The sequence below is a fragment of the Pseudomonas sp. IT-P218 genome (genome assembly GCF_949767605.1).
Classification (GTDB): Bacteria; Pseudomonadota; Gammaproteobacteria; order Pseudomonadales; family Pseudomonadaceae; genus Aquipseudomonas; species Aquipseudomonas putida_AE.
In genome coordinates, this window is the sequence record NZ_CATKQQ010000011.1 from 339,826 (window position 1) to 563,175 (window position 223,350).

The 223,350-nt window shown below is 60.2% G+C and carries 218 protein-coding genes, 1 tRNA gene and 1 pseudogene (1 of these 220 only partly in view); 149 read left to right on the top strand and 71 right to left on the bottom strand.

The features are described 5' to 3' along the window. The 3 genes in view from fdhF to ACM6I6_RS08200 are tightly spaced (each overlapping or abutting the next) and all read right to left on the bottom strand, a layout consistent with a single transcriptional unit that may run on beyond the window. On the bottom strand, window positions 1–2,497 hold the 5' portion of the coding sequence (fdhF, locus tag ACM6I6_RS08190) for a formate dehydrogenase subunit alpha (protein WP_323605669.1). The gene continues 386 nt to the left of window position 1, outside the view; the window shows 2,497 of its 2,883 coding nt (coding positions 1–2,497); the start codon lies at window positions 2,495–2,497; its stop codon lies beyond the left edge, outside the window. After that, complete coding sequence (locus tag ACM6I6_RS08195) at window positions 2,494–4,053, bottom strand: formate dehydrogenase beta subunit (RefSeq protein WP_414919719.1); 1,560 nt, start codon at window positions 4,051–4,053, stop codon at window positions 2,494–2,496. Before ACM6I6_RS08195 ends, fdhF begins: the two co-directional genes overlap by 4 nt. Next, window positions 4,053–4,529, bottom strand: coding sequence for a formate dehydrogenase subunit gamma (locus tag ACM6I6_RS08200; protein ID WP_408599825.1), 477 nt, complete (start codon window positions 4,527–4,529; stop codon window positions 4,053–4,055). Before ACM6I6_RS08200 ends, ACM6I6_RS08195 begins: the two co-directional genes overlap by 1 nt. An 878-nt stretch (window positions 4,530–5,407) precedes the next feature. Here ACM6I6_RS08200 and ACM6I6_RS08205 point away from each other — a divergent pair. Then, entirely contained in the window at window positions 5,408–6,319 is a 912-nt protein-coding gene (locus ACM6I6_RS08205; RefSeq protein WP_323626814.1) for an Abi family protein, read from the top strand. 302 nt (window positions 6,320–6,621) lie between these two features. On the opposite strand, the gene ACM6I6_RS08210 is transcribed toward ACM6I6_RS08205, so the two are convergent. Continuing rightward, window positions 6,622–6,933, bottom strand: a complete 312-nt coding sequence (locus tag ACM6I6_RS08210) for a DUF3077 domain-containing protein (RefSeq protein WP_046820408.1) — start codon at window positions 6,931–6,933, stop codon at window positions 6,622–6,624. Window positions 6,934–7,700: 767 nt separating this feature from the next. Between ACM6I6_RS08210 and ACM6I6_RS08215 the strand changes: the two genes are divergently transcribed. Both ACM6I6_RS08215 and ACM6I6_RS08220 read left to right on the top strand, forming a co-directional pair. Further along, window positions 7,701–8,222 carry a DarT ssDNA thymidine ADP-ribosyltransferase family protein gene (locus tag ACM6I6_RS08215; RefSeq protein WP_414919720.1) on the top strand — a complete coding sequence of 174 codons (522 nt, stop codon included), beginning with the start codon at window positions 7,701–7,703 and terminating at the stop codon, window positions 8,220–8,222. Beyond that, on the top strand, window positions 8,203–8,907 hold the full coding sequence (locus ACM6I6_RS08220) for a DUF6977 family protein (RefSeq protein WP_414919721.1): 705 nt from the start codon (window positions 8,203–8,205) through the stop codon (window positions 8,905–8,907). Before ACM6I6_RS08215 ends, ACM6I6_RS08220 begins: the two co-directional genes overlap by 20 nt. Before the next feature lie 185 nt (window positions 8,908–9,092). On the opposite strand, the gene ACM6I6_RS08225 is transcribed toward ACM6I6_RS08220, so the two are convergent. The 4 genes from ACM6I6_RS08225 to ACM6I6_RS08240 all read right to left on the bottom strand — a co-directional run bounded on the left by ACM6I6_RS08225 (window position 9,093) and on the right by ACM6I6_RS08240 (window position 12,370). Continuing rightward, on the bottom strand, window positions 9,093–10,241 hold the full coding sequence (locus ACM6I6_RS08225; RefSeq protein WP_414919722.1) for a HEPN/Toprim-associated domain-containing protein: 1,149 nt from the start codon (window positions 10,239–10,241) through the stop codon (window positions 9,093–9,095). Window positions 10,242–10,334: 93 nt separating this feature from the next. After that, complete coding sequence (locus ACM6I6_RS08230) at window positions 10,335–10,883, bottom strand: hypothetical protein (RefSeq protein WP_414919723.1); 549 nt, start codon at window positions 10,881–10,883, stop codon at window positions 10,335–10,337. 394 nt (window positions 10,884–11,277) lie between these two features. Next, window positions 11,278–11,826, bottom strand: coding sequence for an AAA family ATPase (locus ACM6I6_RS08235; RefSeq protein WP_414919724.1), 549 nt, complete (start codon window positions 11,824–11,826; stop codon window positions 11,278–11,280). 214 nt (window positions 11,827–12,040) lie between these two features. Beyond that, on the bottom strand, window positions 12,041–12,370 hold the full coding sequence (locus ACM6I6_RS08240) for a hypothetical protein (RefSeq protein ID WP_414919725.1): 330 nt from the start codon (window positions 12,368–12,370) through the stop codon (window positions 12,041–12,043). A 577-nt stretch (window positions 12,371–12,947) separates the two neighbouring features. On the opposite strand from ACM6I6_RS08240, the gene ACM6I6_RS08245 reads away from it, so the two are divergent. Then, window positions 12,948–13,700, top strand: coding sequence for a tyrosine-type recombinase/integrase (locus ACM6I6_RS08245; protein WP_414919726.1), 753 nt, complete (start codon window positions 12,948–12,950; stop codon window positions 13,698–13,700). Between the two features lie 548 nt (window positions 13,701–14,248). Here ACM6I6_RS08245 and ACM6I6_RS08250 read toward each other — a convergent pair. The 8 genes from ACM6I6_RS08250 to ACM6I6_RS08285 all read right to left on the bottom strand — a co-directional run bounded on the left by ACM6I6_RS08250 (window position 14,249) and on the right by ACM6I6_RS08285 (window position 19,472). Continuing rightward, window positions 14,249–14,692 carry a DUF2528 family protein gene (locus ACM6I6_RS08250; RefSeq protein WP_414919727.1) on the bottom strand — a complete coding sequence of 148 codons (444 nt, stop codon included), beginning with the start codon at window positions 14,690–14,692 and terminating at the stop codon, window positions 14,249–14,251. After that, window positions 14,685–14,966: a hypothetical protein gene (locus ACM6I6_RS08255; RefSeq protein ID WP_414919728.1), complete on the bottom strand. Its 282-nt coding sequence runs from the start codon at window positions 14,964–14,966 to the stop codon at window positions 14,685–14,687. The genes ACM6I6_RS08250 and ACM6I6_RS08255 overlap by 8 nt, the downstream gene beginning before the upstream one ends. 66 nt (window positions 14,967–15,032) lie before the next feature. After that, a complete protein-coding gene (locus tag ACM6I6_RS08260; RefSeq protein ID WP_414919729.1) occupies window positions 15,033–15,356 on the bottom strand; it encodes a hypothetical protein in 324 nt (107 codons plus the stop codon). 32 nt (window positions 15,357–15,388) lie between these two features. Beyond that, window positions 15,389–18,091, bottom strand: a complete 2,703-nt coding sequence (locus ACM6I6_RS08265) for a toprim domain-containing protein (RefSeq protein ID WP_414919730.1) — start codon at window positions 18,089–18,091, stop codon at window positions 15,389–15,391. Between the two features lie 8 nt (window positions 18,092–18,099). Further along, complete coding sequence (locus ACM6I6_RS08270; RefSeq protein WP_414919731.1) at window positions 18,100–18,333, bottom strand: hypothetical protein; 234 nt, start codon at window positions 18,331–18,333, stop codon at window positions 18,100–18,102. A gap of 73 nt (window positions 18,334–18,406) precedes the next feature. Beyond that, window positions 18,407–18,766, bottom strand: a complete 360-nt coding sequence (locus ACM6I6_RS08275) for a hypothetical protein (RefSeq protein WP_414919732.1) — start codon at window positions 18,764–18,766, stop codon at window positions 18,407–18,409. Next, window positions 18,763–19,242 carry a YmfL family putative regulatory protein gene (locus ACM6I6_RS08280; protein WP_414919733.1) on the bottom strand — a complete coding sequence of 160 codons (480 nt, stop codon included), beginning with the start codon at window positions 19,240–19,242 and terminating at the stop codon, window positions 18,763–18,765. The genes ACM6I6_RS08275 and ACM6I6_RS08280 overlap by 4 nt, the downstream gene beginning before the upstream one ends. Window positions 19,243–19,271: 29 nt before the next feature. Continuing rightward, window positions 19,272–19,472, bottom strand: a complete 201-nt coding sequence (locus ACM6I6_RS08285) for a DNA-binding protein (RefSeq protein WP_414919734.1) — start codon at window positions 19,470–19,472, stop codon at window positions 19,272–19,274. Between the two features lie 159 nt (window positions 19,473–19,631). Between ACM6I6_RS08285 and ACM6I6_RS08290 the strand changes: the two genes are divergently transcribed. Together ACM6I6_RS08290 and ACM6I6_RS08295 are read left to right on the top strand one after the other, a co-directional pair. After that, window positions 19,632–19,922, top strand: coding sequence for a helix-turn-helix domain-containing protein (locus ACM6I6_RS08290; protein WP_414919735.1), 291 nt, complete (start codon window positions 19,632–19,634; stop codon window positions 19,920–19,922). Window positions 19,923–20,023: 101 nt separating this feature from the next. Next, window positions 20,024–20,209, top strand: coding sequence for a hypothetical protein (locus ACM6I6_RS08295; protein WP_414919736.1), 186 nt, complete (start codon window positions 20,024–20,026; stop codon window positions 20,207–20,209). 49 nt (window positions 20,210–20,258) lie between these two features. On the opposite strand, the gene ACM6I6_RS08300 is transcribed toward ACM6I6_RS08295, so the two are convergent. From ACM6I6_RS08300 to ACM6I6_RS08310, 3 genes are all read right to left on the bottom strand, one after another. Further along, on the bottom strand, window positions 20,259–20,516 hold the full coding sequence (locus tag ACM6I6_RS08300; RefSeq protein WP_323606690.1) for an ogr/Delta-like zinc finger family protein: 258 nt from the start codon (window positions 20,514–20,516) through the stop codon (window positions 20,259–20,261). 65 nt (window positions 20,517–20,581) lie between these two features. Then, window positions 20,582–21,460 carry a phage portal protein gene (locus tag ACM6I6_RS08305; protein ID WP_414919737.1) on the bottom strand — a complete coding sequence of 293 codons (879 nt, stop codon included), beginning with the start codon at window positions 21,458–21,460 and terminating at the stop codon, window positions 20,582–20,584. Continuing rightward, on the bottom strand, window positions 21,372–23,429 hold the full coding sequence (locus tag ACM6I6_RS08310; protein ID WP_414919738.1) for a terminase large subunit domain-containing protein: 2,058 nt from the start codon (window positions 23,427–23,429) through the stop codon (window positions 21,372–21,374). The genes ACM6I6_RS08305 and ACM6I6_RS08310 overlap by 89 nt, the downstream gene beginning before the upstream one ends. Window positions 23,430–23,592: 163 nt before the next feature. On the opposite strand from ACM6I6_RS08310, the gene ACM6I6_RS08315 reads away from it, so the two are divergent. The 27 genes from ACM6I6_RS08315 (at window position 23,593) to ACM6I6_RS08445 (ending at window position 43,890) form a co-directional block, all read left to right on the top strand. After that, window positions 23,593–24,510 carry a GPO family capsid scaffolding protein gene (locus tag ACM6I6_RS08315; RefSeq protein ID WP_414919739.1) on the top strand — a complete coding sequence of 306 codons (918 nt, stop codon included), beginning with the start codon at window positions 23,593–23,595 and terminating at the stop codon, window positions 24,508–24,510. Between the two features lies 1 nt (window position 24,511). Beyond that, window positions 24,512–25,531: a phage major capsid protein, P2 family gene (locus ACM6I6_RS08320; RefSeq protein ID WP_414919740.1), complete on the top strand. Its 1,020-nt coding sequence runs from the start codon at window positions 24,512–24,514 to the stop codon at window positions 25,529–25,531. Next, the gene (gene gpM, locus ACM6I6_RS08325; RefSeq protein WP_414919741.1) at window positions 25,528–26,253 is read left to right on the top strand and encodes a phage terminase small subunit; all 726 of its coding nucleotides are present in this window, start codon (window positions 25,528–25,530) and stop codon (window positions 26,251–26,253) included. The genes ACM6I6_RS08320 and gpM overlap by 4 nt, the downstream gene beginning before the upstream one ends. Window positions 26,254–26,350: 97 nt before the next feature. Then, a complete protein-coding gene (locus tag ACM6I6_RS08330) occupies window positions 26,351–26,812 on the top strand; it encodes a head completion/stabilization protein (protein ID WP_414919742.1) in 462 nt (153 codons plus the stop codon). Continuing rightward, window positions 26,809–27,255 carry a phage tail protein gene (locus tag ACM6I6_RS08335; RefSeq protein ID WP_414919743.1) on the top strand — a complete coding sequence of 149 codons (447 nt, stop codon included), beginning with the start codon at window positions 26,809–26,811 and terminating at the stop codon, window positions 27,253–27,255. The genes ACM6I6_RS08330 and ACM6I6_RS08335 overlap by 4 nt, the downstream gene beginning before the upstream one ends. Continuing rightward, window positions 27,242–27,925 (top strand): virion morphogenesis protein, encoded by a 684-nt coding sequence (locus ACM6I6_RS08340; protein WP_414919744.1) that lies wholly within the window; start codon window positions 27,242–27,244, stop codon window positions 27,923–27,925. Before ACM6I6_RS08335 ends, ACM6I6_RS08340 begins: the two co-directional genes overlap by 14 nt. A gap of 11 nt (window positions 27,926–27,936) precedes the next feature. Further along, complete coding sequence (locus ACM6I6_RS08345; RefSeq protein ID WP_414919745.1) at window positions 27,937–29,052, top strand: DUF2586 domain-containing protein; 1,116 nt, start codon at window positions 27,937–27,939, stop codon at window positions 29,050–29,052. A 6-nt stretch (window positions 29,053–29,058) separates the two neighbouring features. After that, entirely contained in the window at window positions 29,059–29,508 is a 450-nt protein-coding gene (locus tag ACM6I6_RS08350) for a DUF2597 family protein (RefSeq protein ID WP_414919746.1), read from the top strand. Continuing rightward, window positions 29,508–29,720, top strand: a complete 213-nt coding sequence (locus tag ACM6I6_RS08355; RefSeq protein ID WP_414919747.1) for a TraR/DksA family transcriptional regulator — start codon at window positions 29,508–29,510, stop codon at window positions 29,718–29,720. Before ACM6I6_RS08350 ends, ACM6I6_RS08355 begins: the two co-directional genes overlap by 1 nt. Further along, window positions 29,717–30,109, top strand: coding sequence for a D-Ala-D-Ala carboxypeptidase family metallohydrolase (locus ACM6I6_RS08360; RefSeq protein ID WP_414919748.1), 393 nt, complete (start codon window positions 29,717–29,719; stop codon window positions 30,107–30,109). Before ACM6I6_RS08355 ends, ACM6I6_RS08360 begins: the two co-directional genes overlap by 4 nt. Continuing rightward, window positions 30,110–30,325 (top strand): hypothetical protein, encoded by a 216-nt coding sequence (locus ACM6I6_RS08365; protein ID WP_414919749.1) that lies wholly within the window; start codon window positions 30,110–30,112, stop codon window positions 30,323–30,325. Beyond that, complete coding sequence (locus tag ACM6I6_RS08370; RefSeq protein WP_323606703.1) at window positions 30,315–30,677, top strand: DUF1353 domain-containing protein; 363 nt, start codon at window positions 30,315–30,317, stop codon at window positions 30,675–30,677. Before ACM6I6_RS08365 ends, ACM6I6_RS08370 begins: the two co-directional genes overlap by 11 nt. A 1-nt stretch (window position 30,678) precedes the next feature. Beyond that, window positions 30,679–30,936, top strand: coding sequence for a hypothetical protein (locus ACM6I6_RS08375; RefSeq protein ID WP_033043940.1), 258 nt, complete (start codon window positions 30,679–30,681; stop codon window positions 30,934–30,936). Further along, entirely contained in the window at window positions 30,933–31,220 is a 288-nt protein-coding gene (locus tag ACM6I6_RS08380) for a putative phage tail assembly chaperone (RefSeq protein WP_033043938.1), read from the top strand. Before ACM6I6_RS08375 ends, ACM6I6_RS08380 begins: the two co-directional genes overlap by 4 nt. 20 nt (window positions 31,221–31,240) lie before the next feature. Further along, entirely contained in the window at window positions 31,241–31,384 is a 144-nt protein-coding gene (locus ACM6I6_RS08385) for a DUF6890 family protein (RefSeq protein ID WP_371850667.1), read from the top strand. 6 nt (window positions 31,385–31,390) lie between these two features. Next, window positions 31,391–33,373, top strand: coding sequence for a phage tail tape measure protein (locus ACM6I6_RS08390; RefSeq protein ID WP_414919750.1), 1,983 nt, complete (start codon window positions 31,391–31,393; stop codon window positions 33,371–33,373). Beyond that, complete coding sequence (locus ACM6I6_RS08395; RefSeq protein WP_095146977.1) at window positions 33,370–33,687, top strand: DUF2590 family protein; 318 nt, start codon at window positions 33,370–33,372, stop codon at window positions 33,685–33,687. The genes ACM6I6_RS08390 and ACM6I6_RS08395 overlap by 4 nt, the downstream gene beginning before the upstream one ends. After that, window positions 33,684–34,859, top strand: coding sequence for a baseplate J/gp47 family protein (locus ACM6I6_RS08400; protein ID WP_414919751.1), 1,176 nt, complete (start codon window positions 33,684–33,686; stop codon window positions 34,857–34,859). The genes ACM6I6_RS08395 and ACM6I6_RS08400 overlap by 4 nt, the downstream gene beginning before the upstream one ends. Next, window positions 34,852–35,445: a phage tail protein gene (locus tag ACM6I6_RS08405; RefSeq protein ID WP_414919752.1), complete on the top strand. Its 594-nt coding sequence runs from the start codon at window positions 34,852–34,854 to the stop codon at window positions 35,443–35,445. The genes ACM6I6_RS08400 and ACM6I6_RS08405 overlap by 8 nt, the downstream gene beginning before the upstream one ends. Window positions 35,446–35,453: 8 nt before the next feature. Beyond that, window positions 35,454–37,130, top strand: coding sequence for a phage tail protein (locus ACM6I6_RS08410; RefSeq protein WP_414919753.1), 1,677 nt, complete (start codon window positions 35,454–35,456; stop codon window positions 37,128–37,130). Window positions 37,131–37,139: 9 nt separating this feature from the next. Then, window positions 37,140–37,850, top strand: coding sequence for a phage tail protein (locus ACM6I6_RS08415; protein WP_414919754.1), 711 nt, complete (start codon window positions 37,140–37,142; stop codon window positions 37,848–37,850). Next, window positions 37,847–38,767: a hypothetical protein gene (locus tag ACM6I6_RS08420; protein ID WP_414919755.1), complete on the top strand. Its 921-nt coding sequence runs from the start codon at window positions 37,847–37,849 to the stop codon at window positions 38,765–38,767. Before ACM6I6_RS08415 ends, ACM6I6_RS08420 begins: the two co-directional genes overlap by 4 nt. Further along, on the top strand, window positions 38,764–39,312 hold the full coding sequence (locus ACM6I6_RS08425) for a DNA-binding protein (RefSeq protein WP_414919756.1): 549 nt from the start codon (window positions 38,764–38,766) through the stop codon (window positions 39,310–39,312). Before ACM6I6_RS08420 ends, ACM6I6_RS08425 begins: the two co-directional genes overlap by 4 nt. Next, window positions 39,309–40,019 (top strand): hypothetical protein, encoded by a 711-nt coding sequence (locus ACM6I6_RS08430; RefSeq protein ID WP_414919757.1) that lies wholly within the window; start codon window positions 39,309–39,311, stop codon window positions 40,017–40,019. Before ACM6I6_RS08425 ends, ACM6I6_RS08430 begins: the two co-directional genes overlap by 4 nt. Further along, complete coding sequence (locus ACM6I6_RS08435) at window positions 39,992–40,942, top strand: hypothetical protein (RefSeq protein WP_414919758.1); 951 nt, start codon at window positions 39,992–39,994, stop codon at window positions 40,940–40,942. Before ACM6I6_RS08430 ends, ACM6I6_RS08435 begins: the two co-directional genes overlap by 28 nt. 1 nt (window position 40,943) lies before the next feature. Then, the gene (locus ACM6I6_RS08440) at window positions 40,944–43,067 is read left to right on the top strand and encodes a sialate O-acetylesterase (protein WP_414919759.1); all 2,124 of its coding nucleotides are present in this window, start codon (window positions 40,944–40,946) and stop codon (window positions 43,065–43,067) included. A 16-nt stretch (window positions 43,068–43,083) separates the two neighbouring features. Continuing rightward, window positions 43,084–43,890 carry a hypothetical protein gene (locus ACM6I6_RS08445; protein WP_414919760.1) on the top strand — a complete coding sequence of 269 codons (807 nt, stop codon included), beginning with the start codon at window positions 43,084–43,086 and terminating at the stop codon, window positions 43,888–43,890. 48 nt (window positions 43,891–43,938) lie between these two features. Here the strand turns inward: ACM6I6_RS08445 and ACM6I6_RS08450 are convergent, their stop codons facing one another. From ACM6I6_RS08450 to ACM6I6_RS08460, 3 genes are all read right to left on the bottom strand, one after another. Continuing rightward, window positions 43,939–44,730 (bottom strand): hypothetical protein, encoded by a 792-nt coding sequence (locus tag ACM6I6_RS08450; RefSeq protein WP_414919761.1) that lies wholly within the window; start codon window positions 44,728–44,730, stop codon window positions 43,939–43,941. An 898-nt stretch (window positions 44,731–45,628) separates the two neighbouring features. Continuing rightward, window positions 45,629–46,204: a hypothetical protein gene (locus ACM6I6_RS08455; protein ID WP_414919762.1), complete on the bottom strand. Its 576-nt coding sequence runs from the start codon at window positions 46,202–46,204 to the stop codon at window positions 45,629–45,631. Between the two features lie 80 nt (window positions 46,205–46,284). After that, window positions 46,285–46,369 (bottom strand) — tRNA-Leu (locus tag ACM6I6_RS08460). A 105-nt stretch (window positions 46,370–46,474) separates the two neighbouring features. Between ACM6I6_RS08460 and queA the strand changes: the two genes are divergently transcribed. From queA to ACM6I6_RS08490, 6 genes are all read left to right on the top strand, one after another. Next, on the top strand, window positions 46,475–47,539 hold the full coding sequence (gene queA, locus ACM6I6_RS08465) for a tRNA preQ1(34) S-adenosylmethionine ribosyltransferase-isomerase QueA (protein ID WP_046820403.1): 1,065 nt from the start codon (window positions 46,475–46,477) through the stop codon (window positions 47,537–47,539). 14 nt (window positions 47,540–47,553) lie between these two features. Continuing rightward, the gene (gene tgt, locus ACM6I6_RS08470) at window positions 47,554–48,669 is read left to right on the top strand and encodes a tRNA guanosine(34) transglycosylase Tgt (RefSeq protein ID WP_274077280.1); all 1,116 of its coding nucleotides are present in this window, start codon (window positions 47,554–47,556) and stop codon (window positions 48,667–48,669) included. A gap of 43 nt (window positions 48,670–48,712) precedes the next feature. Beyond that, entirely contained in the window at window positions 48,713–49,051 is a 339-nt protein-coding gene (yajC, locus tag ACM6I6_RS08475; protein WP_016773317.1) for a preprotein translocase subunit YajC, read from the top strand. 63 nt (window positions 49,052–49,114) lie between these two features. After that, window positions 49,115–50,983 carry a protein translocase subunit SecD gene (gene secD, locus ACM6I6_RS08480; RefSeq protein WP_323605687.1) on the top strand — a complete coding sequence of 623 codons (1,869 nt, stop codon included), beginning with the start codon at window positions 49,115–49,117 and terminating at the stop codon, window positions 50,981–50,983. 9 nt (window positions 50,984–50,992) lie between these two features. Continuing rightward, a complete protein-coding gene (gene secF / locus ACM6I6_RS08485; RefSeq protein ID WP_274077271.1) occupies window positions 50,993–51,907 on the top strand; it encodes a protein translocase subunit SecF in 915 nt (304 codons plus the stop codon). Between the two features lie 120 nt (window positions 51,908–52,027). Then, window positions 52,028–52,579: a glycine zipper 2TM domain-containing protein gene (locus ACM6I6_RS08490; protein WP_323605688.1), complete on the top strand. Its 552-nt coding sequence runs from the start codon at window positions 52,028–52,030 to the stop codon at window positions 52,577–52,579. A 261-nt stretch (window positions 52,580–52,840) separates the two neighbouring features. Here ACM6I6_RS08490 and suhB read toward each other — a convergent pair whose 3' ends face one another. Continuing rightward, entirely contained in the window at window positions 52,841–53,659 is an 819-nt protein-coding gene (gene suhB, locus ACM6I6_RS08495) for an inositol-phosphate phosphatase (protein ID WP_034150845.1), read from the bottom strand. A 146-nt stretch (window positions 53,660–53,805) separates the two neighbouring features. Between suhB and trmJ the strand changes: the two genes are divergently transcribed. From trmJ to ACM6I6_RS08600, 21 genes are all read left to right on the top strand, one after another. Next, window positions 53,806–54,576: a tRNA (cytosine(32)/uridine(32)-2'-O)-methyltransferase TrmJ gene (gene trmJ, locus ACM6I6_RS08500; protein ID WP_274077269.1), complete on the top strand. Its 771-nt coding sequence runs from the start codon at window positions 53,806–53,808 to the stop codon at window positions 54,574–54,576. Window positions 54,577–54,578: 2 nt separating this feature from the next. After that, window positions 54,579–55,355: a serine O-acetyltransferase gene (cysE, locus tag ACM6I6_RS08505; RefSeq protein WP_323605692.1), complete on the top strand. Its 777-nt coding sequence runs from the start codon at window positions 54,579–54,581 to the stop codon at window positions 55,353–55,355. Between the two features lie 285 nt (window positions 55,356–55,640). Continuing rightward, window positions 55,641–56,132 carry a Fe-S cluster assembly transcriptional regulator IscR gene (gene iscR / locus ACM6I6_RS08510; RefSeq protein ID WP_007903581.1) on the top strand — a complete coding sequence of 164 codons (492 nt, stop codon included), beginning with the start codon at window positions 55,641–55,643 and terminating at the stop codon, window positions 56,130–56,132. Window positions 56,133–56,182: 50 nt separating this feature from the next. Beyond that, window positions 56,183–57,397, top strand: a complete 1,215-nt coding sequence (locus ACM6I6_RS08515; RefSeq protein ID WP_034150842.1) for an IscS subfamily cysteine desulfurase — start codon at window positions 56,183–56,185, stop codon at window positions 57,395–57,397. Between the two features lie 101 nt (window positions 57,398–57,498). Further along, on the top strand, window positions 57,499–57,885 hold the full coding sequence (iscU, locus tag ACM6I6_RS08520; protein WP_046820395.1) for a Fe-S cluster assembly scaffold IscU: 387 nt from the start codon (window positions 57,499–57,501) through the stop codon (window positions 57,883–57,885). A gap of 34 nt (window positions 57,886–57,919) precedes the next feature. Next, on the top strand, window positions 57,920–58,243 hold the full coding sequence (iscA, locus tag ACM6I6_RS08525) for an iron-sulfur cluster assembly protein IscA (RefSeq protein WP_003227904.1): 324 nt from the start codon (window positions 57,920–57,922) through the stop codon (window positions 58,241–58,243). Between the two features lie 8 nt (window positions 58,244–58,251). Continuing rightward, complete coding sequence (gene hscB, locus ACM6I6_RS08530; RefSeq protein ID WP_323605699.1) at window positions 58,252–58,773, top strand: co-chaperone HscB; 522 nt, start codon at window positions 58,252–58,254, stop codon at window positions 58,771–58,773. Between the two features lie 51 nt (window positions 58,774–58,824). Then, window positions 58,825–60,687 (top strand): Fe-S protein assembly chaperone HscA, encoded by a 1,863-nt coding sequence (hscA, locus tag ACM6I6_RS08535; protein ID WP_274077267.1) that lies wholly within the window; start codon window positions 58,825–58,827, stop codon window positions 60,685–60,687. Window positions 60,688–60,689: 2 nt separating this feature from the next. Continuing rightward, entirely contained in the window at window positions 60,690–61,031 is a 342-nt protein-coding gene (gene fdx / locus ACM6I6_RS08540) for an ISC system 2Fe-2S type ferredoxin (protein WP_274077266.1), read from the top strand. A 14-nt stretch (window positions 61,032–61,045) separates the two neighbouring features. After that, window positions 61,046–61,246 carry a Fe-S cluster assembly protein IscX gene (gene iscX / locus ACM6I6_RS08545; protein ID WP_274077265.1) on the top strand — a complete coding sequence of 67 codons (201 nt, stop codon included), beginning with the start codon at window positions 61,046–61,048 and terminating at the stop codon, window positions 61,244–61,246. A 195-nt stretch (window positions 61,247–61,441) separates the two neighbouring features. Beyond that, the gene (ndk, locus tag ACM6I6_RS08550; RefSeq protein WP_024014216.1) at window positions 61,442–61,867 is read left to right on the top strand and encodes a nucleoside-diphosphate kinase; all 426 of its coding nucleotides are present in this window, start codon (window positions 61,442–61,444) and stop codon (window positions 61,865–61,867) included. A gap of 28 nt (window positions 61,868–61,895) precedes the next feature. Next, window positions 61,896–63,038, top strand: a complete 1,143-nt coding sequence (gene rlmN, locus ACM6I6_RS08555) for a 23S rRNA (adenine(2503)-C(2))-methyltransferase RlmN (RefSeq protein ID WP_274077264.1) — start codon at window positions 61,896–61,898, stop codon at window positions 63,036–63,038. Window positions 63,039–63,054: 16 nt separating this feature from the next. After that, window positions 63,055–63,813: a type IV pilus biogenesis/stability protein PilW gene (gene pilW / locus ACM6I6_RS08560; protein WP_323605702.1), complete on the top strand. Its 759-nt coding sequence runs from the start codon at window positions 63,055–63,057 to the stop codon at window positions 63,811–63,813. Then, window positions 63,813–64,802 (top strand): RodZ domain-containing protein, encoded by a 990-nt coding sequence (locus tag ACM6I6_RS08565; RefSeq protein WP_414919763.1) that lies wholly within the window; start codon window positions 63,813–63,815, stop codon window positions 64,800–64,802. The genes pilW and ACM6I6_RS08565 overlap by 1 nt, the downstream gene beginning before the upstream one ends. A 3-nt stretch (window positions 64,803–64,805) precedes the next feature. Then, on the top strand, window positions 64,806–65,915 hold the full coding sequence (gene ispG, locus ACM6I6_RS08570; protein WP_003185136.1) for a flavodoxin-dependent (E)-4-hydroxy-3-methylbut-2-enyl-diphosphate synthase: 1,110 nt from the start codon (window positions 64,806–64,808) through the stop codon (window positions 65,913–65,915). A 34-nt stretch (window positions 65,916–65,949) separates the two neighbouring features. Further along, entirely contained in the window at window positions 65,950–67,239 is a 1,290-nt protein-coding gene (gene hisS / locus ACM6I6_RS08575; RefSeq protein WP_110660895.1) for a histidine--tRNA ligase, read from the top strand. Between the two features lie 41 nt (window positions 67,240–67,280). Next, entirely contained in the window at window positions 67,281–67,922 is a 642-nt protein-coding gene (locus tag ACM6I6_RS08580) for a tetratricopeptide repeat protein (RefSeq protein WP_274077261.1), read from the top strand. Beyond that, window positions 67,915–69,066, top strand: coding sequence for an outer membrane protein assembly factor BamB (gene bamB, locus ACM6I6_RS08585; protein WP_408599845.1), 1,152 nt, complete (start codon window positions 67,915–67,917; stop codon window positions 69,064–69,066). The genes ACM6I6_RS08580 and bamB overlap by 8 nt, the downstream gene beginning before the upstream one ends. Window positions 69,067–69,307: 241 nt before the next feature. Continuing rightward, window positions 69,308–70,777, top strand: coding sequence for a ribosome biogenesis GTPase Der (gene der, locus ACM6I6_RS08590; RefSeq protein ID WP_274077259.1), 1,470 nt, complete (start codon window positions 69,308–69,310; stop codon window positions 70,775–70,777). 123 nt (window positions 70,778–70,900) lie between these two features. After that, complete coding sequence (locus tag ACM6I6_RS08595) at window positions 70,901–72,049, top strand: pyridoxal phosphate-dependent aminotransferase (RefSeq protein ID WP_414919764.1); 1,149 nt, start codon at window positions 70,901–70,903, stop codon at window positions 72,047–72,049. Then, window positions 72,037–72,828 carry an amidohydrolase gene (locus ACM6I6_RS08600; RefSeq protein ID WP_274077257.1) on the top strand — a complete coding sequence of 264 codons (792 nt, stop codon included), beginning with the start codon at window positions 72,037–72,039 and terminating at the stop codon, window positions 72,826–72,828. Before ACM6I6_RS08595 ends, ACM6I6_RS08600 begins: the two co-directional genes overlap by 13 nt. 186 nt (window positions 72,829–73,014) lie before the next feature. On the opposite strand, the gene leuA is transcribed toward ACM6I6_RS08600, so the two are convergent. Continuing rightward, window positions 73,015–74,694: a 2-isopropylmalate synthase gene (leuA, locus tag ACM6I6_RS08605; RefSeq protein ID WP_414919765.1), complete on the bottom strand. Its 1,680-nt coding sequence runs from the start codon at window positions 74,692–74,694 to the stop codon at window positions 73,015–73,017. A gap of 389 nt (window positions 74,695–75,083) precedes the next feature. Between leuA and ACM6I6_RS08610 the strand changes: the two genes are divergently transcribed. Continuing rightward, the gene (locus ACM6I6_RS08610; RefSeq protein ID WP_274077255.1) at window positions 75,084–75,440 is read left to right on the top strand and encodes a hypothetical protein; all 357 of its coding nucleotides are present in this window, start codon (window positions 75,084–75,086) and stop codon (window positions 75,438–75,440) included. A gap of 109 nt (window positions 75,441–75,549) precedes the next feature. Here ACM6I6_RS08610 and ACM6I6_RS08615 read toward each other — a convergent pair whose 3' ends face one another. Together ACM6I6_RS08615 and xseA are read right to left on the bottom strand one after the other, a co-directional pair. Further along, complete coding sequence (locus ACM6I6_RS08615) at window positions 75,550–76,371, bottom strand: peptidoglycan DD-metalloendopeptidase family protein (RefSeq protein WP_414919766.1); 822 nt, start codon at window positions 76,369–76,371, stop codon at window positions 75,550–75,552. A gap of 3 nt (window positions 76,372–76,374) precedes the next feature. Beyond that, window positions 76,375–77,754, bottom strand: coding sequence for an exodeoxyribonuclease VII large subunit (xseA, locus tag ACM6I6_RS08620; RefSeq protein WP_414919767.1), 1,380 nt, complete (start codon window positions 77,752–77,754; stop codon window positions 76,375–76,377). A gap of 132 nt (window positions 77,755–77,886) precedes the next feature. Here xseA and ACM6I6_RS08625 point away from each other — a divergent pair, with 132 nt between their 5' ends. The 6 genes from ACM6I6_RS08625 (at window position 77,887) to tadA (ending at window position 84,689) form a co-directional block, all read left to right on the top strand. Then, the gene (locus ACM6I6_RS08625) at window positions 77,887–78,651 is read left to right on the top strand and encodes a sulfite exporter TauE/SafE family protein (RefSeq protein WP_414919768.1); all 765 of its coding nucleotides are present in this window, start codon (window positions 77,887–77,889) and stop codon (window positions 78,649–78,651) included. A gap of 61 nt (window positions 78,652–78,712) precedes the next feature. Further along, window positions 78,713–79,261: a sugar ABC transporter ATPase gene (locus ACM6I6_RS08630; protein ID WP_274077251.1), complete on the top strand. Its 549-nt coding sequence runs from the start codon at window positions 78,713–78,715 to the stop codon at window positions 79,259–79,261. A gap of 207 nt (window positions 79,262–79,468) precedes the next feature. Further along, window positions 79,469–80,938 carry an IMP dehydrogenase gene (guaB, locus tag ACM6I6_RS08635; RefSeq protein ID WP_274077250.1) on the top strand — a complete coding sequence of 490 codons (1,470 nt, stop codon included), beginning with the start codon at window positions 79,469–79,471 and terminating at the stop codon, window positions 80,936–80,938. A gap of 99 nt (window positions 80,939–81,037) precedes the next feature. Next, window positions 81,038–82,615: a glutamine-hydrolyzing GMP synthase gene (gene guaA / locus ACM6I6_RS08640; RefSeq protein WP_008053207.1), complete on the top strand. Its 1,578-nt coding sequence runs from the start codon at window positions 81,038–81,040 to the stop codon at window positions 82,613–82,615. A gap of 200 nt (window positions 82,616–82,815) precedes the next feature. Next, a complete protein-coding gene (locus ACM6I6_RS08645) occupies window positions 82,816–84,192 on the top strand; it encodes a multicopper oxidase family protein (RefSeq protein WP_274077249.1) in 1,377 nt (458 codons plus the stop codon). After that, window positions 84,192–84,689 (top strand): tRNA adenosine(34) deaminase TadA, encoded by a 498-nt coding sequence (tadA, locus tag ACM6I6_RS08650; protein ID WP_103394327.1) that lies wholly within the window; start codon window positions 84,192–84,194, stop codon window positions 84,687–84,689. The genes ACM6I6_RS08645 and tadA overlap by 1 nt, the downstream gene beginning before the upstream one ends. A gap of 131 nt (window positions 84,690–84,820) precedes the next feature. Here the strand turns inward: tadA and cmoB are convergent, their stop codons facing one another. The 7 genes from cmoB to ACM6I6_RS08685 form a co-directional block, all read right to left on the bottom strand. Then, window positions 84,821–85,777, bottom strand: a complete 957-nt coding sequence (gene cmoB / locus ACM6I6_RS08655) for a tRNA 5-methoxyuridine(34)/uridine 5-oxyacetic acid(34) synthase CmoB (protein WP_406591650.1) — start codon at window positions 85,775–85,777, stop codon at window positions 84,821–84,823. After that, on the bottom strand, window positions 85,774–86,553 hold the full coding sequence (gene cmoA / locus ACM6I6_RS08660; protein ID WP_274077246.1) for a carboxy-S-adenosyl-L-methionine synthase CmoA: 780 nt from the start codon (window positions 86,551–86,553) through the stop codon (window positions 85,774–85,776). Before cmoA ends, cmoB begins: the two co-directional genes overlap by 4 nt. Window positions 86,554–86,718: 165 nt before the next feature. After that, window positions 86,719–87,354: a lysoplasmalogenase gene (locus tag ACM6I6_RS08665; protein WP_323605721.1), complete on the bottom strand. Its 636-nt coding sequence runs from the start codon at window positions 87,352–87,354 to the stop codon at window positions 86,719–86,721. A gap of 2 nt (window positions 87,355–87,356) precedes the next feature. After that, a complete protein-coding gene (locus ACM6I6_RS08670) occupies window positions 87,357–87,749 on the bottom strand; it encodes a protease inhibitor I42 family protein (protein WP_323605722.1) in 393 nt (130 codons plus the stop codon). Between the two features lie 216 nt (window positions 87,750–87,965). Then, window positions 87,966–90,383: an endopeptidase La gene (gene lon / locus ACM6I6_RS08675; protein WP_274077242.1), complete on the bottom strand. Its 2,418-nt coding sequence runs from the start codon at window positions 90,381–90,383 to the stop codon at window positions 87,966–87,968. Window positions 90,384–90,567: 184 nt separating this feature from the next. Beyond that, on the bottom strand, window positions 90,568–91,071 hold the full coding sequence (locus tag ACM6I6_RS08680) for a L,D-transpeptidase family protein (RefSeq protein WP_274077241.1): 504 nt from the start codon (window positions 91,069–91,071) through the stop codon (window positions 90,568–90,570). Window positions 91,072–91,195: 124 nt separating this feature from the next. Beyond that, window positions 91,196–91,747 (bottom strand): NUDIX hydrolase, encoded by a 552-nt coding sequence (locus ACM6I6_RS08685; RefSeq protein WP_323605726.1) that lies wholly within the window; start codon window positions 91,745–91,747, stop codon window positions 91,196–91,198. A gap of 147 nt (window positions 91,748–91,894) precedes the next feature. Here ACM6I6_RS08685 and ACM6I6_RS08690 point away from each other — a divergent pair, with 147 nt between their 5' ends. The 5 genes from ACM6I6_RS08690 (at window position 91,895) to purT (ending at window position 95,178) form a co-directional block, all read left to right on the top strand. Next, window positions 91,895–92,494, top strand: a complete 600-nt coding sequence (locus ACM6I6_RS08690; protein ID WP_274077239.1) for a CoA pyrophosphatase — start codon at window positions 91,895–91,897, stop codon at window positions 92,492–92,494. Between the two features lie 55 nt (window positions 92,495–92,549). Next, complete coding sequence (locus ACM6I6_RS08695) at window positions 92,550–93,074, top strand: gamma carbonic anhydrase family protein (RefSeq protein ID WP_274077238.1); 525 nt, start codon at window positions 92,550–92,552, stop codon at window positions 93,072–93,074. Further along, window positions 93,071–93,286 carry a DUF1289 domain-containing protein gene (locus ACM6I6_RS08700; RefSeq protein ID WP_274077237.1) on the top strand — a complete coding sequence of 72 codons (216 nt, stop codon included), beginning with the start codon at window positions 93,071–93,073 and terminating at the stop codon, window positions 93,284–93,286. Before ACM6I6_RS08695 ends, ACM6I6_RS08700 begins: the two co-directional genes overlap by 4 nt. Before the next feature lie 144 nt (window positions 93,287–93,430). Further along, entirely contained in the window at window positions 93,431–93,898 is a 468-nt protein-coding gene (locus tag ACM6I6_RS08705) for a preQ0 transporter (protein WP_274077236.1), read from the top strand. Between the two features lie 98 nt (window positions 93,899–93,996). Then, complete coding sequence (gene purT, locus ACM6I6_RS08710; protein ID WP_046820365.1) at window positions 93,997–95,178, top strand: formate-dependent phosphoribosylglycinamide formyltransferase; 1,182 nt, start codon at window positions 93,997–93,999, stop codon at window positions 95,176–95,178. 229 nt (window positions 95,179–95,407) lie between these two features. On the opposite strand, the gene ACM6I6_RS08715 is transcribed toward purT, so the two are convergent. From ACM6I6_RS08715 to ACM6I6_RS08725, 3 genes are all read right to left on the bottom strand, one after another. Further along, on the bottom strand, window positions 95,408–96,724 hold the full coding sequence (locus tag ACM6I6_RS08715) for an MFS transporter (RefSeq protein ID WP_414919769.1): 1,317 nt from the start codon (window positions 96,722–96,724) through the stop codon (window positions 95,408–95,410). Between the two features lie 312 nt (window positions 96,725–97,036). Next, window positions 97,037–98,281, bottom strand: a complete 1,245-nt coding sequence (locus ACM6I6_RS08720) for a transporter associated domain-containing protein (protein ID WP_323605728.1) — start codon at window positions 98,279–98,281, stop codon at window positions 97,037–97,039. A 12-nt stretch (window positions 98,282–98,293) separates the two neighbouring features. Next, window positions 98,294–99,106 carry an inner membrane protein YpjD gene (locus tag ACM6I6_RS08725; protein WP_274077232.1) on the bottom strand — a complete coding sequence of 271 codons (813 nt, stop codon included), beginning with the start codon at window positions 99,104–99,106 and terminating at the stop codon, window positions 98,294–98,296. A 195-nt stretch (window positions 99,107–99,301) separates the two neighbouring features. Here ACM6I6_RS08725 and ffh point away from each other — a divergent pair, with 195 nt between their 5' ends. From ffh to ACM6I6_RS08775, 10 genes are all read left to right on the top strand, one after another. Then, window positions 99,302–100,678 (top strand): signal recognition particle protein, encoded by a 1,377-nt coding sequence (gene ffh, locus ACM6I6_RS08730; protein ID WP_056726162.1) that lies wholly within the window; start codon window positions 99,302–99,304, stop codon window positions 100,676–100,678. A gap of 250 nt (window positions 100,679–100,928) precedes the next feature. Further along, entirely contained in the window at window positions 100,929–101,180 is a 252-nt protein-coding gene (gene rpsP / locus ACM6I6_RS08735) for a 30S ribosomal protein S16 (protein WP_003198088.1), read from the top strand. Window positions 101,181–101,185: 5 nt separating this feature from the next. Next, the gene (gene rimM / locus ACM6I6_RS08740; RefSeq protein WP_046820360.1) at window positions 101,186–101,722 is read left to right on the top strand and encodes a ribosome maturation factor RimM; all 537 of its coding nucleotides are present in this window, start codon (window positions 101,186–101,188) and stop codon (window positions 101,720–101,722) included. Between the two features lie 2 nt (window positions 101,723–101,724). Next, window positions 101,725–102,477, top strand: coding sequence for a tRNA (guanosine(37)-N1)-methyltransferase TrmD (trmD, locus tag ACM6I6_RS08745; protein ID WP_046820359.1), 753 nt, complete (start codon window positions 101,725–101,727; stop codon window positions 102,475–102,477). A 45-nt stretch (window positions 102,478–102,522) separates the two neighbouring features. Beyond that, on the top strand, window positions 102,523–102,873 hold the full coding sequence (rplS, locus tag ACM6I6_RS08750) for a 50S ribosomal protein L19 (RefSeq protein WP_003175895.1): 351 nt from the start codon (window positions 102,523–102,525) through the stop codon (window positions 102,871–102,873). 99 nt (window positions 102,874–102,972) lie between these two features. Further along, window positions 102,973–103,869: a site-specific tyrosine recombinase XerD gene (gene xerD, locus ACM6I6_RS08755; RefSeq protein ID WP_168757294.1), complete on the top strand. Its 897-nt coding sequence runs from the start codon at window positions 102,973–102,975 to the stop codon at window positions 103,867–103,869. A gap of 237 nt (window positions 103,870–104,106) precedes the next feature. After that, window positions 104,107–104,838 (top strand): bifunctional protein-disulfide isomerase/oxidoreductase DsbC, encoded by a 732-nt coding sequence (gene dsbC / locus ACM6I6_RS08760; protein WP_008057812.1) that lies wholly within the window; start codon window positions 104,107–104,109, stop codon window positions 104,836–104,838. 133 nt (window positions 104,839–104,971) lie between these two features. After that, window positions 104,972–106,276 (top strand): homoserine dehydrogenase, encoded by a 1,305-nt coding sequence (locus ACM6I6_RS08765; protein WP_323609418.1) that lies wholly within the window; start codon window positions 104,972–104,974, stop codon window positions 106,274–106,276. A 104-nt stretch (window positions 106,277–106,380) separates the two neighbouring features. Further along, complete coding sequence (thrC, locus tag ACM6I6_RS08770; protein WP_414919770.1) at window positions 106,381–107,790, top strand: threonine synthase; 1,410 nt, start codon at window positions 106,381–106,383, stop codon at window positions 107,788–107,790. Between the two features lie 267 nt (window positions 107,791–108,057). Then, window positions 108,058–108,345 carry a DUF3509 domain-containing protein gene (locus ACM6I6_RS08775; RefSeq protein WP_274077228.1) on the top strand — a complete coding sequence of 96 codons (288 nt, stop codon included), beginning with the start codon at window positions 108,058–108,060 and terminating at the stop codon, window positions 108,343–108,345. A 169-nt stretch (window positions 108,346–108,514) separates the two neighbouring features. On the opposite strand, the gene ACM6I6_RS08780 is transcribed toward ACM6I6_RS08775, so the two are convergent. Next, the gene (locus ACM6I6_RS08780; RefSeq protein ID WP_274077227.1) at window positions 108,515–109,483 is read right to left on the bottom strand and encodes a TIGR02285 family protein; all 969 of its coding nucleotides are present in this window, start codon (window positions 109,481–109,483) and stop codon (window positions 108,515–108,517) included. Next, the gene (locus ACM6I6_RS08785) at window positions 109,437–110,636 is read right to left on the bottom strand and encodes a CaiB/BaiF CoA transferase family protein (RefSeq protein WP_406591646.1); all 1,200 of its coding nucleotides are present in this window, start codon (window positions 110,634–110,636) and stop codon (window positions 109,437–109,439) included. Before ACM6I6_RS08785 ends, ACM6I6_RS08780 begins: the two co-directional genes overlap by 47 nt. A gap of 147 nt (window positions 110,637–110,783) precedes the next feature. Here ACM6I6_RS08785 and ACM6I6_RS08790 point away from each other — a divergent pair, with 147 nt between their 5' ends. The 3 genes from ACM6I6_RS08790 (at window position 110,784) to ACM6I6_RS08800 (ending at window position 114,454) form a co-directional block, all read left to right on the top strand. Beyond that, on the top strand, window positions 110,784–111,326 hold the full coding sequence (locus ACM6I6_RS08790) for a YaeQ family protein (protein WP_008057823.1): 543 nt from the start codon (window positions 110,784–110,786) through the stop codon (window positions 111,324–111,326). A gap of 57 nt (window positions 111,327–111,383) precedes the next feature. Beyond that, window positions 111,384–113,093 carry a single-stranded-DNA-specific exonuclease RecJ gene (recJ, locus tag ACM6I6_RS08795; protein WP_274077225.1) on the top strand — a complete coding sequence of 570 codons (1,710 nt, stop codon included), beginning with the start codon at window positions 111,384–111,386 and terminating at the stop codon, window positions 113,091–113,093. Window positions 113,094–113,347: 254 nt separating this feature from the next. Further along, a complete protein-coding gene (locus ACM6I6_RS08800; protein ID WP_274077224.1) occupies window positions 113,348–114,454 on the top strand; it encodes an NADH:flavin oxidoreductase/NADH oxidase in 1,107 nt (368 codons plus the stop codon). 102 nt (window positions 114,455–114,556) lie between these two features. On the opposite strand, the gene ACM6I6_RS08805 is transcribed toward ACM6I6_RS08800, so the two are convergent. Continuing rightward, window positions 114,557–116,182, bottom strand: a complete 1,626-nt coding sequence (locus ACM6I6_RS08805; protein ID WP_323609410.1) for a glucan biosynthesis protein D — start codon at window positions 116,180–116,182, stop codon at window positions 114,557–114,559. Window positions 116,183–116,594: 412 nt separating this feature from the next. On the opposite strand from ACM6I6_RS08805, the gene ACM6I6_RS08810 reads away from it, so the two are divergent. Beyond that, window positions 116,595–116,780, top strand: a complete 186-nt coding sequence (locus ACM6I6_RS08810) for a hypothetical protein (RefSeq protein ID WP_274077222.1) — start codon at window positions 116,595–116,597, stop codon at window positions 116,778–116,780. 53 nt (window positions 116,781–116,833) lie between these two features. Here ACM6I6_RS08810 and ACM6I6_RS08815 read toward each other — a convergent pair whose 3' ends face one another. The 10 genes from ACM6I6_RS08815 to ACM6I6_RS08860 form a co-directional block, all read right to left on the bottom strand. Next, window positions 116,834–117,124, bottom strand: a complete 291-nt coding sequence (locus tag ACM6I6_RS08815) for a type II toxin-antitoxin system RelE/ParE family toxin (RefSeq protein ID WP_274077221.1) — start codon at window positions 117,122–117,124, stop codon at window positions 116,834–116,836. Continuing rightward, on the bottom strand, window positions 117,102–117,350 hold the full coding sequence (locus ACM6I6_RS08820) for a CopG family ribbon-helix-helix protein (protein ID WP_274077220.1): 249 nt from the start codon (window positions 117,348–117,350) through the stop codon (window positions 117,102–117,104). Before ACM6I6_RS08820 ends, ACM6I6_RS08815 begins: the two co-directional genes overlap by 23 nt. Window positions 117,351–117,553: 203 nt before the next feature. Beyond that, the gene (locus ACM6I6_RS08825; protein WP_274077219.1) at window positions 117,554–119,038 is read right to left on the bottom strand and encodes an APC family permease; all 1,485 of its coding nucleotides are present in this window, start codon (window positions 119,036–119,038) and stop codon (window positions 117,554–117,556) included. 225 nt (window positions 119,039–119,263) lie between these two features. Beyond that, window positions 119,264–120,688: a gamma-aminobutyraldehyde dehydrogenase gene (locus ACM6I6_RS08830; protein WP_414919771.1), complete on the bottom strand. Its 1,425-nt coding sequence runs from the start codon at window positions 120,686–120,688 to the stop codon at window positions 119,264–119,266. Window positions 120,689–120,863: 175 nt separating this feature from the next. Further along, window positions 120,864–121,673, bottom strand: a complete 810-nt coding sequence (locus ACM6I6_RS08835; RefSeq protein WP_046816458.1) for an ABC transporter permease — start codon at window positions 121,671–121,673, stop codon at window positions 120,864–120,866. Then, window positions 121,663–122,610, bottom strand: coding sequence for an ABC transporter permease (locus ACM6I6_RS08840; protein WP_046816459.1), 948 nt, complete (start codon window positions 122,608–122,610; stop codon window positions 121,663–121,665). The genes ACM6I6_RS08835 and ACM6I6_RS08840 overlap by 11 nt, the downstream gene beginning before the upstream one ends. A gap of 1 nt (window position 122,611) precedes the next feature. Beyond that, window positions 122,612–123,649 carry an ABC transporter ATP-binding protein gene (locus ACM6I6_RS08845; RefSeq protein ID WP_274077210.1) on the bottom strand — a complete coding sequence of 346 codons (1,038 nt, stop codon included), beginning with the start codon at window positions 123,647–123,649 and terminating at the stop codon, window positions 122,612–122,614. Window positions 123,650–123,804: 155 nt separating this feature from the next. Next, window positions 123,805–124,956, bottom strand: a complete 1,152-nt coding sequence (ydcS, locus tag ACM6I6_RS08850; protein WP_323608721.1) for a putative ABC transporter substrate-binding protein YdcS — start codon at window positions 124,954–124,956, stop codon at window positions 123,805–123,807. A gap of 83 nt (window positions 124,957–125,039) precedes the next feature. Then, window positions 125,040–126,497, bottom strand: a complete 1,458-nt coding sequence (locus ACM6I6_RS08855; protein WP_414919927.1) for a gamma-aminobutyraldehyde dehydrogenase — start codon at window positions 126,495–126,497, stop codon at window positions 125,040–125,042. A 131-nt stretch (window positions 126,498–126,628) separates the two neighbouring features. Further along, a complete protein-coding gene (locus tag ACM6I6_RS08860; protein ID WP_323608722.1) occupies window positions 126,629–127,543 on the bottom strand; it encodes a LysR family transcriptional regulator in 915 nt (304 codons plus the stop codon). Between the two features lie 189 nt (window positions 127,544–127,732). On the opposite strand from ACM6I6_RS08860, the gene ACM6I6_RS08865 reads away from it, so the two are divergent. From ACM6I6_RS08865 to ACM6I6_RS08935, 15 genes are all read left to right on the top strand, one after another. Further along, window positions 127,733–128,455: a tellurite resistance TerB family protein gene (locus ACM6I6_RS08865; protein WP_414919772.1), complete on the top strand. Its 723-nt coding sequence runs from the start codon at window positions 127,733–127,735 to the stop codon at window positions 128,453–128,455. A 198-nt stretch (window positions 128,456–128,653) separates the two neighbouring features. Next, complete coding sequence (locus tag ACM6I6_RS08870) at window positions 128,654–130,276, top strand: methyl-accepting chemotaxis protein (protein ID WP_414919773.1); 1,623 nt, start codon at window positions 128,654–128,656, stop codon at window positions 130,274–130,276. Next, window positions 130,276–130,812, top strand: a complete 537-nt coding sequence (locus ACM6I6_RS08875; protein WP_414919774.1) for a chemotaxis protein CheW — start codon at window positions 130,276–130,278, stop codon at window positions 130,810–130,812. Before ACM6I6_RS08870 ends, ACM6I6_RS08875 begins: the two co-directional genes overlap by 1 nt. Next, complete coding sequence (locus tag ACM6I6_RS08880; protein ID WP_414919775.1) at window positions 130,809–132,080, top strand: CheR family methyltransferase; 1,272 nt, start codon at window positions 130,809–130,811, stop codon at window positions 132,078–132,080. The genes ACM6I6_RS08875 and ACM6I6_RS08880 overlap by 4 nt, the downstream gene beginning before the upstream one ends. After that, window positions 132,077–132,760, top strand: a complete 684-nt coding sequence (locus ACM6I6_RS08885; protein ID WP_414919776.1) for a chemotaxis protein CheW — start codon at window positions 132,077–132,079, stop codon at window positions 132,758–132,760. Before ACM6I6_RS08880 ends, ACM6I6_RS08885 begins: the two co-directional genes overlap by 4 nt. Beyond that, window positions 132,757–135,030: a hybrid sensor histidine kinase/response regulator gene (locus tag ACM6I6_RS08890; protein WP_414919777.1), complete on the top strand. Its 2,274-nt coding sequence runs from the start codon at window positions 132,757–132,759 to the stop codon at window positions 135,028–135,030. Before ACM6I6_RS08885 ends, ACM6I6_RS08890 begins: the two co-directional genes overlap by 4 nt. Then, window positions 135,027–136,037 carry a chemotaxis response regulator protein-glutamate methylesterase gene (locus ACM6I6_RS08895; RefSeq protein ID WP_406591879.1) on the top strand — a complete coding sequence of 337 codons (1,011 nt, stop codon included), beginning with the start codon at window positions 135,027–135,029 and terminating at the stop codon, window positions 136,035–136,037. The genes ACM6I6_RS08890 and ACM6I6_RS08895 overlap by 4 nt, the downstream gene beginning before the upstream one ends. A 46-nt stretch (window positions 136,038–136,083) precedes the next feature. Further along, the gene (locus ACM6I6_RS08900; RefSeq protein ID WP_323608729.1) at window positions 136,084–137,085 is read left to right on the top strand and encodes a PleD family two-component system response regulator; all 1,002 of its coding nucleotides are present in this window, start codon (window positions 136,084–136,086) and stop codon (window positions 137,083–137,085) included. Between the two features lie 246 nt (window positions 137,086–137,331). Continuing rightward, window positions 137,332–138,427, top strand: a protein-coding gene (gene prfB, locus ACM6I6_RS08905; protein ID WP_109790603.1) for a peptide chain release factor 2 whose coding sequence is annotated in 2 segments (ribosomal slippage) — window positions 137,332–137,403 and window positions 137,405–138,427 — 1,095 coding nt in all. Because the reading frame shifts where the segments join, the coding sequence is not laid out codon by codon here. 95 nt (window positions 138,428–138,522) lie between these two features. Further along, window positions 138,523–140,025: a lysine--tRNA ligase gene (lysS, locus tag ACM6I6_RS08910; RefSeq protein WP_274077199.1), complete on the top strand. Its 1,503-nt coding sequence runs from the start codon at window positions 138,523–138,525 to the stop codon at window positions 140,023–140,025. A 101-nt stretch (window positions 140,026–140,126) separates the two neighbouring features. Beyond that, entirely contained in the window at window positions 140,127–140,843 is a 717-nt protein-coding gene (locus ACM6I6_RS08915; protein ID WP_274077198.1) for a TetR/AcrR family transcriptional regulator, read from the top strand. A 59-nt stretch (window positions 140,844–140,902) separates the two neighbouring features. Next, window positions 140,903–141,457, top strand: coding sequence for a hypothetical protein (locus ACM6I6_RS08920; protein ID WP_323628190.1), 555 nt, complete (start codon window positions 140,903–140,905; stop codon window positions 141,455–141,457). A 32-nt stretch (window positions 141,458–141,489) separates the two neighbouring features. Beyond that, the gene (locus ACM6I6_RS08925) at window positions 141,490–142,767 is read left to right on the top strand and encodes a flavohemoglobin expression-modulating QEGLA motif protein (RefSeq protein ID WP_274077196.1); all 1,278 of its coding nucleotides are present in this window, start codon (window positions 141,490–141,492) and stop codon (window positions 142,765–142,767) included. A gap of 138 nt (window positions 142,768–142,905) precedes the next feature. Then, window positions 142,906–143,820, top strand: a complete 915-nt coding sequence (locus ACM6I6_RS08930) for an alpha/beta hydrolase (RefSeq protein WP_323608731.1) — start codon at window positions 142,906–142,908, stop codon at window positions 143,818–143,820. Beyond that, a complete protein-coding gene (locus ACM6I6_RS08935) occupies window positions 143,817–144,146 on the top strand; it encodes a hypothetical protein (RefSeq protein ID WP_274077194.1) in 330 nt (109 codons plus the stop codon). The genes ACM6I6_RS08930 and ACM6I6_RS08935 overlap by 4 nt, the downstream gene beginning before the upstream one ends. A 255-nt stretch (window positions 144,147–144,401) precedes the next feature. Here the strand turns inward: ACM6I6_RS08935 and ACM6I6_RS08940 are convergent, their stop codons facing one another. The 3 genes from ACM6I6_RS08940 to ACM6I6_RS08950 all read right to left on the bottom strand — a co-directional run bounded on the left by ACM6I6_RS08940 (window position 144,402) and on the right by ACM6I6_RS08950 (window position 146,285). Continuing rightward, window positions 144,402–145,199 carry an OmpA family protein gene (locus ACM6I6_RS08940; protein ID WP_274077216.1) on the bottom strand — a complete coding sequence of 266 codons (798 nt, stop codon included), beginning with the start codon at window positions 145,197–145,199 and terminating at the stop codon, window positions 144,402–144,404. 59 nt (window positions 145,200–145,258) lie between these two features. After that, window positions 145,259–145,666 (bottom strand): DUF4398 domain-containing protein, encoded by a 408-nt coding sequence (locus ACM6I6_RS08945; protein ID WP_274077193.1) that lies wholly within the window; start codon window positions 145,664–145,666, stop codon window positions 145,259–145,261. 274 nt (window positions 145,667–145,940) lie between these two features. Further along, window positions 145,941–146,285, bottom strand: a complete 345-nt coding sequence (locus ACM6I6_RS08950; protein ID WP_274077192.1) for a pilin assembly protein — start codon at window positions 146,283–146,285, stop codon at window positions 145,941–145,943. 200 nt (window positions 146,286–146,485) lie between these two features. On the opposite strand from ACM6I6_RS08950, the gene ppc reads away from it, so the two are divergent. The 7 genes from ppc to ACM6I6_RS08985 all read left to right on the top strand — a co-directional run bounded on the left by ppc (window position 146,486) and on the right by ACM6I6_RS08985 (window position 153,798). Further along, window positions 146,486–149,116, top strand: coding sequence for a phosphoenolpyruvate carboxylase (gene ppc, locus ACM6I6_RS08955; protein WP_414919778.1), 2,631 nt, complete (start codon window positions 146,486–146,488; stop codon window positions 149,114–149,116). Between the two features lie 289 nt (window positions 149,117–149,405). After that, window positions 149,406–150,053 carry an adenylate kinase gene (gene adk, locus ACM6I6_RS08960; protein WP_274077190.1) on the top strand — a complete coding sequence of 216 codons (648 nt, stop codon included), beginning with the start codon at window positions 149,406–149,408 and terminating at the stop codon, window positions 150,051–150,053. A gap of 88 nt (window positions 150,054–150,141) precedes the next feature. Further along, complete coding sequence (gene tsaB / locus ACM6I6_RS08965; RefSeq protein ID WP_414919779.1) at window positions 150,142–150,816, top strand: tRNA (adenosine(37)-N6)-threonylcarbamoyltransferase complex dimerization subunit type 1 TsaB; 675 nt, start codon at window positions 150,142–150,144, stop codon at window positions 150,814–150,816. A 271-nt stretch (window positions 150,817–151,087) separates the two neighbouring features. Then, a complete protein-coding gene (locus ACM6I6_RS08970) occupies window positions 151,088–151,393 on the top strand; it encodes a hypothetical protein (protein WP_274077188.1) in 306 nt (101 codons plus the stop codon). After that, entirely contained in the window at window positions 151,393–152,250 is an 858-nt protein-coding gene (locus tag ACM6I6_RS08975) for a DUF72 domain-containing protein (RefSeq protein WP_414919780.1), read from the top strand. Before ACM6I6_RS08970 ends, ACM6I6_RS08975 begins: the two co-directional genes overlap by 1 nt. Window positions 152,251–152,284: 34 nt before the next feature. After that, window positions 152,285–153,106, top strand: a complete 822-nt coding sequence (locus ACM6I6_RS08980) for an oxaloacetate decarboxylase (protein WP_408599878.1) — start codon at window positions 152,285–152,287, stop codon at window positions 153,104–153,106. Between the two features lie 2 nt (window positions 153,107–153,108). After that, on the top strand, window positions 153,109–153,798 hold the full coding sequence (locus tag ACM6I6_RS08985) for an extensin family protein (RefSeq protein WP_274077186.1): 690 nt from the start codon (window positions 153,109–153,111) through the stop codon (window positions 153,796–153,798). Between the two features lie 3 nt (window positions 153,799–153,801). On the opposite strand, the gene ACM6I6_RS08990 is transcribed toward ACM6I6_RS08985, so the two are convergent. Continuing rightward, a complete protein-coding gene (locus tag ACM6I6_RS08990) occupies window positions 153,802–154,425 on the bottom strand; it encodes an energy transducer TonB (protein ID WP_323628184.1) in 624 nt (207 codons plus the stop codon). Window positions 154,426–154,518: 93 nt separating this feature from the next. Here ACM6I6_RS08990 and ACM6I6_RS08995 point away from each other — a divergent pair, with 93 nt between their 5' ends. Further along, entirely contained in the window at window positions 154,519–155,301 is a 783-nt protein-coding gene (locus tag ACM6I6_RS08995) for a class I SAM-dependent methyltransferase (RefSeq protein ID WP_406591885.1), read from the top strand. Between the two features lie 122 nt (window positions 155,302–155,423). Here the strand turns inward: ACM6I6_RS08995 and ACM6I6_RS09000 are convergent, their stop codons facing one another. Next, window positions 155,424–156,062: a TetR/AcrR family transcriptional regulator gene (locus ACM6I6_RS09000; RefSeq protein ID WP_323608741.1), complete on the bottom strand. Its 639-nt coding sequence runs from the start codon at window positions 156,060–156,062 to the stop codon at window positions 155,424–155,426. 93 nt (window positions 156,063–156,155) lie between these two features. On the opposite strand from ACM6I6_RS09000, the gene ACM6I6_RS09005 reads away from it, so the two are divergent. The 3 genes and pseudogenes from ACM6I6_RS09005 to ACM6I6_RS09015 form a co-directional block, all read left to right on the top strand. After that, on the top strand, window positions 156,156–157,256 hold the full coding sequence (locus ACM6I6_RS09005; RefSeq protein WP_414919781.1) for an efflux RND transporter periplasmic adaptor subunit: 1,101 nt from the start codon (window positions 156,156–156,158) through the stop codon (window positions 157,254–157,256). Between the two features lie 6 nt (window positions 157,257–157,262). After that, on the top strand, window positions 157,263–160,328 hold the full coding sequence (locus ACM6I6_RS09010; protein ID WP_274077182.1) for an efflux RND transporter permease subunit: 3,066 nt from the start codon (window positions 157,263–157,265) through the stop codon (window positions 160,326–160,328). A gap of 316 nt (window positions 160,329–160,644) precedes the next feature. Further along, window positions 160,645–161,187, top strand: a pseudogene (locus ACM6I6_RS09015) (Fic family protein); the annotation flags it as partial. Window positions 161,188–161,248: 61 nt separating this feature from the next. On the opposite strand, the gene ACM6I6_RS09020 reads toward ACM6I6_RS09015, so the two are convergent. From ACM6I6_RS09020 to plsB, 3 genes are all read right to left on the bottom strand, one after another. After that, window positions 161,249–161,932, bottom strand: coding sequence for a DUF4197 domain-containing protein (locus tag ACM6I6_RS09020; protein WP_414919782.1), 684 nt, complete (start codon window positions 161,930–161,932; stop codon window positions 161,249–161,251). A 109-nt stretch (window positions 161,933–162,041) separates the two neighbouring features. Then, window positions 162,042–162,407, bottom strand: a complete 366-nt coding sequence (locus ACM6I6_RS09025) for a YbaY family lipoprotein (protein ID WP_323608745.1) — start codon at window positions 162,405–162,407, stop codon at window positions 162,042–162,044. 138 nt (window positions 162,408–162,545) lie between these two features. Continuing rightward, window positions 162,546–165,044, bottom strand: coding sequence for a glycerol-3-phosphate 1-O-acyltransferase PlsB (plsB, locus tag ACM6I6_RS09030; RefSeq protein WP_274077179.1), 2,499 nt, complete (start codon window positions 165,042–165,044; stop codon window positions 162,546–162,548). A gap of 166 nt (window positions 165,045–165,210) precedes the next feature. On the opposite strand from plsB, the gene ACM6I6_RS09035 reads away from it, so the two are divergent. Next, entirely contained in the window at window positions 165,211–165,420 is a 210-nt protein-coding gene (locus ACM6I6_RS09035; protein ID WP_008035470.1) for a cold-shock protein, read from the top strand. Window positions 165,421–165,553: 133 nt separating this feature from the next. Here ACM6I6_RS09035 and ACM6I6_RS09040 read toward each other — a convergent pair whose 3' ends face one another. The 4 genes from ACM6I6_RS09040 to ACM6I6_RS09055 form a co-directional block, all read right to left on the bottom strand. Further along, entirely contained in the window at window positions 165,554–165,931 is a 378-nt protein-coding gene (locus tag ACM6I6_RS09040; RefSeq protein WP_046816499.1) for a hypothetical protein, read from the bottom strand. Between the two features lie 84 nt (window positions 165,932–166,015). Further along, on the bottom strand, window positions 166,016–166,825 hold the full coding sequence (locus ACM6I6_RS09045) for a putative RNA methyltransferase (protein WP_414919783.1): 810 nt from the start codon (window positions 166,823–166,825) through the stop codon (window positions 166,016–166,018). Beyond that, window positions 166,825–167,976: a succinyl-diaminopimelate desuccinylase gene (dapE, locus tag ACM6I6_RS09050; RefSeq protein WP_323608748.1), complete on the bottom strand. Its 1,152-nt coding sequence runs from the start codon at window positions 167,974–167,976 to the stop codon at window positions 166,825–166,827. The genes ACM6I6_RS09045 and dapE overlap by 1 nt, the downstream gene beginning before the upstream one ends. 220 nt (window positions 167,977–168,196) lie before the next feature. Further along, the gene (locus ACM6I6_RS09055; protein ID WP_323608749.1) at window positions 168,197–170,788 is read right to left on the bottom strand and encodes a glycosyltransferase; all 2,592 of its coding nucleotides are present in this window, start codon (window positions 170,786–170,788) and stop codon (window positions 168,197–168,199) included. A 213-nt stretch (window positions 170,789–171,001) separates the two neighbouring features. Between ACM6I6_RS09055 and tcdA the strand changes: the two genes are divergently transcribed. Beyond that, window positions 171,002–171,811, top strand: a complete 810-nt coding sequence (tcdA, locus tag ACM6I6_RS09060; RefSeq protein WP_406591888.1) for a tRNA cyclic N6-threonylcarbamoyladenosine(37) synthase TcdA — start codon at window positions 171,002–171,004, stop codon at window positions 171,809–171,811. Between the two features lie 69 nt (window positions 171,812–171,880). On the opposite strand, the gene ACM6I6_RS09065 is transcribed toward tcdA, so the two are convergent. The 4 genes from ACM6I6_RS09065 to ACM6I6_RS09080 all read right to left on the bottom strand — a co-directional run bounded on the left by ACM6I6_RS09065 (window position 171,881) and on the right by ACM6I6_RS09080 (window position 175,034). Next, window positions 171,881–172,288 carry a SufE family protein gene (locus ACM6I6_RS09065; RefSeq protein ID WP_414919784.1) on the bottom strand — a complete coding sequence of 136 codons (408 nt, stop codon included), beginning with the start codon at window positions 172,286–172,288 and terminating at the stop codon, window positions 171,881–171,883. Beyond that, window positions 172,285–173,490: an aminotransferase class V-fold PLP-dependent enzyme gene (locus tag ACM6I6_RS09070; protein ID WP_414919785.1), complete on the bottom strand. Its 1,206-nt coding sequence runs from the start codon at window positions 173,488–173,490 to the stop codon at window positions 172,285–172,287. The genes ACM6I6_RS09065 and ACM6I6_RS09070 overlap by 4 nt, the downstream gene beginning before the upstream one ends. A gap of 114 nt (window positions 173,491–173,604) precedes the next feature. Then, window positions 173,605–174,639 carry a 2,3,4,5-tetrahydropyridine-2,6-dicarboxylate N-succinyltransferase gene (gene dapD, locus ACM6I6_RS09075; RefSeq protein ID WP_274077172.1) on the bottom strand — a complete coding sequence of 345 codons (1,035 nt, stop codon included), beginning with the start codon at window positions 174,637–174,639 and terminating at the stop codon, window positions 173,605–173,607. Window positions 174,640–174,671: 32 nt separating this feature from the next. Then, window positions 174,672–175,034, bottom strand: a complete 363-nt coding sequence (locus ACM6I6_RS09080) for an ArsC family reductase (RefSeq protein WP_046816507.1) — start codon at window positions 175,032–175,034, stop codon at window positions 174,672–174,674. Window positions 175,035–175,315: 281 nt separating this feature from the next. Here ACM6I6_RS09080 and ACM6I6_RS09085 point away from each other — a divergent pair, with 281 nt between their 5' ends. Beyond that, entirely contained in the window at window positions 175,316–176,947 is a 1,632-nt protein-coding gene (locus ACM6I6_RS09085) for a Na+/H+ antiporter (protein ID WP_274077171.1), read from the top strand. Window positions 176,948–176,955: 8 nt separating this feature from the next. On the opposite strand, the gene dapC is transcribed toward ACM6I6_RS09085, so the two are convergent. The 3 genes from dapC to map form a co-directional block, all read right to left on the bottom strand. Further along, window positions 176,956–178,155 (bottom strand): succinyldiaminopimelate transaminase, encoded by a 1,200-nt coding sequence (gene dapC / locus ACM6I6_RS09090; protein ID WP_077184460.1) that lies wholly within the window; start codon window positions 178,153–178,155, stop codon window positions 176,956–176,958. A gap of 155 nt (window positions 178,156–178,310) precedes the next feature. Next, window positions 178,311–181,013: a [protein-PII] uridylyltransferase gene (locus tag ACM6I6_RS09095; RefSeq protein WP_274077170.1), complete on the bottom strand. Its 2,703-nt coding sequence runs from the start codon at window positions 181,011–181,013 to the stop codon at window positions 178,311–178,313. A 41-nt stretch (window positions 181,014–181,054) separates the two neighbouring features. Further along, window positions 181,055–181,837, bottom strand: a complete 783-nt coding sequence (map, locus tag ACM6I6_RS09100; protein WP_414919786.1) for a type I methionyl aminopeptidase — start codon at window positions 181,835–181,837, stop codon at window positions 181,055–181,057. A gap of 372 nt (window positions 181,838–182,209) precedes the next feature. Between map and rpsB the strand changes: the two genes are divergently transcribed. The 23 genes from rpsB (at window position 182,210) to ispD (ending at window position 208,379) form a co-directional block, all read left to right on the top strand. Continuing rightward, window positions 182,210–182,947 (top strand): 30S ribosomal protein S2, encoded by a 738-nt coding sequence (gene rpsB / locus ACM6I6_RS09105; protein ID WP_003222119.1) that lies wholly within the window; start codon window positions 182,210–182,212, stop codon window positions 182,945–182,947. A 190-nt stretch (window positions 182,948–183,137) separates the two neighbouring features. Beyond that, entirely contained in the window at window positions 183,138–184,001 is an 864-nt protein-coding gene (gene tsf / locus ACM6I6_RS09110) for a translation elongation factor Ts (protein ID WP_274077169.1), read from the top strand. Between the two features lie 212 nt (window positions 184,002–184,213). Beyond that, window positions 184,214–184,957 (top strand): UMP kinase, encoded by a 744-nt coding sequence (gene pyrH, locus ACM6I6_RS09115; protein ID WP_003222124.1) that lies wholly within the window; start codon window positions 184,214–184,216, stop codon window positions 184,955–184,957. Further along, window positions 184,954–185,511, top strand: coding sequence for a ribosome recycling factor (gene frr / locus ACM6I6_RS09120; protein WP_274077168.1), 558 nt, complete (start codon window positions 184,954–184,956; stop codon window positions 185,509–185,511). The genes pyrH and frr overlap by 4 nt, the downstream gene beginning before the upstream one ends. Window positions 185,512–185,524: 13 nt before the next feature. Beyond that, entirely contained in the window at window positions 185,525–186,280 is a 756-nt protein-coding gene (uppS, locus tag ACM6I6_RS09125; protein WP_008057310.1) for a polyprenyl diphosphate synthase, read from the top strand. Then, complete coding sequence (locus ACM6I6_RS09130) at window positions 186,280–187,086, top strand: phosphatidate cytidylyltransferase (protein WP_274077167.1); 807 nt, start codon at window positions 186,280–186,282, stop codon at window positions 187,084–187,086. The genes uppS and ACM6I6_RS09130 overlap by 1 nt, the downstream gene beginning before the upstream one ends. Beyond that, window positions 187,083–188,273: a 1-deoxy-D-xylulose-5-phosphate reductoisomerase gene (gene ispC, locus ACM6I6_RS09135; protein ID WP_274077166.1), complete on the top strand. Its 1,191-nt coding sequence runs from the start codon at window positions 187,083–187,085 to the stop codon at window positions 188,271–188,273. The genes ACM6I6_RS09130 and ispC overlap by 4 nt, the downstream gene beginning before the upstream one ends. A 41-nt stretch (window positions 188,274–188,314) precedes the next feature. Continuing rightward, window positions 188,315–189,667, top strand: coding sequence for an RIP metalloprotease RseP (gene rseP / locus ACM6I6_RS09140; RefSeq protein ID WP_414919787.1), 1,353 nt, complete (start codon window positions 188,315–188,317; stop codon window positions 189,665–189,667). A 72-nt stretch (window positions 189,668–189,739) separates the two neighbouring features. Continuing rightward, entirely contained in the window at window positions 189,740–192,115 is a 2,376-nt protein-coding gene (gene bamA, locus ACM6I6_RS09145; protein WP_274077164.1) for an outer membrane protein assembly factor BamA, read from the top strand. Between the two features lie 45 nt (window positions 192,116–192,160). Continuing rightward, on the top strand, window positions 192,161–192,664 hold the full coding sequence (locus tag ACM6I6_RS09150) for an OmpH family outer membrane protein (RefSeq protein WP_008057318.1): 504 nt from the start codon (window positions 192,161–192,163) through the stop codon (window positions 192,662–192,664). Window positions 192,665–192,667: 3 nt separating this feature from the next. Further along, a complete protein-coding gene (gene lpxD / locus ACM6I6_RS09155; RefSeq protein WP_274077163.1) occupies window positions 192,668–193,723 on the top strand; it encodes a UDP-3-O-(3-hydroxymyristoyl)glucosamine N-acyltransferase in 1,056 nt (351 codons plus the stop codon). Window positions 193,724–193,831: 108 nt separating this feature from the next. Continuing rightward, the gene (gene fabZ, locus ACM6I6_RS09160) at window positions 193,832–194,272 is read left to right on the top strand and encodes a 3-hydroxyacyl-ACP dehydratase FabZ (RefSeq protein ID WP_007978374.1); all 441 of its coding nucleotides are present in this window, start codon (window positions 193,832–193,834) and stop codon (window positions 194,270–194,272) included. Beyond that, window positions 194,269–195,045, top strand: a complete 777-nt coding sequence (gene lpxA, locus ACM6I6_RS09165; protein ID WP_274077162.1) for an acyl-ACP--UDP-N-acetylglucosamine O-acyltransferase — start codon at window positions 194,269–194,271, stop codon at window positions 195,043–195,045. The genes fabZ and lpxA overlap by 4 nt, the downstream gene beginning before the upstream one ends. A gap of 2 nt (window positions 195,046–195,047) precedes the next feature. After that, window positions 195,048–196,178 (top strand): lipid-A-disaccharide synthase, encoded by a 1,131-nt coding sequence (lpxB, locus tag ACM6I6_RS09170; protein WP_414919788.1) that lies wholly within the window; start codon window positions 195,048–195,050, stop codon window positions 196,176–196,178. 11 nt (window positions 196,179–196,189) lie between these two features. After that, window positions 196,190–196,816: a ribonuclease HII gene (rnhB, locus tag ACM6I6_RS09175; RefSeq protein WP_274077213.1), complete on the top strand. Its 627-nt coding sequence runs from the start codon at window positions 196,190–196,192 to the stop codon at window positions 196,814–196,816. A gap of 77 nt (window positions 196,817–196,893) precedes the next feature. After that, complete coding sequence (gene dnaE, locus ACM6I6_RS09180) at window positions 196,894–200,415, top strand: DNA polymerase III subunit alpha (RefSeq protein ID WP_274077161.1); 3,522 nt, start codon at window positions 196,894–196,896, stop codon at window positions 200,413–200,415. Between the two features lie 150 nt (window positions 200,416–200,565). After that, a complete protein-coding gene (locus ACM6I6_RS09185) occupies window positions 200,566–201,513 on the top strand; it encodes an acetyl-CoA carboxylase carboxyltransferase subunit alpha (protein WP_274077160.1) in 948 nt (315 codons plus the stop codon). Window positions 201,514–201,631: 118 nt separating this feature from the next. Then, window positions 201,632–202,960 carry a tRNA lysidine(34) synthetase TilS gene (gene tilS, locus ACM6I6_RS09190; RefSeq protein WP_414919789.1) on the top strand — a complete coding sequence of 443 codons (1,329 nt, stop codon included), beginning with the start codon at window positions 201,632–201,634 and terminating at the stop codon, window positions 202,958–202,960. A gap of 274 nt (window positions 202,961–203,234) precedes the next feature. After that, window positions 203,235–204,866, top strand: coding sequence for a CTP synthase (locus tag ACM6I6_RS09195; protein WP_274073291.1), 1,632 nt, complete (start codon window positions 203,235–203,237; stop codon window positions 204,864–204,866). Window positions 204,867–204,871: 5 nt separating this feature from the next. After that, window positions 204,872–205,717, top strand: a complete 846-nt coding sequence (gene kdsA / locus ACM6I6_RS09200) for a 3-deoxy-8-phosphooctulonate synthase (RefSeq protein ID WP_274073292.1) — start codon at window positions 204,872–204,874, stop codon at window positions 205,715–205,717. 226 nt (window positions 205,718–205,943) lie between these two features. Next, window positions 205,944–207,233 (top strand): phosphopyruvate hydratase, encoded by a 1,290-nt coding sequence (gene eno / locus ACM6I6_RS09205; RefSeq protein ID WP_077184442.1) that lies wholly within the window; start codon window positions 205,944–205,946, stop codon window positions 207,231–207,233. 163 nt (window positions 207,234–207,396) lie between these two features. Continuing rightward, window positions 207,397–207,675: a cell division protein FtsB gene (gene ftsB, locus ACM6I6_RS09210; protein ID WP_008057335.1), complete on the top strand. Its 279-nt coding sequence runs from the start codon at window positions 207,397–207,399 to the stop codon at window positions 207,673–207,675. Next, entirely contained in the window at window positions 207,672–208,379 is a 708-nt protein-coding gene (gene ispD, locus ACM6I6_RS09215) for a 2-C-methyl-D-erythritol 4-phosphate cytidylyltransferase (protein WP_274073293.1), read from the top strand. The genes ftsB and ispD overlap by 4 nt, the downstream gene beginning before the upstream one ends. A 103-nt stretch (window positions 208,380–208,482) precedes the next feature. Here ispD and ACM6I6_RS09220 read toward each other — a convergent pair whose 3' ends face one another. Next, window positions 208,483–209,379, bottom strand: coding sequence for a LysR substrate-binding domain-containing protein (locus ACM6I6_RS09220; protein WP_323607291.1), 897 nt, complete (start codon window positions 209,377–209,379; stop codon window positions 208,483–208,485). Window positions 209,380–209,486: 107 nt separating this feature from the next. Here ACM6I6_RS09220 and ACM6I6_RS09225 point away from each other — a divergent pair, with 107 nt between their 5' ends. The 8 genes from ACM6I6_RS09225 to rpoS all read left to right on the top strand — a co-directional run bounded on the left by ACM6I6_RS09225 (window position 209,487) and on the right by rpoS (window position 216,708). After that, entirely contained in the window at window positions 209,487–210,599 is a 1,113-nt protein-coding gene (locus ACM6I6_RS09225; protein WP_015093777.1) for an S-(hydroxymethyl)glutathione dehydrogenase/class III alcohol dehydrogenase, read from the top strand. 90 nt (window positions 210,600–210,689) lie between these two features. Next, a complete protein-coding gene (fghA, locus tag ACM6I6_RS09230) occupies window positions 210,690–211,538 on the top strand; it encodes an S-formylglutathione hydrolase (RefSeq protein WP_274073296.1) in 849 nt (282 codons plus the stop codon). A 41-nt stretch (window positions 211,539–211,579) separates the two neighbouring features. Continuing rightward, a complete protein-coding gene (gene ispF, locus ACM6I6_RS09235) occupies window positions 211,580–212,053 on the top strand; it encodes a 2-C-methyl-D-erythritol 2,4-cyclodiphosphate synthase (protein ID WP_274073297.1) in 474 nt (157 codons plus the stop codon). Next, entirely contained in the window at window positions 212,050–213,108 is a 1,059-nt protein-coding gene (truD, locus tag ACM6I6_RS09240; RefSeq protein ID WP_274073298.1) for a tRNA pseudouridine(13) synthase TruD, read from the top strand. The genes ispF and truD overlap by 4 nt, the downstream gene beginning before the upstream one ends. Beyond that, entirely contained in the window at window positions 213,096–213,848 is a 753-nt protein-coding gene (surE, locus tag ACM6I6_RS09245; RefSeq protein WP_274073299.1) for a 5'/3'-nucleotidase SurE, read from the top strand. Before truD ends, surE begins: the two co-directional genes overlap by 13 nt. 38 nt (window positions 213,849–213,886) lie before the next feature. Then, entirely contained in the window at window positions 213,887–214,522 is a 636-nt protein-coding gene (locus ACM6I6_RS09250; protein WP_274073596.1) for a protein-L-isoaspartate(D-aspartate) O-methyltransferase, read from the top strand. 212 nt (window positions 214,523–214,734) lie between these two features. Continuing rightward, a complete protein-coding gene (locus ACM6I6_RS09255) occupies window positions 214,735–215,592 on the top strand; it encodes a peptidoglycan DD-metalloendopeptidase family protein (protein ID WP_274073300.1) in 858 nt (285 codons plus the stop codon). Between the two features lie 108 nt (window positions 215,593–215,700). After that, window positions 215,701–216,708: an RNA polymerase sigma factor RpoS gene (gene rpoS, locus ACM6I6_RS09260; RefSeq protein WP_046816537.1), complete on the top strand. Its 1,008-nt coding sequence runs from the start codon at window positions 215,701–215,703 to the stop codon at window positions 216,706–216,708. 496 nt (window positions 216,709–217,204) lie between these two features. Here rpoS and fdxA read toward each other — a convergent pair whose 3' ends face one another. Together fdxA and mutS are read right to left on the bottom strand one after the other, a co-directional pair. Beyond that, window positions 217,205–217,528, bottom strand: coding sequence for a ferredoxin FdxA (gene fdxA / locus ACM6I6_RS09265; RefSeq protein ID WP_274073301.1), 324 nt, complete (start codon window positions 217,526–217,528; stop codon window positions 217,205–217,207). A gap of 142 nt (window positions 217,529–217,670) precedes the next feature. Then, window positions 217,671–220,238 carry a DNA mismatch repair protein MutS gene (gene mutS, locus ACM6I6_RS09270; RefSeq protein WP_323607298.1) on the bottom strand — a complete coding sequence of 856 codons (2,568 nt, stop codon included), beginning with the start codon at window positions 220,236–220,238 and terminating at the stop codon, window positions 217,671–217,673. A 471-nt stretch (window positions 220,239–220,709) separates the two neighbouring features. On the opposite strand from mutS, the gene ACM6I6_RS09275 reads away from it, so the two are divergent. The 3 genes from ACM6I6_RS09275 (at window position 220,710) to fos (ending at window position 223,265) form a co-directional block, all read left to right on the top strand. Beyond that, entirely contained in the window at window positions 220,710–222,284 is a 1,575-nt protein-coding gene (locus tag ACM6I6_RS09275) for a phospholipase D family protein (protein WP_323607288.1), read from the top strand. A 28-nt stretch (window positions 222,285–222,312) separates the two neighbouring features. Beyond that, window positions 222,313–222,711 (top strand): DUF5329 domain-containing protein, encoded by a 399-nt coding sequence (locus tag ACM6I6_RS09280; protein ID WP_414919790.1) that lies wholly within the window; start codon window positions 222,313–222,315, stop codon window positions 222,709–222,711. Between the two features lie 143 nt (window positions 222,712–222,854). Next, window positions 222,855–223,265 carry a fosfomycin resistance glutathione transferase gene (fos, locus tag ACM6I6_RS09285; protein ID WP_077182601.1) on the top strand — a complete coding sequence of 137 codons (411 nt, stop codon included), beginning with the start codon at window positions 222,855–222,857 and terminating at the stop codon, window positions 223,263–223,265. Window positions 223,266–223,350: the final 85 nt, after the last annotated feature.

Below are 223,350 nucleotides of genomic sequence, written 5' to 3' on the forward strand. Positions count from 1 at the left end.
TACGCCGGGTTTGCGCGCCGACGTTGTACTGGCTGAGGATGCGCCCGGTGGTCAGCAGCAGCGGATAACGGGTGTTGACCTTCTCCTCGGTCGGCACATAGCCGGTGAGCATGAAACGCCCCTTGCCGCGCACGAATTCCTCGATGTGCATGGTCGGCGTGCCATCCGGTGCCGCGGCGTTGCACGGCCATTGCAGGCTGCCGTGGCGATCGAGTTCGGCGTAGCTGACGTTGGTAAAGGTCGGCGTCAGGCTGGCGATTTCATCCATGATTTCCGATGGGTGTTTGTAGTTCATCGGGTAACCCAGGGCGTTGGCCAGCGCCACCGTACCTTCCCAGTCAGCCTTGCCGCCCAGAGGGTCCATGACCTTGCGCACCCGGGAGATGCGCCGTTCGGCGTTGGTAAAAGTACCGTCCTTCTCCAGGAACGAACTGCCCGGCAAAAACACATGGGCGAACTTGGCGGTTTCGTTGAGGAAAATATCCTGTACTACCACGCACTCCATGGCCGACAGCGCCGCAGTGACGTGCTGGGTATTCGGATCGCTCTGGGCGATGTCCTCGCCCTGGCAATACAGGCCCTTGAAACTGCCGGCCAGGGCCGACTCGAACATGTTGGGAATACGCAGGCCCGGGTCGGGTTGCAGGGTGACGTTCCACGCCTGTTCGAACTGCGCCCGCACCACCTCGTTGGAGATGTGCCGGTAGCCAGGCAACTCGTGGGGGAACGAGCCCATGTCACAGGAACCTTGAACGTTGTTCTGCCCCCGCAGCGGGTTCACGCCGACGCCTTCGCGGCCGATGTTGCCGGTGGCCATGGCCAGGTTGGCAATGCCCATGACGGCGGTGCTGCCTTGGCTGTGCTCGGTGACACCCAGGCCATAGTAAATCGCCGCATTGCCGCCAGTGGCATACAGGCGCGCGGCGGCACGAATGTCGGCAGCGGGCACGCCGCAGATCGCGCCAAGCACTTCCGGCGAGTTTTCCGGCCGGCTGACAAACTCACTCCAGTTGGCGAAATCGCCGCCCTCGCAACGGGCGTCGATAAAGGCCTGGTTGAGCAGCCCTTCGGTGACGATCACATGGGCCAGGGCGTTGAGCATGGCGACGTTGGTGCCGGGGCGCAGGGCCAGGTGATATTCAGCGCGGGCGTGCACCGAATCCACCAGGTCGATGCGTCGTGGGTCAATGACGATCAGCCGCGCGCCCTCACGTAGACGGCGCTTGAGCTGGGAAGCGAACACCGGGTGCGCGTCGCTGGGGTTGGCGCCCATCACCAGGATCACGTCGGCCTGCATCACCGAGTCGAAGCTCTGGGTGCCGGCTGACTCGCCCAGGGTCTGTTTCAAACCATAGCCGGTGGGCGAGTGGCAGACCCGCGCACAGGTGTCGACGTTGTTGTTGCCGAACGCGGCGCGCACCAGTTTTTGCACCAGGTAAGTTTCTTCGTTGGTGCAGCGGCTGGAGGTGATGCCGCCAATGGAATCGCGACCATATTTCTGCTGCAACCGGCGGAATTCGCTGGCGGCGTAGGTCACCGCCTCATCCCAGCTCACTTCCTGCCAAGGGTCGTTGATGTGCTTACGGATCATCGGTTTGGTGATTCGATCCGGGTGGGTGGCGTAGCCCCAGGCAAAGCGCCCCTTGACGCAGGAGTGGCCATGGTTGGCCTGGCCGTTCTTGTCCGGAACCATGCGCACCAGCTGGTCGCCTTTCATCTCGGCGCGGAACGAGCAACCCACGCCGCAATAGGCGCAGGTGGTGATCACACTGCGCTCGGGCTGGCCCAGTTCGACCACGCTTTTTTCCATCAGCGTCGCAGTAGGGCAGGCCTGCACACAGGCGCCGCAGGACACGCATTCCGAATCGAGGAAGTTATCCCCACCCGCAGCCGCCACCCGGGATTCAAAACCGCGCCCGGTAATGGTCAGGGCAAAGGTGCCTTGGGTTTCCTCGCAAGCGCGCACACAGCGGTTGCAGACGATGCACTTGCTCGGGTCGTAGTCGAAGTAGGGGTTGGAAGTGTCCTTCACATCGGCCAGATGGTTGTCGCCTTCATAGCCGTAACGCACCTCCCGAAGGCCGACCTGACCGGCCACGGTTTGCAGCTCGCAGTTGCCGTTGGCCGAGCAGGTCAGGCAGTCCAGCGGGTGATCGGAGATGTACAACTCCATGACATTGCGCCGCAGGGTCGCGAGCTTCGGCGTCTGGGTGTGCACGCTCATGCCTTCAGTAACCGGCGTGGTGCAGGACGCCGGATAACCGCGCATGCCGTCGATCTCCACCAGGCACATGCGGCAGGAACCGAAGGCTTCCAGGCTGTCGGTGGCACAGAGTTTGGGAATGGTGGTGCCGAGCAGCGCGGCGGCACGCATCACCGAAGTGCCTTCTGGCACGCTGATGCTGCGGCCGTCGATGTTCAGGGTGACCTGCACCTGGCTGTCGCGGGCAGGAGTACCCAGGTCAATGTCGGTGTTCGGGTCGAAGAGAGTGATCATTGCTCGGCCTCCGAGGGCAACAAGCCGAAGTCGGCGGGGAAGTGCTTGAGGGCGCTGGCGACCGGAAAGGACACCATGCCGCCCAACGCACACAGCGAACCGTATTGCAGGGTGTCGCACAGGTCCTTGAGGATGATCACTTGCTCATCGCGACCGCTCGGGTCTTGCGCGGCCAGCAAGCGGTCGATCACCTCCACGCCCCGGGTCGAGCCGATGCGGCACGGCGTGCATTTGCCACAGGACTCCTCGGCGCAGAACTCCATGGCGAATCGCGCCATGTGAGCCATGTCCAGCGTGTCGTCCGCCACCACCACACCGCCGTGACCGAGCATCGCGCCGATGCCGGCAAAGGCCTCGTAATCCAGCGGCGTATCGAATTGCGACGGCGGCACCCAGGCGCCGAGCGGGCCACCCACCTGCGCAGCCTTCAGCGGCCTGCCACTGGCGGTGCCTCCGCCGTAGTCTTCCACCAGTTCGCGCAGGGTCAGGCCAAAGGCCCGTTCCACCAGCCCGCCGCGACGCACATTGCCCGCCAACTGGAAGGGCATGGTGCCCAGGGAACGGCCCATGCCGTAATCGCGATAGAACTGCGCGCCCTTGGCCAGAATCAGCGGCACCGAGGCCAAGGTCAGCACGTTGTGCACAAGCGTCGGCTGGCCGAACAAGCCCTTCAAGGCGGGGATCGGCGGCTTGGCGCGAACGATCCCGCGTTTGCCTTCAAGAGAGTCCAGCAGCGCGGTTTCTTCACCGCAGATGTAGGCACCGGCACCGACCCGCACTTCCATATCGAAGGCCTGACCGCTGCCGCCGACATTGGCGCCGAGGTAACCATTCTTCCGGGCAATCTCCAGCGCGTTGCGCAGGATGGCCACGGCATCCGGATACTCCGAGCGCACATAGATGTAGCCGTAGGTAGCGCCGACGCAGAGGCCGGCAATGGCCATGCCTTCGATCAGCAGGAAGGGGTCGCCTTCCATCAGCATGCGATCGGCAAAGGTGCCGGAGTCGCCTTCGTCGGCGTTGCACACAATGTACTTTTGCGCCGCTTCGGTCGCGCGCACCGTGCGCCATTTGATCCCGGCGGGGAAGGCCGCGCCGCCACGGCCACGCAGGCCTGAGTCGAACACTTCAGTCGCAGTCCGTTCGCCACCGAGGATGACGGCTCTTTTCAAACCCTCGAAACCGCCATGATCCAGGTAATCGTCGATGTACAGCGGCTGTGTGATGCCGGCGCGGGCAAACAGCAGGCGTTGTTGAGTCTTCAGATAGGGCAACTCTTCCACCAGACCCAGGGCCAAAGGATGAGCAGACGGCTCGCCTTTCAGGGCTTCGAGCACTGACGGTACATCGTCAGCAGTCAGTGGGCCGAAGCCGAAACGACCTTGCGGCGTGTCCACTTCCAGCAATGGTTCCAGCCAGTACAGGCCACGCGAGCTGGTGCGGTTTATCACCAGCGGCACGACGCGCCCCCGGCCATGGATGATAAGGGCCTCCACAACCTCTTCGGCACCCACGGCACGGGCTACCGAATCACGAGACACATAGAAAGCGGGCATTATGCGTCCTCCCGGCAAGCATCGAGCAATGCATCCAGCCGCTCGGCACTCAGCCGCGCATGCACCCGGCCATCCAGCTCCAGCGCCGGCGAACAGGCGCAAGCGCCCAGGCAATACACCGGCCGCAAACTGATGCTCCCATCCGCGCTACTGCCGTGATCATCCAGTTGCAGACGCTCGCGCAACTGCGCGGCCAACTGCTCGGCACCACGACTCTTGCACGACTCTGCTCGGCACAGCCGCAGGATATGTCGCGCGGGCGGCGCGGTACGGAAATCGTGGTAAAAACTGATCACCCCACGAACCTCGGCCTGACTCTGGTTCAGCGCATGGGCAATCTCGGGGACGGCGGCATCGGGGATGTACCCAATGCGCTCCTGAATATCATGAAGAATGGGCAACAGCGCACCCGCAGAGCCCTTGTGGCGCTCCAGCAGGCTGTTGACCAAAGGCAAGTGCAACTCAACATCAGGCATTCAGCAATCCTCACGGTCACGGACAAACCAGATGGTTGTCGGTCGTCCGAAAGTGTCGGCTGCGGCACTCACACCACGTCACGGCATCGTGGCAATTTCAGGCCGTTGGCCAGGGCACCCTGAGCGGGCATCTTGTTGTGCCCGGCACGGTCTTCGCCGCGCCTCTACTGGGCATAAAGGGCAGCTTGCCACGCCGCTATTGATCCAACTGCACCAAAGCGACGTGCTCGGTTCTGCCTACGACTATCCATTAAGTCTAGATGAGTGGTGCACGGGGCGTTCACGCACTGGCCTAATGCCCAAAGGGCCTGTCGATGGCTGATATATAGCAAGCATTGCAGGGGAGAAGAAGTATCAGAACCTTAGGTATTTTCAGGGAGCAGATGCGTTGATCCACTACGCTGTCCTTTGTAGGAGCGAGCTTGCTCGCGAATAACGCAAGGTATCCACTTTCCTTGTTGAATGCCCCCGCTTGGAGGTCGACGCAGAAGTCCGAGCCCGCGTCAGCACTTCATAGCATCATCAAACAGCGCCTCAATCATCGCCTTCAAACAATCAGCAGCCCCCTGCTTTTTCGCAATGGCCTGACAACAACCGCAGTGCTCTGTTCAGGCCGCTGTAAGAGGTGGATGTAACCTGTAACAAACCGCCGAATCACGAATGAACCCTGACGTTTGCCGCGTTTAATGTGATGTCGACATTGACATAGTCATTAGGCTACGGCAGCATGGATCCCAATCGCGCCCGATCCTCTGGTGCTGGCTCAGTCCGGCATTACGTTCGGGCCTTCTTGTTTATGGAACATGGACGTTGCCTAATCCAGCCCCTCCGAAGCCTTTCCTTACGTATCCAGACATGGTTGCGCTCCTGACCAGCAAATCGATGACCCGTCACGTGCAGAACGCAAACTCGCGCAGCTAGGGTATTACCGCCTCAGCGGATTCTGGTACCCGGCGCGGGAATTCAAAATGAACGGCCTTCAGCAAGAAGTCTGCCCGGTCGCGGGCAAGCCTCTTCGTCTGGACACTTTCCAAGCGGCCACCTCTTTCGATGCGATCGTAGACCTTTACCAGTTCGATAAACGATTGCGAATGCTCATGCTGGATGCGGTCGAGCGCCTGGAGGTCCACCTCAAGACCATAACGGCTCACGAGGTTGGGTATCACGACCCGATGGCCTACACCAATGTGAAATTCATTCTGTACAAATGGACCCAGCCATACACGGACAGCCGTGGTAAAGCGCGGAACAAGTGGACAGAGTGGAGTCTGAAACAGCAGTCGCATATTGCGCGGAGCAAGGAAGACTGCATTCAGTGGCACTTGCGAGCCGGTAAGTCCATTCCTGTTTGGGTCGCCGTGGAAGCTTGGGACTTCGGGGATCTTTCGGAGTTCTTCGAGCTGCTCACCAGCAAATATCAGAATCTAATACTCGCACGCCTCGGTTTGAACAACGCCAAGATGCTCAGCCGGTGGATGCAGCAGATCAGCCATTTGCGCAACCGCTGTGCTCACCATACCCGCATCTGGAATCAGGCTTCGGGTAACCCGTTATCGGTCCCCTTGGAGCCGTATTTCCAAGTATTGGGGCTGGATCAGCATGCGCTGAAGCGGCTGTACGGGTTAATTGCGGTCACATGGTTTCTACTACAGAAGATCGCCCCCGCTTCGACCTGGATCAACGACGTTGCGGATCTGATCGATCGCAAGCCTGCTATGCCCGGCTGCACTTTCAAAGCGATGGGGTTTCCAGATGAAACTGGCTTTCCTCGAAAACTGTTCGGGATCTAACTGGCTTCGATACAAATCCCGAAACTCGGGGGGGCTATTACCCTCGCTTTTAGTCCCGCCCACCCCTTCAAGTCTAAACATACAAGCTAGCCCTGCTGGCGATAGCGCCAGCCCAACCGCCCTCAATGCTGAGATGCACCGCAAACCTGCTCACACACCAGGGCCAACCGATGCCTCCCACTGACCACAACCCTTGTGGGAGCGGGCTTGCCCGCGATAGCGCCAGCCCCAGCCAACACAAATGCTGAATCAGCGACCACCATCGCAAACAACCCACCACCCACAACCCACAGGCCCAAACACTAAGCCTCAGCATTCTCTCCCGCCTTCTTGGACACCGGCACACAAACCCGATCCCGCGTTAGCACCTTCACCGCATCATCCACCAACGCCTTACTCATCGAAGTCAGATAATGCGCAGCCCAGGCATGGCGGTCGGTGTCTCTGGCGTAGGCAGCATCTTCAGTGAGCGTCTTGGCCAGGAACAGAAAATCGGAGGCCATGGACAATGCATCGCCGAGAGGAACGCCGCGAGTGACGTGGAACAGTGGTTGATCCGCGCAGTAGATCGCGGGTGTCAGGCCGATGGTCTTGAGTTCGGGTTGTTCGCTCATTGGCCACCTCCGAGGAGGGAGAGGCAATGGGGGAGGGCGTTACGCGATTGGGGATTGCGTAGAGGGGAAAGCCAAATTTCAAACGGATTTGTCCTGGTCATGGTCAACATCCTTGATTTGAGGAGCTGCCACGAGCCTTCTCACGGGCTTGGGTGACAGCCGTGCGCGGGGTGAGAAACCGGCAATCAAGGCAACCGGTAGACCCGAAGGTCTCCCACGCACAGCCGCCATAAAGCCATATCGCAGACGAAAAAAAACGCCACGACAGGTTTTGGGGCGCTTTGCGCCTTGATTGTTTCGGGCTCTCACACCCGGTCGCTGAATTGGCAGCGACGGTGGGAGGGTATCGTGCAGAAGTCTTACCTGCAACCTCGAGGGATTTATCTAAAATCCATCCGAGACGAAAGAATGTGGTCTGTCCTCTCTCCTTCTTGGATCGACACAACACGTCGGTGGGCTGTTTTGGGTCCGATTTCAGCCAATCGCGCCAGGCACCTCTCGGCCAGAAGCGGACGCTTGACCAAGTGCTGCATGCGACACTTATAGGGGACAGAGCAGCGTGAGTTTCTGACCTGTTTCCGCTGGTTCTTACGGCATTCAGTCTCGCGTTTCCACCTGTGGATACTCCTGATTTCGACGCAGTGTCGGCCAATCGTTGTCTGTCGCAAAGGCTTGAGCTAACCTCAATCTACCTTTTCGCTGATATTGAAGTTCATCTGAGCTTCATAAACGCAAAGCAACCTCAAAACTAGCTATCGGATGGCGTTATGAAGGCATTGTTAGTAAAACACGGAATTGATGGGATTTGGCACTTCACTGACCAATCTAATCTACAGAGTATTATTGATAATAAGGGTTTGTTTTCATTGGCTGAGGCAAAAAGTCGGGGAATAAAAATTCCCGCTCCAGGTGGAAATGAATGGAGTCACACTGCCGATAAAATAAACAACGTAGATAATTATGTACATCTTGCTTTTCTAGACGATCATCCAATGCTTTTTCATACTAGGAATGATGGCAGAACACCCAATCCAATTTGGTTGAAAGTCAGTATTGATATTTTGGATGTCCCAGGTGTTCATTATACGAGCGATGTTTCAAATAAAGCGGGCATCCCCCTGCTTTCACCTGAAACGGCTCGGGATGAAATTGATCTCGAAGCCATGTTTACCTACATGGACTGGAAAGATCCGGAAGTACGTCAGCGTAGAAACCTTGCGCTCAGAAGTGAAATTCTTATACCTCGATTAATCCCACTTGAAATGATACTTGGAAAAAAAAATGGCTAGTCGTCCAGTGTTCTCAGCCCTAGGAAAGCCTGATCATCTAGTTTCTGAGACAATGGTGAGCTTTTCATGGAATCCCGGGTTTGCCCCCGTTCAGAAAAAGAAAAATGTAGCGGCCCTTCATGAAGCTGCTGTAGCTCGAGGGCTTTACCCCCTATTAGAAATATCAACAAAGTCTGAGCTGGAACTTGGTCGTCGCCTTAGCGCATTTAGTCTTAGAATAGATACCGAAATTGGTGAGATCAGCCTCGAGTCAGCATTTCAAGGCAGTAAGGTTTTTAAAGATGGAGGCCCGTACGTTGATATATATGAGAAAGATGCTTGGGCAGCCAAAAAAGACGAACGACTAAAGTCCTCTGGCCCGCTTGTTGGTTTTGATTTCTTCGGGCAGAAATGGCCGCTCGTACCTAAAACTGCCTTCTATGATTGGTTATACCTTTCTGCACTACAGCCGCATCAAGATTTTTTAAAGCGTCTAGATAGTTATAAGGGGTTTACAGATATAGAGTTTAATCCTCAACATTCCATCAACTGCCAAGCAAGAACCTGTGCGCTTTTAGTTTCCCTAATCAAGCTCAATGCTTTAGATAGCGCTTTAAGGTCGCAGGGTGACTTTATCGCAATGGTTGCGTCCGATTCTTTTAAGCAAGGTCACTCAACTGATCTTAAACAACGACTATTGTTATAAGCTTTTTTGCCTGCCTGTGTGGCATTTTGTTGATAAAGTCCGGCATTAAATCGAAGGGGAGATCATTGGCGGTCAAGTCTAATAGGACGAAAGCCGAAAAAAGGGGACGGATTTATTTACTTGAAAATAAATCAGTCCCCATTTTTTCTGTTTGGAACTTGTAATTAACAAAAAGTCGCAGGCGTTTAGTTTTCGTAAATAAGTAAGTTGGTTTTGATTTGGTTGTCGATATTTTCTAGAAAATTTTTCACAAGGTTGATAAGCGAGGTGACGTCATCTGACTTGAAGTTTCTTTCGATGCCCTTGAAGGTTTTTCCGTTTCTGTGAACAATGTCGTGACGTATATGTACGCATCCTTTGAGGCTTGACGTGGAATCCTCAGGGAAATCTACAATCAGTACGTCTTGGAAAAGCTTGGCGGCTTCAGGTAAATTGTGAAAGCTTGTTTTGTCTAACTCTGCACTTACTTCTTTTTCAAGCTTTTCTAGTCTGTTGAAAATGTCAGATATTTTCATGTTTTTGTTGAAGTTTTCGCTGGACTCTACAAATCGCTGCATCACAGCTTGATGGTTCAAAACAAGCTTCCGCATAGTGTCGGATAAGTAAGTCTCCATCGCGGTGATCACCCCGGCATACAGGAGCTTGGCAAGTGTCGAGTTTTCTGCAGTGGTGTGCAATATATTTTCAATTTCCAAAGTGGAAGTCTGAAAAACTTTGTATAGGTCGGTGTGCTCTTGCAAGTGCTCGATATAGTTGTCAAATACGTCGGTGGTTTGCGCTCTAACGAGATCGGTGCAGTTCATCACCACTTCAGCGTCAGGCGCGGCAAACTGTAATACCGCGACCGCATATCCATCGGGAGTCATGCATGGGAAGCTAGTGTACCTTGTTTCGGTAGGCCACCTGTTGACGCAGAGTAAATAGTCGATTACTGGGTCATTATGAATGCGCTGACCATCAAATAAGTAAGGTTCCATGTTGTTTTCAACTATTAGCTGTAGCTTATCGAGCCAGAAATCTAAATTCATTCCATGAATCGCTGCCCTGAGCTCAGCTGTTTCAGCTGGTATAATTTCCTCAGCATACTCCAGCTCAAGATTAAGTGTCTCAATCGCTTCTTCGAACTCCCTCTCTAACATGTTCCTGTCGCAGCCTCTAAGAGTTAATCTTCTCTTAAGCGTAGCTGCATCGGTCAAGTAAAGGTATTCTTTAGTTCCAAGTTCATCCTCTCTTATTACTTGGTCGGACTTTTGGAATAGCCATTCTTCAAAGTGCCTGCTACTGTTTTCAAATACATTGTGGTCTTGGATTTTAATATCGTACCAGCTTGACATTTGTCTAGTCCTTTTAGATTGTGTTGGAGCGCCATAGGTATCTTAACGGTCAAGAGAAAACCACATTCAGAACTAGCGAATATTTACGCTTACTTAATCTGTCGAATCTGCAGGACGCCAGTTATTAAGTGCGTCAAGGCCGATGGCCAAGCGTTCCTCGCGTGTTTTGGACCGCAAGTCGGCACCGAACCATCTATTCACATCTACGGCCTGAAATCCCTCTGTATCCTCATGAGGCAGGTTGGCAGCTATATACCAGAGCTGGAATACCTGGGCTTCAAATGTTAGAGGCGCACCCAAGGCGGTGGCATTCATCACCGCCACAAAACCAGTAGCTTCGGTATCGGATGGGTCAAGATCGAACACACCGTCTGGATCGCTTGCGGCGTGTTTGAAGAAATTTTGGGCTGTTCTGATGATCCTGAGATATTCAGTGAGCTCCAAGCCGTTCGCCTGGTGTGCCATCTGGTCCCACGATTCCGAAGCGTTACGCTTACGCGCCAAGTCCCCAAACAGCGTTGCAGATGCTCCAAAGAGCGTATGCGTAGACACCGCATCCTGGTTGGTAAACAACATGCGTACACCCGTTGCGAGCTGTCGATGCGCTGCCTCGATCTTTGTTATCTGATGAACGACGGACATTCTGCGTGCGCTCCAAGCCTTGGGATCTACCCGAGTGTAATCGGCTGTGGGTAAATCGGGAAACGAGAGGCATAAAGAAAAAAACATCTGAAAAAGCACTTATCCCCCTCCCTCCGACGGGCCTTGCGTCCTTTTTGTGCAATTTCGAATTTAGTGCAAACGAACCTGCAGCTCAGGCGGGTCGTGGGGCTCTGCAGCGGATCGGCAATTCACAGAGTGTAAAGTTTTGAAAGGAAATGCAGCGCGGTTGCACAGCAACGCTGGGGGACGTTATGGAAGGGGAGGCGCTGCTCGCGAAAAACGCAAGCATCCCCGCGTCCCGCTAAATACCCCGGCCATAGCAATCAAGCCCGCGTTCATATCGCCAGGCGGTAAGCGTATAGCCAACACACATTCACATGACCGACGGTGTGTGGTTGAGCCCATCGACTGCATCCAGTATTTGCCGAACCCGATCTGTAACGGACATGTCCCCCTCAAGCTTTAAGACAATACAAGTAAGCACAGACATCCATTCCTGATGCCTGGTCAAGCTCCGACCAGGGGCGCTTCCCTCATCATACTGAGCTGCCCAAGCCAGAAACTCCGGCTTTACTAGACCAAAGCGTTTTATCTCTCGACGTTTTAGTCTCTCTAACCTGAGTTCAACAGGAAGATAAAGGAACACCACAAGATCAAATTCATTCTCAAGCGGTTGACCCCAGCCCATTACTGATCCGGCAACCACGGCACGGCCATGGGAGCGCATTTCTTGTAGCAAGCGCGCTCCTCGCTGGGTTTTGTCTGCCAGATGCTGATATGGCGGGTTACTCGGCAACCACAAAAAATCATCGGCTTCCAGGTGAGTTGTACTCAGCTCCTTTGCTAAAGCATCCGCCAAGGTCGTGGTGCCGGTACCTGCCGCGCCTGTTATCAAGATGTAACGTGCCGTCTCTTTTATCATTTCGCGTTCAACCGCTCTAAAACGAGTTTGCCATCTCCGATAAATTAACAGTGCCACTGATGCGGCAGTAGTCGAGCGATCTCACTCGCGCGCTGTGTTGGTAGGCGAGTAAGAACGTACTTCAGCAAAAAGGGGGGGGAGCCTGTTCGCCAAAGCCGTCAGGCCGGTTCCCCGATACACCATCAGTCATGCTCTTGCTTACGCAATCGATCAATCACTGAATGTCTTTCAAATAATCCTTAAGCGCAACGAGCGGCGCATCAAGCCCCTCCATCCCCCGAATCCCTGCAAACTCCCCCGCCAACCTCCACAACTCCCGCCCCAACGGCTTATCCACACCCCCAACCGCCTCCAGCGCCAACCCCACACACTCACCCACCTTCACCTGAATCCCCTCAACATCCCCCCGCCGCACCAGCAACTCAAACACATCCCGCTGGTAATCACCCATGACCAGGTCATCCCGCAAAATCGGGCTTGAATCTTCCGATTCGTAAGCCAGTTTCAGGGAGAAGAGGGCGACGGTTTCCAGGTGCAATTCCATGGGGGGAATCCTTGTGAAATGTTCCGGCGGTGCGGGTGGTGTGGAAGGGCAAGGGGCGAAAGCATCGCCAGCAGGCTGGCTCCCACAGGGTGTGTGGGGTGTCAGGCACATTATCGCAGGCGAAAAAAAAGGCCTTGCTAAGCAAGACCTTTCTTAATTTTGGTGCCCCGAGGGGGCAACGGTCGCTTTGCGGCGGTAACGTACCATATGCGGCAATTCCCTGCGATGCCCGGCTATGCTGGGTATTGGCGATGTCAGGTTAAGACAGTGGACGGCAGGATCGTGCATCTGCGTGTTAGCCTTTACGCCATTTTTACGCCAGGAGGGTGTGATGGCCTCGTATAGGAAACGAAGTGGTGGTTGGCGGGCCGAGGTTGCGAAGCAGGGGGTGCGTGACTCCCAAACCTTCGACACCAAGTCTGCGGCGGTGGCTTGGGCAACTGCTCGTGAAGCTGAAATCCTCATGCAAAGCGGGAAGTCCCGTACAAGCGTGTCTATGACTCTGTCGGAAGCCTTGCGCCGATACAAGCGTGATGTGTCCCCTACCAAGGCGGGACAGCGCTGGGAGGAGTTGCGGTTGGATAAGTTCGACCGGGAACTTGAGTGGGTCGGGGAACTGATGGACAGCATAACGTCGGAGCAGGTTGCTCAATGGCGTGATGCAAGACTCAAGAAGGTGAAGACCGCGACCGTCCGACGTGAAATGACACTTCTTTCATCCGTGTTTGAGCTCGCTAGACGAGAATGGAAGACGTGCATGGTCAACCCGGTACGTGATGCCAAGCGCCCGAGTAATGGGGCACCCCGCGATCGTCGTGTTGCACCAGGTGAAATCAATGCGCTGCTGAATAGGCTTGGCTTTGTCGAGGGACAGCCGCCGGTGACGCTGCTTCAAGAGTTGGCATATGCATTCCTCATCGCGATCGAGACCGCCATGAGGCAAGGGGAAATATTAGGTCTGACCGCGAAGTGGGTGAATCTGCGTGAGCGCTTCGTCCACCTGCCCATGACAAAAAACGGCACCAGTCGGAATGTCCCCCTGAGCAAGCGTGCGGGGGAGTTGTTGGAGCCGCTCTATAAAGGGAAGGGATCTGGCGATCGACTATTCAAACTAGAGTCAGCATCGGCGGACAGTATGTTCCGAAGGATTCGCGACGAGCTGGGGATTGATGGTCTGACTTTCCATGACACGCGGCATGAAGCCATTACTCGGCTTGCCCGCAAGGTTGATGTGCTCGACCTTGCACGTATCACCGGCCACAAGGATCTGAAGTCTTTGATGATTTACTACAACGCCACGGCATCAGAACTGGCGCAGCGGCTGGGATAAAAAAAGCCTGCGGAGTACGCAGGCTTGTTTCGTCACGCTGTTTGTCTCGACCGCCTTGCTACGGGCAATCTGGCGCGATGTTGGCGCAACCAGGTGATCACTTCTCCCGCAAACCATCGTTTCGCGGCCTTCGCTCCAGTGGCGCAGGGCTGCACGCTCGATGGAAAACCGGGCTGAACCACCACTCTACGTTCAACGGTGTAGGTGGATAGCTTCAGGTAAGCCGCGATGTCTTGTGAGGTCCACAGTTCGTGCTCAGCGGCGACCGCTGGGCGCTGCAACTGTCGAATTAATTCGTGTAGCGAACTGAGTAGGTCTGGCGATGCGATTGACATGTCAGCGGGCATAGCGGCGCTCCTTCGCTAATCTCGCAGCTAGTTTCTCTGCCATGAAATTGTCCCATTCCTCTGTCTTACGTTGTTGACGTAGCTTGCTGCAGGCCTGGTGTCGGCGTGTCGAACGAGCAAAGCCACAGATGTCGCACACACTGGGCAAATCAAGCCGCTTGCTGGCCATCGTTGGCCGAATTCTTTCTGATCGCGACATCGTCAGTCTTCCTTCGCGTCAGGTAGTTCAGTCAGTTCGACTTCGAAGAATCCGGGAACATCGACTTCGGCGCCGATCACCCGAATACCGCACCAGCCGTATGGCTGTTCGTCCGCCTCACAGCCACCAAAACCCTCCGTGCTGTGCAGGTCATGGGTCCAGCTCGGGCCTGGGTTAGTGCCGAACACGTTTTTGAAGGTCGGGGTAAAACCTGCTCCGCCTTGCTCGAGCATGATCCTGATCATGGTGGATCCGGCCAGTCGGATCGCCACGCGTAGGACGTCGTCGCTTTCATCCATTAGCCTGGCTTTATCATCGGAAAGGTAGTTGTTGATCATTGTTGCCCGATCAAGCGTCAAGACATCGAGATTCACCTCGAGCAACACCTCGTAGTCTTTCCAGGAGTCTTTCACTTTGTATCGCTTGAGGTTGGTTTGCTCAGACATGATTTAGCTCCTGCAGCTGGTGGACGCGGTGTTTGTGGGTGGCAAGAACTTGAGCGACAACGTGCGCTTCGGTGTCGGTCAGGTCTCCTTGGGCTTGGGCCATGGTTGCCAGTGATTCAAGGCGGATTCGGGCATCGGTGGTTTTGCGCACCTGGTACTCAAATAACGCGGTACCGACGAGGCGGATCGTTACCAGATGGCGGGTGGCTTGCGCGCTTTGTTCGGGCGATGTGGTAGCCTTCACTTCGCTGCTGAATTGGGTGTTTCCTCGCATGAAATTGCTCCTTTCAGTGGTTGGTGTCGGGGAGGTGCAACTCCTCGACATCCCTTCATTTCCGGCTTAGCCGGCGCTCTGTTCGGTCGGCAGCTTTCGCACCAGGTGCAGCACCAGGTTCTCCAGCTCCACGACTTCGTCTGTCTCTGATTGCCACTCCAAAGCGGCCTGGATCTGTTCCACGCTGCACTCCAGCACCAGAATTTCCTGCTGCCCGTCTGCCGCATGTACCTCAAGGATCTCGATCAGGCCTGCAGCGCCGTATGCTTCTGCATGTACGGTGGAATGTTTGCCTGCCGTCTCGTCAAGCCACTGCTGTAGCTCTTTCACGTGTCGCAGCTGGTTCGTTATCCCGTGAGGACCGGCCCCAGTGATGACTTGGATATGCATGGGTATTTGCTCCGCTTGTGTTGTTGGGTTGGTCAGGCCTTGAAAACCCAGCAGCGAACTGACTGGGGGATGGGATTGAGAGGGGTGCGCATCTGCAAGTTGGCCCGAACAGCGCTTTCGGTTGGGCGGCTGGCGTCGATGAACTTGTGGGTGCGACCTTCCTTCAACATCCGTCGCAGGACGCTCAAGTCTGGAATCCGCTGGCGGTGTTCCATGGCGACTTCGGCGAACTGGTTGAGGTTGATGGCGATCACCCCAGGGGTTTTGCTGTGGTTGACCAGGGGCTCGCTGCTGAGCGATTCCAGGTAGTCGTACACCTGCCAGAACTCGTTCAGCTCCTGCGGATCGGTCGTGATTGCTGATTGGCGCTCGCCGGCCATGCCGAGGATGTATTTGCGCGTGTCGCTGACCATCCGATCGGACAAGGGGAGAACCAGCTGCAGGCAATCCACCAATGCGAGCAGCATGCTGTGGTTGCGAATGACGCGGTCGGAGCCGAGCTTTTTGCTCGCCCACAATTCGGCCCGGTACTTGGGGTATACCTCGGCAAAGCGGGCCATGACCTGTTGCTCTGCCTTCATGGCCTTGACCATGAAGTGGCTCACTTCTTCAACCTCTGTCTGCACCAGGGAGTCTGCTGCTGCGCGGCTTTCCTCGGTGATGTTGGGCTTAGGGAAGTACAGCTTGGCGATACGGCTCAGGATCGCCTCGTGGCCGACCACCGGGGCGTTCTGAGCGATCACGATGGAAGCGCGAAAGGGTGGCTCATAGGTGTCGTTGCTGTTGGTTTTGATGCCACGCGTGCGCAGCAGACCGCCGCCGTAGAAGTCTTTGAACTCATCCCATTCGAATGACTTCGCGTTGTCGGCGTTGGAGTTGCGGTCAGCCTCAAGCAGCACCAGGGGGAGGTTGGCCACCTGGCCCATCGCACGGCTACGGCCAGATGTGGAACCCTTGGCAGGGTCGAAGCCTTCATACAGGCGTCCGAACAGCTTCCAGATGAACTTGATCAGGGTGGTTTTCCCTGAGTCCGGTTCGCCCGACATTTCCAGGAAGGGAAAGCTCTCGTACTCGGCGCGGATCTGCTCAGCGAACAGTGAACCGAACCAATAGGTCAGGGCCACCAAGCCTTTTTCACCAAAGCACAGCCAGAGTTTGGGTAGCCAGTCGTCGCGGTAACCCTTCGCGTCCATCGACAAATTCATCTTTACCGTTTTCATCAGGCACTTGACCCGCTTTTTGCTGAGGTCGAAGTAGTCCTCAGCGTTGGCCTTGATGACGTTGCCGCCCTGGACGGCGATGTCGTTGAAGATGTAGGCCTTGTGATCCTTGCTGTAACCGATGAAATCGATGGTCTCGACGGATTTCAGGCCTTCGGTCTGCCGAATGATGATCTGGTCCAGATGCTTTTGAGTGCCCAGCCAGGTCGCCCCGGAGTACATCAGGCGCGCCTTGAACTCGCTGCTCGAGGAGATCTGCTTTGGAGTGAAGGTGAATTTTTCCGGGGCGTTATCGCTGGGCGTGTCAACACGGAAGTAGAACCAGGCCTCACTGGTCACTTCGTTTACCTGCTTGTACAACGCTTCGAAGTTGCAATTGGTGATCAGCTTGAGTGCGCAGACCGACTCCAGCACCTTGCGCCGTGCGTCTCGCTCGCTCAGCAGCTGGTCGTCGTGGTCGTCGCTGTTAAGAATCTGGCGTTGCTCTTCCTCGAGCTTGGACAGGTCGAACTTTGCCCAGTACATCCGGTTGCCGAACTCCAGGCAGAACTCCGAAGTGGCGTCCTCCCAGGTGTACATCAGCATGGCCTTTTCGCGGGGTGAGGCTGCCAGCAGGAGATCACCTTCATGACGAGCCACCTCCAGATCCCGCTTGCGCCGCTGATCGCGCTTCTCGCCTTCTTCAAACTGCCAACGCTGGTGCAGATCATTCCAATCGACCTTGCGCCCGTCCCTTTGTGGGATCAGGGCGGCAACACATTTAAAACCCAGCTCACGCGATTGTTTGGCCCAGCGCTGCAGGTACTTGCGTGCTGTGGGCTCGTTGTCCAGCGCCCATACCAACTTGGGGAGATTGCCCTTGCGCAGCGCCACCAACTCCTCAAGAGCGTGAGCCGGATAGACATTGCTGGACATGGCCGATACAGCTGCGATGTTGTTCTGATTCAGGCTGATGGCGTCGAAAATCCCCTCGACAATCCAGAGTTCTTCAACGGTGGCCAAGTCGACGGTGGGCGGACACCACCAGTACCCTTGGGCGCTGTATTTCGGCTTGAAACGGGCCTTCATCTTGCCGAAGCGTGACGGGCGATCGATCAGGCGCTCCCAGTACCCCCCGTTGGGCAGTGCAAAGCGTACGGTGGCACTGGCTTCGTTCAGGTCCTGGTTTAAGTAGTTTTCTTGGGTGTACCAGCCAGTCATCAGGCCCGTATTCAAGCCGCGGGCGAACTCCAGGTATGCACGAGCCGTGGCAACAGGGTCGCTATCCGTCGAAGGGGCTCGCTTGCTCCAATCTTCGAACAGATCCTCGTAGAGCTCTTTGACGTGTGCAATATGGCCGCAGCGCTCGGGCCGGCCGCAGCGGATTTGCCAAGGTTTGTCGAAGCGAGCGTACAGCTCCTTTTTCCCACACGCAGGGCACTCACCGCCCCGCATGTAGTCGGTCCCGACGCGATGTTTAAGATTGAAATCGTGTTCCAACCGTTGAAGGACGCTTGCGCGGAGATCTTCTTTCATCATGACTGCTACTTCGCTGCTTTAAGGCTGAGGGACAGCGCGGCCATCAGGCGTTTTTGGGCTGCCATCGCTGGTTTTTTCTTGAGAATCGAGCTGTGCCGTTCATCCTTCGGGACGTACCGGAATTCATCTGCGTACCAGTAGTCATTCAGGCTCACCTGGTACTGCGCACGGATAGCAGTCAGCAGTGCTTCGGCCTCGATCGAGAGCAGTTCTGTCTTGATAGTTACGGCGTTTCCCATAGTGAAACCTCGGTATTGGGCAAAGCTCACCCAAACCCACGGCTAGTAGGCTCAGGACATTGGTAATGAGGTGTTAGGTAGCGGGGGTGAGGCGTGTGCCGCGACCGGCAGCAATCAGGTGTTCGTAGATCAAGTAAGCGGGCAGTGACCAGGTGCAACCACGAATGGGGTCAGTAATCACGATGTGGTGGTCACTGCTCGCCTGCAGGTCGATCCGTTGACGTGTGTTGATCGACATAAGGTCGGTGTAGGCGTGGTGCACCAGGTGCGTAGCAAGAGCCTCTTTTACTTCGAGGCTTTCGACCAGGTGATTGATTGTCCGGGAAAGGAACTGACCCAAATCGCCCAGGTGTTCGCCCTGGTGGCGTTCGAGGAACGCCAGCGCGGCAGCACGAATAGTTTCCTGATAATCCATATCTGCGACGTTATTCATTGAGCACCCCCTGATTTGTTGCGGTACAAGTCGATCGCTGCCAGCACTTCTGCGTGACGTGCTGCCATATGCAGGTTGTGGGCATTGAGTATGTGTTCCGCTTCGATTTCGGAAATGCAGCCGTCCGCCAACGCCTTTGCAATTTCTTGATCAACACACCCGCGCTTGGCTGCGACGTTTACCGAGAGGGTGTACATCTCCACGTTGTCCAGGCTCTCAGGGTCTGCCACCGGCACGAACAAACCGCCATACATTGACGCGATGTAGGTGGGAAGATGTTGAGTGCCAGTTTCCTGCTCCAGTTGGTAGAGCTGGGCATCTGATAACGGGCGACTGTTGTTGTTTTCGTAAGCGTGGTTGTCGAATTTTTTAAGCGCCAAACCAATACGCGCTGCAGCGCATTCCCGGCCACCTGGGTAACTACAGATAATGGCGCTGACAACTTCCCGGCGAGTCTTTAGAACTGAACTTTTCATGTTCTGTTTTTCCCTGTGGCTTCGTGCCATTACTCTTCAATAACGCCGTCTTTGATACCGAGCAACACGGCGGCGCGATGTGCCTCCCCTCGGCGACCTTTTCGACGACCATTGAGAAGGTCGCTGACCAAATTCTTGTTCAGATCATGAAGCCGACAAAATTCCGCAATGCTCATCCCCTTTCGATCAAGCGCTGCGCGGGCTTGCTCCGGCGTAACTGGCACGGGCATAGTGTGTTGCCTCCTGTTGATACGGGTTGTTTTGTGTTCATTGGTGGTGATTATGCACGTTATTTTGGTCTTGTACAGGGTGAGTGCTTGAAAAATTGTGCGTCTGAATCCGTATCAGAGAGATCGGTTGGGGATCGCTTACGTGACGAACGAGTCAGGTTGGGTCTCAATCAAGAGGATTTGGCCCAAGCGGGAGCGGTGAACCGCAATACTCAAGGCAGCTATGAGCGTGGCGCCAGGCACCCTGATACGGCCTATTTGAGGGCTATCGCAGGGCTGGGAGTGGATATTGTTTATGTGCTTACTGGGCAAAAAGCACTGGGGGAAGGTTTGAATGCGACGGAGGCTCGAATTATTGAGCAATTCAGAAGCATCACTCCATTCGACCAGGAAGCGATCACTCGTTTCCTGCAAGCCATGGCGGACGATGCTGCCCGACAGTCGAAGTAACATGTAACAACGCGTGTTCGACATTCGTCGCCCCTTTGTACTAAAGCGAGGTCCAGCCCCGTCAACTTCGGTTCAGCAATGCACTTTAAGGAGTAGTACGCATGTTGGATCGCAAGAAGAACGACCTTGGCAATACAGGAACTACCGAGTTCGAATGGTCTGGACTGACCAAAATTGAACGGCGCCTTATCGACCTATACCGTCGACTGAGTGAGCAGGAACAACTTCAATTGCGTCGTGTTTCCGAGGTCTTGGCTACCAAGCCGGAGGAGACTCCCGTCAGCTGATAGCCAAGCCATGTAATCGGTCGCCGGCACTTTGGGTCGGCGATTTGCATTACGCCACTGCCTGTGATCCCAACTGATCAAATAGCTCTCGCTGTTTAGCCCTGGGCAGATCCCTCAAACGATCAAACAACATCCTTTCGAATGACTGAGCTGATGGGCTCAACGTGTGTGAAAACGTTAGGTTCGCAACCCATGTGTGCCCGCACTTTGCGTTCAGGCACTGGCAATACAGCTTCGCGAAATCCACCGAAAGCTCCTCTCTCGAAGCGATCCGACCTTTGTGTCCGCATTTGCATACAACTCGCATTGTGTCCCTCCCCAGGGCATCCAATCGCCACTATATTGCCACAATATGTAGTGGCAATCTCTTAGCTATGCACTCGATGTAGTGGAATCAGCTGCCTTGGGCGGTTCTCTCCAGGTGAATCGCCTGTCGCCCCGTAATGCGTCGTTCAATTGATTGAACAGCTGACAGATGGGTCTGATCTCGTTACTGGTATACACGCGATCGATCTTTTCGATATCGCCAAAGCCAGCGTTGTTTTCCGGGATGATGCCGGCCAGTGCCGGGTTCATTCGCCATGCAGCGATCACGTCATTGCGCGTGATGTTCTTCACCTTCTCCAGTTCGTCCTTGGCTTGGAAATCCCCCACGGGGATGATCTGAATGGCGTTCTCTTTGCCGTTCGGGATGTTGACGAACATCGAGCGAAAGTTGCCCACACCCTTGCTGGCGCTGATCTGGGCGCGCAGGTTCTCCTCGTCCTCTTCGGTCAGGTCGGGATCGTTGGTGTAGAAGATGTAACCGGCGTGCGCACCGTTGCTGTAGTAGCGCCGGCGAAACAATGTCGCGGCTTCGTTGAGCAACAGCGCCTGCAGGCCGCCCAGATAGTCCGGAATGCCGTAGATGGTTTGCTCGACGTCGTAGTCCATGACGTGTTCGATCTCCTCCTGGTCGAAGTCCATAAATTTGTTATCCGGGAGCAGCATCCGGAAGCCACCGTCTACTTTCACCCGCATGTTGATGGCCGGCAGGTGCTGCAGCTCCAGGACCTGGCCGAAGGCGTTGATGTCGCGATAGAAGAACGCATCGCCGAATACCATGTAGTCCAGACCCGCGCAGCCCATTGTTCGGGCGCTGCAGCCGTCGGAGGGGATGAACTCACGCAGCAACAGGTTGCGTTTGAACTTCGGAATTGCGCCGTGGTGCGCATTGGCGCGCAGCAGCTTGGCCAGGCCGGTACGCGACACTGGTGGCTTGTAGATCTCGCCGTCGTCGCTGGGAAACACCCCTACGTACTCGCCGATGTTTCCCGACAACACTTGTTCGGGTTCCCCGAACGTGAACGCCCGCATGGGCTGTGGCTGTCGCACCTGCTGGCTGACCTGGCGTTTTTTGTGTCGAGGATTGGGCATTGTTTCCACTCGTGACGTAGCGGCTACGGCGCCGCTTGTTGGTGTTCAAGGGTTCGTTGGCCAGGGCGTGCATGACCGCCCAGGCGATGTCAGCGTGGCCGGTGGCGTCGGTGCGCGAAGCGCTATAGGTGACCTGACCACTGTTGGTGGTACCGCGCTTGATGGTCAGGAACGCCTGGGCGATATCGGTCCAGCCCGCATCCCACTCGATGCGACTGCCTTGGATCGTGTCCTGGGCCTTGAGCACCAGGGCGTTTTTCGCTTCCAGGCTGTAGTGGATCGGGGTGGCTTTCGCGTAGAAGTCGCGCACCAGGTCGAACACGCCGTAACCCACACCGGTGACATCGATGCCGATGTGCTGGACGTTGAAACGCTCGGTGAGCTTCTTGACCTGGGCGGCCTGGTAGGTGAACGAATGTCCCCGCCAGCTGTGTTTCTCCAGAATCCGGAACTTCGCCCCGGGTTCGAGTGGTGGTGCAATGACCACGCAGGTAGCGTCGTCGCGGGTGCGGCTTGGATCGTAGCCAAGCCAGACGGGGCTGTTGCCAAATGGCCGGTCGTCGTCGGGCTTGTAGTCCTCCCACAGCGATAGATCGGAGTAGCAACGCTCCAGGTCTTTGAGACCGAACGCGCTTTGCGTGCTGTCGATGAACTTGCAGTAGAACAACTGCTGAAACTTGTCCTCGTCGTACTCCAGCTGCAGCTGCTGGAGGTCGAACAGATCGCAGCCGCCATCGATCGCGTCCTGGATGGTGATGGTCTTGCGCCACTGACCATCCGGACACAGCGCGCCCTGGGTATATGTCGACTCCACCGGCCAAGTGCCTCCGGCTTTCTTGCCGCGCTTGCTGTTGCGAAACTCCTCGCCGGACCAGAATGGATAGGCCTGGTGCGATACGGCGCTGGGCGTCGAGAAATAGGTTTTTCGCCACTTCTTGTGAGTTCCCATGGCGCTGGCCACAGTGCTCAATTTCTCGAAGTCGCGGATCCAGAAATATTCGTCGACGTAGACGTGCCCGTGGTAGCCCTGGGCGGTGCTGCTGTTGGTGCTGAGGAAGCGCAGTTCGGCGCCATTGCTCAGGGTGATGGGGTTGCCGGTCAGCTCGATGCCGAACCATTGCTGGGCGAACTGGATGATGTAGCTGCGGAAGATCTCCGACTGCGATCGGCTGGCCGACAGGAACACCTGGTTGTCGCCGCTTAACACGGCGTCCATGAACGCTTCGCCGGCGAAGTAGTAGGTCAGGCCCACCTGGCGGCTTTTGAGGATGTTCCGGATCCGGCATGTCAGCGGGTTTTGCTTAGCCGCGAACAGCTCCTGCTGATAGCGGTACATCTTGCTGATGAACTTATCCAAGAAGTCGACTTCAGTCAGGCCGCTGATGTCGTTCTTGGCCTTCTTCTCTTTTTTCTTGCCTCCACCTTCACCGCGCGTGGGCCGGTCACCTCGCGAGCGTTGACGTGGCTCCGAGGGCTCGACTTGGTCGTCACCGGGCGTTGCCTCCGCCGGCGCAGGTTTGGCCGCTTGCTTGAGCAACCGTTCGCGCACGGCGGTCAGCCGGTCCAGTTCGTTCAGATCGTCCTTGGACAGGCTGCCGACTTTGTCCAGGAGCAGGGTGATACGCCGACCGACAGCGGTCAGCGGTTCTTCGTCCGAGAGCATGTCTTCCCAGCCACCCTGCCGGATCCAGTAGTAGACGATTCGGATGTTGGGCAGGTTGAGTTGCGCCTGAATTTCCTTGGCCTTACAGCGGCGCAGAAACAGGCGTTTGGCGGCTTCTTTAACTTCGGTCGAATAGTACATGGGCCGCAGTCTATGCGGCGAAAACGCTAGAAACGTGGGGTTAAAATCCGCGTTCGACCTATATCCGCGAAATAGGACCAACGCAAAAGTGAACCGTTTGTTTGGTGGTCTGGCGGTGCATATCTTGGCGACTCAAATCACCGATTGAGCGCAGTTTTCGCCCATGCCCCGTTCCCTTGTTTCGTACTGGAAACGTGTCGCCACCAGCGGCACCACCGCCGATGGTCGCGAGATCCTTCCCCAGGAACTGCGCGACATCGCTGAAACCTACAAGCCGGCCAAATACACGGCTGTGATTTGGTGTGACCACGAACGTTGGCCTGGCTCCCACGGCACCGTATTCGCCGTGCGGCTGGTGGAGGAGGGCGACGACCTCGAAGAGGGACAAATTGCCCTGGAAGCCCAGCTCAAACCGAACGATCGGCTGCTGTACCTGAATGATCAGGGCCAGAAGTTGTTCTCCAGCATCGAGATCACCCCCAACTTCGCTGGCAGTGGCAAAGCCTACCTGACCGGCCTGGGTGTGACCGATGAGCCCGCCAGCCTGGGCACCCAGGAACTGTACTTTTCGAGGAAAACCCACAAAGACGCCTTTTACGCCGCGCCCGTTGAACTGGGCTCCTTCGAAGAGGAACCCCAGGGTGAAGTCGGCAAGCTGATCGGCTTGCTTACCGGCTTTTTCAAGCGCTTTGCAGCGGGCACCGAGCCCGCCGAACCCACCACCCCAACCGAGAGCAAACCCCCAATGGATGAAGCTACCGCAACGGCCTTAAAAGCCCTGCTGGCACAGCTACTGGTTGTCGCTGCCGGCATTCAGGCTGTGATTGAGCCTGCAGCTGAAGAGGCACCCGAACCCGACCAAGCGCCGATCGACGACGTCACTGCGGCCGTAGACGAGATCGTCACGACTGCGGAAGAAGAGCGCGAGTTCAGTCGCAACGGCGGCGCGTCGAACAAAGCCGTCCTGGCCGCACTGACTGGTCTGCAAAAGCAGTTCACCGCGCTGCAAAACACGCCCACCGGTCGCCAGTTGCCACGCAACCCTGGCCCGGTAGCCACTACCAAGAAGCGGGTGCTCTGACATGGCCCAGCCACTAAGCGCCAATGGCGCCAAGCAATTTTCCGCACTGCAGCTGGCAATGGCTGAGTCCTACGGCGTCGAGCGCGCCAGTCGGATGTTCAGTGTGGAACCTACTATCGCCCAAGAGCTGAACGACGCGATTACCGCAAAGGCTGACTTCCTTGAGCGTATCAACGTCATCCCGGTCAGCGAGATCAAGGGCGAGAAAGTGTTCATCGGTGTCAACGGTCCGGTCACTGGCCGAGCCAACACCAAGACCACCGACCGCGTGGCCAAGGACGCATCGGCACTGGAAAACACCACTTACGAGCTGGCTGATACCCAGTCCGATGTGGGACTTCCCTACGCCAAGATCGATGCCTGGGCGAAATTCCCGGACTTCCAGGATCGCTATTCCGCGGCTGTGCAGAAGCGTATTGCCCAGGACCGGATTGTCATTGGCTTCCACGGCACCAGTGCGGCAACTCAGACCGATCTGGCGGCGAATCCGAAGCTGCAGGACGTGAACAAGGGCTGGTTGCAGCAGCTGCGTGAGCAAGCCCCTCAACAGGTTCTCAAAGAAGGCGCCACCGCTGGCAAGGTCACGCTGGGTGCCGGTGGCGACTATGCCAACCTCGATGCCCTGGTGCACGACACCAAGCAGATGGTCGACGAGATTCTGCGCGAAGACGGTGACCTGATCGCGATCATCGGCACTGATCTTTTGGCGGCTGACAAGGCCAAGCTGTACACCAAACAGGGTGATACCCCATCCGAGAAAGAGCGTATCGAGAACGCCCAGGTCATCTCGACTTATGGTGGTCTGCCAGCGTTCAGCGTGCCGAACTTCCCGGTCAATGCGGTGCTGGTCACCAGCTGGGACAACCTGTCGATCTACTACCAGGACTCCAGCTGGCGTAAGCAGACGGTCGATAACCCGAAACGCTCCCGCGTAGAGGACTACAACAGCCGCAACGAAGGTTATGTGATCGAGCAGCTGGAGAAGATCGCTCTAACCGAGAACGTGGAGCTGGTTGCGTGAGCCTGGCCTTGGCGCACAAGCGCCGCACCCTGGCCTTGGGTGTAACCGCTGTTGCTGCAGCCCTATCGGGTTCGGCGATGGCGTACTCCCCGGCTGAAGCGCTCAGCAGTCCGGCCAATGCCCGCAAGCATCTGCTGCTGCAGGAAGCGGCATTGGACCAGGATCTGGAGCGCCTGAGCGCAATGAAAGGAGCGCTGGCCGGTCGCCAGTTGCTCAAGCGTGACGAGCTGCTGCCCAAGTACCAGGACTACATCCAGCGCTACATCGAGTCGGGCCTGAACTTCCCGAATCGCATCCTGGTGCAGGTGATGATCTGGCTGTTCGACACTGCTCAGTTCGACGACGCCCTGGAGCTGGCCGACTTTGCGATCGAGCAAGGCCAGCAGATGCCCGAGCGCTTCAAGCGCCGCGACATCCAGACCTTTGTCGCGGACACGGTGATCGACTGGGCATACGACGAATACAACGCCGGGCGCAGCCCAGAGCCCTATCTGTCCGACCTGCTGCCTCGCGTCGATGGTGAATGGGACCTGACGGAACAGATTCCGAGCAAGTACCACAAGTTGATCGGCATGCGCGCCATGGAGGCCGAGCAGTGGGACATCGCGCTCAAGCATCTGGAGCGCTCCACCGAGCTGTATTCGAAGGCGGGCAATGAAACCCGCATCGGCAAATGCCGCAAGGCCCTAGCAAAACACCAGGCCGCACCGGCTTCCCAATAACCGACTACCCCCCCAGCGGGGACCTGTGGAAGTGAGCCGCCCATTTATGGACCGTCCCACTGAAAACAGGCTCCCCGCCCTATTTGAGCGGCCAGCAATGAGTTTTTCCGGGAAACCCACCACCTTTGTGGAGCAAGCGATCGAGAACGACGGCTTCTGGCCGAACCTCTCCGTGGCTGAGTTCCAGAAGGGTTACCGCCTGCCGGCGGAGTACCTGGTAGACATGCTGGCCACTGATTTGACCACGGCGATGGCCGAGGTCAATCGCGATCTGGCCAAGCTAAAAGGTCAATGGCAGAACGTAGGCGTGTCCTCCGTGGAATCTGCTGACCCTACGGTGCTGCCGGAGCGCACATTTCAAGCAGCGACGTACAAACGCGCCGTGTATTGCCGCGCCAAGGCCAGCTTGCTGACTCAGTTCGCCACCGTGACCCGCCGTGAAAGTGCGGAGAACACCGGCAAAGAACTGCCTGAGCGTGGTGAAACCTTCCTGGAGTTCAGCCAGCAGGCCGTTCGCTCGCTGCAGGGCCGTGGCCGCGTTACGGCGGTACTCCTGTGATCAAACTCCGCGCCCTCACCGCGTACCTGCTCGAGCGCCAACTGGTGCTGCCGGAGCAGCTCGACAGCTGGACCGACCAGGTGAACCTCGAGCTGATCTGGAAACCCGACATCGGCGGCATGCGCATGGGTGACATGCGTTACAGCGCCACGATCGCCTTGGAGCGTTTCGCCGATCACCCCGGACGCCTGATGGCGTTGGTGGGCAGCTGGCTGGAGAGCAACGACCAGGACCGCGACGAACTGCCGGTGCCGAAGTTCGACATCACCATGCTCGACGACGACCTGGCTGACGTAGACATCGCCCTGGAGTTCAACGAGCCGCAATACCTGGCCGAGGATCCCGCCGGCGAGATCGAGGCGTTCGGTAAGACCTGGGCATTTGTCCCGTTTGATCTGTGGATTGCCGAACACGGCGAGGTATCGAGCCTTGGCCGGTCGTAGCACCTTCGAGCTCGACGCCCGGGGCTATCTGGGCGTGCGCGAGCAGCTGGCGTTGCTCAGCCTGCCGCCACAGCTGCGCCGACGCCTGCTGAACAACGTTACCAAGCGCGTGCGGACGATGAGCCGCAAGCGTGTGCGCGATCAGCAGAACCTCGACGGCACCCCGTTCGAAGCGCGCAAAGGCACCGGCAAGGGCAAAAAGAAGATGGAAGCGGGGCTGGCCAAGCTGATGTTGGTCACCCGCGTGAGTCCCGATAAAGCCGAGCTGGGCTGGCGGAATGCCCTGACCAGTTGGGTCGCGGCGCAGCAGCACAACGGCGTCAGCGAGCGCCGCACTGCCGCCCAGATGAAGCGCTGGAACAACGTTCCCGCCGGACTGGCAGCCACGGAAAAGCAAGCCAAGCGCCTGCGCCGGCTGGGCTTCAGGGTCCGGCAAGAGGGCAAGAAATCCCTGTCCAGGCCATCAGTGGCCTGGATTCAAGAACATGTGAACTACGCCAAGGCCGGGTTGCTGATCCGCATCCTGGACGACGAGAAAACCGAGAGCAGCGGCGCGCAGAGCTGGGAAATCACCTTGCCCAAGCGCCAGTTCATCGGCGTCAGCACCGAACGAGACACCGGCTTGCTGCTGAACCAGGTGCTCCAACAAATCCTTAATTCACCCCGCTAGCGAGGCACTGCATGGCACTCGGCAAAGTCAGCGTAAACAATCTCAATCTGGGCCAGGGTGCCGTGACTGAGATCGAGCGCTATTTCCTTTTTATCGGCGTCGGTGCGAAGAGCGTCGGCCAGCTGATCCCCTTGAACACCGACAGCGACCTGGACAGCGCCCTGGGCATTCCCGCCAGTGACCTGAAAACCCAGATTACTGCCGCCAAACTGAACGGCGGCGATCGCTGGGCGTGCCTGGCTGCGCCGATCGCGGCAGACGATGATTGGTCCGACGCACTGGAATACGCCCAACAGCAGGGTTTTTCGGTGGAGGCCGTGGTCATCACCAAGCCGGTGACCACTGCAGCGCAGCTGTCGGCCATGCATGACGCCGCCATCGCGTTGAACAACGTCTACGGCCGTCGGGCTTTTGTGATGGCTGCGAGCGCGGGCATCACCGTGCTGCAGACCTGGGACCAATACCTGATTGCGCAGCGGGCCATCACCGCAAACCTTGCCGCGCCGCGTGTCCTGGTCGTGCCGCAATTGCACGGCAACGACCTGGGCGTGCTGGCGGGTCGTTTGGCCAACGCGGCGGTGAGCATTGCCGACAGCCCTATGCGTGTGGCATCCGGGGCCGTGCTGGGCTTGGGCGCGATTCCTGCCGACGTTGATGGCGTACCGCTGCCATCAGCGATCCGTGCCGAACTGGATAAGGCGCGGTTCTCCGTGTCGCAGACCTATCCCGATTACCCGGGCGTGTTCTGGGGCGACGGCAACATGCTCGATGCGCCGGCGAGTGACTTCCAGGTGGTTGAGTACCTGCGTTTGGCTGACAAGGCCGCTCGGCAGGTGCGCCCGCTGCTGATCCGCCGCGTGGCCGATCGCCGATTGAACAACACCCCCAACAGCATGGCCGCCGCCATCAGTGCGCTGATGAAGCCCCTGCGCCAGATGGCCAAGTCCGTCACGTTCGCCGGCCAGGTGTTCCCTGGTGAGATCGAGGCGCCCAAGGACGGCGACATCGTCCTGGTGTGGCTCAGCAAAACCAAGGTCGAGGTTTACATCAAGATCCGGCCGCTCAACTGCCCGAAGGACCTGACGGCGAACATCGCCCTCGACCTTTCCAACGACGATTCGGAGTAACACCCTATGTCACGTATTGGCGGCAAGAACTTCGACGTGAACCTGGGCGATCTGCTGGTCCACGTCGAAAGCTGCACCCTGGACATCACGGACAACACTGCCGTGGCGCAAAGCCGGGGCGTACCCGACGGCCACGTCGATGGCGACGTGGCAGCCAGCGGGGAAATGGAGTTCGACACCAGCAACTTCAACTTGCTGATCGAGGCCGCACGCACCGCCGGCAGTTTCCGCGAGCTTGAGCCCTTCGACTCAGTGTTCTTCGCCAAGGCCGGCGATGAGGAACTGCGCGTTGAGGCCTTCGGTTGCAAATTGAAGGTTTCCAGCCTGCTCAGCATCGACCCGAAAGGCGGGGAGAAGTCCAAGCACAAGGTCCCGTTTGACGTCACCAGCCCGGACTTCATTCGCATCAACGGCGTGCCTTATCTGGCTGCAGCAGAGATCGAGGGCCTGCGCTGATGGTCTGCCCGTTCGATCGTGCCCAGGCGCTGGAACAACGCCAGCGTGAACAGGCGATCACCGCCCAACTCGCCACGGCGCGTCCGATCGGGCCGAGCCGCAGCCATTGCCTGGACTGTGACGAGCCGATCCCTGAGAAGCGCCAGGCGCTGGGCGGCATCACTCGCTGCACACCGTGCCAATCCCTTTTCGAGCAAGGAAAACGCCGATGAGCCCTATCACCTGGCCGCACTTCGCCGCGGCTGAATTGCGCTGCAAATGTGGCAAGTGCAACAGCACCGGCGCCGAGATGGATCCCGCGTTTATGGCCGAGCTGGTGACCCTGCGTCAGCAGTTTGGCCGGCCCATGGCCCTGAGCAGCGCTTACCGGTGCCCGAAACATCCGGTGGAGGTGAACAAGCCTGCACCAGGTGAGCACTGCACCGGTCTGGCGGTTGATGTGCGCTGTCGCGGCGAAGACGCGGTGGAGATCCTGCGCCTGGCCATGAACCTGAAGTTCACCCGCTTCGGCATCAGCCAGCGCGGCAACTCTCGATTCCTGCACCTGGGCATGGCCCCGGCCGGTGGCCGATTCCCCAGCCCTGCGATCTGGAGCTACTGAATGACCCGCCTGTTGATGATTGCCGTGTTCACCGTCGTCGCCCTGGTCGGCTGCGCCTTCAGTGACACCCACGCGGTGGTGGCGCGCAGCGCTTCCACGTTGGTGGCGTTGTATTGCAAGGCGCCGGAGACCGGGCGCGTGCTGCTGCGCGCCCAAATCGCCAGCGACACGGCCCCGAACACAATTCGTGTGGAGTGCGCCGCCGATGGCCTTTAGGAGCGAGCTGGTCGTGAAGGCCGTGAAGGGCACCAAGCAATGGCAGCTGATCAGGCCGCTGTTTTACCTGACGGCCAGCAACAAGCTGGTGACGGTACCCAAGTGCTACCGCACCGACCTGGCCAGCGTGCCCCGGCCGGTTTGGTGGTTGATCCCGCGTGACGACGAGTGCGCCCGTCGCCCGTCGGTGGTGCACGACTTCATTTACACCCACGGCACCTTGTCCTTCACCAAGGCCGAGGCTGACCAGGTCTTTTATGACGCCTTGCTCGAGGAGGGCATGCCCAAGCCTCTGGCGTGGCTGATGTACGCCGCCGTCCGGATTGGCGGGCGTGGCAACTGGAGCGCGTGAAATGGAGCTTTCAGCCATGGCCGTGAGCGTACTGCTGATGCTGACTGAACTGGTTTTGACCGGTGTGGTGGGCTTTCAGATGTACCTCTTCAAACAGATCAGCGCGGCCCGTCGTGAGCACCTGGAGTTTCGCATCGAGGTCGCCGAGCGATACGTGCGGGCCGAGCACATCGACAAGGCCATGGAAAAGCTGGAAGACCGGCTGGAACAACGCCTGCAGCACCTTTTTAACCAACCCCCACAACGGAAAAGAACATGAGCGAAAAACGCGATATCACCCTGGAAGTCGGCGCCCAAGAATTCACCTTCACCCTGACGCCCCAGGACGTGACCAAGTACTTCAACGCCGTGACCGCCAACAACAAGGTGGCGCCATCCCACAACCTGCTGAGCAACACCGTCGTGGCCGAGCAGCGCGCCGATCTGCGCACGTTGTTGGCCAACCCGGTGATGACCATGCAGATCGCCGGTGCCCTGCTCGAGGAGTACGCGCCGGACGTTGAGATCATCGTAAAAAAGCACTCGACCACGCTGAGCGCCTGAGCGAGGACGGACTAGGTCAGCTGCTGGCCTTGTCCAGTCGCTGGCTACCTGGTCAGGAGCCCACACCCGAAGTGATGGGCACGGCCAAGTGGCTGGAAGACGAACACTGGAAACGCATGGAAATCGCCGTGGCTAACGGCATCGCCCATGCTCTGAACGGATAAAAACACATGGCTGACCGCGCCGCCCGCCTGGCCTTCATCTTGAGCCTGACCGACAAGGTCACCGCGCCCCTGGGCAAGGTGAAAATGGGTTTTTCCGACCTTGCTGAGCAGGGCGAAAAGAACATCAAGACGATGGGCTTGGGCTTGGGCGGCTTGGTGGGTGCTGGCGTAGCGATCACCCAGTCATTGGCACCCGCCTTGGAGATGAACCGCGCCCTGGGCGAGGTCAGATCGCTGGGCGTGGCCGAAGACGCGCTGACCGCGCTCAATCAAAAGGCGCTGGAGTTCTCTGTCGACTACGCGGCCAATGCCCGGGATTTTGTGGCGTCAGCGTCCACCATCGATGGCGCTATTAAAGGCCTGTCCGCCAGCCAACTGAGCTCGATCACCAACACCAGCAACGTGCTGGCCAAGGCGACCAAGGCCGACGCGGAAACCACCAGCGCCTACGTGGGCACCATGTACAACCTGTTCAAGGGCCAGGCGGACGCCTTCGGCAAAACCGAATGGATCGAGAAGCTGGGCGGGCAGACCGCACTGGCGGTGAAGCTCTTCCGCACCGATGGCGCGCAGTTGAAGGATGCGTTCAAGGAAGTCGGCTCGATCGCGACCACGGCGGGTGTAGACCTGGCCGAGCAGTTCGCGGTGATCGGCTCGCTGAGCAGCACCATGGAAGGCGGCGACGCCGGCGGCATCTACAAATCGTTCTTCGAGAACATCGGCAGCGCCTCGGAAAAACTGGGGATGAAGTTCGTCGACCAGAACGGCAAGTTGCTACCGATGCTCGACATCCTTGGCAAGCTGGAAGGCAAATTTGGCGATCTGAACAGTGCCAACGCCGGTGCCAAGCTGATCGACGCCTTTGGCGGCGAGGGCGCGCGCGTGATCACGGCACTGGCCAAGGACACCGATCGCCTGCGCATTGGCATGGACCAGTTGGGCAAGATTCGCGGTCTAGAGAGTGCCGAGCAAATGGCCAAGGCCATGGTCGATCCCTGGGCGCAATGGACGTCCTTGGTGGAAAGCATGCGCGCCCTGTTTGGCCAGGTGCTGATCCCGGTCCTGGCGCCGTTCATGGAAAAGATGGTGGCGATCGGCAAGGCGCTGATGCGCTGGGTCACCCTGTTTCCCAACATCACCCGGGTGATCGGCATCACCGCACTGACCATCTTCGGCATCATCGCCGCCATGTCCCTGCTGACCCTGGCGGTGGGCATGTCGAAGATGGTCTGGCTGGGGATGCTGACCGTCTGGAAGCTGCTGAACTGGACCGGCTACCGCAGTATCGCCATGTTCCTGTTCCACACCGTCATGACGATCGCCTTCGTCGCCGGCCTGGTGCTGCTGTACACCTGGATGGGCCTCGTCAAGGTCGGGATGGTGGCGTGGCAGGCCGCTATCTGGCTGGTCAACGGCGCGCTGCTGGCCAACCCGGTGCTGTTGATCGTTGTGGGCATCGTTGCCCTGGTCGCGGCGGTGGTCGCCGCCATCTACTACTGGGACGAATGGACCGCCGCCCTGATGAACAGTGCGGCCTTCCAGTGGGTCAGCGATCAGTTCAAGGCCCTTTCCGACTGGTTCAGCTCCATGGGCGGCTGGTCCGCCATGGCCAAAGGCGCCTGGGATAGCATCGTCGGTGTCTTCTACAAGGCCATCAACAGCCTGATCGAGATGATCAACAGCATCCCGGGCGTGAACATTGAAGCGCGTTTTGGCGGCATGCCTGAAGTACCAGGAGTCGACGCGGCAGTAAGTGCGGCCAACACCGCCGGCGCTGGGCAGAAAGCTCAGGAGAGCATCAACGGGGCCATTCCAAGCCTTTCCCCCACGCGGCCGACGGCCGTGCCCCCGGGCGGGTTGCTGACCAGCATTCAGAACACCAAAAACCAGACAAAGACCACTCCTGTAGAGAACGTGAACATCTACACCAGCAAGCCAATGACCCCGCTTGAGCTGGAAAACATGGTCGCGATGGGAGTAGGCGGATGAGCCTCTACATCGATCTGCTGATCACCAATAACGACCTGACCCTGGATCCGTCGAACCAGCCCCTGCTGGTGGACGATCGGGCCAGCATCGCCCAGGACATCGGCCACATGATCCGCGAAAGCGGGCTGCTGGTGACGATGGTGGCCGAGCGCGATCGCTTCCGCCAAGCCGACTGCATCCAGCAGCTGGAGCTGCTGGTCGAGACCGACGTGCGCCTGGTACCGGGCACCGTCCGCATCCTTGGTGAAGGGACAGGGAAGTACCTGGTGACGGCGAAAACCGTTGAATTTGGATCTGTCGAGGTAGTGCTGTGAGTGACGTGGACTTCAAACAGGCGTTGAGCGACGCCGGCATTCCGACCACCGAGGCCAAGCTGCGCGCCGCCTGGGAACTCGAAGTGATCGCCCAGGGCAGCAAGTTGAGCAACACCAGCGCCTGGTCGCCATTCTGGCGGGTGATCACCGCCCTGGTGACCAAGCCAGTAATGTGGCTGATCGAATTCATTGCCGGCACCGTGCTGCCGAACTTCTTCGTGAAGACAGCGACCGGCGCCTGGCTGGACATGTTGGCTTGGGCGGTCAACGTCACCCGCAAGCCAGCGACAAAGGCCGAGGGGTTGTTGCTGTTCACCCGCAGCGCGCTGGCTGGCTTGCTGGAAGTGCCGGCCGGTACCCGAGTTCAATCGATCGCCATCAACGGCAACGTCTACGAGCTGGTGACGGTGGCAACGGCGAGCTTTGCCGATGGCGAATCGCAGATCCGCGTGCTGGCCCGAGCGAAACAGGCCGGCAGCGGCTTCAACCTTGCACCAGGTTACTTTTCCATCCTGCCGGAGCCGGTGCCCGGGGTTGTCCAGGTGGTGAACGCTGACGGCTGGCTGAGCCAGCCAGGCGCCGACACCGAGCCCGATGATGAGCTGCGCCTGCGCGTGCGCAACCAGTTCTCAGCGGTCAATCAATGGCACACCGACGCGGTGTATCGCGCCATGATCGCCGCATTTCCCGGTGTGCAGCCTGACGGCGTTTATTTTGAACACAACGCGCCCCGGGGCCCCGGCAGCGCCAATGCCTTTGTGCTGTTCGAAGCGGACTCGCCGGCGGATTCCTACCTGGCTGAAATCAACAACTCCATCCGCGACCAGGGCAACCATGGCCACGGCGACGACCTGCTGGTGCTGGAAATGCCGGCCACGCTCCACACCGTACATTTAACGGTCTGGCCGAAAGCTGAAGTCGGTGCCGAACGCTGGCCGAAGTTGAAATCAGACATCGAGCTGTTCATCCGTGCGGCGTTTCGCGAGAGCAGCGAGAACGACTATCAGCCAACGCTGACCCATCCGCAGTCCCGTTTTTCCTTCAGCCGCCTGGGTGAGGAATTGCATCAGCAGTTCCCGGGGATCGACTCCCTGGACTTCGACAACGACGACATCATTTCTGAGCTGACCATCCCGCGCCTGTCCGGGGTTGAGGTTGTGCTGAATGCTTAAGTTGAGCCTGCCTTTTTGGCTGGACGGGCCGGAGCTGGCCAAGCTTAAAGCCGCCGCGCAGTCCTGGTGGGGCAAGGTTGAGAGCTGGGTGAACTGGCCGTTGCTGCAGCTGGACGCCGAGACCTGCCACCTGAGCGTGCTCGATCTGCTGGCTTGGCAGCGCGACATCCAGCGTTTTCATGGCGAGCCGGAAGGGCTGTATCGCCGACGGGTGAAGTACGCCTTTATCAATGCCGTCGACGCCGGCAGCACCTCCGGCATGGTGCGCATCTTCGAACGCCTGGGCGTGGGTTATGTGGAGATCCAGGAGCGCCTGCCGGATCTGGATTGGGACGTAGTCCTGCTGCACCTATCCGACACGCAACTGAGCGAAAACCCGGTGCTGCTGCGCGTCCTGATGCAGCAGTACGGGCGCACGTGCCGGCGTTACGACTTCGTCACGATCACCCCGGTGAAGCTGAACATCGGCGTGGCCGACTTCAACGACGATCAGCAGACCCTGATTGCCACGTTGGATGACAGCGCAAGCCGCCTGGTCGTGATCAACGAGCTCGCCATTCTCACCTTTCTGACCGATTCATTTTAGGAGCCCCCATGGGAGCGAGCATTACCCTTGCCGGCGAAAGCCTCATTGCCCAGAAACAAGGCGCTGGGGAGAAGCTTGATATTGCTCGCTTCGTGCTGGCCCTTGTTCCTGGCCTTGATCCGAATGCGCCGGTCGATCGAGCAGCTGGCAAGCCGCCGGCGGATCAGATCGTTTACACCAAAGTCTATGACCGCAAAGGTTATGTCAGCCCCAACCAGGTGATCTACAGCCTGATGGTGGGCTCCGATGTGGGTGACTGGGACTTCAACTGGATCGGCCTGGAAGCCGCCGAAGGCGTGCTGCTGGCTGTTGCCACGGTCCCGGTACAGCAGAAGCGCAAGAACATCCCGCCGCTGCAGATCGGCAACAACGTCACCCGCAACTTCCTGGTGGAATTCAACGGGGCCCAGGCACTGACCGGCGTCACCGTGGATGCCAGCACCTGGCAACACGACTTCACGGTGCGCCTGAATGGCATCGATCGGCGCGAGCGCATGAGTAATCGTGACGTCTTTGGCCGTGTCTGCTACCTGGCCAACAGCCTGCAGATGGAGCGCAACGGCTTCGGGTTGTATCAGCTCAAGGCCGGGACTGCCTACGTGGAAGGGATCCGCGTCGAACTGCCTGAGCCTGTCCAGGTGCAATTGCCGGCACTGCCGGCCAAAGCCTGGCTGGACGTCGCCCTGGCCCGCGAAGGCAGTGACACCGTTGCCGTCTGGAAGGTGGTGTTTGGCGAGGCGAAAGCGGACTACGCCGACAGCAACGGCACAGCCCACTACGTGGTGGAGCTGGCCAGCGTGGCGGTGTCGGGCGAGATCACCGACCAGCGTCAAAGCGAGCCCATCACCGACGCCCTGGTCAAGCGGATCGCCCTGCGCGATGGTGATTACGAGGGCCTGCGCGCCCGCGCTACGACCAAGGACGACGTCGATCTGGGCAACCTGCCCAACGCCAAAAGCGACGATCCGGAAACCGACAACAGCGAGATCCTGGCCACCACCAAGGCACTCAAGGCGCTGCGCAAGATTATCGAAGACTCCGAAGTCGGGCGAATCGGCACTTTTGCCATGGCCACGCCACCGCCAGGTTGGTTTCGCGCCAATGGAGCGGCCGTGTCGCGCACGGTTTATGCTGCCTTGTTCGCCAAGATCGGCACCACCTACGGTGCCGGCGACGGCGTAAGCACGTTCAACCTGCCGGATCCACGTGGCAAGTTCATCCGCGTCCTGGACGATGGCCGGGGCATCGATGTCGGTCGGGTGCTGGGCAGCTCTCAGGCTGACGAAATCCGCAGCCACAGCCACACCGGCAGTTCCGGCGCGGCCGGTGGTCACGGTCACACCGGCAGTTCCGGCGCCGCTGGTAACCACAGCCACACCGCTTCAAGCGATTCCCAGGGTGCCCACGCTCACACGGTGAAAGAGGGCTCCACCAACCCGAGCATGGTCGGTGGCGAGCTCTTGGCGTCCGGCGACGACGTCACTCAAGTCGCCGGCTCTTACTCAACGACGTCCACCGATGGCGCGCACGCGCACAACATCACCGTCAACTCAGTGGGTGATCACTCCCACGCAATCACGATCAACGCAATCGGCGACCACTCCCACGCCATCACGATCAACGCGAGCGGTGGAGGCGAAACCCGGCCTCAAAACATCGCCTTCCTTGCTTGCATCAAGTACTGAGGCCATCCCATGGACACAAAAATCGTCTACCAAACCGATCACCTGGGCATCTTCACCGGAACCGCCGTGGCCGATCGCTCGCCGCTGGAACCTGATGTCTGGCTGATCCCCGGCGGGTGTGTGGAAGTTGCCCCGCCGGCGGTACCGGCAAAGAAGGCAGCGTTTTGGGATGGTCGTCGCTGGCAGCTGGTCGACTCATACCAGGGGCTGACGGCGTACAACATCGTGACCCGCGAACCCCTGGTGATCGAGCGCGCCGGTTCGCTGCCGACGGGGTACACCTTGGAAAAGCCAGGCCCGGGGCAGATTTGGGGCAACGGTCACTGGATCGATGACATCCCGGCTGTGATCGAACTGCGCTACGTCGCCCAGCTGGCCATGGTCAACACCGCATGTCTGCAGGAGATCACCGGCGGGTTCTGGTCGTCGGTGCTGGGCGATCGCTTTTTCTACGACACCGAGCTGGAAGATCAGTTGAACCTGACCGGCATGATCCTGCGTGGCTTGGGCGGCGCCTACGCCTGCCGCGATGAGTCCGGCACCAAAGCCTTCCTGGAGCACACCAGCGAGCAGCTGCGTGAGATCGGCGACGAGTTCACCGAGTTCAAGCTGCAGCGCCTGCGCAAAGCCAACGACCTCAAGCAAACCCTGGCAGCGGCGCGATCGGCTTCGGATCTGGACGCGATCAACGCCGTGGCGTGGGAGTCGGCGCCGGTATGACCTGGGCTCCCATCACCCTGCGCTGGCCGGAGCAGTCCACCCAGTGGCTCGACGACCTCGAGGCGGCGAAGGCTTTGGCAAGCAGCGAGCTGGCCAGCACCGGGCAACGTCTGGCAGGTCTGGCCGACTTGGCCACCACTTCACCAGGTCCGGTCGGTGCGGCAGCAGAGGCCGCCGTGGCCGCTGGCCGGGCGGGGCTGACCGATGCCCTGGGCGAAGTGCCGGCCTGCCTGGTGGTGACGCCGTTTCAAAGCGGGGTGGGGCAGGGCCGTGGTTACCAGCGGTACCTGTCCGCACCCAACCTGCTGCAGCAGCTGGGCGAAAAGCTCGAGGACACCGGCGACGACAGCCGTCCGGCGGGTTCGCAATATGCCTTGGCCGTGATGTTCCTGGGCACGCGCTACGACAAGTTCGCGGCAACATTGGCCCGATTCAATGCCGTGTTGCCCATGTCGGACCTGCAGCGCGCCGAACGCCGAGCGAAGAACCTGTTCGCCCTGGACGCGGAAAAGTGGGAATTGCCCACCGCCGGCACGCTGCCGCGCTGGGGCACGTTGCCGCTGGAACGTTGCACCGTGACCAAGGCCGCCACGCAAGCACTGAACGGTCAGCTGTCGTCACTGGAAAGCTATGCGGACAGTTCACCGATGGCGGATCTGGCGAAGCTGGCTGCCCGTAAAGCCAGCCAGGCCCAGGCACAGGCGCAGAAACTCGCCGACCTCAAGTCGCAGTTCGCCGGCGGTACCGCCGACGACAGCATGCGCGCGCGCCTGATCGGTCCGGGCAATGCCGCCGAGTTGCGTCACCAGCTGCTGCAGGGCGAAGCCCCTGGTCATGAGTGGGGACTGTCCGCCGGCGTGCTCCTGGTCGGCTCCCTGAAGGGGTTGTCATTCGTTCGGGAATTGGTGGGCCTATGACCTTATTGCTCGATGGCGAACAGGTGCGCGGCAAAAACCTCAAGGTCACCGCCAACCTGCGAATCGAAAGTGACGACCTGTCGGGGCAGACCAGCAACACCGATTCGGCACACAAGGGATTCAAGCCCAAGACACTGGCCGTCACCTTGTTGATTCGCTTTGTCGATGCGGAGTATCTGCGCAACCTGATGCGCCTGGCCGAGGCGACCGGCACCGGTGGCGAGCTGAAAACCTATCGGGTGGTCAACGACACCGCGGCTGCGTTTGGCGTTCGCCAGGTGCAGTTCACTGACGGCGTCAGCGCCCGTGAAGACGACTCGGTGAAAGCTTGGCTTGTGCAATTCACGCTGGCGGAAAAGCTCTCCAACCCTGAGCGGGTGGAGGCACGCCGCGCCGGCAAAGCGGTGACACAACAAGGCGCCCCGGGCCAGTCCGTGACTGCACCAGGTGCTGGTGGCGGTGGAGCCGACGCACCAGGTCAGGAGCTCACCGGCTTCGAAGCCACCCTGAAAAAACTAGATAAGTACCTGGGCGGTGAGTCATGAGCGTGAAATTGCACAAGGTGCTCACGATCGGCGGTGTCGTTTACCCCTTGGTGAGCGATGACGTGCGCCTTGAACTGCGAACCCCCGGCCGCGCCACGCTGACCATTCAGGCAGCGGCGCCGGTGAAAGGGCTGGTGACATTGGACATTGGCTACAACGACAGCCCGCTGCAGCGCCACTTCATCGGCTACGTCGAGCGCTGCACCTCGTCCAACGCGATCGAGCAGGTGCTGTTCTGTCGCGAGCTGGCCGCGATCCTGGCCAAGCCGTTGCCGATCAACCTGCGCCATGCGGACCTGAGCACCGTGCTGGCCGACATCAACCAGAAAACCGGGCTGAGCTTTCGAGTTCCTGACAAGGCATACGCCAAGGTTAAAGCCCCGTTCTTTTACAACCTGGCCGCCGGCTACCAGGCCATGGACAGCTTGGCCCGCGTGTTCGGGATCCCTGACTTCATGTGGCAACAGCAAGGCGACGGCGAAGTGTTTGTTGGCAGCTGGGCTGACAGTTTCTTTGGCTCCCGATCGCCGCTGCAGCTGCCCGTCGCGTTGTTCGACGGCTACCAAAACAACCAGAGCGCGATGATTGCGGCCCTTCCCGGGTTGCGACCAGGTGCATCCATCAACCAAGGCGAGCGGATCACCCAGGTGACGCTCACCGGCAATCAAATGGCGATCCGATGGAAGACGCAATCCGCCGCAGCGTAGAGCGGCAGTTCCCCGAACTCACCGGCGGTTATCACCTGCCGCGCTTTGCCCGGGTTGTCGGTGTGGCGGACGCCCCGACCGGCGCCGGGATCTGCGACGACTTCCGTCCGCGCTTTGCGGTGGACCTCGAGCTGCTGGGCGAGGACGACGAGCCGGATCCGGCGCTGCCGGTGCTGGCCGGCGTGCCGCTGCCAATGCCGATGGGCGGCGACGAGATGGGGTTTTTCGCCTTTCCCGAAGAAGGCACCCGCGTGGTCGTGTCATTTGCCTACGGCCTGCCAAGCAAGCCATTTATTCAGGCGATCCTGCCGCACGGCTTGAGCCTGCCCAAGGTGCCGAAAGGTGACCAGGTGTGGCAGCACAGCGACGCCGCCCAGCAGCGCGTCGATGCCGACGGCAACTGGTTGCGCCAGACCGATGGCCGAATCCTGGACAAGTCGATCGACCGCGAAGTGGAGAGCCTGACCAACATCGAGCGTCACCAGAGCAGCAAGGTGGAGGTGGACGACCATTCAACCGAGTCGGTCGGAGGCACCAAGGCGATCGAGGCGATCGGCGCACTCAAGCTGCTGTCGGGCGGGGCTGCAAGCCTGGCCGCTCTGGATGATTTGCACCTGGCCAGCGGCCGCGACCTCAACCAGGTGGTGGGCCAGAAGCTGAACCTCACAGTGGGTGGCCAGCTGCAGGAGCGCATTGAAGGCGCCCGCCGCAGCATTGCACCCACGACCTGGCTGGGATCTGAGTCGGTGAACGTGCTGCAGGTGCTGTGCGATCTGATCGACGTGGTCATCCAGATGAATACCGATATCGCCAGCCACCAGCACGCATCCAGCCCCGTCCCAACCAACGCGGCGAGCTTCGCCGGTCACGCCGGTACCGGCGCACAACTTTCTGGGCAGCTTGCGCCCATCACCGGAGTCTAATTTGGAACTCAAGAGCTTTTTCGTCCAGGACGACCAGGGCAATAAACTGCCCGGCGCCGTTTGCTACATGTACCAACGCGGTACTGAATCGATCGTTGAGGGGCTGCGCAAGCCGAACGGCGAGCCGCTGCCCAACCCGTTCAACTCTGACAACGATGCCAAGGTCCAGCTGGGCGCGCCGAACGGCCTTTATGACATTCGGGTCTCAACACCAACCCGGGATTACCGGATCCCCCTGCAGTTCAACGACGTGTCCGATGTTCTGGAACAAGCGAACACTGCCGCTACTCGCGCCGAAACGGCCCGTGATTCCGCGCACCTAACATCCGGAGTGAAGACCACAATCGAAGAAGGACTGCTGAGCGCCCCAGAAGGTGGACTGTTCAGCGTCCTGGCTGCCTCAACCGATGACTATGTCAGCGTCTACCAGAAGGTGGCAGGCGCGGCGGTGTACAGAAGGCGCTATCCCTCGGGCGACCTGGTGCGCAATTTGGATTACGCGGCACGTTTCGCAATCAAGGCGGCAGTGCCCCGCAGCATGGCCGACTCCAGCCATCCGTGGTCCGTGGTCGATGAAAGCCGAAAGGTGATTTTGGGCGTGCGGAAGAACGGCATCGTGGATGCGGTCCTTGACCGCATGCCAGGGCTTTCCCTGCTGGGCGATTACGCCTGGTGCATCTGCGATGAGAACAAAGTGGTGCTATTGGGGATCAAGTGGTCCGGTGAACTGGTCACCTACCCATCGGCCCTTGCTTCGACGCCAACCGGCTATGCCTGGGACGAGGGCGTGCCCGGGAAGCGCGACATCTTCACCCTGGTCGACGGCGTGCCGTATCAACTGACGTCCAGCGGCGACAACACGTCGCCCGAAGTACTGGCGGGCCAGGTGCACTACATCGAGCGCAACGGCGCCGTGATCAGCCGCGCCGTACCCGTGCCAGAGGCTGGATCCGTGGCCAGTTTCGTGAACTCGATCATTCACGTCATTTCTCTAGGCCAGTCGTTATCCTGCGGCATCAACTCAGGTACGCCGGTCACCCAGCAGCCACCATCGGCCAATCGGATCCTGACGATCAAGGACGGCATCCAGCTGGACGATGAGAAGGGCGTGCTATCGGCGGACATGGTCGCGCCATTCAAGCCGATGGTGGCCAAGACCAAAGAGCCGCCAATTATGCAGATGGCGGCCGAGATCAACCGGGCTCGCTACCTGCCGGCCACTGCCGGTCTGCTGGTGAGCAATCACGGCCGAGGGGGGCAGGGCATCACCCAGCTCAACAAGGGGACAATTCCATACCAGAACAGCCTGACCGCGATCGCCGAGGCCAAGGCCGAATGCGATCGCAAGGGCTGGCCTTACCGGATCCCCTGCATTTGCTGGAACCAGGGGCAGCACGACGGCGGCATGGCAGCGGGGGTGTACTACGGACACCTGGTGCAACTGCAGGCTGACTATGAGGCGGACATTCAGGCGATTACCGGCCAGACCGGGCGGATCCCGATGGTGGTCACCCAGATGAGCAACTGGACCGCGCCGACCTACAACCGATCGTTCAGCAATATCCCGCATGAGCAGTACCAGGTCGCTCTGGACTTCCCTGATCGTTTTGTTGTGGCCGGGCCTCAATACTGGCTGCCAAGCAATAGCGACGGTATTCATTTGCCAGCGGTTGCATATAGCCGGGATGGGATCGCCCTGGCGGGTGCAGTCGGGGCCATGATTAAAGGCGAACAGTGGAAGCCAACGGCTTGTGTGTCGGCTGTTCGTAATGGCTTGAAAGTTACCCTGCGCTTTAATGTGCCTCACGGACCATTGGTGATTGATACGGTTAACGTAAGTGATCCTGGCTTTTGGGGATTGCGTTGGATTGATAGCACGTCAAGTGCATCTATTGTGGCAACTGAGTTAGTCGGCTACGACGCGATCGAAGTAACACTTAGCAATGAGCCGACTGGTAGTTCTCCGATTATTGGAGTGGCGGACATTGGAATTGCCAGTACATTGGCCGGGCCAACTACTGGCCCCCGAACTTGCATTCGGGATAGCAGCCCTAGATTAGATCGTACTGGTCTACCTGTTTACAACTGGGCCTGTCATAATCGGGTTTCAGTAATTACTATTTAAATTCAAGGTGTCCTAAATGAGCGGAATGCGTGGGCAAGTTATTGTGCTGCCGGGTGTTAAGGCGCCGGATGCACCTGGAGCAGTAAAACTTCAACTTTCAAGTGCGGATGTGGTTGCATCTTCGATGGCAAGTTTGCATCGAGTAATGAGCCCCAAGAGTCTGGTTTCGCTGACCAACGGCGGTGTGGCCGGATACTGTCGCGTTTCCGGCGAGGCACTGATTCAAAAGGGCAGTGTTCCGTCGGTGCTGCGCCTGGTGAAAGTCGGCAGCAAACCGGCGCTCGGCCTGAGCTATAACCTTGGATTGGCTGGTCTGGCATTTCAACCAGGAAGCGCGTCCAAGTCCTATACACAAGTGGCAGTGGTGAGCGTTGCAGACCCCACCGATCGAGTGAACTTCCTGTTTACCTTCACTGATGACACTGCGATTTCATCGACACTGCGTTACGACATTACCACCGCGTCGCCCAGTCAGAAGGTGTTTGTGTGCTACGGCAGCAGCAACAATCCGCCGCACGCAGAAGTTGCACGTCCGGCGGGTACCTGGGCAGTTGTAATTGTCGATTACGACGACGAGTCTCGTAAGGTATCGATCGCGGTCAACCAGGTGGATAGCTTCGTTGAAAACCTGAAGTCAGTTAACCACCCTGTAGTGGACACCAGTTATTTCGAAGTTGGCTACCACGCCAGCGCTAACGGGTTGCGTGACGCTAAGGTCGGGGACGTATATATCTTTAATGAGTCGCTGCGATTGAACGTCGCCGGGATGGCTCAGCTGGGCCAATTGGTCGCCGCACTAAAGGCTGAGTACGGCATAGCCTAATAACACCGATATTTAATAGCCCGCCAATTGGCGGGCTTTTTATATGGTTCAAGCTTGTTCAGGCCAGGGCGTCCCTCTCCGGGCTAGGTCATCAATAAACTCAGATTTAACGTCGAATCTCTGCGCGGTTGAAAACCAATCCGCGAAGTATTCTGGTGGACCATCTAAAAAGACATCGCATCGCTCTATGCAGAAGATAGCGAGATTTCCCGCATTCATGCACTGGCGTTTGTATTCCGTTCTGTCTTCCATAGTTTTCGGGGTCGTCAAAGCCTTGATAATCGCATTGACGTCTTTCAAGGTTGGCAGCATTGAAACGATATTATTCCGCTGCTGCTGGGTGTAGAGATGGGCGATCTCAACGAAGTGCTTCTCTATATAAGGAGAGTAAATTTCACCTGGTAATCGGTGAGCTACGATCTGAGAACCTTTTCCGATGGCGTCGAGATGCCTGACCGCTTCAGTGAATACAAAACTTGCTTCACGGCGAATTCGGTCGATGTCCTCAGTGATGCACATCATTTTGTTGGTGTTTTCTTTTTTACTTTTGGACTTGTCCCGGAACAAATTCAAACTGAAACCAACCACTATCCCGAGTAGAGATGACGCGACGGGTAGCAATAGCTCCATTGACCCCTTTTCCTTTCCGGTCGCTGCCAAATAGTTTAGGCACTGCGTAAAGCTGTCCATTTCCAAAGCATTCGTCCCCTCATAGCCCCATCGAGATCGGAGGCAACCGCCGACCGCGCAACGCTGGGCATTCTCACGCTGATTCCGAGCTCTGGGCAACACCTGGTTGGGTGCGCGCTGCTTCACCGCGGCAAAAAGGACGGCTGACATAAAAATCTCACCGAAAAAGCACTTATCCCCCTCCCGCCGACGGGCCTTGTGTCCTTTTTTTGTGCAAATCCGGTTGTAGTGCAAACGATGCTGTAGCCCAGGCGGGCCGTGGGGCTCTGCAGGCGATCGGCAATTTCACTGAGTGCAAAGTTTTGAAGGGAAATGAAGCGGGGTTGCACAGCGGCGAAGAGTGCGGTCACGGAAGGGGGCTCGCTGGAGTGCCAGGTTTCATTGGGCGAAAACTTTGAAAACGTGGGTTTCAGTGGATTTTCCAAAACGCACACGATCTTTTTAGGGCGGAGTTGGGCTGTGTGTGGGGATAGGCTTAATTCCCTGTAAGCCACGTGCGACAAGGGTTTCGGGCGGGCCGCAGCGTTTCAGTGGCTTTCACTCTCAGGCGGCATTCGATAGGGGATTACAGGATCGCGCCAAGGCTTCAGAAAAAACCTTTTCTCGGTAACCCCCTCCAGACGTGTAAGTGGTGTCAGGAGTGTCAGAAACCGGCTGGAAGCCCCGTACTTGCTGGGGATCGTCACTTACAGTAGGAGTGTAGGAAACTGTAAGTGGAGTAAGGGTTCGAAAAAAAGTCTTATAAATCAATGGGTTGTGATGCCTCTCACTTACAGTCTAAAACTGTATGCAAAAAACAGCTCCCCGACACTTCACTTACAGTTTTGAAAATCCATAATCCCTTGATTTGTAAGGGTTTAAGAGAAAATAGAAATCTCACTTACACTTCTTACACGTTTTTGAGGGTAGGACCGGAAAACTTTTTCCCCTCGCATAGGGGGTGTGTGACTGATGCGCGGACACTCATTGCGGACTTGAGAAATCGGGCCTCTCAAACACAGCTATCACTCGCTGATAGCACCTCACCATCGAGCAGTTCCGAGGGGGTCTACAGGGTTGGGCAAGCTGTGCTTTGTGTGGTTTTCTTTCTGTTGGTACCCGCGAGAGCGAGGTTTCGCCGGTGTGCTCTGTCGGCAGCCTCTTGGAGTCCTTTGGTCAGGTCCAAGGCAATCGCGGGCTGCTTCTCTGCAACTCTTCGCATCAGAGGTGACGACTCGATGCGATTCAGCTCCTTGATTTCCTCCAGAGTGAAATGGTTCTTGAGGGTGGTTACCGCGATGTCTATCAATTGGCTGTTCTGAAGGCCCATGTCGAGCATGCAGTTAATCGTCTCGGGATCGGCCTTATATTCGAGCCTGTAGCGTTCAGCTCTAGCTTTGTCGAGCGCTTCCATGCTCGCTCGGATGCCACTGCTCTCGATGTAGTATCTGGCCTGAACATTAATATCGTCGCTGGTGACAGGAGCGTTCGACGCCGGGCTGACAGATGAGGAGATCTTGTCCCAGTTAGAAAAAATCACCCCGAGCAGACCTATAACAGCGATGACAATCTCGTTTCTGCGCGACGCCACATCCGGCTCCTGGTGATCCATGTCTGGGAGTGTGGCCTTCACGTCGACTGACATCGATCAGTCAAACGCATTACGCCAAATTTACGCCAGACGAAAAAAAAGGCCTTGATAATCAAGGCCTTTCTTCATTGTGTTGGTGCCCCGAGGGAGACTCGAACTCCCACTCCTTTCGAAAACGGATTTTGAATCCGCCGCGTCTACCAATTCCGCCATCAGGGCAATGGCCGCGGAGTATAGAGATGAGATAACCGTCGGTCAATCAGGTACATGGAGAATTTTTGATAATTCCGCTAGACTTCCCGGCCCTGCTAGACGAACCCCATCATGCGCGTTGCTGACTTTACCTTCGAGCTTCCTGATTCGCTGATCGCCCGCCATCCTTTGGCCGAGCGTCGCAACAGTCGCCTGTTGACCCTGGATGGGGTCAGCGGCGCCCTGGCACACCGTCAATTCACTGATTTGCTGGAGCATTTGCGTCCCGGCGACTTGATGGTGTTCAACAATACCCGGGTGATTCCGGCACGACTGTTTGGCCAGAAGGCTTCCGGCGGCAAGCTGGAAATCTTGGTGGAGCGGGTGCTCGACAGTCATCGCGTGCTGGCCCATGTGCGCTCCAGCAAATCACCGAAGCCGGGGTCGAAGATCCTGATCGACGGCGGTGGCGAGGCCGAGATGCTGGCGCGTCATGACGCGTTGTTCGAGCTGGGCTTTGCCGAGGAGGTGTTGCCGCTGCTCGATCGCGTCGGGCACATGCCGCTGCCTCCTTATATAGACCGCCCGGACGAGGGCTCGGACCGTGAGCGTTACCAGACCGTGTACGCCCAGCGCCTGGGCGCGGTGGCGGCGCCGACGGCGGGGCTGCATTTCGATCAGCCGCTGATGGAGGCGATTGCCGCCAAGGGCATCGAGACCGCGTTCGTGACCCTGCACGTCGGCGCTGGCACTTTCCAGCCGGTGCGCGTGGAGAAGCTCGAAGACCACCACATGCACACTGAATGGCTGGAAGTCGGCCAGGACGTGGTGGATGCCGTTGCCGCGTGCCGCGCGCGCGGTGGTCGAGTGATAGCCGTGGGCACCACCAGCGTGCGATCCCTGGAAAGTGCGGCGCGCGATGGCGTGCTCAAGCCGTTCAGCGGCGATACAGACATTTTCATTTACCCTGGCCGGCCGTTTCATGTGGTCGATGCCCTGGTCACCAACTTCCATTTGCCCGAATCCACGCTGTTGATGCTGGTTTCGGCGTTCGCCGGTTATCCCGAGACCATGGCCGCCTACAAGGCCGCCGTCGATAACGGATACCGCTTTTTCAGCTACGGTGATGCGATGTTCATCACTCGCAACCCTGCGCCGACCGCCCCTGAAGAATCGGGCCCAGAGGAAACTGTATGAGTCGCACCTGTCGTATGTCTTTCGAGCTGCTGGCCACTGATGGCAAGGCTCGTCGCGGTCGTTTGACCTTCCCGCGCGGTACCGTCGAGACCCCGGCCTTCATGCCGGTGGGCACGTACGGCACGGTCAAGGGCATGCTGCCACGGGATATCGAGGCGACCGGCGCTGAAATCATTCTGGGCAACACCTTCCACCTGTGGCTGCGCCCGGGCACGGAAGTGATCAAGAAGCACGGCGACCTGCACGATTTCATGCAGTGGAAGGGCCCGATTCTGACCGACTCCGGCGGTTTCCAGGTGTTCAGCCTCGGCGCCATGCGCAAGATCAAGGAGGAGGGCGTGACCTTCGCTTCCCCGGTCGACGGCGCCAAGGTGTTCATGGGCCCGGAAGAGTCGATGCAGGTCCAGCGTGACCTGGGCTCGGACATCGTGATGATTTTCGACGAATGCACGCCGTACCCGGCTGATGAAGACGTCGCCCGTATTTCCATGGAATTGTCCCTGCGTTGGGCCCAGCGCTCGAAAAACGCCCATGGCGAGAACACGGCGGCGCTGTTCGGTATCGTCCAGGGCGGCATGCACCAGGACCTGCGCATGCGCTCCCTGGAAGGCCTGGACAAGATCGGCTTCGACGGCCTGGCCATCGGCGGTCTGTCGGTGGGCGAGCCCAAGCACGAGATGATCAAGGTGCTGGATTACCTGCCGGGCATGATGCCGGCTGACAAACCTCGTTACCTTATGGGCGTTGGCAAACCGGAAGATCTCGTGGAGGGTGTGCGCCGCGGTGTGGACATGTTCGATTGCGTGATGCCAACCCGTAATGCCCGCAATGGGCATCTGTTCATCGATACCGGCGTGCTGAAGATCCGAAACGCGTTCCATCGCCATGATGATTCGCCGCTCGATCCGACCTGCGATTGCTATACCTGCCAGAACTTCTCCCGCGCTTACCTGCATCACCTGGACAAGTGCGGCGAAATGCTGGGAAGCATGCTCAATACCATCCATAACTTGCGTCATTATCAAGTGCTTATGGCTGGTTTGCGCGAGGCTATTCAACAGGGTACATTGGCCGCCTTTGTCGATGCCTTCTACGCCAAACGCGGGCTACCCGTGCCGCCTTTGGACTGAGTTTTCTGACCCCAAGATTCAACATTTGCAACTGGAGTGCTAAATGAGCTTTTTTATCTCTAATGCCATGGCTGACGCTGCTGCACCTGCTGCTGCCAGCCCAATGGGTGGCGGTTTTGAGTGGATTTTCCTGGTCGGCTTCCTGGTCATCTTCTACCTGATGATCTGGCGTCCACAGGCCAAGCGCGCCAAAGAGCAGAAGAACCTGCTGAGCAGCCTGCAAAAAGGTGACGAAGTTGTGACCACCGGCGGCATCGCTGGCAAGATCACCAAAGTGGCTGACGATTTCGTGGTTCTGGAAGTTTCCGACACCGTCGAAATGAAGTTCCAGAAAGGCGCCATCGCCGCCACGCTGCCAAAAGGCACGCTCAAAGCGATCTAAGTTTCAACTTCTACTCAATCGACGGGGCGCGCAAGGCGCCCCGCGTCATAAGCGGGCGGCGTGATGCTGAACAAATACCCTCTGTGGAAATACATTCTGATCCTGGCGGTGCTGGCGATCGGTCTGATTTATTCCGCTCCCAATCTATATCCTGATGACCCGGCCATTCAGGTCAGCGGCGCAAGCACTGCGCTGCAGGTCAATCAGGCTGATCTGGATCGCGTGAGCGCAGCGCTCAAGGAATCCGGGATCAACGTCAAGGCTGCCACCCTGGCTGCCAACGGCAAGGGCGGCTTGATTCGCCTGACCAAGGCTGAAGACCAGCTGCCGGCCAAAGACGTCGTGCGCAAGGCTTTGGGTGATGACTACGTCGTTGCACTGAACCTGGCGCAAACCACCCCGCAATGGCTGCGCAGCCTGGGCGCGCACCCGATGAAGCTGGGTCTGGACTTGTCCGGTGGTGTGCACTTCCTGCTCGAAGTGGACATGGACAAGGCCCTCGACGCACGCTTGAAAGTGTACGAAGGCGATGTGAAGAGCCTGTTGCGTAAAGAGAAACTGCGCTATCGCAGCCTGCCGCAACTCAATGGTGCCATCCAGCTGGGCTTCTCCGATGAAGACAGCCGTGAACAGGCCCGCAGCCTGATCCGCAAGAACTTCAACGATTTCGACATTGTTCCGGCCGACCTCAACGGTCAACCGGTGCTGCGTCTGGCGATGACCCCGGCCAAGCTGGCGGAAATCCGCGAATACTCCATCAAGCAGAACTTGACCACGGTACGTAACCGCGTCAACGAGCTGGGTGTTGCCGAACCGATCGTCCAGCGTCAGGGCGCCAATCGCATCGTGGTTGAGCTGCCGGGCGTGCAGGACACCGCGGAAGCCAAGCGTATCCTCGGCAAGACGGCCAACCTCGAGTTCCGTCTGGCGGCTGAGCCTGGCGCTTCGAAAGCCACTTCCGAATCCTTTGAGTTCCGTGAAGGCAACCGTCCGCCAGCACAGATCGAGCGTGGCCTGATCATCACCGGTGACCAGGTAACTGACGCCAAGGCTGGTTTCGGCGAGCACGGCACGCCAGAAGTGAACATCCGCCTGGATGGCCACGGTGGCGAGCTGATGAGCCGCGCGACCCGTTCGAACGTCGGTCGCAGCATGGCGGTGATCTTCATCGAGCAGCGTCCGGTCACCACTTACACCAAGCAAGTGGTTGATGGCGTCGAGAAAGACGTAGCGGTTCAGACGTTTAAAGAAGAGAAGAAGATCATCAGCCTGGCGACCATCCAGTCGCCGCTGGGTGCTCAATTCCGCATCACCGGCCTGAACGGCCAGGGCGAGTCGTCCGAGCTGGCGCTGTTGCTGCGTGCCGGTGGCCTGGCCGCTCCGATGTACTTCGCTGAAGAACGTACCATCGGCCCGAGCCTGGGTGCCGACAACATCACCAAGGGTATCGATGCATCGCTGTGGGGCATGCTGTTCGTCTCGCTGTTCATCATCGCCATCTACCGCTTCTTCGGCATCATCGCCACCGTCGCACTGGCGGTGAACATGGTGATGCTGCTGGCCCTGATGTCGCTGCTGGGGGCAACGCTGACCCTGCCGGGTATCGCCGGTATCGTGTTGACCATGGGTATGGCGGTCGACGCCAACGTGCTGATCTTCTCGCGTATTCGTGAAGAGATTGCCGCGGGCATGACCGTGCAGCGTGCAATCAACGAAGGCTTCGGCCGGGCATTCACCGCGATTCTCGACGCCAACCTGACAACACTGTTGGTCGGCGGGATTCTCTTTGCCATGGGCACCGGCCCGGTCAAGGGCTTCGCAGTGACCATGTCCCTCGGGATCTTTACCTCGATGTTCACGGCCATCATGGTGACCCGCGCGATGGTCAACCTGATCTTCGGCGGACGTGACTTCAAGAAGTTGTGGATTTAAGGGGCTGCCATGTTACGTACAATCAACTTCATGGGCGTCCGCAACTTTGCGTTCGGCGTCACATTGTTCCTTACCGTGCTGGCCTTGTTCAGCGTCGCCACCAAGGGCATGAACTGGGGCCTGGACTTCACCGGCGGTACGCTCATCGAGCTGACCTACGAGCGTCCGGCCGACGTCACCCAGGTGCGTGAGCAACTGGTCAAATCGGGTTATCACGAAGCCATCGTGCAGAACTTCGGTGCCACCACCGATCTGCTGGTGCGCATGCCTGGCGAAGACCCGCAACTGGGTCACCAGGTGGCCGAGGCCTTGCAGAAGGTAGGCGGCGAAAACCCGGCAACCGTTAAGCGCGTCGAGTTCGTCGGCCCGCAGGTAGGTGAAGAGCTGCGCGACCAGGGCGGCCTCGGCATGCTGATGGCGCTGGGCGGCATCCTGATCTACCTGGCTTTCCGCTTCCAGTGGAAGTTCGCGGTCGGTGCGATCGTGTCCCTGATCCACGACGTGATCGTGACCATCGGTATCCTGTCGTTCTTCCAGATCACCTTCGACCTGACGGTGCTGGCGGCGGTACTGGCGATCATCGGTTACTCGCTCAACGACACCATCGTGGTATTCGACCGGGTTCGTGAGAACTTCCGGGTACTGCGCAAGGCCAGCCTGATCGAGAACATCAACATCTCGACCACGCAAACCCTGCTGCGCACCATGGCCACTTCGATCTCCACCTTGCTGGCGATCGCGGCCCTGCTGTTCTTCGGTGGCGACAACCTGTTCGGCTTCTCCATCGCCCTGTTCATCGGGGTGCTGGCGGGTACTTATTCGTCGATCTACATCGCCAACGTGGTGCTGATCTGGCTGAACCTGAGTTCCGAGGATCTGATTCCTGCGGCCAACACCGAGAAGGAAATCGACGACCGTCCTTGAAGGGCATTTCCTTCAGCGATGTAGTCCAAAAAAGGCGCGAGTTGAACTCGCGCCTTTTTTTATGCTCCAAGGCTGGGAGAAGCGCGGACAAGTGCCGCATGTGATGGTCAGGAGGTTCATGTGAACAAGTCGATGCTGGTTGGTGCGGTATTGGGTGCTGTCGGTGTAACTGCCGGAGGCGCTGTGGCCACCTACAGCCTGGTTAAAGATAACGGTCCCGAGTACGCGCAAGTACTCGCCGTTGAGCCGGTCAAGACACAAATCAAGACTCCACGTGAAGTGTGCAAGGATGTAGCTGTGACCCGGCAGGCGCCGGTGAAAGATCAACACCAGATCGCCGGTACCGTGGTGGGTGCACTGGCGGGCGGTCTGTTGGGTAACCAGATCGGCGGCGGCACCGGCAAGAAGATTGCCACGGTTGCAGGCGCTGTCGGTGGTGGTTACGCCGGTAACAAGGTTCAGGAGGGCATGCAGGAGCGTGACACCTACACCACGACCCAGACCCGTTGTAATACGGTGAATGACATCAGCGACAAGGTCGTGGGTTACGACGTGCGTTATTCGCTGGATGGCAAGGAAGGCAAGGTGCGGATGGATCGTGATCCGGGGAATCAGATTCCTGTGGATAAGGAAGGCAAGTTGGTTCTGTCGGAGAATCAGCAGGGTCAATGATCTGCTGGTAGCGAGTTAAAAAAGGCACCCTTCGGGGTGCTTTTTTTGTGCCCACAATTTAAGCATCACCGCATTCCCCTTGTAGGAGCGAGCTTGCTCGCGAAAAAACCACAGGCGCCGCGTTCATCCAGAATTCACGCGTTATCGTTGACGACCTTCGCGAGCAAGCTCGCTCCTACAGTGGGGTTGTGGTGTTTTTGGGGGTGAATTGCGGGCATAAAAAAAGCACCCCGAAGGGTGCTTTTTTCTGTCGCCGCAAGCTTAGCGCTTCAGCGAGGCCGGCAGGTGCGGCTGGATGGCCGTCAGCACTGCCTTGAAGCACTTGGTGTTACCGGCAACGACGTGGCCTTTTTCAAGGAAGTCGTGGCCGCCGGTGAAGTCGCTCACCAGGCCGCCTGCTTCCTGGATCAGCAGGGCGCCAGCAGCCATGTCCCACTCGGACAGGCCCGACTCCCAGAACGCGTCGAAACGGCCGGCAGCCACGTAGGCCAGGTCCAGGCTCGCCGAACCTGCGCGGCGGATGCCGGCGGTCTGGCCGACCAGGGCGCGGAACATGCCCAGGTAGTTGTCGAGGTTGTCCATCTGGTCGTCACGGAACGGGAAGCCGGTACCCAGCAGGGCGCCGTCCAGGCTGGTGCGACCGCTGACGCGCAGGCGACGGCCGTTCAGTTGAGCGCCGCGACCACGGCTGGCGGTGAATTCTTCCTGGCGAACCGGGTCCAGGACCACGGCGTGTTCCAGGCGACCGCGGTATTTGCAGGCGATGCTGACAGCGAAGTGAGGAATGCCGCGCAGGAAGTTGGTGGTGCCGTCCAGTGGATCGATGATCCACAGGTACTCTTCGCCTTCGATGCCGCTGCCGGCGTGCAGGCCGGTCTCTTCACCCAGGATCGAGTGATTCGGGTACGCCTTGCGCAGTGCGTCGATGATTTTCTGTTCGGCGGCGCGGTCCACCTCGGATACATAATCCTTGGCGTCTTTTTCGTCGACCTTGATGGTATCCAGGCGCTCGATGGAGCGGAAGATCAATTCACTGGCGCTGCGGGCGGCGCGCAGCGCGATATTCAGCATGGGCTGCATGGATGTGTCACCTAAGGTTGTTAAAGAAAGCCGGGCATTCTATCAGAAAGTTTCTACAGGAGAAGGACGACGTTCGCTTTCATGGCTTAACGGTAGCTACAGCTGTAAGATTCGGCTCCCGATTATCGTGTTCGAGAGCGCCTCCCTTGCTGCAAAACATTCGTATCGTCCTGGTCAATACCAGTCATCCGGGCAATATCGGCGGGGCTGCGCGTGCCATGAAGAACATGGGCCTGTCGCGCCTGGTGCTGGTTGAGCCGCGCCTGTTCCCGCACCACGAGGCCGATGCCCGCGCTTCCGGTGCCGGTGACATCCTTGAAAACGCGCAAGTCGTCGCCACCTTGGAAGATGCCCTGGTCGGTTGCAACCTGGTGCTCGGCACCAGCGCCCGCGACCGGCGCATTCCCTGGCCACTGCTCGATCCGCGCGAATGCGGCACGAAGGTGGTCGAGGAAGCCGGGCAGGGCGCCGAGATCGCCCTGGTGTTCGGTCGTGAAGATTCCGGCCTGACCAACGAAGAGCTGCAGCGATGTCATTATCATGTGCACATCCCATCAGACCCTGAGTTCAGCTCGCTGAACCTTGGGGCAGCGGTGCAGGTGTTGAGTTATGAAGTGCGCATGTCCTTTTTGGCAGCCCAAGGTCAGCCGACCAAGGTCGAGAAGGAAGAAGTGGCATCGGTCAAAAGCGCTGAGCTGGCGACCATGGATGAACTGGAGCGATTCTATGAGCACCTGGAGCAAACCCTGGTGGCCATCGAATTCCTCGATCCGGAAAAACCACGGCACTTGATGGCGCGCCTGCGCCGGTTGTACGGACGCAGCTCGGTCAGCCGGGCGGAAATGAATATTTTGCGTGGCATCCTCACGGAAACCCAGAAAGCGGCCCGTGGTGAGCTTCTTAAGCGGAAGGATTAAAGATGTTTGAGCGTTTGCGTGAAGATATCCAGAGCGTATTCCATCGAGACCCGGCGGCGCGTAACGCTTTTGAAGTCCTGACTTGCTATCCCGGTATGCATGCCATCTGGATTCACCGTCTGTCGGCCATGCTGTGGCGCGCAGACCTGAAATGGCTGGCGCGGCTGGTGTCGAACTTCGGTCGCTGGCTGACCGGGATCGAGATTCATCCGGGGGCCAAGGTGGGTCGACGTTTCTTCATTGACCATGGCATGGGCATTGTCATCGGTGAAACCGCCGAGATCGGCGATGATGTGACCATTTATCAGGGCGTGACCCTGGGTGGTACCAGCTGGAATAAAGGCAAGCGCCACCCGACGCTGGGTGATGGCGTGGTGGTGGGTGCCGGCGCCAAGGTGCTGGGGCCGTTCACGGTGGGTGCGGGTGCCAAGGTCGGATCCAACGCCGTGGTGACCAAGGAAGTGCCGCCGGGCGCCACTGTGGTGGGGATTCCGGGGCGGATCATCGTCAAGCCCGACCAGGAGCTGGACGCCAAGCGCAAGGCCATGGCCGAGAAGATCGGCTTCGATGCCTACGGTGTGACCGAAGACATGCCGGACCCGGTGGCTCGCGCCATCAACCAGCTGCTTGACCACCTGCAGGCGGTCGATGGGCGCCTGGAGGGGATGTGCGGGGCGTTGAAGGATCTGGGCAGCAATTACTGTGCGAAAGATCTGCCTGAGCTGCGCGAAGAAGACTTTGCCTGCGTAAAAGACAAAGACCAAACCCAGGCCGGTTGATGTCCCGTAGGAGCTGCCGCAGGCTGCGATCTTTTGATTTTGATTTTAAAAGACAAGATCAAAAGATCGCAGCCTTCGGCAGCTCCTACGGGGGTTGTATTCGCAATTGCGGGTCGTAAACAGAAAAGTGCAGTACGCCGACCGGTGTGCCATTACGCCGCAGACCCTGCTATGATGCGCCCGCTCTTTTGCGGGTAAACCTGACTAAAGTACTAGGTCTTATAGTTGACTTAAATACTCGGGAATTGCATACTCGCCTCATTCCGAACTCCGTGGTAATTGTCCATGCGACTGACTACAAAAGGCCGATACGCCGTGACCGCCATGCTCGACCTGGCGTTGCACGCGCAGCACGGGCCCGTGTCCCTGGCCGATATCTCCGAGCGCCAAGGCATCTCCCTGTCCTACCTTGAGCAGCTGTTCGCCAAATTGCGCCGCAGCAATCTGGTGTCCAGCGTTCGCGGTCCAGGCGGCGGCTACCAGCTGTCTCGCGACATGCAGGGTATCCAGGTCGCCCAGGTGATCGATGCGGTGAACGAATCGGTCGATGCGACCAAATGCCAGGGCCAGGGTGATTGCCATCAAGGCGACACCTGTCTGACCCACCACTTGTGGTGCGATCTGAGCCTGCAGATTCACGAATTTCTGAGCGGTATCAGCTTGGCTGACCTTGTGACTCGCCGTGAGGTGCAAGAAGTAGCCCAGCGTCAGGATCAACGCCGTTGCAACAGCAAGGCGCCACGCCTGGACAAGATTGAAGCGTCCGCCGTCGAATGACAGCCAGAGAGCTAGCGGCACGCCAGCCAGCCTGATTTAGGAGATAGTCCATGAAATTGCCGATTTACCTTGATTACTCAGCGACTACCCCGGTTGATCCGCGTGTCGCGCAAAAGATGAGTGAATGCCTGCTGGTCGACGGAAACTTCGGTAACCCGGCGTCCCGTTCCCACGTGTTTGGCTGGAAAGCCGAAGAGTCCGTCGAAAACGCTCGTCGTCAGGTGGCCGACCTGGTCAATGCCGACCCGCGCGAAATCGTCTGGACCTCCGGTGCCACCGAATCCGACAACCTGGCAATCAAGGGTGCGGCACATTTCTATGCCACCAAAGGCAAGCACCTGATCACCACCAAGATTGAGCACAAGGCTGTCCTCGACACCATGCGCCAACTGGAGCGTGAAGGTTTCGAAGTGACCTACATCGAGCCTCGCACTGATGGCCTGGTTACCCCAGAGATGATCGAAGCCGAGCTGCGTGACGACACCATCCTGGTTTCGGTCATGCACGTGAACAACGAAATCGGCACCGTCAACGACATCGCCGCGATCGGTGAACTGCTGCGTTCCAAGGGCATCCTGTTCCACGTCGACGCCGCCCAGTCCACTGGTAAGGTCGAGATCGACCTGCAGAAACTGAAAGTCGACATGATGTCGTTCTCCGCCCACAAGACCTACGGTCCTAAAGGCATCGGCGCCCTCTACGTCAGCCGCAAGCCGCGCGTACGTATCGAAGCGACCATGCACGGCGGCGGTCACGAGCGCGGCATGCGTTCGGGCACCCTGGCGACCCACCAGATCGTCGGCATGGGCGAAGCGTTCCGTGTGGCCAAGGAAGACATGGCTGCCGAAAACGTGCGCATCAAGGCCTTGAGCGACCGTTTCTACAAGCAGGTCGAGCACCTGGAAGAGCTGTACGTCAACGGCAGCCTGACCGCCCGCGTTCCGCACAACCTGAACCTGAGCTTCAACTACGTTGAAGGCGAGTCGCTGATCATGGCGCTCAAGGACCTGGCGGTTTCGTCCGGTTCGGCCTGCACCTCGGCTTCCCTGGAGCCTTCGTACGTACTGCGCGCCCTGGGCCGCAACGACGAACTGGCACACAGCTCGATCCGCTTCACCTTCGGCCGTTTCACCACCGAAGAAGAAATCGATTACGCCGCGCAGAAGGTTTGCGAGGCCGTTACCAAGCTGCGCGCTCTGTCGCCGCTGTGGGACATGTACAAAGACGGCGTCGATATCTCGAAGATCGAGTGGGCGGCACACTAAATATAGAAGCCGCCAGATACAGCTCCTGTAGCGACGCGGCGACTGACGCAGCGCAGCTACAGGGTCTCAAGAGCGGCCCTGATGAGTGAGGATTGAGAATCATGGCTTACAGCGAAAAGGTCATCGACCACTACGAAAACCCGCGTAACGTCGGCAAGATGAATGCCGAAGATCCGGATGTCGGCACCGGCATGGTCGGCGCCCCGGCTTGCGGCGACGTGATGCGCCTGCAGATCAAGGTCAACGAAGCCGGCATCATCGAAGATGCCAAGTTCAAGACCTACGGCTGCGGTTCGGCCATCGCTTCCAGCTCCCTCGCCACCGAGTGGATGAAGGGCAAGACCCTGGACGAAGCGGAAACCATCAAGAACACCCAGCTGGCTGAAGAGCTGGCCCTGCCGCCAGTGAAAATCCACTGCTCCGTGCTCGCCGAAGACGCCATCAAGGCCGCCGTTCGCGATTACAAGCAGAAGAAAGGCTTGATCTGACTTTCAGTTTTTGGCGACGAGTAAGGAGTCACCGATGGCTATCAGCATGACAGAAGCGGCTGCTCGACACGTGCGGCGCTCCCTCGACGGGCGCGGCAAGGGTGAAGGGATCCGCCTGGGTGTTCGCACCACAGGCTGTTCCGGCCTTGCCTACGTGCTGGAGTTTGTCGACGAGGTGGTTGCAGAGGATCAGGTGTTCGAGAGTCACGGCGAGAAAGTGATCATCGACCCGAAGAGCCTGGCCTACCTGGACGGCACCGAGCTCGATTTCGTCAAGGAAGGGTTGAACGAAGGCTTCAAGTTCAACAACCCCAACGTGCGCGGTGAATGTGGCTGCGGCGAAAGCTTCAACATCTGAGGCTTGTCGTGGGTACTCCTTGTCATTTCGCTTTATTCGAGCTGCAACCGAGTTTCAACCTGGATCTCGACCAGCTGGCTACGCGCTACCGTGAGTTGGCGCGCAGTGTTCATCCGGACCGCTTTGCCGACGCTTCCGAGCGGGAGCAGCGGCTGGCGCTGGAGCAATCCGCGAGCCTCAACGAGGCCTACCAGACGCTCAAGAGCCCACCCAAGCGCGCGCGTTACCTGCTCGCCTTGAATGGTGGCGAGCTGCCGCTGGAGGTCACGGTGCATGATCCGGAGTTTCTGCTGCAACAGATGGAGTTGCGCGAAGAGCTCGAAGACCTGCAGGACAGCGCCGACCTCGATGGCGTCGCCGTCTTCAAGCGCCGCCTGAAGGCTGCCCAGGATGAACTGAACCAAAGCTTCGCAGCTTGCTGGGACGATGCCGTGCACCGCGAACAGGCCGAACGCCTGATGCGGCGCATGCAGTTCCTCGACAAGCTCACCTACGAAGTGCGCCAGCTGGAAGAGCGCCTCGACGATTAACCCAGTGCCGCTCCGGTCGCACGCCTGATATACAGATAAGTCCTGATAACGATGGCCCTACTGCAGATCGCCGAACCCGGCCAAAGTCCTCAACCGCACCAGCGTCGTCTGGCTGTGGGGATCGACTTGGGCACTACCAATTCGCTGGTCGCTGCATTGCGCAGTGGTCTTTCCGAGCCTCTGGCCGACGCGCAAGGGCAGGTTATCCTGCCGTCCGCCGTGCGTTACCACGCCGATCGCGTCGAAGTTGGCGAATCCGCCAAGCTGGCGGCCGCCACCGATCCCTTGAACACCGTGCTGTCGGTCAAGCGCTTGATGGGTCGTGGTCTGTCCGACGTCAAGCAGCTGGGTGACCAGCTGCCGTACCGTTTCGTCGGTGGCGAGTCGCACATGCCGTTCATCGACACCATCCAGGGCCCGAAAAGCCCGGTGGAAGTGTCCGCCGATATCCTCAAGGTCCTGCGTCAGCGCGCTGAAGCGACCTTGGGCGGTGAGCTGGTCGGCGCGGTGATCACCGTTCCGGCCTATTTCGACGACGCCCAGCGCCAAGCTACCAAGGACGCGGCCAAGCTGGCCGGTCTGAACGTGTTGCGTTTGCTCAATGAGCCGACCGCAGCGGCGGTGGCCTACGGTCTGGACCAGCATGCCGAAGGCCTGGTGGCGATTTATGACCTGGGCGGCGGCACCTTCGATATCTCTATTCTGCGCCTGACCGGCGGTGTCTTCGAAGTCCTGGCTACCGGCGGCGACAGCGCCCTGGGCGGCGATGACTTCGACCACGCGATCGCTGGCTGGATCATCGAGAGCGCCGGCCTGTCCGCCGATCTCGATCCGGGCGCGCAGCGTCAACTGCTGCAAACCGCCTGCGCGGCCAAAGAAGCGCTGACCAATGCCCCGTCGGTCGAAGTGGTTCACGGCGACTGGAAAGCCGAGCTGACCCGCGAAGCCTTCGATGCCCTGATCGAGCCGATGGTCGCACGCAGCCTGAAAGCCTGCCGCCGTGCGGTACGTGATTCCGGTGTCGAGCTGGAAGACGTGCATGCGGTGGTCATGGTTGGCGGTTCAACCCGTGTGCCGCGTGTTCGCGAAGCCGTGGCTGAAGCCTTCGGTCGTCAGCCCCTGACTGAAATCGACCCGGATCAAGTGGTGGCCATCGGTGCCGCGATCCAGGCCGATACCCTGGCCGGCAACAAGCGCGATGGCGACGAACTGTTGTTGCTGGACGTGATTCCGTTGTCCCTGGGCCTGGAAACCATGGGCGGCCTGATGGAGAAGGTGATTCCACGCAACACCACCATTCCCGTCGCTCGCGCTCAGGACTTCACCACTTACAAAGACGGCCAGTCGGCCATGGCGATCCACGTGTTGCAGGGCGAGCGCGAGCTGATCAGCGACTGCCGCTCCCTGGCGCGCTTCGAATTGCGCGGTATTCCGGCGATGGTGGCGGGTGCGGCTAAGATTCGCGTGACCTTCCAGGTCGATGCCGATGGTTTGCTCAGTGTTTCCGCCCGCGAACTGGGTTCGGGCGTGGAAGCCAGCATCCAGGTCAAGCCGTCCTACGGCCTGACCGACGGCGAAATCGCCAAGATGCTCAAGGATTCGTTCCAGCACGCCAACGACGACAAGGTTGCCCGCGTACTGCGTGAGCAGCAGGTCGACGCCCAGCGCCTGATCGAAGCGGTGCAGGCGGCTCTTGAGGCTGATGGCGAGCGTTTGCTCGACGCCGACGAGCGCCTGGTCATCGACTTGCAGGTGCAGGAACTGACCGAACTGATGAAAGGTACCGATGGTTTCGCCATCGAGCAGCAGACCAAGCGTCTGTCGCAAGTGACCGACGCCTTTGCTGCCCGCCGCCTGGACTCGACGGTGAAAGCCGCGCTGGCGGGGCGCAACCTGAATGAGATTGAGGAATAACGATGCCGCAGGTCATTTTTCTGCCACACGAAAAGTTTTGCCCGGATGGCATGGTCGTGGAGGCTGAGCCAGGTATTTCCATCCTCGAACTGGCTCATGAACACCATATCGAGATGGAAAGTGCCTGCGGCGGCGTCTGCGCCTGCACCACTTGTCACTGCCTGATTCGCGAGGGTTTTGACTCGCTGGAAGAAGCTGACGAGCTGGAAGAGGACTATCTTGATCGGGCCTGGGGGCTTGAGCCTGTGTCCCGCCTGGGCTGCCAGGCCAAGGTCGGCACCGAAGACCTGACCGTTGAAATTCCGAAGTACTCGCTCAACCACGCAGCCGAAGCGCCGCACTGATTCAAGGAATTGTCATGAGTCTCAAGTGGACTGATGTGCTGGAAATCGCGATCCAGCTGGCTGAAAGCAAGCCTGAGGTCGACCCTATGTCGGTCAACTTCGTCGATCTGCGTAAATGGGTGATGGAATTGCCCGAATTCGACGACAAGCCTGAGCATTGTGGCGAGAAGATCCTGGAGGCCATTCAGGCCCACTGGATCGAAGAACGCGAGTAGGAGCTGACTCGCGAAGCGAGGCTGCGATCTTTCCGGTGCCACTTGAATCTCAAGCGAAAGGCCAGGATCAAAGGATCGCAGCCTTCGGCAGCTCCTACAGAGCGGGCGACCTGTACACAGTTAGGCAATACCCAAGAACCCGCGTATAATTCGCGGGTTTAATTTTTCGCAAATTACCGTTTCTGGAGTTACACCATGGCTGTTCAACGTACTTTCTCCATCATCAAGCCTGACGCCGTTGCTAAAAACGTGATCGGCAAGATCACCACTCGCTTCGAAGACGCTGGCCTGCGCGTTGTAGCTTCGAAACTGAAGCAACTGTCCAAAGCCGAAGCCGAAGGCTTCTACGCTGAGCACAGCGAGCGCGGTTTCTTCGGCGACCTGGTTGCTTTCATGACCTCCGGTCCGGTTGTTGTTCAGGTTCTGGAAGGTGAAAACGCTATCGCTCGCAACCGTGAGCTGATGGGCGCTACCAACCCTAAAGAAGCAGCTGCCGGCACCATCCGTGCTGACTTCGCTGAATCGATCGACGCCAACGCTGTACACGGTTCGGACTCCGAAGCCGCTGCCGCTCGCGAAATCGCATACTTCTTCGCAGCTACTGAAGTAACCACTCGCTAAGCATTGGCTTAAGAGTGAAGGTGAATCCATGACTACATCGACTGTAAAAACCAACCTGCTGGGTCTGACTCAACAGGAAATGGAAAAATTCTTCGACTCAATCGGGGAGAAGCGTTTCCGTGCCGGTCAGGTAATGAAATGGATTCACCACTTTGGCGTCGATGATTTCGACGCCATGACGAACGTCAGCAAGGCCTTGCGCGAAAAGCTCAAGGCTGTTGCTGAGGTCCGTGGTCCGGAAGTGGTCAGCGAGGACATCTCCAGCGACGGCACCCGTAAATGGGTGGTGCGCGTGGCGTCCGGCAGCTGCGTCGAGACCGTGTATATTCCCCAGGGCAAACGCGGCACCTTGTGCGTTTCGTCCCAGGCAGGCTGTGCCCTGGATTGCAGTTTCTGCTCCACCGGCAAGCAAGGCTTCAACAGCAACCTCACCGCCGCCGAAGTCATCGGCCAGGTGTGGATTGCCAACAAATCCTTTGGCAGCGTCCCGGCAACCGTCGACCGTGCCATCACCAACGTGGTGATGATGGGCATGGGTGAGCCGCTGCTGAACTTCGACAACGTCGTCGCGGCCATGCACCTGATGATGGACGACCTGGGCTACGGCATCTCCAAGCGCCGTGTGACCCTGTCGACCTCCGGCGTGGTGCCGATGATCGATGAGCTGTCCAAGCACATCGACGTCTCCCTGGCGTTGTCCCTGCACGCACCGAATGACGCATTGCGTAACCAATTGGTGCCGATCAACAAGAAGTATCCGCTTAAGATGCTCCTCGAGTCGTGCCAGCGCTACATGTCGTCTTTGGGCGAAAAGCGCGTGCTGACCATCGAGTACACCTTGCTCAAGGACATCAACGACAAGGTCGAGCACGCGGTCGAGATGATCGAGTTGCTGAAAAACATCCCGTGCAAGATCAACCTGATCCCGTTCAACCCGTTCCCGCATTCCGGGTACGAGCGGCCGAGCAACAACGCCATTCGCCGGTTCCAGGATCAGCTTCATCATGCCGGTTTCAACGTCACTGTTCGCACCACCCGTGGTGAAGACATCGACGCGGCCTGTGGTCAATTGGTAGGGCAGGTGCTGGATCGCACCCGTCGCAGCGAACGTTATATCGCCGTGCGTGAACTCAACGCCGACAACGATATGGCGTCGAACGCTGCGAAGTAATCAAGAGAGGATCTCCATGTCCCTGCGCTTTGCGCTGCTTTTGCTACTGGCCAGCCTCTGTGCTGGCTGTGTGCTTTCGGGCGACTACAACCCGATGAAGACGAGCAAAGGCCGTGACGAGGCGCGCGATGCCTACGTGCAACTGGGCATTGGATATTTGCAACAAGGCATGACTGAGCGCGCCAAGGTGCCCTTGAAAAAGGCACTGGAACTGGACGCCGCCGACCCGGACGCCAATGCGGCGCTGGGGCTGGTATTCCAGGCCGAAATGGAGCCCGACCTGGCTGACCGGCATTTTCGCAAGGCGCTGTCTTCCCGCCCCACCGATGCGCGAATCCTCAACAACTACGGCAGTTTTCTCTTCGAGCAGAAACGTTACAAGGAAGCCTACGAGCGCTTCGAACAGGCCGCCGCCGATACCCTGTATCCTGAGCGTTCACGCGTGTTCGAGAACCTGGGCATGACGGCCTCGATGCTCGGCCAGCGCGAGTTGGCCCAGCAACAACTGGAAAAAGCACTGCGCTTGAATCGACAACAGCCTCGTGCATTGCTGGAAATGGCTGAGTTGTCTTACGAAGACAGGCATTATGTGCCCGCGCGTGACTATTACGATCGTTTTAGCCTGCTTACCGAGCAAAATGCACGTAGTCTATTGCTCGGCATTCGCCTGGCCAAAGTGTTTGATGATCGCGACAAGGCCGCCAGTGCTGGCCTGCAATTAAAACGACTCTATCCCGGTACACCGGAATATCAGCAATACCTGTCGGAGCAATGATGAAAGCGGCGCATCCTGAAGTTGTAGCAGCGAATCGCGTTAACCCCGGTGAGACCTTGCGCCAGGCCCGCGAAAGCAATGGCTGGTCGCTGGCCGAAGTGGCCCTCAAGCTCAACCTGACCGTCAGCTCCCTGAGCAATCTGGAAGCCGGTGCTTTCGACAAGCTGCCGGGGCACACCTTTGCCCGCGGTTACATTCGCGCCTATGCCAAATTGCTCGGCATGGACCAGGCCGTCCTGGTCCAGCAGTTCGACCAGTCCACCGGTACCGATTCCAAGGGCAGCAACGTGCACAGCCTGGGCCGTATCGAAGAGCCGGTGCGTGTGTCCCATACCATCCTGCGCATTGTCAGCCTGTTGCTGCTGGTGGCCGTGGTGGGTGGCGGTTTTGCCTGGTGGCAGGACCAGACTTCGCAGCGCACCAAGGATGTGATCAGCCTGACCCCGGAACACGTTGAAGTAGAAGGCGCCGACGGCACCACCCAGATTCATCCGCTGGATGAGCCGGAAGACCAGGCTGTCGCGGAAGGTCAGACGGATAATGCAACGGCCCTGGCGTTGCCACAGGCCGAAACCGCGACCCCGGCACCGGCTGAAACGCCAGCGCCTGTTGCGCCAGTTACTGCTCCGATCGTCGCCACACCTGCAACACCAGCGCCGGCTGCTCCTGTCGCTGCAGCACCGGCTGCTCCAGCTGTGCCAGCGCCAACCGCTGCCGCTCCAGTGCCAGCAGCGCCTGCTGTTGCAGGCCAGGGCCAGGTGCAATTGCAGTTCACCGCTGATTGCTGGACCCAGGTGACCGACGGCGCCGGCAAGGTGCTGTTGAGCGGTCTGAAGCGTAAAGGCGATAGCGTTTCCGTCAGTGGCAAGCCGCCGTTTTCCGTACGCCTGGGCTACGCCCGTGGCGCTCAGGTCAGCTACAACGGCCAGGCGGTCAATGTCGCTCCGTTCACCAGTGGCGAGACTGCTCGCCTGAAGTTGGGTCAATAAGTCATGCACGGCGAATCTCCAATCAAACGTCGCGAATCACGCAAGATCTGGGTCGGTAACGTTCCTGTTGGCGGCGATGCGCCCATCGCTGTGCAAAGCATGACCAACAGCGACACCAACGACGTCGCTGCGACCGTTGCCCAGATCAACCGTCTGGAAGCCGCGGGCGTCGATATCGTGCGGGTGTCCGTGCCGGACATGGACGCCGCCGAGGCCTTCGGCAAGATCAAGCAGCTGGTCAAAGTACCTTTGGTTGCCGATATTCACTTCGACTACCGCATCGCGTTGCGCGTGGCCGAACTGGGCGTCGACTGCCTGCGGATCAATCCGGGCAACATCGGTCGCGAAGACCGCGTGCGCGCGGTGGTCGATGCCGCCCGCGATCGCGGGATCCCGATCCGTATCGGCGTGAACGCCGGCTCCCTGGAAAAAGACCTGCAGAAGAAATACGGCGAGCCGACCCCGGCCGCGCTGGTCGAATCGGCTCTGCGTCACGTCGAACACCTTGAACGCCTGAACTTCCAGGACTTCAAGGTCAGCGTGAAGGCCTCCGACGTGTTCATGGCCGTCGAAGCCTACCGCTTGCTGGCCAAGGAAATCGTCCAGCCGCTGCACCTGGGGATTACCGAAGCCGGTGGTTTGCGTTCAGGCACAGTGAAATCTGCCGTGGGCCTCGGTATGCTGCTCGCCGAAGGGATTGGCGATACCATTCGCATCTCGTTGGCGGCCGACCCGGTCGAGGAAGTGAAAGTCGGCTACGACATTCTCAAGTCCCTGCACCTGCGTTCCCGTGGCATCAACTTCATCGCCTGCCCGAGCTGCTCGCGGCAGAACTTCGATGTGGTGAAAACCATGAACGAGCTGGAAGGGCGCCTCGAAGACCTGCTGGTGCCGCTGGATGTCGCGGTCATCGGTTGCGTGGTCAACGGGCCGGGCGAAGCCAAGGAAGCCCATATCGGCTTGACAGGCGGCACGCCAAACCTGATTTACATCGACGGCAAGCCGTCGCAGAAACTGACGAATGACAATCTGGTGGATGAGCTTGAACGCTTGATCCGCCAGAAAGCGGCCGAGAAGGTCGAAGCTGACGCAGCGGTTATCGCGCGCGGCTGAGCCCGACTGAGCCGAACGAATTGAAGGATTTAATGTGAGCAAGTCTCTGCAAGCCATTCGTGGCATGAACGATATCCTGCCCGAACAGACCCCCCTGTGGCGTCATTTCGAAGGCACCGTTTCGCGTTTGCTGGATAACTACGGTTACAAGCAGATCCGCATGCCGATCGTCGAGTTCACCGAGCTGTTCAAGCGCTCCATCGGTGAAGTGACCGACATCGTCGAAAAAGAGATGTACACCTTCGACGACCGCAACGGCGACTCCCTGACCCTGCGCCCTGAAGGCACGGCGGCCTGCGTGCGTGCGGTGCTCGAGCACGGCATCACCGGCGGTGGCCAGGTGCAGAAACTCTGGTACATCGGCCCGATGTTCCGCCACGAGCGTCCGCAGAAAGGCCGTTATCGCCAGTTCCACCAGATCGGTGTCGAGGTGTTCAACCTCGACGGTCCGGACATCGACGCCGAGCTGATCGTGCTGACATGGCGCCTGTGGGGCGAGCTGGGCATCCGCGATGCGGTCAAGCTCGAACTCAACAGCCTGGGCACCAGCGAGTCCCGTGGTCGCTACCGTGAAGCGCTGGTCGAGTACCTCTCGGCGCATCTGGACAAGCTCGACGAAGACAGCCAGCGCCGCCTGAAAACCAACCCGCTGCGGGTTCTTGATACCAAGAACGCCGACACTCAAGCGGTACTGGTCGATGCGCCGAAAATGGCCGACTACCTCGACGAAGAATCCCGCGTGCACTTCGAGGGCCTCAAGGCTCGCCTGGACGCCGCCGGCATTCCTTACGTGATCAACCCGAAGCTGGTTCGCGGGCTGGATTACTACAGCAAGACCGTTTTCGAATGGGTCACCGACAAGCTCGGCGCCCAGGGTACCGTGTGTGCCGGTGGTCGTTACGACGGCCTGGTCGAGCAGATGGGCGGCAAGCCTACTGCCGGCGTCGGTTTCGCCATGGGCATCGAGCGCCTGGTGCTGCTGCTCGAAACACTTGAGCAGATCCCTGAAGAAATCTCCCGTCAGGTCGACGTCTATCTCTGCGCCTTTGGTGAGGCCGCCGAACTGGCCGGCCTGACCCTGGCCGAGCGCGTGCGCGACCAGTTGCCCAACCTGCGCCTGCAAGTCAATGCCGGCGCCGGCAGCTTCAAGAGCCAGTTCAAGAAAGCCGACAAGAGCGGTGCGCTGTACGCACTGATCCTCGGTGACGACGAGATGGCCCAGCAAGTGGTAGGTTTCAAACCCCTGCGTGGCCAGGGCGAACAACAAAGCATTGCCTGGGATGCGCTTGCCGCTCACCTGGCCACCTGCGTCGTGCAGGGTTGAAGCTGTCTTAACAGCCGAATTAGCGATTAAGGAGTATTGGGGTGTCGAGTACCGAAGACGAACAGCTGGCGGATTTTAAGGAATGGTGGTCACGCAACGGCAAGCCCCTGGTTACTGGCGGCCTGTTGGCGCTGGTCATCGTGTTCGGTTGGCAGGCGTTCCAGAAGTATCAGAGCAACCAGTCGCAAGGCGCCTCGATGCTCTATCAGCAATTGCTCGAAACCACGCTGACCCCTGACGGCAAGCCTGATGCGGCGCGTGTTTCGGACCTGGCTGGCAAGCTCAACAGCGAGTTCGGCGGCAGTGCCTACGCGCAATACGGCAGCCTGTTCGTGGCGAAAGTCGCGGTCGACAGCGGCAAGCTCGATGACGCAGCCACCGAACTGAAAGCCATCATCGCCAAGCCGGCCAACCCGGCACTGGGCGAAATCGCCCGTCAGCGCCTGGCGCAGGTACTGGCCGCGCAGGACAAGGCCGATGAAGCCCTGAAACTGCTGGAAGGCGATGCCGACAAGGCGTTCCTGGCCACTCGCGAAGAACTCAAGGGTGACCTGCTGGTGCAGCTGGGGCGTCCCGACGAAGCACACGCGGCGTATCAAAAAGCCAAGGCGGCACTGTCGGACGAAGCGGCGGTCGGTGGCCTGCAAATCAAGCTGGACGACCTGGCCAAAGGGGATGCGTGACGTGATTCGTTGGAAGCATGCAGCATTGCTGGCCCTGGCCATTTTGGCCGCGGGTTGCAGCAGCAACAGCAAGAAAGAATTGCCACCGGCCGAGTTGACCGACTTCAAGGAAGAAGTGGTCCTGCAAAAGCAGTGGAGTCGTTCGATCGGTGACGGTCAGGGCGAAACCTACAACATGCTGGTTCCGGCCATCGAAGGCGATACCATCTATGCCGCCGATGTCACCGGAGTGGTGATGGCGCTGGATCGCAGCAACGGCGACGTCAAGTGGAAGAAAGATCTCGAACTGCCTGTTTCCGGCGCCGTTGGCGTGGGTTACGGTCTGCTGACGATCGGTACGATCAAGGGTGAAATCGTTGCCCTGGACGCCATCAACGGCGAAGAGAAATGGCGCGCTCGCGTGTCCAGCGAAGTCCTCGCACCGCCGGCCAACAATGGCGATGTGGTCGTGGTCCAGACCCAGGACGACCGTTTGATCGGTCTGGATGCCGCCACCGGCAACCAGCGCTGGTTGTATGACAGCACCCCGGCGGTGCTGACCCTGCGCGGTACCAGCGCACCGATCGTGACCAACCGCCTCGCGGTGGCTGGCTTTTCGACCGGTAAAGTGGTCGCTCTCGACATTTCCAACGGCGTGCCGGTGTGGGAACAGCGTGTAGCGATCCCGCAAGGTCGTTCGGAACTGGAACGCGTGGTCGACATCGACGGCGGCTTGCTGCTGTCCGGCGAGACCATCTATGTCGCCAGCTACCAGGGTCGCGTTGCGGCACTGGACCTGCAAAGCGGCCGTCAGCTGTGGCAGCGTGATGCTTCCAGCTACGCCGGTGTCGCCCAGGGTTTTGGCAGCGTCTACGTGAGTCTGTCTTCGGGCACCGTTGAAGGCGTCGACGAGCGTTCCACCACAGCCTTGTGGAGCAACGATTCGCTGGCCCGCCGTCAACTGTCGGCTCCGGAAGTGTTCTCCAGCTACGTTGCAGTGGGTGACCTGGAAGGTTACCTGCACCTGTTGAGTCAGGTGGACGGTCGCTTCGTCGGCCGTGAGCGCATCGACAGCGACGGCCTGCGCGCGCGTCCGCTGGTGGTGGGTGACACGATTTATGTGTATGGCAACAGTGGCAAGCTGGAAGCCCTGACCATCAAGTAAAGGTTTGACTATGCTTGGGGTTAATCCCCCAGGCTGCTTCACCGTTTGTAGGGCTGTAGGAGCAAGCTTGCTCGCGATGGACGTCAACGATTACGTTGGCGATCTGGAAAAACGCGGTGTCCTGGCGTTTTTCGCGAGCAGGCTCGCTCCCACAAAAAACACACACGGTGATTGCCCCGAGCACCAGCCGCTGCCTAGCAGCGGCTTTTGTATTTTCTGAAATAACGAAGTGGAGAGCCGCATGGTTCCCGTAATCGCCCTGGTGGGCCGACCGAACGTCGGCAAGTCCACCTTGTTCAACCGCCTGACCAGGACTCGCGACGCCATCGTCGGCGACTTGTCCGGTCTGACCCGTGATCGCCAATACGGTGAGGCCAAGTGGCAAGGGCGTTCCTACATTCTGGTCGACACCGGCGGTATCTCCGGTGACGAGCATGGTATGGACGAAAAAATGGCCGAGCAGTCGCTGCTGGCCATTGAAGAAGCAGATGTTGTTCTATTCCTGGTAGATGCCAAGGCCGGTTTTACCGCCGCCGACCAGATGATCGCCGAGCATTTGCGCAAACGTAACAAGCGTTCCTACGTGGTTGCCAACAAGGTCGACAATATCGACCCTGACATGGCCCGCGCCGAATTCGCCCCGTTGGGCATGGGCCACGCGATCCCGATCGCCGGTGCCCATGGCCGTGGCATCACGCAGATGCTGGAAATCGCCCTGAGCGAATTCCCGAAAGACGAAGAAGAGCCGGAAGAAGGCGAGGAAGAGATCGTTGCCGAAGGCGAGGAAGCCAAGCGCATTCCTGGCCCGAGCGAAAAAGACGGGATCAAGATCGCCATCATCGGCCGTCCGAACGTGGGCAAGTCGACCCTGGTCAACCGCATGCTCGGTGAAGACCGGGTGATCGTGTACGACCAACCCGGCACCACCCGCGACAGCATCTACATCCCGTTCGAGCGTAACGACGAGAAGTACACGCTGATCGACACCGCCGGTGTGCGCAAGCGCGGCAAGATCCACGAAGAAGTCGAAAAGTTCTCCGTGGTCAAGACCCTGCAGGCGATCAAAGACGCCAACGTGGTGATCTTCGTGATGGACGCCCGCGAAGGCGTGGTCGATCACGACCTCAACCTGCTGGGCTTCGCCATTGAATCGGGTCGTGCGCTGGTTATCGCGATCAACAAGTGGGACGGCATGACCCCGAGCGAGCGCGACTTCGTGAAGGTCGAGCTGCAACGTCGGCTGTTCTTCGTCGACTACGCCGACATCCACTTCATCTCGGCCCTGCACGGCACTGGCGTGGGCAACCTGTACGCCTCCGTACAGAACTCGTTCAAGTCGGCTGTTACTCGCTGGCCAACCAACCGCCTGACCCAGATCCTGGAAGATGCGGTTGGCGAGCACGCGCCGCCGATGGTCAACAACCGCCGGATCAAGCTGCGTTACGCTCACCTGGGTGGCGCGAACCCGCCGATCATCGTGATCCACGGTAACCAGATCGAAAAAGTGCCGAAGTCGTACGTGCGCTATCTGGAGAACACTTACCGCCGTGTGCTGAAGCTGGTCGGTACGCCGATCCGCATCGAGTTCAAGGGCGGCGAGAACCCGTACGAAGGCAACAAGAACTCGCTGACAGACCGCCAGGTCAACAAGAAGCGTCGCTTGATGTCGCACCACAAGAAGGCCGACAAGAAGCGCCGCGACAAGCGTTGATTCAGGTTTTTCCCGTGGGATCGAAAGGGCGCCGATGGCGCCCTTTTTCATGCCTGCCGTTTGGGCTATCCTCGGGCTCTCCCGCGCCGCCGTTAGAGCCGGGTGCAGAGCAGGGATTCCTCGATGATCACCAGTAAGCTGCCGAATGTCGGCATCACCATCTTCACCCAGATGTCTCAGCTCGCGGCGCAAACCGGGGCGCTCAACCTGTCCCAGGGCTTCCCCGATTTCGATGCCCCGCAAGCCCTGTGCGATGCGGTCGGTCGGCATATTGCCAGTGGCCACAACCAGTATTCGCCGATGACCGGCCTGCTGGCGCTGCGTCAGCAGATTTCGGCAAAGATTGCTCGTAGCTATGGCGTGAACGTCGATGCCGACAACGAGATTACGGTCACTCCAGGCGCGACCCAGGCGATCTTCTGCGCGATCCAGGCGGTTATCCGCAGCGGCGACGAAGTGATCGTCTTCGATCCGTGCTACGACAGCTACGAGCCCTCGGTGGAACTGGCCGGCGGTCGTTGCGTGCATGTGCAGCTCGGGCTCAATGATTTCTCCATCGACTTCCAGAAACTGGCCGAGGCGATTACCCCGCGCACGCGCATGATCGTGCTGAACTCACCGCACAATCCAAGCGGGGCGCTGATCAATCGTGCCGAACTGGATCAGTTGGCGGATCTGATTCGAGATCGCGATATCTACCTGGTCAGCGACGAAGTCTACGAACACCTGGTGTTCGACGGCGTATCCCACGCCAGCGTGCTCAATCATGAAGAGCTTTATCAGCGTGCCTTCGTGGTCAGCTCGTTCGGCAAGACCTATCACGTCACGGGTTGGAAAACCGGCTACGTGGTCGCACCAGCGGCCCTCACGGCGGAACTGCGCAAGGTGCACCAGTACGTGAGTTTCTGCGGCGTGACGCCGCTGCAATATGCCTTGGCCGACTTCATGGCCGAGCATCCGGAACATATTGAAGAGCTGCCGGCGTTCTACCAGGCCAAGCGCGATCTGTTCTGCGATCTGCTGGCGCCTTCGCGCTTCAGTTTCACCCGGGCTACCGGTACCTATTTCCAGCTGGTCGACTATTCACAGATCCGCCCCGACCTCAATGACGTCGAAATGGCCCTGTGGATGACCCGCGAACATGGCGTGGCGAGTATTCCGATCTCGGTGTTCTACCAGACGCCACCGGTCGGCCAGCGCCTGGTGCGCCTGTGCTTTGCCAAACGTGAGGAGACCCTGCGTGAAGCAGCGGAAAAACTATGCGTGATCTGAGTGCACTGCCGAACCTGACCGTTGCGCTGATCCAGACCACCCTGGCCTGGCACGACCGCCAGGCCAACCTCGAGCATTTCGAGCAGTTGCTGGAGCAGGCCCGTGGCGCTGACCTGATCATTCTGCCGGAGATGTTCACTACCGGTTTCTCCATGGAGTCCGAGACCCTCGCTGAAGCGGAAAACGGCCCCACCAGCAAATGGCTGCGGGCTCAATCAGCGAAGCTCGATGCGGTGATCACCGGCAGCGTGATTGTGCAGGCCGCTGATGGCAGTCATCGCAACCGCCTGCTGTGGGCACGCCCGGACGGCGAAGTGTGGCACTACGACAAACGCCACCTGTTCCGCATGGCCGGTGAACATAACCACTACACTCCCGGCGAGCGCCAGGTGCAGTTCGAGCTCAAGGGCTGGCGAGTACGGCCGCTGATTTGCTACGACCTGCGCTTCCCGGTGTGGAGTCGCGATGCCCAGGACACGGACCTGTTGCTGTACACCGCCAACTGGCCGGGCGCGCGGCGCCAGCACTGGAACCGGTTGCTGCCGGCGCGGGCGATCGAGAACTTGTGTTATGTGGCGGCGGTGAATCGCGTCGGCTCCGACGGTAAAGGCTTTGCGTATACCGGTGACAGCCAGGTGCTGGATTTCCAGGGGGAGACCTTGCTCAGTGCGGGGGAGGCGGATGGGGTGTTCAAAGCCGTGCTGGAAGCGGCACCACTGGCTGCTTACCGCGAGCGTTTCCCGGCGAATCTGGATGCTGATACCTTCGAGTTCACCTGATATTTTCGGTGCCTGACAGGACCCTATCGCCAGCAGGCTGGCTCCCACAGTGGACCGTGTTCACAACACAATTCCCCTGTGGGAGCTAGCCTGCTGGCGATGGCGCCAAAACAGGCAACACAAAATCATCAGGCAAAAAAAGGCCCCGAGGTTCTTACCTAGGGGCCTTTTGCTTTTCAGCATCGCTTAGGCAGCTTTCGCTTCCGGCTGGCTCAACGAGCGGTTCAACGCGCTAAACAGGGCCTTGAAGCTGGCAGTAGTGATGTTTTCATCAATACCCACCCCGTGAACCGCACGTTCACCGTTCACGCGCAGCTCGATGTAGGCCGCCGCCTTGGCATTGGTGCCCGCGCCGATGGCGTGTTCGTTGTAGTCCATGATTTCCACCGGAATCGGCAGACCGGCCACCAGTGCTTCCAGGGCGCCGTTGCCCTTGCCGCGCCAGTGCAGGTTGGTTTCGCCCTGGCCCTTGCTCGCCACTTCCACTTCGACGGCGCTGTTGCCGTTTTCTTCCTGCAGGCGATGGCTGACCAGCGCGTACGGGGTGTTGGCTTGCAGGTACTCGCTGATCAACAGCGAGTGGATCTGCTTGGCGGTCATTTCCAGGCCCAGGCGATCGGTTTCACGCTGCACGACCTGGCTGAACTCGATCTGCATGCGACGCGGCAGGCTGATGCCGTATTCCTGCTCCAGCAGGTAGGCGATACCGCCCTTGCCCGACTGGCTGTTGACGCGGATGACCGCCTCATAGCTGCGGCCGATGTCGGCCGGGTCGATCGGCAGGTATGGCACTTCCCACAATGCATCGGATTTCTGCTGGGCGAAGCCCTTGCGGATCGCATCCTGGTGCGAGCCGGAGAACGCGGTGTGCACCAGGTCGCCGACGTACGGGTGACGTGGGTGCACCTGGATCTGGTTGCACTCTTCGACGACCTTGCGCACGCCGTCGATGTCGGAGAAGTCCAGCTGCGGGTCGAGACCCTGGGTGTACATGTTCAGGGCGACGGTCACCAGGTCGACGTTGCCGGTACGCTCGCCGTTGCCGAACAGGCAGCCTTCGACGCGGTCGGCGCCGGCCATCAGGCCCAGTTCGGTGGCGGCAACGCCAGTGCCACGGTCGTTGTGGGTGTGCAGGCTGATGATCACGCTGTCACGACGGTTGATGTGACGACCGAACCATTCAATCTGGTCGGCATAGATGTTCGGGGTCGCGCATTCGACGGTGGCCGGCAGGTTGAGGATCATCTTGTGCTCGGGCGTCGGGTTCCAGACCTCGATCACCGCGTCGCAGACTTCCTTGGCGAATTCCAGTTCGGTGGCGCTGAAGGTTTCCGGCGAGTACTCGAAGGTCCACTCAGTGTCCGGCTGCATGGCCGCGTACTTGACGAACAGCTTGGCTGCGCTGACGGCGATTTCCTTGATCCCGTTCTTGTCCTGGTTGAAGACAATGCGGCGGAAGGAAGGGGAGGTCGCGTTGTACAGGTGAACAATGGCTTTCTTCGCCCCGCGCAGGGATTCGAAGGTGCGCTCGATCAGGTCTTCACGGCCCTGGGTCAGCACCTGGATGGTGGTGTCGTCCGGGATGTGGCCGCCTTCGATCAGGGTGCGCACGAAGTCGAAGTCGGTTTGCGAAGCGGCCGGGAACGACGCTTCGATTTCCTTCACGCCGACCTGCACCAGGGTTTTCCAGAAGCGCAGTTTCTTGACCGCGTCCATTGGCTCGATCAGCGACTGGTTACCGTCACGCAGGTCGGAGCTGCACCAGATCGGCGCGGCGGTGATGGTCTTCGACGGCCAAGTGCGGTCCGGGATATCGATGGTCGGGAACGCGCGGTATTTCGAAGACGGGTCTTTGAGCATGCTCATCGGGAAATCCTTATAGTGTTGGCCGAAAAAAGGCGGCCTGCCGGTGGATCAATATGTTCTTGGAGTAACGCTGGGATGAGGCGCCGCGATTCAGCCCGGCAGTCGTGCGCTGACCAGGCACAAACTGCGGTGCTGACGAAGCTGAATGAGGGTGTGAGAGGTTTTCATGCCTTCAACCCTAACCGCGGGGGGGAAGGATGGCAAGCAGTCGAAAAAAATTGAGAGGAATCCTCTTCAGGGCATCTGTAACGAGATTTTATTGCGCTGAACCCGGGTGATCATCAGGTTGCTTGCGCGAGGTTTGAGCGATGCGCAATTGAAGGTTTCAGCGCCGGCTGTTGGTGGCGGGGCTATTCTTAAAGCCTCGACTGGCAAACAAGGAGTCGGCAATGAACGAGTACGATTGGAAGCTATACAGCGTATTGCGACCGCTGGCCCATGAGCGGATGTGCACCCGGATCATGTCCGACGTCGAAAAGATCGTGCTGGACAAGAGCGTCGCACCCTATGAACGGATCGATGCCAGTGAGGAGTTGCTCAAGGCTGGGCAAAAAGAGCTGTATTGGGCCTTTGGTGTGTTCAGGTTTTCACGGCATGAAGCGCGGTCGCATTTGCTGGGGTTGTGCGCGCGGGAGTTGATCACGGCCGAGGAGCTGAGCGGGTTTTCACCGGAAACACAGGAGTGGGTGAGGCACTGCCTGGCGGACCGGGAGGCTCATGGGATTGAGGATCTGGATGCGGAATAAATGGTTGCCTGTGACGCCGCCTTCGCGAGCAAGCCCGCTCCCACATTAGAACGCATTTCAATGTGGGAGCGGGCTTGCTCGCGAAGAGGCCGGTCGCCTCACCGTACTGTTAAGGCTGAAACGCGCCGATAAAGATCGCCGGATCCACCCGCGCATCATTCAAGCTGACATTCCAATGCATGTGCGGCCCAGTCGCCCGGCCAGTCGCTCCGACTTTACCCACCACGCCACCGCGAGCCAGCTGCTGGCCGACCTTCACGTCAATCTTCGACATGTGGCAGAACATGCTGATGAAGCCTTGGCCATGGTCGACAAACACCGTGTTGCCGTTGAAGAAGTAGTTACCAATCAGGATCACCTTGCCCGCGGCCGGGGTCTTGATCGGCGTGCCGGCTGGCACGGCAAAATCCAGGCCCGAGTGCGGATTGCGCTCTTCACCGTTGAAGAACCGGCGCACGCCGAACTTGCTCGACAGCGGGCCGTTGACCGGCTTGTCCAGCAGCAGGTTGCTCGGTGTATTCGGGCTGAACGTGCGGTAGGCCGCGATCTGCTCGGCCAGCTCACGCTCGATGCGTTTGAGGTTGTCCTGGTCAGGATTGACCTGTTGCGTGTTCTTGAGGGTGATGCGCTCTTCCGGGTATTTCTTGTTGCCAACGGTGAAACCCAGGTTGCGCCCGCCGCTGCTGATCGACTGTGCACCCGGCTTGACGGTCAGGGGCACGCCGACGATGGCCAGCCAGCTGTTCTGTTCCTTGACCACCAGCACCGGTTTGCCCTGGTAGCTGGCTTTAGGCGCTTGCGCGGAACTGCCCAGGTCGACCACCGCCACACCGCCCGGCACCGGTTTGTTCAACAGGCGGGTGATGTAGCTGTCGGCGTGGGCATTGAGGGTCAGGCACAGCAACAGCAGTGGAGCTAAAAAACGCGGCATGGATCAATCCAGTAGAGAAAGGGTAACGGGCGTCAGGTGATTGTCTTCGACCCGCACGTGCAGTTCGCCTTCGCCCAGCTTGGCCTGCAGGCGCTGGCCCGTGTGGGTCTGAGCGGCGCTGCGGATCGCCTGGCCACGCTCGTCGAGCAAAATGCTGTAGCCACGGCCGAGGGTCGCCAGGGGGCTGACCACATGCAGCGTCTGCATCTGGCTCTGCAGTTGCAGGCGACGGCTTTTCAGGCCCTCGCGGATGGCCCGGGGCAGGCGTTCGGCGAGGCTGTCGAGACGTTGGCGCAGCATCGCCAATTGTCGGCCCGGATGCTGCCCGGCAAGGCGGGTTTCCAGGCGGATCAGCCGTTCGCGGCGGGTGTTGAGGCTGCGTTCGAAGGCGCGGCGCATGCGCATGTCGAGGTCATCCAGGCGTTGCGCTTGCTGGCGCAGGCGTTCGCCGGGATGGCGCAGGCGCCGGGAAATACCTTCCAGGCGCAGCCGGTCGCGCATCAGGCGATCGCGCATGCGCATCACCAGGCGCCGATGCAGGCTTTCGACGCGGCGCACCAGGTCGCTGGAGTCCGGTGCGAGCAATTCGGCGGCGGCCGATGGCGTGGGCGCGCGCACGTCAGCGACGAAGTCACTGATGGAGACGTCGGTTTCATGCCCGACGGCGCTGACGATCGGCGTCACGCAGGCATCCACGGCGCGGGCCACGGCTTCTTCGTTGAAGCACCAGAGGTCTTCCAGCGAACCGCCGCCGCGGGCCAGGATCAACGCGTCGAAGCCGCGCGCATCCGCCAGTTTCAGGGCGCGGACAATCTGCGCGGTGGCTTCACGCCCTTGCACGGCGGTGGGGATCAGGGTCAGTTGCACCTGCGGCGCGCGGCGGCGGAACACGCTGATGATGTCGCGGATGACCGCTCCGGTGGGCGAGCTGATGATGCCGATGCGCTGCGGATGCGCCGGCAGCGGTACTTTGCGCTCGGCGCTGAACAGGCCTTCGGCGCTGAGTTTTTCCTTCAAGGCATCGAAGGCCAGGCGCAATGCGCCATCACCGGCCGGCTCCACGGTATCGAGGATCAGCTGGTAATCGCCGCGTCCCTCGAACAGCGAGACCTTGCCCCGGACCTTGACCGCCAGGCCATCCTTCAAGGCTTGACGCACCCGCGCGGCGTTTTGCCGGAACAGTGCGCAACGCACCTGGGCGCCGCTGTCCTTGAGGGTGAAATACACATGGCCCGACGCCGGACGGGCGAGGTTGGAGATTTCGCCTTCGACCCAGATGTTGCTGAAGACGTCTTCAAGCAACACCCGCGCGCGGCCGTTGAGCTGGCTGACGGTGAGGACTTCGCGGTCCAGGCCGAGTCTTGCAAAGGGATCTTTAATCATGGGCGCATGATAAAGATCTCCTGCCCAATGCACGACCCCCTTGTAGGAGCTGCCGAAGGCTGCGATCTTTTGATGTTGATTTCAAGAGCAAAAGATCGCAGCTTGCGGCAGCTCCTACAGGGATAGGTGGACATGTTGGTTGATTTGCTTGGGCAATGGAATTTTGGGACTGTGGACTGGCTGGTAATCGGGTTGGGCATCGCCCTGGCCTACATCGTGTTCGGCATCGCGGGCTTCGGCACCGCGCTGGTGGCCGGGCCGATCCTGATCCTGTTCATGCCGCTGTCGAAGATCGTGCCCTTGCTGGTGCTGCTGGATTTTGTCGCGGCCTTCGGCAATCTGTTGCCCTCACGGCGCGATGTGGCAAAACCGGAGCTGCTGCGATTACTGCCTTGCATGGCTGTGGGTTGCACCCTGGGCGTGATCTTTCTGTTGAACCTCAAGTCCGATCTGTTGCTGCTGTTGATGGGGCTGTTTATCAGTGCCTATGCCATCTACAGCCTGTGGGTCAAAACCCGTCCGGCGCAATTGTCTGCCGCCTGGGCGGTGCCGATGGGCACCGTGGGCGGGATGTTCGGCGCGTTGTTTGGCAGTGGCGGCTTTCTCTACGCGATCTATTTGAACAGCCGCTTGCCCAAGGAAGCGGCCCGGGCGACCCAGAGTGCGCTGATCAGTTGCAGCACGGTGGTGCGTCTGAGCCTGTTCATTGTCGCGGGCGTCTATGCCGAGCTACCCTTGTTGGTGCTGGCGCTGTGTTTGTTGCCGGCCATGGCCCTGGGCCTGTGGATCGGTCGATGGTTGACCATGAAGTTGTCGCGCGAAGCGTTCGTGCGGCTGGTGACCTGGCTGGTCCTGGCCAGTGGCATCGCCTTGATCGGGCGTTACTTGAGTACTTGACCTGTGAATCCCCGGGCTTAAGCTGCCGGGCTTCTTTCAAAGCGTTGCAGCAGGCCGCCCCATGAATTCCCAAAGCATCATTGTCCCGAAAATCTCCACGCTGCCGGTGCACGAGCCCCGGGCCCGGGCGATCGTGCGTTGGCTGGTGCGCAAGAACATCATCAACGAAGAGCTGACCACCTGCGGCCGCACCGGCAATCGCATGGCCCATGCCATCGGCGAGGGTGCCCGGGAGGTGGTCCTGCACCCGCAAGCCCTCCCGTTCGGCGAGCCGGTCAATGGCCTGGAGATCGTCACCAAGCGCTGCATCTATACACCGGCCAAGGGATTTCTTGGCGAGGCCGGTTGTGCCGAGTGTCGCAAGGAGATCGGGGAAGCGCTGTTCGAAAGCCTCGAAGACTGGATGCCCGGGCGTACCGACAATTTCACTTGCCCGGAATGCGGGCACGAAGACGACATCAACGGCTTTCTGTACCTGCAGGAGTGCGGCTTTTCCAACTTGGGCTTCATCTTCAACAACTGGGCCGAGGCGGGGTTCAAGCAGAGCTTTCTCGACGAGTTTGCCGATTGGCTGGATCAACCGGTGAGTTGGGTGAAAGTGGAGTTGTGACAGGTCTGATGGACCGCGTTATCGTTCATCGCTGGCAAGCCAGCTCCTACAGGATCGCGTCGAATTTGTAGGAGCCGGCTTGCTGGCGATGCTCTTCAAATGTCCCGTCGATCACCGTATCGATAATAGACAGAGTTTTACATTGAACCCGAGGGGGTGTCTGACTATAATGGCGCGCTTCCATTTTCCCGCTCGGGAGCCCCCGCGATGCTGCGTATCAGCCAAGAAGCTCTGACATTCGACGACATTCTCCTAGTGCCCGGTTATTCCGAGGTGCTTCCTAACGAAGTCAGTCTCAAGACCCGCCTTACCCGTGGCATCGAGCTGAATATTCCACTGGTTTCCGCCGCCATGGACACCGTCACTGAAGCCCGTCTGGCAATTGCCATGGCTCAGGAAGGTGGTATCGGTATCATCCACAAGAACATGACCATCGAGCAGCAAGCTGCCGAAGTGCGCAAGGTCAAGCGTTACGAAGCCGGTGTGGTCAAGGACCCGATCACCATCGACGCCGACGCCACCGTGCGCGAATTGTTCGAACTGACCCGCATGCACAACATCTCCGGCGTTCCGGTGCTGCACAATGGCGACCTCGTCGGCATCGTGACCTCCCGTGACGTGCGTTTCGAGAACCGTCTGGAAGCCACTGTCCGTGAAGTGATGACGCCTAAAGAGCGTCTGGTCACGGTCAAGGAAGGCGCCGACAAGAACGATGTGCGTGAACTGCTGCACAAGCACCGCATCGAGCGCGTGCTGATCGTCGACGACAAATTTGCCCTCAAAGGCATGATGACCGTCAACGACATCGAAAAAGCCAAGGCTTACCCGCTGGCCAGCAAGGACGATCAAGGTCGTCTGCGCGTGGGTGCTGCGGTCGGTACCGGTAAAGACACCGGTGACCGCGTTACCGCGCTGGTCGCTGCCGGCGTTGACGTGGTGGTGGTCGACACCGCCCACGGTCACTCCAAAGGCGTGATCGACCGCGTTCGTTGGGTCAAGCAGAACTTCCCTGAAGTGCAGGTGATTGGCGGCAACATCGCCACCGGCGCTGCCGCCAAGGCCCTGGCCGAAGCGGGCGCTGACGCAGTCAAGGTCGGTATCGGCCCAGGTTCGATCTGCACCACCCGTATCGTCGCCGGTGTCGGCGTCCCGCAAATCAGTGCCATCGCCAACGTCGCCGCCGCCCTTGAAGGCACTGGCGTACCGTTGATCGCCGACGGCGGCATCCGTTTCTCCGGTGACCTGTCCAAGGCCATCGTAGCCGGGGCCTCCTGCGTGATGATGGGCTCGATGTTCGCCGGTACCGAAGAAGCGCCGGGCGAGATCGAACTGTTCCAGGGTCGTTCGTACAAGGCTTACCGCGGCATGGGTTCGCTGGGCGCCATGTCCCAGGCCCAAGGCTCCTCCGACCGTTACTTCCAGGACTCCTCGGCAGGCGCCGAGAAACTGGTTCCGGAAGGCATCGAAGGCCGTGTGCCGTACAAAGGCACCCTGAGCGCCATCATCCATCAACTGATGGGTGGCCTGCGCTCCTCGATGGGCTACACCGGCAGTGCCGACATCGAAGAGATGCGCACCAAGCCTGAGTTCGTGCGGATCACCGGCGCTGGCATGGCCGAGTCCCACGTCCACGACGTGCAGATCACCAAGGAAGCGCCAAACTACCGCGTAGGTTGAGCCTTCAAGCAACACATCAAGCAACCGGGGCTGTTTTATTCAGCCCCGAGTTGTTTCTGAATCACGACTGTGTCCGAATTTTTTAGACGAGACTGAATCATGGCCCTCGACATTCACGCCCACCGCATCCTGATCCTCGACTTCGGTTCCCAGTACACCCAACTGATCGCCCGCCGCGTGCGTGAAATCGGCGTGTACTGCGAACTGCACCCGTTCGACATGGACGAAGATGCGATCCGCGAATTCGCTCCTAAAGGCGTCATCCTCGCCGGTGGCCCAGAGTCGGTGCACGAAGCCAACAGCCCTCGCTGCCCGCAAGCCGTTTTCGACCTGGGCGTGCCGGTCTTCGGTATCTGCTACGGCATGCAGACCATGGCCGAGCAACTGGGCGGCAAGGTTGAAGGCTCCGAGCTGCGTGAGTTCGGTTACGCCCGCGTCGACGTGGTCGGCAAGAGCCGCCTGCTCGACGGCATCGAAGACCACATCGACGCCGACGGCCTGTTCGGCCTCGACGTGTGGATGAGCCACGGTGACAAAGTTACCCGCATGCCGGAAGACTTCCACATCCTGGCCAGCACCCCAAGCTGCCCGATCGCCGGCATGTTCAGCGACGAGCGTCGTTACTACGGCGTGCAGTTCCACCCGGAAGTGACCCACACCAAGCAGGGCGGTCGCATCCTGTCGCGCTTCATCCTCGACATCTGCGAGTGTGAAGCCCTGTGGACCCCTTCGAAGATCGCTGAAGACGCCATTGCCCAGGTTCGTGCCCAGGTCGGCACCGACAACGTCCTGCTCGGCCTGTCCGGCGGTGTGGACTCGTCCGTGGTTGCCGCGCTGCTGCACAAGGCCATCGGCGACCAGCTGACCTGCGTATTCGTCGACAACGGCCTGCTGCGCCTGCACGAAGGCGAGCAAGTGATGGCCATGTTCGCCGAGAACATGGGCGTCAAGGTGATCCGCGCCAACGCCGAAGAGCAGTTCCTCGGTAACCTGGCCGGCGAAGCCGACCCGGAGAAGAAGCGCAAGATCATCGGCCGTACCTTCATCGACGTGTTCGATGCCGAATCCTGCAAGCTGGACAACATCAAGTACCTGGCCCAGGGCACCATCTACCCGGACGTGATCGAGTCGGCTGGCGCGAAAAGCGGCAAGGCCCACGTGATCAAGTCGCACCACAACGTGGGCGGCCTGCCGGAAGAGATGAACCTGAAGCTGGTCGAGCCACTGCGCGAACTGTTCAAGGACGAAGTCCGTCGTCTGGGCCTGGAACTGGGCCTGCCGTACGACATGGTCTACCGTCACCCGTTCCCGGGCCCGGGCCTGGGCGTGCGCATCCTCGGTGAAGTGAAGAAGGAATACGCCGACCTGCTGCGTCGCGCCGACCACATCTTCATCGAAGAACTGCGCAAGGCCGATTGGTACCACAAGGTCAGCCAGGCGTTCGTGGTGTTCCAGCCGGTGAAATCGGTTGGCGTGGTGGGCGATGGCCGTCGTTACGCCTGGGTCGTGGCCCTGCGTGCCGTGGAAACCATCGACTTCATGACCGCGCGTTGGGCACACCTGCCTTACGAACTGCTGGAAACCGTTTCCGGCCGTATCATCAATGAAATCGAAGGCATCTCCCGCGTCACCTACGACGTGTCGAGCAAGCCGCCGGCGACCATTGAGTGGGAGTGATCCCGCACCAGCCCTGAAGGGTTGATCGCAGGATGAAAAGCCGTGTGAACGAGAGTTCACGCGGCTTTTTGCATTGGAGCCGGCCGTACCTGCGGCCCGTCGTCACGTCCGCTTTGCTGTTGCTTTCGCAACTGCGGGTGTATCGTATTCGCCTTTTGCGGCCCCCGGGCCTGTCGTTGAAACGTGAGGTAGTTGAGTTCATGTCCTTTACCCGTCGCCAAATCCTCGGTGGCCTGGCTGGTCTTGTTGTCGTTGGTGTCGGTGCGGGGGGCGCGTCGCGGTACTGGCTGGGCAAGATGGCTGACGCGGATGCCGGTCACGACTATGAACTGATTGCGGCACCGCTGGACGTCGAGCTGGTGGCCGGGCACAAGACCCCGGCCTGGGCGTTCGGCCCGTCGGCGCCAGGCACCGAACTGCGCGTGCGCCAGGGTGAATGGCTGCGGGTGCGATTCATCAACCACCTGCCGGTTGCCACCACGATTCACTGGCACGGCATCCGCCTGCCGCTGGAAATGGACGGCGTGCCTTACGTGTCGCAGTTGCCGGTGTTGCCGGGGGAGTACTTCGATTACAAATTCCGTGTGCCCGATGCCGGCAGCTACTGGTATCACCCGCATGTGAACAGTAGCGAAGAGCTCGGTCGTGGCCTGGTCGGCCCGCTGATCATCGAGGAGCGCGAGCCCACCGGTTTCAAGTACGAAAAGACCTTGAGCCTGAAAAGCTGGCATGTCGACGACGTCGGCAATTTCGTCGAGTTCAGCATTCCCCGGGAAGCCGCCCGTGGCGGTACGGCGGGGCGCCTGGCGACCATCAATGGTGTGCCGCAGGCGGTGATCGACTTGCCCGCCGGACAGATCACCCGTGTGCGCCTGCTCAACCTCGACAACACCCTGACCTATCGCCTGAACATCCCCGGCGTCGAAGCGCAGATCTATGCGCTGGATGGCAATCCCATCGAGCCGCGGCCGCTGGGCAAGGAATACTGGCTGGGCCCCGGCATGCGCATTTGCCTGGCGATCAAGGCGCCGCCGGCCGGTGAAGAGTTGTCGTTGCGCAATGGCCCTGTACGCCTGGGCACGTTCCGCTCGGTGGCCAATACCGACGCGCCGACCCAATGGCCACCCGCGCTGCCCGCCAACCCGATTGCCGAGCCGGACCTGGCCAATGCCGAGAAACTCAACTTCAATTTCGAATGGGTCGGTTCGGTGTCGGTGAACGTCGACAACGGCAGGCCGCCGAGCCTGTGGCAGATCAACGGCAAGGCCTGGGACATTACCGACAAGACCTGCGCCGACCGCCCGATCGCCAAGCTCGAGAAGGGCAAGAGCTACATTTTCGAATTGAAAAACATGACTCAGTATCAGCACCCGATTCACCTGCACGGCATGAGCTTCAAGGTGATTGCCTCGAACCGGCACAAGGTCATCCCGTATTTCACCGACACTTACCTGCTGGGTAAGAACGAGCGGGCGCAGGTGGCGCTGGTGGCGGATAATCCTGGCGTGTGGATGTTCCATTGCCATGTGATCGACCACATGGAAACCGGCCTGATGGCCGCTATCGAGGTGGCGTGATGCGTCAGATTCGTCCCGCCGCCATCATCGACCGCAGCCGTGACCGCGACTTCATGCGTGAAGCCTTGGCGCTGGCGGCCCAAGGCGCCGCCCTGGGCGAAGTGCCGGTGGGCGCCGTGCTGGTGCAGGACGGTGAAATCATCGGCCGTGGCTTCAACTGCCCGATCAGCGGCAGCGATCCCAGTGCCCACGCCGAGATGGTGGCGATCCGCGCTGCCGCTCAAGCTGTGAGCAACTATCGCCTGCCGGGCAGCACGCTGTACGTGACGCTGGAGCCGTGCAGCATGTGCGCCGGGTTGATCGTGCATTCAAGGATTGCACGGGTGGTGTATGGCGCGCTGGAGCCCAAAGCCGGGATTGTTCAGAGCCAGGGGCAGTTTTTTACCCAGGGATTTTTGAATCACCGGGTGTTGTATGAGGGTGGGGTGTTGGCAGAGGAGTGTGGGGCTGTTTTAAGTGAGTTCTTCAAGGCCCGCAGAGCCAAACCTTCAGACTGAACACTGAACTAATGTGGGAGCGGGCTTGCTCGCGAAGAGGGTGTGTCAGTCGACATGGTTGTTGTCTGACACACCGCTTTCGCGAGCAAGCCCGCTCCCACATTTTGATCTCCATTGATCTGGAGAATGGCTTACTTGCGAGCGACGATCACCGCCCGCATCGGCGCCGGCAGCCCTTCAATGGTCTTGCTGTGATCTTGCGGATCGAGGAAATCACTCAGCGACTGATATTTCATCCACTCGGTGCCGCGCTGTTCCTCGACCGTGGTCACACTCACGTCCACGCATTTCACATCGCTGAACCCGGCACGCCGCAGCCACAACTCCAGGGCCGGCACCGACGGCAGGAACCAAACGTTGCGCATCTGCGCGTAGCGGTCTTCCGGCACCAGCACTTGGTGTTTGTCGCCTTCGACCACCAGGGTTTCCAGCACCAGTTCACCACCCTTGACCAGGCAATCCTTCAGCGCCAGCAAATGCTCGATCGGCGAGCGGCGGTGGTAGAACACGCCCATGGAAAACACCGTGTCGAACCCTTCGAGGTTCGGCGGCAGGTCCTCGAACGGGAAGGGCAGGTGCCAGGCATTCGGCTCTGACAAGTAACGTTGAACCGCCTGGAACTGGCAGAAGAACAACCAGTTCGGGTCGACGCCGATCACGCTGTCGGCGCCAGCACCGAGCATGCGCCACATGTAATAGCCGTTGCCGCAGCCGACATCGAGGATGCGCTTGCCCTTGAGGTCCAGGTGCGGGGCGACCCGCGACCATTTCCAGTCCGAGCGCCATTCGGTGTCGACGTGCACGCCAAACAGGTCGAACGGCCCTTTGCGCCATGGTGACAAGCCCATCAGCGCGGTGCGCATCTGTGCGCGGGTTTCATCGTCGCAATCGGTGTCGAGCTTCAAGCCGTTGAGCAAATCAACTTCACTCGGCTGGATCTTCGGTAGGGCGTCCAGCGCGCTCTGCCAGCGTTCCAGGTCGCCGTGGCCCTTCTCCATTTTCTTGTCGAGTTGCTGCTGCAGGGTGTTGGCCCAATCAGCCAGCGGCGTGCCGGCCAGACGACGGGCGAGGGGGGACAGATCTATCATGGCAAGGCAATCAACGAGGCAAAGTTAAGACACTGGAACCACGGCACGACTTTCGAGAACCCGGCGGCCAACAGGCGTTCGCGGTGTTCTTCAAGGCTGTCGGGCTTCATGACGTTTTCGATGGCGCTGCGCTTCTGGGCGATTTCCAGTTCGCTGTAGCCGTTGGCGCGCTTGAAGGCGACGTGCAGGTCGGTCAGCAATGCGTGCTCCTGCTCGTCTTCAAAGCGCAGTTTTTCCGAGAGAATCAATGCGCCACCGGGCAATAGCGATTGGCGGATGCGCGACAGCAACGCGGTACGCTGATCTGGTGCGATGAATTGCAGGGTGAAGTTCAAAGCCACCACCGAGGCAGGTTTGAATTCCAGGGCGAGGATGTCGCCTTCGATCACTTCCACCGGCAGCAACTCCTGGAACATCGAGTCCTGGCCGTTCAGATATTCACGGCACCGCTCGACCATCGCGGCGGAGTTATCCACAGCGATAACGCGACAACCCTCGGTGCGCACATGGCGACGCAGCGCCTGGGTCACCGCGCCCAGGGACGAACCGAGGTCGTAGAGCACACTGTTGGGCTGGGCGAACTGCGCGGCAAGCACACCGAGGTTTTCGACGATGGTCGGGTAACCCGGCACCGAGCGCTTGATCATGTCCGGGAACACCCGCACCACGTCCTCGTTGAAGGCGAAGTCAGGCACCTGGGCCAAAGGCTGGGCGAATAGGCGATCGGATTCTTTGCTCACGGCGGTTCCGGCGGTGGATGTGGAAAAGGCCGGCATTTTAGCCAAGTTGGCGCGGGGATGCGCGGGTTGTCTGATAAACCGAAGGGGGCAGTTCTGAAATCTGCGTGTCCAGTCCGACCGCCTTCGCGAGCAAGCCCGCTCCCACAGTGGTTTTGTGTGCGACACAGATTCAATGTGGGAGCGGGCTTGCTCGCGAAGGGGTCAACGCGGTTTCTGATCGAACGCCGATGCCGTGATACCCCATTGGCCAAGCCAATAACTGAGGATGATCACATACGCCGCAGCCTCGAACGGCACCACAAACCGACTGATGCCAATCACGCTATCCGAAAACACAAACGCCACGGCCCCTGCGGCAGCCAGCAGTGCCGAACGCTTGGGCACATCGGTACCGAGTCGGGCCAGCGCACGCCAGAGCATGGCGCTGATCGCAAGGCCGTAGACGATTACCGGAATCAGCAAGGGCCCCAGCCCGTGAGAGATCAGTATTCCCAGCAACACCACGCCAACGCCGAGGGCCAGCATCAGTGGCAACAGGGCCAGCCGCTTGCAGTCACTCAAGTAAGCCTTCAGATACGCCAGATGCGCGACCAAAAACGCCCCAAGGCCGAACACGAACAAATCCCCCGGCCAAGCCAGCAACACGTCGCCGACCAGGGAGAAAATCAAGCCAAGGCTGATCCAGCGCCGATACTCGCTGGGCGGTGCGTCGTGCAGCCAGCCGAGCAGGGCCAGGACCGGCAGCGGCTTGACCAGCAGGCAAAGCAGGGAGGCGTGAACGCTCAGGCCATAAAGAAAGGTCACCGCGCCCATCAGAGCCAGAATCAGCCAGCCCACGGTCAGTTGACCGAAATGGCGCAGTCGAAGGCATCCGCCGGCAGCACTTCCGGGGCCCAGGGTTGTTGCGAGGTCAAGCGTAAACGTCCCGTGCCAGTGGCGAACGCCTGGAACCGCCAGGTCGACACACCGGCAGCGCCAACGACGCCGGCATCTTCCGGGTTGCTGTAGACCTCGGGGCTAAGCGCGTGCAGCACGCCACCGGCAGAATCCTGGATGGACCAGCGATAACCCGTGGTCGGATTGCTCGGCAGGGTCAGGATCAGGTTTTGCCCGCTGGTGAGTTTTACCGGGCATTCGCTTTGTTTTTCCACAGTCACGTTGTGCGCAGGTTGCGTGGCGCAGGCGGCCAGCAAGGCGAGTGCGAGGGGGATTAACAGGCGAGTGGGGGACATAGGTTTGGTGGCTCCGGCGTTCACGACGAACGGCGAGCATAACCGAGATGAGACAAATTGTGACAGTCGCCGAAGGTAGCGGTGGCAGGGCTGACGCCATCGCTGGCGAGCCAGCTCCTACAGGGTTTTGCGGTGGACACAGCTTTAGTGAGCACCGCCGGCCACTGTAGGAGCTGGCTTGCCAGCGATAGCGGTAGCGCAGTCGCTACAGCAACATCAGAAAAGCACCTTCGCCACATCCGCAAACCGCTTGGCGAAATGCACGGTAATGCCCTCCTTCAGATACTCCGGCAACTCCTCGAAATTACCCCGGTTCGCCTCCGGCAATATCAGCTCGAAAATCTTCTGCCGCCGCGCCGCAATCACCTTCTCACGCACCCCGCCAATCGGCAGTACATGCCCGGTCAGCGTCAGTTCGCCGGTCATGGCCACGCCTTTTTTCGGTGGCTGGTTGCGGGCCAGGGACAGCAGGGCGCTGGCCATGGTCACACCGGCGCTCGGGCCGTCTTTCGGCGTGGCGCCTTCCGGGACGTGCAGGTGGACGAACGCTTCGTCGAAGAATTTCGGGTCACCGCCAAACGACTTGAGGTTGGAGCTGACGTAGCTGTAGGCAATTTCCGCCGATTCCTTCATCACTTCACCCAGTTGCCCGGTGAGTTTGAAGCCGCGGTTGAGCGTGTGGATGCGCGTCGCTTCGATCGGCAGGGTGGCGCCACCCATGCTGGTCCAGGCCAGGCCAGTGATCACGCCGGTGCCGGAAAGCACTTGCTCGTTACGGAACACCGGTTTGCCCAGGGACGATTCGAGGTCTTTCGGGCCAATCTTGATTGTTGCTTGCGGATCTTCGAGCAGCTTCACCACGGCTTTGCGCACCAGTTTGCCGAGGTTTTTTTCCAGCTGACGGACCCCTGCTTCACGGGCATAACCGTCGATCAGCGCCTTGAGGGCGTTGTCGCTGATGCTCAGGCTGCCTTTCGATACGCCGGCCTTCTCAAGCTGTTTCGGCCACAGGTGACGCTTGGCGATGGCGACTTTTTCTTCGGTGATGTAACCCGACAGGCGGATCACTTCCATCCGGTCCAGCAAGGGGCCGGGAATCGAATCCAGGGTGTTGGCGGTGCAGACGAACAGCACTTTCGACAGGTCCATGCGCAGATCGAGGTAGTGGTCGAGGAATTCGACGTTCTGCTCAGGGTCCAGGGTTTCCAACAGCGCCGAGGCCGGATCACCCTGATAGCTTTGGCCCATCTTGTCGATTTCGTCGAGCATGATCACCGGGTTCATCACTTCGACGTCTTTGAGCGCCTGCACCAGTTTGCCCGGTTGTGCGCCGATGTACGTGCGGCGATGGCCCTTGATCTCGGCCTCGTCGCGCATGCCGCCCACGCTGAAGCGGTAGAACGGTCGGCCGAGGGATTCGGCGATGGATTTGCCGACGCTGGTCTTGCCCACGCCCGGCGGCCCCACCAGCAGCACGATGGAACCGCTGATTTCGCCCTTGTAGGCACCGACCGCGAGAAACTCGAGGATGCGGTCCTTGATGTCGTCGAGGCCGGCGTGGTGGTTGTCCAGCACCTTGCGCGCGTGCTTGAGGTCGAGCTTGTCCTCGCCGTATACGCCCCACGGCACCGAGGTCGCCCAGTCGATGTAATTGCGGGTGACCGCATATTCCGGCGAGCCGGTTTCGAGGATCGACAGCTTGTTCATTTCTTCTTCGAGGCGTTTCTGCACCTGCGCTGGCAGGACCTTGCCCACCAGTCGCTGTTCGAACTGTTCGAGGTCAGCGCTGCGGTCGTCCTTGGTCAGGCCCAGCTCCTGCTGGATGACCTTGAGTTGTTCCTTGAGGAAGAACTCGCGCTGATGCTCGCCGATCTTGCGATTCACTTCGGCGGAAATCTCTTTCTGCAGGCGCGCGACCTCGACTTCCTTGCGCAGCATCGGCAGGACTTTTTCCATGCGCTTGAGCATGGGCACGCAGTCGAGCACTTCCTGCAGTTCGCTGCCGGTTGCCGAAGTCAGGGCAGCGGCGAAGTCGGTGAGTGGGGATGGATCGTTGGGGCTGAAGCGGTTGAGGTAGTTCTTCAGCTCTTCGCTGTACAGCGGGTTGAGCGGCAGCAGTTCCTTGATCGCATTGATCAGCGCCATGCCGTAGGCCTTGACCTCGTCGGTCGGCTCGGTGGGCTGGTGAGGGTATTCGACTTCCACCAGGTAAGGCGGGCGATGGTGCTTGAGCCAGGTCTTGAGGCGCACACGGGTCAGGCCCTGGGCAACAAATTGCAGTTTGCCGTTTTCGCGACTGGCGTGGTGCACCTTGACCAGGGTGCCGTACAGCGGCAGGGCCGAGGTATCGAAATGGCGCGGATCTTCCTGGGGGGTGTCCATGTAGAACAGGGCCAGGGAGTGATGATCGGATTTGGCGACCAGGTCGAGGGTTTCAGCCCAGGGTTCTTCATTGACGATGACCGGCAGGACCTGCGCCGGGAAGAAGGGGCGATTGTGAATCGGAATGATGTAGACCTTGTCCGGCAGGTTCTGGCCGGGCAGGGCCAGGCCCTTGCCGGTGGTGTGGTGTTCGGTGTTTTCCGGGTCGGCGTATTCGCTGGGGTCTTCGGGGAAGGCTTGCTGGTCGCTCATGGGGCACCTGCGCAATGGGGTATGGGTCTTAGATGGGGCAGGCCTTGGGTGGTTTCAATGGGGGAGGGGATATTCGGGGAGCGTTCAGGATCTGGACAGGTCCTGGCCATTTGCCCGTTGCAGGCATGGCGCGTCGATCAGAACGGACAGCGTTCCCACGGCATGGGAACGCTTCTGCGGGATGTCAGGGGCGAATCTCGATCATCGTGCCGTCCGGCACCAGGTTCCAGATCTCGCGCATGTCCATGTTGCGCATGGCGATGCAACCGTCGGTCCAGTCCAGGGTGTGGAACAGGTGCTCGGGGTTTTCTTCGGTGTCCGGGGTGCCGTGAATCATGATCATGCCGCCGGGATCGACGCCTTCGCGTCGTGAGCGGGCGGAATCGCTGATGTTCGGATAGGAGATGTGCATGGCCAGGTTGAAGCGGTCGCTGACCTTGCGCCAGTCGATCCAGTAGAAACCTTCGGGCGTGCGTTTGTCGCCTTCCATCAGTTTCGGTCCCTGGGGCCTTTTGCCCAGGGAAATGCGATAGGTCTTGAATGGCTTGCCGTCGTTGATCAATTGCAATTGATGGGCAGACTTGAGAACCAGGATTTTCTCGATGACCTTGCCGTTCATGGGCTCCATGGCAGTAGCCTGGGACACCGTGACGAACGACAAGAAGAACAGGGCAAGCAACCAGCGCATTGAAACGATTCCCCAGGAGGTGTCGCGACTATATATCTATTTATAGGTGTTTTTGCAGGCGCTGCCGAGGGTTCGGCCGAGTTCGGACGATCTGTGCGCGCCTAACGATGATATCAAGATGACATCAACTGATGACAGGCTGGGCCAGCGGCGGGATCGATTCGGACCGCACGGGGTAGACCTCGGTCCGCCGGTCAGCGAAGAAGCATTCTAAGGTACGGCCAACCGTGCGGAAAGCCAGCTCGTCCCAAGGAATGTCGGCTTCGTCGAATAGTTGCACTTCCAGGCTCTCGGGACCGGCAGCAAAATCCAGGTCCGCAAGCTCGGCGCGGAAGAACACATGCACCTGGCTGATATGCGGCACGTCGATCAGCGTATAGATGCTCAGGTTGCGCACCCGCGCGCAGGCTTCCTCGGCGGTCTCGCGAATGGCCGCCTGCTCGATGGTCTCGCCGTTTTCCATGAAACCGGCGGGCAGGGTCCAGTAACCCCGGCGCGGCTCGATGGCGCGGCGGCACAACAGCACCTGGGTGCCCCAGGTCGCCACGCAACCGGCGACGATGTTGGGGTTCTGGTAATGGATGGTGTGACAGCTGTCGCAGACAAAACGCAGGCGTGAATCGCCTTCGGGAATGCGCTGGGTCACCGGGTTGCCGCACTGACTGCAAAATTTCATGCTTGGGTTCCTGAATGCTGCGCCTATCTTGGCGTGCGGCGGTGGCTGTCGGCAAGTTGTCGTTTCGCGACATGCCACTGTCCGGGGGGTTGGGCGACCTAAGCGATTAGTGCATGATGCAGGGTAAGGCACTGATCGAGAACACTCATGCTGGACGAGCTACTGCATCGGGTAAGTCACCACACACCGCGCACGCTGGAGACTGACCGACGTTTCCCCGAGGCCGCCGTCCTGGTGCCGATTACCCGCAGTGACGAGCCGGAGCTGGTGTTGACCCTGCGCGCCAGCGGGCTGTCGACCCATGGTGGCGAAGTCGCTTTCCCCGGTGGTCGACGCGACCCCGAAGACCCCGACCTTGTTTTTACCGCCCTGCGCGAAGCCGAGGAAGAGATCGGCTTGCCACCGGGACTGGTCGAAGTGATCGGCCCGCTGAGCCCGTTGATTTCCCTGCATGGCATCAAGGTCACGCCTTATGTCGGGGTAATTCCGGACTTCGTCCAATACCGCGCCAACGATGCCGAGATCGCCGCCGTGTTCAGTGTGCCCCTGGAGTTCTTCCGCGAGGACCCGCGCGAGCACACCCATCGCATCGACTACCAGGGCCACAGTTGGTACGTACCGAGTTACCGCTACGGCGAATTCAAGATCTGGGGTTTGACGGCAATCATGATCGTCGAGTTGATCAATCTGCTCTATGACGCGAAAATCAGCCTGCACTCGCCGCCTAAAAGCTTTATCAATACCTGAAGCCATCATTCGAATGGCCTGAACACGCCGCTGCCTGAGCCTTGAGGACAACACGATGAAATACCGCCTGGGCGACGCCCGTGTCGAGACCCACCCAGAGAGCTGGGTCGCTCCCAATGCCGTGCTGGTGGGCAAGGTCAAACTGGAAGAGGGCGCCAACGTCTGGTTCAACGCCGTGCTGCGGGGCGACAACGAACTGATCCTGATCGGCAAGAACAGCAACGTCCAGGACGGCACTGTGATGCATACCGACATGGGCTACCCGCTGACCATCGGTACCGGCGTGACCATCGGCCACAACGCCATGCTGCACGGCTGCACCGTGGGTGACTACAGCCTGATCGGCATTAATGCGGTGATCCTCAATGGCGCGAAAATCGGCAAGAACTGCATCATCGGCGCCAATTCATTGATCGGTGAAGGCAAGGAGATTCCCGACGGTTCGCTGGTCATGGGCTCACCCGGCAAGGTGGTGCGCGAACTGACCGAGGCGCAGAAGAAGATGCTGGAAGCCAGCGCCGCTCACTACGTGCACAACTCGCAACGTTATGCCCGCGACCTGGCTGAGCAGGAAGAATGACCACGACCGAACGACCAGTGCCATCGCCCTGCGTGAACATTTGCGCGCTGGACGACGATGACATCTGCACGGGGTGCCAGCGCACGGTGGAAGAGATCACCCGCTGGAGCCGGATGGACAACGAAGAACGGCGCAAGGTGTTGGGGTTGTGCCATGAACGGGCCAAGTCCAGTGGGTTGGTGTGGATGATTGGCAAGACACCTGGCAACTGAGGTGTGGCCATTGTAGGAGCGAGCTTGCTCGCGATGGACTCAAGACCACCGCGGGGAATCAGATTCCCCGCATTATCGTTAACGACTATCGCGAGCAAGCTCGCTCCTACAGTACCCTGTGCGCCAAATTGACAGGTGCCCCCCATGTTCTTCCTGATCGCCTACATCGGCAGCGTCGTGCTGACCAACTACGCCTTCTCCACCGCCCCGCACCTGGACATCATCTGGTCGGCGTGGGGTGGCCTGGTGTTCGTGTTGCGCGACATGGTGCAAACCCGCTTCGGGCACGGCGCGATTGCGGCAATGCTGGCGGCGCTGGTGCTGTCCTACATCACCTCCGATCCCTCCATCGCCCTGGCCAGCGCCACGGCGTTCGCGGTATCGGAGTGCATCGACTGGCTGGTGTTCAGTATCACCCGTCGTCCGTTGCACGACCGCCTGTGGATAAGTTCGGCCCTGAGCATCCCGCTCGATACCTTTATCTTCTTCGGCATGATCGACGCGCTGACCCCCGGTGTGATTCTCACCGCCCTGGGTTCGAAGTTCGCCGGCGTCACGGCCGTCTGGCTGATCATGGCCTGGCGCTTGCGCAAACAGGCGCTCGTCAGCTGAGCCAAACCCTGCGGTTCATGTAAAATGCCGCGCTTTCTCCCCATGGGAAGCGCGCCAGGCGCCGCATCCCTCGATGATCCGCTTCTTGAGGACTTGAGATGACCCGTATCGGAACTCCATTGTCGCCCACCGCGACCCGCGTATTGATGTGTGGCTGTGGCGAACTGGGCAAGGAAGTGGTGATCGAGCTGCAACGCCTGGGCGTTGAAGTGATTGCCGTGGATCGCTACGCCAATGCACCGGCCATGCAGGTGGCGCATCGCAGCCACGTGATCAACATGCTCGATGGCGCGGCCCTGCGCGCGGTGATCGAAGCCGAAAAGCCGCACTTCATCGTGCCGGAAATCGAAGCCATTGCCACCGCCACCCTGGTGGAACTGGAGGCCGAAGGCTTCACCGTCATCCCGACCGCGCGTGCCGCACAGCTGACCATGAACCGCGAAGGCATCCGTCGCCTGGCCGCCGAAGAGCTGGACCTGCCGACCTCGCCTTACCACTTCGCCGACACCTTCGAGGACTACAGCAAGGCCGTCGAGGATCTCGGTTTCCCGTGCGTGGTCAAGCCGGTCATGAGTTCTTCGGGCAAGGGCCAGAGCCTGCTGCGCAGCGTCGATGACGTGAAGACGGCCTGGGACTACGCCCAGGAAGGCGGGCGTGCTGGCAAAGGCCGGGTGATCGTCGAAGGTTTTATCGATTTCGATTATGAAATCACCCTGCTGACCGTGCGTCACGTCGGCGGTACCACCTTCTGCGCGCCGGTCGGCCATCGCCAGGAGAAGGGCGACTACCAGGAAAGCTGGCAGCCTCAGGCCATGAGCCCGGTGGCCCTGGCTGAATCCGAGCGCGTGGCCAAGGCCGTGACCGAGGCCCTGGGTGGCCGTGGCCTGTTTGGCGTCGAGCTGTTCATCAAGGGTGATCAGGTGTGGTTCAGCGAAGTGTCGCCGCGTCCGCACGACACTGGCCTGGTCACGTTGATCTCCCAGGACCTGTCGCAGTTCGCCCTGCATGCACGGGCGATTCTGGGCCTGCCGATTCCGTTGATCCGCCAGTTCGGGCCATCGGCCTCGGCGGTGATCCTGGTGGAAGGGCAGTCGACCCAGACTGCTTTCGCCAATCTGGGCGCGGCATTGAGCGAGCCGGATACGGCGTTGCGCCTGTTCGGCAAGCCTGAAGTGAATGGCCAGCGCCGGATGGGGGTTGCATTGGCTCGTGACGAGTCGATCGAAGCGGCTCGTGCCAAGGCGACCCGTGCATCCCAGGCTGTTGTAGTAGAGCTGTAAACCGCGGCGCGGCAATCGCCAGCAGGCTGGCTCCCACACTGATCGCATTCTGCCAGAAGGCATGCATTTCCATGTAGGAGCCAGCGGGCTGGCTCCCACACTGATCGCATTCTGCCAGAAGGCATGCATTTCCATGTAGGAGCCAGCGGGCTAGCTCCCACACTGATCGCATTCTGTCAGAAGGAATGCATTTCCATGTGGGAGCCAGCCTGCTGGCGATGACTGACTATCAGGCAACCCGATTCAAGTCGTTATTACGCGTCTCCTTCAGGCACAGCACGGCAATCAGGCTGAGCACCGCCGCCCCCGACACGTACCCGCCGACATAACTCAATCCGCCCATCGCTACCAGTTTCTGCGCGAAGAACGGTGCGGCCGAGGCCCCGACGATCCCGCCCAGGTTGTAGGCCGCCGATGCGCCGGTATAACGCACGTGGGTCGGAAACAGTTCTGGCAGCAGCGCACCCATGGGCGCAAAGGTCACGCCCATCAGGAACAGCTCGATGCACAGGAACAGCGCCACGCCCCAGGTCGAACCCTGGGTCAGCAGCGGTTCCATCAGGAAACCGGACAAGACCGCCAGCACACCCCCGATGATCAGCACCGGTTTACGCCCGTAACGGTCGCTGGCCAGGGCTGACAGTGGTGTGGCCGCGGCCATGAACAACACCGCGAAACACAGCAGGCCGAGGAAGGTTTCACGGGTGTAGCCGAGCGTCGCCACGCCGTAACTCAGCGAGAACACGGTCGAGATGTAGAACAGCGCATAGCACACCACCATCGAGCCGGCGCCCAGCAGCACTGGCATCCAGTATTGGCTGAACAGCTCCACCAGCGGGATCTTCACCCGTTCCTGGCGCGCCATGGCGTTGGCGAACACCGGTGTTTCGTGGAGTTTTAGGCGCACATACAGACCAACCATCACCAGCGCGGCGCTGAGCAGGAAGGGAATCCGCCAGCCCCAGGCGCGGAACTGTTCATCGTCCAGGCCCATGGCCAGGGTCAGGAACAGGCCGTTGGCCGCAAGAAAGCCGATGGAGGGGCCCAGTTGCGGGAACATGCCGAACCAGGCGCGCTTGCCCTTGGGCGCATTCTCGGTGGCGAGCAAGGCAGCTCCGCCCCATTCGCCGCCCAGCCCCAGGCCCTGGCCGAAGCGCAATACACACAGCAGGATCGGCGCCCAGGCCCCGATGCTGTCGTAACCCGGAAGTACCCCGATCAGCGTGGTGCACACGCCCATCAGCAACAAGGAGGCGACCAGGGTCGATTTGCGCCCGATGCGGTCGCCAAAGTGCCCGAACAAGGCCGACCCCAGGGGGCGTGCAAGGAATGCGATGCCGAACGTGAGGAAGGCCGAGAGCATCTGGGCCGTGCCGGAGGTCTGTGGGAAGAACACAGGGCCAATCACCAGCGCGGCGGCGGTGGCATAGACGTAGAAGTCGTAGAACTCGATGGCCGTGCCGATGAAACTCGCCGTGGCCACGCGGCTGGCGGAGTTCACCGGTTGCGCGGGGGTGGAGTCGTTATAGGTTGTGCTGGTCGTCATGCGGTTATCCCTGACAGTCATGGGCCCCAGTGGAGCGAATTATTATGGTCGATTACCCAGGGATGTGGGTGGAGGCGCGGTCGCTGTTCCAGGTAGGAACGGGCGTCGGTGTGTAGCGGACGTTTCTGGTGGTCAGGCCGGAACTTGCGGTGTGCGGGGTAAGCACGGGGCGGCGAGGCTTGGGTAAGCGACTCGATTATAGGAAGGTGGCTAACGATTCAACAAGTGCAAAAAGATCGCAGCCTTCGGCAGCTCCTCCAGGAGAGCGCGTTCCAATGTAGGAGCTGCCGAAGGCTGCGATCTTTTAACAATCTAGAGGGTGGGTAGAGCAGCGGGAGCCGGGTTGATATGCCAGATCAACACCCGAGTCACTCGATTGTCCTCAGTCTCAAGAATTTCCAGCCGATAACGACCGATTTTCAAGCACACAGGGCAGTCCGGGATAGTTTCCAATGCTTCTGTCACCAGCCCGTTCAGGGTTTTCGGGCCGTCGCTGGGCAGGTGCCAGCCGAGGCTCTTGTTCAGCTCGCGGATCGAGGCGGCGCCGTCGATCACCAGGCGGCCATCGGCCTGGGGATGGATATGCGGGTTGTCCAGGCTTTGCTGGCTTTCGAATTCCCCGACGATTTCTTCGAGAATGTCTTCCAGGGTAACGATGCCCAGAACCTCGCCGTATTCGTCGACCACCATGCCCAGGCGCCGCTGCTGCTTGTGGAAGTTCAGCAGTTGCAGTTGCAGCGGGGTGCTTTCAGGAACGAAATACGGTTCGCGACAGGCCGCCAGCAGCGCGTCCAGGGTCAGGCTGCCGTCGGGGAGCAAATGGCCGATTTGCCGGGTATTGAGCACCGCCTCGACCTGATTGATGTCGCTGTGGAACACCGGCAGACGCGTGCGCTGGTTGTGGCGCAGTTGCTCGATGATGTCTTCGATCGGGTCGTCGAGGTTGATCCCTTCGACCTCGCTGCGCGGTACCAGAATGTCGTTGACCGTGATGTTGTCCAGCGCATGGATGCCCGGCAGCGGGTGCGGGCGGCTGGCGGCTTGCTCGTGATGGTCGTGGCGCTCCAGCGCCGGCTCGTCTTCGCTCTGTTGCACGACATTGGCCTTGCGGGCGAACGGGCGCATCAGCAACTGGCTGATGGCATTGAGCAGCCAGGCCGCCGGGTAGATGAGCTTCAGTGGTATGGCCAGCAGGTTGTTGCCCAGTGCCAGGATCGCGTCCGGATGACGGACAGCGAGGGCGCGGGGCAGGTAGTCGGCGAGGATCAACAGCAGCGCGCCCGCGCCGAGACAGGCCAGCCACGGGCCGTTTTCGGCCCAGGTGAAAATCGCCAGCAAGGTACAGATGACCATCACCAGGGCGCGGCACAGGGTATTGCAGAAAATCAGGCTGACGAGGGGAAAGCTCAACCGGGCCAGCGGTTTGTCGCTGGCGCGCGAGGCGTTGCGCTGGGCCAGCAAATGCTGCTGCGCCGCTTCTATGGCAGTGAACAGCCCTGACCATAAAATCAGCAAGGCCACTACTGCAAGCATCGGCCCTATGGGCAAGTCGTCCATTATTGCCGCCCGTCAGATGTGCAGGATGTATTCGCGAACCAGCTTGCTGCCGAAATACGCCAGCATCAGCAGGCAGAAACCGGCCAGGGTCCAGCGGATGGCCTTGTGGCCGCGCCAGCCAAGGCGGTTACGGCCCCACAGCAGCACGCTGAAGACGATCCAGGCCAGGCAGGCCAGCAAGGTCTTGTGCACCAGGTGCTGGGCGAACAGGTTATCGACAAACAGCCAGCCGGAGATCAGCGACAGCGACAGCAGCGTCCAGCCGGCCCAGAGGAAGCCGAACAGCAGGCTTTCCATGGTTTGCAGCGGCGGGAAGTTCTTGATCAGCCCGGACGGGTGCTTGTGCTTGAGCTGGTGATCCTGGACCAGCAGCAGCAACGACTGGAACACCGCGATGGTGAACATGCCGTAGGCGAGGATCGACAACAGGATGTGGGCGAGAATGCCTGGCGCTTCGTCGATGATCTGCACGGTGCCGGCCGGGGCGAACTGCGCCAGTAGCGCGGTCAAGGCGCCCAGGGGGAACAGCAGGACCAGCAGGTTCTCCACCGGTATTCGTGAGCAGGCCAGCAGCGTCAGGGCGATGACCGCGGCGGCAATCAGGCTGGCGGCACTGAAAAAGTCCAGGCCCAGGCCAATCGGGGTCAGCAGGTGGGTCACCAGGCTGGCGCTGTGGGCCAGCACCGCCAGCACGCCGAGCGTAACCAGCAGGCGCTTGTTGGCCTTGGCGCCGGTGGCCAGGCGAGTGCCTTGATAGAAAGTCGCAGCGGCATACAAGCAGGCGGCGGCGAGGGTAGTAAGCAAACTGGGTGACAAGGGGAGCATAAGTCCTGTTAGGCAAGCCCGAAAGGCGCTGAGTTTGGCATAGAACCCACGCGACACGAAAGTGCGAGGTGTCCGCCAGACGCAGTCTTCGCTATAATCCGCGACCTGCCCACGCCGCAGGCTCGCCGAGCACACGTTTAGTCCGGTCTGGGCCGCCATTATCCCGGTCTACACAGGGCCTGAAAGGATCGCGCAATGTTTGAAAACTTAACCGACCGTCTCTCGCAGACGCTGCGCCATGTCACCGGCAAGGCCAAGCTGACCGAGGACAACATCAAAGACACCCTGCGCGAAGTGCGCATGGCGTTGCTCGAAGCCGACGTCGCCTTGCCGGTGGTGAAAGACTTCGTCAATTCGGTCAAGGAACGCGCTGTCGGCACCGAGGTGTCGCGCAGCCTGACGCCGGGCCAGGCCTTCGTGAAGATCGTCCAGGCCGAACTCGAAAGCCTGATGGGCGCGGCCAACGAAGATTTGAACCTGAGCGCCGTGCCGCCAGCGGTCATCCTGATGGCCGGTCTGCAGGGCGCGGGTAAGACCACCACCGCCGGCAAGCTGGCGCGCTTCCTTAAAGAGCGCAAGAAGAAGTCGGTCATGGTCGTGTCCGCGGACGTTTATCGTCCGGCGGCGATCAAGCAGCTGGAAATGCTCGCCGGTGAAGTGGGTGTGACCTTCTTCCCGTCCGACCTGAGCCAGAAGCCGGTCGAGATCGCCCAGGCAGCTATTAAAGAAGCAAAACTCAAGTTCATCGACGTGGTCATCGTCGATACCGCCGGTCGCCTGCACATCGATGAAGAGATGATGGGCGAGATCAAGGCGCTGCATGCCGCTATCAACCCGGTCGAGACCCTGTTCGTGGTCGACGCCATGACCGGCCAGGACGCCGCCAACACGGCCAAGGCCTTTGGCGACGCGCTGCCACTGACCGGTGTGATCCTGACCAAGGTCGACGGCGATGCCCGTGGCGGTGCCGCCCTGTCGGTGCGCGCCATCACCGGCAAGCCGATCAAGTTCATCGGTATGGGCGAGAAGAGCGAAGCGCTCGACCCGTTCCACCCTGAGCGTATTGCCTCGCGCATCCTCGGCATGGGCGACGTGCTCAGCCTGATCGAGCAGGCGGAAGCGACCCTCGACAAGGACAAGGCCGACAAGCTGGCCAAGAAGCTGAAGAAGGGCAAGGGTTTCGACCTCGAAGACTTCCGTGACCAGCTGCAACAGATGAAGAACATGGGCGGCCTCGGCGGCCTCATGGACAAGCTGCCGAACATGGGTGGCGTGAACCTGGCGCAGATGGGCAACGCCCAGGGCGCGGCAGAGAAGCAATTCAAACAGATGGAAGCCATCATCAATTCCATGACGCCGGCCGAGCGCCGTGACCCTGAGATGATCAGCGGTTCGCGCAAACGTCGTATCGCCATGGGCTCCGGCACCCAGGTGCAGGACATCGGCCGCTTGATCAAGCAGCACAAGCAAATGCAGAAGATGATGAAGAAATTCTCCGCGAAAGGCGGAATGGCCAAGATGATGCGCGGCATGGGCGGTATGTTGCCCGGCGGCGGCATGCCCAAGATGTAAAGAATCCGCGCCGGTCATCGCACCGGCGCAGACCCGCAAGGACGCGGGATCTACAGCAAACCCGCACTTGGCGGGAGCTGACTGGCCGTTTTAAACGACGGCTCTATAGCAAATCTGGATGGCGTCCGATAGGCCGCCGGAAAAAGTCATTTGCAAAAGTCCGGATATTCCTTAGAATATGCGGCCTTTCGGGCACCTATGCCCGCTGTGCCTTTAGATTTGCAGCACCGACTACAGGAACGATGTTCACATGCTAACAATCCGTCTTGCCCTTGGCGGCTCCAAAAAGCGCCCGTTTTACCACCTGACCGTAACCGACAGCCGCAACCCGCGCGACGGTTCGCACAAGGAACAGGTTGGTTTCTTCAACCCTGTTGCTCGTGGCCAGGAAGTTCGTCTGTCCGTGAACCAAGAGCGCGTAGCCTACTGGCTGAGCGTTGGTGCACAACCTTCTGAGCGCGTTGCTCAGTTGTTGAAGGAATCTGCCAAGGCTGCGGCCTGAGCAATATGAACGCGACGCCAGCTGTTGCTGATGATTTGATCGTTATCGGCAAGATTTATTCGGTTCACGGCGTTCGCGGCGAAGTGAAGGTGTATTCCTTTACTGATCCGATCAAGAACCTGCTGGAATACAAAACCTGGACGCTCAAGCGTGACGGCAATGTAAAGCAGGTAGAGCTGGTCAGCGGACGCGGGAACGACAAGTTCCTGGTCGCAAAGCTCAAGGGTCTCGATGATCGTGAAGAAGCTCGTCTTCTGGCCGGTTATGAGATCTGCGTGCCGCGCAACCTGTTCCCTGAACTGACCGACGGCGAGTACTACTGGTACCAGCTGGAAGGTCTCAAGGTCATCGACACCCTCGGGCAACTGTTCGGGAAGATCGATCACCTGCTGGAGACCGGCTCGAACGATGTAATGGTGGTCAAGCCTTGCGCTGGCAGCCTGGATGATCGCGAACGCCTGTTGCCCTATACCGAGCAATGCGTGTTGGCCGTCGACCTGGTCGCAGGCGAGATGAAGGTGGATTGGGATGCGGACTTCTAAGCGTGGCTAACTTGCGCGTAGAAGTGATCAGTTTGTTTCCCGAGATGTTCTCCGCCATCAGCGAGTACGGCATCACCAGTCGGGCGGTGAAACAGGGGCTGTTGCAGCTCACCTGTTGGAATCCGCGAGACTACACGACGGATCGACATCACACTGTGGATGATCGCCCTTTTGGCGGTGGTCCGGGCATGGTGATGAAGATCAAGCCCCTGGAAGATGCTCTGGTTCAGGCCAAGGCAGTCGCCGGGGAGGGTGCGAAGGTGATTTACCTGTCGCCCCAAGGCCGTCAACTGACTCAGTCGGCGGTACGCGAGTTGGCGAATCTGGATGCATTGATCCTGATTGCCGGCCGCTATGAAGGCATTGACGAGCGTTTTATTGATGCTCATGTCGATGAAGAGTGGTCGATTGGTGACTATGTACTGTCTGGCGGCGAGCTGCCGGCGATGGTCCTGATCGATGCGGTTACACGACTGCTGCCTGGAGCTTTAGGGCATGCGGACTCCGCCGAGGAAGATTCCTTTACGGATGGTTTGCTGGATTGCCCGCACTACACCCGACCGGAGGTGTATGCGGATCAGCGTGTTCCCGACGTATTGCTAAGTGGCAATCACGCGCACATCCGGCGTTGGCGTTTACAGCAGTCCCTTGGTCGGACCTATGAACGACGCGCCGATCTTCTGGAAAGCCGCTCGCTTTCTGGAGAAGAGAAGAAGCTGCTCGAGGAATACATCCGCGAGCGGGACGATAGTTAACAACGTATCGATGGTAGATCCGACGATTTACCTTAGGAGCACAGCATGACTAACAAAATCATCCTTGCACTCGAAGCAGAGCAGATGACCAAAGAGATCCCTACCTTTGCCCCGGGCGACACCATTGTCGTTCAGGTGAAAGTGAAGGAAGGCGACCGTTCGCGTCTGCAAGCGTTCGAAGGCGTTGTAATCGCCAAGCGTAACCGCGGCGTAAACAGTGCATTCACCGTGCGCAAGATCTCCAACGGTGTTGGCGTAGAGCGTACTTTCCAGACCTACTCCCCGCAAATCGACAGCATGGCTGTCAAGCGTCGCGGTGACGTACGTAAAGCCAAGCTGTACTACCTGCGCGACCTGTCGGGTAAAGCAGCTCGCATCAAGGAAAAACTGGCTTAAGTCCAGCTTCCGATGCAGAAAAAAGCAGCCTACGGGCTGCTTTTTTGTTGCCTGCGATTTATCTTCCCTGGCCGTACTGTCGGCCTTGCCTGAGTCTTTATGCCTGCCATCGATCATCCCTTGATTGACCAGTTTCTCGACGCGCTGTGGCTTGAGAAAGGTCTTTCCGATAACACCCGCGATGCCTATCGAAGCGATCTGGCCCTGTTCAATGGCTGGCTGCAGGAAAAAGGCCTGGAGCTGCTCAACGCCGGGCGCGAATTGATCCTCGATCACCTGGCCTGGCGCCTGGAGCAAAACTACAAGCCCCGTTCAACGGCCAGATTTCTCTCTGGCGTGCGCGGCTTCTATCGCTATCTGCTGCGGGAAAAGCTGATCGCTGTCGATCCGACGTTGCGCATCGATATGCCGCAACTGGGCAGGCCGTTGCCCAAGTCCTTGTCGGAAGCTGATGTGGAAGCGCTGCTGAAAGCACCGGATCTGAGCGAAGCCATCGGCCAGCGCGACCGCGCCATGCTCGAAGTGCTTTACGCCTGCGGTCTGCGGGTGACGGAGCTGATCAGCCTGACGCTGGAGCAGGTCAATCTGCGCCAGGGTGTGCTGCGCGTGATGGGCAAGGGCAGCAAGGAGCGGCTGGTGCCGATGGGCGAGGAGGCGATCGTCTGGGTCGAGCGTTATTTGCGCGACGGTCGTGGCGAGCTGCTGGGCGGGCGGCCCAGCGATGTGTTGTTCCCCAGTCAGCGCGGCGAGCAGATGACCCGCCAGACGTTCTGGCACCGGATCAAGCACCAGGCCAAGGTCGCCGGCATCGGCAAATCGCTGTCACCGCATACATTGCGCCATGCCTTCGCTACGCATTTGCTCAACCACGGCGCCGATTTGCGGGTGGTGCAAATGCTGCTCGGCCACAGCGATCTGTCGACTACCCAAATCTACACTCACGTTGCGCGGGCGCGTTTGCAGGATTTGCACGCCAAACACCACCCCCGCGGTTGACGCCGTCCCCCTGTAGGAGCTGCCGCAGGCTGCGATCTTTTGATCTTAAAGATCAAAGTCAAAAGATCGCAGCCTGCGGCAGCTCCTACAGGGGGGGTGTGATGTCTTGTATCAGGTGCATTCGGCCACACGAACCTTATGTGGTAGGCTTTGCCAGTTTGCACGATGGGCGTTTATGACCCGGTGTTTCGGCACTGGCGTTCTGAGCGTCTCATTTGTCCGCCTTCAGGAGTTCTCATGCGTTTGACCCAGATTTTCGCCGCCGCCGCCATCGCGTTGGTCAGCACCTTTGCTGTCGCCGATGACGCGGCCGATAAAGCCATTCGTAAAAGCCTGGAAAACCTCCAGCTCGAAGTACCGGTAGAAAGCATTTCCGCCAGCCCTCTGCCAGGCCTGTACGAAGTCAAGCTGCAAGGCAGCCGCGTACTCTATGCCAGCGCCGACGGCCAGTACGTGGTCCAGGGCTACATGTTCCAGCTCAAGGACGGCAAGCCGGTCAACCTGACCGAGAAGACCGAGCGCCTGGGTGTTTCCAAACTGGTCAACGCCATCCCCGTCGCGGAAACCGTGGTGTACCCGGCCATTGGCGAAACCAAGTCGCACATCACCGTGTTCACCGACACCACTTGCCCGTACTGCCACAAACTGCACGCCGAAGTGCCGGAGCTGAACAAGCGCGGCATCGAAGTGCGTTACGTGGCGTTCCCACGCCAGGGCCTGGGTTCGCCGGGTGACGAGCAACTGCAGGCGGTCTGGTGTTCGAAAGACAAGAAGGCGGCCATGGACAAGATGGTCGACGGCAAGGAAATCAAGGCCGCCAAGTGCGATAACCCGGTATCCAAGCAATTCGCCCTCGGCCAGTCGATTGGCGTGAACGGCACGCCGGCCATCGTTTTGGCCGACGGTCAGGTCATTCCGGGCTACCAGCCGGCGCCACAAGTCGCCAAACTGGCGCTCAGTGCCAAGTAATTCGTATCGTCACGGTCAGCCGTTGACGAGCGTGGCCCGGCGGCAGTTCCAGCCGGGCCATCAATAGAGAGCCGCGAGTTTGCGGCTGTTTTCACGGCCGGCCTCGAGTCGGCCGTTTTATGGGGAGTTCACAGTGAAACCGGTCAAAGTAGGCATCTGTGGGTTAGGGACCGTCGGTGGCGGTACCTTCAACGTACTTCAGCGCAACGCCGAGGAAATTGCTCGTCGTGCCGGGCGTGGAATCGAAGTGGCACAAATTGCCATGCGCACGCCAAAGCCTCAGTTCCAAACGACCGGTATTGCGATTACCACCGATGTCTTCGAAGTGGCCACGAACCCTGAGATCGACATCGTCATAGAGCTGATGGGCGGCTACACCGTTGCCCGCGAGCTGGTACTCAAGGCCATCGAGAATGGCAAGCATGTGGTCACCGCGAACAAGGCGCTTATCGCCGTTCACGGTAATGAAATTTTCGCCAAGGCACGCGAGAAGGGCGTGATCGTTGCGTTCGAAGCGGCCGTGGCCGGTGGCATTCCGGTGATCAAGGCGATCCGTGAAGGCCTGTCCGCCAACCGCATCAACTGGGTGGCCGGCATCATCAACGGCACCGGCAACTTCATTCTCACCGAGATGCGCGAGAAGGGCCGGACCTTCGAAGACGTGTTGGCCGAAGCGCAAGCCCTGGGCTATGCCGAAGCCGACCCGACCTTTGACGTTGAAGGCATCGATGCGGCGCACAAGCTGACGATCCTGGCGTCCATCGCATTCGGCATTCCGCTGCAGTTCGACAAGGCCTACACCGAAGGCATCACCAAGCTGACCACCGCCGACGTGAACTACGCCGAAGCGCTGGGTTATCGCATCAAGCACCTGGGCGTGGCACGCAGCACCGCCGCGGGTATCGAGTTGCGCGTGCACCCGACGCTGATCCCGGCCGATCGCCTGATCGCCAACGTCAACGGCGTGATGAACGCGGTGATGGTCAACGGCGACGCCGCCGGTTCGACGCTGTTCTACGGTGCCGGCGCCGGCATGGAGCCGACCGCTTCGTCGGTGATCGCCGACCTGGTGGACGTGGTTCGCGCCATGACCTCGGACCCGGAAAACCGCGTACCGCACCTGGCCTTCCAGCCGGATTCGCTGTCGGCGCACCCGATCCTGCCGATCGACGCCTGCGAAAGCGCGTACTACCTGCGGATCCAGGCCAAGGACCATCCGGGCGTTCTGGCCCAGGTGGCCAGCATCCTGTCCGAGCGTGGCATCAACATCGAGTCGATCATGCAGAAGGAAGCCGAGGAGCACGACGGCCTGGTACCGATGATCCTGCTGACCCACCGTGTGGTGGAGCAGCGCATCAACGATGCCATTCAGGCACTGGAAGCTCTGCAGGGCGTGGTTGGCCCGGTAGTCCGGATTCGCGTCGAACATTTGAATTAACACAGCGGCAAGCGGCAAGCGGCAAGCTACAAGTGAAAAGCGGCTCTGCTTTTACTTGCAGCTTGAAGCTTGCAGCTTGAAGCCCAAACCGAAGGTTTGCCCCTATGCGCTACATCAGTACCCGCGGCCAGGCACCGGCCCTGAATTTCGAAGACGTCCTGCTGGCAGGCCTTGCCACCGACGGCGGTCTGTACGTCCCGGAAAACCTGCCACGCTTCACCCAGGAAGAAATCGCTTCCTGGGCAGGCCTGCCATATCACGAGCTGGCTTTCCGGGTGATGCGCCCGTTCGTGACCGGCAGCATCCCGGATGCCGATTTCAAAAAAATTCTTGAAGAAACGTACGGTGTGTTTTCCCACAACGCCGTGGCACCGCTGCGCCAGTTGAACGGCAATGAGTGGGTGCTGGAACTGTTCCACGGCCCGACCCTGGCGTTCAAGGACTTCGCCCTGCAACTGCTCGGTCGCCTGCTCGACTACGTGCTGGAAAAGCGCGGCGAGCGCGTGGTTATCGTCGGCGCCACTTCCGGCGATACCGGCTCGGCTGCGATTGAAGGCTGCAAGCACTGCGAAAACGTCGACATCTTCATCCTGCACCCGCACAACCGTGTTTCCGATGTGCAGCGTCGGCAGATGACCACCATTTTCGGTGAGAACATCCACAACATCGCCATCGAAGGCAACTTCGATGACTGCCAGGAAATGGTCAAGGCGAGCTTCGCCGACCAGGGCTTCCTCAAGGGAACACGCCTGGTGGCGGTGAACTCGATCAACTGGGCGCGCATCATGGCCCAGATCGTCTACTACTTCCACGCGGCCCTGCAGCTGGGCGGTCCGGCGCGTTCGGTGGCGTTCTCGGTGCCAACCGGTAACTTCGGCGACATCTTCGCCGGTTACCTGGCGCGTAACATGGGCCTGCCGATCAACCAGTTGATCGTCGCCACCAACCGCAATGACATCCTGCACCGCTTCATGAGCGGCAACCAGTACGTCAAGGAAACCCTGCACGCGACCCTGTCGCCGTCGATGGACATCATGGTGTCCTCGAACTTCGAACGCCTGCTGTTCGACCTGCACGGTCGCAACGGCGCGGCGATTGCCGGGCTGATGGACAGCTTCAAGCAGGGCGGCGGTTTCAGCGTCGAGCAGGAGCGCTGGACTGAGGCGCGCAAGCTGTTCGACTCGCTGGCCGTGGACGATGCGCAAACCTGCGAAACCATCGCCGAAGTCTTCGAGCAGACCGGCGAAGTACTGGACCCGCACACCGCGATCGGCGTCAAGGCCGCACGGGAATGCCGTCGCAGCCTGGATATCCCGATGGTGATCCTGGGCACGGCCCATCCGGTCAAGTTCCCGGACGCCGTGTTGAAAGCTGGCGTAGGAAAAGCCCTTGAGCTTCCTGCGCATCTTTCTGATCTGTTTGGACGAGACGAGCGTTGCACCGTATTGCCGAATGACCTCAAGGCCGTGCAGGCCTTTGTCAGCCAGCATGGCAACCGCGGTAAGCCTTTGTAACAGGCAAACCTTGTCACACAAGAAAGCCCGTCTCCTGACGGGCTTTTCTGTTGGTGCATTCCAAATTGCCGGCAGTCGTCGCGGATGAATACGGGGCAGGCTTGACGCTGTTGTTTTTTCTCTGTCATCTTCAGCGTGCATGCTCTATCGACCAGAGGCGCAGGTTCACCTGCACTCGGTCTTCAGAACTTTCTACCCGGGCCAGCGGTCATTTACTGTACACACGCCCCCAGGCACTTTGTTTTCGGACTATTGAGTGGTGATCGGATGGAAAGTATCAGTCTCTTGCTCGGTGAGGCTCTGAGCCCGTACCAGGTGACGTTGACCCCGTCGGGCATTCACGGTGAATGCCGGGTGACATTGAAGAACGCAATCGGCGCCATAGTGGTCGATCGGGCGTTCAACCAGGCACAGTTGAGCGACAAGCGCCAGCTGACGGATGTGGTCGACGGCTTGCACCGCGACGTGCTGATTGCTGAAGGACGCCTGGAACCCTGTGTCATCGCGGCGTTGCGCAATGCCGCACAGGACAAGCTGCTGGCCAGCCGAAATTGAATTGTCGGATGTGGGAACCTTCCTGCATCCCCATCGTCAGACCTAGTAACAGCAAGATCAAGCATTGTGCTCCGGTGCTTGCCGCTTGCCGTTACGGGTCCTTGAAAAGACCACGTTTAACCCCGAGTCGTCTCCCCACTTCTCGGGGTTTCTTTTTGCCCGGAAATTGTCAGTAGCCGCTCTGGTGCTCGAAAAAATCCCTGGCCGCTTGCAGGTAGTCGCTGCGACTTTGCGGGTCGAGCCAACCGGCGTACGCCTCGCTCAAGTGATCCCGGGGCAGGGCACGCAGCAGCTGGTTGATCTCGACGATCGCCTGGCGGCCCTGGGGCGTGTTGGTGCAGCCTATGTAGCCGGACAGGTACTTGCCGGTGCCACGAATCGGGAAGAACTCCAGTTCATCTTCAGCGATGCCTTGTTGCTGCGCCTGATAACGAATTTCCGGGCGATAGCCCAAGAGCAATTGCAGGCGACCCAGGCGTTGCATCTGCAACAGGCTGCCCAAGGCGTCGTTGCCGTAGTGCGAGGTCAGCACCTTGCCCGGCGCCTGCTTGAGCAAGGTGTCGAGAAAGTCGCCGTAGTTGCGTTCGGCAACAATGCCCAGCGTCACGCTGCCGGTGGCCAATAGAGCCGCCAAGTCCACCTCGCCATCCTTGAGGAACGGCGTCAGTACTTCCCGATCATTACGCCGTATGGCCAGGCCATTGCTCATGGCGCGAAAAACCGGGAGGGAAAAGGCGATCCAGCTTTCGCGCTCCTTGCTCCAATTCAGCGCCGCATCGCAGGTGAGGGCCGGTTCGTGGAGCATCTGCAAGCCACGGGCTCGATTGACCTTCAGCACACTGTGCTGGTACTGCGGCATGCCGGCGATCAGTTGGCGGAGCAGTTGGTCGATGACCCCCTGGCCTTTTTGCGGGCCGTCGAAAATGAACAGCGGTGGTAGATCGCGTTTCAGCCAGACCAGGGAATCCTTGGCCTGCGCCGATACCGGCGCGGCCAGGGTGATGATCAGCAACAGGCTCGCCAACGCGCCCAGGCGCCGGCCGTCCAGCAACAGGCAGGGTTTGATGAGTCGCGCAAACAGACGCTTGAGCTCAGATGGCTCCGTCTTTGCGCAGCTGTGCAATCTGCGACGCGTCATAGCCAAGTTCCTGGAGTACCTGGGTATTGTGCTCGCCCAGTTGTGGCCCGACCCATTCACAATCACCGGGTGTCTCTGAGAGTTTCGGCACGATCCCCGGCATCTTGAAGTCCTTGCCATCGGGTAGCTTGGCCTGCAGGAACATTTCCCGGGCGAGGTACTGTGGATCGCTGAACATGTCTTCGGCGCTGAAGATTCGGCTGGCCGGTACATCGGCCTGGTTCAACAGCTCGATGACGCTGTCCAGGGGCAACGAATTGACCCAGCGATCGATCACCCCGTAGATTTCGTCGCGACGGCTGTCGCGGCCGTCGTTACTGGCCAACTGCGGGTCGTTGGCCAGGTCTTCCCGGCCGATGATCAACATGAAACGCTTGAAGATCGCGTCGCCATTGGCGCCGATCTGTACATGTTTGCCATCGGCACTGGTGTGGATCGAGGAGGGTGTGATGCCCGGCATGATGTTGCCGGTGCGTTCGCGAATGAAGCCGAACACGTCGAACTCCGGCACCATGCTTTCCATCATGGCGAAGATCGCCTCGTAGAGCGCCACGTCCACCACTTGCCCCGCACCGCCATTGACCTCGCGGTGACGCAGGGCCATGAGCGCACCGATCACGCCCCACAGCGCGGCTATCGAGTCACCGATGGAAATCCCGGTGCGTACTGGCGGCCGGTCCTCGAACCCGGTGATGTAGCGCAGGCCGCCCATGGATTCGCCGACCGCGCCAAACCCGGGTTGGTCCTTCATCGGGCCGGTCTGACCGAAGCCCGAGAGGCGCACCATGACCAGCTTGGGGTTCAGCGCATGCAGCACATCCCAACCCAGGCCAAGCTTTTCCAGCACGCCGGGGCGGAAGTTTTCGATCAGGATGTCCGCTTCGCTGAGCAGTTTTTTCAGGATCTCCAGGCCGTCCGGGTGCTTGAGGTTCAGTGTCAGCGACTTTTTATTGCGTGCCTGGACGAACCACCACAGCGAGGTGCCCTCGTACAACTTGCGCCATTTGCGCAATGGATCGCCGCCGTCCGGCGATTCGACCTTGACCACATCGGCACCGAATTCAGCGCAGATGCGCGAGGCAAACGGGCCGGCGATCAAGGTACCCAGTTCGATGACTTTCAGACCTGAGAGCGGTTTGGCAGAAGACGGCATGCGGGTTCCTGTAGGACAAAGATTGAGCGAGTACAGAGTTTTAACATAGCCGACTGTCAGGCGCCCAAGGGAGATCTGCTTCTATTCGTTGATTGGCGGCTGCATCGGTTAGACTTGCCGCCTTTCCCCGTATCAAGAAGCCCGTTCATGGCCCAGCCGTCCACGACCTACAAGTTTGAACTGAACCTCACCGACCTCGATCGCAGCGTCTACGAGTCCGTCAAGCAGACCATCGCCCGCCACCCTTCGGAAACCGAAGAGCGCATGACCGTGCGCCTTTTGGCCTACGCCCTCTGGTACAACGAGCAGCTGTCGTTCGGCCGTGGTCTGTCAGACGTGGATGAACCGGCCCTGTGGGAAAAGAGCCTGGATGACCGTGTCCTGCACTGGATCGAAGTCGGCCAGCCGGACGCCGATCGCCTGACCTGGTGCTCGCGCCGCACCGAACGCACCAGCCTGCTGGCCTACGGCAGCCTGCGGGTCTGGGAAGGCAAAGTGATCCCGGCGATCAAGAACCTGAAAAACGTCAACATCGCGGCGGTTCCCCAGGAAGTCCTGGAAACCCTGGCCAAGGACATGCCCCGCGTCATCAAGTGGGACGTGATGATCAGCGAAGGGACGATTTTCGTCACCGACGACCGTGGTCAGCATGAAGTCCAGTTGCAGTGGCTGTTGGGCGAACGCGGCTGATCAGTCGCGGCCTCACCGGTTTTATCCTACGTATTGAAGAGAAGCCCCTGTCACCCCATGCGCATCGAACCTCGCCTGCTGCCCGACACCCTGCCATTTCTCGGTGATATCCCGCCGCTGCTGACCCGGCTGTACGCCGCGCGGGGCGTGTTATCCGAAGCCGAACTGGACAAAAGCCTGGCGCGGCTGATTCCGTTCCAGCAGCTCAAGGGGATCGAGGCGGCGGTGGACTTGCTGGTGACCGCGCTTGAACAGCGTCAGCGGATCCTGATCGTGGGCGACTTCGATGCCGATGGCGCCACAGCCAGTACCGTGGGCACCCTGGGCTTGCGCCTGTTGGGTGCGGCGCACGTCGACTATCTGGTGCCCAACCGGTTCGACTACGGCTACGGCCTGACCCCGGAAATCGTCGCGGTGGCGCTGGAGCGCGAGCCTCAGTTGCTGATTACCGTGGACAACGGCATTTCCAGTGTCGAAGGCGTGGCGGCGGCGAAAAAGGCCGGGCTCAACGTGCTGGTCACCGATCACCACTTGCCCGGCGATGAACTGCCGCTGGCCGATGCCATCGTCAATCCGAACCAGCCCGGTTGCACCTTCCCGAGCAAGGCGCTGGCCGGAGTCGGGGTGATCTTCTATGTGCTGATGGCCTTGCGCGCGCGTTTGCGCGAGCTCGGCTGGTACACCAGCAAGCCGCAGCCGAACATCGGCGAGTTGCTCGACCTGGTGGCGCTGGGCAGCGTGGCCGACGTGGTGCCGCTGGATGCCAACAACCGGATCCTGGTGCATCAGGGCCTCGAACGGATTCGCGCCGGACGTGCCCGACCGGGGATCAAGGCAATTCTCGAAGTGGCCAAGCGTGATCATGCGCGCATCACCTCCACCGACCTGGGGTTTATCGTCGGCCCGCGCCTCAACGCCGCCGGACGACTGGATGACATGAGCCTGGGCATCGAATGCCTGCTGACCGACGACGCGGCGCTGGCCCGTGAGATGGCGGCGCAGCTGGACGGGATGAACCAGGACCGTAAATCCATCGAGCAGGGCATGCAGCGTGAAGCGCTGGCCCAGCTCAAGGATCTGCCGGTGGAATCGATGCCGTTTGGCTTGTGCCTGTTCGATCCGGAGTGGCACCAGGGTGTCATCGGTATCCTCGCATCGCGCATGAAAGAGCGTTATTTCCGCCCGACCATCGCCTTTGCCGATGCCGGCGACGGCTTGCTCAAGGGTTCCGGGCGTTCGGTCCAGGGCTTTCATATCCGCGACGCCCTGAGCGTGGTGGCGGCGCAGCATCCGAACCTGATCACCAAGTACGGTGGCCACGCCATGGCCGCTGGCCTGACGCTGCCGGAGGCGAATTTTCCGCTGTTCGCCGAGGCCTTCGATGCCGAGGTTCGTCGTCAATTGCGCGACGAAGACCTGACCGGGCGCCTGTTGTCGGACGGCACCCTGGCGGTCGAGGAGTTTCACCTGGAACTGGCCCGCGCCTTGCGCCATGCCGGCCCTTGGGGGCAACACTTCCCGGAGCCGCTGTTTCATGGGGTGTTTCAGTTGGTCGAGCAGCGTGTCGTCGGTGAAAGGCACCTCAAGGTGGTGCTTCGCAGCGAGTGCGGTTCGGTCAAGCTTGACGGCATTGCATTCGGGATCGACCGTGAGGTGTGGCCGAATCCGACCATCAAGTGGGTGGAATTGGCTTACAAACTCGACGTCAACGAGTTCCGCGGCAATGAGACCGTTCAACTGATGATTGCCCACATCGAACCGCGTTGACCCCTCGTTCCCACAGGATTTGAGCGAACCCTGTGGGAGCGAGCTTGCTCGCGATGGCAATCTTTGCGACACCGAATCTCTCTGAATCCTCCCTCATCCCCCGATGTCGACTAGGCTCTAAGCACTGCTTGATTATCCTTGTGACGTCTTGTCAATTTTTTGCCCGCGGGGGCGGGTGCTGCATCCTTTTCCTGTCACTCGTCGACTATTCAAACAGAACCCTGGAGCCTGACCACTGATTTGAGAGGTGCCCCATGAGTCTGCTGCTTGAACCCTACACCCTTCGTCAATTGACCCTGCTCAACCGCATCGCGGTATCGCCGATGTGCCAGTATTCGAGTGTCGACGGCCTGGCCAATGACTGGCACCTGGTCCATCTCGGCAGCCGCGCGGTCGGCGGCGCGGGCCTGGTATTTACCGAAGCCACGGCGGTTACCGCCGACGGGCGCATCACCGACCAGGATCTTGGTCTATGGAACGATGAACAGATCGAACCCCTGCAACGCATCACTCGCTTCATCGCCGCTCAGGGCGCTGTCGCCGGCATCCAGCTGGCCCATGCCGGCCGCAAGGCCAGTACCTATCGACCCTGGCTCGGCAAGCATGGCAGCGTGAAAATCGACGAGGGCGGCTGGCAGCCGGTGGGCCCGTCACCGATCGCCTTTGACCCGCAGCACACACAACCCAAGCAGCTCGACGAAGGCGAGATCGCTGACGTCATCCAGGCCTTTGTCGACGCGGCGAAACGCGCGTTGACCGCCGGTTTCAAGGTGGTCGAAGTGCACGCGGCCCATGGCTATCTGTTGCACCAGTTTCTGTCGCCCCTGAGTAATCAGCGGCGTGACCAGTATGGCGGATCCTTCGAAAATCGAATTCGGCTGGTGCTGCAAGTGACCGAAGCGGTGCGGGCAGTCTGGCCGGAAGAATTACCGCTGTTCGTGCGGGTGTCGGCCACCGACTGGGTGGAGGATGGCTGGAACCCGGATGAAACCGTCGAGCTGGCGCGGCGCCTGAAAGACCTCGGCGTGGACCTGATCGATGTGTCGTCAGGCGGAACGGCGGTCAACGCGGAAATCCCCACAGGCCCGGGTTATCAAACCCGGTTTGCCGAACGTGTGCGCAAGGAGTCGGGCATCGCCACCGGTACTGTAGGCATGATCACCGAGCCCGCACAGGCCGAGCATATTCTGCGCACCTGTCAGGCGGATATCATCTTCCTCGCTCGCGAGCTGTTGCGTGATCCCTATTGGGCGCTGCATGCCGACGATGACCTCGGTGGGCGCAAGGCCATATGGCCAGCGCAGTATCACCGGGCGACCCATCGCGACCAACCGATTCATGAGTCGGATTTGCGTGATTGATTGAGGAGTTTCAAGATCAAAAGATCGCAGCCTTCGGCAGCTCCTACAGAGGAATACGATCCCCTGTAGGAGCTGCCGAAGGCTGCGATCTTTTGCTTTTCCTCAAGTATATTTGCGCTTGTCCGGTGCCGGCGGGAAGTACTGGTACAACCAGGTCTCACTCAGCGTCCGGTCATTGGTGCGGATGAACAGGCGCAGCTCCACCGGCTCGACACTGTCGTTGGTCGGGTACCAGTCAAAGGTGATGCGATAGCCCTTGATGTCATCGAGCACCAGCACGTTGAACTCCTTCACCTCGCCGTTGGAACAGGTGACCACCGGTTCGATGCCGGTCCCCGCCGGCAGACGATCCAGACCGCCTCCGTTGAAGTCCACGGCAAAACGGCGGGCCCAGACTTCCGGATAATGCTCGCCCGGTGCCCAACCTTCGGTGAAACCGCCCATACCCGACCGGGTCGCGTTGACCCGTGCCAGCGGCGTGCCGACGGGCGGCAGGGCGCTCCAGTAGAGTTTGTAGCCGTAGTTCAGCGAGTCGCCGGCCGCGACCGGTTTTTTCGGGGTCCAGAAGGCCACGATGTTATCGAGGGTCTCGCCGGTGGTAGGAATTTCCAGCAGATCGATTGAGCCTTCACCCCACGCGGTCGTTGGTTCGACCCACAGGCTCGGGCGTCGGCTGTACCAGTCAACGGTGTCCTGATAGCTGGCGAACTCGTGATCGGTCTGCACCAGGCCGAAACCTTTCGGGTCCTTGTCGGTGAAGGCGTTGAATTGCAGGGTGGCCGGGTTGTTCAGCGGGCGGCAGATCCACTCGCCGTTGCCCCGCCACATCGCCAGGCGATCTGAGTCGTGGATCTGCGGGTGAATGGTGTCGCACATGCGGCGCTCGTGGGTGCCGCAACTGAACATGCTGGTCATCGGCGCGATGCCCAGTTGTTCGATGGCGGTGCGCGCGTTGACATGGGCGTCGACCTCCATCACCACGCGCTCGGCCTGGCAATCGATGTCAAAACGGTAGGCACCGGTGGCGCTCGGCGAATCGAGCAGGGCGTAGACAACGAAGCGCGTGCTGTCCTTGCCTGGCGTCTCGAACCAGAACTTGGTGAAGTCGGGGAATTCTTCGCGCTTCTTGGCATAGGTGTCGATGGCCAGGCCGCGGGCCGACAAACCGTACTGGCCGCTGGCGTCTACGGCGCGGAAATAGCTGGCGCCGAGGAAAGACACCACGTCGTGTTTGTCCAGTTCCGGCGCCTTGAACAGCTTGAACCCGGAAAAGCCCAGGTCGCCCTTGAGCTGCTGGGTATCGACCGAGGTATTTTCATAGTTGAACAACGAAGGGCGGAAATGCACTTCGCGGGCCATGCGGGTCTTGGTATCGACGCTGTACATGCGCACCGGCTGGCGGAAACCCATGCCAACATGGAAAAACTGCACGTCCAGCTGACCATTGAGGTCATTCCACAACGAATGCTTGCCGTCATAGCGGATGGCATTGAAATTCTGCGGGGTCATGGTCGCCAGGGTGGGCGGCAGCACCTGCTTGGTGTCCTGGTAGCGATTGCTGGCCAGTTGCTTGGCCTGGGCCTTCAGCGCTTCGAAGTCGAACGCCTGAGCCTCGCCATCCGCCGTGCCATTGCTTGCCCAGGCTTGGGCAGCGAGCAGGCCGGTGGCCGACAAACCGGTGTAGGCCGCAATGGCCATGGAGGCTTTGAGCAAATTCCTGCGATGCATAAGTACAACCTGTCGTGAACGATCCCGCGCCGTTCCTGGCACTGCTGGATCAAGAATATCGGTTCGGACATGCCTTCGGCCAAACGCAACTGCCTTTAAACAGATAACGAATAGCTTAAACCGTTCGGTTGTGCAGAAAAAATGATTGATGGCGTGACGATGGCGCGGCAATGAAACAAGAGATGTCGGTTAACGTTTCCGACAGCAGATTCTGATTTAGAGGGCATTTCTGCTTTTTTTGACTAATTACTCTAAAAACCGCTTTTCAGCGCCCGGATAATTCCTATTCTATGGACATGACCGGTTTCTGCCCTTCGGGCCGGTGGCTTCAGCGGGCACAGGGTGGCCGCTGAAAAGGGGTAGGGCGATGCGGTTTCTGAAGTTTTCTTTGACGTAGAGAAGGACATCGTCCATGTCGAAAGTACAAGGCATCACCGAAATCCTGGGAATCTTTGCGTGCCTGTCTACTGGCCGGCGAAGACGTCGGCTCAATAGCGAGGAGATTAAGTTGGTGGAACGCTATCGGGAGTTGTCGGAGAGTGACCGCATTGCGATGCGTTATCTGGTGGATGCGATGCGCAGTGTTTCGCGGTTTTGAAGAAATAGAACCTTCAGTCGCGGCAACTTTGCCGCGGCTGGATGTTCTCCCCTCTACCAATCCTCAGAGCGTTCGGAGCGCTGATGCAGCACTCTCAACACCTGTATCTGGCCATTGGCAAATCGATACGGGGCAATGAAGGGATAACGGCCAAGCACTAACTCTCGGACATCAGGCATGACGGAAGGCCTGCCTGAACCGGGAAACTGCTCCAACTGCCGAAAAGATTGCAGCATGGTTGCAATGATTTCGATGGCACTACTCGCGCCTACGACCTCTCGGTAATGCTCATGGATGGCATTCAGGTCGCTTTCGGCTTTCTCAGTCAGTACTACGCTCGGCACGTTTTGCCCACTTAGCCTTCACGGCGTCCAGATCGGTCAGTTTTCCGGCATCGGCATCGGCTATGCCGTCGCTGATGGCTTGCAGATGCCAGGACTCGGCTTCCACGTATCGAACCAGTGCACGCTTGAGGTGGTACTGACGGTCGCGGTCAGTGGCCGCTGCCAGCTGATCCAGCTGTTGGGCCAGAAGTTCTTCGACACGAAAAGACAAAACGGGCGAGGCCATGGTGGCTCTCCTAAAGGTGTATACGCTGTAAACGACGTAAACACCCTAGGCTCTGTTGCGTCTATCGTCAACCGATACCGCGTGCGTGGTTGAGGAAACTCTAGCCGGGTAAACATTCGCAAGTAGCGAGGAACTGTTTCGAAATGCTTGCCTGTTGCAGGCTCGATGAACCCCGGTACCTGTTGGCACCGGGGCAACTTCCGTTAGCGACTGACTTTCCACGCATCCCCGGCAGGCGCCTTACCGTGGTCATACGGCTTGGCAATCCACATGTAGAGCAACCCCAGGCCGATGACGATGGCGGTACTCAGGACCATGGCGTAGTTGATGTACCACGCGGCGTCCGGGGTCCGTGGCCAGGCCATGTTGATGATCGCGCCGACGCCATAGACCAGCGCGCCGATGTTCACTGCCCAGCCCCAGGCGCCGAGGGTGAATTTGCCGCTGGGTTTCCAGCCTTTGAGGCGGGCGTACAGCGCTGCGAGCACGATCATCTGGAAAGCCAGGTAAATACCGATGGCGGCGAAGCTGACGATGGTGGCGACCGCGTCCTGCAGGAAGAAGCCGAGGATGATGATCAGCGCCGGCAGGACGCCGGACACGAACAGTGCCGCAACCGGAACCTGGGTGGTAGGGGAAATCTTCTTCAGCAGTCGGCTGCCGATGACCATTTCGTCCCGGGCGTAGGAATACAGCAGGCGACTCGCCGCCGCTTGCAGGCTGATGACGCAGGAGATGAAGGAAATCATCACCACGCCCATCACCATTTTCGAACCGACCGGGCCGAAGGCATTGTTGAGGATGGTGCCGACCGGGTCCTTGTCGGTGCCATCGATCACCGCTTGCATGTCCGGTACGGCGAGGATCAGCGCCAGGCAGGCGAACATCGCCGCCACGCCGCCGATGTAGATGGTCATGCGCATGGCCACCGGGATCTGCTTGCTCGGGTTCGGGGTTTCTTCGGCTACGTCGCCGCAGGCCTCGAAGCCGTAGTACAGGAACATCCCCGCCAGCGATGCAGTGAGGAAGGCCGGCAGGTACGAGCCGTTGACGCTGATGTCGAAGGTGTTGAACAGCACGCTGATCGACTGATGGCGTTCGAAGACCAGCAGGTAGACACCGACGATCACCGCACCCACCAGTTCGCAGAGGAAGCCGAACATGGCAATGCGCGCCAGCACCTTGGTGCCGCTGAGGTTGACCAGGGTGGCGAACAGCGTCAGTACCAGGGCAATGATGATGTTGGTGTTGTTGCTCGGTTCAAAACCGAGCATGGCGGCCAGGTACGGGCCGGCGCCGACGGCTACGGCGGCAATGGTCACGCACAGGGCGATGGAGTAGATCCAGCCGACCATCCACGCCCAGCGCTTGCCCACCAGGCGACGCGCCCACGGGTACACGCCACCGGAAATCGGGAACTGCGAAACCACTTCACCAAAGATCAGGCACACCAGCAACTGCCCGCAACCGACCAGTAAATAGGCCCAGAACATCGGCGGCCCGCCGGCGGCGAGGCACAGGCCGAAGAGGGTATAGACCCCTACGACCGGAGAGAGATAGGTGAAGCCCAGGGCGAAGTTTTCCCACAGGCTCATGCTGCGATTGAAGTTGGACGTGTAGCCCAGTTTTCGCAGCTGCTCGGCGTCGCTGTCGGCGATGGCGGACGAGAGATCGGGTGATGCACTCATGTGTGTTTCTCCGGAAAATCGGCAGATTTCGGATGCCCGAGACCGTGACGGGGCTTGGAGGCGCCGCCCGGGTCGGTGGTTATTGTTTTGATTTCTTTGGTCTGGAACCTGGTGGTGCCTAATGCCGGTTTCGACCTTGAAACCGAAGTGACGCAATCGCCAGCAGGCTGGCTCCCACAGGGAAATGCATTCCAAATTGTGGGAGCCAGCCTGCTGGCGATGGTTTTAGTGCTTGAACATCACATGCCGCACAACGGTGTAATCCTCCAGCCCATACATCGACATGTCCTTGCCATACCCGGACAGCTTCTGCCCGCCATGGGGCATCTCGCTGACCAGCATGAAATGCGTGTTCACCCAGGTGCAGCCGTACTGCAAGCGCGCCGACAGGCGATGCGCACGACCGACGTCGGCGGTCCATACCGATGACGCCAGGCCGTAGTCCGAGTCGTTGGCCCAGCCCAGCACCTGCGCCTCATCGGTGAATTTGGTCACCGACACCACTGGCCCGAACACTTCGCGCCGCACGATCTCGTCGTCCTGCTGAGCATCGGCCAACACCGTCGGTTCGAAGAAGAAGCCATTGCCGTCCACCGCTTTACCGCCGGTGATCAGGCGGATGTGCGGCTGCGCCACGGCGCGCTCGACGAAGCCGGCCACGCGGTCGCGGTGCTGCGCGGTGATCAGCGGGCCGAGCTCGGTCGCCGGATCGTCCTGCAAGCCGTACTTGATGCTGCTGACCGCCGCGCCGAGTTTTTCCACGAACTTGTCGTAGATGCCTTCCTGGGCATAGATGCGGCAGGCGGCGGTGCAGTCCTGGCCGGCGTTGTAGAAACCGAAGGTGCGGATGCCCTCGACGGCGGCGTCGATGTCGGCGTCGTCGAAGATGATCACCGGGGCCTTGCCGCCCAGTTCCATGTGCATGCGCTTGACGCTGTCGGCGGTGCTGGAAATGATGTTCGAGCCGGTGGCGATGGAACCTGTCAGCGACACCATGCGCACTTTCGGGTGGGTGACCAGCGGGCTGCCGACCGTGGGACCACGGCCAAACACCAGGTTGAGCACGCCAGCGGGGAAGATTTCCGACGCCAGTTGCGCCAGGCGCAGGGCGGTCAACGGCGTCTGTTCCGATGGCTTGAGCACCACCGTGTTGCCGGCGGCGAGGGCCGGGGCGATTTTCCAGGCGACCATCATCAGCGGGTAGTTCCACGGCGCGATGGAGGCGATCACCCCCACCGGGTCGCGGCGGGTCATCGAGGTGTGGCCGGGCAGGTACTCGCCACCGGCCGAGCCGCTCATGCAGCGGCTGGCGCCGGCAAAAAAGCGGAACACGTCGGCGATCGCCGGAATCTCGTCGTTGAGCGCGGCGCTGTAGGGCTTGCCGCAGTTGTCCGACTCCAGCTTGGCCAGCTCTTCGCCGTGGGCCTCGATGGCGTCGGCGAGTTTGAGCAGCAGCAGCGAACGTTCCTTGGGCGGGGTCTGCGACCAGCTGTCGAACGCGGCATCGGCGGCGCGCACAGCGGCATCGACCTGGGCTTCGCTGGCTTCGTTGATTTCCACCAGCACGCGCCCCAACGCCGGGTTGAACACCGGTTGGGCGGGGCCTTCGCCGTTGATAAGTTGGCCGTTGATCAAGAGTTGGGTTTGCATGGTTCTGTCCTCTTTGGAACTGTTGTTTTACCTCTGAAGGAACCGGCTCAAAATGTGGGAGCGGGCTTGCTCGCGAAGGGGCCATCACCTCCAACATTGATGTCGGCTGACACACCGCTTTCGCTGGCAAGCCAGCTCCTACAAGATTCGGTTTCTTCAGTGGCTGAGTTGTCTGTTATTTCCCACCGCTACCCGCCACGCTCTCACCGCCCCGCGTCAGGTAATAGGCGCCGAGAATCGGCAGCATGGTCACCATCATCACCAGCATCGCCACGACGTTGGTCACCGGCACGTCCCGAGGGCGGCTGAGCTGGTTGAGCAGCCACAGCGGCAGGGTGCGTTCATGGCCGGCGGTGAAGGTGGTGACGATGATCTCGTCGAACGACAGCGCAAACGCCAACATGCCTCCGGCCAGCAGCGCCGAGCCCAGGTTCGGCAGGATGATGTAGCGGAAGGTCTGCCAGCCGTCGGCACCGAGGTCCATCGAGGCTTCGATCAGACTGTGGGAGGTGCGGCGCAAGCGGGCGATGACGTTGTTGTAGACGATCACCACGCAGAAGGTCGCGTGGCCGACGATGATGGTGAACATCCCCGGCTCGATGCCCAGCGTCTTGAACGTCGCCAGCAGCGCGATCCCGGTAATGATGCCGGGCAGGGCGATCGGCAGGATCAGCATCAGCGAGATGCCTTGCTTGCCGAAGAAGTCCCGGCGATACAGCGCCGCCGAAGCCAGCGTGCCGAGGACCATGGCGATCAGCGTGGCAATCGAAGCGATCTGCAACGACAGCTTGATCGCTTCCAGTACGTCGGGCCGCGAGAACGCCACGCCGATCCACTTCAGCGTGAAGCCCTTGGGCGGGAAGCTGAACGCCGCGTCTTCGGTGTTGAAGGCGTACAGGAAGATGATCAGGATCGGGAAGTGCAGGAACACCAACCCGCCCCAGGCTGCAATGCGCAAACCCAGGGATGCTTTTTCAGAGTGCATCGAAGGCCCCCAGTCGTTTGACGATGGACAGGTAAATGGCGATCAGCACGATCGGCACCAGGGTGAAGGCGGCCGCCATCGGCATGTTGCCGATCGCACCTTGCTGGGCGTAGACCATGCTGCCGACGAAGTAGCCCGGCGGGCCGACCAGTTGCGGCACGATGAAGTCGCCCAAGGTCAGCGAGAAGGTGAAGATGGAACCTGCGGCAATGCCCGGAATCGCCAGCGGAAGTGTCACTTGCATGAAGGTCTGGCGTGGCTTGGCGCCGAGGTCTGCCGAGGCTTGCAGCAAGGACGGTGGCAGGCGTTCCAGCGAGGCCTGGATCGGCAGGATCATGAACGGCAGCCAGATGTAGACGAACACCATGAAGCGTCCCAGGTGCGAGGTCGACAAGGTACTGCCGCCGACGCCGGGAATGCCCAGGATGAACTGCAAGACCGGCTCCAGCCCCAGGTGCTGGACGAACCACTGCGCCACGCCACCCTTGGCCAGCAACAGGGTCCAGGCATACGCCTTGACGATGTAACTGGCCCACATCGGCATCATCACCGCGATGTAGAAAAACGCCTTGGTCTTACCGGTGGTGTAGCGCGCCATGTAGTAGGCAATCGGGAACGCGACGATGGCGCTAGCGATCGAGACGACGACCGCCATGCTCAAGGTGCGCAGGATGATGTCGAAGTTCGATGGCTGGAACAGCGCGGCGAAGTTGGCCAGGGTAAGGTCGGGGGTGACCGCCATGGTGAAGTCGTCGAAGGTGTAGAAACCTTGCCACAACAGGGTCAGCAACGAGCCGAGGTAGATCGCGCCGAACCACAGCAGCGGCGGCACCAGCAGCATCGACAGGTACAGGTTCGGCCGGCGATACAACAGGTTGGAAAATCGGCGCAACGGCGAGCCACTGGCCGGGTTTTGCGGGAGAGCGACGCTGGTCATTTCACACCCCACCCACGATGGTGTCGTGCAACGGGATCATCGCTTCGCGCGCCCAGCGTGCGCTGAGGCGTTGCCCGGTCTGATGTTGCGCGCTGGTATCGAGCCACTGATTGTTGGCCTGGCTGATGTTCAGGGTCTGGCCATTTTCCAGCTTCAGTTCATAACGTGTGGCGCTGCCCTGGTACTGGATGTCGTGCAGTAAACCGCTGACTTCGATTTCGTGCGCGGCCAGTGGGCCTTCGGCGAAACGCACGTGTTCCGGGCGAATCGAAAACGGTTGTGGATTGCCGCTCAACTGCTGCGCCAGATCGCCGCGAATCACGTTGGACGTGCCGACGAATTCCGCCACGAACGTGGTCGCGGGCTTCATGTACAGGTTACGCGGCGAATCGACCTGTTCGATGCGACCCTTGTTGAACACGGCGACGCGATCGGACATCGACAGCGCTTCGGTCTGGTCGTGGGTGACGAAGATAAAGGTGATGCCCAGCTGGCGTTGCAGCTTCTTCAGTTCACTCTGCATTTGCTCGCGCAGCTTCAGGTCGAGCGCGCCCAAGGGTTCGTCGAGCAGCAGCACACGCGGACGGTTGACCAGGGCGCGGGCAAGGGCTACGCGCTGGCGCTGGCCACCGGACAGTTGCACCGGTTTGCGCTCGCCGTAACCGCCGAGGGCGACCATGTCGAGGGCTTCTTCGGCGCGTTTGCGGCGTTCGGCCTTGCCGACGCCTTTGACTTTCAAGCCATAGGCGACGTTGTCGAGTACGTTCATGTGTGGGAACAGCGCGTAATCCTGGAACACAGTGTTCACGTCACGCTGGTACGGCGGCAGGCCGGCGGCCTCCTCGCCATGAATGCGGATCGAGCCCGCGCTCGGTTGTTCAAAACCGGCGATCAGGCGCAGGCAGGTGGTTTTGCCCGAGCCCGAAGGCCCAAGCATGGAGAAGAACTCGCCGTCCTGGATGTCGATGGAAACCCGGTCAACGGCTTTCACTTCGCCGAACTGACGGGAAACGTTGGTGAACTGGACTGCAAGCGTCATGGTGCGGTGCTCCGAAAAGGCGAGGGCCGTCGCAGCGGCCCTGCCTGGACTTCTGAAAAAACGAGAAACGGTCAACTACAGCCGAATGCCTTGCTCGGCAGTGGCAACAGAGGTGGTCAACTGTGGGATCTACTTCATTTCAGGGATCGCGCAGACTAGCGACCGCCCATGATCGCGATGTAGTCCTGGGTCCAGCGGCTGTACGGCACGAACTTGCCGCCTTCGGCCTGTGGGGTTTTCCAGAAGGCGATCTTGTCGAACTGGTCGAACCCATTGGTCTTGCAACCTTCGGCGCCGAGCAATTCGCTTTCCTTGCACGCGGCCGGTACCGCTGGCAACGAACCGAACCACGCCGCCACGTCACCCTGGACTTTCGGTTGCAGCGACCAGTCCATCCATTTGTAGGCACAGTTGGGGTGCTTGGCTTCGGCATGCAGCATGGTGGTATCCGCCCACCCGGTGGCGCCTTCTTTCGGGATGGTCGAGGCGATCGGCTGTTTCTCGTTGACCAGGCCGTTGACCTGATACGGCCAGGCCCCGGACGCCACCACGCCTTCGTTCTTGAAGTCACTCATCTGCACGGTGGTGTCGTGCCAGTAGCGGTGGATCAACGGCTGCTGGGCGCGCAAGAGATCGAGCACCGCCTTGTATTGCGCTTCGGTCAATTCGTAGGGGTTCTGGATGCCCAGTTCCGGCTTGGCGGTCTTGAGGTACAGCGCCGCGTCGGCGATGTAGATCGGGCCGTCATAGGCCTGCACGCGACCCTTGTTCGGCTTGCCGTCCGGCAGGTTTTCTGCATTGAACAACACGCCCCAGCTGTCGGGCGCGGTCTTGAAGACGTTGGTGTTGTACATCAATACGTTCGGACCCCACTGGTACGGGGTGCCATAGGTCTGGTTGTTGACCACATACCACGGCGCATCTTTCAGGCGCGGGTCGAGGTTCTTCCAGTTCGGGATCAACGTCGTGTTGATCGGCTGCACCCGCTTGCCGACGATCAGGCGCAAGGAAGCGTCGCCGGAAGCCGTCACCAGGTCATAACCGCCCTTGGCCATCAGGCTGACCATCTCATCGGAAGTCGCCGCGGTTTTAACGTTCACCTTGCAGCCGGTTTCCTTCTCGAAACCGGTCACCCAGTCGTAGGCCTTGTCGCTTTCGCCACGTTCGATGTAGCCGGGCCACGCGACGATATCGAGTTGCCCTTCGCCGGCACCGACAGCCTGCAACGGCTCGGCGGCCTGGACACTGGCACTGGCCAGCAGCGCGGTGGTGATTGCACTGAGCAGTGCGGTCTTGTGCACGAACATGGAATTTCCCTCTTCTTCAAATTATGGTCGGGGCAGTGGTGAACGTGGTGAAGCATGCCGCTATCGGCTTGTTATTAGCGTAGTCAGAGATGCTGCCCGTGGCGGGCCATGATGTGCCGCACCACGCTGTAGTCCTGGAGCGAATCGCTGGACAGGTCCTTGCCGTAGCCCGATCGCTTGAGCCCGCCGTGGGGCATTTCGCTGACCAGCATGAAATGGCTGTTGATCCAGGTGCAGCCATATTGCAACCGCGCGGCGACCTGCATCGCCTTGTCCAGGTTCTGGGTCCAGACCGAGGAGGCCAGGCCGTATTCCGAGTCGTTGGCCCAGTCCACGGCTTGTTCGAGCTGATCGAAGCGGGTCACGGTGACCACCGGCCCGAACACTTCGCGCTGGACGATTTCATCGCCTTGCTTGCAACCGGCGAGCAACGTCGGCTGGTAATAGAAGCCGGCGCCGGAATGCACCGCCGCACCGGTCACCCGTTCGATGTGTGGCTGGCCGAGGGCGCGTTCGACGAAACTGGCCACGCGGTCGCGCTGGCGGGTGCTGATCAGCGGGCCGATTTCGTTGTCGGCATCGCGTTTGCCGGCGAAACGCAGGCTGCTGACCGCCGCGCCGAGTTCGGCCACCAGGCGGTCGTGAATGCCGGCCTGGGCATACACCCGGCAAGCGGCGGTGCAATCCTGCCCGGCGTTGTAGTAGCCGTAGGTGCGCACGCCTTCGACCACCGCCTGGATGTCGGCATCGTTACAGACGATCACCGGCGCTTTGCCGCCCAGTTCGAGGTGCGTGCGCTTGAGGGTTTTTGCCGCGGCCTGGAGGATTTTCTGCCCGGTGACGATATCGCCGGTCAGCGACACCATGCGCACCTTGGGGTGGCTGACCAGATGGCTGCCGACGCCTTCGCCGCCACCGCAGACAATGTTGATCACGCCGGGCGGCAGGATCTCGGCCAGCGCCGGGGCCAACGCCAGGATCGACAGGGGGGTGTGCTCCGATGGCTTGAACACCAAGGTGTTGCCGGCGGCCAGGGCCGGGGCGATTTTCCACGCGGCCATCATGATCGGGTAATTCCACGGCGCGATGGACGCAACCACTCCAATAGGATCACGACGCACCATGCTGGTGTACCCGGGCAGGTACTCGCCGCTGAGCTGGCCGGTCTGGCAGCGCACGGCGCCCGCGAAAAAGCGGAACACATCGACCGTGGCGCTCAGGTCGTCCTGACGGGCCAGATGCAACGGCTTGCCGCAGTTCAGGGATTCGAGGCGGGCGAGCAGGTCGGCGTTTTTTTCGATGGCGTTGGCGATATCGAGCAACAGGTTCGAGCGCTGCTGCGGCGTGGTTCGCGACCACCCGGCAAAGGCGCGGTGGGCGGCGAGGATGGCGGCTTCGACTTGTTCGGTGCTGGCTTCGGCGATGTGCGTCAGGACTTCGCCTGTGGCCGGGTTGAGAATCGGTTCGACACGGCCTTGCCCGGCGACCAATTCACCCTCGATCAACAATGCGGTGAACAACGGGGTCTGCGAGCCAGCCATTTTGCGGGTTCTCTTTTCTTGTGTGGCCATGTTGCTCCCTGTGACTGGGGCTGGCCGTCTTATATGGATGCATCAAGACTAGTGCGCAGACCCGAGGTCGACAAATTCTAAATACTGAAGGCGGCGTTCGATTAAATAGATGGCTTGCGCCCGCCGTGGGGTTGCTCGCGGGCGACGGTCAGGAACGGGTCCACCAGGGCCGGGCGCGCGGTCCCGCGGCGCCAGGCCAGGCCGACATCCAAGGTATGGCTGAGGTCGGCAATCGGCCGCGCTTCGATGATGTCGCCCTCCAGTGACCATGGCCGGTAAGTCATGTCGGGCTGGATCGACACGCCAAGGCCGGCAGCTACCAGGCTACGCACCGCTTCGGTCGAGGCGGTGCGCAGGGTGATGCGCGGTTGCAGGGAGGCGGCTGTCCACATGCGCTGGGCATTGCGGTCCATTTCATCGACGTTCAATTGAATCAGCGGTTCGCGGGCCACGTCGGCTAGGTTGATGCTGTCGTGTTCCAGCAGCGGGTGCTGGGCCGGCAGCCACAGCCGATGGGGCGAATGGGTCAGCACTTCGGTCTGCAGGGCGTGGCGGTCTTCGAGGTTGGAGAGGATCAACACGCCGACATCGATCTCGCCGCTGACCAGCAAGTGTTCGATGTAAGGGCGTTCGTCTTCCATCACGCGGATTTCGACGTTGGGGTAGGCGCGCTGGAAACGCGTGAGCAGGTCCGCCAGGTAGTAACCGGCCACCAGGCTGGTCACCCCGACGATCAATTGCCCGGCCACCTGGTCGGTGCTTTGTTGCAGGCTGCGCTTGGCGTTGTCCACGGTAGCCAGGATCAAATGCGCCTGGCGCAGGAACTGGTGCCCCTGATGGGTCAGGGTCATGCCCTTGGCGTGGCGATTGAACAGGCCGACGCCGATTTCCTGCTCCAGTTGCTGGATCGCCAGGGTCAGGGTGGACTGGGAAATGAACGCGGTTTGCGCGGCGGCGGAGATCGAGCCGGTCTCGGCCACGGCAATGAAATGACGGATTTGACGCAAGGTCATCATGAAGAGCGTACCCGGTGGGCAGTTTTATAGATTTTATCGAGTGTATATCGTTTTTTTAGAGGGTAGCTGTAAGTCACCCGCGCAAAGCGTGAGCAACATCTGGAAGCAATCTAACAGGCCGTTTTCGGGCACTTTCGATCTAGGCTGGTGGCCTTAAGGTCTGGTTGTACCTTTTAGTGGAGGCGGAAAATGAACACCCGTGGATTGCTCGACCAGCTACTCAAATCCGGTCAGGACATGTTGCAGAACAAGACCGGTGGTGCCCGTAACACCTCGTCCAACGCAGGATTGGGCGGGTTACTCGGCGGCACCGGAGGCTCGGGCGGTCTCGGCAGCCTGCTCTCCGGTGCGGGCGGGGGGGCGTTGGCCGCCGGGGCCATGGGCCTGCTGCTGGGTAACAAGAAGGCGCGCAAGGTCGGGGGCAAGGTCGCGGTCTATGGCGGTCTCGCTGCATTGGGCGTGCTGGCCTACAAGGCCTACGGCAACTGGCAGGCCCAGCAGGGCACGGCGCCGAGGACCGAACCGCAAACCCTCGATCGATTGCCGCCGGCGCAAGTCGAGCAGCACAGCCAGGCGATTCTCAAGGCCCTGGTGGCTGCGGCCAAGGCCGACGGTCATGTCGATGCGCGCGAACGCGAGCTGATCGAAGGCGAGTTCAGCAAGCTCGACAACGACCAGGAGCTGCAACACTGGCTGCACGCCGAACTGAACAAACCGCTGGACCCCAGTGATGTCGCCCGCGCTGCCAGCACACCGGAAATGGCTGCGGAAATGTACATCGCCAGCGTGATGCTGGTGGATGAGGAGAGCTTCATGGAGAAGTCATACCTCGATGAACTGGCGCGCCAGCTCAAGCTGGAACCGGGATTGAAGTCCGAGCTGGAGAAACAGGTTCGCCAGGCTTCCCTGTAGGCGTCTGCCTTGAAAGATCGCAGCTTGCGGCGGCGCCCACAGGCGCGTAGGAGCTGCCGAAGGCTGCGATCTTTTGACTTTGATCCTGTCAATCACGCTTTTTTGCCCACGGGATAAGAACTGGCGCAACCGTCTTATAAATGAAACAGTGCCCTCGGCTATACTCCCCGCATTTCGAAATGCCCCCGAGGATTGACTGTGAAGAACTGGACGTTGCGCCAACGCATTTTGGCGAGCTTTGCGGTAATTATCGCCATCATGTTGCTGATGGTGGTCGTCTCGTATTCGCGCCTGTTGAAGATCGAGAGCAGCGAAGCCAGCGTTCGTGAGGATGCGCTGCCGGGGTTGTATTACAGCTCGATGGTGCGCGGCGCCTGGTCCGACAGTTATCTGCGGATGCTGGAGATGCTCGGCCTGGAACAGGGGCAGGGCTTCACCGCCAAGGATGCGTCAGACTTCAAGGACTTCTCCGCGCGTCTGCTGGACCAGATGGAGCTTTATCGCCAGACGGTCACCACGGACGAGGACAAGGTCGAGTACGCCGCGTTTGAAAAACTCCACGCGGATTACCACCGGATCCTGATTGCCGTTACCGAGTTGCATAAACGCAATCAGGACGCCGAAGCCATCAGGACGTTCAACGAAGAGCTGACCCCGACCTGGACGGCCGGGCGCATGAAGCTCAGCGAAATTCTGCGTCACAACAAAGCCGTGGCAGACCAGGCTGTTGCAGCCATCGACGATGCGGTGATCACCGCGAAAGTCATCATGGGTATTTCCCTGGTGTTCGCCGTGCTGGCCGCCGGCCTCTGCGGCCTGCTGTTGATGCGCGCGATCATGGCGCCGATGAATCGCATCGTGCAAATCCTCGAAATCATGCGCACGGGCGATCTGAGCACGCGCCTGAATCTTGAGCGCAAGGACGAATTCGGTGCCGTGGAAACCGGCTTCAACGACATGATGGCCGAGCTGACCTCTCTGGTGTCCCAGGCTCAGCGCTCGTCGGTGCAAGTAACCACCTCGGTCACCGAGATCGCCGCGACCTCCAAGCAACAACAGGCCACCGCCACCGAAACGGCCGCCACCACCACTGAAATCGGCGCGACTTCCCGTGAAATCGCCGCCACCTCCCGTGACCTGGTGCGCACCATGACCGAAGTGTCCACCGCCGCCGACCAGGCCTCGGTGGCCGCCGGCTCCGGGCAACAGGGCCTGGCGCGCATGGAAGAAACCATGCATTCGGTGATGGGCGCCGCCGACCTGGTCAACGCCAAGCTGGCGATCCTCAACGAGAAGGCCGGCAACATCAACCAGGTGGTAGTCACCATCGTCAAGGTCGCCGACCAGACCAACCTGTTGTCGCTCAACGCGGCGATCGAAGCCGAGAAGGCCGGCGAATACGGTCGCGGTTTTGCCGTGGTCGCCACCGAAGTGCGGCGCCTGGCGGACCAGACCGCCGTCGCCACCTACGACATCGAACAGATGGTGCGCGAGATTCAATCGGCGGTGTCGGCCGGTGTGATGGGCATGGACAAGTTCTCCGAGGAAGTGCGCCGTGGCATGTTCGAGGTGCAGCAGGTCGGCGAACAGCTGTCGCAGATCATCCATCAGGTCCAGGCGCTGGCGCCGCGGGTATTGATGGTCAACGAAGGCATGCAGGCCCAGGCCACCGGCGCCGAGCAGATCAACCACGCGCTGGTGCAATTGGGCGATGCCAGCAGCCAGACCGTCGAATCCCTGCGCCAGGCCAGTTTCGCTATCGACGAGCTGAGCCAGGTGGCCGTCGGGCTGCGTAGCGGCGTCTCGCGATTCAAAGTCTGATGAGCGAACTCACGGCCAGGCGCGTCGTCGTGAAACAGGCGGCGCATGCGCTGTTTCTGGTGTTCCGCATCGGTCACGAGCGTTATGCCTTGCAGGCGATCGAGGTGGCGGAAGTGCTGCCGCGCCTGCCATTGAAGCCGATTGCCCAGGCGCCGCACTGGGTGGCCGGGGTATTGGCCTATCGCGGCGCGGTGGTGCCGGTTATCGACCTCAGCGCATTGACCTTCGGTACGCCCGCGCAGGCGCGCACCAGCACGCGGTTGGTCCTGGTGCATTATCGCCCGGAGGCAACCGCCGAGGCGCAATTGCTCGGGCTGATCCTGGAACGGGCCACCGACACCTTGCGTTGCGACCCGGCGGATTTTCAGCCCTATGGCCTGGACAATCCCCAGGCGCGGTATCTGGGGCCCGTGCGTGAGGATGCCCAGGGATTGTTGCAATGGGTGCGGGTGGCCGAGTTGCTGGACGATCAGGTGCGTGCGCTGTTGTACCCGACGCCACCCCTGGACCTGACCGGGCTGGAGGCGCAGCGATGAGCAGCGACCAGCGCTTTTTCGATTTCCTCAAGGAACGCATCGGCCTCGACGTGACGTCAGTCGGCCCGGCGATCATCGAGCGTGCGGTGCGTCAACGCAGTGCTGCGTCCCAGGCGCAAACGGCCGACGAGTACTGGCGCACCTTGCAGTGTTCAAGCGACGAGCAGCAGGCGTTGATCGAAGCGGTGATCGTCCCCGAGACCTGGTTTTTCCGTTACCCGGAATCCTTCGCCACCCTGGCGAAACTGGCGAGCAGACGCCTGGCCGATCTCAACAACATGCGCGCCCTGCGGATTCTCAGCCTGCCGTGTTCCACCGGTGAAGAGCCTTATTCGATCGCCATGGCACTGCTGGATGCCGGGCTCAAGCCGCATCAGTTCAAGGTCGACGGCATGGACGTCAGCCCGCTGTCGGTGGACAAGGCGCGACGTGCGTTGTACGGCAAGAATTCCTTTCGCGGACAGGACATAACCTTTCGCGACCGCTATTTCAGCGCCGAGAACGACGGCTATCGACTCACCGCTCGGGTCCTCGATCAGGTGCGCCTGCAGGTCGGCAATCTGCTCGATCCGGCCTTGCTCGCCAGCGAGCCGCCCTACGACTTCGTGTTCTGCCGCAATCTGCTGATCTACTTCGACCTGCCGACGCAAAACCAGGTTTTCGAGGTGCTCAAGCGCTTGACCCATGTCGACGGCGTGCTGTTTATCGGCCCGGCCGAAGGCAGCCTGCTGGGGCGCCTGGGCATGCGCTCGATTGGCATCGCGCAGTCCTTTGCCTTCAGTCGTCATAGCGCTCCAGAGCCCGAACCTCTGCCGGCATTCGTCCCCACGCCGTTGCCGATGCCGCAACCTGTGCGCCGGATTGCGCCGGTACCGACTCAACGGCGCCCGTTCGCCAGCGTTGCGCAGGCATCGCACCCGCTTAAACCGAACAACTTCGAGGCCGCCGCGCTGCTGGCCAACGTCGCCGCGCTGGCCAATGAAGGCAAGAGTGCCGAAGCCCGCGCCGCCTGCGATCATTATCTGCGCCACCACGAACCGGTGGCCCAGGTGTTCTATTGGCTGGGACTGCTCAGCGATGTCGCCGGCAGTGTCCTCGAAGCCCAGGGTTTTTATCGCAAGGCGTTGTACCTCGAACCGCAACATGCCGACGCGTTGATGCACCTTGCCGCCTTGCTGCAATCCCAGGGCGATACCGCGGGAGCCAGACGATTGCAGGACCGCGCCGCCCGCAGCGAGCGCGCCGCTGACAGTGAGCGTAAACGATGATCGCCTCCGACTCCTTGAGCGTCACCCATGAAGATGCCCAGGCCATCGATGATTGCTGGAACCGTATCGGCATCCATGGCGACAAGTCCTGCCCGCTGCTGATCGAACACATCCATTGCCGCAATTGCGCGGTGTATTCGGCGGCCGCAACGCGTCTGCTGGACCGTTACGCGTTGCAGCAGGAAGACCGCGGCTCAGTGTCCGTTGAGGTCGAGAGCGAGGTGCAAACCCGTTCGCTGCTGATGTTTCGCCTCGGCGAAGAATGGCTGGGGCTCGCCACCCGCAGCCTGGTGGAAGTGGCGCCGTTGCAAACCATTCACTCCTTGCCGCATCAGCGCTCCCGGGCCTTGCTCGGGGTGGCGAATGTGCGGGGCTCGCTGGTGGCGTGCCTCTCGTTGGTCGAGTTGCTGGGCCTCGATAGCGTCGGCAGCGTGGCCACCGGCACGCGGGTGATGCCGCGGATGCTGATCATTGCCGCCCACGGCGGTCCGGTGGTGGTGCCGGTAGACGAAGTGGACGGGATTCATGCCATCGACGAACGCATCCTCGACGCGGCGTCCCGCTCTGGCGCGCAGGCCAGTGCCAAGTACACCCGTGGCGTGCTGCAATTCAAAGGTCGCAGCCTGCGTTGGCTGGATGAACAGCAGTTGTTGTCCGCCGTGACCCGGAGCCTCACATGACCCCCGAGCAAATGCGCGACTCCTCTTTGTTGGAGCTGTTCAGTCTGGAAGCCGAGGCCCAGACCCAGGTGCTCAGCGCAGGTCTGTTGGCGCTGGAGCGTGATCCGACCCAGGCCGATCATCTCGAATCGTGCATGCGTGCGGCGCATTCGCTCAAAGGCGCGGCGCGAATCGTCGGCGTCGATGCCGGCGTCAGCGTCGCGCATGTCATGGAAGATTGCCTGGTCAGTGCCCAGGAAGGGCGCCTGTACCTGCGGCCGGAGCACATCGACGCGCTGCTGCAAGGCACCGATTTGCTGATGCGCATCGCGACGCCGAACAGTGTGTCGGGGCCTGCGGAAATCGACGCCTATGTCGCGTTGATGGGGCGTTTGCTCGATCCGATGGCCGCCGAGGTAGCGAACCTGGCACCCGCCGCGCCGCTGATGGCAGAGCTGCAACTCGAAGCGCCCGCACCGGTGATGGAAGAGTCGGAGCCGCTGCCGGTCTCGCCGAAACAACCCCGGCGCACTACCGAAAACGGCGAGCGCGTGCTGCGGGTCACGGCCGAACGCCTGAACAGCCTGCTTGATCTGTCGAGCAAATCCCTGGTGGAGACCCTGCGGCTCAAACCGCACCTGGCCACCATGCAGCGGCTCAAGCGCATGCAGAGCAACAGCCTGCGGGCCCTGGAAAACCTCAACGTCCATCTCAAGGACCAGGCCCTGAGCCTCGAAGCCCGGGAAACCCTCGAAGATGCCCGCCGGCTCCTGGCTGAGTCCCAACAATTACTGGCGGAAAAAAACGCCGAGCTGGACGAGTTCGCCTGGCAGGCCAGCCAGCGTGCGCAGGTGTTGTACGACACCGCCCTGGCGTGTCGCATGCGGCCGTTCGCCGATGTCCTGACCGGCCAGGTACGCATGGTTCGCGACCTCGGTCGTAGCCTCGGCAAGCAGGTGCGGCTGGAAATCGAGGGCGAGAAAACCCAGGTCGACCGTGACGTCCTGGAGAAACTCGAGGCGCCCCTGACGCACCTGCTGCGCAACGCCGTGGATCACGGAATCGAAACCCCGGAACAACGCCTGTTGGCCGGCAAGCCGGAGGAAGGCGTGATCCGTCTGCGCGCCTCCCATCAAGCCGGCTTGCTGGTGCTGGAGCTGAGCGATGATGGCCATGGCGTCGATCTGGAAAAAGTGCGGCGCAGCATCGTCGAACGCCAATTGTCCCCGGCCGATACCGCCGCGCAACTGAGTGAAGAGGAGCTGCTGACGTTCCTGTTCCTGCCTGGCTTCAGCCTGCGCGACAGGGTCACCGAAGTCTCCGGGCGCGGTGTCGGCCTGGATGCGGTGCAGCACATGGTCCGCCAGTTACGCGGCGCGGTGGTGCTGGAGCAGACGGCGGGCGAGGGCAGCCGCTTCCATCTCGAAGTGCCACTGACCTTGTCGGTGGTGCGCAGCCTGGTGGTGGAAGTCGGCGACGAGGCCTATGCCTTCCCGCTGGCTCACATCGAACGCATGTGCGATCTGGAACCGGCGGATATCGTCCAGGTCGAGGGGCGCCAGCATTTCTGGCACGAAGGCCGGCATGTCGGGCTGGTGGCGGCCAGCCAGTTACTGCAGCGCCCGGCGAACCAGGTGGCTCAGCAAACCCTGAAAGTCGTGGTGATCCGTGAGCGCGATACGATCTATGGCGTTGCGGTCGAGCGCTTCATCGGTGAGCGGACCCTGGTGGTGCTGCCCCTGGACGAGCGTCTGGGCAAGATCCAGGATATCTCCGCCGGGGCCTTGCTCGACGACGGTTCGGTGGTGTTGATCGTCGATGTCGAGGACATGCTGCGTTCGGTGGACAAACTGCTCAACACCGGGCGCCTGGAGCGCATCGCGCGTCACAGCAGCCAGGCCGTCGAAGCGGCCCGCAAGCGGATCCTGGTGGTCGACGACTCCCTGACCGTGCGTGAGCTGCAGCGCAAACTGTTGCTCAATCGAGGTTATGACGTGGCCGTGGCGGTGGATGGCATGGATGGCTGGAACGCCTTGCGCTCGGAGGATTTCGACCTGCTGATCACCGACATCGATATGCCGCGCATGGACGGCATCGAGCTGGTGTCGTTGTTGCGCCGGGACAATCGCCTGCAATCGCTGCCGGTGATGGTGGTGTCCTACAAGGATCGTGAAGAAGACCGTCGTCGTGGACTGGACGCCGGGGCCGACTATTATCTAGCCAAAGCCAGCTTTCACGACGACGCCCTGCTCGATGCAGTGGTTGAGCTCATTGGAGGAGCACGGGCATGAGGATCGCAATAGTCAACGACATGCCCATGGCCGTGGAAGCATTGCGCCGGGCATTGGCCTTCGAGCCGGCACATCAGGTGATCTGGGTAGCGGGCGATGGCCGGGAGGCGGTGCGAAAGTGTGCCGAACAGACGCCGGACCTGATCCTGATGGACCTGATCATGCCGGTGATGGACGGCGTGGAAGCCACCCGGCGCATCATGGCTGAAACGCCCTGCGCGATCGTCATCGTCACCGTCGATCGCCAGCAGAATGTGCATCGGGTGTTCGAGGCCATGGGCCATGGCGCCCTGGACGTGGTCGACACGCCGGCCCTCGGCGCGGGCAATGCCCAGGATGCGGCGGCGCCGCTGTTGCGCAAGATCATGAACATCGGCTGGCTGATCGGCGACAAGGGCAATCGGGAGCGACCGGCACCGAGTCCCGCGCGCAGTAGCGGCCCGCGCCAGAGCCTGATCGCCATCGGTTCATCCGCTGGCGGGCCGGCGGCCCTGGAAATCCTGCTCAAAGGCCTGCCCCGGGATTTTTCCCCGGCCATCGTGCTGGTGCAACACGTCGACCAGGTCTTCGCCGCCGGCATGGCCGAATGGCTCGGCAGCGCCAGCGGCCTGAAGGTGCGCCTGGCCCAGGAGGGCGAGCCGCCGCAAGGCGGCACCGTGCTGCTGGCGGGCACCAATCACCATATTCGTTTGTTGAAGAACGGCACCCTGGCCTACACGGCCGAACCGGTCAACGAGATCTACCGGCCCTCCATCGACGTGTTTTTCGAGAGCGTGGCCAGTTACTGGAACGGTGATGCGGTTGGCGTTTTGTTGACCGGCATGGGGCGTGATGGGGCGCAAGGGCTTAAACTCATGCGCCAGCAAGGTTACCTGACCATCGCGCAGGACCAGCAGAGCAGTGCGGTGTACGGCATGCCCAAGGCGGCTGCGGCCATCGATGCCGCTGTGGAAATACGCCCGCTGGAAAAGATAGCGCCTCGTTTGCTGGAGCTTTTTCCCAAATGACCCTCTCAACAGCAATCCTGGCCCAAGCAGTTTCAGGTGAACGCACATGAATGAATTACAGCTCGACGACTTCAAGACTGACGAAAATGCCGCCATGGTGCTGTTGGTGGACGATCAGGCCATGATCGGCGAGGCAGTTCGACGTGGGTTGTCGAACGAAGACAATATCGACTTCCACTTCTGCGCCGACCCGCACCAGGCCATTGCCCATGCCGTGCGCATCAAGCCGACGGTGATCCTGCAGGACCTGGTCATGCCCGGCCTCGACGGCCTGAGCCTGGTGCGCGAATACCGCAAACACCCGGCGACCAAGGACATTCCGATCATCGTCCTGTCGACCAAGGAAGACCCGCTGATCAAGAGCGCGGCGTTCGCGGCCGGGGCCAACGATTATCTGGTCAAGCTGCCGGACAACATCGAACTGGTCGCGCGCATTCGCTATCACTCGCGCTCCTACATGACGCTGCTGCAGCGTGATGCGGCGTACCGCGCCTTGCGGGTCAGCCAGCAGCAGCTGCTCGACACCAACCTGGTGCTGCAACGCCTGATGAACTCCGACGGCCTGACCGGGTTGTCGAACCGTCGGCATTTCGATGAATACCTGGAGCTGGAATGGCGCCGTTCGCTGCGCGAGCAGAGCCAATTGTCGCTGCTGATGATCGATGTGGACTACTTCAAGACCTACAACGACACCTTCGGCCACCTGGAAGGCGACGAAGCCCTGCGCCAGGTCGCCGCGGCCATTCGTGACGCCTGCGCCCGGCCTTCCGACCTGCCGGCCCGCTACGGCGGCGAAGAGTTCGCCCTGGTGCTGCCCAACACCTCCCTCGGCGGCGCGCGCCTGGTGGCGGAAAAACTACGGATGACCGTGGCGGCGCTGAAGATCCCGCATATAGCCCCGACCGAAGGCTCGAGCCTGACCATCAGCATCGGCCTCTCGACCATCACCCCGACGGCAGGCAGCAATTGCCGGGAATTGATCTCGGCGGCGGACAAGGGGCTGTACCTGGCGAAGCACAATGGGCGGAATCAGGTGGGGATTGAGTGATCTGCAATTTCTACCAAAAGACATAGAACCTGTGGGAGCCGGGCTTGCCCGCGATGACGGTATGTCAGTCGACGAAAGTATTGGCTGTCAGGCCCTCATCGCGGGCAAGCCCGGCTCCCACAGGGTTCTGCGTTATCGCAAAGATCCCCTGTAACCACGTCTTTTCGGCCAGGCGGACTGCCGTTTTCGGCCGTTTGCCGGTATACTCGCCGGCTTTCAAAAGTTCGCCAACGAGTGCTGCCCGCCATGGAAATCAACCCGATCCTTAACACCATCAAGGACCTGTCCGAGCGCTCCGAAACCATTCGGGGGTATCTTTGACTACGATCAAAAGCATGAGCGTCTGACTGAAGTCAATCGCGAGCTTGAAGATCCGAGTGTCTGGAACAAGCCTGAATACGCCCAGGAGTTGGGGCGCGAGCGCGCTGCGCTGGCGCAGATCGTCGACACCCTCGACGAATTGAACACCGGTCTGGCCGATTGCCGTGACCTGCTGGACATGGCCGTCGAAGAAAACGACGAAGGCGCAGTGGGCGATGTCGTCGCCGAGCTGGCCCGTCTCGAGGAAAGTCTGGCCAAGCTGGAATTCCGCCGCATGTTCAGCCACGAAATGGACCCGAACAACGCGTACCTGGACATCCAGGCCGGTTCCGGCGGCACCGAAGCCCAGGACTGGGCGAACATTCTGCTGCGCATGTACCTGCGCTGGGCCGATAAACGCGGTTTCGACGCGACCATCATGGAGCTGTCGGCCGGTGAAGTCGCCGGTATCAAGGGCGCGACCGTGCACATCAAGGGCGAATACGCCTTTGGCTGGCTGCGTACCGAAATCGGCGTGCACCGCCTGGTGCGCAAGAGTCCGTTCGACTCCGGCAACCGTCGCCACACCTCGTTCTCTGCTGTGTTCGTTTCCCCCGAGATCGATGACAAGGTGGAAATCGAGATCAACCCGGCAGACCTGCGGATCGACACCTATCGTTCCTCCGGTGCCGGTGGTCAGCACGTAAACACCACCGACTCGGCCGTACGTATCACCCACGTACCGACCAACACCGTGGTCAGCTGCCAGAACGAACGTTCCCAGCACGCCAACAAGGACACCGCCATGAAAATGCTGCGGGCCAAGTTGTACGAGCAGGAAATGCAGAAACGCAACGCCGCGTCCCAGGCGCTGGAAGACACCAAGTCGGACATCGGCTGGGGTCACCAGATCCGTTCCTACGTTCTCGATGCCTCGCGCATCAAGGACCTGCGGACCAACATCGAACGCAGCGACTGCGACAAGGTACTCGACGGCGATATCGACGAATACCTGGAAGCCAGCCTGAAATCCGGTCTGTAATACACTGACACACCGCGATCCCCTGTAGGAGCCGGCTTGCCGGCGATCCCCGGCCGCAGGCCGGGGACAACGAACCAGATGGAATATTTAAAGACATGAGCGACCTAGAACTCGACCCGCAAGCCCTGCAACAGGAAGAAAACTCCCTGATCGCCCTGCGCAAGGAAAAGCTTGCTGCCGAGCGCGCCAAGGGCAATGCCTTCCCGAACGACTTCCGCCGCGAAAACTACTGCAATGACCTGCAGAAACAGTACGCGGACAAGACCAAGGAAGAGCTGGCAGAGGCTGCAATCCCGGTCAAGGTTGCCGGTCGCATCATGCTCAACCGTGGCTCGTTCATGGTGATCCAGGACATGACCGGTCGCATCCAGGTCTACGTCAACCGCAAGACCCTGTCCGAAGATACCCTGGCTGCGGTGAAAACCTGGGACATGGGCGACATCATCGCCGCCGAAGGCACCCTGGCCCGTTCCGGCAAGGGCGACCTGTACGTTGAAATGACCAACGTGCGCCTGCTGACCAAATCCCTGCGCCCGCTGCCGGACAAGCACCATGGCCTGACCGACACCGAACAGCGCTATCGCCAGCGTTACGTTGACCTGATCGTCAACGAAGACGTGCGCCAGACCTTCCGCGTGCGTTCGCAAGTCATCGCCCACATCCGCAGCTTCCTGATGAAGCGTGACTTCCTGGAAGTGGAAACGCCGATGCTGCAGACCATCCCGGGTGGCGCGGCAGCCAAGCCGTTCGAAACCCACCACAACGCGCTGGACATGGAAATGTTCCTGCGTATCGCGCCAGAGCTGTACCTCAAGCGCTTGGTGGTTGGCGGTTTCGAGAAAGTGTTCGAGATCAACCGCAACTTCCGTAACGAAGGCGTTTCGACTCGTCACAACCCTGAATTCACCATGTTGGAGTTCTACCAGGCCTACGCCGACTACGAAGACAACATGGACCTGACCGAAGAACTGTTCCGTGAACTGGCTCAGTTGGTCCTGGGCAGCACCGACGTGCCTTACGGCGACAAAGTGTTCCACTTCGGCGAGCCGTTCGTGCGCCTGTCGGTATTCGACTCGATCCTCAAGTACAACCCTGAGTTGACCGCCGACGACCTGAACGACATCGACAAGGCTCGCGACATCGCCAAGAAAGCCGGCGCCAAGGTGCTGGGCTTCGAAGGCCTGGGCAAACTGCAAGTGATGATTTTCGAAGAGCTGGTCGAGCACAAGCTGGAACAGCCGCACTTCATCACCCAGTACCCGTTCGAGGTGTCGCCGCTGGCCCGTCGCAACGACGAGAACCCGAACGTCACCGACCGCTTCGAGCTGTTCATCGGTGGTCGTGAAATCGCCAACGCCTACTCCGAGCTGAACGACGCGGAAGACCAGGCCGAGCGTTTCATGGCTCAGGTGGCCGACAAGGACGCCGGCGATGACGAAGCCATGCACTACGACGCCGACTTCGTTCGCGCGCTGGAGTACGGCATGCCGCCGACGGCGGGTGAAGGCATCGGCATCGACCGCCTGGTGATGCTGCTGACCAACTCCCCATCGATCCGCGACGTGATCCTGTTCCCGCACATGCGGCCGCAAGCGTAAGTGTTTCAACTAAAAAGCCGCCTGAAATAGGCGGCTTTTTATTGCCTGTCTGGTACAAACGTATCAAATAGTTACTTTTGAAGTAGAGAGGAATACCTGTCGTGAACTCTGCAATAGCTCAAGAAGGTGCAGCGGGTATCGCCACTGCGGTCGCTGAAAGCGTTCAGTACCAGGGCCGCAAGGCCAGCCGGCAGGGCAGCGAACAGCGTCGACAGGACATTCTCGATGCCGCGATGCGCATCGTCGTGCGTGATGGCGTACGGGCCGTGCGCCACCGTGCGGTAGCCGCTGAGGCTGAAGTGCCATTATCGGCGACCACTTACTACTTCAAGGATATCGATGACCTGCTCACCGATACCTTCGCCCAATACGTGGAACGCAGCGCGGCCTACATGGCCAAGTTGTGGGTGAACAACGAGGGCCTGCTGCGCGACATGATCGCCAGCGGCGACGGCAGCCCGCAGGCGCGTTCAAAACTGGCGGACGACATTGCGCGGTTGATGACCGAGTATGTTCATCGGCAACTGGTGACCCGTCGTGAACACTTGATGGCCGAGCAGGCGTTCCGTCAGGAAGCACTGTTGAACCCGCGCCTGGCCGAATTGGTGCGCTCCCATCAGCAAATCCTGTTGCAGGGATCCTGCCAGCTCTTCCAGGTGCTGGGCTCCCACGAGCCGCAACAAGATGCCAAAGTGTTGACGGCGATAATCGGACGGATGGAATATCAGGGCCTGCTCAACGACGCCGAGCCGGGCGCCGAAGAGGAAATGCTCGGCATACTGACGCGTTATATGCATTTGGTGCTGGCGTCGGTTTAATCCCTGTAGGAGCGAGCTTGCTCCTACAGTGGACAGTGTTGTTTCAAAGGGAGTGTTGAATGAGAGTCTGGCGTGTCGTAGTGATCGCCTTGTCGTTCCTGCTGCTCAGTGGCTGCCTGGTGACCTTCAAGGAGCCGCTGCCCACGAGCGAGCCCGTGCCCAAGGGGTTGCTCGGAAAATGGACCAGCACCAACGCCTGGGGTGAGCCGGTCAACCTGGAACTGACGCGCATCGGCGACAATCGCTATCAGGCGGTGAGCTACTTCAGGGCCAGGCCCAAGGAGCGCGAAGCCTATCCCTTCACCGTGTCGCGCCACGGCAGCCGCTGGTATCTTTCGGCGAAAGTGCCGGCGCAGTTCGGCGGGCATTTCACCATTGGCGGGTTTGAGCTCACCGACAAGCATGAACTGGTGGTGTACAACCTCGACCTCGAACAGATCAAGCAGGCCCTGGGGCAGAACGTCTTGAGCGGCGAGAGCTTTCAGACCGACGACGGCGATGGCGTGTTGATCAACAGTCAGATGGACCAGGTGTCCGCCTACCTCGACGACCCGGCCAATTCCGATGTGTTCGTCGAAGTGGTGCGTTACCAGCGCCAGGCCAAAGCCAAGTAAACCAGCACAGAAGATTTCTACGGGAGTTTCGGGTGGACGATTACCAGCAGTCGATACGCATTTTGTCCGATCGCATTGTGCTGGCACAGACGCCGATTCGCGTCCTCGATGCGGTCAAATGGGACGACAACATCCGCAAGGGTTTCCTGAAGGCCAAGGGCAAGGAAATGCCGGCGGTGGACCGCGACTACTACCTCAACCGTCCGTTGGCTTTCGATTCCAGCAAGGTGAAGCTGGAGTTCCAGAACATCGAGCGCGACATCACCCGCCAGCTGGGTCAGTTCAACCCGGTCGGGCAGATCATGCGCCGCATGTGCAAGGAATACCGCATGGTGGTGCGCATGCTCGAAGCGCGCGGCACCGAGGATTTTGGCCTGATTTCCCAGGAGTTGTACGGCGCTGCGTCCGACGCGTTCCATGCCGGCGACCCGACGTTATCCGACCTGGGCATGATGTTGTCCGAATACCTGAACAACATCGACGGTCGTGGCGACCTCAAGGATGAACCGAAGACGCTGACGGCCAAGGATGCGGTCGACATGTTGCAGCATCGCCTGAACAAGGTGTTTGGCGAAGCCGAGGAAACCATCCGGGTGTTCGAATCCGACGGGATCGTCGCCGATGCGGCGGCCGGCGCCGACTACATCAAGATCCGCTCCGACGCGATGTTCAACCAGCGCGACGTGCGCGCCCTGGAGGTTCACGAAGGGCTGGTGCACGTGGGCACCACGCTCAACGGCCTGAACCAGCCGATCTGCACCTTCCTGTCCAAGGGCCCGCCGTCGTCGACGGTGACCCAGGAAGGCCTGGCGATCCTGATGGAAATCATCACCTTCGCCTCCTATCCGAGTCGCCTGCGCAAACTGACCAACCGCACTCGCGCCATTCATATGGTGGAGGAGGGCGCGGACTTCCTGCAGGTGTTCGAGTTCTTCCGCGAACAAGGTTTCGAAATGCCCGAGAGCTACAGCAACGCCAGTCGCGTTTTCCGCGGCTCGGTGCCGACAGGTCTGCCCTTTACCAAAGACTTGTCCTACCTCAAGGGCTTCATCATGATTTACAACTACATTCAGCTGGCGGTGCGCAAAGGCAAGCTGGAGCAGATACCGCTGCTGTTTTGCGGAAAGACCACCCTGGAAGACATGCGCACCTTGCGCCTGCTGGTGGACGAAGGGTTAGTGGTACCACCCAAATACCTGCCGGAACAATTCCGGGACATGAACGCGTTGTCGGCGTGGATGTGCTTCTCCAACTTCCTCAACCACCTGAGCCTGGACCGGATCGAGGCGGATTACTCCAATATCCTTTAATCACGACACCTTCTGTAGGAGCTGGCTTGCCAGCGAAGAACGATAACGCGGTGCGGCAGGTAAACCGCGTTACGGCGTTCGCTGGCAAGCCAGCTCCTACAGGGTCAGATATTCACATATATCGCGAGGTTTCAACGGATGAGAATCCTCGGCATCTTCTGCCTTCTCCTGGCGCTGAGCGGTTGCAGCTCCTTGCTGTTCTACCCCGAGCCCGGCCAGCTGTTCACCCCGGAAAAAGCCAAGCTCGAATACCGCGAGGTCACCCTGACCACCGCCGACGGCCTCAAGCTGAACGCCTGGTGGCTGCCGGCGAAAAAGGGTGTCGAGGTCAAGGGCACCGTCCTGCACCTGCACGGCAACGGCGGCAACCTGCCCATGCACCTGGGCGGCAGCTGGTGGTTGCCCAAGGAGGGTTATCAGGTACTGCTGGTGGACTACCGCGGTTACGGCTTGTCCGAGGGCGAGCCGAGCCTGCCGGCGATCTATCAGGACATCGACGCCGCGTTCAAATGGCTCGACCAGGCCCCCGAGGTCAAGGGCAAGCCGCTGATCCTGCTGGGCCAAAGCCTCGGTGGGGCGATGGCCGTTCACTACCTGGTGCAACACCCCGAGCGGCAAAAACAGCTCAAGGCGTTTGTGCTCGATGGCGTACCCGCCAGCTACCGCAGCGTCGGTCGCTATGCGCTGAGCAATTCATGGGTGTTCTGGACGTTCCAGGTGCCGCTGTCCTGGCTGGTGCCGGATGGCGACAGCGCGATCAATTCCATGGCGCAGCTCAACGGCGTGCCGAAACTGATCTATCACAGCATCGACGATCCGATCGTGCCTCTTTCCAACGGCATCCGTCTGTATCAAGCTGCGCCGCCGCCGAGAGTGCTGCAACTGACCCGTGGCGGTCACGTGCAGACATTCGCCGACCCGGTGTGGCGCAAGGTCATGCTGCGTTTTCTTGAAGACCCGCAGCATTTCAACGGCCTGCGCCGCCTGGGCGAAATCCCCAATTACCCGGCGCCCGAACCTTCTGAAAATGAACCACCAGAGAGCCCGCAATGAGTGAAGAACGCAACGCCATCCCGCTGATCATCACCGGTATCTGCAGCATCCTGGGCACCGTCGCTGCCTTGTGGTGGTACGGCTACCTGCATTTCGCCAAGCCAGAGGATGCGTTGCTGCTCAACGAATTCACCATGCTCAAGACCGTGCCCGGCGAAGACTACAAAGTCTCCCTGGAACCGGCGGCGCAAGTGGCGCAGTGCATAGATGGGGTGTTGGTATTGTTCGACACTGAGCAGAAAGGCCTGACCGGCGTGCTTGTCAACGAGCGGAAAAAAGCCGTGCGTTGCATGGGGCAGGAAACCCCGCAGAAGCTCGAGCAGTAAACACAAATCAACTGTGGGAGCCAGCCTGCTGGCGATTGCGATTGAACATTCAACTTTGATGTTGATTGATACACCGCTATCGCCAGCAGGCTGGCTCCCACAGGGGACTATGTAAGACTGCTAATTGGGTGTTGGCGCTCTTAAATGTGGGAGCCAGCCTGCTGGCGATTGCGATTGAACATTCAACTTTGATGTTGATTGATACACCGCTATCGCCAGCAGGCTGGCTCCCACAAGGGGCTGTGTAACGACTGATTATTGAGTGTTGGCACTCACCGCCGAACGCGGGATCACCGGCTGGTTGTCATTGGAAATCGTCACTTCCACCCGACGGTTCTGCGCCCGGCCCGAAGTACTGGTGTTATCCGCCACCGGGTATTCCTTGCCATAACCCTGAGCGACGATGCGGGTCGGGTCGACACCCATCTTCACCAGTGCCATGCGCACGGAGCCCGCTCGGCGTTCCGACAACGACTGGTTGTGCGAGGCGGTACCGGTACTGTCGGTGTAGCCCTCGACAATCGCTTTGCGGTCCGGGTTGTCCCGCAGGTACTGCGCCAGTTTGTTGATGTTCACCAGACCGTTGGATTTCAGCTCGGCCTTGTCGGTGGCGAACAGCACATCACCGAAGGTCACCAGCGTGCCGCGGTCGGTCTGCTTGGCGTTGAGGCTGTCCTGCAGCTGTTTGATCTGCTGGTCGCGGGCGTCCAGACGGGCCTGGGCCCGTTGCGCGGAAGCGTTTTTCAGGTTGGCTTCGGCGGTGCGCAGGGCGATGGTCTGTTTCGCCACTTCGACGCGCTGGTTGGTCAGGTAGGCCAACTGGTCGACCTTGGCCGCGTCTTCCTTGTCCAGATAAGCCTTGTCGGCTTTGTCCAGGTAATCGCTGGCTTCCTTGGTTTCCAGCGCCGCGACTTTGCTCGCCTGCGGGTTGGCTTGCAGGCCAGCATAGTTGGTGCGGGCCTGTTCAAGGCTGGGGTTCGGTGGCGTGGAGCACGCAGCCAGGGCGACGCTTGCGGCCAGCAGGGCAGGGATCATCACGTGTTTGTAATTCATGCTTTTGGAAATCATGGTTTCGTCCTTTTAGTCGAAAAGAAATACGTCGGGCCGCGCCGTTACTGAACGGTGCGCTGGCTTTCCTGACGCAGTTCCTGAACTCCTTTCTGAGAGTCCTTCACAGTCTGTTCGGCTTTCATCGCCTGGGCTTTGCGCTCGGCGACGCGAGCATCCCACTCAGCCTGTTCGGCCAGGGTCCTGGCTTGATCGTACTTTTTGTCATGCATGGCAATTTCGGCTTGCTTGAGCTTGTCCTGGGCAGCCTTCATTTCCACCGCAGCGAATTCGGTACCACCGGCGCTGACGGCGTCGTTGACCGCGGACTCGGTGACGGCAAATTGCTCGCTGGGTGGGTTACCGGCGCAACCGGCCAGTACCAGGCTGCCGCCGATCGCCAGTGCCGCCATTTTCAGGCTGTGCAGGGAAGAAAATGTGCCAGTTCGGGTTTTCATCGTTTTCAACTCCATGGGGCTAACTCCTGAGAAACGTGAACATCCATCCTGGGCAAGGAGCCGAAAGCTACCGTTTTGGGGGCGTTTTGATACGGCCGTCCCAGGCGTGGTTACTGGGTTGACCCGAGGCGTTTTTCGAAAGTTCAGAGAAATTAGCCTGCTACCGAAAAAAACTTCGATTCAGTGGACAGGGCTCTATATCGAGGAGTGCGGCGATGAACATGGCTGTTCACGCCCCCTCGAAGGGGGCGCGGGCAGCGGTTTTCAGAAGGGGATGAATGCGGGGAAGTCAGTGTTTCTGCTTGTCGTTACCGGTCGACAAGTCGTGCAGATGACGACGGGACAACGCTAGAAAACGTGGGGTAGGGCCGATGTCTTCGTACAGCGGATCGCCTTCTTCATCCGTGGCGACCACGGTCGAACCTTTCACGTAGGGAAAGCTTTTTTCCAGCTCTTCCAGGGCGGCCCCGATCAGTTCGCCCAACAGTTCTTCGGGGCTGCGCTTGGGGTACATTTCGATGATCGCCGCAAGCCGTGCGGCAGCCTCCACGTCCAGATGAATCGAATAGCCTGTATCGGTCAGGCGACCTTTGGCGTTTTCTTCCCAGTGGTTGGCAAGCTCGCGGATTTTCATAATGACCTCATTGCGCTCCTGCTCCAGGCAGGCGGGGAATGTCCGGCAGGCGCCGGCGACAGCCGTTGTACGGCTTACTCTTGAGACTAGCTTCAACGCCAAAGGTTTACAGGCCCTTCGTCGTCTTGCTTGTAAGAACCGGTCTGGAGCGGCACTCTTAAGGTTCCTGGTCGACCGGATTTTTCCCTGGAGAACTGTTGATGACCGATATTGATGCACGCTTGCGCGAAGACGTTCACCTGCTGGGTGAGTTGTTGGGCAATACCATTCGTGAACAGTACGGGGACGGCTTTCTCGACAAGATCGAGCAGATCCGCAAGGGCGCCAAGGCGGACCGCCGCGGCTCCATGGACGCCGAACTGAGCGCCAGCCTCAACCAGTTGACGGAGGACGAATTGCTGCCGGTGGCGCGGGCCTTCAACCAGTTTCTCAACCTGGCCAACATCGCGGAGCAGTACCAGCTGATTCACCGTCGCGAAGAATCCCAGGCCGCGCCCTTCGAAGCGCGGGTGCTGCCGGAGTTGCTCGCCCGCCTGCGCGCCGAAGGTCATGGCGCCGAGGCCCTGGCCCGGCAACTGGGTCGGCTGGAAATCGAACTGGTGCTGACCGCGCACCCGACCGAAGTCGCGCGCCGCACGCTGATCCAGAAATACGACGCCATCGCCGCGCAACTGGCAGCCCAGGACCATCGCGACCTGACCAGCGCCGAGCGCGAGCAGATCAAGTCGACCTTGCAGCGCCTGATCGCCGAAGCCTGGCACACCGAAGAAATTCGCCGCACGCGCCCGACGCCGGTCGACGAAGCCAAATGGGGCTTCGCGGTGATCGAGCATTCGCTGTGGCAAGCGATCCCCAATTACCTGCGCAAGGCCGACCAGGCCCTGCACGCTGCCACCGGCCTGCGTTTGCCACTGCAAGCCGCACCGATTCGCTTTGCCTCGTGGATGGGCGGCGACCGCGACGGCAACCCGAACGTGACGGCGGCGGTGACCCGTGAAGTGCTGCTGCTGGCGCGCTGGATGGCGGCCGATCTATACCTGCGCGATGTCGATCACCTGGCTGCCGAGTTGTCGATGCAGCAGGCCAGTGAAGAACTGAGGGCCAAGGCAGGCGACAGCGCCGAACCCTATCGCGCGGTGCTCAAACAGCTACGCGAACGCCTGCGGGCGACGAGAAACTGGGCGCACACCGCGTTGTCGACCCCGACGCCGGCACCGGCCGATGTGTTGCAGAACAACCGCGAGCTGCTCGACCCGCTGGAGTTGTGCTACCACTCGCTGCATGAGTGCGGCATGGGCGTGATTGCCGACGGTCCGTTGCTCGATTGCCTGCGCCGGGCAGTGACCTTCGGCCTGTTCCTGGTGCGCCTCGATGTGCGTCAGGACTCGTCGCGCCATACCGCGGCCATGACCGAAATCACCGATTACCTTGGCCTGGGTCGCTATGAGGACTGGAGCGAAGAAGAGCGCATCACCTTCCTGACGCGCGAACAGAATAACCGTCGGCCCTTGCTGCCGGCCCACTACAAGCCCTCGGCCGACACCGCCGAAGTACTCGCGACCTGCCGGGAAATCGCCGCTGCGCCAGGGGCGTCGCTGGGTTCCTACGTGATCTCCATGGCCGGTGCCGCTTCCGATGTGCTGGCCGTGCAGCTGTTGCTCAAAGAGTCCGGGGTGCTGCGGCCGATGCGCGTGGTGCCGCTGTTCGAAACCCTGGCCGACCTCGACAACGCCGGCCCGGTGATCGAGAAGCTGTTGCTGCTGCCGGGTTATCGCTCGCGCCTGCAAGGCCCGCAGGAAGTGATGATCGGTTATTCCGACTCGGCCAAGGACGCCGGGACCACGGCCGCCGCCTGGGCACAATACCGGGCGCAGGAGCGGCTGGTGGATATCTGCCGCGAACAGCAAGTGGAACTGCTGTTGTTCCATGGTCGCGGTGGCACCGTGGGGCGTGGTGGCGGCCCGGCCCACGCGGCGATCCTGTCGCAGCCACCCGGTTCGGTGGCTGGACGTTTCCGCACCACCGAGCAGGGAGAAATGATTCGTTTCAAATTTGGCCTGCCGGACATCGCCGAGCAAAACCTCAACCTGTACCTGGCCGCGGTACTCGAGGCGACCTTGCTGCCGCCACCACCGCCAACGCCTGAGTGGCGCCACTTGATGGACGAATTGGCCGCCGACGGAGTCAGCGCCTACCGCGCCGTGGTGCGGGAAAATCCGCAGTTCGTGGAATATTTCCGCCAGTCCACCCCGGAACAGGAACTGGGGCGCCTGCCGCTGGGCAGTCGTCCGGCCAAGCGCCGCGCTGGCGGGATCGAAAGCCTGCGGGCCATCCCGTGGATCTTCGGCTGGACCCAGACCCGCCTGATGCTGCCGGCCTGGCTCGGCTGGGAAGCGGCCCTGAGCAAGGCGCTGGAGCGCGGTGAAGGCGAACTGCTTGCGCAGATGCGTGAGCAATGGCCGTTCTTCCGCACCCGCATCGACATGCTGGAAATGGTCCTGGCCAAGGCCGACGCGGATATCGCGCGGTCTTACGATGAGCGGCTGGTCGAACCGGACTTGCTGCCGTTGGGCGCGCACTTACGCGACCTATTGTCGCAGGCATGCACCATCGTTCTCGGGCTGACCGGTCAGTCGCAGCTGCTGGCACATAGCCCAGCCACCCTTGAATTCATCCGCTTGCGCAACACGTACCTCGACCCGCTTCATCTATTGCAGGCCGAGTTGCTGGCACGCTCGCGGCAACGAGATGTGGCACAGGATAGCCCGGTAGAACAGGCGTTGCTGGTGTCTGTGGCGGGGATTGCCGCCGGTTTGCGCAATACCGGCTAAGGTTTGTTGTCGTGCTTTGGAGCATCCGGCGCGAGCGTCGGATGTGCTTCGATAGCGGGTGCAAAAGTGCTGCCAAGCGACAGTTAATGATGGGGTTGCGACTTGGGGAACCGGGTTACAGGGTCACGACAGACAGCGGTTTCTCCGACTTTTGGCGGCTTGTGTGGGCGCAGCCTGCTGTGTATCTTGAGCAGCCTTTGGCCGTTTGGGCGGTCACGACCCTATTTTTGAGATTGGCCCCACGAGGCGAATCTGACGTTATCTAAATAAAAAATTGAGGAGCACATCGATGCGCGTCATTCTGCTGGGAGCTCCCGGGGCCGGTAAAGGTACTCAGGCTAAGTTCATCACCGAAAAATTCGGCATTCCACAAATCTCCACGGGCGACATGCTGCGCGCCGCGGTCAAGGCCGGCACCGAGCTGGGCATCAAGGCCAAGAGCATCATGGATGCCGGCGGCCTGGTGTCCGATGACTTGATCATCGCCCTGGTCAAGGACCGTATCGCCCAGCCCGACTGCGCCAACGGTTTCCTGTTCGACGGTTTCCCGCGCACCATTCCCCAGGCTGAAGCCCTGGTGACTGCTGGCGTCGAGCTGGATGCGGTGGTTGAAATCGCCGTTGAAGACGAAGAGATCGTGCAACGTATCGCCGGTCGCCGTGTTCACGAGGCCAGCGGCCGCGTTTACCACATCGTCTACAACCCGCCGAAAGTTGCCGGCAAGGACGACATCACTGGCGAAGAGCTGGTGCAGCGCAAGGACGACACCGAAGAAACCGTGCGTCATCGCCTGTCGGTCTACCATTCGCAGACCAAGCCGCTGGTGGCCTTCTACCAGGAGCTGTCGGCTGCCAATGGCAAGCCGAAGTACAGCCATATCGAAGGCGTCGGTTCGGTTGAAGCAATCACCGCCAAGGTGCTTGCAGCCCTGAGCTGAAAAATCGCTTGATCTTCCACGGCCCGCTTGCGGGCCGTAGTTGTTTATACTGACGCACTTTTTTCCGATCACTCTTGTGGATACATCGATGAGCACCTTGCTGGCCCTGGACACCGCGACTGAAGCTTGCTCCGTTGCCTTGCTGCATGACGGCAAAGTGACGAGCCATTACGAGGTGATTCCGCGCCTGCATGCACAGAAGCTGCTGCCGATGATCCAGCAGTTGCTCGCCGATGCCGGCACCACCCTGCAAGCGGTCGACGCCATCGCCTTCGGTCGCGGGCCGGGCGCGTTCACCGGCGTGCGCATTGCCATCGGTGTGGTGCAAGGCCTGGCGTTTGCGCTCGATCGCCCGGTGTTGCCAGTGTCGAACCTGGCCGTGCTGGCCCAACGCGCCTATCGCGAGCATGGTGTGAGCCAGGTCGCGGCGGCCATCGATGCGCGTATGGACGAGGTGTATTGGGGCTGCTACCGCGAGACGGCGGGGGAGATGCGCCTGGTCGGCGCTGAAGCGGTATTGCCACCGGAGTCGGCTGCCTTGCCGGCCGATGCCAGTGGCCAGTGGTTCGGTGCAGGCACGGGCTGGGGGTATGCCGAGCGCATCGCCGTCGACCTGAGTGGCCAGGATGCGGGCATGCTGCCTCATGCCGAAGATTTGCTGGCCCTGGCGCGGTTTGCCTGGGCGCGTGGCGAGGCGATCGTGGCGGATGAGGCGCAGCCGGTTTATCTGCGGGATAAAGTGGCGACGCCTAAGGCGCGTTAATCCTCCAGACCGAGTTGATCCCATCGCGAGCAAGCTCGCTCCCACAGGTTCTCCAACACCCTGTGGGAGTGGGCTTGCTCCCACAGGATCTCCGCTAACCCTGTGGGAGCGGGCTTGCTCGCGAAGGCGATCTATCTGACAAAGCCAATCGTCAGTTTGTAACTCCAGCTTTTAAACCTTTTGCCTTTTATGTGTTCTAGTTATCACTAGGCGGTTTGCGATGTGGCCTGGGTGCCACTAGACTGCCATTACTGATACCGAGCATGCACCTATGCGTATAGACGGCGTTTCCTCTCAGTCCTACCCCATCAAGCGCAAGCCTCGCAAAGACCAGGTAGTGCATGACGAGTCCGTCGATATCGAGGGTGAGCTGGAGTTTGCCAGCGAAGAACAACTGGCTTCCCGTGCCGCCAAGGCCGCCGCGCAAAAGCTCAGCAATCTTCCCGCCCGTCAGCAGGACATGCTTTATCACCGCGCGATGAGCAAGAGCGTGGCAACGGCGCTGGCCAGTTACCTGAGCACCGCCAGTTTCGTCGATTGGGATGCGCAAGTGCTGGGCCTCGACCTGTACATCTGATGCTGCCTTACTACCTCGGTTGTCCGTCCTGGAGTGAAAACGCCTGGCGCGATTACCTGTACCCGCCTGCGGCCAAACCCGCCGATTTTCTCAATCTCTATGCGCAAGTGTTCAATGCCGTGGAAGGCAATACGACCTTCTACGCGAGCCCGGCTGCCAGCACCGTGCAGCGCTGGGCCGAGGCCATGCCCGGACACTTTCGCTTCACCGCGAAGTTTCCCCGCGAGATCAGCCACGGCGGTGACCTGCGCGAACAACTGACCGCCGCCGAAACCTTCACCCAGCTACTCAGCCCCCTCGGTGAGCGGGTGTCCCCACTGTGGTTGCAGTTGTCGAAGAGCTTCACACCACAACGCTTGCCGGAGCTGGCCGGATTTATCGATGGGCTGCAGCGGCCATTGGCGGTGGAAGTGCGCCATGACGACTTTTTCGCCAAGGGTGACAGCGAGCGCGAACTCAATCGCCTTCTACTCGATCGCGGCGTCGAACGTATCTGCCTCGATCCCCGTGCGCTGTTCAGCTGTACCTCGACCGAGCCCTCGGTGCTTCACGCCCAATCGAAGAAACCCCGGGTGCCACCACGCCCGGCAGCGTTCACGCAATTTCCGCAGGTGCGTTTCATCGGTCATCCGCAGCTTGAAGCCAACGATCCGTTCCTGGAGCCGTGGGTAGAAAAAATCGCCCTGTGGATCGAAGAGGGTCGCACGCCCTACATCTTCCTGCACACCGCCGACAATCTGCTCGCGGCGAAACTGGCGCAACGTTTTCACACACGCCTGATGTTGCGACTGCCTGGCTTGCCGGCGCTGCCTGAGCTATACAGAGAGCCCGCGGCCGAGCAACTTGGCTTGCTCTGACAGCGGACTCGTTTTCCTGCACAGGAGCCTACCAATGGATGCGCAAACCCTTCGAGCCCAAGCGTTCAGAGTCCTGCACGAACGCCAAGGGGCTTTTGTGATTCCCAATCCGTGGGACGCCGGCTCGGCGAAAATGCTCGCCAGCCTGGGTTTCGAGGCGCTGGCGACCACCAGTGCCGGTTACGCTTTTTCCCAGGGACGACCTGATGGCGGCCTGACGCTGGACGACACCCTGGCCAACGTCCGGGCGATTGTTGCCGCCACCGACCTGCCGGTCGCGGTCGATCTGGAAAACGGCTTTGCCGATGATCCCGCCGAGTGCGCACAAAGCATTCTGGCAGCCGCGGCCGCCGGTGCCGTCGGCGGTTCGATCGAAGACTTCACCGGCCGTGCGGACGGTCCGATTTATTGCTTCGAACATGCTGTGGCGCGCATTGAGGCCGCCGTCGCTGCCGCCCGCAGCTTGCCTTTCGCGTTTACGCTGACAGCCCGGGCCGAGAATTACCTGCATGGCAATCCGGATCTGGCCGACACCATTCGCCGCTTGCAGGCGTTCGCCGAAGCCGGCGCCGACGTGTTGTATGCGCCAGGGTTGCGCAGCGCTGAAGAGGTATTGGCCGTGGTCCGCGCCGTGGCACCGAAGCCGGTCAATGTGTTGATGTCCGGCGGCTTGAAGCTGACGGTCGAGCAACTGGGCGAAATGGGCGTCAAGCGCATCAGTGTCGGCTCGGCGCTGGCCCTGGCGGCGTTAGGCGAGTTCTATCGCGCCGCCGAAGAGATCAAGACGTCGGGCACGTTCGGCTTCACGACGCGCTCCATGCCGTATGCCCAGGCCAATCAGTTTTTCAAAGGCTGACGATGCGGTTTCGCGGGTGGCTTTTGCTGTTGATCATTGCAGCGGCGGGAGTGGGCGTCTGGCGCGGCTGGATCTCCCTGCCGCCACAGTGGAATCCCTGGGCGCCGCTCGATGTGAAAGCTGAGCCTAACCTTCTGACCCGCTACAAACTGATGCGTCTGCGTGATGATCCGCAGCTGTGCGACCAGGCGTTGAGCAGCTCCGGTTTGCGCGTGACCCGTCAGGCCGATAGCCCGGACGCCAAATGTCCGCTGACCGATACCCTGCGTGTCCAGGGCAGTGACGTGGCCCTGAGCAGCAGTTTCCTCGCCAGTTGCCGCTTGGCGGTGTCTTTCGCCCTGTTCGAGCATCACGCGCTGCAACCCGCGGCGCAGGCGGTCTATGGGCAAGCCGTCACGCGGGTCGATCATCTCGGCAGCTTTGCCTGTCGCAATGTCTACAGTCGCGAGAATGGCAGGCGTAGCCAGCATGCGTCGGCTAATGCCCTGGATATCGCCGGTTTTCGCCTGGCTGACGGTCGGACCATCAGCGTGCTCAAGGATTGGCCGAAGGGTAACCAGGATGCCGCGTTTCTAAGGCAGGTCCGCGATGGCGCCTGTGGCCTGTTCAGTGTGGTGTTGAGCCCGGATTACAACGCCGCCCATCGCAATCACTTTCATGTGGATGTCGGGCCTTGGTGGGTCTGTCGTTGAGGCTCAGGCGGCCAGGCGCAGGTTCTGCAGCACGATCGGGCGTGCCCAGCGGCTGTCGAAATCGAGCTGTTTCTGTTGCTCCACCATCTCTTCGGGCGAGAATGGCGGGAAGGGCTTGTCCAGCAGCTCGAGTTCGAACTCGGCGATGGGCAGGTGCAGCGCCCGCGGTTGCGGCGCCGGGCCAGTTTCTGGCAACGGTTGGCCGGCGGTGAGCACGATCGGGCGCACCCAGCCGCTCTCGAAGTCCTGCTGTTTTTGCTGGGCAACGATTTCTTCAGGCGGGAAGGGCGGGAACGGCTTGTCGGCCAGGTCCATTTCGAATTCGGCAATCGGCAGGAACAGCGGCTCGGGCGGGCGGACTTCGGTGTCCTTCACGTCGCATTCGCGCTGGGAAACGATGTGGGCCAGCAGGTCGCTGCCTACGGTGGGCTCAACCGGGCTGTCGAGATCGACCGGTGGAAAATTCAACGATTCAGGCAGCACTGCTTCACCCGACTGATCGGCCAGCGCACGGGCAAAGAAATCCTGCCAGAGGTGACTGACGCCGCTCAGCGCCTGGGTGTTGCGCAGGTTGTAATCGCCGTAGGGCGAGATAAAACCTGTGATTGTGGGTTGAATGTCTGACATTTCTCTCGGTCGACGCTCAGCTCTGGCAAAATGCTCGATAGTTTTGTTATCGGCCGTTTTTGCCGATCATTAATTTTTTGAGCGTGTTTTCCGATGATTGATCAACCAGCGGCCTGCCGCATCCATGTCGAGGCGCTGGGTGCGGCCTTCGAGCCCCAGGCCGAGCAATGGGCCGAGCGCCTGGGCCTGCCGCTGCAAGTGGCGGACGGCGAGTTCGCGTTGCAGGTGGGTGACCAGGGTTTGCAGCTGCAACAGCTGGGGCCGGACGCGCCCGGCCCGGTGCGGGTGGATTTCGTCGAGGGTGGCGCGGCGCATCGCCGGTTGTACGGTGGCGGTAGCGGGCAGATGATCGCCAAGGCCGTCGGTATCGCCCAGGGCGTTCGCCCGCGTGTGCTGGATGCCACCGCCGGGCTGGGCAAGGATGCGTTCGTGCTGGCGAGCCTGGGCTGCGAGATGAGCCTGATCGAGCGTCAGCCCTTGATCGGTGCCTTGCTCGAAGATGGCCTGGCCCGGGGCGCGGAAGATTTCGACGTGGCGCCCATCGTGGCGCGCATGCGCTTGCTCAAGGGCAACTCGATCGAGGTGATGCGCAATTGGGAGGGGGAGCCGCCGCAGGTGATCTACCTCGACCCGATGTTCCCCCATCGTGAGAAAACCGCCCTGGTGAAGAAGGAAATGCGCCTGTTCCGGCCGCTGGTGGGGGATGATCCGGATGCGCCGGCCTTGCTCGAAGCGGCGTTGGCGCTGGCCACCCACCGGGTGGTGGTGAAGCGCCCGCGCAAGGCGCCGTGCATCGAAGGGCCGAAGCCGAGTCATGCGCTGGATGGCAAGTCCAGCCGGTATGACATCTATCCGAAGAAGGCGCTCAAGCCGTAAGACCGAGTCGCCTGCTTCGCGAGCAAGCCCGCTCCCACAGGGGGTTGTGTAACGCCTCGAACCCCTGTGGGAGCGGGCTTGCTCGCGAATACGCCGGCACAATCACTACAAATCCATCAGGCTCACTCAGGCCGATAAGCCCGCATGAACAACCCCACCACTTCCTGCACATGGCTCTCCGCCGCATCGCCGGTCAACGGCTCGCCGCAACCGTAAAGCAACCGAAAATTCGCCGCGCCCTTGAGCAGGCAGAAGAAGTGCTCCGCTGCGTTGCGCGGTTTATCGATGCTCAGCACGCCACTTTCGTCGATCCGCGCCAGCAACCGCTCCATGCCGTGCAGCATGCGCTGTGGCCCGGCCTCGAAGAAGATCAGCGAGAGTTTCGGGTCCTGGCTGCCCAGGGCCATGATCAACCGGTGCAGGTTCACCGACTCGTCGCTGTTGATCAGTTGGTGAAAGCCGCGGGCGATGTTCAGCAGTACCGTTTGCACGGCCACGCCTTCGGGCAATTCAAAGAACAGCGACGGCAATTGCTCCTCGCACTTGGCCACCACGGCAGCGGAGAACAGCGTCTCCTTGTCGTTGAAGTGGCTGTAGACCGTCAGCTTCGACACCCCGGCCTGCGCAGCGACTGCATCCATGCTGGTGTTGGCATAACCCTTGGTCAGAAACAGCGTTTTCGCTGCATCGAGGATCGCCTGGCGCTTGGCCAGATCCTTGGGGCGGCCCGGGCCATTGGGTGCTGAAAGATTGTTCGGCATATTCGCTTTTATTACTGGACTGGTGAGTTTGCTATTAATAACATACTCGTCAGTATAATTATTCCAAGCACCATTGGCGAAAGGTCCTTCACCATGTTCCGCTATGCCTTGCCCCTCGCGTTGCCAGTCAGCCTGGCGTTCTTATTGACCGCGTGTGGTCACGAGGAGGCGCCCGTGGCCAGCGTGCGCCCGGCCATGGTGGTCCAGCCAGAGCCTTCGGCCCAGGCGATGGAAAGTTATCCCGGTGAAGTGCGCGCCCGTTTTGAACCGGACCTGGCGTTCCGCATTGGCGGCAAAGTCAGCCGACGACTGGTCGACGAAGGGCAGCGGGTCAAGGCCGATCAGCCACTGGCAGAACTCGACCCCCAGGACGTGCGCCTGCAACTGGAAGCCACCCGCGCCCAGGTCGCGGCCGCCGAGGCCAACCTGAACATGGTGCGCGCCGAACGTGATCGTTACAAAACCCTGATGGAGCGTCAGCTGGTCAGCCGCTCGCAGTACGACAATCACGAAAACCTGTACCGCTCCGGTGAAGCGCGCCTTAAACAGATCAAGGCCGAATTCAACGTCTCGACCAACCAGGCCAGTTACGCGGTATTGCGCGCGCCGCAGGATGGCATCGTTGCCAAGCGTGCGGTGGAAGTCGGGCAAGTGGTCGCGGCCGGGCAAACGGTGTTCACCCTGGCCACCGATGGCGAGCGTGAAGTGTTGATCAGCCTGCCGGAGCAAAGCTTCGGCCGCTTCAAGGTCGGCCAGCCGGTGGCGGTGGAGTTGTGGACGCAACCGGATCAACGCTTCGCCGGACACATCCGCGAGCTGTCGCCGGCCGCTGATCCCAAGTCCCGCACCTTCGCCGCACGTATCGCCTTCAATGCCGGCAAGGTGCCGGCCGAACTCGGCCAGAGCGCCCGTGTCTTCGTGCAGACGGGCGAAGCCGTGGCGTTGTCGGTGCCACTGTCGGCGCTGACTGCGGAAAACGGCGTGACCTACGTCTGGGTCGTCAGCGCCAACAACACCTTGAAGAAGACCCCGGTGCGGGTCGGCGCCTTCGGTGAGAAAAGCGTTCCGGTGCTTGAAGGCCTCAATGCCAGCGACTGGGTGGTGGCCGCCGGCGTCCATGTGCTTCTCGACGGGCAGGCCGTACGCCCGGTGGATCGCTCCAACCGCGTGGTCAATCTGGCGGACAAGGAGTAATCCCCGATGGGTTTCAATCTTTCCGCCTGGGCACTGCGCAATCGCCAGATCGTCCTGTTCCTGATGCTCTTGCTGGCGATCGTCGGCGCATTGTCCTACACCAAGCTGGGTCAAAGCGAAGACCCGCCCTTCACCTTCAAGGCCATGGTGATCCGCACCAACTGGCCGGGAGCGACCGCGCAGGAAGTCTCGCGCCAGGTCACCGAACGCATTGAAAAGAAGCTGATGGAAACCGGCGAGTACGAGCGCATCGTGTCGTTCTCCCGCCCCGGTGAATCCCAGGTAACCTTCATCGCCCGTGACTCCATGCACTCGGTGGATATCCCGGAACTCTGGTATCAGGTGCGCAAGAAGGTCAGCGACATTCGTCATACCCTGCCGCCGGGTATCCAGGGGCCGTTCTTCAACGATGAATTCGGCACCACCTTCGGCAATATCTACGCACTGACCGGCGAAGGTTTCGATTACGCCGTGCTCAAGGACTACGCCGACCGCATCCAGATCCAGCTGCAGCGGGTCAAGGATGTAGGCAAGGTCGACCTGCTCGGTTTGCAGGACGAAAAGATCTGGATCGAGCTGTCCAACGTCAAGCTCGCCACCCTCGGGCTGCCCTTGGCGGCGGTGCAACAAGCCCTTGAAGAACAGAATGCGGTGTCCACCGCGGGGTTCTTTGAAACCACCAGCGAGCGATTGCAGCTACGGGTCTCGGGGAATTTTCAGACGGTAGAGGAGATCAAGAACTTCCCGATTCGCGTCGGCGATCGGACGTTCCGCATCTCGGATGTCGCGAACGTGCGTCGCGGGTTCAACGATCCACCGGCTCCGCGCATGCGCTTCATGGCTGAAGACGCCATCGGCCTGGCGGTGGCGATGAAGGACGGTGGTGACATCCTGGTGCTGGGCAAGGCCCTGGAAATCGAGTTTGCCCGTATCCAGAAGAATCTCCCGGCCGGCATGCAATTGCGCAAGGTCTCCGACCAACCGGCCGCGGTGAAAACCGGGGTCGGCGAGTTCGTCCAGGTGTTGGTCGAAGCGCTGGCCATCGTGTTGCTGGTGAGCTTCTTCTCCCTCGGTGTGCGCACCGGCATGGTGGTGGCCCTGGCCATTCCGCTGGTGCTGGCGATGACGTTCGCCTGCATGTATTACCTGGGGATTGGCCTGCACAAGATTTCCCTCGGCGCACTGGTGCTGGCGCTGGGCTTGCTGGTGGACGACGCCATCATCGCCGTGGAAATGATGGCGATCAAAATGGAGCAGGGCTTCGACCGGATCAAGGCGGCGAGCTATGCCTGGACCAGTACCGCCTTCCCGATGCTCACCGGCACGCTGATCACCGCCGCCGGCTTCCTGCCGATCGCCACCGCGCAATCGGGTACCGGCGAATACACCCGTTCGATCTTCGAAGTGGTGACCATTGCGCTGCTGGCATCCTGGGTGGCGGCGGTGCTCTTCGTGCCGTACCTGGGGGAAAAACTCCTGCCGGACCTGGCGAAAATTCATGCAGCCAAACACGGAGCCGGCCAACCCGATCCTTACGCTACGCCGTTTTATCAGCGCGTTCGGCGTCTGGTGGAATGGTGCGTGCGCTGGCGTAAAACCGTGATCACCGCGACCGTGGTGCTGTTCATTGCCTCCATCGTGCTGTTCCGCTTCGTGCCGCAACAGTTCTTCCCGGCATCCGGCCGTCTGGAGTTGATGGTCGACCTGAAGCTGGCCGAAGGCGCATCCCTGAGCAATACGGCCGAAGAGGTCAAGCGCCTCGAAGCGTTGCTCAAGGACAAAGCCGGAATCGACAACTACGTGGCCTACGTCGGCACCGGTTCGCCGCGTTTTTACCTGCCGTTGGATCAGCAGCTGCCCGCCGCGAGCTTCGCCCAGTTTGTCGTCCTGGCGAAAACCATCGAGGATCGCGAACCCCTGCGCACCTGGCTGATCACCACCCTCAACGAACAATTCCCGGCCTTGCGCTCGCGGGTCACGCGCCTGGAAAACGGCCCGCCGGTTGGCTATCCGGTGCAGTTCCGGGTGACCGGTGAGCACATCGAGGAAGTCCGCGCACTGGCCCGCAAAGTCGCGGCCAAGGTTCGCGAAAACCCCCATGTGGTCAACGTCCACCTGGACTGGGAAGAGCCGAGCAAGGTGGTGTACCTGAACATCGATCAGGACCGTGCGCGGGCCCTGGGGGTGAGCACGGCGAACCTGTCGAAGTTCCTGCAGAGCTCGCTGACCGGTTCCAGCGTCAGCCAGTACCGCGAAGACAACGAGTTGATCGAGATCCTGTTGCGCGGCACCTTGCACGAGCGCACCGAGCTGTCGCTGCTGCCAAGCCTGGCGGTGCCGACCGACAATGGCCGCAGCGTGGCCCTGTCGCAGATTGCGACCCTGGAATACGGCTTTGAAGAAGGCGTGATCTGGCACCGCAATCGCCTGCCCAACGTCACTGTGCGTGCCGACATCTATGGCAAGGAACAACCGGCGACTTTGGTGCAGCAGATCATGCCGACACTTGATCCGATCCGCGCTGAACTGCCCGACGGCTACTTGCTGGATGTCGGCGGTACCGTGGAAGACTCGGCACGCGGGCAGAACTCGGTGAAGGCTGGCGTGCCGTTGTTCATCGTGGTGGTGTTGACCTTGCTGATGCTGCAGTTGCGCAGTTTCTCACGCACGGCAATGGTGTTCCTGACGGCGCCCTTGGGCCTGATCGGAGTGACGCTGTTCCTGATGGTGTTCCGCCAGCCGTTCGGCTTTGTGGCCATGCTCGGGACCATCGCGTTGTCGGGGATGATCATGCGTAACTCGGTGATCCTGGTGGATCAGATCGAGCAGGATATCGCTGCCGGGTTGAAACCCTGGCAGGCGATCATCGAGGCTACGGTGCGGCGGTTCCGGCCGATTGTGTTGACCGCGCTGGCGGCTGTTCTGGCGATGATACCGCTGTCGCGCAGTGTGTTCTTCGGGCCGATGGCGGTGGCGATCATGGGTGGTTTGATTGTGGCGACGGCGTTGACGCTGTTGTTTTTGCCGGCATTGTATGCGGCCTGGTTCCGGGTCAAGAAAGAGCCGATCTGACCTTGGGCGGCCTTCGGGCCGACCATTTGCTCGCGGCTGTACCCGATCTACTGTAGGCGCTGGCTTGCCGGCGATGGCGGCCTGACAGCCAACTCGAGCCAGCGGAACTTCCTACAGCCATATCAGAACCGTCCGATATTGAGCCCCAGAGGCCCGGATGTTGTACTCAAGACTCGGTTTCACAAGTTTTGAGACGGCACCAATGAAAAAGCCACCCATGCTGAAGGGGAGGTCGGACCCGGTTTTCGATTTGCTGACAAAATCGCCACACAAGGAACGCCGAAAGCCCGCACAGCGCAGTACGCCAGCCTGTTGCTCGCCGGGGGTTCTGCGGCTCAACGATGACGTGGTGGTGCAGGACGGCCAGGGCAATACGGTTCATGTTCCGCCTCCCGCCGCGGGGCTCGCGGCTCGATTGCGGGTGCTGTCGAGGTGGATCAATCAATCCCATGACGATCCGCATCGCGCGGATTACCTGCACCCGTTGATCAAGGGTATCGCGCTGCATTTCGCGCTGGGTTATGAGCATCCATTTCGTGATGGCAACGGTCGCGTCGCACGGGCGTTGTTCTACTGGTTCATGTTCAAGAATGATTTCTCGGCGTTTCGTTACATCGCGATCAGCGTCTTGCTACGCAATGCGCCGGTGAAATACGGACGCTCCTATCTCAATAGCGAAGCGGATGACCTGGACCTGACGTACTTCATCGATTTCCAGTGTTGGGTGGTGCTGCGTGCTGTCAGCAGCTTTACCGAGGCTTATAGGAAAAGTCTGGTTAATGCCGAGAGCTTTGATCGTTGGTTGTCGGAGTCCGGTTTTTTTGAGCGGGTAGGAGCTGCCGAAGGCTGCGATCTTTAGATCTTGTTTTTTAAATCAAAATCAAGAGATCGCAGCCTGCGGCAGCTCCTACAGGTGGTTGTTACAGTGTGCCGAATACTTTCTTGGCCAAACTGGTCGCCGCAGCCGCCGGGTTCTGGCGGATGGTTTCTTCCTGTTTGCCGATCATCTCGAACAAGCCGTTCAACGCCTGTTCGGTCACATAGTTCTCGACGTTGGCACTCTTCGCGTCGATCACGCCCATGGTCGCGGCCTGGCCGACGAACGAGTTGTACTGCTGGGCCAGGCCGACCTGGTCGGTGGCTTGCTTGACGATCGGCAGGAACCTGGCGCGGATCTGTTCGCGGCTGGTCTTGTTCAGGTACTGGGTGGCCGAGTCATTGCCGCCACTGAGGATGCCCTTGGCGTCTGCAACGGACATTTTCTTCACCGCGTCGACGAGGATCGGCTGGGCCTGGGTCACGGCGGTTTCCGCCGCTTTGTTCATGCTGGTTTCCAGTTGATCGACCTGATCACCCATGCCGAACTGTTTCATTTTGCTGGCGACCTTGCCCAGTTTGCCCGGCAGTTCGATCTTCACGTCCGGGTTGTTGCTGAAGCCGCCCGGGGTGCCGAGTTGTTTCACGGCCAGTTGCGCGCCTTGGGTCAGGGCGTCCTTGAGTCCGCCGGTGGCGTCTTTCTGCGACAGGTCAGTGAGGGACAGCGCCATAGCGCTGGCAGAGATCATCAAACCTGCGCACAGGGCGGTAAAACGGATTTTTTTCATGAAGCGGATCCTTGTCATTGGCGCGTGAAGAAGAGCAGCGCCAACGACAATTTAACGGATTTCGCCTGCAATATCGCCTCGCAAACCGATCCAGGCACCTGGCATTACATCAGGCATCCGGCTGCGCGGTTGCGGCGACGTTGTCGACCCGTATGTCCAGTGGCTGCAAATAGTCGACACCCAACTCTACCGGGTAGCGTTCAGTGTTGATGAAGATGAGCCGTCCTTCGTTTTCGATTTGTGCACGGATTGCGTAGGTGTGACCTGGCTGAATATCCGCGGTGCTGTACTCAAGATTGAAACTCAACCCGGCGGTCTCAGCATTGCGGGTAACCTGGACAGCGAGCTGCCTGGCCGGTGCATCAGCCAGGGAGACGTCCTCCAGGCTGACTTGAAGTGTCGAGTTCGGTGCGAGCCCGATCCTCTGCAGATAGTGAACGGTACCGTTGATGCTCTTGGTGTGTTCGTTGTTCATCATGATTTCCTTATCCAATGATTCGTCGAAGATGACGAGTGCCAAGCATATGGTTGAATTAGCCAAACCCCTGTAGGGGAATTCGGCAAATCCACGACGAATCTTCCTGAACATCCATGTTCAGGGTCGTCAGGAATTTCAGGGCGCGGTGGGTGGCGGTTGATCCGCCGCATCTTCACTGCGATGCAACGCCACCTGGCGGATCGACAAGCGAATCTCCGCCGGCAATACCCGCTTGGCCGCGCCTTCTGCCAGTTCACCGAGCAGTTCGTGGTAGCTCAGCTTGCCGGCTTCGTCGCGCTTGAGCACTTCAAGGTCGAGCATCGTCTGGATGAAGTGGCGGAACAGGCTCTTGTCGAAGAATTCCGGGGCGTTCAGGCCATGCAGGATCGACAGGCGCTGGGCCATGACCGTGCACAGGTCTTCCAGTTCTTCGGCGCTGATGCTGTTCTGGCCGCTGTTGAGCAGCAGGGAGACGGTCATGTAGAAGCGCTGCAAGGTCTGGGCGATGCTTTTCGACAGCAGCGTCAGCAATACGAAATGCCGTGAACTTGGTGCCGGGCGCAGGTAGACGTCGTTTTCGAAGCGCAACAGACCTTGCTCGACGAAGGCTTGCAGCCACTGGTCGATCACCGCATCCAGCTCGTCCAGCGACCAGCGAATGAACAACTCTGCTTGCAGGTAGGGGTACAGCGCACGGGTGTAGCGCAGGATCTGTTCGCGGCTCATGCGCGACGCGCTCTGGAAGAAACTCGCCAGCAGCGCCGGCAGCGCAAAGATGTGCAGCACGTTGTTGCGGTAGTAGGTCATCAGGACGGCGTTCTGCTCGTCCAGATAGAGAATCTTGCCCAAGGCATCGCTCTGCTCGGAGAGCAGGTCCATGTCCTTCACATGCTCGATCAACGCCCGGCCGTCACCTTCCGGCAACGTGGTGTGCGGTGAGTACGGGACTTTGCGCAACAACGCCAGGTACAGGTCGAGCACCCGCGCCATGGCGCGATCGTCCAGGGCCAGGCGGCTGGTGGACAGCAGCGCCAGCGCGACCAGGTTGACCGGGTTGATCGCCGCCGCTTCGTTCAAGTGCTGTGCGACTTTCTCACCGAGGCGGTTGGTGGTTTCGTTGAGCCAGGCGGGTTTGAACTGCGGGCCCAGTTCCTGCTTGCGCCAGTCCGGCTGTTCGCTGTCGAGGAATTCCGCGAGTTTGATCGGCTCACCGAAGTTCACCGCGACCTGACCGAAGCGCTGCTTGAGGGCGCCGATGACTTTGAAGATGTCGAAGATCGATTCTTTCTTCTTGGTCGCGCCACGCAACTCGCCAAGGTAGGTGCGGCCTTCCAGCACGCGCTCGTAACCGATGTACACCGGCACGAAGACGATGGGCATGCGCGACGAGCGCAGGAAGCTGCGCAGGGTGATCGCCAGCATCCCGGTCTTCGGCTGCAGCATGCGCCCTGTGCGCGAACGGCCGCCCTCGACGAAGTACTCCACCGGGAAGCCCTTGGTGAACAGGGTATGCAGGTACTCGTTGAACACCGAGGTGTACAGCGGGTTGCCCTTGAACGTGCGGCGCATGAAGAACGCGCCGCCACGGCGCAGCAGGCTGCCGATCACCGGCATGTTAAGGTTGATGCCGGCGGCGATGTGCGGCGGGGTCAGGCCGTTGCGAAACAGCAGGTACGACAGCAGCAGGTAGTCGATGTGGCTGCGGTGGCACGGGACGTAGATCACTTCGTGACCCTGGGCGACCTTCTGTACGCCTTCGATGTGGTTGACCTTGATGCCGTCGTAGATCTTGTTCCAGAACCAGCTCAGCACCACTTCCAGGAAACGGATAGCGGTGTAGGTGTAGTCCGAGGCGATCTCGTTGCCATAGCGCAGGGCCTGGGCCTTGGCTTTCTCCGGCGAGATGTTCTCGCGCTCGGCTTCGTCGAGGATCGCTTGCCGGACCAGGGGCTGGTTGACCAGGCCCTTGACCAGGTTGCGCCGGTGGGAAATGTCCGGGCCGATCACTGCGGCCTTCAGGTTGCGGAAGTGCACCCGCAGGATACGCTGGGCCATGCGCACGGTGCGCTCGTGGCCCTTGTTATGGTCGATCAGTTCGCGCAGGTGGATGGGCGCGGAGAACTGCACGCGGGTCTTGCGTCCCAGCACGATGATGCTGAGCAGGCGACGCAGGCGCCCGGTGACCGCCCAGCTGTCGGCGAACAACAGTTTCCATGGACTGTTTTCGCTGTCCGGCGACTGGCCCCAGAACACGCTGACCGGAATGATCTGCGCGTCTTCGGCGGCGTTCTGGCTCAAGGCGCTGACCAGGCGGGTCAGGGTGGGCGGCGCACCGCGCTTGTCCTGGCGGCCGAGCCAGTCCGGGTCCGGGGTCAGGTAGAAGAACGCGGCCGGTTCCAGCAGGTTGCCCACCGATACCGGCAACACTGGACGCGGCAGGCCAGCCTTGGTGCATTCGGTGTCGACCACGGCGAGGTCGGTCAGCGAAGGGTTTTGCAGGACGTAGAACACCGGACGACTGCGGTCGAGGTTGAGGGTGAACGACGACTGGTTGATCGTCTCCGAGCGAACCCAGAGGTACAACAGTCGGCGCAGGGTGCCAAACACAAGACGGCGGAACGGGGAACGGGTCATACGGCTTCTGCGTGAGTGAATAAAACCGAGCGGTTGCTCGGGCGCTCGATAGTGTGCCGTATTCATCGAAAATCGGCAAAAAAGCGGTCAACCAATCTGTAGTTGAGAGTTTCTGTGCCTGTCATATACTCGGCCGCTCAAAATAAAAACAACGGGGGTACTGAAAATGGCTACGCGCGAAACCGGCAACGTGAAGTGGTTCAACGACGCCAAGGGCTACGGCTTTATTCAACGCGAGGACGGGGTGGACGTGTTCGTGCATTACCGCGCGATTCGCGGCGAAGGGCATCGTTCGCTGACCGAAGGCCAGCAGGTTGAGTATGGGGTGGTGACTGGCGAGAAGGGGTTGCAGGCTGAGGATGTCGTAGGTCTGTAACTCGGATCTTCAGATCAGCCAGAACCCATGTGGGAGCGGGCTTGCTCGCGAATGCGGTGTGTCAGTCAACGTTGATGGCTACTGACACACCGCATTCGCGAGCAAGCCCGCTCCCACATGTGATTGGCGTCGTTTACGCGGTTTTCCAGGTGATCTCTTCTTCACCATCGGCGCTGATGCGAATCCAGCGATCCGCCGTCTCTTCGCCTTCTTCCTCGACCCAGCTACCCGGTGCGCAGCGCACTTCGACGTTCAGCGCGGCAAACGCGGCGCGAGCGCAGGCGATGTCGTCGTCCCACGGCGTCTGGTCGCTTTCCAGGTACAGGCTGTTCCACTTTCCTACGGCTTTTGGCAACCAGGTCACCGGCACATTCCCCGCCTTGCACTTGTAGGTCTGGCCTTTCTGTACCCAGTCGGTGCACGGGCCCAGAGCCGTGCCGAGCCAGGCCGAGATGGCCTTGTGGTCGACGTCGGCGTCTTTCAGGTAAATCTCGATATCGGGTTGGCGCATGGATGTCCTCACTGCGTGTCTGAAAAATCCATTCGCGGATTTAGCCGGCCTCGGGCCGTTGCCCAAGGCCAAAAATGTTTGAAGTTATTGAAGTACGAAATAATCGTAGCGCATCGATACGGTGACCTCGAAGGGTTCGACCTGCTCGATCACCGCTGCCCGGCGTTCGGCACTCGCACGCCAGCCGTGGGGCGTCATGGCCAGCAGGTTCGCCCGGTCCTGGCCGCTGGTTAGCGTCAGTTTGAAGGTCAGGGTTTCACTGTGCGCCAGCGCCATGCCTTCGGGCACCAGGTCCAGGTGCTTGTCGTCGATGTACTCGCGCACTTCGTCGTACAGCCGCTCGCGTAATTCCATCAGGTGGCCGCTGGTCGGTCCGACTTTCATCAGGCCGCCGCCGGGGCTGAGCAGGCGTTTGGCTTCGTCCCAATCCAGCGGGCTGAAGACGCTGGCGAGGAACTGACAGCTGCCCGACGCCAGAGGTACGCGGGCCATGCTGGCGATCAACCAGGTGAGCCCGGGATTGCGTTTGCACGCACGCTTGACCGCTTCCCGGGAAATGTCCAGGGCGTAGCCGTCGGCCTCCGGCAAGGCGTCGGCGATCTGCGCGGTGTAGTAACCCTCGCCACAGCCGATGTCGACCCAGCGCTGTGGCGCGTAGCCGGCAGCCAGCTCCGCCAGGCGCCTGGCCACCGGCGCGTAATGGCCGGCGTTGAGGAAGTCGCGGCGGGCTTCGACCATTGCCTGGTTATCCCCAGGGTCGCGGCTGTTCTTGTGCTGCACCGGCAACAGGTTCAGGTAACCCTGGCGCGCGCGGTCGAAACGATGCCCGGCGGGGCAGGCCACGCCGTTGTCCACCGCGCCCAGCGGTTCGCTGCAGATCGGACACGCGAGCATCAGGCGAGCAACTTGATCAGGGTCTGGTAGTAAATCTCGGTCAGCACGTCGAGGTCAGCCGCCAGTACGCGCTCGTTGACCTGGTGGATGGTCGCGTTGACCGGCCCCAGTTCGACTACTTGCGTGCCCATGGTGGCGATGAAGCGGCCGTCGGAGGTGCCCCCACTGGTGGACGCCTTGGTGTCCCGACCGGTGATGTCCTTGATGCTCGACGACACCGCATCGAGCAGCGCGCCCGGCTCGGTGAGGAACGGCAGGCCGGACAATGCCCAGTCGATGTGCCAGTCCAGGCCGTGCTTGTCGAGGATGTCGGCGACGCGCTTTTGCAGGCCTTCGACGGTGGACTCGGTGGAGAAGCGGAAGTTGAACACGGCGACCAGGTCACCCGGGATCACGTTGGTCGCGCCGGTGCCGGAGTTGACGTTGGAAATCTGGAAACTGGTCGGCGGGAAGAAATCGTTGCCATGGTCCCAGTGCTCGGCGGCGAGTTCCGCGAGGGCCGGGGCGGCGAGGTGGATCGGGTTCTTCGCCAAGTGCGGATAGGCCACGTGGCCCTGCACACCGCGTACGGTCAGCTTGGCACCGAGTGAGCCGCGACGGCCATTCTTGACCACGTCACCGACCAGGGTGGTGCTCGACGGTTCGCCGACGATGCACCAGTCCAGACGCTCCTTGCGCGCAGCCAGGCGCTCAACCACTGCCTTGGTGCCGTGATGCGCCGGGCCTTCTTCATCACTGGTGATCAGGAAGGCGACCTTGCCTTTGTGATCCGGGTAGTCGGCGACGAAACGCTCGGCGGCCACGGTCATCGACGCCAGGCTGCCTTTCATGTCCGCCGCGCCACGGCCGCAGAGCATGCCGTGCTCGTCGATCACCGCATTGAACGGGTCGATCTGCCAGGCCGTCACCGGGCCCGTCGGTACCACGTCGGTGTGGCCGGCGAAGCACAGCACCGGGCCGTCGTGTTTGCCGTGGGTGGCCCAGAAGTTATCCACATCTTCGATGCGCATCGGTTCCAGGGCAAAACCGGCATCGCCCAGGCGCTGCATCATCTGCTTCTGGCAATCGGCGTCGACCGGGGTCACGGACGGACGGCGGATCAGGTCGATGGCGAGTTGAAGGGTCGGCGAAAGGTCGGCGTGGGCCGTCATGGAAAACTCCGGAGATCATGAATATGGGCGCGGACTGAATGTGGGAGCCAGCCTGCTGGCGATGGCGGTGTGGCAGTCAACATAAACGGTGATTGTTACATTGCCATCGCCAGCAGGCTGGCTCCCACAGGGATGGATATCACGCCAAGCCCCGCAAAATGGCGGTTATCTTAAAGCAAAACGGCGACCATTGGCCGCCGTTTAGTGTATCCGGCCTTATTTAGACCACGGGTGCCGCTTGCACTTCGACCGACGGCTTGGGCAGCGACGACAGGAACGCCATGATCAGGGCGGCCAGGTACGGCAGCGACTGCACCAGCAACATGGTCACCCAGAAGCGCATGTCGTTGCTCGGCATGCCGTTCACCAGGTAGATCCCCAGGGCCGCGCCCCACAACAGCAACATGATGAACACTTCTTCGCGGGCCTCGGAAATCGCCACCCAGAAGCCGTGGTTATCGGCATTCTTCGGCGTGCGGAAGAACGGAATGCTGCTGGTGAAGAAACCGTACAACACCGCCTTGGCGATGGTGTGCGACAACGCCAGCCCGGCCAGCGCCGCGCAGAAGGCATCCTTGAGGTTCACGCCCACCGCGCGACGGTAGAGGAAGATGATCTTGCCGACCTTGAACACGAACAGCGCCAGGGGCGGGATGGCGAAAATCAGCAGCGGCGGGTCGACCCGTTGCGGCACGATGATCATCGCCGCCGACCACAACAGCGCGCCGACGGTAAAGAAGATGTTCATGCCATCGGCCACCCATGGCAGCCAGCCCGCGAGGAAGTGGTAGCGCTGGCCGCGCGTCAGCTCGGTGTCCTTGCCGCGCAGCAGGCTGCGGGTGTGACGCTTGATGATCTGGATCGCGCCGTAGGCCCAGCGGAAACGCTGTTTCTTGAAGTCGATGAAGGTGTCGGGCATCAAGCCTTTGCCGTAGCTGTCGTGGTAATACGCCGCCGACAGGCCTTTTTCGAACACCCGCAGGCCCAGCTCGGCGTCTTCACAGATGCACCAGTCGGCCCAGCCCAATTCTTCGAGCACCGAGCGGCGGGTCATGGTCATGGTGCCGTGCTGGATGATCGCGTCACGGTCGTTGCGGGTGACCATGCCGATGTGGAAGAAACCTTTGTACTCGGCGTAGCAGAGCTTCTTGAAGGTACTTTCGTTCTGGTCGCGGTAGTCCTGCGGCGACTGCACCACGGCGATCTTCGGATCGGCGAAGTGCGGCACCATGTGCTTGAGCCAGTTGGGGTGCACGCAATAATCGGAATCGATCACCGCGATCACTTCGGCATCCTTGGCGGTGTGCGGAATCAGGTAGTTCAGCGCGCCGCCCTTGAAACCGGCCAGGGGCGCGACGTGGAAGAACTTGAAGCGCGGGCCGAGGGTTGCGCAGTAATCGCGCACCGGCTCCCAGACGGCCGGGTCCTTGGTATTGTTGTCGATGATCAGGACTTCGAAGTCCGGATAGTCGAGGTTGGCCAGGGCGTTGAGGGTCTGTTTGACCATCTCCGGCGGCTCGTTGTAGCACGGCACATGGATCGACACTTTCGGACGGTAGCTGGAGTCGCCTTCCACCGGCAGGAACTCGCGTCGGCGCTTGTGCACCCACACGGCCTCGGCCAGTTCATGGGCCTCGGTCAGCAACACGATGAACACCCCGAGCGCACCGAGGGCGAGCAGGAACCCCACGGTCAGGCTGAACCAGGTGCTGTATTGCAGGCTGTAGTCATAACCGATCCACACCAGCACCGAACCGCAGAGGAACGCGATAAAGGTCAGGAAGGTGCGGCCACGCTGGCGCAACGCCGAGCCGTCGATCATCAACAGGGTCAACGACAGCAGGGCCAGCACCACCGAACCCACGGCCAGCACGCGCCATTGCGGAATGGCGACCACCGGGCCTTCGAAGTTGAATTTCTGTTGGCGCGCGGCGTTGAACACGCCCCAATAAGCACCCACCGAGCCTTCGTCACTGGCCTTCCACGGCTGGTCGAAGGCTTCGATCACGAAGTAGTTGAAGCCCTGGCGGTTGAGCTTGTTGACCAGGGTTCGCAGGTAGATCGCCTGGTCTGCCGGCGACGCATCGGCGCCCCCGCGCATGCGGCCGTTGCTCGGCCAGCCCACTTCGGAGAGCAGCAGCGGTTTTTTCGGGAACATCTTTTTCAGGTCGCGGGCGCGGTCGAGGACGAACTGCCCGGCCTTGTCCATCGGGATGAATTCCCAGTACGGCAGCACGTGGGCGGCGATCAGGTCGACGTGCTTGGCCAGTTCCGGGTGCTCTTCCCAGACGTGCCACTGTTCGGACGTGGTCACCGGCACTTTCACGGCAGCGCGGACGCGGTCGAGCATGACGCTGAGTTCCTGGGCGGTGATTTCCTTGCGGAAGATCGCTTCGTTACCGACCACCACGCGAACCACACTGCGTGAGGTGTTGGCGATTTCGATGGCGCGGGTGATTTCGCGCTCGTTGCGCTCCTGGTCCGGGCTGATCCAGATCCCCAGCGTCACGCGCAGGCCAAACTCTTCCGCCAGCTTGGGAATGTTCTCCAGCGTACCGTCGACCGAGTAAGTACGGATGTTGTCCGTCAACTTGCTCATGATCTCCAGGTCACGACGCATTTGATCGTCGGTCGGGTACTGCTCTTTCTGCGGGAATTGACCCTGCTGGAAAGGTGAGTACGAGAAGCCGGAGATCTGTTCGGGCCAGTTGGGGGCGGTCACCGGGCGGTTGATCAGCGCCCAGAAGCCGGTAAACAAGGCAGCGATGGCGAGCACCACCACCAGGTTGAGTCCAAATTTACGCGATGACATAGTTATTTCGGGTTCCAAAGACTGTGGAACGAAGGAACGGTCGGACCGCCGAGGGGCGCGCATCCTACACTGGGCATTCTCTGAACGTACAGCGGACAGGGAATTACCCGATATTGGGCAGTTTGATTTCGTTAAAGTTCTTTCAGTTTTTCATGTAACTGATTTTGTCTTCATATCGCCATATAATGCCCGCCGGTTTTTGGGGTTATGGTCATGAGTACAGAAGATCCGCGGTTTGCAGGCATCGCCCGTTTGTATGGCATCGAAGGCCTTGAGCGCTTGAAAGCGGCGCATGTGGCGATCGTCGGTGTCGGTGGCGTCGGCTCCTGGGCGGCGGAAGCCATGGCGCGTTGCGGTGTGGGCGAGATATCACTGTTCGATCTGGATGATGTTTGCGTGAGCAACGCCAACCGCCAGTTGCATGCGCTGGACAGCACCGTCGGCAAACCCAAGGTCGAGGTGATGGCCGAGCGCCTGCGCGGGATCAACCCGGACTGCACGGTGCACGCGGTGCCGGATTTCGTCACGCGCGAGACCATGGCCGAGTACATCACGCCGAACATCGACTGCGTGATCGACTGCATCGACAGCGTCAACGCCAAGGCGGCGCTGATCGCCTGGTGCAAGCGGCGCAAGATCCAGATCATCACCACCGGCGGTGCGGGCGGGCAGATCGACCCGACGCTGATCCAGGTCTGCGACCTCAACCGCACGTTCAATGACCCGCTGGCTTCGAAAGTACGCTCCACCTTGCGTCGCGACTATGGCTTCTCGCGCACCGTGACCCGTCATTACAGCGTGCCGTGCGTGTTCTCCACCGAACAACTGCGCTACCCGAAACCGGATGGCAGCATTTGTTTGCAGAAGAGTTTTGTCGGTGATGGGGTGAAGCTCGATTGTGCCGGCGGCTTTGGCGCGGTGATGATGGTGACGGCGACCTTCGGCATGGTCGCGGCGACCAAGGCGGTGGACAAGATTGTGGCGGGTGTAAGGCGGCCGGCGGAGCGGGTCAAACCCCTGTAGGAGCTGCCGCAGGCTGCGATCTGTTGATCTTGAAAATCAAGATCAACAGATCGCAGCCTGCGGCAGCTCCTACACGTCGCTTAGGCTCCGCATCCGCTGGAGAACAGCATTCAAGCCGTTACTGCGCGACTGCGACAACTGCCGCCCCAGTCCCAACTGATTGAACCACTCCGGCAAATCCACCTGCCGCAACTCGACCGCTGACAAGCCGTTGACCCGCGCCAGCAGCAATGCCACCAAACCGCGAATCAACCGCGCATCGCTGTTGGCGCTGAACTGCCAATGACCGCCCTGCAACTCGCCCACCAGCCACACCTGGCTTTCACAGCCGTGCACCCGGTTGCCGTCGCACATCTGCGCATCGCTCAGGGCGGGCAGACGCTCGCCCCATTGCATCAGCAAACGCGCACGCTGTTCCCAGCCAGCGGCAGCCTGAAAAGTTGCGAGTGCAGTCACGGCATCGGCGGGCAAGCTCATCGCAGCAACTCCAGCGCCTGGTCCAGCGCTTCAAAGAACCGTTGAAGATCCTCGGAATCGTTGTACAACGCCAACGACACCCGAATCGCCCCGGACAGCTCAAGACTTTTGAGCAATGGCATGGCGCAGTGATGACCGGCGCGCACGGCGATGCCCTGTTCGGTCAGCAAGTGCGCCAGATCCGAGTTATGCACACCTTCGACGGTAAAACTGGCCAGTGCCACCTGCGGTTTGCCTAGCAACCGGATGCCGTTGCGTGACTCAAGGCCTTTCAACAGACAGGCATGCAGCGCCGCTTCATGGGCCGAGACCGCGTCCTGGTCGAGGCCGGCGAGGTAATCCAGGGTTGCCCCCAGCCCGATGACACTGGAAATCGGCGGCGTTCCGGCCTCGAAACCCAGCGGGGCAGGGCGAAAGCGCGCGCTGAGGTAATCCGCGTCCAGCACCATTTCGCCGCCGAACTGCCAATGGCGCAGTTGCTTGAGCGCCTCATTGCGCCCGAACAGAACGCCCAGGCCATCGGGGCCGTAGAGCTTGTGGCTGGAAAATACATAGAAGTCGCAGCCCAACGCCTGCACGTCATGGCGGCTATGGACCACGCCCTGGGCGCCGTCGATCACGGTCAAGGCGTTGTGTGCCTTGGCCAGCGCCAGCAGCGCGGGTAACGGTTGCCAGGCGCCAATAACGTTGGACAACTGACTGACGGCCAGCAGACGTGTGCGAGGGCCGATCATGGGTGCGGCGGCTTCAAGGTCGATCACACCGTCGGCATCCAGCGGCAGGATCACCAGCTTCAGGTCGCGACGGTGCGCCAGTTGCTGCCACGGCAGCAGGTTGGCGTGGTGTTCCAGGGCGCTGATGACAATCTCGTCGCCTGGATTGAAAAGAGGTTCCAGGCCATAGGCCAGGAGGTTCAGCGCGCTAGTCGCGCCGTGGGTAAAGACAATTTGACCGCTGTCGCCGGCATTCAGCCAATGGGCGGTTTTGCGCCGACTGTCCTCGAACGCCTGGGTGGCATGGGCGCCGGGCAGGTGTTGCGCCCGATGCACGTTGGCCGCGCCGTTGGCGTAGTAATGCGCCAGGGCATCGAGCAGGGCTTGCGGTTTTTGGGTGGTGGCGGCGTTGTCCAGATAGGTCTGGCCTTGCCGTTGCAGGGCGGCGATGGCCGGAAAGTCGGCACGCCAGGGAGAGAGAATCATCATGCTATCGGGCCCTGGTGAACATGGGCGGGGTGTACGCCTGACCATTATGGGTTCGATTCTGCTCACGATGGCGGTTTCGAGGACGCCATCGCGAGCAGGCTCGCTCCCACAGGCTTAGTTGTGAGCGTGCAGCGCTTCGTTCAGTTCGATGGCCGATTTGTGGGTTTTGCATTCCACGGCACCGGTTTCCGAATTGCGGCGGAACAGCAGGTCGGCCTGGCCGGCCAGTTCCCGGGCCTTCACGACCTTGACCAGCTTGTTGTTCTCGTCCAGCAGCGCCACTTTGGTACCGGCGGTCACGTACAGGCCCGATTCAACGGTGTTGCGATCGCCCAACGGGATGCCGATACCGGCGTTGGCGCCGATCAGGCAGCCTTCGCCCACCTTGATCACGATGTTGCCGCCGCCAGACAGGGTGCCCATGGTCGAGCAACCGCCGCCCAGGTCCGAGCCCTTGCCGACGAATACGCCAGCGGAAACGCGGCCTTCGATCATGCCCGGGCCTTCGGTGCCGGCGTTGAAGTTGATGAAGCCTTCGTGCATCACGGTGGTGCCTTCGCCCACATAGGCGCCCAGGCGCAGGCGCGCGGCGTCAGCGATACGCACGCCGGCCGGTACCACGTAGTCGGTCATTTTCGGGAACTTGTCCACCGAGAACACTTCCAGCAGCTCGCCGCGCAGGCGGGCTTCGAGTTGGTGCTCGGCCAGTTCGGCCAGGTCAATCGCGCCCTGGCTGGTCCAGGCTACGTTCGGCAGCAGCGGGAACACGCCCGCCAGGTTCAGGCCGTGGGGCTTGACCAGGCGATGGGACAGCAGGTGCAGCTTGAGGTAGGCCTCAGGCGTGGAGGTCAGTTGTGCGTCTTCAGCCAGGATGGTGGCGACCAGCGGCTTGTGGCTCTCTGCCAGACGGGTCAGCAGGGCGGCCTGGGCAGCGTCGACGCCTTTCACCGCTTCAGCCAGCTGCGAAGCTTGCGCGGTGGTGAAGGTGATGGCCTGGTTGCCTTCGCTGTAGCCCAGGATCGGCGCGATGGCAGCAACCAGTTCGGCCGAAGGGTTGAGCAGTGGCTGTGCGTAGAACACTTCCAGCCACGCGCCTTGGCGGTTTTGAGTGCCGACACCAAAGGCCAGGCTGAACAGGGTAGTGGACATGTTGATACCTCTAACAAATTGGAACGGGCTGCTTACTTGAGCGCGGCCGCGTAGATATCTGGCTTGAAGCCAATCAGGGTTCGGTCACCGAGATCGAGCACCGGGCGCTTGATCATCGAAGGTTGTGCGAGCATCAGTTCGATGGCTTTCGGCTGGTCGAGATCGGCTTTGCGTTCGTCGTCGAGCTTGCGAAAGGTCGTGCCTGCACGGTTCAACACCACTTCCCAGCCGTGCTCGTTGCACCATTGGGTCAGGTGTTCACGGTCGATACCGACCGCTTTGTAATCATGGAAGTCATAGCTGACAGCGTGTTCATCGAGCCAGGTGCGCGCCTTTTTCATGGTGTCGCAAGCCTTGATGCCGAAAAGGTGCAACGTTTTACTTGAAACGGTCAAGGAATCGCCCCCTTTACAGGTGTCGGAAATAAAAGGTGTCGGATTATGCCATGGCCGGACGGTTTCGCGGCGCTTGAGGTCGATTTCCCACTGCAAAACCTGTGGGAGCCAGCCTGCTGGCGATAGCGTCGGATCTGTCGGCATCAGTATTGAATTTGGCGCCGCCATCGCCAGCAGGCTGGCTCCCACACGGGGGCTGCGACATAGGTACAACGGTCAGACGTATCCTAAGCGGCTAATATGGCAGTTCAACGCTGTCGATCGTCTGAGATTTCCGTTTTATGCAAACCGCCTACACCGTCCTGATCCTGTTGATGCTGGTAGGCGTTTCGCGCTTGCTCGGGCGGGTGATCCCGCTGCCACTGCCGTTGGTACAAATTGCCGCGGGCGCCTTGCTGGCCTGGCCGACCCTCGGCCTGCATGTGGCGTTGGACCCTGAATTGTTTCTGTTCCTGTTCCTGCCGCCTTTGTTGTTTTCCGACGGTTGGCGCATGCCCAAGCGTGAATTCTGGCAACTACGTGGCCCGATCCTGACTCTGGCGGTAGGGTTGGTGCTGTTTACCGTGGTCGGCGCCGGGTATTTCATTCACTGGTTGCTGCCGACTATCCCGCTTCCGGTAGCCTTTGCCTTGGCCGCAGTGCTGTCGCCCACGGACGCCGTGGCGGTCTCGGCGATCTCGCAGAATCGCTTGCCCACGCCCTTGATGCACATCCTGCAGGGCGAGGCCTTGATGAACGATGCCTCGGGTCTGGTGACGTTCAAGTTCGCCCTTGTGGCGGCAGTGACCGGGGCGTTCTCGCTGGCCAACGCCAGTGTCACCTTCGTCTTGGTGGCGGTGGGTGGCCTGGCCATCGGCGTGGCATTGAGCTGGTTGGTGGGGCGCCTGCGCTCATGGATGATCGCCCGTGGCTGGGATGACCCGGCCACCCACGTCGTCTTCATGTTGTTGCTGCCGTTTGCCGCTTACGTGCTGGCCGAGCGCGTGGGGGCGTCGGGCATCCTGTCGGCGGTCGCGGCGGGGATGATGCAGAGCTGGCTCGATCTGCTGCCGCGCCAGACCAACACGCGGCTGCTCAATCGCAGCGTCTGGTCATTGCTCGAGTTCGCCTTCAATGGCCTGATCTTCCTGCTGCTGGGCTTGCAGTTGCCGGACATCGTCAAGGCCGTGGCCAGCCATGAAACCTCGCTGTGGCCGACGCTGTTGTATCGATGCTTCGATGTGCTGGCGATTTTCCTGGTGTTGCTGGTGCTGCGGTTCGTCTGGGTGCAAAGCATCTGGCGCCTGTCCATTGTGCTGCGGCGCTGGCGTGGCAAGGATGAGATCACCCGGGTGCCGAGCGCGCGCTCCTGCTGGTTGCTGACCGTCGGTGGCGTGCGCGGGGCGGTGACGCTGGCGGGTGTGTTGTCGGTGCCGATGCTCATGGGGGGCGACGCATTTCCCGAGCGCGACCTGCTGATCTTCATCGCCGCCGGGGTGATTCTGCTGTCGTTGATCGCCGCGTGCATTGCCTTGCCGTTGCTGCTGCGCGGCATCGAGAAAAGCCCGGACGACAAGCGCCGCAATGAAGTGCGCGATGCCTGGCGCAAAACCGCCGAAGCGGCGATCCATGCCCTCGAAACCGAAGAGGTCAACCCACAGGACGCTGCTCAAGCGGCGCTGGCGGCAGAGCTCAAGGCGCGGATCATGTCCGAATATCGGCATCAGCTGGAGGTGTTCAATGACTCGGCCGAAGCCCAGGCACTGGCGTTCCAGATGGATTTGCTGGAGCGGCGTTTGCGCTTGAAGGCGCTGCGGGCGCAGCGCCTGGAGCTGTACAGCCTCAGTCGTCATCACCAGATCGGCGATGACGTGTTGCGTGAGGTGTTGGGTGAGCTGGATCTGAGTGAAGCCAAGCTCGGCCAGGTGAAATAACCCCGCGGTTATTTGCGGCGCTGGATGAAGTCGCGGATACGTTGCGCAGCCTCGACACACTCGGCCAACGGCGCAACCAGCGCCATGCGCACACGGCCGGCACCCGGATTGACGCCATCGACATCCCGCGACAGGTAGGAGCCCGGCACCACGGTCACGTGCTCCTGCTCGAACAGGTCGCGGCAGAAGGCTGCGTCGTCACCGGCCACATTCGGCCACAGATAAAAACCGCCGTCCGGGCGTTGCACGTCCAGCACCGGGCTGAGGATTTCCAGCACGGCGTCATACTTTTCGCGATACAGCGCACGGTTGGCGCGTACGTGCACTTCGTCGTTCCACGCGGCGACGCTGGCCAGTTGGGTTTGAACCGGCATCGCGCAGCCGTGGTAGGTGCGATAGAGCAGGAAGCCCTTGAGGATATCCGCGTCACCGGCCACGAAGCCAGAACGCAGGCCCGGCAGGTTGGAGCGCTTGGAGAGGCTGTGGAAGACCACGCAACGCTTGAAGTCCTTGCGACCCAATTCCACGCAGGCGCTGAGCAGCCCGGCCGGCGGGGTCTGTTCGTCGAAATACAGCTCGCTGTAGCACTCGTCCGCAGCGATCACGAAGTCGTGTTCGTCAGCCAGGGCGATCAGCTTCTTCAGGGTCTCGACCGGAATCAGAGCGCCGGTCGGGTTACCCGGCGAGCACAGGAACAGGATCTGGCAGCGTTTCCAGATGTCCGGGGAAACGGCATCGAAATCCGGGTTGAAGCCGTTTTCGTCCAGGCACGGCAGGTAGTGCGGCTTGGCCCCGGCGAGGAACGCGGCGCCTTCGTAGATCTGATAGAAGGGGTTCGGGCTGACCACCAGCGCATCGTCGCCACGATTGACCACGGTCTGGGTGAAGGCGAACAGCGCTTCGCGGGTACCGTTGACCGGCAGCACGTTGCGCGCCGGGTCGATCCAGCCGTTCGGCACGCCGAAGCGACGCTCGCACCAGGCGCCGATGGCTTCGCGCAGGGCCGGGATGCCGAGGGTGGTCGGGTACACGGCCATCTGATCCAGGTTGCTGGCCAGGGCCTCGGCGACGAAGCTTGGCGAGCGGTGCTTGGGTTCGCCGATCGACAGCGCGATAGGGCGCTTGTCGGGGTTGGGCGTGACGCTGCCGAGCAGGGCGCGGAGCTTTTCGAACGGGTAGGGCTGGAGCTGGGTCAGGGCGTTGTTCATCGGTAGATCTCGTTCGGTGTGGCGGCTGGCCGGCCCTTTGTAGGAGCTGGCTTGCCAGCGATGGTCGTTAACGATGACGCGTTTTTACAGGGTAAACGCGGCGCCTATTAGTCCATCGCTGGCAAGCCAGCTCCTACAGGGGGCGGTTTTTTGATTCAGATACTGATGCGCGACAATTTGATATCGGGTTCCTGGTTAACACTCAACTGCTCGACGATTGCGTCTTGTAACCGACTGCACAACAACGGGTCGGACAACGGCTGGTTGTTCGCGTCGGTAATGAAGAACACGTCTTCCACGCGCTCGCCGAGGGTGGCGATCTTGGCGTTTTGCAGCGACAGGTCGAACTCCAGGAAAATCGTGCCGACCCGTGCCAGCAGGCCAGGGCGGTCAGGGGCGGTCAGTTCCAGGACGGTCACCGGACGCTGGGCGTCATTGTGGATCGTCACCTGTGGCGCAAAGGCGAAATGCTTGAGCTGGCGCGGCACTCGGCGCTGGATGATGGTCGGGTAGTCGTCCGGGTTGCGCAGGGCTTCGGCCAGGCCGTCACGGATCTGCTTGACCCGCGCCGGATTATCGCCGATCGAGTCGCCGTCGGTGTCGAGCACAATGTAGGTGTCGAGGGTGAACTGGCTGCTGGAGGTGATGACCCGCGCGTCATGGATGTTCAGGTTGAGCTGGTCCATCGCGGCCACGGTCACGGCGAAGAAGTCGTGCTGGTCCGGTGCGTAGATGAAGATCTGCGTGCCGCCCTCGAACTCGCGTTGGGTGGTTTCCTTGATCAGCACCAGCGGCCCGCCGTCGGCCGGCTGCTGGAGGATCGCATCGCTGTGCCAGGCGACGTCGCCGGCGGTGTGGCGCAGGAAATAGTCGTCACCCAATTGCGCCCACAACTGCTCGACGTCGTCCGGGTCGGTGCCGCCCCGCACGAGGATGTCCAGCGCGGCGCTCTGGGTCTGGCGGATCTGTTCTTCGCGGTCCACCGGGTTTTCCAGGCCACGACGCAGGGCGCGCTTGGTCTCGGTGTAGAGCTGGCGCAGCAGGCTGGCCCGCCAGGAATTCCACAGGGTCGGGTTGGTGGCGTTGATGTCGGCGACCGTCAGCACGTACAGGTAGTCGAGGCGGGTTTCATCGCCCACGGCCAAGGCGAAATCATGGATCACCTGCGGGTCGGACAAATCCTTGCGCTGGGCCGTGGTCGACATCACCAGATGGTTTTGCACCAGCCAGACGATCAGGCGGCTGTCCCACACCGGCAGTTGATGGCGTTGGCAGAAGGCGGCGGCGTCCACCGCGCCGATCTCCGAGTGATCGCCATGCCGGCCCTTGCCGATGTCGTGATACAGCCCGGCGAGGTAGATCAGTTCAGGCTTGGGCAGCTTGGCCATGAGCTTGCTGGCCAGCGGGAATTTTTCCGAAACCTGGGTGTACTGCAACTTACGCAGGTGCTTGATCAGGTTCAGGGTGTGGGCGTCGACCGTGTAGATGTGGAACAGGTCGTGCTGCATCTGACCGACGATGAAACCGAACTCCGGCAGATAACGCCCGAGAATGCCGTAACGGTTCATCCGGCGCAGGTTGCGGTGGATGCCGATCTTGCATTTGAACAGCTCGATGAACAGGCTGGTGTTGCGAATGTCGTTGCGGAAGTTGTCGTCGATCAGGTGGCGATTTTCGCGCAGCAGACGAATGGTGTCGGCGCGTACGCCCTTGATTTCCGGTTGCTGGGCCATCAGCACGAAGATCTCGAGCATGGCGAACGGCGTGCGGCGGAACACATTGTCGTTACGCGCCTCGATGTAGCCGTCGTGCAGCTGGAAGCGCGAGTTGACCGGCTGTGGCGGCGCTGCATCCTCCGGTGCGAGGATGACTTCCTCGAAGTGCTGGATGATCAGGTCGCTGAGCTGGGCAATGCTCATGACCACGCGGAAATACTGCTGCATGAAGTTCTCGACGGCCTGCTTGGCGTCGTCCCCTTCAAAGCCCAGCAGCCCGGCAATGGTGCGCTGGTGATCAAACAGCAGGCGGTCTTCGGCGCGCCCGGCGAGCATGTGCAGGGCGTAGCGGACCTTCCACAGGAACTCCTGGGAGGAGGCCAGCAAGGCGTTTTCGCTTTCGACCAGGAAACCTTCGCCGGCCAGTGCCCGCAGGTTCAAGGTGCCGTACTCGCGACGGGCCACCCACAGAATCGTCTGGATATCCCGCAGGCCGCCGGGCGAGCCCTTGACGTTGGGTTCCAGGTTGTATTCGGTGTCGTTGTACTTGTGGTGACGGGCTTTCTGCTCGGCGCGCTTGGCCAGGAAGAAGTCCTTGCTCGGCCACATGTGCGCGGTGCTGGTGACATCCAGCATGCGCTGGCGCAAGTGCTCCGGGCCGCAGATGGTGCGGCTTTCCATCAGGTTGGTGACGACTGTCAGGTCGGCGCGGGCTTCGATGGCGCACTCCTCGACCGACCGAACGCTCTGGCCGACTTCCAGGCCGATGTCCCACAGCAGGGTCAGGAAGCGCTCGATGGAATCGCGGAAAACCTCGTGGTCGGCGCTGTCGAGCAGGATCAACAGGTCGATGTCGGAGTAGGGGTGCAGCTCGCCACGACCGTAGCCGCCGACCGCGACCAGCGCGATGTCGGCGTCCTCACTCCAGTCGAACTGCTCCCAGGCCTTTTGCAGGAGGTTATCGACGAACCAGGCACGGTCCTCGATCAATCGGCGAATGTCCCGGCCGCTGCGAAAGCGTCCGTCGAGCACTTCGCGCGCCTGGCGGATCGCCTTCTTGAAGGCCGCGATCGGGCTGGCCTTCAGGGCCAGTTCAGCCTGGAACTGGCCACGATCGAAGAGTTCGGGATCCACCTGCGGCATTGATTGGCTTTCCTTTCTATAGGCTGGGTTCGGTGAGCGGATCAGGCCGAAACGCGGGGGATGGTGTCATCGCTGCGCAGGGTGAAGATCTCGTAACCGGTCTCGGTCACCAGCAGGGTGTGTTCCCACTGTGCCGACAGCTTGCGGTCCTTGGTGATCGCGGTCCAGCCATCGCCCAGCACCTTGGTGTCGGCCTTGCCCTGGTTGATCATCGGCTCGATGGTGAAGGTCATGCCGGCCTTCAGTTCCATGCCGGTACCGGCACGGCCGTAGTGCAGGATCTGCGGCTCTTCATGGAACACCTTGCCGATGCCGTGGCCGCAGAACTCACGAACCACCGAAAAACCGTTTTTCTCGGCGTGCTTCTGGATGATTTCACCGATGTCGCCCAGGCGGCAGCCGGGCTTGACGATCTCGATCGCCTTGTACATGCATTCCTGGGTCACTTGCGACAGGCGCTCGGCCCAGACCGGCACGCTGCCGACGTGGAACATGCGGCTGGTGTCGCCGTGGTAGCCATCCTTGATCACGGTGACGTCGATGTTCAGGGTGTCGCCATCCTTGAGCGGCTTGTCGTTCGGGATGCCGTGGCAGACCACATGGTTGATCGAGGTGCAGATCGACTTGGGATAGCCCTTGTAGTTCAGCGGGGCAGGGATGGCCTTCTGCTCGTTGACGATATAGTCGTGGCAGATCTGGTTCAGTTGATCGGTGGTAACGCCCGGTTTGACATGTTCAGCAATCATTTCCAGCACATCGGCGGCCAGTTTGCCGGCGACGCGCATTTTTGCGATGTCCTCGGGGGTTTTGAGGGTGACGGTCATACAGGCTCTCTCTGCGCTCGATGGCGCTTTCTTGACGAAAAGGGCGTTGCGCGATCGATCTTCGCAGCCCTGAAAAACGCGATTCTAACAGACGATCAGCGCAAATCCGCGGCTCAGTGCATCGCTTCTCCTTATAGAATGGTGCATTCTGGGCGGATTCCAAGGGCTGGCGATGTGCGTTCGCCCCGATTTGAGAATCCGGGTTCCGTTTTTTCCATCCTTGTGGTATAAAATGCGCCGCTTTCCGGGGATGCCCCGAAAAGCCTAAATCCACACACGTGTCGACACGATGACCTGGGTGCCGCAAGCGAAATGCTGGTGGTTGGTCATTGGGATACGTGGAGGCCAAACCCGACTTATTAAGGAACTATCATGTCCCAAGTCAACATGCGCGATATGCTGAAGGCCGGTGTGCACTTCGGTCACCAGACCCGTTACTGGAACCCGAAAATGGGTAAATACATTTTCGGCGCGCGTAACAAGATCCACATCATCAACCTTGAAAAAACCCTGCCAATGTTCAACGAAGCTCTGACTTTCGTAGAGCGTCTGGCCCAGGGCAAAAACAAGATTCTGTTCGTCGGCACCAAGCGTTCCGCTGGCAAGATCGTTGCTGAAGAAGCAGCACGTTGCGGTTCGCCGTACGTCGATCACCGCTGGTTGGGCGGCATGCTGACCAACTTCAAGACCATCCGTGCTTCCATCAAGCGTCTGCGTGACCTTGAAGTACAAGCCGAAGACGGTACTTTCGCCAAGCTGACCAAGAAAGAAGCGCTGATGCGCTCCCGTGACCTGGAAAAGCTGGATCGTTCCCTGGGTGGTATCAAGGACATGGGCGGTCTGCCAGACGCTCTGTTCGTTATCGACGTTGATCACGAGCGCATCGCGATCACCGAAGCCAACAAGCTGGGCATCCCGGTTATCGGCGTAGTCGATACCAACAGCAGCCCGGAAGGCGTTGACTACATCATCCCAGGCAACGATGACGCAATCCGCGCTATCCAGCTGTACATGGGTTCGATGGCTGACGCTGTGATCCGTGGTCGCAACAACGTTGCCGGCGGCACCGTAGAGTTCGCAGCTGAAGAAACTCAGGCTGCAGCTGAGTAATTGACGCCCTGGCGTTGACTCAGTAAGCAAAAAGGGGGCTTGGCCCCCTTTTTGCCACCTCGAAAACCATTTGTCGGCGCCCACTGCTCTATCTGTAACGTGCGGCAGCTAACAAGGGTGGTTCGGGAAGAATTGAACGCCCGTTCGATCGGGTGGAATGGTTGATAACCTATCCAAGAGGAATTTTGAAATGGCAGAGATTACTGCAGCGTTGGTCAAAGAACTGCGCGAGCGTACTGGCGAAGGCATGATGGACTGCAAAAAGGCCTTGACCAAGGCCGGCGGCGACATCGAGAAAGCCATTGATGACATGCGTGCTTCGGGCGCCATCAAGGCTGCCAAGAAAGCGGGCAACGTTGCCGCTGAAGGCGCCATCGCCATCAAGGCTGACGACAAGTCCGCCGTACTGCTGGAAGTGAACTCGCAGACCGACTTCCTGGCACTGCAAGACGACTTCAAGAACTTCGTTGCTGCCAGCGTAGAAAAAGCATTCGACGAAAAACTGACCGACGCAGCTCCGCTGATCGCCGCTCAGGAATCGGCTCGTGAAGCCCTGGTGGCCAAAGTTGGCGAAAACGTCAACATCCGTCGCCTGGTTCGCGTTGAAGGTGACGTGGTCGGTACTTACCTGCACGGTAACAAGATCGGTGTTGCTGTTGTTCTCAAGGGCGGTGATGTTCAGCTGGCCAAAGAGATCGCCATGCACGTGGCGGCAAGCAACCCTGAGTTCCTGCTGCCATCGCAGGTTTCGCCAGAAGCCATCGAGCGTGAAAAGGGCGTTTTCCTGTCCTTGAACGAAGACAAGATGAAAGGCAAGCCAGCTGAAATCGTCGAGAAGATGATTGCCGGCCGTATCACCAAGTTCCTGGCCGAAGCCAGCCTGGTTGAGCAAGCTTTCGTGATGAACCCGGAAGTCACCGTAGGTGCCCTGGCCAAGAAAGCCGGCGCTGAAATCGTTTCCTTCACCTACTTCAAAGTGGGCGAAGGCATCGAGAAGCCAGTTGACAACTTCGCTGAAGAAGTTGCCGCACAACTGGCTGCCGCCAAGCAATAAGACGGTTTTTTTAACTGTCGCCCTGAAGAGGCTGCCCGCTCACGCGCGCAGCCTCTTTTCAGATGGGTTGCCAATTTTTAATTGGCTTCCACTTGGAACTGGCTTACAAAGCCATGTTCCGATGGCGCTGAAGCAGCGTCACGCTAGAGTGAACGCCAGCTGAAAAACAGCTCGCAAAGAATTTTTAAAATACGCCGCAGGAGAGATTCGCAATGGCTCAGCAGGGCAGTGGTTATCAGGCTCGCTATAAACGCATTCTACTCAAGCTTAGCGGCGAGGCCCTGATGGGCTCGGAAGAGTTCGGGATCGACCCGAAGGTTCTGGATCGCATGGCGCTGGAAGTCGGCCAGCTGGTCGGCATCGGTGTCCAGGTCGGCCTGGTGATCGGCGGCGGCAACCTGTTCCGCGGCGAAGCGCTGAGCAAGGCCGGCATGGACCGGGTCACAGGCGACCACATGGGCATGCTGGCCACTGTGATGAACGCCCTGGCCATGCGCGACGCGCTGGAACGTGCCAATATCTCGGCCATCGTGATGTCGGCCATCTCCATGGTTGGCGTGACCGATCACTACGATCGCCGCAAGGCCATGCGCCACCTGAACTCCAAGGACGTGGTGATTTTCGCGGCCGGCACCGGTAATCCGTTCTTCACCACGGATTCCGCGGCTTGCCTGCGTGCAATCGAAATCGATGCCGATGTCGTGCTCAAGGCAACCAAGGTCGATGGCGTCTACACCGCTGACCCATTCAAAGACCCGCATGCCGAGAAGTTCGATCATCTGACCTACGATGAAGTACTGGATCGCAAGCTGGGCGTGATGGATCTGACGGCCATTTGCCTGTGCCGCGACCACAAGATGCCGTTGCGCGTCTTTAACATGAACAAGCCCGGCGCCCTGCTGAATATCGTCCATGGTGGCGCTGAAGGGACCCTGATCGAGGAAGGCCAACAATGATCAACGAAATCAAGAAAGACGCTCAAGAGCGCATGCAGAAGTCCGTGGAATCGCTGGCGCACAACTTCGGTCGGATCCGTACCGGCCAGGCGCACCCAAGCATTCTGGAAGGTGTGATGGTTCCGTATTACGGCGCCGATACCCCGATCAAGCAAGTGGCGAACATCACCGTCAAGGACGCCCGTACCCTGCAAGTGGTTGCCTTCGAGCGCAACATGCTCGGTGCCGTCGACAAGGCCATCGGCAGTGCAGGTCTGAACCTGAACCCGACCAACCTGGGTGAGTTGCTGCTGATCTCCATGCCGGCCCTGACCGAGGAAACCCGCAAGGGCTTCACCAAGCAGGCGCGTGATGTAGCTGAAGATGCCCGCGTTGCCGTGCGCAACATCCGTCGCGATGCCAACAGCTCGCTGAAGGATCTGGTCAAGGAAAAGGAAATCAGCGAAGACGAAGAGCGTCGCGCAACTGGCGAAATCGATGATCTGACCAAGAAGTACGTGGCTCAAATCGACGCGAACCTGGCGCAGAAAGAAAAAGACCTGATGGCCGTATAAGGGTCGCGTGTTCATGGAAAAGACCAAGCAGGTTGCACCTTCCGCGGTGCCGCGCCATGTCGCGATCATCATGGATGGTAATAATCGCTGGGCGAAAAAACGCTTTATGCCGGGTGTCGCCGGGCATAAAGCGGGTGTGGATGCGGTGCGTGCAGTCATTGAGGTGTGCGCCGAGGCAGGGGTCGAAGTATTGACCCTGTTCGCGTTCTCCAGCGAGAACTGGCAGCGCCCGGCCGATGAAGTCAGTGCCTTGATGGATCTGTTCTTCAAGGCATTGCGTCGTGAGGCCAAGCGCCTCAACGACAACAACATCAGCTTGCGCATCATTGGCGACCGCTCGCGCTTCCACCCGGAGCTCCAGGCGGCCATGCGTGAAGCCGAGGCCATGACGGCCGGCGCCAATCGCTTCGTCCTGCAGATCGCCGCCAACTACGGCGGTCAGTGGGATATCGCCCAAGCCGCACAGCGTCTGGCGCGTGAAGTCCAGGCCGGGCATCTGCGGCCGGAAGACATTACCCCGGAACTGCTGCAAACCTGCCTGGCCACCGGCGACCTGCCGTTGCCGGACTTGTGCATCCGTACCGGTGGCGAGCATCGCATCAGTAACTTCCTGCTGTGGCAGCTGGCTTACGCCGAGTTGTACTTCTCCGACCTGTTCTGGCCGGACTTCAAACACGATGCCATGCGCAATGCGCTGGCCGATTTCGCATCTCGCCAGCGCCGCTTCGGTAAAACGAGCGAGCAGGTCGAGGCTGGAGCCCGGGTTTAATGCTTAAACAACGAATCATCACCGCGCTGATCCTGCTGCCGATTGCCCTGGGTGGGTTTTTTCTGCTGGAGGGTTCCGCTTTTGCGCTGTTCATCGGCCTGGTCGTAACCCTGGGCGCCTGGGAATGGGCGCGCCTGGCCGGTTTCGCTGCGCAAGCGTTTCGTGCCGGCTATGCCGCCGTCGTCGCCTTGATGCTGTTCGTCATGTACATCCTGCCCGGCCTGGCGCCCTGGGTGTTGGGGGCTTCGGTGCTCTGGTGGGCGCTGGCGACCTACCTGGTGCTGACCTACCCGCGCTCCAGTGAGCATTGGGCGAGCGCCGCCTGCAAGCTGCTGATCGGCCTGTTGATCCTGTTGCCGGCCTGGCAAGGCCTGGTGCAGATCAAGCAGTACCCGCTGGGCAACTGGTTGATCATGGCGGTGATGGTGCTGGTCTGGGGCGCGGATATCGGTGCCTATTTCTCCGGACGTGCGTTTGGCAAGCGCAAGCTGGCGCCGCAGGTCAGCCCGGGCAAAAGCTGGGAAGGCGTGTACGGCGGCCTTGCCCTGAGCCTGGTGATCACCACCCTGGTTGCCCTGGTGCGCGACTGGACGGTGGCTGAATTGTTCAAGGGGCTGATCGGCGCCGCGCTGATCGTGTTCGTCTCGGTGGTGGGTGATCTCACCGAAAGCATGTTCAAGCGCCAGTCCGGGATCAAGGACAGCAGCAACCTGCTGCCGGGGCATGGCGGCGTGCTGGATCGCATCGACAGTCTGACCGCGGCGATCCCGGTATTTGCCGTACTGTTGTGGATGGCTGCACCATGAGCCGTCCTCAGCAGATTACCGTCCTCGGGGCGACCGGCTCGATCGGTCTGAGCACCCTGGATGTCATCGCCCGCCACCCTGAGCGCTACCAGGTCTTCGCCTTGAGCGGTTTCACTCGCCTGAGCGAGCTGCTGGCGCTGTGCGTGCGTCACGCCCCGCGGTTTGCCGTGGTGCCTGAGGCCGCTGCTGCCCGCGGCTTGCAGGATGACCTGCGCGCTGCCGGTCTTGCCACTCGCGTGCTGGTGGGGGAGGAGGGGTTGTGCCAGGTGGCTGCCGACCCTGAGGTCGATGCGGTCATGGCGGCCATCGTCGGCGCCGCAGGCCTGCGCCCGACCCTGGCGGCCGTCGAGGCCGGCAAGAAGATCCTCCTGGCCAACAAGGAGGCGCTGGTCATGTCCGGCGCCTTGTTCATGCAGGCCGTGCGCAAAAGCGGCTCGGTATTGCTGCCGATCGACAGTGAGCACAACGCGATTTTCCAATGCATGCCCCGGGATTTTGCCCGTGGCCTGGAACCGGTCGGCGTACGCCGGATCCTGCTGACCGCCTCTGGCGGTCCGTTCCGGCAGACGCCCATGGCCGAGCTGGCGCATGTTTCACCCGAGCAGGCCTGTGCCCACCCTAACTGGTCCATGGGGCGCAAGATCTCGGTCGATTCGGCCAGCATGATGAATAAAGGGCTTGAACTGATCGAGGCCTGCTGGCTGTTCGATGCCAAGCCGTCCCAGGTTGAAGTAGTGATCCACCCACAAAGCGTGATTCATTCGCTGGTCGACTACATCGATGGTTCGGTATTGGCCCAGTTGGGTAACCCGGACATGCGCACGCCGATCGCCAACGCGCTGGCCTGGCCGGAGCGAATCGACTCGGGCGTGCCGCCGCTGGACCTGTTTGCCGTCGCGCGCCTGGACTTCCAGGCCCCGGACGAAGATCGATTCCCGTGCCTGCGACTGGCGCGCCAGGCAGCCGAGGCGGGTAACAGCGCTCCGGCGATGTTGAATGCGGCAAATGAAGTCGCTGTCGCGGCCTTTCTCGACGGACGGGTTCGTTACCTGGAAATCGCGAGTATCATCGAGGAAGTCCTCAATCTCGAACCTGTGGTTGCAGTGAATGATCTTGAGGCGGTGTTCACGGCGGATGCCAAGGCGCGTTTGCTGGCTGAACAATGGTTGAGTCGTCAAGGGCGGTAAGTGCTGCGATGCAGGACTGGATAGGAATGCGGAGAAAATAGATGAGCGCGCTCTATATGATTGTCGGCACCCTGGTCGCTTTGGGCGTGCTGGTTACCTTCCACGAGTTCGGCCATTTCTGGGTCGCGCGTCGCTGTGGGGTCAAGGTGCTGCGTTTCTCCGTGGGCTTCGGCATGCCGCTGCTGCGCTGGCACGACAAGAAGGGTACCGAATTCGTGGTGGCTGCCATTCCATTGGGTGGCTACGTGAAGATGCTCGACGAGCGTGAAGGCGAAGTGCCGGCCGATCAGCTCGAGCAATCCTTCAACCGCAAATCCGTGCGCCAGCGCATTGCCATCGTTGCAGCGGGACCGATTGCCAACTTCCTGTTGGCGATGGTGTTTTTCTGGGCATTGGCGATGCTTGGCACCGAGCAGGTCCGCCCGGTCATCGGCGCTGTCGAGTCCGGTAGCCTGGCGGCCAAGGCGGGCCTGAACGCAGGCCAGGAAATCGTTACCATCGACGGCGAGCCCACTTCCGGCTGGGCTGCGGTCAATCTGCAGCTGGTCCGTCGCCTGGGTGAAAGCGGTTCCCTGCAGCTGCTGGTTCGCGAGCAGGGCACTACAGTGGATTCGCCGCGCGAGCTGGTGTTGGACAACTGGCTCAAAGGTGCCGATGAACCGGATCCGATTCGTTCCCTGGGGATTCGCCCGTGGCGCCCGGCATTGCCGCCCGTCCTGGCTGAACTGGATTCCAAAGGCCCGGCCCAGGCCGCCGGCCTGAAGACCGGTGACCGCCTGTTGGCGCTCGATGGCAAGGCCGTGGATGACTGGCAGCAGGTCGTCGATATCGTTCGTATGCATCCTGATACCAAAATCATGCTGCGGGTGGAGCGTGACGGTGCTCAAATCGACGTTCCTGTGATGTTGGCTGCCCGCGGCGAAAAAAAGGCACCCAGTGGTTACCTGGGGGCAGGGGTAAAAGCTGTCGATTGGCCACCAGAGATGATTCGCGAAGTCAGTTACGGGCCGTTGGCAGCCGTGGGGGAAGGGGCTCGACGCACCTGGACGATGAGCGTGCTGACCCTCGATTCGCTGAAGAAAATGTTGTTCGGCGAGCTCTCGGTAAAAAACTTGAGTGGACCGATAACCATTGCTAAAGTGGCGGGCGCTTCGGCCCAGTCGGGTGTCGCTGATTTCCTGAATTTCCTTGCTTATCTGAGTATTAGCCTGGGGGTTCTGAATTTGCTGCCCATTCCTGTGCTGGATGGGGGGCATTTGTTGTTTTATCTGATCGAGTGGGCGCGTGGTCGTCCCTTGTCGGATCGGGTGCAAGGTTGGGGGATACAGATCGGCATCAGTTTGGTGATCGGGGTGATGTTGCTTGCTCTGGTTAATGATCTGGGTCGACTGTAACGCTTCGCTGAATTGCGAATCTGCCGCATTTTGCGGCAGTTTTTATTGCCAGTTGGAATAAGAAAGGACTTCATGAAACGTCTGCTGCTAACTGCGGTTCTCACCGTATTGATGATCGCCGAAGTTCACGCCGAGTCCTTCACTATCTCTGATATTCGCGTCAATGGCCTCCAGCGGGTCTCCGCGGGTAGCGTCTTTGGTGCTTTGCCGTTGAACGTCGGTGAACAGGCGGATGATCGACGCCTGGTGGAATCCACTCGTGCGCTGTTCAAAACCGGGTTCTTTCAAGATATCCAACTGGGCCGCGATGGCAACGTCCTGGTTATCACGGTAGTCGAGCGTCCGTCGGTTGCCAGTATCGAGATCGAAGGCAACAAGGCGATCTCCACCGAAGACCTGATGAAGGGTCTCAAGCAATCCGGCCTGGCCGAAGGCGAGATCTTCCAGCGCGCCACCCTCGAAGGCGTACGTAACGAACTGCAGCGCCAGTACGTCGCCCAGGGTCGCTACTCGGCTACCGTCGACACTGAAGTGATCCCGCAGCCGCGCAACCGCGTCGGCTTGAAGGTCAACATCAACGAAGGCACCGTTGCCGCTATCCAGCACATCAACGTGGTAGGCAACACGGTCTTCCCTGATGAAGACCTGATCGACCTGTTCGAACTCAAGACCACCAACTGGCTGTCGTTCTTCAAGAACGATGACAAGTACGCCCGTGAAAAACTCTCCGGTGACCTGGAGCGCCTGCGTTCCTACTACCTGGACCGCGGCTACATCAACATGGACATCGCTTCGACCCAGGTGTCCATCACGCCGGACAAGAAGCACGTCTACATCACCGTCAACATCAACGAAGGTGACAAGTACACCGTTCGTGACGTGAAGCTCAGCGGCGACCTGAAAGTCCCTGAAGACCAGGTCAAGTCCCTGCTGCTGGTACAGAAAGGCCAGGTGTTCTCGCGCAAGCTGATGACCACCACGTCTGAACTGATCACTCGACGCCTGGGTAACGAGGGCTACACCTTCGCCAACGTCAATGGCGTGCCTCAGCCCCACGATGACGACCACACGGTAGACATCACCTTCGCTGTCGATCCAGGCAAGCGTGCCTACGTGAACCGCATCAACTTCCGTGGCAACACCAAGTCCGAAGACGAAGTGCTGCGTCGCGAAATGCGCCAGATGGAAGGCGGCTGGGCCTCGACCTACCTGATCGACCAATCCAAGACCCGTCTGGAGCGACTGGGCTTCTTCAAGGAAGTCAACGTTGAAACCCCGGCTGTACCGGGTGTCGATGACCAGGTTGACGTCAACTACAGCGTTGAAGAGCAGGCGTCCGGTTCGATTACCGCCAGCGTCGGCTTCGCCCAGAGTGCGGGCCTGATCCTCGGTGGTTCGATCACCCAGAACAACTTCCTCGGCACCGGTAACAAGGTCAGCCTCGGCTTGACCCGCAGCGAATACCAGAGCCGCTACAACTTCGGTTACGTTGACCCCTACTGGACTGCCGATGGCGTCAGCCTGGGCTACAACGCGTTCTACCGTACGACTGACTACGATGACCTCGACGTCGACGTAGCCAGCTATGCCGTGGACAGCCTGGGTGCCGGCGTGAGCGTCGGTTACCCGATCAGCGAGACTTCGCGCCTGACCTTCGGCCTGACGGCCCAGCAGGACGAGATCAAGACCGGTGTGTATACCGTCGACGAGATCTTCGATTTCGTTAACAAGGAAGGCGACAAGTACCTGAACTTCAAGGCTTCGGCCGGTTGGTCCGAGTCCACCCTGAACAAGGGCGTACTGGCGACCCGTGGTCATTCCCAGAGCCTCGTGCTGGAATCCACGGTTCCAGGCAGCGACCTGTCGTTCTTCAAGCTCGACTACCGTGGCCAGTTGTTCCAGCCACTGAGCGACAACTACACCATGCGCCTGCATACCGAACTGGGTTATGGCGATGGTTACGGTTCGACCGATGGCTTGCCATTCTATGAAAACTACTATGCTGGTGGTTTCAACTCGGTTCGTGGCTTCAAGGACAGCACCCTGGGTCCTCGCAGTACACCAAGTACCGGCAAGAACCCTGGCACTGCGCTCGACCCGGACCAGGATCCGCTGCCGTTCGGTGGTAACGTCCTGATCCAGGGTGGTGTTGAAGTCCTGTTCCCGCTGCCGTTCGTCAAGGACCAGCGTTCCCTGCGTACCTCGGTATTCTGGGATGTGGGTAACGTATTCGACTCATCGTGCTCTGATTCCACCAACGCTGATGGCACGAAGTCCAACACCAAGTGCAACGACATCAGTCTGAGCAATATGGCCAGTTCCGTCGGTGTGGGTGTGACCTGGGTCACCGCACTGGGTCCTCTGAGTTTCGCATTGGCCATGCCAGTCAAGAAACCGGATGACGCTGAAACTCAAGTGTTCCAATTCTCCCTCGGTCAGACGTTCTAAGCGTCTGCCCCAAGATAACGACAATGGATTTTGTAGGAGTGCATCGTGCGTAAGTTGACTCAATTGGTTCTCCTGGCTTCCGTACTGGTTGCAGGTCCGGCATTTGCCGACATGAAAATCGCCGTTCTGAACTATCAGATGGCTCTGCTGGAATCCGATGCGGCCAAGAAATACGCCGTGGATGCCGAGAAGAAATTCGGTCCTCAGCTGAGCAAGCTCAAGACGCTGGAAAGCAGCGCCAAGGGTATCCAGGATCGCCTGATGGCCGGTGGCGACAAAATGCAGCAAGGCGAGCGTGAGCGTCTGGAGCTTGAATTCAAGCAAAAGGCCCGTGACTTCCAGTTCCAGTCCAAGGAACTGAACGAAGCCAAAGCCGTTGCCGACCGTGAAATGCTGAAGCAGCTCAAGCCGAAACTGGACAGTGCTGTGGAAGAAGTCATCAAGAAAGGTGCTTTTGACCTGGTCTTCGAGCGTGGTGCAGTGATTGATGTCAAACCTCAGTACGACATCACGCGCCAGGTTATCGAGCGCATGAATCAGCTGAAGTAATCCATGACAGTGACCATTAAGCTCGGCCAGCTGGCCGAGTTCCTCGGCGCCACGCTACGTGGCGACCCGGAGAAAGCAATTACTGGGCTAGCCACCTTGCAGGAGGCTGGCCCAGCTCAGTTGAGCTTTCTCGCAAACCCCCAATACCGCAAATACCTGGCAGGCAGTCAGGCGGCAGCGTTGTTGCTCAAGGCCGCTGACGCCGAAGGTTTTGCCGGGGATTGCCTGGTGGTGCCCGATCCTTACGCTGCTTACGCGCGTATTTCCCACCTGTTCGATCCCAAGCCCAAGGCGGCAGCCGGTATTCATCCGACGGCAGTGATTGCCGCGGATGCGGTGGTCGATCCGGCGGCGAGTATCGGTGCATTTGCGGTGATTGAAAGCGGGGCGCATATTGCTGCCGGTACGACCATTGGTGCGCACTGCTTCATCGGCGCCCGCAGCGTCGTTGGCGAAGGCGGCTGGCTGGCACCGCGCGTCACGCTGTATCACGACGTACGCGTCGGCAAGCGGGTGGTGATCCAGTCCGGTGCGGTGCTTGGCGGCGAAGGCTTCGGCTTTGCCAACGAGAAAGGCATCTGGCAGAAAATTGCCCAGATCGGTGGTGTCCTGGTCGGCGATGACGTGGAAATCGGCGTGAACACCGCCATTGACCGTGGTGCGCTGGCCGATACCGTCATTGGCAATGGTGTGAAACTCGACAACCAGATCCAGATCGCCCACAACGTTCAGGTCGGTGATCACACCGCCATGGCGGCCTGCGTGGGGATCTCCGGCAGCACTAAAATCGGCAAGCATTGCATGCTCGCCGGTGGCGTAGGGCTGGTGGGGCATATCGATATTTGCGACAACGTTTTCATCACCGGCATGACCATGGTGACCCACTCGATCACCGAGCCGGGTGCCTATTCTTCCGGAACGGCGATGCAGCCAGCCGCCGAGTGGCGCAAAAGCGCGGCCCGTATTCGTCAGCTCGATGACATCGCGCGGCGTCTGCGACAGCTGGAAAAGCAAACTGGGGACGTGACCCCTGGCGGTAATGCTTCATCAGATGGCTGATACCATTTCCATATCAAGTGTGCACAGCCGCTAGACTGCGTCCTTGATTTGCTAGAGGAGTGTGCATCAGTCGCGCGCTCCCAATCTTTACATAGGCTTCCCCCCGAAATGATGGACATCAACGAGATTCGCGAATACCTGCCTCACCGTTACCCGTTCCTGCTGGTGGACCGGGTAGTGGAGCTGGATGTTGAAGGCAAGCGCATTCGCGCCTACAAGAATGTCAGCATCAACGAACCCTTCTTCAATGGTCACTTTCCTGCGCATCCAATCATGCCGGGCGTACTGATCATCGAAGCCATGGCTCAGGCTGCAGGGATCCTTGGTTTCAAAATGCTCGACGTGAAACCCGCCGACGGCACCCTTTATTACTTCGTCGGCTCCGACAAGCTGCGCTTCCGCCAGCCTGTACTGCCGGGCGACCAGCTGATCCTGGAAGCCAAGTTCATCAGCTGCAAGCGGCAGATCTGGAAGTTCGAGTGCCAGGCTTCGGTCGATGGCAAGCCGGTCTGCTCCGCTGAAATCATCTGCGCGGAACGCAAACTATGAGTTTGATCGACCCTCGCGCAATCATCGATCCGACGGCCGTCCTGGCTGACGGTGTCGAGGTCGGCCCGTGGTCGATCATCGGCGCAGGTGTGGAAATCGGCGAGGGGACCGTGATCGGGCCGCATGTGATTCTCAAGGGCCCGACCCGAATCGGTAAGCACAACCGTATCTACCAGTTTTCCTCGGTAGGTGAGGACACGCCCGATCTGAAATACAAAGGCGAGGAAACCCGCCTGGTGATGGGTGACCACAACGTCATCCGCGAAGGTGTGACGATTCACCGTGGGACCATTCAGGACCGTTCGGAAACCACCCTGGGCGATCACAACCTGATCATGGCCTACGCCCACATCGGTCACGACAGTGTCATCGGCAACCACTGCATCCTGGTCAACAACACGGCGCTGGCCGGCCACGTGCACGTGGAAGACTGGGCGATCCTGTCCGGTTTTACCCTGGTTCACCAGTATTGCCACATCGGTGCCCACAGCTTTTCCGGCATGGGTACGGCGATTGGCAAGGACGTCCCGGCCTATGTCACGGTGTTCGGCAACCCGGCCGAAGCCCGCAGCATGAACTTCGAAGGCATGCGCCGTCGCGGTTTCAGCGAAGACGCGATCCACGCCCTGCGTCGTGCCTACAAGGTGGTCTATCGCCAGGGCTTGACGGTTGAGCAGGCGCTCGCCGAACTGGCCGAATCCTCTGCCCAGTTCCCGGAAGTGGCGGTGTTCCGCGACTCCATACAGTCCTCGACCCGCGGCATCACCCGCTAACCATGGCCAATTTGCGTATTGCGCTGGTGGCGGGCGAGGCTTCCGGCGACATTTTGGGCGCGGGTCTGATGCGCGCGCTCAAGGCTCGCCATCCGGCGGTCGAGTTCATCGGAGTCGGCGGTCCGTTGATGCAGGCCGAAGGCCTGACGTCCTACTTTCCCATGGAACGCCTGTCGGTCATGGGCCTGGTGGAAGTGCTGGGCCGTTTGCGGGAATTGCTGGCGCGCCGCAAGAAGCTGGTAGCCGACCTGATCGCCGCGAAGCCGGACGTGTTCATCGGTATCGATGCCCCGGACTTCAACCTCAACATCGAACTCAAGCTGCGTCAGGCCGGGATCAAGACCGTGCATTACGTCAGTCCGTCGGTCTGGGCCTGGCGGCAGAAGCGGGTGCTGAAGATTCGCGAAGGTTGCGACCTGATGCTCACGCTGTTCCCGTTCGAAGCGAAATTCTACGAAGAGAAGGGTGTGCCGGTGCGGTTTGTCGGGCACACCCTGGCCGATGCCATTCCGCTGGAAGCCGATCGCGCTGCGGCGCGGGCCGAACTGGGATTGCCCGACGGGCCGTTGGTGGCGCTGATGCCCGGCAGTCGTGGCGGCGAAGTCGGCCGACTAGGCGCCTTGTTTCTCGATACCGCCCAACGCCTGCGGGCACTGCGCCCCGGTGTGCGGTTTGTCGTGCCTTGTGCCAACCCACAGCGCCGGGCGCAGCTTGAAGAGCTGCTGGCCGGTCGCGATTTGCCGCTGACCTTGCTCGACGGCAAGTCCCATCTGGCTTTGGCAGCCTGCAACGCCGTACTGATTGCCTCGGGGACCGCAACGCTTGAAGCCTTGTTGTACAAGCGGCCGATGGTGGTTGCCTATCGCCTGGCACCGCTGACGTTCTGGATTCTCAAGCGCATGGTGAAGAGCCCGTACGTGTCCTTGCCGAACCTGCTGGCCCAGCGCCTGTTGGTGCCCGAGTTGTTGCAGGACGATGCCACGGTCGAAGCGCTGGCCCAGACCCTGTCGCCGCTGATCGAGGGTGGCGAAGAGCAAACCCGCGGTTTTGATGAAATTCATGGGACCCTTCGTCTGGATGCCTCCAACCAGGCTGCGGATGCAGTGCTGAACCTGATCGACCCAGTAAAATGAGTAAGACAAGCATGCAGATGGGGCTGGATTTCACCTTGGTCGCGGAAGTGGAAGAACTGGTTGCCGGTGTCGACGAAGTCGGTCGCGGCCCGTTATGCGGCGCCGTGGTGACCGCGGCGGTGATTCTTGATCCGAACCGTCCGATCCTCGGGCTGAACGACTCGAAGAAGCTCACCGAAGCCCGGCGCGAAAAACTCTATGACGAAATCTGCGAAAAAGCCCTGAGCTGGTGCATTGCCCGCGCGGAAGTCGAAGAGATCGATGAGCTGAACATCCTCCATGCCACCATGCTGGCCATGCAGCGCGCCATTGCCGGGCTGCACGTCCAGCCGAAACTGGCGATGATCGACGGCAACCGTTGCCCGAAGTTGCCGATGCGTGCCGAAGCGGTGGTGCAGGGCGACGGCAAGGTCCCGGCGATCGCCGCGGCATCGATTCTGGCCAAGGTCAGTCGCGACCGTGAAATGGCTGCTTTCGAATTGATCTACCCGGGTTACGGGATCGGCGGGCACAAAGGCTACCCGACGCCCGTTCATCTGGAAGCGCTGGCACGCCTGGGGCCGACGCCGATTCACCGGCGCTCGTTTGCCCCGGTGCGCCTGGCCTATGAAGCCCGAGAGAGTCTCATCGAGTCTTAGTTGCAAGGCTGATTTTTTTCACCAAGGCCCGGTACAATCCGGGCCTTGTTGTTTTCATGACTTAATGCAGGATCACTATGCCGGCTTCATTCGTTCACCTACGCCTGCACACTGAATACTCCCTGGTCGACGGTCTGGTGCGGATCAAGCCGCTGGTCAAGACCCTGGTCGGCATGAACATGCCTGCCGTAGCGGTCACTGACCAGAACAACATGTGTTCCCTGGTCAAATTCTATAAAAACGCCATGGGTGCCGGGATCAAGCCGATCTGCGGCGCCGACCTGTGGTTGTCGAACAAGGATCCGGACAACCCACTGAGCCGGATCAGCCTGCTGGTGATGAATGCCGCGGGTTATCGCAACCTCACCGAATTGATCTCTCGAGGTTTCATCGACGGTCAGCGCAATGGCTCGATCATCATCGAGCGCGAATGGGTGGCCGAAGCCAGCGACGGCCTCATCATGCTGTCGGCGGCCAAAGAGGGCGAGATCGGCCAGGCCATGCTCAGCGGCAACCCGGACGAAGCGGAAACCCTGGCGCGTGAGTGGATGGCGGTTTTTCCGGATCGTTTCTACCTGGAAATCCAGCGCACCAACCGCCCCAACGATGAAGAGCAACTGCACGGCGCCGTGGCGCTGGCCGAGAAAATCGGCGCACCGCTGGTCGCGACCAACGACGTGCGCTTCATCAAGCAGGAAGATTTCGCCGCCCACGAAACCCGCGTGTGCATCGGCGAGGGCCGGGCCCTCGACGACCCGCGCCGTTCGAAGAACTACAGCGATCAGCAGTACCTCAAAAGTGCCGAGGAAATGGCCGAGCTGTTCAGCGACATTCCCGAGGCGCTGGAAAACACCGTCGAGATCGCCAAGCGCTGCAACATCGAAGTCAAGCTGGGCACGCACTTCCTGCCCAACTTCCCGATCCCCGATGGCATGACCATCGACGAATACTTCCGCAAGGTGTCCTTCGATGGCCTCGAAGAGCGGCTGTCCGTCCTGCTGCCCAAGGACACCACCGAGGACTATGAAGCCAAGCGCCAGGTCTATGTCGACCGGCTGAATTTCGAGCTGGATATCATCATCCAGATGGGGTTCCCCGGTTACTTCCTGATCGTGATGGACTTTATCCAGTGGGCCAAGAACAACGGTGTGCCGGTAGGTCCTGGCCGGGGGTCGGGTGCCGGGTCGCTGGTGGCCTATGTGCAGAAGATCACCGACCTCGACCCGCTGGAATATGACCTGCTGTTCGAACGTTTCCTCAACCCGGAACGGGTCTCCATGCCCGACTTCGACGTCGACTTCTGCATGGACGGTCGCGACCGGGTGATCGACTACGTGGCCGAGAAATACGGCCGCAACGCGGTAAGCCAGATCATTACTTTCGGTTCCATGGCCGCCAAGGCTGTGGTCCGCGACGTGGCGCGGGTGCAGGGCAAGTCCTACGGCCTGGCGGATCGCCTGTCGAAGATGATCCCGTTCGAAGTCGGCATGACCCTGGAAAAGGCCTACGAACAGGAAGAAATCCTGCGTGACTTCATCAAGGTCGATGAAGAAGCCGCGGAAATCTGGGAGATGGCCCGCAAGCTTGAAGGCGTTGTGCGTAACGTCGGCAAGCACGCCGGTGGCGTGGTAATCGCGCCGACCAAGCTGACTGACTTCTCGCCCATTTATTGCGACGAAGCGGGCGATGGCCTGGTAACCCAGTTCGACAAGGACGACGTCGAAGCCGCCGGCCTGGTGAAGTTCGACTTCCTCGGCCTGCGGACCCTGACGATCATCGACTGGGCGCTGAAGACCATCAACCGCGACCGCGCCAAGGTCAACGAGCCGCCGCTGGACATCGCGTTCATCCCGCTGGACGACAAACCGACCTATTCGCTGCTGCAAAAAGCCGAAACCACAGCGGTGTTCCAGCTTGAATCCCGAGGCATGAAAGAGCTGATCAAAAAGCTCAAGCCCGACTGCCTGGAAGACTTGATCGCACTGGTAGCGCTGTTCCGTCCCGGCCCGCTGCAATCGGGCATGGTGGACGACTTCATCAACCGTAAGCACGGTCGCGCGGAACTCGCGTATCCGCACTCGGACTACCAGTACGAAGGCCTCAAGCCCGTATTGGCCCCGACCTACGGCATCATCCTGTATCAGGAACAGGTGATGCAGATCGCCCAGGTCATGGCCGGCTACACCCTCGGCGGTGCGGACATGCTGCGCCGGGCCATGGGTAAGAAAAAGCCCGAGGAAATGGCCAAGCAGCGCGGCGGTTTCATCGAAGGTTGCGCGACCAACAACATCGACGCGGACCTTGCCGGTAACATTTTCGACCTGGTGGAAAAATTCGCCGGTTACGGCTTCAACAAGTCCCACTCCGCCGCCTATGGCCTGGTGTCGTACCAGACCGCGTGGCTGAAAGCGCACTACCCGGCGCCGTTCATGGCCGCGGTACTCTCGGCGGACATGCACAACACCGACAAGGTCGTGACCTTGATCGAAGAAGTGCGCACGATGAAGCTGCGTCTCGACGCGCCGGACGTGAACACTTCCGAGTTCAAGTTCACGGTGAACGACGAAGGCCGGATCATTTACGGCCTTGGCGCGATCAAGGGTGTGGGCGAGGGGCCGGTGGAGGCGATCACCGAAGCGCGGCAGGACGGTCCGTTCAAGGACCTGTTCGATTTCTGCGCCCGGGTCGACCTCAAGCGCATCAACAAGCGCACCCTCGACGGCTTGATCCGCAGCGGTGCGCTGGATCGCCTGGGCCCGTATTTCCACGACGAAGCCAAAGCCTATCAGGCCAATATCGACCGCAACCGTGCGGTACTGCTGACCGCGATGGAAGAGGCGATCAAGGCTGCCGAGCAAACCGCCCGTACCCATGACAGCGGCCATGCCGACCTGTTTGGCGGGCTGTTCGTCGAGGAAGACGCCGACGTCTACGCCAATCATCGCAAGGCCAAGGAACTGACCCTCAAGGAACGGCTCAAGGGCGAGAAAGACACCCTGGGCCTGTACCTGACCGGTCACCCGATCGACGAATACGAAGGCGAAATCCGCCGTTTCGCCCGTCAGCGCATCATCGATTTGAAACCTGCGCGCGATACCCAGACGGTTGCCGGCATGATCATCGCCCTGCGGGTGATGAAAAACAAAAAGGGCGACAAGATGGGCTTCATCACCCTCGACGACCGTTCGGGGCGGATCGAAGCGTCGCTGTTCGCCGATGCGTTCCATTCCGCGCAATCGCTGTTGCAGACCGATGCGATGGTGGTGGTCGAAGGCGAAGTCAGCAACGACGACTTCTCCGGTGGCCTGCGCTTGCGGGTCAAGCGGGTGATGAGCATGGAGGACGCGCGCACCAACCTGGCCGAGAGCCTGCGCCTGAAGTTACACGCCAAGGATCTCAAGGGCGATCAGCTACGCTGGCTGGGTGAGCTGTTGAAGCGTCACCGCGGTGCGTGCCCGATCACCATGGACTACACGAGTCCCGATGCGAAAGCCTTGCTGCAGTTCGGCGAAGGCTGGCGAATCGACCCGGCGGATGCGTTGATTCAAGCCCTGCGTGACCAGTTCGGGCGAGACAACGTCTTCCTCCAATACCGTTAACGGTCAGGGTGTCGCTTTTAACTTTGAGCGGGGCCCTGAGCTTGACCAGAATTTAATCTCGACCTGAACGCGCCTGTCCCTTATGGTAGGGCGCGAATAGACAACCGGCCGGCCCAAGCTCTCTTGGACGTCGACCCAAGACGGACGCCTATGAACCCGAATTTTCTAGATTTCGAACAGCCGATCGCCGACCTGCAAGCCAAGATCGAAGAGTTGCGCTTGGTCGGTAATGACAATTCGCTGAATATCGGCGATGAGATTTCCCGCCTGCAGGACAAGAGCAGCACGCTGACCGAGGACATCTTCGGCAAGCTGACCAGCTGGCAGATCGCGCGTCTGGCGCGTCACCCGAAGCGTCCATATACCCTGGACTACATCGAACACATCTTCACCGAGTTCGACGAGCTGCATGGTGACCGTCACTTCTCCGACGACGCCGCCATCGTTGGCGGTATTGCCCGTCTGGAAGACCAGCCAGTAATGGTCATCGGTCACCAGAAAGGCCGCGAAGTGCGCGAAAAGGTTCGCCGCAACTTCGGCATGCCGCGTCCGGAAGGCTACCGCAAGGCCTGTCGCCTGATGGAAATGGCCGAGCGTTTCAAGATGCCGATCCTGACCTTCATCGACACCCCGGGTGCGTACCCTGGCATCGACGCTGAAGAGCGCAACCAGAGCGAAGCGATTGCCTGGAACCTGCGCGTCATGGCTCGCCTGAAAACCCCAATCATCGCCACCGTGATCGGTGAAGGTGGTTCTGGTGGTGCGCTGGCCATCGGCGTTTGCGATCAGCTGAACATGCTGCAGTACTCGACCTACGCGGTGATCTCGCCGGAAGGTTGCGCATCGATCCTGTGGAAAACCGCCGAGAAAGCACCGGACGCCGCTGAAGCCATGGGCATCACCGCCGAGCGCCTCAAGGGCCTGGGCATCGTGGATAAAGTGATCAGCGAGCCACTTGGCGGCGCACACCGTGATCCGGCTGCTGCCGCTGCCTCGATCCGCGCCGAACTGAGCTCGCAACTGGCAATGCTGAAGAAGTTCGACAACGATGCGCTGCTGAAGCGCCGCTATGATCGTCTGATGAGCTACGGTCTCTAACGCGGTACCCCTGTAGGAGCTGCCGCAGGCTGCGATCTTTTGATCTTGATTTTTTAAGATCAAAAGATCGCAGCCTGCGGCAGCTCCTACAGGGTTCCATGAGAAGCGATCAATCTCTATGAATCCTTCGAAGAGTGATCTGCCTTTTCGGCTTTTGCTAAATCTTCAGCCTTGGCGCAATGCTGCACATTGGCACATCGCCTTCTCCGGTGGCCTCGATTCCACCGTCCTTCTGCACCTTCTCGCAACGCTCGCCAAATCCCAGTCCCTGCCGCCACTGAGCGCCATCCATGTCCATCACGGCCTCCAGGCTGCGGCTGACGCGTGGCCGGATCACTGTCAGTCGGTCTGTGATGCGCTGGGCGTGCCGCTGCAAGTCGTCCGCGTCCAGGTGCAACCCGGCGCCAGTCTCGAGCGTGCAGCTCGGGATGCGCGTTATGCGGCGTTCATTGACGCCACTCAAGCCAATGAAGTCCTGCTGACGGCCCAGCACCGTGACGATCAGGCGGAAACCTTGCTGTTTCGCCTGTTGCGAGGGGCCGGCGTAAGGGGGCTGTCAGGGATGCCACGCCAGCGCCCGTTGGGCAAAGGGAATCTGTTGCGGCCTTTGCTCGATGCTACCCGGGCCGAGCTTGAGGCGTATGCGGCGGAGCATCAATTGAACTGGATCGAGGACCCTTCCAACCAGGACCGGCAATTCTCGCGCAATTACCTGCGTCATCAGGTGTTTCCTGCATTGACCCAGCGCTGGCCACAGGCGATGTCGACAATGGCCCGCAGTGCCGCGCATTTGAGCGAGGCGCAGGGGTTGCTGGATGATCTGGCGCAAATTGACTTGAGCCAGGCCAGCGCCGCCAGCAAATTCGATTGGCTTAAATTGCCCTCGCTGGAATTGGCATCGCTGGAAAAACTCTCCGATGCTCGCCAGCGCAATGCGCTCAGCCACTGGCTCGAACCGCTGACTCAGCTGCCGGATAGCGACCATTGGTCGGGTTGGCTCGATTTGCGCGATGCCACCGGCGACGCCCGGCCGATCTGGCGCCTGACCGATGGCGAACTGCATCGGGCGGGCGGGCGTATCTGGTGGTTATCCGGTGCCTGGTTGCGCGCGGCTCCAGCGCCTGGCGCATGGCTGGAACCCGCTCAGCCGCTGGCGTTGGCCGACAACGGCATGCTCACGCTCAGTGGGCAAATCCCCGATGGCCCCTTGCAGATCCGCTATCGTGAAGGGGGCGAAGTGATGGAGCTGCCCGGCCGCGGCCATCGCGACTTGAAGCGTTTGCTCAACGAACGTGGGGTGCCGCTGTTCGTGCGCGGCAGATTGCCGCTGCTGTACAAGGGCGAGCATTTGCTGGCGGTGGCTAACCTGGCGGGGCTGGATGGCGAAGCGACGGGTGGCTGGCATTTACATTGGCAACCGCCAGGCGAAGATCAAGGTTTGAGCTGAAAGGGGCTTTCCGGTAGACTACGCTCCCTTCTTGATACAACTTCTGTGGATTCGCCTGAATTGCAGGAGTTGCCGATTACCAAGCAGTCTTTGCTGGGCGATTCCAAAAAATGTGTAGCGAGCAACGAACCGGTGTTTCATTTCCCGGTCTGTCCCAACGCGGCGGTTTTTTTGAAAGGTGCACTGTGATTAATGCAGGTGATCGGGGGCTTCGGCCTTCCTTCGCTTTCCCCGGCGGCTCGGACCGCTTTAACGCAGACTTCTAGGGTTTTTCATGACGCGCTACATATTCGTCACGGGCGGTGTTGTTTCTTCATTGGGGAAAGGCATTGCATCGGCATCATTGGCGGCCATCCTGGAGGCGCGGGGACTTAAGGTCACCATGCTGAAGCTGGACCCGTACATCAACGTCGACCCGGGCACCATGAGCCCGTTCCAGCACGGTGAAGTGTTCGTCACCCACGACGGCGCCGAGACCGACCTGGACCTGGGCCACTACGAGCGGTTCATCCGCACGACCATGACCCAGAACAACAACTTCACCACCGGCCGTGTCTACGAGCACGTGCTGCGCAAAGAGCGCCGTGGTGACTACCTGGGTGCAACCATCCAGGTGATTCCGCACATCACCGACGAAATCAAGCGCCGCATCATCAAGGGCGCGGGCGATGCCGACGTGGCGATGGTCGAGATCGGTGGCACCGTGGGTGACATCGAATCGCAACCGTTCCTCGAAGCCATCCGCCAGCTGCGTTTCGAAGTCGGCGCCAAGCGCGCGATGCTGATGCACCTGACACTGGTGCCGTACATCGCTACAGCCGGCGAAACCAAGACCAAGCCAACCCAGCACTCGGTGAAGGAACTGCGTTCCATCGGCCTGCAGCCGGACGTGCTGGTGTGCCGCTCCGACCACCCGATCGATGTGTCCTCGCGTCGCAAGATCGCGCAGTTCACCAACGTTGAAGAACGTGCGGTGATCGCGCTGGAAGACGCCGACACCATCTACAAGATCCCGGGCATCCTGCACTCCCAGGGCCTGGACGATTTCGTCGTCGAGCGTTTCGGCCTGCAATGCGGTGGTGCCGACCTGTCCGAGTGGGAAGCCGTGGTCGACGCCAAGCTCAACCCTGAGCACGAAGTCACCATCGCCATGGTCGGCAAGTACATGGAGCTGCTGGACGCCTACAAGTCGCTGATCGAAGCGATGAGTCACGCTGGCATCAGCAACCGTACCAAGGTCAACCTGCGCTACATCGATTCCGAAGACATCGAGAACCAGGGCACCGCGCTGCTGGAAGGTGTCGACGCGATCCTGGTGCCAGGCGGCTTCGGTCTGCGTGGCGTGGAAGGCAAGATCACTGCCGTCCAGTACGCTCGCGAAAACAAAGTGCCATACCTGGGTATCTGCCTGGGCATGCAAGTGGCCGTGATCGAGTTCGCTCGTAACGTGCTGGGCTGGAAAGACGCCAACTCCACCGAGTTCGATCGTGCCAGCGGTCACCCGGTAGTCGGCCTGATCACCGAGTGGGAAGATGCCACCGGCGCCGTTGAAATCCGTACCGAAGCGTCCGATCTGGGCGGCACCATGCGCCTTGGCGCGCAAGATTGCCTGCTGGAGCCGGGTTCCCTGGTTCACGGCTGCTACGGCAAGGACGTGATCGTCGAGCGTCACCGTCATCGCTACGAAGTGAACAACAACCTGCTGCCGCAGATCATCGAAGCCGGCCTGAAAATCTCCGGTCGTTCCGGTGATGGCGCGCTGGTCGAAGTGGTTGAAGCACCGGATCATCCATGGTTCGTCGCTTGCCAGTTCCACCCTGAGTTCACCTCGACGCCTCGCGACGGTCACCCGTTGTTCAGCGGCTTCGTCAAGGCAGCTTTGGCTCAACACCAGAAGAAGGCGTGAACCCCATGGCGCAGAAGATCATCCGCGTAGGCGATATCGAGATTGCCAACGACAAGCCAATGGTGCTTTTCGGTGGCATGAACGTGCTGGAAAGCCGCGACATGGCGATGCAGGTCTGCGAAGAGTACGTGAAGGTTACCCAGAAACTGGGTATCCCTTACGTGTTCAAGGCCAGCTTCGACAAGGCCAACCGTTCCTCCGTGACCTCTTACCGTGGCCCCGGCCTGGAAGAGGGCATGCGGATCTTCCAGGACATCAAGCAAGCCTTCGGCGTGCCGATCATCACTGACGTCCACGAGCCTGAGCAGGCCGCGGTCGTCGCTGAAGTCTGCGATATCATCCAGCTGCCGGCCTTCCTGTCGCGCCAGACCGACCTCGTGGTCGCGATGGCCAAGACCGGCGCGGTAATCAACATCAAGAAAGCCCAGTTCCTCGCACCTCATGAAATGAAACACATCCTGAGCAAGTGCGTGGAAGCGGGTAACGATCAGTTGATTCTCTGCGAGCGCGGTTCGAGCTTCGGCTACAACAACCTGGTCGTCGACATGCTCGGCTTCGGCATCATGAAGCAGTTCGAATACCCGGTATTCTTCGACGTGACCCACGCGCTGCAAATGCCTGGCGGTCGCTCCGATTCCGCCGGTGGTCGTCGCGCCCAGGTCACCGATCTGGCGAAGGCCGGCATGAGCCAGTCCCTGGCGGGCCTGTTCCTCGAAGCCCACCCGGATCCGGACAACGCCAAATGCGACGGCCCTTGCGCCTTGCGTCTGGACAAACTGGAGCCATTCCTGGCCCAGCTCAAAGCCCTGGACGAACTGGTGAAGAGTTTTCCTGCCATAGAAACCGCGTAATATCGGCAACCCCGATCCTGTGTAGGAGCTGGCTTGCCAGCGATGAGGCCCGAAAGGACGCCATCGCCAGCAAGCCGGCTCCCACAAATGTGACCTGTAGGAGCTGGCTTGCCAGCGAAGGGGCCCGAAAGGACACCATCGCCAGCAAGCCGGCTCCCACAAAGTAATGCGAAACTTATAAATCGAGCGGTACAGCGTTTTCGTCAACTTTGGAGTGTTTACAACAATGGCTAAAATCGTCGACATCAAAGGTCGTGAAGTTCTCGACTCCCGTGGCAATCCCACCGTGGAAGCGGATGTGCTTCTCGACAACGGCATCATCGGCAGCGCTTGCGCGCCGTCCGGTGCTTCCACTGGCTCGCGTGAAGCGCTCGAGCTGCGTGATGGCGACAAGAGCCGTTACCTGGGCAAGGGCGTCCTGAAGGCCGTCGCCAACATCAACGGTCCGATCCGCGACCTGTTGAAAGGCATGGACCCAAGCGACCAGAAAGCGCTGGATCACGCGATGATCAAGCTCGACGGTACCGAAAACAAGGCAACCCTGGGCGCCAACGCGATCCTCGCCGTTTCCCTGGCCGCGGCCAAGGCAGCAGCGCAGGACCAGGACCTGCCGCTGTACGCTCACATCGCCAACCTGAACGGCACCCCGGGTGTCTACTCGATGCCGGTTCCGATGATGAACATCATCAACGGTGGCGAGCACGCCGATAACAACGTCGACATCCAGGAATTCATGGTGCAGCCGGTTGGCGCCAAGTCTTTCTCGGAAGGTCTGCGCATGGGCACCGAGATTTTCCATCACCTCAAGGCTGTCCTGAAGGCCCGTGGCCTGAGCACTGCCGTGGGTGACGAAGGTGGTTTCGCACCGAACCTGGCTTCCAACGAAGACGCTTTGAAAGTGATCTCCGAAGCCGTGGCCAACGCCGGTTACAAGCTGGGCACCGACGTGACCCTGGCCCTGGACTGCGCAGCCAGCGAATTCTACGAAGACGGCAAGTACAACCTGTCCGGCGAAGGCCAGGTGTTCACCGCTGAAGGTTTCGCCGACTACCTCAAAGGCCTGACCGAGCGTTACCCGATCATCTCCATCGAAGATGGCCTGGACGAGTCCGACTGGGCTGGCTGGAAAATCCTCACCGACAAGATCGGCGAGAAGACCCAGCTGGTAGGCGACGACCTGTTCGTGACCAACACCAAGATCCTGAAAGAAGGCATCGATAAAAAGATCGCCAACTCGATCCTGATCAAGTTCAACCAGATCGGCACCCTGACCGAAACCCTGGAAGCCATCCAGATGGCCAAGGCCGCTGGTTACACCGCCGTGATCTCGCACCGCTCCGGCGAAACCGAAGATTCGACCATTGCCGACCTGGCCGTGGGCACTTCGGCTGGCCAGATCAAGACCGGCTCCCTGTGCCGTTCCGACCGCGTTTCCAAGTACAACCAACTGCTGCGTATCGAAGAGCAGTTGAATGGCAAGGCCAAGTACAACGGCCGTAGCGAATTCCGCGGTTGATGTAAAAAAAGACACCGGATTGTGTCGGAAAAATCGCTACAGCGACGTTTTTGCCACTAATCTGATGCCTTGCAAGCACAAGCCTGGTTCTTCCAGGCTTCGTGCTATCAGTTGCTTCATGTTTTGGTGTGGCTGTCTTTTTTCACTGGATACCTGATATTCGATGCGCAGTCCCAATTGGTTGTTCCTCGTCTTGCTCCTGCTGCTGGCTGGCCTGCAGTACCGCCTGTGGGTGGGAAATGGCAGTCTGGCGCAAGTGGCCGAGCTGACTCAGCAGATTGCCGATCAGCAAGCTGAGAACCAGACGTTGCTGGAGCGCAATCGGGTGATGGACGCTGAAGTCAGTGAGTTGAAAAAGGGCATGGAGACCGTTGAAGAGCGGGCTCGCCATGAATTGGGCATGGTCAAGGACGGTGAAACCCTTTACCAGTTGGCACAATGAACCTGTCTCTGCCGGCCTTCTGGGCCGTGATTCCTGCCGCGGGCGTCGGTGCCCGTATGGCCGCGGACCGTCCCAAGCAATACCTGCAACTGGGCGGGCGCACTATTCTCGAACACAGCCTTGGCTGTTTTCTCGATCATCCTGGTTTGAAGGGCCTGGTGGTCAGTCTTGCTGTTGATGATCCTTATTGGCCGAACCTGGCGTGTGCTGGAGACAAACGCATTCAACGCGTTGACGGCGGCGCCGAGCGTTCCGGGTCGGTGCTCAATGCGTTGCTGCACTTGCATGCGTTGGGTGCGGACGATGAGGATTGGGTGTTGGTGCACGATGCCGCGCGGCCCAACCTGAGTCGCGATGACCTGGACAAGTTGTTGGGGCAACTGGCGGATGACCCGGTGGGCGGTCTGTTGGCGGTTCCAGCGCGGGATACGCTTAAACGGGTCGACAAACAGGGACGTGTCGTTGAGACCGTGGATCGCAGTGTGATCTGGCAGGCCTATACACCACAGATGTTTCGCCTGGGTGCACTGCATCGGGCGTTGGCGGACAGTCTGGTGGCTGACGCTGTCATCACCGATGAAGCGTCGGCCATGGAGTGGTCAGGGATGGCACCGCGCCTGATTGAAGGGCGGGCGGATAATCTCAAGGTTACGCGCCCCGAAGACCTGGAATGGTTGCGGCTGCGATGGGCCAACCGCCGCTAAAAGATCGCAGCCTGCGGCAGCTCCTACAAGGGCCGGTACATCCGCACAATGATGGTTGTACGCGATCCCTGTAGGAGCTGCCGAAGGCTGCGATCTTTTGCTCTTAACCCTGATACTCCGGCCGCTCGGCCAATCCCTCCTTCAAATAATCCACCAACTTGCGCACCTTGGGCGACAAATGCCGTTGCTGCGGATACAACGCCCAAACCGCCGTATTGGGCGGTTGATGCGCCTCCAGCAGCGAAATCAGTGCGCCACTTTTCAAATGCTCCAACACGTAATAATCCGGCAGCTGACACAACCCCACGCCCTGTAGCGCCGCATCCAGAACCGCTTGCCCACTGTTACACCGCCAGTTTCCCTGCACCCGTTGCGAAAACTCCCGCCCGTTCTGTTCCAGTTGCCAGAGGTCCGAACTGCCTACAAGGCAATTGTGCCGGCTCAATTCCGACAAGCTGTGTGGCCGACCATACCGTTCCACGTAGGAAGGCGACGCGCACAGATACATGCGCCGTGGCGCCAGGCGCGTGGCCACCAGTCTTGAATCCTGCAAGCGCCCCAGGCGGATTGCCAGGTCCAGGCCCTCATGCACCAGGTCAAGCTGGCGGTTGCTGAGTTCGATGTCGATCCGCAGTTGTGGATAAAGCCCCATGAAACGCGTCACCAGCGGCACGATGAAGCGTTCGCCATACGCCACGGCACAGGTCATGCGCAGCATGCCCTTGGGTTCGCTGGTCAAGTCGCCGACCGCCCGCAACGCTTCTTCGCGGCCATCCTGCAAGCGCTGGCAATGTTGCAGAAAGGTTTGCCCGGCCTCGGTCAGCGTGACCCGACGGGTGCTGCGATAGAGCAAGCGGGTTTGCAGGCGCTCTTCCAGGCGTACGATTTGTCGACTGATATGCGAGGAAGAAACCCCCAGGCGTTCCGCGGCGGCGGTGAATTGGCTGCATTCGGCAACGGCGACAAATTCGTCGATCCCTTCCCAGCGATTTTCAGACATGAAGGATTATCCCTGTACGGCAATAATATTTTGCATTTGCCTCGATTATTCATCGTGGAGCCATGTATTACACTCCTTGTCTCGTTTTTATTCACTGGAGAATCACCATGATCAAGTCACGCGCCGCCGTTGCCTTCGAGGCCAAGAAACCGCTTGAGATCGTTGAAGTCGATGTCGCCATGCCCAAGGCCGGTGAAGTGTTGCTGCGCGTGGTGGCTTCCGGTGTCTGCCATACCGATGCCTACACCCTATCGGGCGCTGACCCGGAAGGCATTTTCCCGTCGATCCTCGGTCACGAAGGTGGGGCGATCGTTGAAGCGATCGGCGAAGGCGTGACCTCGGTGGCGGTGGGCGATCATGTGATCCCGCTGTACACCCCGGAATGTCGCCAGTGCAAATTCTGCCTGTCGGGTAAAACCAACCTCTGCCAGGCGATTCGTGCGACCCAGGGCAAAGGCCTGATGCCGGATGGCACGTCGCGTTTTTCCTACAAGGGCGAAACGATTTTCCACTACATGGGTACTTCCACTTTTTCGGAGTACACCGTGCTGCCGGAAATCTCCGTGGCCAAGATTGCCAAAGAGGCGCCACTGGAAAAAGTCTGCCTGCTGGGCTGTGGTGTCACCACCGGCATCGGTGCTGTACTAAACACCGCCAAGGTGAAACCTGGTGATACCGTGGCCATTTTCGGCCTCGGCGGCATCGGTCTGTCGGCGGTAATCGGTGCGGTCAAAGCCAAGGCTGCTCGCATCATTGCCATCGACATCAACCCGGCCAAATTCGAGATCGCCAAACAGCTGGGTGCAACCGATTGTGTAAACCCGAAAGACTTCGATCGTCCGATCCAGGAAGTCATCGTCGACATGACCGATGGCGGCGTCGACTTCTCCTTCGAATGCATCGGCAACGTGCAATTGATGCGTGCCGCCCTTGAGTGCTGCCACAAGGGTTGGGGCGAGTCGGTGATCATCGGCGTCGCCGGTGCCGGCCAGGAAATTTCGACCCGTCCGTTCCAGCTGGTCACCGGTCGCGTCTGGCGCGGTTCGGCGTTCGGCGGTGTGCGTGGCCGTACCGAGTTGCCAAGCTACGTGGAGATGGCCGAGACCGGCGAAATCCCGTTGGACACTTTCATCACCCACACCATGGGCCTGGAAGATATCAACAAGGCGTTTGACCTGATGCATGAAGGCAAGAGCATCCGTTCCGTCATTCATTTCTAAGGAGCAGCAAAAGTCTCAAGCCGCAAGCTGCAAGTGGGTTTGACGCCCTCTTGCAGCATAGAGCTTGAAGCTTGCAGCTGAAAAAAGCCCATGACCCTGGAAAATATCTCCTGCCAGAAAAGCTTCGGCGGCTGGCACAAGCGTTATCGCCATCGCTCGGAAACGCTCGGCTGCGACATGGTGTTTGCCGTCTACCTGCCGCCACAAGCAGAGCAGGGCGGCAAATTGCCGGTGCTGTACTGGTTGTCCGGCCTGACCTGCACCGATGAGAACTTCATGCAGAAGGCCGGCGCCATGCGCGTGGCCGCCGAGCTCGGGCTGATTATCGTCGCGCCGGACACCAGCCCTCGCGGTCCCGACGTACCGGGTGATCCGGATGGTGCCTGGGATTTTGGCCTCGGCGCCGGGTTCTACCTGAACGCCACCCAGGAACCCTGGTCGCGGCACTATCGGATGCATGACTATGTCGTGCAGGAATTGCCGGCATTGGTCGAAGCGCATTTCCCGGCGTCGGACAAGCGCGGCATCAGCGGTCACTCCATGGGTGGCCACGGTGCGCTGGTCTGTGCCTTGCGCAATCCGGGGCGTTATCTATCGGTGTCGGCGTTCTCGCCGATCAACAATCCGATGGACTGCCCTTGGGGCCAGAAAGCCTTTTCCCGCTACCTGGGAGAGGACCGTTCGAAATGGCGCGAATGGGATGCCTGTGCGTTGATCGCCGAGGCTGACGAAAAGCTGCCACTGTTGGTGGATCAAGGCGATCGCGACGATTTCCTCGCCACCCAGCTCAAGCCGGAAGCCTTGCAACAGGCGGCCAAACTGGCCGGTCATCCGCTGACGTTGCGTCTGCAACCGGGCTACGACCACAGCTATTTCTTCATCGCCAGTTTCATCGAAGATCACTTGCGGCATCACGCGCATGCTCTAGCAGCTCAATAGCAGGTAGAATCACGCCCTGACAAAATTCGGGGCGTTTTTTTATGCGTATTGGCCACGGCTATGATGTGCACCGTTTCGCTGAAGGCGATTTCATCACTCTGGGCGGCGTGCGCATTGCACACAGCTTCGGACTGCTCGCTCACTCCGATGGTGACGTCCTGCTGCATGCCTTGAGCGATGCCTTGCTCGGTGCCGCTGCACTGGGTGACATCGGCAAGCATTTCCCGGACACCGACCCGCAATTCAAGGGCGCCGACAGCCGTGTGCTGTTGCGCCATGTCGTCGCATTGATCCACGCCAAAGGCTGGAAAGTCGCTAACGTCGACAACACCATCGTTGCCCAGGCACCGAAAATGGCCCCGCATATCGAATCGATGCGCGCGCTGATTGCCGCGGATCTTCAAGTTGAGTTGGATCAAGTGAACGTGAAAGCTACCACCACCGAAAAGCTTGGCTTTGTCGGTCGCGAAGAGGGCATCGCCGTGCACTCCGTTGCCCTGTTGTTGCGCGCATGAACGAACTGCAATTGCTCGGCCCGCGGGCCTATGGCGAAGCGCTCGGCAGCGCCGTGCTGAAAGCCATCGCGGAAGATTTCCAGGTCGACGAAGTCCTCGATATCCCCCTGAGCGGTGACGGCGAACACCTGTGGATCTGGGTGGAAAAACGCGGCCTGAATACTGAAGAGGCGGCACGCCGAATCGCCAAGGCGGCGGGCGTGTCATTGCGTACCGTCAGCTATGCCGGGCTCAAGGATCGCCAGGCGCTGACGCGTCAGTGGTTCAGCGTGCAGCTGCCGGGCAAGGCCGATCCGGATCTGTCGGCGGCAGAAAACGATACGCTGAAAATCCTCAAGACCAGCCGGCATAAACGCAAGCTGCAACGCGGTGCCCATTCGGCCAACGGCTTCACATTGCGCCTGACGCAGTTTGCCGGCGACAAGGCGGCCATCGAAGAGCGCCTGCATCTGATCGCCAAACAAGGCATCCCCAATTATTTCGGTGCCCAACGTTTCGGGCATGACGGCGGCAACGTGGTTGACGCCCGTGCCTGGGCCGCGCGCAAGGCCTTGCCGGAGCAGCGCAACGTGCGTTCGCGGCTGCTGTCGACCGCCCGCAGTTTCCTGTTCAACCAAGTGTTGGCCGCGCGTGTCGCCGACGGCACCTGGCAGCGTGCCCAGGTGGGCGATCTGCTGGCGTTCACCGACAGCCGCAGCTTTTTTCCGGCCGGTGAGGCCGAATGCAGCGACCCGCGACTGGCGATTCTCGATCTGCACCCGACCGGTCCGCAGTGGGGCGAAGGTGACTCGCCGACCACGGGCGCTGTCCATGAACTGGAGCAGGCGATCGCCGCACGCGAGGCAGACCTTCGCGATTGGTTGATCAACGCCGGAATGAGCCACGAACGTCGCATCCTGCGGCTGCCCATCGGTGGGTTGACGTGGCATTATCCCGAACCTGACATTCTGCAACTGGAATTCGTCCTGCCGGCCGGATGCTTCGCCACCGTATTGGTGCGCGAGCTTGTTGATCTGGTGCCGGTGGGGCAGACGGACAGCCCATGCGTATTCTGATTTCTAACGACGACGGGGTTACCGCACCCGGACTCGCCGCGCTTTATGCTGCGCTGGCGGATTACACCGAGTGCGTGGTTATAGCCCCGGACCAGGACAAAAGCGGCGCGAGCAGTTCGCTCACGCTCGACCGTCCGCTACATCCGCACACGCTGGCCAATGGCTTTATCAGCGTCAACGGTACGCCGACCGATTGCGTGCACCTGGGCCTCAACGGCTTGCTGGAACGTGAGGCGGACATGGTGGTGTCCGGCATCAACCTGGGCGCCAACCTGGGGGACGACGTGCTGTACTCCGGTACCGTGGCGGCGGCACTCGAAGGTCGCTTCCTGGCGCGTCCCTCCTTTGCCTTTTCGCTGGTCTCGCGACAGGTCGACAACCTGCCCACGGCGGCCTACTTTGCGCGCAAACTGGTCGAGGCCCATGCGGATCTCGAATTGCCACCGCGTACGGTACTGAACGTGAACATTCCCAATTTGCCGCTGGAGCACATCCGCGGTATCCAGTTGACCCGCCTCGGGCATCGCGCCCGCGCGGCGGCACCGGTGAAGGTGGTCGACCCGCGAGGCAGGTCCGGGTACTGGATCGCGGCGGCAGGGGATGCTGAGGATGGCGGCCCCGGCACCGATTTCCATGCCGTGATGCAGGGCTATGTTTCCATCACCCCGTTGCAACTGGATCGCACCTTCAATGATGCCTTCAGGAGCCTCGACGGCTGGTTGGAGGGGTTGCACCCATGACCCGTGGACAAGACGACATGCTGCATCGCGGCATCGGCATGACCTCGCAACGGACCCGCGAACGCCTGATTCAGCGCCTGTACGAAGAGGGGATTTCCAACGCCAAGGTGCTGGAAGTCATTCGTCGTACACCGCGTCACCTGTTCGTCGACGAGGCGCTGGCGCACCGGGCCTACGAAGACACGGCGCTGCCCATCGGCAATAACCAGACCATCTCCCAGCCTTATATGGTGGCTCGCATGAGCGAGTTGCTGCTCGAAGCCGGGCCGTTGGACAAGGTCATGGAAATCGGAACGGGGTCGGGTTATCAGACGGCGGTGCTGTCGCAACTGGTCGAGCGGGTCTTTTCCGTTGAGCGCATCAAGGTATTGCAAGACCGGGCCAAGGAACGCCTGGTCGAGCTGAACCTGCGTAACGTGGTATTTCGCTGGGGCGATGGCTGGGAGGGTTGGCCTGCGCTGGCGCCCTACAACGGCATAATCGTGACGGCCGTGGCAACCGACGTACCCCAGGCGCTGCTGGATCAACTGGCGCCAGGGGGGCGTCTGGTGATCCCGGTCGGCTCAGGAGAAGTGCAACAATTAATGCTGATCATCCGGGAGGAACATGGCTTTTCCAGGCGTGTCCTGGGGTCGGTGCGCTTCGTCCCGTTACTCAATGGTCCACTGGCCTGAGCATTTATTTAAACGCGCTGAATTCTCTTCGATTGCCTCTGTCTTACAGCGGCATCGATTTGATTAAACGGATAGTTTTGTCAGACAGCAAACGTGTGCGCCAAGCCATTTCGCTTCAATAAGGGTAAAGCCGGCACGGCCCGTTATACTTGCGACACTTCGTGCCGAAACACGGCAAATCACATTTTCAGCCACCACAAAGGGAGCGGCGGGTGAGTCTCACAGTCATAGCGCAGCGTATGGGTACAACGAGCTTTCAGCGCCTGGTGACTGGCCTTGTCATGAGCACCTTGCTGGTCGGTTGCTCCAGTAACAAATCCAGCGATGTGGGCGTTGTCGATCGCAACAAAACCGTCGCCCAGCGTCCGGCCGTGACCACGGGGCAGTACGTCGTTCGACCCAAGGACACCCTGTTTTCCATCGCCTTTCGCTATGGCTGGGACTACAAGGCGCTGGCGGCACGCAACAACATCGCGCCGCCGTACACCATCCACCCAGGTCAGACGATTCGCTTCGATGGTCGCAGCGGTTCAACGCCGACAGCCGTGGTCAGCTCGTCCAGTTCCTCGCCTTCATCCTCGAGTAAAACCACGGTCATCCGTCGCTCTGCGGACGGTACGACCACCACCACACCGGTGGTTGTACCGTCCGTCGCCAACAAGCCGGCACCTGCTCCACTGCCTCCACCGGGTCCAGCCCCGACCGGCTGGGGGTGGCCATCTAATGGCATTTTAATTGGCAAATTCTCCTCAAACGGTAGTTTGAATAAAGGAATTGATATCGCAGGGGATTTGGGACAGCCTGTTTTAGCTGCGTCTGATGGGACGGTGGTATACGCCGGGAGTGGCTTAAGGGGCTACGGCGAATTAGTCATCATCAAACACAGTGAAACCTACGTCAGTGCCTACGGACATAACCGCAGGCTGTTGGTTCGGGAGGGGCAGCAGGTCAAGGTCGGACAGACAATTGCCGAAATGGGGTCAACGGGTACAGACCGGGTGAAACTGCATTTTGAGATTCGCCGCCAAGGTAAACCTGTAGATCCGCTGCAATTCCTGCCACGTCGTTGATCGCTTCCAGCCTGTTCCGTTTCTTACGTAGAGGGGACAGGCTCCAGCGTTGCCAAGGATAAAGGCGCCGCTTGAGCTTGAGGTCGAACTCACCAAAGGACTATAACAATGGCTCTCAGTAAAGAAGTGCCGGAGTTTGACATCGACGATGAGGTTCTCCTGATGGAGACCGGCATCGGCACGGATTCGATGTCGAATGATGAAGGGGCGGCTCCACCTTCCGTTCGTGCCAAATCCAAACACTCCGCGACATTGAAGCAACACAAGTACATCGATTACACGCGGGCACTTGATGCGACGCAGCTGTACCTCAATGAAATCGGCTTTTCCCCTCTACTGTCCCCCGAAGAAGAAGTTCATTTTGCGCGCCTGTCGCAAAGTGGTGATCCGGCCGGGCGCAAACGCATGATTGAAAGTAACCTGCGGCTGGTGGTGAAAATCGCCCGGCGTTACGTCAATCGGGGTCTGTCGCTGCTCGACCTGATCGAAGAGGGCAACCTCGGCTTGATCCGGGCGGTGGAGAAGTTCGACCCTGAACGCGGCTTCCGCTTCTCGACCTACGCAACCTGGTGGATTCGTCAGACCATCGAGCGCGCGATCATGAATCAGACCCGGACCATCCGGTTGCCGATCCATGTGGTCAAGGAGCTCAACGTGTACCTGCGGGCTGCACGGGAGCTGACGCAAAAACTCGATCATGAACCCTCCCCCGAAGAGATCGCCAACCTGCTGGAAAAACCGGTAGCGGAGGTCAAGCGCATGCTCGGCCTCAACGAACGGGTTTCTTCGGTCGACGTCTCGCTGGGTCCGGATTCGGATAAAACCCTGCTGGACACCCTGACCGACGATCGCCCAACCGATCCATGCGAACTGCTGCAGGATGACGACCTGTCTCAAAGCATCGACCAGTGGCTCTCGGAGTTGACCGACAAGCAGCGCGAGGTGGTTGTACGCCGCTTCGGCCTGCGCGGGCACGAGAGCAGCACCCTGGAAGATGTAGGCCTGGAGATTGGCCTGACCCGGGAGCGGGTCAGACAGATTCAGGTTGAAGGTCTGAAACGCCTGCGGGAGATCCTGGAGAAAAACGGGCTGTCGAGCGAGTCGTTGTTTCAATAAGCCGTTCGTTAGTGCTCACTGAAAAGCCCCGACTGGTTCGGGGCTTTTCGTTTTTGGGCGATAGCGCAGCTTTGTAGCTTCCAGGTGTAAGTCATCGCTTACTCTTTTCGTAAGTGTTCACTATTTTTACAGGTTGGCAGTCGACCCTATTGTTCAGAGGTCAGTTCTATCTAACTGAAAAACCGGTAGATTTTTCTATATGAAGGGGATGTGACAAGCCATCCCAGGTCCAGGCGGGCGATTGCTCCCGGCGGTAAACACTCTAGTATCGGCGTTGTGTCTACGGACAGACACGCCCTTCACGGACGAGGGGGAAAGGACATCGCAGGAAGCGATTCATCAGGATGATGAAAAGGGAATACAGGGAATATGGAAAAAATGTGGGCGGGTCATACCGCCCCTTTTTTTTGCCTGCATGTAGGAGCTGCCGAAGGCTGCGATCTTTTGATCTTAAAAAAAGGCCCTTGTGGGGCCTTTTTCCGGAACGCGGGGGTAATCAGCGTTCGAGGTGTTCGATCTTGCCTGGCTTGCCATCCCACTCCGCAGAGTCGGGCAATGGATCTTTGCGTTCGGTAATGTTCGGCCAGATTTCAGCCAGCTCAACGTTCAGCTGGATGAAGTTTTCCATGCCTGCAGGTACTTCATCTTCGGAGAAGATGGCCACAGCCGGGCATTCAGGTTCGCACAGTGCGCAGTCGATGCACTCATCCGGGTGAATCACCAGGAAATTCGGGCCTTCGTAAAAGCAGTCCACCGGACAGACTTCTACGCAGTCGGTGTACTTGCACTTGATGCAGTTGTCGGTGACGACGAAGGTCATTTCTAATTTTCTCCTCAGGCGCGGCTTGCTGCGCCCCTTCACGTAGGGGTCGCAAGGTTTGGGAGCGATAGTCTGCAGGCCAGGCTAAAAGCCAGCAGCATCCCAAACCGCGCGAGATTCTAACAGCTTGCAAGCCAGTGCGTTAGACCCGTGTCTTTAGTGTATAGAGCATTTCGAGTGCGCGACGTGGTGTCATGTTGTCCAGATCGAGTTTGGCCAGTTCATCCAGCACCGGATGCGGCAGGCTGGCGAACAGGTCGCTCTGCTGCGGAGTGGCCGGTTTGCCTTTGGTCGGCGCAGGCGCTTCGTGGGGCAGGGCAGTGTCTTCCAGGCGGCTCAAGTGCTCACGGGCACGCAGGATCACCTCGTTCGGCACGCCGGCCAACTGCGCGACCGCCAGGCCATAGCTCTGGCTGGCCGGCCCTGGCAGTACATGGTGCAGGAACACGATGCGTTCGTTGTGCTCAGTGGCATTGAGGTGCACGTTGGCCACCAGCGGCTGGGCTTCCGGCAACACCGTCAGCTCAAAGTAGTGGGTGGCGAACAGCGTGTAGGCCCGCAGGTGCGCCAGGCGTTCCGCCGCCGCCCACGCCAGGGACAGGCCGTCGAAGGTACTGGTGCCGCGCCCGACTTCGTCCATCAGCACCAGACTGCGTTCGGTGGCGTTGTGCAGGATGTTGGCGGTTTCGCTCATCTCGACCATGAAGGTCGAACGCCCGCCGGCCAGGTCATCGCTGGAGCCGATCCGGGTGAAAATCCGGTCGACCAACGATAGCTCGCAACTGGCTGCCGGGACGAAACTGCCGATGTGCGCCAGCAGTACGATCAACGCCGTCTGGCGCATATAGGTGGACTTACCGCCCATGTTCGGACCGGTGATAACCAGCATGCGGGTATTGTCGTCGAGGCTCAGGTCGTTGGCCACGAACGGGGTGGTCAAAACCTGTTCAACCACCGGGTGGCGACCCTGGTTGATGCGCATGCACGGCTCGCTGACAAAACGCGGGCAGTTCAGGTCGAGGTTCAGCGCGCGTTCGGCCAGGTTGCTCAGCACGTCAAGCTCGGCCAGTGCCGCGGCCGTGTCCTGCAGCGGTGGCAACTGGGCGATCAGGTCTTCGAGCAGCGCTTCGTAGAGCATCTTCTCGCGCGCCAGGGCACGGCTCTTGGCTGACAGTGCCTTGTCTTCAAATGCCTTCAGTTCCGGCGTGATGAAACGCTCGGCACCTTTGAGGGTCTGGCGGCGGATGTAATCGGCGGGGGCGGACTCGGCCTGCTTGCTCGGCAGTTCGATGAAGTAGCCGTGGATGCGGTTGTAGCCGACTTTCAGGTGAGACAAGCCAGTACGGGCTTTTTCCCGGGCTTCGAGGTCGATCAGGAACTGTCCGGCGTTCTCGCTGAGCGATTGCAGTTCATCGAGTTCGCTGTCGTAACCGGTTTTCAACACGCCGCCGTCACGGATCACCGCGGGCGGATTGTCGATGATGGCTTTTTCCAGCAGTGCCGCCAGTTCCGGGTAGGTGCTGGTGGTGGTTGCCAGTTGGTTGAGGTGCGGCGCTTCCAGCTCGGTCATTGCCACTTGCAGTTGCGGCAGCGCGCCGAGGGCGTCACGCAGGCGAGCAAGGTCCCGTGGACGGGCATTGCGCAAGCCGATCCGGGCAAGAATGCGCTCGATGTCGCCGATTTCCTTGAGCTGCGGTTGCAGCTTTTCGAAACGGTAGCCGTCCAGCAGGCAGGTGATCGAGGTCTGGCGCGCCAGCAACACGTGCAAGTCGCGCAGCGGACGATTCAGCCAGCGGGTCAACAGGCGGCTGCCCATGGCGGTCTGGCAACGATCGACCACCGATTGCAGGGTGTTGTCGCGACCACCGGCCAGGTTGGTGTCCAGTTCCAGGTTGCGCCGGCTCGCGCCGTCCAGCACGACGGTATCGTCCAGGCGCTCGTGGAGCAGGCTGCGCAAGTGCGGCAGGGCGGTGCGCTGGGTTTCCTTCGCATAGGCCAGCAGGCAGCCGGCGGCGCCGATGGCCAGGGTCAGGTTTTCGCAACCGAAGCCTTTCAGGTCCTGGGTCGAGAATTGCTGGCACAGACTTTTCAGTGCCGAGTCACGCTCGAAATCCCAGGGTGCACGGCGGCGCACGCCACGACGCTTCTCGGCCGGCAGATCCTTGGGCCAGTCATCCGGGATCAGTAACTCCACCGGATTCACTCGCTCCAGTTCCGCCAGCAGGTTTTCCCAGCCTTTGATTTCCAGCACGCTGAAGTTGCCGCTGGTGATGTCCAGCACCGCCAGGCCGAACAGGCGCTCATCGCCCAGGACAGCGGCGATCAGGTTGTCCCGGCGCTCATCGAGCAGCGCTTCATCGCTCACCGTGCCAGGGGTGATGATCCGCACCACCTGACGATCCACTGGGCCTTTGCTGGTGGCCGGGTCGCCGACCTGCTCGCAGATCACCACGGATTCGCCGAGCTTCACCAGTTTCGCCAGATAACCTTCCGCCGCGTGGTAAGGAATACCGCACATCGGAATCGCCTGGCCAGCCGACTGCCCGCGAGCGGTCAGGGTGATGTCGAGCAGCTTGGCGGCCTTCTTCGCGTCTTCATAGAAGATCTCGTAGAAGTCGCCCATGCGGTAGAACATCAACTGGTCAGGGTGCTGGTTCTTCAGGCGCCAGTACTGCTGCATCATCGGCGTGTGCGAGGACAAATCTGAAATTGCTTTATTCATCAGTGGTTAGGCGGATTCATCAAAATGGCTGGGGCAAAAATGGGGCATTTTAGCATCTGTTTTCTGGGCAGGATGCCATCAAGCTGCTCGTCATTTTCCTCTGGTGGGCGCTATGATGCCTTTAACTACACCCCTTGGCCCCACTTTTCGAAACGCAAGACCTGGTGATCAACCGCCAAGTCGGAAGGGACGCGTCTAAAGGGAGGATTCGAAAATGAATCGCGATGTCATTTTCATCACCTTTGGCAGTTGTTTTTTTTCTTGCCGATTGCTGTCGGCAATATGTTTTTCGTCTTGGGCAAATTCCGTAATTGCAGGCGGATCAACTACGCTCCAAAAACAACCCCGCAGATCGAAGAAACAGTGCACAAGGTCAATACGACCAGAAAGCTGATGGGAAGCAACTGGCTATTCTTCGGGATTCGGCATCCCTGATCGCCACCACTCGGAGTACGCTCCGTGAGAATCGAACAGCCCTGGCTTGCTCTCCTGTTGCTCACCTTGCTGTCTGGTGGTTGCACGACACCCAATGTCCCTCACCAACCCAGTCAGGCCTTGCCAGCGAGCGATTCGGCGTTCGGTCGTTCCATCCAGGCCCAGGTAGCTCCCCATCAAGGCCAATCGGGCTTTCGCCTGCTATCGGACAGTGCCGAGGCTTTCACCGCCCGCGCCGAGCTGATTCGCAGCGCCCAAAGCAGCCTCGACTTGCAGTACTACATCGTCCACGACGGCATCAGTACGCGGATACTGGTTAGCGAGCTGCTCGACGCCGCCGACCGCGGAGTCCGCGTGAGGATTCTGCTCGATGACACCACCAGCGATGACCTGGAGCGAATTATCGCGACGCTGGCTGCACATCCGCAGATTCAGATCCGCGTGTTCAATCCGCTGCACCTGGGTCGCAGCACCGTCGTGACGCGTACGATGGGTCGGTTGTTCAACCTGTCGCAGCAACACAGACGCATGCACAACAAATTGTGGCTGGCGGACAACAGCGTGGCCATCGTCGGAGGGCGCAATCTGGGGGACGAGTATTTCGATGCCGAGCCCAACAAGAATTTCACCGACATCGACATGCTCAGTGTCGGCCCGGTTGCAGAACAGTTGGGACATGGTTTTGACCAGTACTGGAACAGTGCCTTGAGCAAGCCGATCGAGCAGTTTCTCTCGACCCAGCCGACGACCAGGGACCTGATAAATCTCCGGACCCGACTGGACGAATCCCTGGAGGAAACGCGCAAGCAGAATCATGCGCTCTACCAGCAATTGATGAGCTACACCACTCACCCACGCCTGGATGCCTGGCGCCAGGAGTTGATCTGGGCCTGGAATAAAGCGCTGTGGGATGCACCGAGCAAGGTCTTGTCGGAAGGCGAGCCCGCTCCGCACTTGCTGTTGACCACCCAGTTGGCACCCGAGCTTGACGGGGTCACCCAGGAGCTGATCATGGTTTCGGCCTACATGGTGCCCGGTCGACCGGGGGTAGTGTTCTTAACCGGTCGTGCCGACGCCGGCGTGTCGATCAACTTGCTGACCAACTCCCTGGAAGCCACCGATGTGCCCGCCGCGCACGGTGGTTACGCCCCTTATCGCCAAACCTTGCTGGAGCATGGTGTGCAGTTGTTCGAATTACGCCGCCAGTCCGGCGACAATGGCGACAGCGACAGTGGACCGCGCCTGTTTCACAGCGGATCCTCCAACAGTTCCGACTCCAGCCTGCATACCAAGGCGATGGTTTTCGACAAGCAGAAAGCGTTCATTGGCTCGTTCAATTTCGACTCTCGCTCATTATTGTGGAACACCGAGGTCGGGGTGTTGGTGGATAATCAGCAACTCGCCGGGCGGGTGCGCGAACTGGCCCTGGAGGGTATGGCCCCCACGCTCAGTTATCATGTCCTGTTGGAAAAGAATCAGCTGGTCTGGGTCACCGAGGATGACGGCAAACAGCATACGTTGACCAGGGAACCGGGGAGTTGGTGGCGACGCTTCAATTCGTGGCTCAGCAGCACGATCGGGCTGGAGAAAATGTTGTAGCTAATCACTTTCAGGACCAGGATGAATCATGCGGATGTGGTCGGGGAGGACAGTGCGGCTTATCAGCCACCTGATGATGGCGGCGGGTATCAGCGTCATCGCAACTGTCACCAATGGGCAGGTTCCAGCTACATCTCAAGCCACTCAAGAGATAAACGGCTTGCTGGACTTTGTCTCACACAGTGAGTGCAAGTTTGTGCGCAACGGGAGCGAATACTCAGGACCCCGCGCTCGGGCGCATCTGGAGCAGAAGCTGAATTATCTCGAAGGCAAGAACATGGTGAACAGCGCAGAAGATTTCATCGATCTTGCTGCCACTAAAAGCAGTATGAGTGGCCGCGCCTATGAGGTGCGATGTTCAGGAGGCGTGGAACCAGCAAGCACCTGGTTGAAGAGGGAACTTCAAAGGCAACGGCAACTTCATTGATTTTGTCTCAAGTCCAATAACAGTTACTAACGCGATGCCCCGGGTGGACATAAACTCGAACATCCGCTCCTGGCCGATTGTGTTGAAAAAGTCGATGTTGATATCCTCAACCGTTCTCGTGGACTGATTCTGGATAGATGCTCATGTTGACTGGCTTGAATCATTTTACATTGGCGGTTGTGAACCTCTCTCGCAGCATTGAGTTTTATGTGGCTCTACCCGGGTTTAGATTGGCTGCCCGCTGGGAGACGGGGGCTTATCTTTCCCTCGGTGATCTCTGGCTTTGTCTGTCTCTCGATGAGAGCCGTGTGGCGGAAAAACAGCCTGATTACACCCACTATGCATTTTCGGTGGGGCAGGATGATTTTGAAGAAGTCACCGCTTACTTGCGGCTTCGTAACGTTATTGAGTGGAAATCCAATTCGAGCGAAGGTAACTCGTTTTATTTTTCGGATCCCGATGGGCATCGTCTGGAAGTGCATGTAGGCAGCCTCGCTTCAAGGCTTGAGCAATGTCGGCGCCATCCGTATGCAGGTATGGAGTTTTTTGACTGACCGTTTTCGTCTGATTTTATTGAAAAAGTAGCTCTGCTATCTGGCCTGCGGCAAAATCTCTACATTGGCCAGCAGGGAAGCACGC

What these genes read in the sequence shown, in the direction of transcription:
- ACM6I6_RS08195 (WP_414919719.1), bottom strand. Translation starts at nt 4,053, where the DNA reads ATGCCCGCTTTCTATGTGTCTCGTGATTCGGTAGCCCGTGCCGTGGGT.
- ACM6I6_RS08200 (WP_408599825.1), bottom strand. Translation starts at nt 4,529, where the DNA reads ATGCCTGATGTTGAGTTGCACTTGCCTTTGGTCAACAGCCTGCTGGAG.
- ACM6I6_RS08210 (WP_046820408.1), bottom strand. Translation starts at nt 6,933, where the DNA reads ATGAGCGAACAACCCGAACTCAAGACCATCGGCCTGACACCCGCGATC.
- ACM6I6_RS08215 (WP_414919720.1), top strand. Translation starts at nt 7,701, where the DNA reads ATGAAGGCATTGTTAGTAAAACACGGAATTGATGGGATTTGGCACTTC.
- ACM6I6_RS08225 (WP_414919722.1), bottom strand. Translation starts at nt 10,241, where the DNA reads ATGTCAAGCTGGTACGATATTAAAATCCAAGACCACAATGTATTTGAA.
- ACM6I6_RS08230 (WP_414919723.1), bottom strand. Translation starts at nt 10,883, where the DNA reads ATGTCCGTCGTTCATCAGATAACAAAGATCGAGGCAGCGCATCGACAG.
- ACM6I6_RS08235 (WP_414919724.1), bottom strand. Translation starts at nt 11,826, where the DNA reads ATGATAAAAGAGACGGCACGTTACATCTTGATAACAGGCGCGGCAGGT.
- ACM6I6_RS08240 (WP_414919725.1), bottom strand. Translation starts at nt 12,370, where the DNA reads ATGGAATTGCACCTGGAAACCGTCGCCCTCTTCTCCCTGAAACTGGCT.
- ACM6I6_RS08250 (WP_414919727.1), bottom strand. Translation starts at nt 14,692, where the DNA reads ATGTCTGAGCAAACCAACCTCAAGCGATACAAAGTGAAAGACTCCTGG.
- ACM6I6_RS08255 (WP_414919728.1), bottom strand. Translation starts at nt 14,966, where the DNA reads ATGCGAGGAAACACCCAATTCAGCAGCGAAGTGAAGGCTACCACATCG.
- ACM6I6_RS08260 (WP_414919729.1), bottom strand. Translation starts at nt 15,356, where the DNA reads ATGCATATCCAAGTCATCACTGGGGCCGGTCCTCACGGGATAACGAAC.
- ACM6I6_RS08265 (WP_414919730.1), bottom strand. Translation starts at nt 18,091, where the DNA reads ATGAAAGAAGATCTCCGCGCAAGCGTCCTTCAACGGTTGGAACACGAT.
- ACM6I6_RS08270 (WP_414919731.1), bottom strand. Translation starts at nt 18,333, where the DNA reads ATGGGAAACGCCGTAACTATCAAGACAGAACTGCTCTCGATCGAGGCC.
- ACM6I6_RS08275 (WP_414919732.1), bottom strand. Translation starts at nt 18,766, where the DNA reads ATGAATAACGTCGCAGATATGGATTATCAGGAAACTATTCGTGCTGCC.
- ACM6I6_RS08280 (WP_414919733.1), bottom strand. Translation starts at nt 19,242, where the DNA reads ATGAAAAGTTCAGTTCTAAAGACTCGCCGGGAAGTTGTCAGCGCCATT.
- ACM6I6_RS08285 (WP_414919734.1), bottom strand. Translation starts at nt 19,472, where the DNA reads ATGCCCGTGCCAGTTACGCCGGAGCAAGCCCGCGCAGCGCTTGATCGA.
- ACM6I6_RS08295 (WP_414919736.1), top strand. Translation starts at nt 20,024, where the DNA reads ATGTTGGATCGCAAGAAGAACGACCTTGGCAATACAGGAACTACCGAG.
- ACM6I6_RS08300 (WP_323606690.1), bottom strand. Translation starts at nt 20,516, where the DNA reads ATGCGAGTTGTATGCAAATGCGGACACAAAGGTCGGATCGCTTCGAGA.
- ACM6I6_RS08310 (WP_414919738.1), bottom strand. Translation starts at nt 23,429, where the DNA reads ATGTACTATTCGACCGAAGTTAAAGAAGCCGCCAAACGCCTGTTTCTG.
- ACM6I6_RS08315 (WP_414919739.1), top strand. Translation starts at nt 23,593, where the DNA reads ATGCCCCGTTCCCTTGTTTCGTACTGGAAACGTGTCGCCACCAGCGGC.
- ACM6I6_RS08320 (WP_414919740.1), top strand. Translation starts at nt 24,512, where the DNA reads ATGGCCCAGCCACTAAGCGCCAATGGCGCCAAGCAATTTTCCGCACTG.
- ACM6I6_RS08330 (WP_414919742.1), top strand. Translation starts at nt 26,351, where the DNA reads ATGAGTTTTTCCGGGAAACCCACCACCTTTGTGGAGCAAGCGATCGAG.
- ACM6I6_RS08345 (WP_414919745.1), top strand. Translation starts at nt 27,937, where the DNA reads ATGGCACTCGGCAAAGTCAGCGTAAACAATCTCAATCTGGGCCAGGGT.
- ACM6I6_RS08350 (WP_414919746.1), top strand. Translation starts at nt 29,059, where the DNA reads ATGTCACGTATTGGCGGCAAGAACTTCGACGTGAACCTGGGCGATCTG.
- ACM6I6_RS08355 (WP_414919747.1), top strand. Translation starts at nt 29,508, where the DNA reads ATGGTCTGCCCGTTCGATCGTGCCCAGGCGCTGGAACAACGCCAGCGT.
- ACM6I6_RS08360 (WP_414919748.1), top strand. Translation starts at nt 29,717, where the DNA reads ATGAGCCCTATCACCTGGCCGCACTTCGCCGCGGCTGAATTGCGCTGC.
- ACM6I6_RS08365 (WP_414919749.1), top strand. Translation starts at nt 30,110, where the DNA reads ATGACCCGCCTGTTGATGATTGCCGTGTTCACCGTCGTCGCCCTGGTC.
- ACM6I6_RS08370 (WP_323606703.1), top strand. Translation starts at nt 30,315, where the DNA reads ATGGCCTTTAGGAGCGAGCTGGTCGTGAAGGCCGTGAAGGGCACCAAG.
- ACM6I6_RS08375 (WP_033043940.1), top strand. Translation starts at nt 30,679, where the DNA reads ATGGAGCTTTCAGCCATGGCCGTGAGCGTACTGCTGATGCTGACTGAA.
- ACM6I6_RS08380 (WP_033043938.1), top strand. Translation starts at nt 30,933, where the DNA reads ATGAGCGAAAAACGCGATATCACCCTGGAAGTCGGCGCCCAAGAATTC.
- ACM6I6_RS08390 (WP_414919750.1), top strand. Translation starts at nt 31,391, where the DNA reads ATGGCTGACCGCGCCGCCCGCCTGGCCTTCATCTTGAGCCTGACCGAC.
- ACM6I6_RS08395 (WP_095146977.1), top strand. Translation starts at nt 33,370, where the DNA reads ATGAGCCTCTACATCGATCTGCTGATCACCAATAACGACCTGACCCTG.
- ACM6I6_RS08405 (WP_414919752.1), top strand. Translation starts at nt 34,852, where the DNA reads ATGCTTAAGTTGAGCCTGCCTTTTTGGCTGGACGGGCCGGAGCTGGCC.
- ACM6I6_RS08410 (WP_414919753.1), top strand. Translation starts at nt 35,454, where the DNA reads ATGGGAGCGAGCATTACCCTTGCCGGCGAAAGCCTCATTGCCCAGAAA.
- ACM6I6_RS08415 (WP_414919754.1), top strand. Translation starts at nt 37,140, where the DNA reads ATGGACACAAAAATCGTCTACCAAACCGATCACCTGGGCATCTTCACC.
- ACM6I6_RS08420 (WP_414919755.1), top strand. Translation starts at nt 37,847, where the DNA reads ATGACCTGGGCTCCCATCACCCTGCGCTGGCCGGAGCAGTCCACCCAG.
- ACM6I6_RS08425 (WP_414919756.1), top strand. Translation starts at nt 38,764, where the DNA reads ATGACCTTATTGCTCGATGGCGAACAGGTGCGCGGCAAAAACCTCAAG.
- ACM6I6_RS08430 (WP_414919757.1), top strand. Translation starts at nt 39,309, where the DNA reads ATGAGCGTGAAATTGCACAAGGTGCTCACGATCGGCGGTGTCGTTTAC.
- ACM6I6_RS08435 (WP_414919758.1), top strand. Translation starts at nt 39,992, where the DNA reads ATGGAAGACGCAATCCGCCGCAGCGTAGAGCGGCAGTTCCCCGAACTC.
- ACM6I6_RS08445 (WP_414919760.1), top strand. Translation starts at nt 43,084, where the DNA reads ATGAGCGGAATGCGTGGGCAAGTTATTGTGCTGCCGGGTGTTAAGGCG.
- ACM6I6_RS08450 (WP_414919761.1), bottom strand. Translation starts at nt 44,730, where the DNA reads ATGTCAGCCGTCCTTTTTGCCGCGGTGAAGCAGCGCGCACCCAACCAG.
- ACM6I6_RS08455 (WP_414919762.1), bottom strand. Translation starts at nt 46,204, where the DNA reads ATGTCAGTCGACGTGAAGGCCACACTCCCAGACATGGATCACCAGGAG.
- queA (WP_046820403.1), top strand. Translation starts at nt 46,475, where the DNA reads ATGCGCGTTGCTGACTTTACCTTCGAGCTTCCTGATTCGCTGATCGCC.
- tgt (WP_274077280.1), top strand. Translation starts at nt 47,554, where the DNA reads ATGTCTTTCGAGCTGCTGGCCACTGATGGCAAGGCTCGTCGCGGTCGT.
- yajC (WP_016773317.1), top strand. Translation starts at nt 48,713, where the DNA reads ATGAGCTTTTTTATCTCTAATGCCATGGCTGACGCTGCTGCACCTGCT.
- secD (WP_323605687.1), top strand. Translation starts at nt 49,115, where the DNA reads ATGCTGAACAAATACCCTCTGTGGAAATACATTCTGATCCTGGCGGTG.
- secF (WP_274077271.1), top strand. Translation starts at nt 50,993, where the DNA reads ATGTTACGTACAATCAACTTCATGGGCGTCCGCAACTTTGCGTTCGGC.
- suhB (WP_034150845.1), bottom strand. Translation starts at nt 53,659, where the DNA reads ATGCAGCCCATGCTGAATATCGCGCTGCGCGCCGCCCGCAGCGCCAGT.
- cysE (WP_323605692.1), top strand. Translation starts at nt 54,579, where the DNA reads ATGTTTGAGCGTTTGCGTGAAGATATCCAGAGCGTATTCCATCGAGAC.
- iscR (WP_007903581.1), top strand. Translation starts at nt 55,641, where the DNA reads ATGCGACTGACTACAAAAGGCCGATACGCCGTGACCGCCATGCTCGAC.
- ACM6I6_RS08515 (WP_034150842.1), top strand. Translation starts at nt 56,183, where the DNA reads ATGAAATTGCCGATTTACCTTGATTACTCAGCGACTACCCCGGTTGAT.
- iscU (WP_046820395.1), top strand. Translation starts at nt 57,499, where the DNA reads ATGGCTTACAGCGAAAAGGTCATCGACCACTACGAAAACCCGCGTAAC.
- iscA (WP_003227904.1), top strand. Translation starts at nt 57,920, where the DNA reads ATGGCTATCAGCATGACAGAAGCGGCTGCTCGACACGTGCGGCGCTCC.
- hscA (WP_274077267.1), top strand. Translation starts at nt 58,825, where the DNA reads ATGGCCCTACTGCAGATCGCCGAACCCGGCCAAAGTCCTCAACCGCAC.
- fdx (WP_274077266.1), top strand. Translation starts at nt 60,690, where the DNA reads ATGCCGCAGGTCATTTTTCTGCCACACGAAAAGTTTTGCCCGGATGGC.
- iscX (WP_274077265.1), top strand. Translation starts at nt 61,046, where the DNA reads ATGAGTCTCAAGTGGACTGATGTGCTGGAAATCGCGATCCAGCTGGCT.
- ndk (WP_024014216.1), top strand. Translation starts at nt 61,442, where the DNA reads ATGGCTGTTCAACGTACTTTCTCCATCATCAAGCCTGACGCCGTTGCT.
- rlmN (WP_274077264.1), top strand. Translation starts at nt 61,896, where the DNA reads ATGACTACATCGACTGTAAAAACCAACCTGCTGGGTCTGACTCAACAG.
- pilW (WP_323605702.1), top strand. Translation starts at nt 63,055, where the DNA reads ATGTCCCTGCGCTTTGCGCTGCTTTTGCTACTGGCCAGCCTCTGTGCT.
- ACM6I6_RS08565 (WP_414919763.1), top strand. Translation starts at nt 63,813, where the DNA reads ATGAAAGCGGCGCATCCTGAAGTTGTAGCAGCGAATCGCGTTAACCCC.
- ispG (WP_003185136.1), top strand. Translation starts at nt 64,806, where the DNA reads ATGCACGGCGAATCTCCAATCAAACGTCGCGAATCACGCAAGATCTGG.
- bamB (WP_408599845.1), top strand. Translation starts at nt 67,915, where the DNA reads ATGCGTGACGTGATTCGTTGGAAGCATGCAGCATTGCTGGCCCTGGCC.
- der (WP_274077259.1), top strand. Translation starts at nt 69,308, where the DNA reads ATGGTTCCCGTAATCGCCCTGGTGGGCCGACCGAACGTCGGCAAGTCC.
- ACM6I6_RS08595 (WP_414919764.1), top strand. Translation starts at nt 70,901, where the DNA reads ATGATCACCAGTAAGCTGCCGAATGTCGGCATCACCATCTTCACCCAG.
- ACM6I6_RS08600 (WP_274077257.1), top strand. Translation starts at nt 72,037, where the DNA reads ATGCGTGATCTGAGTGCACTGCCGAACCTGACCGTTGCGCTGATCCAG.
- leuA (WP_414919765.1), bottom strand. Translation starts at nt 74,694, where the DNA reads ATGAGCATGCTCAAAGACCCGTCTTCGAAATACCGCGCGTTCCCGACC.
- ACM6I6_RS08610 (WP_274077255.1), top strand. Translation starts at nt 75,084, where the DNA reads ATGAACGAGTACGATTGGAAGCTATACAGCGTATTGCGACCGCTGGCC.
- ACM6I6_RS08615 (WP_414919766.1), bottom strand. Translation starts at nt 76,371, where the DNA reads ATGCCGCGTTTTTTAGCTCCACTGCTGTTGCTGTGCCTGACCCTCAAT.
- xseA (WP_414919767.1), bottom strand. Translation starts at nt 77,754, where the DNA reads ATGATTAAAGATCCCTTTGCAAGACTCGGCCTGGACCGCGAAGTCCTC.
- ACM6I6_RS08625 (WP_414919768.1), top strand. Translation starts at nt 77,887, where the DNA reads ATGTTGGTTGATTTGCTTGGGCAATGGAATTTTGGGACTGTGGACTGG.
- ACM6I6_RS08630 (WP_274077251.1), top strand. Translation starts at nt 78,713, where the DNA reads ATGAATTCCCAAAGCATCATTGTCCCGAAAATCTCCACGCTGCCGGTG.
- guaB (WP_274077250.1), top strand. Translation starts at nt 79,469, where the DNA reads ATGCTGCGTATCAGCCAAGAAGCTCTGACATTCGACGACATTCTCCTA.
- guaA (WP_008053207.1), top strand. Translation starts at nt 81,038, where the DNA reads ATGGCCCTCGACATTCACGCCCACCGCATCCTGATCCTCGACTTCGGT.
- ACM6I6_RS08645 (WP_274077249.1), top strand. Translation starts at nt 82,816, where the DNA reads ATGTCCTTTACCCGTCGCCAAATCCTCGGTGGCCTGGCTGGTCTTGTT.
- tadA (WP_103394327.1), top strand. Translation starts at nt 84,192, where the DNA reads ATGCGTCAGATTCGTCCCGCCGCCATCATCGACCGCAGCCGTGACCGC.
- cmoB (WP_406591650.1), bottom strand. Translation starts at nt 85,777, where the DNA reads ATGATAGATCTGTCCCCCCTCGCCCGTCGTCTGGCCGGCACGCCGCTG.
- cmoA (WP_274077246.1), bottom strand. Translation starts at nt 86,553, where the DNA reads ATGCCGGCCTTTTCCACATCCACCGCCGGAACCGCCGTGAGCAAAGAA.
- ACM6I6_RS08670 (WP_323605722.1), bottom strand. Translation starts at nt 87,749, where the DNA reads ATGTCCCCCACTCGCCTGTTAATCCCCCTCGCACTCGCCTTGCTGGCC.
- lon (WP_274077242.1), bottom strand. Translation starts at nt 90,383, where the DNA reads ATGAGCGACCAGCAAGCCTTCCCCGAAGACCCCAGCGAATACGCCGAC.
- ACM6I6_RS08680 (WP_274077241.1), bottom strand. Translation starts at nt 91,071, where the DNA reads ATGCGCTGGTTGCTTGCCCTGTTCTTCTTGTCGTTCGTCACGGTGTCC.
- ACM6I6_RS08685 (WP_323605726.1), bottom strand. Translation starts at nt 91,747, where the DNA reads ATGAAATTTTGCAGTCAGTGCGGCAACCCGGTGACCCAGCGCATTCCC.
- ACM6I6_RS08690 (WP_274077239.1), top strand. Translation starts at nt 91,895, where the DNA reads ATGCTGGACGAGCTACTGCATCGGGTAAGTCACCACACACCGCGCACG.
- ACM6I6_RS08695 (WP_274077238.1), top strand. Translation starts at nt 92,550, where the DNA reads ATGAAATACCGCCTGGGCGACGCCCGTGTCGAGACCCACCCAGAGAGC.
- ACM6I6_RS08700 (WP_274077237.1), top strand. Translation starts at nt 93,071, where the DNA reads ATGACCACGACCGAACGACCAGTGCCATCGCCCTGCGTGAACATTTGC.
- ACM6I6_RS08705 (WP_274077236.1), top strand. Translation starts at nt 93,431, where the DNA reads ATGTTCTTCCTGATCGCCTACATCGGCAGCGTCGTGCTGACCAACTAC.
- purT (WP_046820365.1), top strand. Translation starts at nt 93,997, where the DNA reads ATGACCCGTATCGGAACTCCATTGTCGCCCACCGCGACCCGCGTATTG.
- ACM6I6_RS08715 (WP_414919769.1), bottom strand. Translation starts at nt 96,724, where the DNA reads ATGACGACCAGCACAACCTATAACGACTCCACCCCCGCGCAACCGGTG.
- ACM6I6_RS08720 (WP_323605728.1), bottom strand. Translation starts at nt 98,281, where the DNA reads ATGGACGACTTGCCCATAGGGCCGATGCTTGCAGTAGTGGCCTTGCTG.
- ACM6I6_RS08725 (WP_274077232.1), bottom strand. Translation starts at nt 99,106, where the DNA reads ATGCTCCCCTTGTCACCCAGTTTGCTTACTACCCTCGCCGCCGCCTGC.
- ffh (WP_056726162.1), top strand. Translation starts at nt 99,302, where the DNA reads ATGTTTGAAAACTTAACCGACCGTCTCTCGCAGACGCTGCGCCATGTC.
- rpsP (WP_003198088.1), top strand. Translation starts at nt 100,929, where the DNA reads ATGCTAACAATCCGTCTTGCCCTTGGCGGCTCCAAAAAGCGCCCGTTT.
- rimM (WP_046820360.1), top strand. Translation starts at nt 101,186, where the DNA reads ATGAACGCGACGCCAGCTGTTGCTGATGATTTGATCGTTATCGGCAAG.
- rplS (WP_003175895.1), top strand. Translation starts at nt 102,523, where the DNA reads ATGACTAACAAAATCATCCTTGCACTCGAAGCAGAGCAGATGACCAAA.
- xerD (WP_168757294.1), top strand. Translation starts at nt 102,973, where the DNA reads ATGCCTGCCATCGATCATCCCTTGATTGACCAGTTTCTCGACGCGCTG.
- dsbC (WP_008057812.1), top strand. Translation starts at nt 104,107, where the DNA reads ATGCGTTTGACCCAGATTTTCGCCGCCGCCGCCATCGCGTTGGTCAGC.
- thrC (WP_414919770.1), top strand. Translation starts at nt 106,381, where the DNA reads ATGCGCTACATCAGTACCCGCGGCCAGGCACCGGCCCTGAATTTCGAA.
- ACM6I6_RS08775 (WP_274077228.1), top strand. Translation starts at nt 108,058, where the DNA reads ATGGAAAGTATCAGTCTCTTGCTCGGTGAGGCTCTGAGCCCGTACCAG.
- ACM6I6_RS08780 (WP_274077227.1), bottom strand. Translation starts at nt 109,483, where the DNA reads ATGACGCGTCGCAGATTGCACAGCTGCGCAAAGACGGAGCCATCTGAG.
- ACM6I6_RS08785 (WP_406591646.1), bottom strand. Translation starts at nt 110,636, where the DNA reads ATGCCGTCTTCTGCCAAACCGCTCTCAGGTCTGAAAGTCATCGAACTG.
- ACM6I6_RS08790 (WP_008057823.1), top strand. Translation starts at nt 110,784, where the DNA reads ATGGCCCAGCCGTCCACGACCTACAAGTTTGAACTGAACCTCACCGAC.
- recJ (WP_274077225.1), top strand. Translation starts at nt 111,384, where the DNA reads ATGCGCATCGAACCTCGCCTGCTGCCCGACACCCTGCCATTTCTCGGT.
- ACM6I6_RS08800 (WP_274077224.1), top strand. Translation starts at nt 113,348, where the DNA reads ATGAGTCTGCTGCTTGAACCCTACACCCTTCGTCAATTGACCCTGCTC.
- ACM6I6_RS08805 (WP_323609410.1), bottom strand. Translation starts at nt 116,182, where the DNA reads ATGCATCGCAGGAATTTGCTCAAAGCCTCCATGGCCATTGCGGCCTAC.
- ACM6I6_RS08810 (WP_274077222.1), top strand. Translation starts at nt 116,595, where the DNA reads ATGTCGAAAGTACAAGGCATCACCGAAATCCTGGGAATCTTTGCGTGC.
- ACM6I6_RS08820 (WP_274077220.1), bottom strand. Translation starts at nt 117,350, where the DNA reads ATGGCCTCGCCCGTTTTGTCTTTTCGTGTCGAAGAACTTCTGGCCCAA.
- ACM6I6_RS08825 (WP_274077219.1), bottom strand. Translation starts at nt 119,038, where the DNA reads ATGAGTGCATCACCCGATCTCTCGTCCGCCATCGCCGACAGCGACGCC.
- ACM6I6_RS08830 (WP_414919771.1), bottom strand. Translation starts at nt 120,688, where the DNA reads ATGCAAACCCAACTCTTGATCAACGGCCAACTTATCAACGGCGAAGGC.
- ACM6I6_RS08835 (WP_046816458.1), bottom strand. Translation starts at nt 121,673, where the DNA reads ATGCACTCTGAAAAAGCATCCCTGGGTTTGCGCATTGCAGCCTGGGGC.
- ACM6I6_RS08840 (WP_046816459.1), bottom strand. Translation starts at nt 122,610, where the DNA reads ATGACCAGCGTCGCTCTCCCGCAAAACCCGGCCAGTGGCTCGCCGTTG.
- ACM6I6_RS08845 (WP_274077210.1), bottom strand. Translation starts at nt 123,649, where the DNA reads ATGACGCTTGCAGTCCAGTTCACCAACGTTTCCCGTCAGTTCGGCGAA.
- ydcS (WP_323608721.1), bottom strand. Translation starts at nt 124,956, where the DNA reads ATGTTCGTGCACAAGACCGCACTGCTCAGTGCAATCACCACCGCGCTG.
- ACM6I6_RS08855 (WP_414919927.1), bottom strand. Translation starts at nt 126,497, where the DNA reads ATGGCTGGCTCGCAGACCCCGTTGTTCACCGCATTGTTGATCGAGGGT.
- ACM6I6_RS08860 (WP_323608722.1), bottom strand. Translation starts at nt 127,543, where the DNA reads ATGATGACCTTGCGTCAAATCCGTCATTTCATTGCCGTGGCCGAGACC.
- ACM6I6_RS08865 (WP_414919772.1), top strand. Translation starts at nt 127,733, where the DNA reads ATGAACACCCGTGGATTGCTCGACCAGCTACTCAAATCCGGTCAGGAC.
- ACM6I6_RS08875 (WP_414919774.1), top strand. Translation starts at nt 130,276, where the DNA reads ATGAGCGAACTCACGGCCAGGCGCGTCGTCGTGAAACAGGCGGCGCAT.
- ACM6I6_RS08880 (WP_414919775.1), top strand. Translation starts at nt 130,809, where the DNA reads ATGAGCAGCGACCAGCGCTTTTTCGATTTCCTCAAGGAACGCATCGGC.
- ACM6I6_RS08885 (WP_414919776.1), top strand. Translation starts at nt 132,077, where the DNA reads ATGATCGCCTCCGACTCCTTGAGCGTCACCCATGAAGATGCCCAGGCC.
- ACM6I6_RS08890 (WP_414919777.1), top strand. Translation starts at nt 132,757, where the DNA reads ATGACCCCCGAGCAAATGCGCGACTCCTCTTTGTTGGAGCTGTTCAGT.
- ACM6I6_RS08895 (WP_406591879.1), top strand. Translation starts at nt 135,027, where the DNA reads ATGAGGATCGCAATAGTCAACGACATGCCCATGGCCGTGGAAGCATTG.
- ACM6I6_RS08900 (WP_323608729.1), top strand. Translation starts at nt 136,084, where the DNA reads ATGAATGAATTACAGCTCGACGACTTCAAGACTGACGAAAATGCCGCC.
- lysS (WP_274077199.1), top strand. Translation starts at nt 138,523, where the DNA reads ATGAGCGACCTAGAACTCGACCCGCAAGCCCTGCAACAGGAAGAAAAC.
- ACM6I6_RS08920 (WP_323628190.1), top strand. Translation starts at nt 140,903, where the DNA reads ATGAGAGTCTGGCGTGTCGTAGTGATCGCCTTGTCGTTCCTGCTGCTC.
- ACM6I6_RS08930 (WP_323608731.1), top strand. Translation starts at nt 142,906, where the DNA reads ATGAGAATCCTCGGCATCTTCTGCCTTCTCCTGGCGCTGAGCGGTTGC.
- ACM6I6_RS08935 (WP_274077194.1), top strand. Translation starts at nt 143,817, where the DNA reads ATGAGTGAAGAACGCAACGCCATCCCGCTGATCATCACCGGTATCTGC.
- ACM6I6_RS08940 (WP_274077216.1), bottom strand. Translation starts at nt 145,199, where the DNA reads ATGAATTACAAACACGTGATGATCCCTGCCCTGCTGGCCGCAAGCGTC.
- ACM6I6_RS08945 (WP_274077193.1), bottom strand. Translation starts at nt 145,666, where the DNA reads ATGGAGTTGAAAACGATGAAAACCCGAACTGGCACATTTTCTTCCCTG.
- ACM6I6_RS08950 (WP_274077192.1), bottom strand. Translation starts at nt 146,285, where the DNA reads ATGAAAATCCGCGAGCTTGCCAACCACTGGGAAGAAAACGCCAAAGGT.
- ppc (WP_414919778.1), top strand. Translation starts at nt 146,486, where the DNA reads ATGACCGATATTGATGCACGCTTGCGCGAAGACGTTCACCTGCTGGGT.
- adk (WP_274077190.1), top strand. Translation starts at nt 149,406, where the DNA reads ATGCGCGTCATTCTGCTGGGAGCTCCCGGGGCCGGTAAAGGTACTCAG.
- tsaB (WP_414919779.1), top strand. Translation starts at nt 150,142, where the DNA reads ATGAGCACCTTGCTGGCCCTGGACACCGCGACTGAAGCTTGCTCCGTT.
- ACM6I6_RS08970 (WP_274077188.1), top strand. Translation starts at nt 151,088, where the DNA reads ATGCGTATAGACGGCGTTTCCTCTCAGTCCTACCCCATCAAGCGCAAG.
- ACM6I6_RS08975 (WP_414919780.1), top strand. Translation starts at nt 151,393, where the DNA reads ATGCTGCCTTACTACCTCGGTTGTCCGTCCTGGAGTGAAAACGCCTGG.
- ACM6I6_RS08980 (WP_408599878.1), top strand. Translation starts at nt 152,285, where the DNA reads ATGGATGCGCAAACCCTTCGAGCCCAAGCGTTCAGAGTCCTGCACGAA.
- ACM6I6_RS08985 (WP_274077186.1), top strand. Translation starts at nt 153,109, where the DNA reads ATGCGGTTTCGCGGGTGGCTTTTGCTGTTGATCATTGCAGCGGCGGGA.
- ACM6I6_RS08990 (WP_323628184.1), bottom strand. Translation starts at nt 154,425, where the DNA reads ATGTCAGACATTCAACCCACAATCACAGGTTTTATCTCGCCCTACGGC.
- ACM6I6_RS08995 (WP_406591885.1), top strand. Translation starts at nt 154,519, where the DNA reads ATGATTGATCAACCAGCGGCCTGCCGCATCCATGTCGAGGCGCTGGGT.
- ACM6I6_RS09000 (WP_323608741.1), bottom strand. Translation starts at nt 156,062, where the DNA reads ATGCCGAACAATCTTTCAGCACCCAATGGCCCGGGCCGCCCCAAGGAT.
- ACM6I6_RS09005 (WP_414919781.1), top strand. Translation starts at nt 156,156, where the DNA reads ATGTTCCGCTATGCCTTGCCCCTCGCGTTGCCAGTCAGCCTGGCGTTC.
- ACM6I6_RS09010 (WP_274077182.1), top strand. Translation starts at nt 157,263, where the DNA reads ATGGGTTTCAATCTTTCCGCCTGGGCACTGCGCAATCGCCAGATCGTC.
- ACM6I6_RS09020 (WP_414919782.1), bottom strand. Translation starts at nt 161,932, where the DNA reads ATGAAAAAAATCCGTTTTACCGCCCTGTGCGCAGGTTTGATGATCTCT.
- ACM6I6_RS09025 (WP_323608745.1), bottom strand. Translation starts at nt 162,407, where the DNA reads ATGAACAACGAACACACCAAGAGCATCAACGGTACCGTTCACTATCTG.
- plsB (WP_274077179.1), bottom strand. Translation starts at nt 165,044, where the DNA reads ATGACCCGTTCCCCGTTCCGCCGTCTTGTGTTTGGCACCCTGCGCCGA.
- ACM6I6_RS09035 (WP_008035470.1), top strand. Translation starts at nt 165,211, where the DNA reads ATGGCTACGCGCGAAACCGGCAACGTGAAGTGGTTCAACGACGCCAAG.
- ACM6I6_RS09040 (WP_046816499.1), bottom strand. Translation starts at nt 165,931, where the DNA reads ATGCGCCAACCCGATATCGAGATTTACCTGAAAGACGCCGACGTCGAC.
- ACM6I6_RS09045 (WP_414919783.1), bottom strand. Translation starts at nt 166,825, where the DNA reads ATGCTCGCGTGTCCGATCTGCAGCGAACCGCTGGGCGCGGTGGACAAC.
- dapE (WP_323608748.1), bottom strand. Translation starts at nt 167,976, where the DNA reads ATGACGGCCCACGCCGACCTTTCGCCGACCCTTCAACTCGCCATCGAC.
- ACM6I6_RS09055 (WP_323608749.1), bottom strand. Translation starts at nt 170,788, where the DNA reads ATGTCATCGCGTAAATTTGGACTCAACCTGGTGGTGGTGCTCGCCATC.
- tcdA (WP_406591888.1), top strand. Translation starts at nt 171,002, where the DNA reads ATGAGTACAGAAGATCCGCGGTTTGCAGGCATCGCCCGTTTGTATGGC.
- ACM6I6_RS09065 (WP_414919784.1), bottom strand. Translation starts at nt 172,288, where the DNA reads ATGAGCTTGCCCGCCGATGCCGTGACTGCACTCGCAACTTTTCAGGCT.
- ACM6I6_RS09070 (WP_414919785.1), bottom strand. Translation starts at nt 173,490, where the DNA reads ATGATGATTCTCTCTCCCTGGCGTGCCGACTTTCCGGCCATCGCCGCC.
- dapD (WP_274077172.1), bottom strand. Translation starts at nt 174,639, where the DNA reads ATGTCCACTACCCTGTTCAGCCTGGCCTTTGGTGTCGGCACTCAAAAC.
- ACM6I6_RS09085 (WP_274077171.1), top strand. Translation starts at nt 175,316, where the DNA reads ATGCAAACCGCCTACACCGTCCTGATCCTGTTGATGCTGGTAGGCGTT.
- dapC (WP_077184460.1), bottom strand. Translation starts at nt 178,155, where the DNA reads ATGAACAACGCCCTGACCCAGCTCCAGCCCTACCCGTTCGAAAAGCTC.
- ACM6I6_RS09095 (WP_274077170.1), bottom strand. Translation starts at nt 181,013, where the DNA reads ATGCCGCAGGTGGATCCCGAACTCTTCGATCGTGGCCAGTTCCAGGCT.
- map (WP_414919786.1), bottom strand. Translation starts at nt 181,837, where the DNA reads ATGACCGTCACCCTCAAAACCCCCGAGGACATCGCAAAAATGCGCGTC.
- rpsB (WP_003222119.1), top strand. Translation starts at nt 182,210, where the DNA reads ATGTCCCAAGTCAACATGCGCGATATGCTGAAGGCCGGTGTGCACTTC.
- tsf (WP_274077169.1), top strand. Translation starts at nt 183,138, where the DNA reads ATGGCAGAGATTACTGCAGCGTTGGTCAAAGAACTGCGCGAGCGTACT.
- pyrH (WP_003222124.1), top strand. Translation starts at nt 184,214, where the DNA reads ATGGCTCAGCAGGGCAGTGGTTATCAGGCTCGCTATAAACGCATTCTA.
- frr (WP_274077168.1), top strand. Translation starts at nt 184,954, where the DNA reads ATGATCAACGAAATCAAGAAAGACGCTCAAGAGCGCATGCAGAAGTCC.
- uppS (WP_008057310.1), top strand. Translation starts at nt 185,525, where the DNA reads ATGGAAAAGACCAAGCAGGTTGCACCTTCCGCGGTGCCGCGCCATGTC.
- ACM6I6_RS09130 (WP_274077167.1), top strand. Translation starts at nt 186,280, where the DNA reads ATGCTTAAACAACGAATCATCACCGCGCTGATCCTGCTGCCGATTGCC.
- ispC (WP_274077166.1), top strand. Translation starts at nt 187,083, where the DNA reads ATGAGCCGTCCTCAGCAGATTACCGTCCTCGGGGCGACCGGCTCGATC.
- rseP (WP_414919787.1), top strand. Translation starts at nt 188,315, where the DNA reads ATGAGCGCGCTCTATATGATTGTCGGCACCCTGGTCGCTTTGGGCGTG.
- bamA (WP_274077164.1), top strand. Translation starts at nt 189,740, where the DNA reads ATGAAACGTCTGCTGCTAACTGCGGTTCTCACCGTATTGATGATCGCC.
- lpxD (WP_274077163.1), top strand. Translation starts at nt 192,668, where the DNA reads ATGACAGTGACCATTAAGCTCGGCCAGCTGGCCGAGTTCCTCGGCGCC.
- fabZ (WP_007978374.1), top strand. Translation starts at nt 193,832, where the DNA reads ATGATGGACATCAACGAGATTCGCGAATACCTGCCTCACCGTTACCCG.
- lpxA (WP_274077162.1), top strand. Translation starts at nt 194,269, where the DNA reads ATGAGTTTGATCGACCCTCGCGCAATCATCGATCCGACGGCCGTCCTG.
- lpxB (WP_414919788.1), top strand. Translation starts at nt 195,048, where the DNA reads ATGGCCAATTTGCGTATTGCGCTGGTGGCGGGCGAGGCTTCCGGCGAC.
- rnhB (WP_274077213.1), top strand. Translation starts at nt 196,190, where the DNA reads ATGCAGATGGGGCTGGATTTCACCTTGGTCGCGGAAGTGGAAGAACTG.
- dnaE (WP_274077161.1), top strand. Translation starts at nt 196,894, where the DNA reads ATGCCGGCTTCATTCGTTCACCTACGCCTGCACACTGAATACTCCCTG.
- ACM6I6_RS09185 (WP_274077160.1), top strand. Translation starts at nt 200,566, where the DNA reads ATGAACCCGAATTTTCTAGATTTCGAACAGCCGATCGCCGACCTGCAA.
- tilS (WP_414919789.1), top strand. Translation starts at nt 201,632, where the DNA reads ATGAATCCTTCGAAGAGTGATCTGCCTTTTCGGCTTTTGCTAAATCTT.
- ACM6I6_RS09195 (WP_274073291.1), top strand. Translation starts at nt 203,235, where the DNA reads ATGACGCGCTACATATTCGTCACGGGCGGTGTTGTTTCTTCATTGGGG.
- kdsA (WP_274073292.1), top strand. Translation starts at nt 204,872, where the DNA reads ATGGCGCAGAAGATCATCCGCGTAGGCGATATCGAGATTGCCAACGAC.
- eno (WP_077184442.1), top strand. Translation starts at nt 205,944, where the DNA reads ATGGCTAAAATCGTCGACATCAAAGGTCGTGAAGTTCTCGACTCCCGT.
- ftsB (WP_008057335.1), top strand. Translation starts at nt 207,397, where the DNA reads ATGCGCAGTCCCAATTGGTTGTTCCTCGTCTTGCTCCTGCTGCTGGCT.
- ispD (WP_274073293.1), top strand. Translation starts at nt 207,672, where the DNA reads ATGAACCTGTCTCTGCCGGCCTTCTGGGCCGTGATTCCTGCCGCGGGC.
- ACM6I6_RS09220 (WP_323607291.1), bottom strand. Translation starts at nt 209,379, where the DNA reads ATGTCTGAAAATCGCTGGGAAGGGATCGACGAATTTGTCGCCGTTGCC.
- ACM6I6_RS09225 (WP_015093777.1), top strand. Translation starts at nt 209,487, where the DNA reads ATGATCAAGTCACGCGCCGCCGTTGCCTTCGAGGCCAAGAAACCGCTT.
- fghA (WP_274073296.1), top strand. Translation starts at nt 210,690, where the DNA reads ATGACCCTGGAAAATATCTCCTGCCAGAAAAGCTTCGGCGGCTGGCAC.
- ispF (WP_274073297.1), top strand. Translation starts at nt 211,580, where the DNA reads ATGCGTATTGGCCACGGCTATGATGTGCACCGTTTCGCTGAAGGCGAT.
- truD (WP_274073298.1), top strand. Translation starts at nt 212,050, where the DNA reads ATGAACGAACTGCAATTGCTCGGCCCGCGGGCCTATGGCGAAGCGCTC.
- surE (WP_274073299.1), top strand. Translation starts at nt 213,096, where the DNA reads ATGCGTATTCTGATTTCTAACGACGACGGGGTTACCGCACCCGGACTC.
- ACM6I6_RS09250 (WP_274073596.1), top strand. Translation starts at nt 213,887, where the DNA reads ATGACCTCGCAACGGACCCGCGAACGCCTGATTCAGCGCCTGTACGAA.
- rpoS (WP_046816537.1), top strand. Translation starts at nt 215,701, where the DNA reads ATGGCTCTCAGTAAAGAAGTGCCGGAGTTTGACATCGACGATGAGGTT.
- fdxA (WP_274073301.1), bottom strand. Translation starts at nt 217,528, where the DNA reads ATGACCTTCGTCGTCACCGACAACTGCATCAAGTGCAAGTACACCGAC.
- ACM6I6_RS09280 (WP_414919790.1), top strand. Translation starts at nt 222,313, where the DNA reads ATGCGGATGTGGTCGGGGAGGACAGTGCGGCTTATCAGCCACCTGATG.
- fos (WP_077182601.1), top strand. Translation starts at nt 222,855, where the DNA reads ATGTTGACTGGCTTGAATCATTTTACATTGGCGGTTGTGAACCTCTCT.